Annotated in this window: 220 protein-coding genes and 4 tRNA genes (1 of these 224 cut by a window edge); 73 read left to right on the top strand and 151 right to left on the bottom strand. The window is 69.6% G+C overall.

Annotation, left to right across the window (positions count from 1 at the left end):
• Positions 1–206 precede the first annotated feature (206 nt).
• Together AB0N68_RS10130 and AB0N68_RS10125 are read left to right on the top strand one after the other, a co-directional pair.
• The gene (locus tag AB0N68_RS10130) at positions 207–1328 is read left to right on the top strand and encodes a COX15/CtaA family protein (RefSeq protein ID WP_280564338.1); all 1122 of its coding nucleotides are present in this window, start codon (positions 207–209) and stop codon (positions 1326–1328) included.
• Positions 1329–1396: 68 nt separating this feature from the next.
• Entirely contained in the window at positions 1397–1876 is a 480-nt protein-coding gene (locus AB0N68_RS10125; protein ID WP_280564337.1) for a hypothetical protein, read from the top strand.
• Here AB0N68_RS10125 and AB0N68_RS10120 read toward each other — a convergent pair.
• Complete coding sequence (locus AB0N68_RS10120) at positions 1822–2727, bottom strand: heme o synthase (protein ID WP_187661634.1); 906 nt, start codon at positions 2725–2727, stop codon at positions 1822–1824. The genes AB0N68_RS10125 and AB0N68_RS10120 overlap by 55 nt on opposite strands.
• A 248-nt stretch (positions 2728–2975) precedes the next feature.
• Between AB0N68_RS10120 and tkt the strand changes: the two genes are divergently transcribed.
• The 6 genes from tkt to pgl are packed head-to-tail and all read left to right on the top strand — an operon-like array spanning position 2976 to position 11073.
• The gene (tkt, locus tag AB0N68_RS10115; protein WP_280564431.1) at positions 2976–5072 is read left to right on the top strand and encodes a transketolase; all 2097 of its coding nucleotides are present in this window, start codon (positions 2976–2978) and stop codon (positions 5070–5072) included.
• Positions 5069–6181 (top strand): transaldolase, encoded by a 1113-nt coding sequence (gene tal / locus AB0N68_RS10110; RefSeq protein WP_187661636.1) that lies wholly within the window; start codon positions 5069–5071, stop codon positions 6179–6181. The genes tkt and tal overlap by 4 nt, the downstream gene beginning before the upstream one ends.
• A complete protein-coding gene (locus AB0N68_RS10105; RefSeq protein ID WP_280564335.1) occupies positions 6178–7785 on the top strand; it encodes a glucose-6-phosphate isomerase in 1608 nt (535 codons plus the stop codon). Before tal ends, AB0N68_RS10105 begins: the two co-directional genes overlap by 4 nt.
• A 20-nt stretch (positions 7786–7805) precedes the next feature.
• A complete protein-coding gene (gene zwf, locus AB0N68_RS10100) occupies positions 7806–9356 on the top strand; it encodes a glucose-6-phosphate dehydrogenase (RefSeq protein WP_187661638.1) in 1551 nt (516 codons plus the stop codon).
• Entirely contained in the window at positions 9353–10288 is a 936-nt protein-coding gene (locus AB0N68_RS10095) for a glucose-6-phosphate dehydrogenase assembly protein OpcA (protein ID WP_187661639.1), read from the top strand. The genes zwf and AB0N68_RS10095 overlap by 4 nt, the downstream gene beginning before the upstream one ends.
• 5 nt (positions 10289–10293) lie before the next feature.
• Positions 10294–11073 carry a 6-phosphogluconolactonase gene (gene pgl, locus AB0N68_RS10090; protein ID WP_187661640.1) on the top strand — a complete coding sequence of 260 codons (780 nt, stop codon included), beginning with the start codon at positions 10294–10296 and terminating at the stop codon, positions 11071–11073.
• Here pgl and AB0N68_RS10085 read toward each other — a convergent pair.
• Positions 11067–12107 (bottom strand): DMT family transporter, encoded by a 1041-nt coding sequence (locus AB0N68_RS10085; protein ID WP_280564430.1) that lies wholly within the window; start codon positions 12105–12107, stop codon positions 11067–11069. The genes pgl and AB0N68_RS10085 overlap by 7 nt on opposite strands.
• Before the next feature lie 61 nt (positions 12108–12168).
• Between AB0N68_RS10085 and def (AB0N68_RS10080) the strand changes: the two genes are divergently transcribed.
• Both def (AB0N68_RS10080) and AB0N68_RS10075 read left to right on the top strand, forming a co-directional pair.
• Complete coding sequence (gene def, locus AB0N68_RS10080) at positions 12169–12735, top strand: peptide deformylase (protein ID WP_187661641.1); 567 nt, start codon at positions 12169–12171, stop codon at positions 12733–12735.
• Between the two features lie 116 nt (positions 12736–12851).
• Entirely contained in the window at positions 12852–13367 is a 516-nt protein-coding gene (locus tag AB0N68_RS10075; protein ID WP_071329492.1) for a hypothetical protein, read from the top strand.
• A 64-nt stretch (positions 13368–13431) separates the two neighbouring features.
• Here AB0N68_RS10075 and AB0N68_RS10070 read toward each other — a convergent pair whose 3' ends face one another.
• Positions 13432–14844 (bottom strand): PucR family transcriptional regulator, encoded by a 1413-nt coding sequence (locus AB0N68_RS10070; RefSeq protein ID WP_280564330.1) that lies wholly within the window; start codon positions 14842–14844, stop codon positions 13432–13434.
• Between the two features lie 114 nt (positions 14845–14958).
• Here AB0N68_RS10070 and AB0N68_RS10065 point away from each other — a divergent pair, with 114 nt between their 5' ends.
• Together AB0N68_RS10065 and AB0N68_RS10060 are read left to right on the top strand one after the other, a co-directional pair.
• The gene (locus AB0N68_RS10065; protein ID WP_187661643.1) at positions 14959–16056 is read left to right on the top strand and encodes an alcohol dehydrogenase catalytic domain-containing protein; all 1098 of its coding nucleotides are present in this window, start codon (positions 14959–14961) and stop codon (positions 16054–16056) included.
• A gap of 44 nt (positions 16057–16100) precedes the next feature.
• The gene (locus AB0N68_RS10060) at positions 16101–17537 is read left to right on the top strand and encodes an APC family permease (protein WP_259952238.1); all 1437 of its coding nucleotides are present in this window, start codon (positions 16101–16103) and stop codon (positions 17535–17537) included.
• 117 nt (positions 17538–17654) lie between these two features.
• On the opposite strand, the gene AB0N68_RS10055 is transcribed toward AB0N68_RS10060, so the two are convergent.
• The 5 genes from AB0N68_RS10055 to dusB form a co-directional block, all read right to left on the bottom strand.
• Positions 17655–17730: transfer RNA gene (locus AB0N68_RS10055), tRNA-Asn, on the bottom strand.
• Between the two features lie 97 nt (positions 17731–17827).
• The gene (locus tag AB0N68_RS10050) at positions 17828–18601 is read right to left on the bottom strand and encodes an ATP-binding cassette domain-containing protein (RefSeq protein WP_187661645.1); all 774 of its coding nucleotides are present in this window, start codon (positions 18599–18601) and stop codon (positions 17828–17830) included.
• Positions 18602–18637: 36 nt separating this feature from the next.
• Positions 18638–20506 carry a DNA primase gene (dnaG, locus tag AB0N68_RS10045; RefSeq protein ID WP_187661646.1) on the bottom strand — a complete coding sequence of 623 codons (1869 nt, stop codon included), beginning with the start codon at positions 20504–20506 and terminating at the stop codon, positions 18638–18640.
• On the bottom strand, positions 20506–21891 hold the full coding sequence (locus AB0N68_RS10040) for a deoxyguanosinetriphosphate triphosphohydrolase (protein WP_187661647.1): 1386 nt from the start codon (positions 21889–21891) through the stop codon (positions 20506–20508). Before AB0N68_RS10040 ends, dnaG begins: the two co-directional genes overlap by 1 nt.
• Positions 21881–23035 carry a tRNA dihydrouridine synthase DusB gene (gene dusB / locus AB0N68_RS10035; protein ID WP_280564322.1) on the bottom strand — a complete coding sequence of 385 codons (1155 nt, stop codon included), beginning with the start codon at positions 23033–23035 and terminating at the stop codon, positions 21881–21883. Before dusB ends, AB0N68_RS10040 begins: the two co-directional genes overlap by 11 nt.
• 59 nt (positions 23036–23094) lie before the next feature.
• On the opposite strand from dusB, the gene AB0N68_RS10030 reads away from it, so the two are divergent.
• Both AB0N68_RS10030 and AB0N68_RS10025 read left to right on the top strand, forming a co-directional pair.
• Entirely contained in the window at positions 23095–23589 is a 495-nt protein-coding gene (locus AB0N68_RS10030) for a glutathione peroxidase (protein ID WP_187661649.1), read from the top strand.
• Between the two features lie 147 nt (positions 23590–23736).
• Positions 23737–24933, top strand: coding sequence for a metallophosphoesterase family protein (locus AB0N68_RS10025; RefSeq protein ID WP_187661650.1), 1197 nt, complete (start codon positions 23737–23739; stop codon positions 24931–24933).
• 64 nt (positions 24934–24997) lie between these two features.
• Here the strand turns inward: AB0N68_RS10025 and AB0N68_RS10020 are convergent, their stop codons facing one another.
• Positions 24998–25672 (bottom strand): DsbA family oxidoreductase, encoded by a 675-nt coding sequence (locus tag AB0N68_RS10020; protein WP_259952229.1) that lies wholly within the window; start codon positions 25670–25672, stop codon positions 24998–25000.
• A gap of 52 nt (positions 25673–25724) precedes the next feature.
• Here AB0N68_RS10020 and AB0N68_RS10015 point away from each other — a divergent pair, with 52 nt between their 5' ends.
• Entirely contained in the window at positions 25725–26333 is a 609-nt protein-coding gene (locus tag AB0N68_RS10015; protein WP_280564315.1) for an adenylate kinase family protein, read from the top strand.
• Here the strand turns inward: AB0N68_RS10015 and AB0N68_RS10010 are convergent.
• Together AB0N68_RS10010 and recO are read right to left on the bottom strand one after the other, a co-directional pair.
• The gene (locus AB0N68_RS10010) at positions 26276–27076 is read right to left on the bottom strand and encodes an isoprenyl transferase (protein ID WP_259952224.1); all 801 of its coding nucleotides are present in this window, start codon (positions 27074–27076) and stop codon (positions 26276–26278) included. The two genes, AB0N68_RS10015 and AB0N68_RS10010, sit on opposite strands and share 58 nt — an antisense overlap.
• Positions 27073–27816 (bottom strand): DNA repair protein RecO, encoded by a 744-nt coding sequence (gene recO / locus AB0N68_RS10005; protein WP_280564313.1) that lies wholly within the window; start codon positions 27814–27816, stop codon positions 27073–27075. The genes AB0N68_RS10010 and recO overlap by 4 nt, the downstream gene beginning before the upstream one ends.
• A 34-nt stretch (positions 27817–27850) precedes the next feature.
• Between recO and AB0N68_RS10000 the strand changes: the two genes are divergently transcribed.
• Complete coding sequence (locus AB0N68_RS10000) at positions 27851–28543, top strand: trimeric intracellular cation channel family protein (protein WP_101845374.1); 693 nt, start codon at positions 27851–27853, stop codon at positions 28541–28543.
• A 66-nt stretch (positions 28544–28609) separates the two neighbouring features.
• Here AB0N68_RS10000 and AB0N68_RS09995 read toward each other — a convergent pair whose 3' ends face one another.
• The gene (locus tag AB0N68_RS09995) at positions 28610–29323 is read right to left on the bottom strand and encodes a TetR/AcrR family transcriptional regulator (RefSeq protein ID WP_280564308.1); all 714 of its coding nucleotides are present in this window, start codon (positions 29321–29323) and stop codon (positions 28610–28612) included.
• 66 nt (positions 29324–29389) lie between these two features.
• Between AB0N68_RS09995 and AB0N68_RS09990 the strand changes: the two genes are divergently transcribed.
• Positions 29390–29770 (top strand): VOC family protein, encoded by a 381-nt coding sequence (locus AB0N68_RS09990; protein ID WP_280564306.1) that lies wholly within the window; start codon positions 29390–29392, stop codon positions 29768–29770.
• A gap of 73 nt (positions 29771–29843) precedes the next feature.
• Here AB0N68_RS09990 and leuA read toward each other — a convergent pair whose 3' ends face one another.
• Positions 29844–31598 carry a 2-isopropylmalate synthase gene (gene leuA / locus AB0N68_RS09985; RefSeq protein ID WP_363332632.1) on the bottom strand — a complete coding sequence of 585 codons (1755 nt, stop codon included), beginning with the start codon at positions 31596–31598 and terminating at the stop codon, positions 29844–29846.
• 192 nt (positions 31599–31790) lie between these two features.
• Here leuA and AB0N68_RS09980 point away from each other — a divergent pair, with 192 nt between their 5' ends.
• Complete coding sequence (locus AB0N68_RS09980) at positions 31791–32438, top strand: hypothetical protein (RefSeq protein WP_280564302.1); 648 nt, start codon at positions 31791–31793, stop codon at positions 32436–32438.
• On the opposite strand, the gene AB0N68_RS09975 is transcribed toward AB0N68_RS09980, so the two are convergent.
• From AB0N68_RS09975 to AB0N68_RS09905, 15 genes are all read right to left on the bottom strand, one after another.
• A complete protein-coding gene (locus AB0N68_RS09975) occupies positions 32435–33376 on the bottom strand; it encodes a quinone oxidoreductase family protein (RefSeq protein ID WP_259952217.1) in 942 nt (313 codons plus the stop codon). The two genes, AB0N68_RS09980 and AB0N68_RS09975, sit on opposite strands and share 4 nt — an antisense overlap.
• Before the next feature lie 26 nt (positions 33377–33402).
• Positions 33403–33891, bottom strand: coding sequence for a hypothetical protein (locus AB0N68_RS09970; RefSeq protein ID WP_363332631.1), 489 nt, complete (start codon positions 33889–33891; stop codon positions 33403–33405).
• Positions 33892–34056: 165 nt separating this feature from the next.
• The gene (locus tag AB0N68_RS09965) at positions 34057–34533 is read right to left on the bottom strand and encodes a hypothetical protein (protein WP_280564297.1); all 477 of its coding nucleotides are present in this window, start codon (positions 34531–34533) and stop codon (positions 34057–34059) included.
• Entirely contained in the window at positions 34530–35510 is a 981-nt protein-coding gene (locus tag AB0N68_RS09960; protein WP_280564295.1) for a hypothetical protein, read from the bottom strand. Before AB0N68_RS09960 ends, AB0N68_RS09965 begins: the two co-directional genes overlap by 4 nt.
• On the bottom strand, positions 35510–36031 hold the full coding sequence (locus AB0N68_RS09955; protein ID WP_280564293.1) for an RNA polymerase sigma factor: 522 nt from the start codon (positions 36029–36031) through the stop codon (positions 35510–35512). The genes AB0N68_RS09960 and AB0N68_RS09955 overlap by 1 nt, the downstream gene beginning before the upstream one ends.
• Positions 36032–36085: 54 nt before the next feature.
• A complete protein-coding gene (gene era, locus AB0N68_RS09950) occupies positions 36086–36982 on the bottom strand; it encodes a GTPase Era (protein ID WP_187661663.1) in 897 nt (298 codons plus the stop codon).
• Positions 36975–38267 (bottom strand): hemolysin family protein, encoded by a 1293-nt coding sequence (locus AB0N68_RS09945; protein WP_259952213.1) that lies wholly within the window; start codon positions 38265–38267, stop codon positions 36975–36977. The genes era and AB0N68_RS09945 overlap by 8 nt, the downstream gene beginning before the upstream one ends.
• Entirely contained in the window at positions 38264–38725 is a 462-nt protein-coding gene (ybeY, locus tag AB0N68_RS09940; RefSeq protein WP_025103688.1) for an rRNA maturation RNase YbeY, read from the bottom strand. The genes AB0N68_RS09945 and ybeY overlap by 4 nt, the downstream gene beginning before the upstream one ends.
• A complete protein-coding gene (locus tag AB0N68_RS09935) occupies positions 38722–39747 on the bottom strand; it encodes a PhoH family protein (protein ID WP_232089241.1) in 1026 nt (341 codons plus the stop codon). Before AB0N68_RS09935 ends, ybeY begins: the two co-directional genes overlap by 4 nt.
• Positions 39748–39793: 46 nt before the next feature.
• A complete protein-coding gene (locus AB0N68_RS09930; protein ID WP_101845350.1) occupies positions 39794–40141 on the bottom strand; it encodes an HIT domain-containing protein in 348 nt (115 codons plus the stop codon).
• A gap of 37 nt (positions 40142–40178) precedes the next feature.
• Positions 40179–40907, bottom strand: a complete 729-nt coding sequence (locus AB0N68_RS09925) for a 16S rRNA (uracil(1498)-N(3))-methyltransferase (RefSeq protein ID WP_280564286.1) — start codon at positions 40905–40907, stop codon at positions 40179–40181.
• 2 nt (positions 40908–40909) lie between these two features.
• Positions 40910–42025 (bottom strand): molecular chaperone DnaJ, encoded by a 1116-nt coding sequence (gene dnaJ, locus AB0N68_RS09920; protein ID WP_280564284.1) that lies wholly within the window; start codon positions 42023–42025, stop codon positions 40910–40912.
• A 36-nt stretch (positions 42026–42061) separates the two neighbouring features.
• Positions 42062–43093 (bottom strand): heat-inducible transcriptional repressor HrcA, encoded by a 1032-nt coding sequence (hrcA, locus tag AB0N68_RS09915; RefSeq protein WP_280564282.1) that lies wholly within the window; start codon positions 43091–43093, stop codon positions 42062–42064.
• 109 nt (positions 43094–43202) lie between these two features.
• Positions 43203–44420, bottom strand: a complete 1218-nt coding sequence (hemW, locus tag AB0N68_RS09910; protein WP_187661668.1) for a radical SAM family heme chaperone HemW — start codon at positions 44418–44420, stop codon at positions 43203–43205.
• Positions 44420–45073 carry a DUF1990 domain-containing protein gene (locus tag AB0N68_RS09905; RefSeq protein ID WP_187661669.1) on the bottom strand — a complete coding sequence of 218 codons (654 nt, stop codon included), beginning with the start codon at positions 45071–45073 and terminating at the stop codon, positions 44420–44422. Before AB0N68_RS09905 ends, hemW begins: the two co-directional genes overlap by 1 nt.
• A gap of 257 nt (positions 45074–45330) precedes the next feature.
• Between AB0N68_RS09905 and AB0N68_RS09900 the strand changes: the two genes are divergently transcribed.
• Complete coding sequence (locus AB0N68_RS09900) at positions 45331–45711, top strand: GIY-YIG nuclease family protein (RefSeq protein WP_280564281.1); 381 nt, start codon at positions 45331–45333, stop codon at positions 45709–45711.
• A gap of 43 nt (positions 45712–45754) precedes the next feature.
• On the opposite strand, the gene lepA is transcribed toward AB0N68_RS09900, so the two are convergent.
• Positions 45755–47623 (bottom strand): translation elongation factor 4, encoded by a 1869-nt coding sequence (gene lepA, locus AB0N68_RS09895; RefSeq protein ID WP_259952209.1) that lies wholly within the window; start codon positions 47621–47623, stop codon positions 45755–45757.
• A gap of 242 nt (positions 47624–47865) precedes the next feature.
• Between lepA and AB0N68_RS09890 the strand changes: the two genes are divergently transcribed.
• The 5 genes from AB0N68_RS09890 (at position 47866) to AB0N68_RS09870 (ending at position 54364) form a co-directional block, all read left to right on the top strand.
• A complete protein-coding gene (locus tag AB0N68_RS09890; protein WP_101845332.1) occupies positions 47866–48849 on the top strand; it encodes an ABC transporter permease in 984 nt (327 codons plus the stop codon).
• 1 nt (position 48850) lies between these two features.
• Entirely contained in the window at positions 48851–49789 is a 939-nt protein-coding gene (locus AB0N68_RS09885; RefSeq protein WP_062766635.1) for an ABC transporter permease, read from the top strand.
• The gene (locus AB0N68_RS09880; protein WP_187661672.1) at positions 49786–51714 is read left to right on the top strand and encodes an ABC transporter ATP-binding protein; all 1929 of its coding nucleotides are present in this window, start codon (positions 49786–49788) and stop codon (positions 51712–51714) included. The genes AB0N68_RS09885 and AB0N68_RS09880 overlap by 4 nt, the downstream gene beginning before the upstream one ends.
• Positions 51715–51845: 131 nt before the next feature.
• Positions 51846–53558, top strand: a complete 1713-nt coding sequence (locus tag AB0N68_RS09875) for an ABC transporter family substrate-binding protein (protein ID WP_187661673.1) — start codon at positions 51846–51848, stop codon at positions 53556–53558.
• 74 nt (positions 53559–53632) lie between these two features.
• Positions 53633–54364, top strand: coding sequence for an alpha/beta fold hydrolase (locus AB0N68_RS09870; protein WP_259952206.1), 732 nt, complete (start codon positions 53633–53635; stop codon positions 54362–54364).
• Here the strand turns inward: AB0N68_RS09870 and AB0N68_RS09865 are convergent.
• Together AB0N68_RS09865 and AB0N68_RS09860 are read right to left on the bottom strand one after the other, a co-directional pair.
• The gene (locus tag AB0N68_RS09865; RefSeq protein ID WP_259952204.1) at positions 54356–55594 is read right to left on the bottom strand and encodes an MFS transporter; all 1239 of its coding nucleotides are present in this window, start codon (positions 55592–55594) and stop codon (positions 54356–54358) included. The two genes, AB0N68_RS09870 and AB0N68_RS09865, sit on opposite strands and share 9 nt — an antisense overlap.
• A complete protein-coding gene (locus AB0N68_RS09860; protein WP_280564273.1) occupies positions 55591–56964 on the bottom strand; it encodes a glycoside hydrolase family 1 protein in 1374 nt (457 codons plus the stop codon). Before AB0N68_RS09860 ends, AB0N68_RS09865 begins: the two co-directional genes overlap by 4 nt.
• 220 nt (positions 56965–57184) lie before the next feature.
• Between AB0N68_RS09860 and rpsT the strand changes: the two genes are divergently transcribed.
• On the top strand, positions 57185–57445 hold the full coding sequence (gene rpsT, locus AB0N68_RS09855; protein WP_187661676.1) for a 30S ribosomal protein S20: 261 nt from the start codon (positions 57185–57187) through the stop codon (positions 57443–57445).
• 62 nt (positions 57446–57507) lie between these two features.
• On the opposite strand, the gene holA is transcribed toward rpsT, so the two are convergent.
• On the bottom strand, positions 57508–58545 hold the full coding sequence (holA, locus tag AB0N68_RS09850; protein ID WP_025103705.1) for a DNA polymerase III subunit delta: 1038 nt from the start codon (positions 58543–58545) through the stop codon (positions 57508–57510).
• Positions 58546–58891: 346 nt separating this feature from the next.
• On the opposite strand from holA, the gene AB0N68_RS09845 reads away from it, so the two are divergent.
• On the top strand, positions 58892–59431 hold the full coding sequence (locus AB0N68_RS09845; protein ID WP_259952196.1) for a DUF5067 domain-containing protein: 540 nt from the start codon (positions 58892–58894) through the stop codon (positions 59429–59431).
• 87 nt (positions 59432–59518) lie between these two features.
• Here AB0N68_RS09845 and AB0N68_RS09840 read toward each other — a convergent pair whose 3' ends face one another.
• Entirely contained in the window at positions 59519–61882 is a 2364-nt protein-coding gene (locus AB0N68_RS09840; protein ID WP_363332621.1) for a ComEC/Rec2 family competence protein, read from the bottom strand.
• A gap of 256 nt (positions 61883–62138) precedes the next feature.
• Here AB0N68_RS09840 and AB0N68_RS09835 point away from each other — a divergent pair, with 256 nt between their 5' ends.
• Together AB0N68_RS09835 and AB0N68_RS09830 are read left to right on the top strand one after the other, a co-directional pair.
• A complete protein-coding gene (locus AB0N68_RS09835; protein WP_259955050.1) occupies positions 62139–62408 on the top strand; it encodes a hypothetical protein in 270 nt (89 codons plus the stop codon).
• A complete protein-coding gene (locus tag AB0N68_RS09830) occupies positions 62409–62681 on the top strand; it encodes a hypothetical protein (protein WP_268777390.1) in 273 nt (90 codons plus the stop codon).
• Between the two features lie 68 nt (positions 62682–62749).
• Here AB0N68_RS09830 and AB0N68_RS09825 read toward each other — a convergent pair whose 3' ends face one another.
• From AB0N68_RS09825 to AB0N68_RS09810, 4 genes are all read right to left on the bottom strand, one after another.
• A complete protein-coding gene (locus tag AB0N68_RS09825) occupies positions 62750–63349 on the bottom strand; it encodes a ComEA family DNA-binding protein (RefSeq protein ID WP_187661680.1) in 600 nt (199 codons plus the stop codon).
• A gap of 95 nt (positions 63350–63444) precedes the next feature.
• Positions 63445–63864 carry a hypothetical protein gene (locus tag AB0N68_RS09820; RefSeq protein ID WP_259955052.1) on the bottom strand — a complete coding sequence of 140 codons (420 nt, stop codon included), beginning with the start codon at positions 63862–63864 and terminating at the stop codon, positions 63445–63447.
• Positions 63865–63873: 9 nt separating this feature from the next.
• Positions 63874–66438 (bottom strand): leucine--tRNA ligase, encoded by a 2565-nt coding sequence (gene leuS / locus AB0N68_RS09815; protein ID WP_259955053.1) that lies wholly within the window; start codon positions 66436–66438, stop codon positions 63874–63876.
• Between the two features lie 46 nt (positions 66439–66484).
• Entirely contained in the window at positions 66485–67807 is a 1323-nt protein-coding gene (locus tag AB0N68_RS09810; RefSeq protein ID WP_259955054.1) for an anthranilate synthase component I family protein, read from the bottom strand.
• Positions 67808–67848: 41 nt separating this feature from the next.
• On the opposite strand from AB0N68_RS09810, the gene AB0N68_RS09805 reads away from it, so the two are divergent.
• Genes AB0N68_RS09805 through AB0N68_RS09795 form a run of 3 tightly spaced genes read left to right on the top strand, consistent with a single transcriptional unit; the run spans position 67849 to position 70415 of the window.
• On the top strand, positions 67849–68520 hold the full coding sequence (locus AB0N68_RS09805; RefSeq protein ID WP_259955055.1) for a DedA family protein: 672 nt from the start codon (positions 67849–67851) through the stop codon (positions 68518–68520).
• Between the two features lie 4 nt (positions 68521–68524).
• On the top strand, positions 68525–69550 hold the full coding sequence (locus tag AB0N68_RS09800; protein ID WP_187661683.1) for an App1 family protein phosphatidate phosphatase: 1026 nt from the start codon (positions 68525–68527) through the stop codon (positions 69548–69550).
• 1 nt (position 69551) lies between these two features.
• Positions 69552–70415 (top strand): 3-methyladenine DNA glycosylase, encoded by an 864-nt coding sequence (locus AB0N68_RS09795; RefSeq protein ID WP_259955058.1) that lies wholly within the window; start codon positions 69552–69554, stop codon positions 70413–70415.
• Between the two features lie 3 nt (positions 70416–70418).
• Here AB0N68_RS09795 and AB0N68_RS09790 read toward each other — a convergent pair whose 3' ends face one another.
• The 5 genes from AB0N68_RS09790 to AB0N68_RS09770 are packed head-to-tail and all read right to left on the bottom strand — an operon-like array spanning position 70419 to position 74758.
• Complete coding sequence (locus AB0N68_RS09790) at positions 70419–71642, bottom strand: glycoside hydrolase family 3 N-terminal domain-containing protein (RefSeq protein WP_292798145.1); 1224 nt, start codon at positions 71640–71642, stop codon at positions 70419–70421.
• A 5-nt stretch (positions 71643–71647) separates the two neighbouring features.
• Entirely contained in the window at positions 71648–72304 is a 657-nt protein-coding gene (locus tag AB0N68_RS09785) for an SDR family oxidoreductase (RefSeq protein WP_187661685.1), read from the bottom strand.
• Between the two features lie 28 nt (positions 72305–72332).
• Positions 72333–72860: a DUF3592 domain-containing protein gene (locus tag AB0N68_RS09780; RefSeq protein ID WP_280565552.1), complete on the bottom strand. Its 528-nt coding sequence runs from the start codon at positions 72858–72860 to the stop codon at positions 72333–72335.
• Entirely contained in the window at positions 72857–73648 is a 792-nt protein-coding gene (locus tag AB0N68_RS09775) for a hypothetical protein (RefSeq protein ID WP_280565553.1), read from the bottom strand. The genes AB0N68_RS09780 and AB0N68_RS09775 overlap by 4 nt, the downstream gene beginning before the upstream one ends.
• Positions 73649–73690: 42 nt before the next feature.
• Positions 73691–74758, bottom strand: coding sequence for a flavin-containing monooxygenase (locus tag AB0N68_RS09770; protein WP_280565554.1), 1068 nt, complete (start codon positions 74756–74758; stop codon positions 73691–73693).
• Between the two features lie 135 nt (positions 74759–74893).
• Here AB0N68_RS09770 and AB0N68_RS09765 point away from each other — a divergent pair.
• The 3 genes from AB0N68_RS09765 (at position 74894) to AB0N68_RS09755 (ending at position 78454) form a co-directional block, all read left to right on the top strand.
• Positions 74894–74966, top strand: a tRNA-Ala gene (locus AB0N68_RS09765).
• Between the two features lie 172 nt (positions 74967–75138).
• The gene (locus AB0N68_RS09760; protein WP_280565556.1) at positions 75139–77193 is read left to right on the top strand and encodes an acyltransferase family protein; all 2055 of its coding nucleotides are present in this window, start codon (positions 75139–75141) and stop codon (positions 77191–77193) included.
• Between the two features lie 124 nt (positions 77194–77317).
• Positions 77318–78454 (top strand): hypothetical protein, encoded by a 1137-nt coding sequence (locus tag AB0N68_RS09755; protein WP_280565557.1) that lies wholly within the window; start codon positions 77318–77320, stop codon positions 78452–78454.
• An 85-nt stretch (positions 78455–78539) separates the two neighbouring features.
• On the opposite strand, the gene AB0N68_RS09750 is transcribed toward AB0N68_RS09755, so the two are convergent.
• Positions 78540–78962 (bottom strand): hypothetical protein, encoded by a 423-nt coding sequence (locus AB0N68_RS09750; protein ID WP_280565559.1) that lies wholly within the window; start codon positions 78960–78962, stop codon positions 78540–78542.
• 172 nt (positions 78963–79134) lie between these two features.
• Between AB0N68_RS09750 and AB0N68_RS09745 the strand changes: the two genes are divergently transcribed.
• On the top strand, positions 79135–80340 hold the full coding sequence (locus tag AB0N68_RS09745; RefSeq protein ID WP_280565561.1) for a DUF3500 domain-containing protein: 1206 nt from the start codon (positions 79135–79137) through the stop codon (positions 80338–80340).
• A 99-nt stretch (positions 80341–80439) separates the two neighbouring features.
• Complete coding sequence (locus AB0N68_RS09740; RefSeq protein WP_187661693.1) at positions 80440–80619, top strand: hypothetical protein; 180 nt, start codon at positions 80440–80442, stop codon at positions 80617–80619.
• A 57-nt stretch (positions 80620–80676) separates the two neighbouring features.
• Here AB0N68_RS09740 and AB0N68_RS09735 read toward each other — a convergent pair whose 3' ends face one another.
• From AB0N68_RS09735 to rplU, 11 genes are all read right to left on the bottom strand, one after another.
• Positions 80677–80934: a hypothetical protein gene (locus tag AB0N68_RS09735; RefSeq protein ID WP_363332612.1), complete on the bottom strand. Its 258-nt coding sequence runs from the start codon at positions 80932–80934 to the stop codon at positions 80677–80679.
• 136 nt (positions 80935–81070) lie between these two features.
• Positions 81071–81760 (bottom strand): SDR family oxidoreductase, encoded by a 690-nt coding sequence (locus AB0N68_RS09730; protein ID WP_280565565.1) that lies wholly within the window; start codon positions 81758–81760, stop codon positions 81071–81073.
• A gap of 1 nt (position 81761) precedes the next feature.
• A complete protein-coding gene (gene rsfS / locus AB0N68_RS09725) occupies positions 81762–82142 on the bottom strand; it encodes a ribosome silencing factor (protein ID WP_187661695.1) in 381 nt (126 codons plus the stop codon).
• The gene (locus AB0N68_RS09720; protein ID WP_187661696.1) at positions 82142–83221 is read right to left on the bottom strand and encodes a hypothetical protein; all 1080 of its coding nucleotides are present in this window, start codon (positions 83219–83221) and stop codon (positions 82142–82144) included. Before AB0N68_RS09720 ends, rsfS begins: the two co-directional genes overlap by 1 nt.
• Positions 83218–83820 carry a nicotinate-nucleotide adenylyltransferase gene (nadD, locus tag AB0N68_RS09715; protein ID WP_082749995.1) on the bottom strand — a complete coding sequence of 201 codons (603 nt, stop codon included), beginning with the start codon at positions 83818–83820 and terminating at the stop codon, positions 83218–83220. Before nadD ends, AB0N68_RS09720 begins: the two co-directional genes overlap by 4 nt.
• Before the next feature lie 6 nt (positions 83821–83826).
• Positions 83827–84048, bottom strand: coding sequence for a hypothetical protein (locus AB0N68_RS09710; RefSeq protein WP_187661697.1), 222 nt, complete (start codon positions 84046–84048; stop codon positions 83827–83829).
• 67 nt (positions 84049–84115) lie between these two features.
• Positions 84116–85369 (bottom strand): glutamate-5-semialdehyde dehydrogenase, encoded by a 1254-nt coding sequence (locus tag AB0N68_RS09705; RefSeq protein ID WP_280565570.1) that lies wholly within the window; start codon positions 85367–85369, stop codon positions 84116–84118.
• 9 nt (positions 85370–85378) lie between these two features.
• Positions 85379–86164: a glutamate 5-kinase gene (gene proB, locus AB0N68_RS09700; protein ID WP_280565572.1), complete on the bottom strand. Its 786-nt coding sequence runs from the start codon at positions 86162–86164 to the stop codon at positions 85379–85381.
• The gene (obgE, locus tag AB0N68_RS09695; protein WP_280565574.1) at positions 86161–87660 is read right to left on the bottom strand and encodes a GTPase ObgE; all 1500 of its coding nucleotides are present in this window, start codon (positions 87658–87660) and stop codon (positions 86161–86163) included. The genes proB and obgE overlap by 4 nt, the downstream gene beginning before the upstream one ends.
• Positions 87661–87759: 99 nt before the next feature.
• On the bottom strand, positions 87760–88017 hold the full coding sequence (gene rpmA / locus AB0N68_RS09690; protein ID WP_025104972.1) for a 50S ribosomal protein L27: 258 nt from the start codon (positions 88015–88017) through the stop codon (positions 87760–87762).
• Between the two features lie 18 nt (positions 88018–88035).
• Entirely contained in the window at positions 88036–88344 is a 309-nt protein-coding gene (gene rplU, locus AB0N68_RS09685; protein WP_187661701.1) for a 50S ribosomal protein L21, read from the bottom strand.
• 213 nt (positions 88345–88557) lie between these two features.
• On the opposite strand from rplU, the gene AB0N68_RS09680 reads away from it, so the two are divergent.
• Entirely contained in the window at positions 88558–88827 is a 270-nt protein-coding gene (locus AB0N68_RS09680) for a DUF4031 domain-containing protein (protein WP_187661702.1), read from the top strand.
• Here the strand turns inward: AB0N68_RS09680 and AB0N68_RS09675 are convergent.
• Entirely contained in the window at positions 88789–91356 is a 2568-nt protein-coding gene (locus AB0N68_RS09675) for an Rne/Rng family ribonuclease (protein ID WP_292798160.1), read from the bottom strand. The genes AB0N68_RS09680 and AB0N68_RS09675 overlap by 39 nt on opposite strands.
• 281 nt (positions 91357–91637) lie before the next feature.
• Between AB0N68_RS09675 and AB0N68_RS09670 the strand changes: the two genes are divergently transcribed.
• Positions 91638–92249, top strand: a complete 612-nt coding sequence (locus AB0N68_RS09670; protein WP_280565578.1) for a vitamin K epoxide reductase family protein — start codon at positions 91638–91640, stop codon at positions 92247–92249.
• A gap of 67 nt (positions 92250–92316) precedes the next feature.
• Here AB0N68_RS09670 and ndk read toward each other — a convergent pair whose 3' ends face one another.
• The 5 genes from ndk to AB0N68_RS09645 form a co-directional block, all read right to left on the bottom strand.
• Complete coding sequence (ndk, locus tag AB0N68_RS09665; RefSeq protein ID WP_071329548.1) at positions 92317–92733, bottom strand: nucleoside-diphosphate kinase; 417 nt, start codon at positions 92731–92733, stop codon at positions 92317–92319.
• A gap of 1 nt (position 92734) precedes the next feature.
• The gene (locus AB0N68_RS09660; RefSeq protein WP_280565582.1) at positions 92735–93151 is read right to left on the bottom strand and encodes a DUF4233 domain-containing protein; all 417 of its coding nucleotides are present in this window, start codon (positions 93149–93151) and stop codon (positions 92735–92737) included.
• Positions 93148–94500, bottom strand: coding sequence for a bifunctional folylpolyglutamate synthase/dihydrofolate synthase (locus tag AB0N68_RS09655; protein WP_280565584.1), 1353 nt, complete (start codon positions 94498–94500; stop codon positions 93148–93150). The genes AB0N68_RS09660 and AB0N68_RS09655 overlap by 4 nt, the downstream gene beginning before the upstream one ends.
• Positions 94497–97991 carry an isoleucine--tRNA ligase gene (gene ileS / locus AB0N68_RS09650; RefSeq protein WP_292798165.1) on the bottom strand — a complete coding sequence of 1165 codons (3495 nt, stop codon included), beginning with the start codon at positions 97989–97991 and terminating at the stop codon, positions 94497–94499. Before ileS ends, AB0N68_RS09655 begins: the two co-directional genes overlap by 4 nt.
• A gap of 312 nt (positions 97992–98303) precedes the next feature.
• Positions 98304–98945 carry an endonuclease domain-containing protein gene (locus tag AB0N68_RS09645; RefSeq protein WP_363332604.1) on the bottom strand — a complete coding sequence of 214 codons (642 nt, stop codon included), beginning with the start codon at positions 98943–98945 and terminating at the stop codon, positions 98304–98306.
• Between the two features lie 626 nt (positions 98946–99571).
• Here AB0N68_RS09645 and AB0N68_RS09640 point away from each other — a divergent pair.
• Positions 99572–100213 carry a pentapeptide repeat-containing protein gene (locus AB0N68_RS09640; protein WP_259954584.1) on the top strand — a complete coding sequence of 214 codons (642 nt, stop codon included), beginning with the start codon at positions 99572–99574 and terminating at the stop codon, positions 100211–100213.
• Here AB0N68_RS09640 and AB0N68_RS09635 read toward each other — a convergent pair.
• The 11 genes from AB0N68_RS09635 to AB0N68_RS09585 form a co-directional block, all read right to left on the bottom strand.
• Positions 100203–101711 (bottom strand): dipeptide ABC transporter ATP-binding protein, encoded by a 1509-nt coding sequence (locus tag AB0N68_RS09635; protein ID WP_259954583.1) that lies wholly within the window; start codon positions 101709–101711, stop codon positions 100203–100205. The genes AB0N68_RS09640 and AB0N68_RS09635 overlap by 11 nt on opposite strands.
• Positions 101708–102520: an ABC transporter permease gene (locus tag AB0N68_RS09630; RefSeq protein WP_292794778.1), complete on the bottom strand. Its 813-nt coding sequence runs from the start codon at positions 102518–102520 to the stop codon at positions 101708–101710. The genes AB0N68_RS09635 and AB0N68_RS09630 overlap by 4 nt, the downstream gene beginning before the upstream one ends.
• A complete protein-coding gene (locus AB0N68_RS09625; protein WP_280565591.1) occupies positions 102517–103461 on the bottom strand; it encodes an ABC transporter permease in 945 nt (314 codons plus the stop codon). The genes AB0N68_RS09630 and AB0N68_RS09625 overlap by 4 nt, the downstream gene beginning before the upstream one ends.
• A gap of 46 nt (positions 103462–103507) precedes the next feature.
• A complete protein-coding gene (locus AB0N68_RS09620) occupies positions 103508–105121 on the bottom strand; it encodes an ABC transporter substrate-binding protein (protein WP_292794776.1) in 1614 nt (537 codons plus the stop codon).
• A gap of 84 nt (positions 105122–105205) precedes the next feature.
• A complete protein-coding gene (locus AB0N68_RS09615; RefSeq protein WP_280565593.1) occupies positions 105206–106732 on the bottom strand; it encodes a serine hydrolase domain-containing protein in 1527 nt (508 codons plus the stop codon).
• On the bottom strand, positions 106729–107442 hold the full coding sequence (locus AB0N68_RS09610; protein ID WP_268777379.1) for a type 1 glutamine amidotransferase: 714 nt from the start codon (positions 107440–107442) through the stop codon (positions 106729–106731). Before AB0N68_RS09610 ends, AB0N68_RS09615 begins: the two co-directional genes overlap by 4 nt.
• On the bottom strand, positions 107439–108569 hold the full coding sequence (locus AB0N68_RS09605) for a dipeptidase (RefSeq protein WP_232089038.1): 1131 nt from the start codon (positions 108567–108569) through the stop codon (positions 107439–107441). The genes AB0N68_RS09610 and AB0N68_RS09605 overlap by 4 nt, the downstream gene beginning before the upstream one ends.
• Positions 108553–109440, bottom strand: coding sequence for an aminotransferase class IV (locus AB0N68_RS09600; RefSeq protein WP_259954573.1), 888 nt, complete (start codon positions 109438–109440; stop codon positions 108553–108555). The genes AB0N68_RS09605 and AB0N68_RS09600 overlap by 17 nt, the downstream gene beginning before the upstream one ends.
• Positions 109441–109471: 31 nt before the next feature.
• Positions 109472–110620 (bottom strand): o-succinylbenzoate synthase, encoded by a 1149-nt coding sequence (menC, locus tag AB0N68_RS09595; RefSeq protein ID WP_259954572.1) that lies wholly within the window; start codon positions 110618–110620, stop codon positions 109472–109474.
• Complete coding sequence (locus AB0N68_RS09590) at positions 110617–111306, bottom strand: MurR/RpiR family transcriptional regulator (protein WP_259954571.1); 690 nt, start codon at positions 111304–111306, stop codon at positions 110617–110619. The genes menC and AB0N68_RS09590 overlap by 4 nt, the downstream gene beginning before the upstream one ends.
• Positions 111303–112079 carry a hypothetical protein gene (locus AB0N68_RS09585; protein ID WP_292794771.1) on the bottom strand — a complete coding sequence of 259 codons (777 nt, stop codon included), beginning with the start codon at positions 112077–112079 and terminating at the stop codon, positions 111303–111305. Before AB0N68_RS09585 ends, AB0N68_RS09590 begins: the two co-directional genes overlap by 4 nt.
• Positions 112080–112172: 93 nt before the next feature.
• On the opposite strand from AB0N68_RS09585, the gene AB0N68_RS09580 reads away from it, so the two are divergent.
• The 8 genes from AB0N68_RS09580 to AB0N68_RS09545 all read left to right on the top strand — a co-directional run bounded on the left by AB0N68_RS09580 (position 112173) and on the right by AB0N68_RS09545 (position 121717).
• Entirely contained in the window at positions 112173–113321 is a 1149-nt protein-coding gene (locus AB0N68_RS09580; RefSeq protein WP_259954568.1) for a M20 family metallopeptidase, read from the top strand.
• 287 nt (positions 113322–113608) lie between these two features.
• Complete coding sequence (locus AB0N68_RS09575; RefSeq protein WP_363332598.1) at positions 113609–115441, top strand: ABC transporter substrate-binding protein; 1833 nt, start codon at positions 113609–113611, stop codon at positions 115439–115441.
• 72 nt (positions 115442–115513) lie between these two features.
• Complete coding sequence (locus AB0N68_RS09570; RefSeq protein ID WP_101845193.1) at positions 115514–116557, top strand: ABC transporter permease; 1044 nt, start codon at positions 115514–115516, stop codon at positions 116555–116557.
• A complete protein-coding gene (locus AB0N68_RS09565; protein WP_082758500.1) occupies positions 116554–117468 on the top strand; it encodes an ABC transporter permease in 915 nt (304 codons plus the stop codon). Before AB0N68_RS09570 ends, AB0N68_RS09565 begins: the two co-directional genes overlap by 4 nt.
• Position 117469: 1 nt before the next feature.
• On the top strand, positions 117470–119119 hold the full coding sequence (locus tag AB0N68_RS09560) for an ATP-binding cassette domain-containing protein (RefSeq protein WP_259954564.1): 1650 nt from the start codon (positions 117470–117472) through the stop codon (positions 119117–119119).
• Positions 119116–120078, top strand: a complete 963-nt coding sequence (locus AB0N68_RS09555) for a S66 peptidase family protein (protein WP_259954562.1) — start codon at positions 119116–119118, stop codon at positions 120076–120078. The genes AB0N68_RS09560 and AB0N68_RS09555 overlap by 4 nt, the downstream gene beginning before the upstream one ends.
• Positions 120075–120908, top strand: coding sequence for a serine hydrolase (locus tag AB0N68_RS09550; RefSeq protein WP_259954560.1), 834 nt, complete (start codon positions 120075–120077; stop codon positions 120906–120908). The genes AB0N68_RS09555 and AB0N68_RS09550 overlap by 4 nt, the downstream gene beginning before the upstream one ends.
• Positions 120905–121717 carry a serine hydrolase gene (locus tag AB0N68_RS09545; protein WP_259954558.1) on the top strand — a complete coding sequence of 271 codons (813 nt, stop codon included), beginning with the start codon at positions 120905–120907 and terminating at the stop codon, positions 121715–121717. Before AB0N68_RS09550 ends, AB0N68_RS09545 begins: the two co-directional genes overlap by 4 nt.
• A gap of 96 nt (positions 121718–121813) precedes the next feature.
• On the opposite strand, the gene AB0N68_RS09540 is transcribed toward AB0N68_RS09545, so the two are convergent.
• Positions 121814–122863 (bottom strand): P1 family peptidase, encoded by a 1050-nt coding sequence (locus AB0N68_RS09540; protein WP_292796364.1) that lies wholly within the window; start codon positions 122861–122863, stop codon positions 121814–121816.
• A gap of 157 nt (positions 122864–123020) precedes the next feature.
• Between AB0N68_RS09540 and valS the strand changes: the two genes are divergently transcribed.
• Both valS and AB0N68_RS09530 read left to right on the top strand, forming a co-directional pair.
• On the top strand, positions 123021–125615 hold the full coding sequence (gene valS, locus AB0N68_RS09535; RefSeq protein ID WP_292796366.1) for a valine--tRNA ligase: 2595 nt from the start codon (positions 123021–123023) through the stop codon (positions 125613–125615).
• Entirely contained in the window at positions 125615–125824 is a 210-nt protein-coding gene (locus AB0N68_RS09530) for a hypothetical protein (RefSeq protein WP_292796368.1), read from the top strand. The genes valS and AB0N68_RS09530 overlap by 1 nt, the downstream gene beginning before the upstream one ends.
• An 85-nt stretch (positions 125825–125909) precedes the next feature.
• Here the strand turns inward: AB0N68_RS09530 and AB0N68_RS09525 are convergent, their stop codons facing one another.
• From AB0N68_RS09525 to tdh, 4 genes are read right to left on the bottom strand one after another with little or no spacing between them, the layout of a single operon-like run.
• Positions 125910–126128 carry a hypothetical protein gene (locus AB0N68_RS09525; RefSeq protein WP_187661727.1) on the bottom strand — a complete coding sequence of 73 codons (219 nt, stop codon included), beginning with the start codon at positions 126126–126128 and terminating at the stop codon, positions 125910–125912.
• The gene (locus AB0N68_RS09520) at positions 126125–126739 is read right to left on the bottom strand and encodes an ArsR/SmtB family transcription factor (RefSeq protein WP_187661728.1); all 615 of its coding nucleotides are present in this window, start codon (positions 126737–126739) and stop codon (positions 126125–126127) included. Before AB0N68_RS09520 ends, AB0N68_RS09525 begins: the two co-directional genes overlap by 4 nt.
• Positions 126740–126794: 55 nt before the next feature.
• Complete coding sequence (locus AB0N68_RS09515) at positions 126795–127973, bottom strand: glycine C-acetyltransferase (RefSeq protein ID WP_292796601.1); 1179 nt, start codon at positions 127971–127973, stop codon at positions 126795–126797.
• The gene (tdh, locus tag AB0N68_RS09510; protein WP_292796375.1) at positions 127973–129016 is read right to left on the bottom strand and encodes an L-threonine 3-dehydrogenase; all 1044 of its coding nucleotides are present in this window, start codon (positions 129014–129016) and stop codon (positions 127973–127975) included. Before tdh ends, AB0N68_RS09515 begins: the two co-directional genes overlap by 1 nt.
• A gap of 81 nt (positions 129017–129097) precedes the next feature.
• Here tdh and AB0N68_RS09505 point away from each other — a divergent pair, with 81 nt between their 5' ends.
• The 3 genes from AB0N68_RS09505 to AB0N68_RS09495 are packed head-to-tail and all read left to right on the top strand — an operon-like array spanning position 129098 to position 132608.
• On the top strand, positions 129098–130030 hold the full coding sequence (locus AB0N68_RS09505; RefSeq protein WP_292796378.1) for a LysR family transcriptional regulator: 933 nt from the start codon (positions 129098–129100) through the stop codon (positions 130028–130030).
• 9 nt (positions 130031–130039) lie between these two features.
• On the top strand, positions 130040–132091 hold the full coding sequence (locus AB0N68_RS09500; protein WP_292796381.1) for a M3 family metallopeptidase: 2052 nt from the start codon (positions 130040–130042) through the stop codon (positions 132089–132091).
• 19 nt (positions 132092–132110) lie between these two features.
• Positions 132111–132608, top strand: coding sequence for a GyrI-like domain-containing protein (locus tag AB0N68_RS09495; protein ID WP_280564058.1), 498 nt, complete (start codon positions 132111–132113; stop codon positions 132606–132608).
• A 65-nt stretch (positions 132609–132673) separates the two neighbouring features.
• Here AB0N68_RS09495 and clpX read toward each other — a convergent pair whose 3' ends face one another.
• The 11 genes from clpX to AB0N68_RS09440 form a co-directional block, all read right to left on the bottom strand.
• Complete coding sequence (clpX, locus tag AB0N68_RS09490; protein ID WP_292796388.1) at positions 132674–133942, bottom strand: ATP-dependent Clp protease ATP-binding subunit ClpX; 1269 nt, start codon at positions 133940–133942, stop codon at positions 132674–132676.
• A 117-nt stretch (positions 133943–134059) separates the two neighbouring features.
• Positions 134060–134584: a hypothetical protein gene (locus tag AB0N68_RS09485; protein WP_292796391.1), complete on the bottom strand. Its 525-nt coding sequence runs from the start codon at positions 134582–134584 to the stop codon at positions 134060–134062.
• 103 nt (positions 134585–134687) lie between these two features.
• Positions 134688–135539: an aldehyde dehydrogenase family protein gene (locus tag AB0N68_RS09480; RefSeq protein WP_259954546.1), complete on the bottom strand. Its 852-nt coding sequence runs from the start codon at positions 135537–135539 to the stop codon at positions 134688–134690.
• Entirely contained in the window at positions 135536–136978 is a 1443-nt protein-coding gene (locus AB0N68_RS09475) for an aldehyde dehydrogenase family protein (protein ID WP_292796394.1), read from the bottom strand. Before AB0N68_RS09475 ends, AB0N68_RS09480 begins: the two co-directional genes overlap by 4 nt.
• Before the next feature lie 53 nt (positions 136979–137031).
• Positions 137032–138033, bottom strand: a complete 1002-nt coding sequence (gene deoC, locus AB0N68_RS09470; protein WP_280564069.1) for a deoxyribose-phosphate aldolase — start codon at positions 138031–138033, stop codon at positions 137032–137034.
• A complete protein-coding gene (locus AB0N68_RS09465; RefSeq protein ID WP_187661738.1) occupies positions 138030–138965 on the bottom strand; it encodes a sugar-binding transcriptional regulator in 936 nt (311 codons plus the stop codon). Before AB0N68_RS09465 ends, deoC begins: the two co-directional genes overlap by 4 nt.
• 153 nt (positions 138966–139118) lie before the next feature.
• On the bottom strand, positions 139119–139760 hold the full coding sequence (locus tag AB0N68_RS09460; protein ID WP_025105017.1) for an ATP-dependent Clp protease proteolytic subunit: 642 nt from the start codon (positions 139758–139760) through the stop codon (positions 139119–139121).
• Between the two features lie 17 nt (positions 139761–139777).
• Complete coding sequence (locus AB0N68_RS09455; RefSeq protein ID WP_025105018.1) at positions 139778–140365, bottom strand: ATP-dependent Clp protease proteolytic subunit; 588 nt, start codon at positions 140363–140365, stop codon at positions 139778–139780.
• Between the two features lie 81 nt (positions 140366–140446).
• Positions 140447–140941 (bottom strand): tetratricopeptide repeat protein, encoded by a 495-nt coding sequence (locus tag AB0N68_RS09450; protein ID WP_292796398.1) that lies wholly within the window; start codon positions 140939–140941, stop codon positions 140447–140449.
• 72 nt (positions 140942–141013) lie between these two features.
• Positions 141014–142492 (bottom strand): trigger factor, encoded by a 1479-nt coding sequence (gene tig, locus AB0N68_RS09445; RefSeq protein ID WP_292796401.1) that lies wholly within the window; start codon positions 142490–142492, stop codon positions 141014–141016.
• A 60-nt stretch (positions 142493–142552) separates the two neighbouring features.
• Positions 142553–142626: transfer RNA gene (locus tag AB0N68_RS09440), tRNA-Pro, on the bottom strand.
• Between the two features lie 94 nt (positions 142627–142720).
• Between AB0N68_RS09440 and AB0N68_RS09435 the strand changes: the two genes are divergently transcribed.
• Both AB0N68_RS09435 and AB0N68_RS09430 read left to right on the top strand, forming a co-directional pair.
• A tRNA-Gly gene (locus AB0N68_RS09435) sits at positions 142721–142794 on the top strand.
• Between the two features lie 71 nt (positions 142795–142865).
• Positions 142866–144095: a hypothetical protein gene (locus tag AB0N68_RS09430; RefSeq protein WP_292796404.1), complete on the top strand. Its 1230-nt coding sequence runs from the start codon at positions 142866–142868 to the stop codon at positions 144093–144095.
• Between the two features lie 56 nt (positions 144096–144151).
• Here AB0N68_RS09430 and AB0N68_RS09425 read toward each other — a convergent pair whose 3' ends face one another.
• The 16 genes from AB0N68_RS09425 to AB0N68_RS09350 form a co-directional block, all read right to left on the bottom strand.
• A complete protein-coding gene (locus tag AB0N68_RS09425; RefSeq protein ID WP_025105022.1) occupies positions 144152–144505 on the bottom strand; it encodes an RNA polymerase-binding protein RbpA in 354 nt (117 codons plus the stop codon).
• Positions 144505–144753, bottom strand: a complete 249-nt coding sequence (gene secG, locus AB0N68_RS09420) for a preprotein translocase subunit SecG (protein WP_025105023.1) — start codon at positions 144751–144753, stop codon at positions 144505–144507. The genes AB0N68_RS09425 and secG overlap by 1 nt, the downstream gene beginning before the upstream one ends.
• Positions 144754–144833: 80 nt before the next feature.
• A complete protein-coding gene (gene tpiA, locus AB0N68_RS09415) occupies positions 144834–145625 on the bottom strand; it encodes a triose-phosphate isomerase (RefSeq protein WP_025105024.1) in 792 nt (263 codons plus the stop codon).
• Positions 145616–146830, bottom strand: coding sequence for a phosphoglycerate kinase (locus AB0N68_RS09410; protein WP_292796407.1), 1215 nt, complete (start codon positions 146828–146830; stop codon positions 145616–145618). Before AB0N68_RS09410 ends, tpiA begins: the two co-directional genes overlap by 10 nt.
• Positions 146831–146840: 10 nt before the next feature.
• Positions 146841–147851: a type I glyceraldehyde-3-phosphate dehydrogenase gene (gene gap / locus AB0N68_RS09405; RefSeq protein WP_025105026.1), complete on the bottom strand. Its 1011-nt coding sequence runs from the start codon at positions 147849–147851 to the stop codon at positions 146841–146843.
• A 115-nt stretch (positions 147852–147966) separates the two neighbouring features.
• Positions 147967–148593, bottom strand: coding sequence for a superoxide dismutase (locus AB0N68_RS09400; protein WP_025105027.1), 627 nt, complete (start codon positions 148591–148593; stop codon positions 147967–147969).
• Between the two features lie 163 nt (positions 148594–148756).
• Positions 148757–149734: a DNA-binding protein WhiA gene (whiA, locus tag AB0N68_RS09395; protein ID WP_187661744.1), complete on the bottom strand. Its 978-nt coding sequence runs from the start codon at positions 149732–149734 to the stop codon at positions 148757–148759.
• Positions 149735–149797: 63 nt separating this feature from the next.
• A complete protein-coding gene (gene rapZ / locus AB0N68_RS09390) occupies positions 149798–150670 on the bottom strand; it encodes an RNase adapter RapZ (protein ID WP_187661745.1) in 873 nt (290 codons plus the stop codon).
• A gap of 38 nt (positions 150671–150708) precedes the next feature.
• Positions 150709–152613, bottom strand: a complete 1905-nt coding sequence (gene uvrC / locus AB0N68_RS09385; protein WP_187661746.1) for an excinuclease ABC subunit UvrC — start codon at positions 152611–152613, stop codon at positions 150709–150711.
• Positions 152613–155501, bottom strand: coding sequence for an excinuclease ABC subunit UvrA (gene uvrA, locus AB0N68_RS09380; RefSeq protein WP_187661747.1), 2889 nt, complete (start codon positions 155499–155501; stop codon positions 152613–152615). Before uvrA ends, uvrC begins: the two co-directional genes overlap by 1 nt.
• Before the next feature lie 9 nt (positions 155502–155510).
• On the bottom strand, positions 155511–156086 hold the full coding sequence (locus tag AB0N68_RS09375; RefSeq protein WP_187661748.1) for a hypothetical protein: 576 nt from the start codon (positions 156084–156086) through the stop codon (positions 155511–155513).
• Entirely contained in the window at positions 156083–157390 is a 1308-nt protein-coding gene (locus AB0N68_RS09370; RefSeq protein WP_280564091.1) for a DUF58 domain-containing protein, read from the bottom strand. Before AB0N68_RS09370 ends, AB0N68_RS09375 begins: the two co-directional genes overlap by 4 nt.
• Complete coding sequence (locus tag AB0N68_RS09365) at positions 157387–158358, bottom strand: AAA family ATPase (protein ID WP_259954692.1); 972 nt, start codon at positions 158356–158358, stop codon at positions 157387–157389. Before AB0N68_RS09365 ends, AB0N68_RS09370 begins: the two co-directional genes overlap by 4 nt.
• Positions 158355–158828 (bottom strand): hypothetical protein, encoded by a 474-nt coding sequence (locus AB0N68_RS09360; RefSeq protein WP_259954694.1) that lies wholly within the window; start codon positions 158826–158828, stop codon positions 158355–158357. The genes AB0N68_RS09365 and AB0N68_RS09360 overlap by 4 nt, the downstream gene beginning before the upstream one ends.
• Positions 158825–159577: a DUF4129 domain-containing protein gene (locus tag AB0N68_RS09355; RefSeq protein ID WP_259954696.1), complete on the bottom strand. Its 753-nt coding sequence runs from the start codon at positions 159575–159577 to the stop codon at positions 158825–158827. Before AB0N68_RS09355 ends, AB0N68_RS09360 begins: the two co-directional genes overlap by 4 nt.
• A gap of 63 nt (positions 159578–159640) precedes the next feature.
• Positions 159641–160084: a MarR family winged helix-turn-helix transcriptional regulator gene (locus AB0N68_RS09350; protein ID WP_187661752.1), complete on the bottom strand. Its 444-nt coding sequence runs from the start codon at positions 160082–160084 to the stop codon at positions 159641–159643.
• 45 nt (positions 160085–160129) lie between these two features.
• Here AB0N68_RS09350 and AB0N68_RS09345 point away from each other — a divergent pair, with 45 nt between their 5' ends.
• Entirely contained in the window at positions 160130–160372 is a 243-nt protein-coding gene (locus AB0N68_RS09345; RefSeq protein ID WP_187661753.1) for a hypothetical protein, read from the top strand.
• A gap of 9 nt (positions 160373–160381) precedes the next feature.
• Here the strand turns inward: AB0N68_RS09345 and AB0N68_RS09340 are convergent, their stop codons facing one another.
• The 3 genes from AB0N68_RS09340 to coaE all read right to left on the bottom strand — a co-directional run bounded on the left by AB0N68_RS09340 (position 160382) and on the right by coaE (position 163481).
• On the bottom strand, positions 160382–160726 hold the full coding sequence (locus AB0N68_RS09340; RefSeq protein ID WP_187661754.1) for a TfoX/Sxy family protein: 345 nt from the start codon (positions 160724–160726) through the stop codon (positions 160382–160384).
• 11 nt (positions 160727–160737) lie between these two features.
• Complete coding sequence (gene uvrB, locus AB0N68_RS09335) at positions 160738–162810, bottom strand: excinuclease ABC subunit UvrB (RefSeq protein ID WP_187661755.1); 2073 nt, start codon at positions 162808–162810, stop codon at positions 160738–160740.
• A gap of 71 nt (positions 162811–162881) precedes the next feature.
• Complete coding sequence (coaE, locus tag AB0N68_RS09330) at positions 162882–163481, bottom strand: dephospho-CoA kinase (RefSeq protein ID WP_259954699.1); 600 nt, start codon at positions 163479–163481, stop codon at positions 162882–162884.
• A 126-nt stretch (positions 163482–163607) separates the two neighbouring features.
• Here coaE and AB0N68_RS09325 point away from each other — a divergent pair, with 126 nt between their 5' ends.
• The 3 genes from AB0N68_RS09325 to AB0N68_RS09315 are packed head-to-tail and all read left to right on the top strand — an operon-like array spanning position 163608 to position 165246.
• Positions 163608–164165: a hypothetical protein gene (locus AB0N68_RS09325; RefSeq protein ID WP_187661757.1), complete on the top strand. Its 558-nt coding sequence runs from the start codon at positions 163608–163610 to the stop codon at positions 164163–164165.
• A gap of 35 nt (positions 164166–164200) precedes the next feature.
• Positions 164201–164716 carry a signal peptidase I gene (locus AB0N68_RS09320; protein ID WP_280564105.1) on the top strand — a complete coding sequence of 172 codons (516 nt, stop codon included), beginning with the start codon at positions 164201–164203 and terminating at the stop codon, positions 164714–164716.
• On the top strand, positions 164713–165246 hold the full coding sequence (locus tag AB0N68_RS09315) for a hypothetical protein (RefSeq protein ID WP_280564107.1): 534 nt from the start codon (positions 164713–164715) through the stop codon (positions 165244–165246). The genes AB0N68_RS09320 and AB0N68_RS09315 overlap by 4 nt, the downstream gene beginning before the upstream one ends.
• Before the next feature lie 25 nt (positions 165247–165271).
• Here the strand turns inward: AB0N68_RS09315 and AB0N68_RS09310 are convergent, their stop codons facing one another.
• From AB0N68_RS09310 to rpsA, 7 genes are all read right to left on the bottom strand, one after another.
• On the bottom strand, positions 165272–165844 hold the full coding sequence (locus AB0N68_RS09310) for a CoA-binding protein (protein ID WP_259954702.1): 573 nt from the start codon (positions 165842–165844) through the stop codon (positions 165272–165274).
• Entirely contained in the window at positions 165841–167145 is a 1305-nt protein-coding gene (locus AB0N68_RS09305; RefSeq protein ID WP_280564115.1) for an O-acetylhomoserine aminocarboxypropyltransferase/cysteine synthase family protein, read from the bottom strand. The genes AB0N68_RS09310 and AB0N68_RS09305 overlap by 4 nt, the downstream gene beginning before the upstream one ends.
• Complete coding sequence (gene acs / locus AB0N68_RS09300; RefSeq protein ID WP_396654770.1) at positions 167142–169148, bottom strand: acetate--CoA ligase; 2007 nt, start codon at positions 169146–169148, stop codon at positions 167142–167144. Before acs ends, AB0N68_RS09305 begins: the two co-directional genes overlap by 4 nt.
• Complete coding sequence (locus AB0N68_RS09295) at positions 169139–169996, bottom strand: ABC transporter permease (protein ID WP_259954705.1); 858 nt, start codon at positions 169994–169996, stop codon at positions 169139–169141. The genes acs and AB0N68_RS09295 overlap by 10 nt, the downstream gene beginning before the upstream one ends.
• Entirely contained in the window at positions 169993–171033 is a 1041-nt protein-coding gene (locus tag AB0N68_RS09290; protein WP_259954706.1) for an aliphatic sulfonate ABC transporter substrate-binding protein, read from the bottom strand. The genes AB0N68_RS09295 and AB0N68_RS09290 overlap by 4 nt, the downstream gene beginning before the upstream one ends.
• Positions 171030–171878 carry an ABC transporter ATP-binding protein gene (locus AB0N68_RS09285; protein WP_259954708.1) on the bottom strand — a complete coding sequence of 283 codons (849 nt, stop codon included), beginning with the start codon at positions 171876–171878 and terminating at the stop codon, positions 171030–171032. Before AB0N68_RS09285 ends, AB0N68_RS09290 begins: the two co-directional genes overlap by 4 nt.
• A gap of 143 nt (positions 171879–172021) precedes the next feature.
• Positions 172022–173476, bottom strand: coding sequence for a 30S ribosomal protein S1 (gene rpsA / locus AB0N68_RS09280; RefSeq protein WP_259954710.1), 1455 nt, complete (start codon positions 173474–173476; stop codon positions 172022–172024).
• Between the two features lie 235 nt (positions 173477–173711).
• On the opposite strand from rpsA, the gene AB0N68_RS09275 reads away from it, so the two are divergent.
• The 3 genes from AB0N68_RS09275 (at position 173712) to AB0N68_RS09265 (ending at position 175962) form a co-directional block, all read left to right on the top strand.
• On the top strand, positions 173712–174251 hold the full coding sequence (locus AB0N68_RS09275) for a hypothetical protein (protein WP_259954712.1): 540 nt from the start codon (positions 173712–173714) through the stop codon (positions 174249–174251).
• Between the two features lie 227 nt (positions 174252–174478).
• Positions 174479–174979: a hypothetical protein gene (locus AB0N68_RS09270; RefSeq protein WP_259954714.1), complete on the top strand. Its 501-nt coding sequence runs from the start codon at positions 174479–174481 to the stop codon at positions 174977–174979.
• A gap of 32 nt (positions 174980–175011) precedes the next feature.
• Entirely contained in the window at positions 175012–175962 is a 951-nt protein-coding gene (locus AB0N68_RS09265; protein WP_259954715.1) for a 5'-3' exonuclease, read from the top strand.
• 12 nt (positions 175963–175974) lie between these two features.
• Here the strand turns inward: AB0N68_RS09265 and AB0N68_RS09260 are convergent, their stop codons facing one another.
• Both AB0N68_RS09260 and trpD read right to left on the bottom strand, forming a co-directional pair.
• The gene (locus AB0N68_RS09260) at positions 175975–176961 is read right to left on the bottom strand and encodes a PHP domain-containing protein (protein ID WP_187661769.1); all 987 of its coding nucleotides are present in this window, start codon (positions 176959–176961) and stop codon (positions 175975–175977) included.
• 2 nt (positions 176962–176963) lie between these two features.
• The gene (gene trpD, locus AB0N68_RS09255) at positions 176964–178034 is read right to left on the bottom strand and encodes an anthranilate phosphoribosyltransferase (protein WP_187661770.1); all 1071 of its coding nucleotides are present in this window, start codon (positions 178032–178034) and stop codon (positions 176964–176966) included.
• A 192-nt stretch (positions 178035–178226) separates the two neighbouring features.
• Here trpD and ctaE point away from each other — a divergent pair, with 192 nt between their 5' ends.
• The 7 genes from ctaE (at position 178227) to AB0N68_RS09220 (ending at position 184011) form a co-directional block, all read left to right on the top strand.
• Positions 178227–178880 (top strand): aa3-type cytochrome oxidase subunit III, encoded by a 654-nt coding sequence (gene ctaE, locus AB0N68_RS09250; RefSeq protein ID WP_101845082.1) that lies wholly within the window; start codon positions 178227–178229, stop codon positions 178878–178880.
• Positions 178881–178900: 20 nt separating this feature from the next.
• On the top strand, positions 178901–179701 hold the full coding sequence (gene qcrC, locus AB0N68_RS09245) for a cytochrome bc1 complex diheme cytochrome c subunit (RefSeq protein ID WP_187661771.1): 801 nt from the start codon (positions 178901–178903) through the stop codon (positions 179699–179701).
• Between the two features lie 36 nt (positions 179702–179737).
• On the top strand, positions 179738–180814 hold the full coding sequence (qcrA, locus tag AB0N68_RS09240; protein ID WP_187661772.1) for a cytochrome bc1 complex Rieske iron-sulfur subunit: 1077 nt from the start codon (positions 179738–179740) through the stop codon (positions 180812–180814).
• Positions 180811–182625: a cytochrome bc1 complex cytochrome b subunit gene (gene qcrB, locus AB0N68_RS09235; RefSeq protein WP_259954717.1), complete on the top strand. Its 1815-nt coding sequence runs from the start codon at positions 180811–180813 to the stop codon at positions 182623–182625. Before qcrA ends, qcrB begins: the two co-directional genes overlap by 4 nt.
• Before the next feature lie 77 nt (positions 182626–182702).
• Positions 182703–182990, top strand: a complete 288-nt coding sequence (locus AB0N68_RS09230; protein ID WP_259954718.1) for a Rid family hydrolase — start codon at positions 182703–182705, stop codon at positions 182988–182990.
• Positions 182987–183514 carry a GNAT family N-acetyltransferase gene (locus AB0N68_RS09225; RefSeq protein ID WP_259954720.1) on the top strand — a complete coding sequence of 176 codons (528 nt, stop codon included), beginning with the start codon at positions 182987–182989 and terminating at the stop codon, positions 183512–183514. Before AB0N68_RS09230 ends, AB0N68_RS09225 begins: the two co-directional genes overlap by 4 nt.
• Positions 183515–183591: 77 nt before the next feature.
• Positions 183592–184011, top strand: coding sequence for a rhodanese-like domain-containing protein (locus AB0N68_RS09220; RefSeq protein ID WP_187661776.1), 420 nt, complete (start codon positions 183592–183594; stop codon positions 184009–184011).
• Between the two features lie 63 nt (positions 184012–184074).
• Here AB0N68_RS09220 and AB0N68_RS09215 read toward each other — a convergent pair whose 3' ends face one another.
• From AB0N68_RS09215 to AB0N68_RS09195, 5 genes are all read right to left on the bottom strand, one after another.
• The gene (locus AB0N68_RS09215) at positions 184075–184509 is read right to left on the bottom strand and encodes a cytochrome c oxidase subunit 4 (RefSeq protein WP_025105064.1); all 435 of its coding nucleotides are present in this window, start codon (positions 184507–184509) and stop codon (positions 184075–184077) included.
• A 3-nt stretch (positions 184510–184512) separates the two neighbouring features.
• A complete protein-coding gene (ctaD, locus tag AB0N68_RS09210; RefSeq protein ID WP_187661777.1) occupies positions 184513–186246 on the bottom strand; it encodes an aa3-type cytochrome oxidase subunit I in 1734 nt (577 codons plus the stop codon).
• Between the two features lie 3 nt (positions 186247–186249).
• On the bottom strand, positions 186250–187146 hold the full coding sequence (gene ctaC / locus AB0N68_RS09205; protein WP_187661778.1) for an aa3-type cytochrome oxidase subunit II: 897 nt from the start codon (positions 187144–187146) through the stop codon (positions 186250–186252).
• A gap of 139 nt (positions 187147–187285) precedes the next feature.
• The gene (gene erpA / locus AB0N68_RS09200) at positions 187286–187648 is read right to left on the bottom strand and encodes an iron-sulfur cluster insertion protein ErpA (RefSeq protein WP_187661779.1); all 363 of its coding nucleotides are present in this window, start codon (positions 187646–187648) and stop codon (positions 187286–187288) included.
• 66 nt (positions 187649–187714) lie between these two features.
• A complete protein-coding gene (locus tag AB0N68_RS09195; RefSeq protein ID WP_187661780.1) occupies positions 187715–189118 on the bottom strand; it encodes a dipeptidase in 1404 nt (467 codons plus the stop codon).
• 45 nt (positions 189119–189163) lie between these two features.
• On the opposite strand from AB0N68_RS09195, the gene AB0N68_RS09190 reads away from it, so the two are divergent.
• On the top strand, positions 189164–189736 hold the full coding sequence (locus AB0N68_RS09190) for a DUF3043 domain-containing protein (protein ID WP_259954721.1): 573 nt from the start codon (positions 189164–189166) through the stop codon (positions 189734–189736).
• Here AB0N68_RS09190 and AB0N68_RS09185 read toward each other — a convergent pair.
• From AB0N68_RS09185 to AB0N68_RS09065, 25 genes are all read right to left on the bottom strand, one after another.
• Positions 189711–190748, bottom strand: a complete 1038-nt coding sequence (locus AB0N68_RS09185; RefSeq protein ID WP_259954722.1) for a quinone-dependent dihydroorotate dehydrogenase — start codon at positions 190746–190748, stop codon at positions 189711–189713. The genes AB0N68_RS09190 and AB0N68_RS09185 overlap by 26 nt on opposite strands.
• A 10-nt stretch (positions 190749–190758) precedes the next feature.
• Positions 190759–191229, bottom strand: coding sequence for a transcriptional regulator NrdR (gene nrdR / locus AB0N68_RS09180; RefSeq protein WP_187661782.1), 471 nt, complete (start codon positions 191227–191229; stop codon positions 190759–190761).
• Between the two features lie 10 nt (positions 191230–191239).
• Positions 191240–192544, bottom strand: coding sequence for a histidinol dehydrogenase (gene hisD / locus AB0N68_RS09175; RefSeq protein WP_259954723.1), 1305 nt, complete (start codon positions 192542–192544; stop codon positions 191240–191242).
• A 1-nt stretch (position 192545) separates the two neighbouring features.
• Positions 192546–193793: a hypothetical protein gene (locus AB0N68_RS09170; RefSeq protein ID WP_280564144.1), complete on the bottom strand. Its 1248-nt coding sequence runs from the start codon at positions 193791–193793 to the stop codon at positions 192546–192548.
• A gap of 67 nt (positions 193794–193860) precedes the next feature.
• A complete protein-coding gene (dnaE, locus tag AB0N68_RS09165; RefSeq protein ID WP_187661785.1) occupies positions 193861–197379 on the bottom strand; it encodes a DNA polymerase III subunit alpha in 3519 nt (1172 codons plus the stop codon).
• A gap of 74 nt (positions 197380–197453) precedes the next feature.
• Complete coding sequence (locus tag AB0N68_RS09160; protein WP_363332572.1) at positions 197454–198035, bottom strand: GNAT family N-acetyltransferase; 582 nt, start codon at positions 198033–198035, stop codon at positions 197454–197456.
• Between the two features lie 53 nt (positions 198036–198088).
• The gene (locus AB0N68_RS09155; protein WP_187661787.1) at positions 198089–199009 is read right to left on the bottom strand and encodes an RluA family pseudouridine synthase; all 921 of its coding nucleotides are present in this window, start codon (positions 199007–199009) and stop codon (positions 198089–198091) included.
• A 2-nt stretch (positions 199010–199011) separates the two neighbouring features.
• Positions 199012–199584: a signal peptidase II gene (gene lspA, locus AB0N68_RS09150; protein WP_283398736.1), complete on the bottom strand. Its 573-nt coding sequence runs from the start codon at positions 199582–199584 to the stop codon at positions 199012–199014.
• Between the two features lie 9 nt (positions 199585–199593).
• The gene (locus AB0N68_RS09145; protein WP_187661788.1) at positions 199594–200193 is read right to left on the bottom strand and encodes a DivIVA domain-containing protein; all 600 of its coding nucleotides are present in this window, start codon (positions 200191–200193) and stop codon (positions 199594–199596) included.
• Positions 200194–200374: 181 nt separating this feature from the next.
• Positions 200375–200674 (bottom strand): YggT family protein, encoded by a 300-nt coding sequence (locus tag AB0N68_RS09140; RefSeq protein WP_187661789.1) that lies wholly within the window; start codon positions 200672–200674, stop codon positions 200375–200377.
• A gap of 3 nt (positions 200675–200677) precedes the next feature.
• Positions 200678–201151 carry a cell division protein SepF gene (locus AB0N68_RS09135; RefSeq protein WP_187661790.1) on the bottom strand — a complete coding sequence of 158 codons (474 nt, stop codon included), beginning with the start codon at positions 201149–201151 and terminating at the stop codon, positions 200678–200680.
• A gap of 43 nt (positions 201152–201194) precedes the next feature.
• A complete protein-coding gene (locus tag AB0N68_RS09130; protein ID WP_268777398.1) occupies positions 201195–201896 on the bottom strand; it encodes a YggS family pyridoxal phosphate-dependent enzyme in 702 nt (233 codons plus the stop codon).
• Positions 201897–201898: 2 nt separating this feature from the next.
• Positions 201899–203053: a cell division protein FtsZ gene (gene ftsZ / locus AB0N68_RS09125; RefSeq protein ID WP_187661791.1), complete on the bottom strand. Its 1155-nt coding sequence runs from the start codon at positions 203051–203053 to the stop codon at positions 201899–201901.
• 163 nt (positions 203054–203216) lie between these two features.
• On the bottom strand, positions 203217–204140 hold the full coding sequence (locus AB0N68_RS09120; RefSeq protein WP_280564150.1) for a cell division protein FtsQ/DivIB: 924 nt from the start codon (positions 204138–204140) through the stop codon (positions 203217–203219).
• Between the two features lie 3 nt (positions 204141–204143).
• Positions 204144–205544, bottom strand: coding sequence for a UDP-N-acetylmuramate--L-alanine ligase (gene murC / locus AB0N68_RS09115; protein ID WP_280564152.1), 1401 nt, complete (start codon positions 205542–205544; stop codon positions 204144–204146).
• A 42-nt stretch (positions 205545–205586) separates the two neighbouring features.
• On the bottom strand, positions 205587–206663 hold the full coding sequence (locus tag AB0N68_RS09110; protein ID WP_280564154.1) for a UDP-N-acetylglucosamine--N-acetylmuramyl-(pentapeptide) pyrophosphoryl-undecaprenol N-acetylglucosamine transferase: 1077 nt from the start codon (positions 206661–206663) through the stop codon (positions 205587–205589).
• The gene (ftsW, locus tag AB0N68_RS09105) at positions 206660–207865 is read right to left on the bottom strand and encodes a putative lipid II flippase FtsW (protein ID WP_187661795.1); all 1206 of its coding nucleotides are present in this window, start codon (positions 207863–207865) and stop codon (positions 206660–206662) included. The genes AB0N68_RS09110 and ftsW overlap by 4 nt, the downstream gene beginning before the upstream one ends.
• Complete coding sequence (gene murD / locus AB0N68_RS09100; protein WP_187661796.1) at positions 207834–209369, bottom strand: UDP-N-acetylmuramoyl-L-alanine--D-glutamate ligase; 1536 nt, start codon at positions 209367–209369, stop codon at positions 207834–207836. The genes ftsW and murD overlap by 32 nt, the downstream gene beginning before the upstream one ends.
• Positions 209359–210465 carry a phospho-N-acetylmuramoyl-pentapeptide-transferase gene (gene mraY / locus AB0N68_RS09095; protein WP_025105090.1) on the bottom strand — a complete coding sequence of 369 codons (1107 nt, stop codon included), beginning with the start codon at positions 210463–210465 and terminating at the stop codon, positions 209359–209361. Before mraY ends, murD begins: the two co-directional genes overlap by 11 nt.
• A complete protein-coding gene (locus AB0N68_RS09090) occupies positions 210462–211874 on the bottom strand; it encodes a UDP-N-acetylmuramoyl-tripeptide--D-alanyl-D-alanine ligase (protein WP_187661797.1) in 1413 nt (470 codons plus the stop codon). The genes mraY and AB0N68_RS09090 overlap by 4 nt, the downstream gene beginning before the upstream one ends.
• 27 nt (positions 211875–211901) lie before the next feature.
• Positions 211902–213671, bottom strand: a complete 1770-nt coding sequence (locus AB0N68_RS09085) for a peptidoglycan D,D-transpeptidase FtsI family protein (protein WP_259955145.1) — start codon at positions 213669–213671, stop codon at positions 211902–211904.
• 26 nt (positions 213672–213697) lie between these two features.
• Positions 213698–214270 carry a cell division protein FtsL gene (ftsL, locus tag AB0N68_RS09080; protein ID WP_187661799.1) on the bottom strand — a complete coding sequence of 191 codons (573 nt, stop codon included), beginning with the start codon at positions 214268–214270 and terminating at the stop codon, positions 213698–213700.
• Entirely contained in the window at positions 214267–215205 is a 939-nt protein-coding gene (gene rsmH / locus AB0N68_RS09075) for a 16S rRNA (cytosine(1402)-N(4))-methyltransferase RsmH (RefSeq protein WP_071329847.1), read from the bottom strand. Before rsmH ends, ftsL begins: the two co-directional genes overlap by 4 nt.
• A 103-nt stretch (positions 215206–215308) precedes the next feature.
• Positions 215309–215740: a division/cell wall cluster transcriptional repressor MraZ gene (gene mraZ / locus AB0N68_RS09070; RefSeq protein ID WP_025105095.1), complete on the bottom strand. Its 432-nt coding sequence runs from the start codon at positions 215738–215740 to the stop codon at positions 215309–215311.
• Positions 215741–216002: 262 nt separating this feature from the next.
• Positions 216003–216377 carry an SCO2097 family morphological protein gene (locus tag AB0N68_RS09065; protein ID WP_187661800.1) on the bottom strand — a complete coding sequence of 125 codons (375 nt, stop codon included), beginning with the start codon at positions 216375–216377 and terminating at the stop codon, positions 216003–216005.
• A 162-nt stretch (positions 216378–216539) separates the two neighbouring features.
• Between AB0N68_RS09065 and AB0N68_RS09060 the strand changes: the two genes are divergently transcribed.
• On the top strand, positions 216540–217565 hold the full coding sequence (locus AB0N68_RS09060; RefSeq protein WP_259955158.1) for a polyprenyl synthetase family protein: 1026 nt from the start codon (positions 216540–216542) through the stop codon (positions 217563–217565).
• Between the two features lie 9 nt (positions 217566–217574).
• On the opposite strand, the gene AB0N68_RS09055 is transcribed toward AB0N68_RS09060, so the two are convergent.
• On the bottom strand, positions 217575–217931 hold the full coding sequence (locus AB0N68_RS09055; protein WP_327036728.1) for an Rv2175c family DNA-binding protein: 357 nt from the start codon (positions 217929–217931) through the stop codon (positions 217575–217577).
• 129 nt (positions 217932–218060) lie between these two features.
• Between AB0N68_RS09055 and AB0N68_RS09050 the strand changes: the two genes are divergently transcribed.
• Together AB0N68_RS09050 and pknB are read left to right on the top strand one after the other, a co-directional pair.
• A complete protein-coding gene (locus AB0N68_RS09050; protein ID WP_292796458.1) occupies positions 218061–219203 on the top strand; it encodes a LysM peptidoglycan-binding domain-containing protein in 1143 nt (380 codons plus the stop codon).
• Positions 219204–219279: 76 nt separating this feature from the next.
• Entirely contained in the window at positions 219280–221235 is a 1956-nt protein-coding gene (pknB, locus tag AB0N68_RS09045; RefSeq protein WP_187661803.1) for a Stk1 family PASTA domain-containing Ser/Thr kinase, read from the top strand.
• A gap of 60 nt (positions 221236–221295) precedes the next feature.
• On the opposite strand, the gene AB0N68_RS09040 is transcribed toward pknB, so the two are convergent.
• Both AB0N68_RS09040 and AB0N68_RS09035 read right to left on the bottom strand, forming a co-directional pair.
• Positions 221296–222636: a class II 3-deoxy-7-phosphoheptulonate synthase gene (locus AB0N68_RS09040; protein ID WP_187661804.1), complete on the bottom strand. Its 1341-nt coding sequence runs from the start codon at positions 222634–222636 to the stop codon at positions 221296–221298.
• Between the two features lie 46 nt (positions 222637–222682).
• The gene (locus AB0N68_RS09035) at positions 222683–223372 is read right to left on the bottom strand and encodes a lysophospholipid acyltransferase family protein (protein ID WP_187664181.1); all 690 of its coding nucleotides are present in this window, start codon (positions 223370–223372) and stop codon (positions 222683–222685) included.
• A gap of 151 nt (positions 223373–223523) precedes the next feature.
• Here AB0N68_RS09035 and AB0N68_RS09030 point away from each other — a divergent pair, with 151 nt between their 5' ends.
• Complete coding sequence (locus AB0N68_RS09030) at positions 223524–225356, top strand: AMP-dependent synthetase/ligase (protein WP_187661805.1); 1833 nt, start codon at positions 223524–223526, stop codon at positions 225354–225356.
• Between the two features lie 91 nt (positions 225357–225447).
• On the opposite strand, the gene def (AB0N68_RS09025) is transcribed toward AB0N68_RS09030, so the two are convergent.
• From def (AB0N68_RS09025) to AB0N68_RS09015, 3 genes are all read right to left on the bottom strand, one after another.
• Entirely contained in the window at positions 225448–225939 is a 492-nt protein-coding gene (def, locus tag AB0N68_RS09025; protein ID WP_292796464.1) for a peptide deformylase, read from the bottom strand.
• Entirely contained in the window at positions 225939–227483 is a 1545-nt protein-coding gene (locus tag AB0N68_RS09020; protein WP_292796467.1) for a MinD/ParA family ATP-binding protein, read from the bottom strand. The genes def (AB0N68_RS09025) and AB0N68_RS09020 overlap by 1 nt, the downstream gene beginning before the upstream one ends.
• A 65-nt stretch (positions 227484–227548) precedes the next feature.
• Positions 227549–228135, bottom strand: the final stretch of a protein-coding gene (locus tag AB0N68_RS09015; RefSeq protein ID WP_292796470.1) for a pyruvate carboxylase. Its footprint extends 2821 nt past the window's final position; 587 of the gene's 3408 nt are visible here — the last part of the coding sequence; the start codon falls outside the window, past its right edge; the stop codon is at positions 227549–227551.

Genomic DNA, 228135 nt, shown 5'->3' with positions numbered 1-228135 from the left:
ACGGTGTCATCCGCCCCGACACACCTGATCCCCGTCGAGTCTGCGGGAGCGGGTGCCGTTGGTGGGCCCTCATCACGGGCGCTTCCATCGCGCCTAAACTGTTGACGATGCTTCAGCGCTGTCAGCGCTCATCGCAACAATCCGATTCTACAGGTTCCGCCTGACGGACGGGCCGTGCGCCACGTCTTCGACGGGCCGGAGGACTTATGCCCGAGACGACCATCCCCACCGCTTCGACGACGCGGGCGACCCCCTCCCCCCGCTCCGCCGTATGGGGTCGCGCGCTCACCGTCTTCGCCTGGCTGTCGTTCCTCAGCGAGACGATCATCATCGGCACCGGCGGTGCGGTGCGTCTGACGGGCTCCGGCCTCGGCTGCACCGAGTGGCCGCTGTGCACACCCGAGTCGCTCGTCCCGATCGTCGAGGTGCAGGGCATCCACGGGATGATCGAGTTCGGCAACCGGCTGATGACCGGCGTCGTCGGGATCATCGCGATCGCCGTCGTCCTGCTCGTCCTGCACACCATCAGCGGCCGCCGGGCGCTCATCAACGCCCTGTGGTTCGCTGTCGGCGGTCTCGCCGGGGCGGCGGTCGCCTTCGCCCTGGTCTCGCTCACCGACTTCCCGGCGTTCCCCGTCGCCTCCGCCGTGCTCCTGATCGCGGTGATCGCGGCCGCGGTCCACTCGGTCCGCACGACGCCCGCCCGGCGGGACCTCGTCCTCCTCGCCTGGCTCGTGCTGATCGGCGTCGTCGCGCAGGCCTTGGTCGGCGGCATCACCGTGCTCACGGGCCTGAACCCCTTCATCGTCGGGTTCCACTACACGTCGTCGCTCCTGCTCGTCTGCATCACCGCCGCGTTCCTCGTGCGGCTGGCGACTCCGGAAGGACCGCGCGAACGGGCCGTCCCCACCTGGTTCGCGATCGTGACGCACATCACCGGCCTCGCCCTGGCCGTGACCATCCTGTTCGGCGTGCTGACGACCGGATCGGGCCCGCACTCCGGCGACGCCGACGTGCTGCGCCGCGGCTTCGACGCCACGGTCCTCGCCCATGTCCACTCCTGGCCGGGTTACATCCTCGCCGCGCTCGTGCTCTTCCTGACGGTGTCCGCTTGGGTCCTGCGCCTGGAGCCCCGCCGGTGGCTGCTCGTGCTCGTCATCGCGATCCTCGTGCAGGTCGCCGTCGGGGTCTGGCAGGCGCGAGAAGGGCTTCCGCCCGTGCTCGTGGGCATCCACATGGTCCTGGCATCGCTCTCCGCCGCGACTTACACCGTCGTCGTGCTGCACCTCAAGCGCACCGCGTCCGTCGTACCCGCCCCTGCCGACTGACCTGCCGCACAGACGATCCATAGCGCGCGCACCGGGCGCTCATCACCGCATCGACCATCGTGGTCGACATGAACAAGACACTCACCCGCAGCGCCGGGTTCTGGCTCCTCATCGTCGTCTCCCTCGCCGCGGTCGGAGTCGGCGGCTGGATGATCGCCGGACAGGTCGGCACGATGACCACGACCCTGATGGACGGCACCGCCACCGGTGTCGAGGTGTACGTCGGTCAGTCGCTCGTCGTCGTCGGCGCCGTCGTCCTCGGCGCGGGCCTGGTGGGCCTGCTCCTGTCGCTCGGCCTCGTCGCCGCGCGCACGTTGGTCGCCACCCCCGTCACCGCCGCGCCGGCCGTCGAGCAGGAGGCGTCGATCATCCAGGACGAGACGGCCGAGACGGTCTCAGACCCGCGCGAGGAGCCCGCTCTCCCGACCGCCGCCGCAGAGTTCGCAGAGCCGCAGGTCGAGCCGGCGTCCGCGGAGCCCCAGGCCGACGAGGGTCAGAAGGGCAGCAGCGGGTCGATCGCCACGGCGACGAACAGCAGCGTCAGGTAAGTGATCGAGGCGTGGAAGACCCGCATCGGCCGCGCCTCGGTCCCCCGCACCGCCTGGTTGTACAGGCGGTGCGATTCGTAGATGAACCAGCCGCCGAACACCAGGGCGGAGACGGTGTAGACGAGGCCCATGCCGGCGATCGGCACGAGCAGCAGCGAGCAGGCGACCGTGGCCCACGCGTACAGGATGACCTGCAGGCCGACCTGCGACGCGTTACGGGTGACGCCGAGCATGGGCACGTCGACGTCGTCGTAGTCGTCCTTGTACTTCATCGACAGCGGCCAGTAGTGCGGCGGCGTCCAGAGGAAGACGAGCAGGAACAGGATGAAGGCGGGCCAGTCGAGCGATCCGGTGACGGCGGACCAGCCGATGAGGACCGGGAAGCAGCCCGCGATGCCGCCCCAGATGATGTTCTGCTCGGTACGGCGCTTGAGGATCATCGTGTAGATCACGACGTAGAAGAAGATCGCGGAGGCCGACAGGACCGCCGTGAGCCAGTTCGTGGTGAACCAGAGCCACACGGTCGACACGATCGCGAGCGTCCACGAGAAGATCAGGGCACCGCGCGGGCTGACCTCGCCGGTCACGAGCGGGCGGTTCTCCGTACGGTGCATGTGCGCGTCGATGTCGCGATCGAGGTACATGTTGAACGCGCCGGCGGAACCGGCGCTCATGGACCCGCCGATGACGGTCGCGAGGACCAGCCAGAGATCGGGCAGCCCACCCTGCGCGAGGAACATGACCGGAACGGTCGAGACGAGGAGGAGTTCGAGGACTCGGGGCTTCGTCAGAGTGACGTAGGCGCTCACCGTGCGACCGATGGACGACTTCCGTACGGTCTGATCAGACATCGTCGAGATCTCGATCGCCTCCTCCGCGCGCGTTACCGGACAACCTCTCCAGTGTATGACACGCCGTGACGCCTTCCGCGCCTTCCGGCCCCCGGCCGCCGGGACCGTCACCGCTATGCTGAGAGCACTCGCGCGCCCGGTGCTGCGCACAAACCCGCCCGTCCCCGGACGATGCGGGATGCGCCAGGGAAGTTGCGGATGCGCCAGGGAATACCGGCGCCCTCGAAACTGTCGGAAAGGGCATGAACGTGTCGGAATTGCAGTGGGACGAGATCGATCGACGCGCGGTGGACACCGCCCGGATCCTGGCGGCCGATGCGGTCGAAAAGGTCGGCAACGGTCATCCCGGCACGGCGATGAGTCTGGCCCCCGCCGCCTATCTGCTGTACCAGCGTGTGCTGCGGCATGACCCGACCGACACCGACTGGCTCGGCCGCGACCGCTTCATCCTCTCGGTCGGCCACTCGTCGCTGACGCAGTACGTGCAGCTCTACCTCGGTGGGTTCGGCCTCGAGCTCGACGACCTCAAGGCGCTCCGCACGTGGGGTTCGAAGACGCCCGGCCATCCCGAGTACGGCCACACCAAGGGCGTCGAGATCACGACGGGTCCGCTGGGCCAGGGCCTCGCCTCCGCGGTGGGCTTCGCCTACGCCGCCCGCTACGAGCGCGGCCTCTTCGACCCCGAGGCCGCAGCGGGCACGAGCCCGTTCGACCACTTCGTCTACGTGATCGCGGGCGACGGCGACCTGCAGGAGGGCGTCACCAGCGAGGCCTCCTCGCTCGCCGGCCACCAGCAGCTCGGCAACCTCATCGCGATCTACGACTCCAACCAGATCTCCATCGAGGACGACACGAACGTCGCCTTCACCGAGGACGTCGCCGCTCGCTACGAGGCCTACGGCTGGCACGTGCAGACCGTGGACTGGAAGAAGACCGGCGAATACGTCGAGGACGTCGCCGAGCTCCACGCCGCGATCGAGGCCGCCAAGGGCGAGACCGACAAGCCGTCGCTCATCATCCTCAAGACCATCATCGGCTGGCCGGCACCCGGCAAGCAGAACAGCGGCAAGATCCACGGCTCGGCGCTCGGCGCCGACGAGCTCGCCGCCACCAAGAAGGTCCTCGGGTTCGACCCGGAGCAGACCTTCGTCGTCGCGGACGACGTGCTGGAGCGCACCCGCGGCCTCGCGGAGCGCGCCGCCGAGGCCCGCGCCGCCTGGCAGGAGTCGTTCGACGCCTGGGCCGCCGCCAACCCCGAGCGCAAGGCCCTGCTGGACCGCGTCGAGGCGCACGAGCTCCCCGCCGACATCGCGGAGGCCCTCCCGGTCTTCGAGGCCGGCAAGGACGTCTCCACCCGCGCCGCGTCCGGCCAGGTCATCAACGCGCTGGCCGCGCAGCTCCCCGAGCTCTGGGGCGGCTCCGCCGACCTCGCCGAGTCGAACCTCACCACGATCAAGGACGCGCCGTCGTTCATCCCCGCCGAGTGGTCGACGCACGAGTGGTCGGGCACCCCCTACGGCCGGGTGCTGCACTTCGGCATCCGTGAGCACGCGATGGGGGCGATCGTCAACGGCATCGTGCTGCACGGCCCGACGCGCGCCTTCGGCGGCACCTTCCTCATCTTCAGCGACTACATGCGCCCGTCCGTGCGCCTGGCCGCGCTGATGAACGTGCCGAGCATCTTCGTCTGGACGCACGACTCGGTCGCCCTCGGCGAGGACGGTCCGACGCACCAGCCGATCGAGCAGCTCGCGACGCTGCGCGCGATCCCGAACCTGGCCGTCGTCCGTCCGGCGGACGCCAACGAGACCGCCGCCGTGTGGCTCGAGATCCTCCGGCGCCACGAGGGACCGGCCGGCATCGCGCTGACCCGCCAGAACATCCCGGTGTTCCCGCGCGGCGAGGGCGAGGCCTCTGGCGACACGTTCGCCTCCGCCGCCCAGGCCGTCAAGGGCGCCTATGTGCTCGCCGAGGCGCCCGGCGGCACGCCGGACGTCATCATCGTCGCGACCGGCTCCGAGGTGCAGCTCGCGGTGAACGCCCGCGAGGTGCTGGCCGGCGAAGGCGTGAACGTCCGCGTCGTCTCCGCCCCGTCGCTGGAGTGGTTCGCGGAGCAGGATGACGCCTACCGCGAGAGCGTGCTGCCGTCGTCCGTCACCGCACGCGTGTCGGTCGAGGCCGGTTCCGTGCTCACCTGGCGCGGCATCGTCGGCGACCGCGGTCGCTCGGTCGGCATCGACCACTTCGGCGCCTCCGCCGACTACAAGACCCTCTTCGAGAAGTTCGGCATCACCACCGAGGCCGTCGTCGCGGCCGCCCGCGAGACCATCAAGGAGAACGCATGAGCACCCCCACCGCCCAGCTCGCCGCCGCCGGCGTCAGCATCTGGCTCGACGACCTCTCGCGCACCCGCATCTCCTCCGGCAACCTCGCCGAGCTGATCGCGTCGCGCAACGTCGTGGGCGTCACCACGAACCCGACCATCTTCGCGAACGCGATCACGGACAAGAACGACACGTCCTACGACGCGCAGGTCACCGAGCTCGCCGCGTCCGGAGCTTCCGCCGAGGACGCCGTGTTCGCCGCGACGACCCAGGACGTCCGTGCCGCGCTCGACGTCTTCCGCCCGGTGTGGGAGGAGTCCGGCCACGTCGACGGTCGCGTCTCGATCGAGGTCTCCCCCGACCTCGCCCACGACACCGACGGCACCGTGGCGCAGGCCAAGGAGCTGTGGAAGACCGTCGACCGCCCCAACCTCCTGGTCAAGATCCCGGCCACGAAGGCAGGGCTCCCCGCGATCACCGAGGCGATCGCGAACGGCATCAGCGTCAATGTCACGCTCATCTTCAGCCTGGAGCGCTACGCCGAGGTCATCGACGCCTACCTGACGGGACTGGAGCGCGCGCACAGCGGTGACTTCGACCTGTCCAGCATCCATTCGGTCGCCTCGTTCTTCGTCTCGCGCGTCGACACCGAGACGGACAAGCGTCTGTCGGCGATCGGCTCCCCCGAGGCGGAGGCGCTCAAGAGCAAGGCCGGTCTCGCGAACGCGCGCCTCGCCTACGAGCTGTTCGAGCAGAAGTTCGCCGAGAAGCGCGCACAGGACCTCCTCGCGCTCGGTGCGAACCTCCAGCGTCCGCTGTGGGCCTCGACCGGCGTCAAGGACCCGAACCTCCCCGACACGCTGTACGTGACCGAACTGGTCGCAGACGGCGTCGTGAACACGATGCCGGAGAAGACCCTCGAGGCGACGTTCGACCACGCCGTCGTCACGGGAGACACCATCACCGGCGGCTACGAGGAGGCCCGCGAGGTCTTCGCCGGGCTCGCCGAGGTGGGCGTCGACTTCGACGCCGTCACCGAGGTGCTCGAGGAGGAGGGGGTCGCGAAGTTCATCGACTCCTGGCACGATCTGCTCGCGCAGGTCACCGAGGCTCTGGAGGCGCAGCGATGACCTTCGCCATCCACGCATCGGGCGCGGCGCGCGTCGCGATCGAGGAGACCGTGCCCGCCTTGGTCCACGACCTCGTCGCCTCCCGCATCACCGGTGGCGACGCCACGCTCTGGGGTCCGGCCGCCGAGGCCGAGGCTTCGGTCCGCCTCGGCTGGGTCGAGGCCGTCTCGGTCTCCCGCCCGCTGGTCGCGGAGATCGTCGCGCTGCGCGAGGAACTCGCGGCGAAGGGCGTCACCCGCGTGGTGCTGGCCGGAATGGGCGGCTCGTCGCTCGCTCCCGAGGTCATCGCGCAGACGTCCGGCGTCCCGCTCACGATCCTCGACTCCACCGCCCCGGGTCAGGTGCTCGCCGCCCTCGACGAGGGTCTCGCCGAGACGGTCCTCGTCGTGTCGTCGAAGTCGGGCTCCACGGTCGAGACCGACTCGCAGCGCCGGACCTTCGAGGCCGCCTTCCGCGACCTCGGTATCGATCCCACCGAGCGGATCGTCGTGGTCACGGACCCCGGCTCCCCGCTCGACACCTCGGCACGCGAGGCCGGCTACCGGGTCTTCAACGCCGACCCGAACGTGGGCGGCCGCTACTCGGCGCTGACCGCCTTCGGTCTCGTCCCCTCGGGACTCGCCGGCGTCGACATCGACGAGCTCCTGGACGAGGCCGAGGCCTCGCTGCTCGAGGTGGCCGTGGACTCCGCCGACAACCCCGCACTCCGTCTCGGAGCCGCGATCGCCGCCACGAGCCCCCGCCGCGACAAGCTGGGTCTGATCACCGACGGCACGCACATCAAGGGGCTGCCGGACTGGATCGAGCAGCTGATCGCCGAGTCCACGGGCAAGGAGGGCACGGGCATCCTCCCGGTCGTCCTGCTCCCGGTCTCGCCGGAGCTGGACCCGGTCCCCGCCGACCTCCAGATCGTGCGTCTCGTCGACGACGCCAACGAGTTCCACCTGCACGAACGGCACGAGGGCGAGATCCTCGTCAGCGGCACGCTCGGCGCGCAGTTCATCGTCTGGGAGTACGCCACGGCGATCGCCGGGCACCTCCTCGGGATCAATCCGTTCGACCAGCCCGACGTCGAGTCGGCCAAGGTCGCCGCCCGGGGCCTGCTCGACGCGCGCCCGGAGCCCATGGCGCCCGCATTCGTCGAGAACGGCGTCGAGGTCCGGGTCTCCGACCCCGCCCTCGCCGCGTCGGGAACGGTCGAAGGCGTGCTGGACGCTCTCTGGGCCCAGCTCCCCGCCGACGGCTACGTGTCCATCCAGGCGTACGTCAACCGCCTCGAGGTGCCGCAACTCCAGGGCCTGCGCGAGCTCGTCGCCGCCGATTCCGGGCGCCCGACCACGTTCGGCTGGGGACCGCGCTTCCTGCACTCCACGGGCCAGTACCACAAGGGCGGCCCCGCCCAGGGCGTGTTCCTGCAGATTCTGGAGCGCACGGACGTGGACCTCGAGATCCCCGACCGCCCGTTCACGTTCGGGCAGCTCATCCAGGCGCAGGCGGCCGGCGACGCGGGCGTGCTCGCGGAGCACGGACGGCCCGTCGTCTCGCTGACGATCACCGAGTCCTCGGACGACGTGCTCGCCCTCTTCGAAGCCGCACAGAAGTAATCGCAGGAGAGCCCCCACCGATGTCTGTACCCATCTCGCGCGGGCACAACCCGCTGCGCGACCCCGACGATCGTCGTCTCAACAGGATCGCGGGGCCCAGCGCCCTCGTGATCTTCGGCGTGACCGGTGATCTGTCCCGCAAGAAGCTCATGCCGGCGGTCTACGATCTCGCGAACCGAGGGCTGCTGCCGCCCGGCTTCGCGCTCGTGGGCTTCGCCCGCCGCGACTGGGAGGACCAGGACTTCGCCCAGGTCGTCTACGACGCGGTGAAGCAGCATGCCCGCACGCCGTTCCGCGAGGAGACCTGGACGCAGCTGCTCCAGGGCATCCGGTTCGTCTCCGGCGAGTTCGACAACCCTGACTCCTTCCGCAAGCTGCGGGAGACCGTCGAGAAGCTCGACGTGGAGCGCGGGACCATGGGCAACCACGCCTACTACCTCTCGATCCCGCCGAAGGACTTCCCGCTCGTCGCGAAGCAGCTCAAGGACTCGGGCCTCGTGGGCGAGGACGCGGACGACGACGAGCGTTGGCGGCGCGTCGTCATCGAGAAGCCGTTCGGGCACGACCTCGAGTCGGCCCGCGCTCTCAACGCCGCCCTCGAGGTCGCGTTCCCTGCGGACTCGATCTTCCGCATCGACCACTACCTCGGCAAGGAGACGGTGCAGAACATCCTCGCGCTGCGCTTCGCCAACGAGCTGTACGAGCCGATCTGGAACCGCAACTACGTCGACCACGTGCAGATCACGATGGCCGAGGACATCGGCGTCGGCGGTCGCGCGGGGTACTACGACGGGATCGGCGCCGCCCGCGACGTCATCCAGAACCACCTGCTCCAGCTCCTCGCGCTCACGGCGATGGAGGAGCCCATCAGCCTCTCCGCCGAGCATCTGCGAGCAGAGAAGGAGAAGGTCCTCGCCGCGGTGCACGTGCCGGAGGATCTCTCCCTCGCCACCGCGCGCGGACAGTACGCCGGAGGCTGGCAGGGCGGCGAGAAGGTCACCGGCTTCCTCGACGAGGACGGGATGGACCCCGAGTCGACGACCGAGACCTACGCGGCGATCAAGCTGGAGATCGACACCCGGCGCTGGGCCGGCGTGCCGTTCTACCTGCGGACGGGCAAGCGCCTGGGCCGACGCGTGACCGAGATCGCGGTGGTGTTCAACCGCGCGCCGCAGCACCTGTTCGGCCGCGGCAACGCCTCGGAGCTCGGTCAGAACGCGCTCGTGATCCGCGTGCAGCCCGACGAAGGCGTCACGATCCGCTTCGGCTCGAAGGTGCCGGGCAACGGGACGAACGTCCGCGACGTGACGATGGACTTCGGCTACGGCCACGCCTTCACGGAGGCGAGCCCGGAGGCGTACGAGCGTCTGATCCTCGACGTCCTCCTGGGCGACCCGCCGCTGTTCCCGCGGCACGAGGAGGTCGAGCTCTCCTGGAAGATCCTCGACCCGGTGGAGAAGTACTGGGCCGCCCAGGGCGGCCCGGTGGAGCAGTACGCGCCCGGCTCGTGGGGACCGGCCTCGGCCGACGACCTGCTGGCCCGCGACGGACGAGTCTGGAGACGCCCGTGATCATCGACCTTCCCGACACGACCGTCAGCCAGGTCGCGAAGCAGCTCGTCAAGGTGCGCGAGGAGGGCGGCGCCGTCGCCCTCGGCCGCGTCCTCACCCTCGTCATCTCGGCCCGCAAGGGGGTCGCTGAGGCCGCCATCGACGCCGCGAACGATGCGTCGCGCGAGCATCCGATGCGCGTGATCGTGCTGACCACCGGCGACGGCGAGTCCCGACTGGACGCGCAGATCCGCGTGGGCGGCGACGCCGGTGCGAGCGAGGTCGTCGTGCTGCACGCGCACGGCGACGCCGCGAGCAACGAGGAGAGCCTCCTCACCGGTCTGCTCCTCCCCGACGCGCCGGTGGTGGCGTGGTGGCCGGATGAGGCTCCCACCGCTCCGGCGACGTCGCCTCTCGGCCGGATCGCCCAGCGCCGGATCACCGACGCCGCGACGTCCCCCGACGTCCGCGACCGGCTCGCGCTCCTCGGGCGCACGCACGCCCCGGGCGACACCGACCTGGCCTGGACGCGCCTGACCCACTGGCGCGAGCAGCTGGCCGCGGTGCTGGACCAGCCGCCGTACGAGACCATCACCGCCGTCGAGGTCCGCGGGGCGAGCGCCTCGCCGTCCACGGCGCTGCTCGCCGCCTGGCTGCAGATGGCACTCGACGTCCCGGTCCGGTGGTCGTACGAGGACCCGGAGCACTGGCAGGAGGGCATCAAGTCGGTGCGCCTCACGCGCGAGTCCGGCGACATCCTGCTCGAGCGGCCGTCGCCGGGCGTGGCCGTGCTCACCCAGCCCGACCAGCCCGATCACGACCTCCACCTGCCGCGGCGCACGCTGCGCGAGTGCCTTGCCGAGGAGCTGCGCCGGCTCGACCCCGACGTCCTGTACGGTCGAGTGATCACGGAGGGCTGGGAGAAACTCGGTCCGCCCGAGACAGGAGAGTGACCTCGATGCCGGGATCGTCCGCAGAGAAGCGGGTCGTGGTCGAATCCACCCCGACCACCCTCGCCCTCCGGGTCGCCGATCGCTTCCTCACCCGCGTCCGCGCGCGCACGCGCAACGGCCGGCTGGCTCACATCGCCCTGACGGGCGGGTCGATGGGCGGCGCCGTGCTGCGCGCTGTCCGGGAGAATCCGCGAGCCGCCGAGATCGACTGGTCCCTCGTCCACTTCTGGTGGGGCGACGAGCGGTACGTCCCTCGGGACGACGCGGACCGGAACGCTCTCCAGTCCCGGGAGGCGCTGCTCGATCACATCGACGTCCCGGCGGAGAACGTGCACGAGGTCGCCGGTTCCGACAGCGGACTCGACCTCGATCAAGCCGCCGCCGCGTATGCCGCCGAGCTCGCCCGTTTCGGCACCGAGGAGCACCCGTGGCCGTCGTTCGCGGTGTGCTTCCTCGGCGTCGGTCCCGACGGTCACATCGCCTCGCTCTTCCCGGACCGCGAGGAGGTCACCGTGACCGACGCCGCGGCCCTCCCGGTGCGGGACTCCCCCAAGCCTCCGCCCGAGCGGGTGACCCTCACCCGCCCTGTGCTGAACGCCTCCAAGCGCGTGTGGCTGGTCCTGACCGGAGCCGACAAGGCCTCCGCGTTGGGCCTCGCTCTCGCCGGCGCCAGTTACACGAGCGTTCCGGCAGCCGGGGCGAAGGGGCGCAAGCGGACGGTGTTCTTCGTCGACGAGGCGGCGGCATCCGAGGTCTCCCCCGACCTCATCGACCAGGCCTACTGAGCGTCGGGGTCGCGCGTCTCGCGCGGGTCCGACTGCTCCGGCGCGCCCGATGACGGCGCCGCAGGCGGGGCCACGGGATCACTCCCCCGGGTGATGCCGAGGTCCTGGCTCTCGCTGAGGACCTGCGGATGGAACCGGGCGAGCCCGACGACACCCCAGACGGCGATGCCGCCGGCGACTCCGAAGATGATGAAGACCCACCACGGCGCCGCCGCGGCCTCGCCGAGCACGAGCATGCCGATGAGCACGGCCACCATGGGGTCGACGACCGTCAGGCCCGCGATGACGAGGTCCGGGGGACCGGAGCTGTAGGCGGTCTGCACGAAGTACGCACCCACCGCGCCCGCCGAGAGCAGCGCGAGCAGGCAGACCGCGGTGATCCACTCGAACTGGCCCGCCTCGATCCGCTTGATGATGACCTTCGCGAGGGTGGCGACGAAACCATAGAGGATGCCGGCGCCGATGATGTAGAACAGCGCCCGCATCCGGTGCCGGAGGATCAGCCAGCATGCCCCGAGCACGATGATCACGACGAGCAGGATCGCGAGGATGACGAACAGCTCGCGGTCCGTGACCTCCTTCTCCGTGGCGTAGATCGCGGCGAAGAACACGAAGAGGAAGATGCCGCCGACACAGGCGATGATCGCCGTGAGGGATTGCCGCGTGGGAGCGTGACCGGTGATGCGGGCGTTCAGCAGCGTCGTGATGACCAGCGCGATGGCGCCGAGCGGCTGCACCACGATGAGGGGCGCCTTGACGAGGGCGGCGAGCTGGCAGACGATCGCGAGGCCCAGCATGAGCGTCCCGACCACCCAGGACGGGCGGGTGAACAGGCGCTTGAGCTGATCGAAGCTGAGGCCGGCGGCACCGTCGGAGCCGCTGAGCCGCTCGACCTTCTCCACGCCCCGGTGCTGGTACTGCGCGCCGAGCGACATGAACACCGCGCCGGCGAGGGCCAGCGGGATGCCCAGGAGCAGGCCGGGGTTCTGGAACGCTCCGACCAGCTGGTCGCCGACGTCCTCGACCGTCCCCATCCACACCCCTGCGCTCACAGTACGACCCTACCCGGAGAGTGCCGCCGACTAGGGTTGTGACGTGGCTGTCCTTCCGATTCGCATCATGGGCGATCCCGTCCTGCACTCCCCCGCCTCCCCCGTCGAGGCCATCACCGACGAGATCCGCACCCTCGTCGCGGACATGTTCGAGACCATGGACGCCGCGCCCGGCGTCGGCCTCGCCGCTCCGCAGGTCGGGGTGCCTCTGCGGATCTACACGTACTCGTACGTCGACGACGACGACCAGCCCTGGCGCGGTGTCCTCATCAACCCGGAGCTGTGGATGACGCCGACGGAACCGGGCGCTCCCGACCCCGAGCTCGAGTCCGAGGGCTGCCTGTCGTTCCCCGGCGAGCGGTTCCCGTTGCGCCGGTCCGACCGCGTGCGCGTGACGGCGACGGACCTGGACGGTGGCCCCGTCACGCTCGAGGTGGACGGCTGGCGCGCCCGCATCATGCAGCACGAGTTCGACCACCTCGACGGCGTGCTCTACATCGATCGCCTCTCGGACTCCGACTGGAAGACCACGCAGAAGATCGCCCGCAAGCGCGGCTGGGGGCGACCGGGTGCCAGCTGGCTGCCCGGCGTCGACGACCTCGAGGGCTGATCGCATTCAGCCCACGCACAGCATCCTTCAAGTTGCGTCATAGACTCCGGGCACTATAGCGTGTTCGCGGCGGGGATATTCAGCATGCCCCGCGTCACGCTCTGAAGGGGAAATCCATGATGAAGTCGCGCACCCGTCGCGCACTCGTGCTCACCGGTTCGGCCGTCGCCGTCTCGCTCGCCCTCACCGGTTGCAGCGCGATCAACAGCATCCTCGGCGGCGGTCGCGCCGACGCCGACCGCGACGAGGAGACCGGCCAGGTCACCGAGAGCGCGAACATCGACGTCTTCTCGGTGAAGCTCGGCGACTGCATGCTCGAGACCGGCTCCGGAATGCTCACCGACGCGAACGTCGTGCCGTGCTCCGAGCCCCACGACGAAGAGGTCTTCTACGAGATCAAGATGGACGACGGCGACTACTCGGAGGACGCCATCAGCGCCGCCTCCGAGGGCTGCATCGGCGACGCGTACACCTCCTTCGTCGGCGTCTCCTACCAGGAGTCCGCCCTGGACGTGACCACGCTCACCCCCAGCAAGGACTCGTGGGAGCAGGCCAACGACCGCGTGATCCAGTGCATCATCATCGACCCGGCCGGCCAGGTCGAGGGATCGCTCAAGGGCGCCGCACGCTGATCCGACGGCATCTCCACGAAGGGCTCCGCCATCAGGCGGGGCCCTTCGTCGTCCGGGTCGTGGGTCAGTCGTCGGAGGCGCGCAGCGCGAGCCACGCCGCGACGCGGTCATCCGGATCGCTCAGGGAGAGTCCGATCAGATCCTCGATCCGTCTGATGCGGGTCGTCAGCGTCTGCCGGTGGATGCGGAGTCGCGCCGCACTCTCGCTCCAGGCTCCGTTCGTCGCGAGGAACACTCGGAGGGTGTCCAGCAGCTCCGCCGACCTCTCGGCGGCGCGCAGCGGATCGAGCAGTCGGGCGAGGCGGCCGGTCTGATCGCTGTCCAGCGCCCCGAGCACGAACGACACCGTCGTTATCGCCTCGTAGCGGACCACGCGTTCGCCCCCGGTGCGCGCGGCTTCGCAGGCGTGCCGCGCCTCGTCGATGCTGCGCGCGAGAGCATCGGTGCCCGCCGGTCGGCCGAGGCCGAGATAGAGGGTCGAGGCGAACGCCCTGGCGCGATGCGCGATCTGGTCGGCATGGTCCTCGCGCACGACGCCCTGGACGATTCCCCGCTGCGACGTGAAGACGTGCTCCGCGCCCAGCTCGTCGAGCCAGAGGCCGAGCAGATGCTCGACGTCGACACCGCTGGTACGGGAGGCGAGGGCGAACCCCACCAGCACGCGCTCGTGCACGCCCCAGCGGCGGAGCAGACGAGTGGCCTCCTCCCCTCCCTCGCGCACGGTCTCGAACATCATCGAGCGGCCGAGGCGCTCCAGCTGACTGCTGTCCCTCGTGCGCATGAGCAGATCGAGCAGCGCCGCGGCCTGCGAGCTCAGTTCCCGACCGCGGCCGGAGCTGTCGTTACGCGGAGCGGTCACGAGCTGCGCGCTGATGTCCTGACCGGGACCGACCGGGTGCACCTGGAGGGCGCGATGCCGCACCCGCACCGGCCTGCCGACGGCGACCGCGATCGCGTCGTCGATGTGCAGGCTTCCGGCACCCGCCGTCGTGATGACCTCACCATGCCGGTCCAGCAGCACCGCCCACCCGTCGATGCGGTGCGCGAGCTCGGCGATGACGCCGGTGATGCCGCTGCGTCGCGCCGCCAGTGTGAGCACCCGCATCGCCGAGGTGATGGCGCGAGCCTCCGCCGCCTGATCGACCGCGAGGAGCGAGGTCAGCGTCGGGACCAGCAGCGACGGCGGCATCGGCACCCCGACGATGGCCGTGATCCCCGCGTCCCGCACCGCTTCGCGAAGACGGGGGCTGTCGTCGCTCGTGACCGCCACGGCCTCCCCCAGCGCGGCGCGCCGGTCGCCGGCGACGCCGAAGAGCGCGGTCTCTTCGGCCACGACGAGCGTCGCATGGAGCGGATCCACCGGTGGACCGAAGTCGTCGAGGGGTACGACCGCGTTGACGGGCCGCGCACCGGGAACGGCGCCGGGCAGCAGCTCCGCGCGGAGATATCGGGCCACCGAGGCGACGTCACGAGCCACCCTCCGATCATACAGATTGTCGAAGAGCAGCCGTTCTCTTCACGCTTCTGTCGGATGCCGAGGCCTTCCGCTCTCTCCTAGCATCGTGCGCATCCCCACTTCCCGAAGGATGTCATGAAAGCTGTTGTCTTCCGCGACCCCCAGTCGCCCATCGAGTTCGTCGACGTCGACCTCGCCCCGCCCCGCGCCGGTGAGGTGCGCGTGCGCATCGCCGCTGCCGGCGTCTGCCACTCCGACCTGCACGTCAAGCGCGGCGAGTGGGATGCGGCCGCTCCCCTGGTCATGGGCCATGAGGGCTCCGGGGTCGTCACCGAGCTCGGCGAAGGCGTCACCACCCTCGCTGTCGGCGACCACGTGGTGCTGAGCTGGGTGCCGCCGTGCGGCGAGTGCCGGTACTGCCGCGCCGGCCACGAGGCGCGGTGCCAGAAGGTCGCGACCGTGGTCGCGCCGCTGGGCGTCCTCTTCGACGGCACCTCCCGGCTGAGCCTCGACGGCGAGCAGCTGCACCACTACCTCGGTGTCTCGTCGTTCGCGGAAGAGGTCGTCGTCCCCGCGTCCGGAGCCGTGAAGGTCCGCGACGACGCGCCCCTCGACGTCATCGCCGTCGTCGGCTGCGCCGTCGCGACCGGTGTCGGCGCCGTTCTCAACACCGCCGCCGTCGAGCCGGGGTCGACCGTCGCCGTCATCGGCTGCGGCGGCGTCGGCCTCAACGTCGTCCAGGGAGCCCGTCTCGCCGGCGCCGAGCGTATCGTCGCGATCGACGTGCGCCCGGAGAAGACGCAGATGGCGCTGCAGTTCGGCGCCACGGACCGCATCGACGCCTCTCAGGGCGACGCCGTGGCACAGCTGCGCGAGCTCATCCCGGACGGCGTCGACTACGCCTTCGACGCGATCGGACGCACATCCACGACCGAGCAGTCCATCCAGATGCTCGGACTCGGCGGCGCCGCCGTGATCGTCGGCCTGCCGCCCACAGGGGCGCGTGCCTCGTTCGAGCCGCTCGTCCTCGCCGAGGCCGACCAGCGCATCCTCGGCTCGAACTACGGCTCGGTGCGACCGTCGATCGACGTCCCCGCACTCGTGGACCGCTACATGGACGGGCAGCTGAAGATCGACCCCCTGATCTCGGGCCGCCGACCGCTGTCCGAGGCCGCCGCCGCGCTGGACGACCTCGACGGCGGCTCGGCCCTCCGCACCCTCCTCATCCCCTGACCGCCGCGCGCGGCCCATCCCTGAAACCCGAATCCAGGAGAACCATGTCTGACACCGTCGTCGCCCCGCCCGGCGCCCCGCAGGATGCCGGCCTCCGCACCGGCGTCATGAGCGGACCCGAGCTCGCCGCCCAGGCCATCGCCAACATCGCCCCCAGCGCCGTCATCGCCTTCACGGCCGCCGCCATCTTCCTCGGCGCCGGGAACGGCACCATCTACGCCTTCGCCCTGGCCACGATCGTGATCCTGTGCGTCGGGTACTGCGTGGTGGTGTTCGCCCGCAAGCACGCCTCCGCCGGCTCGCTCTACACCTACGTCTCCAAGGGTCTCGGGCCGTTCGGCGCCTTCCTCGCCGGCGTGACGCTGCTGATCGGCTGCTTCGGCATCGCGGCCGCCTCCCTCAGCGGCTCGGTCAGCTACATGGGCCAGTTCCTGAGCATGCTGGGCCTGCCCGCGCAGGGCCTGGGGTGGGATGTCGGCCTGGCGATCCTGCTCGGTGGCCTGGCGACCCTCTTCACGATCCGCGGCATCCGGCTCTCCGCCCGGGTCTCGCTCGTCCTCGAGCTGCTCTCCGTCGGCATCATCCTCGTGCTGCTCATCGCAGCGCTCGCGTGGGCGGGGCCCTCCGCCTGGGACCCCGCGCAGGTGCTCGCGACCGGCTCCTCGTTCCAGGGCATCGCGTCCGGCATGGTGCTCGGCATCCTGGGCTTCGTGGGCTTCTCCTCCGCGGACGCCCTGGGGCGCGAGGCCAAGGAGCCGTACAAGGCGATCCCCCGCGCGATCATGTGGAGCGCCCTCGGTGTCGGCGTGCTCTACGTCTTCGCCGCCTACACGCAGATCGCGGTGCTCGGCGACGACCTCGCCACCGCCGCGAGCCCGCTGGAGAGCATGTCCGCCCTCATCGGCATGCCGGGCTGGTTCGCGGCCGTGCTCACCTTCGGCGTGTCCGCGTCGTTCTTCGCCGTGGTCGTCGCCCCGCTCAACGTGATCGGCCGCATCGTCTACGTGATGGGCAAGGAAGGCGTCGTCGCCGAGCGCTTCGGCCGCACGCACGAGCAGCACCTCACGCCGCACCGGGTACTCATCCTCGCCGGTGCTGCGGCGATCACGGTCGACATCGTGCTGCTGGTCGCGGGAGCCGCGACGGGCGACATCCTCGTCTGGGTCAACACCTGGGGCACCTACGGCTACATGGTCGCCTACGCCCTCGTCGCCATCGCGTGCGTGGTCTACACCCAGCGGGCGAAGATGCGGAACGGTCTCGTGAAGGTCTGCGCGACGGTCGCCGTCGTGACGATGGCGTACGTGTTCTTCGCGAACGTGTGGCCCGTCCCGGCCTTCCCGTACAACGTGATCCCGTACGTATTCCTCGTGACGGTCGCCCTTGCGCTGACCCGGTACGCCTACCTCGCCCGTCGCCGGCCTGATGTGATCGCCCGGATCGGCAACACCGAGACGAGCGCCATGGAGGGCGTCGGCTGAACGACGCTCCCCGCAGAGAAGAGCCCCTCCGCGTGGAGGGGCTCTTCCTCTGCGTCCGGCGCGATCGTGCGGTCCGGATACGAGAGAAGCCCCCTCCGTGGAGGGGGCTTCTCTCGTTGGCTCCCCGGCTTGGACTCGAACCAAGAACCTGCCGGTTAACAGCCGGCTGCTCTGCCAATTGAGCTACCGAGGAATGTGCGCCGCTGTGCGGGCAACTCGTCAAGCTTAGCAAACTCCGGACGCGGTTCGTGACACCGGGGCACCTTCCGCGGCCGTCGGGCGTGTCGCGCTCAGCGGCGTGAATCCGACTCCGCATTGGGCACCCACAGCAGGTCCTTCCCGACGCCGCGCGCGACGACATGGCCCCCACGCAGCATGAGCGTCTCGGCGTTGAGTTCCCGGATGAAGTCCGCGTCGTTGGTGACCAGGAGCGCGGCCATCCCCTCCTCCTTGCGACGCCGGGTGATGGCGTCGAAGACCACCGGCCGCACCTCCAGATCGAGGTTCGCGAGGATCTCGTCGGCGATGAGCACGCGCGGCTCCAGCACGAACGAGCGGGCGATCGCGACGCGCTGCCGCATCCCCGCGCTCAGCTCGTACGGGAACTTCGCCGCGGTCCCGAGCGGCAGGTGGAGCTCATCGAGGAGCGTCGCCACGCGGATCGAGAGCGCGCGGGTGTTGACGCGCTTCTCCCGGATGAGGATCGGCTCGGCGATGACCTCGTTGACCGTCAGCTGCGGCGGCAGGTCCGCCCCGGCGCCCTGGGGCACGAAGCCCGTGCGGTAGGTGAGGATGCGGTGCTTGCGGCCTGGGCGGCGGATGTCGATGCCGCAGACCTGTGCCCGGCCGCCGACGACGCGCACCGAGGGATCGGTCGAGCCCGCGAGCGCGGCGACGAGGGTCGACTTGCCCGAGCCGGTCGGTCCCGCGACGCAGATCAGCCCCCCGGGAGCGAGCGAGAACGTCACGCCGTCGACCGCGCGATTGGGCGCGCCGTGACCGATCCGGTCGATGACCAGATCGGAGCACTCGATCGCGTTCGAGGATTCGGGCGTGCGGGGCATATGTCCATCCTGCCGTCTCGTCCGGGACCGTTCCGGTTACGACTCGGCGAAGAAGCGTTGGCGCTCCACGTCGATGTCCCGCAGCCGCACCCGCAGCGCGCGCCCGCCGTCGGAGTCCGCAGGGACGCGCTGGACCGCGCCCAGCAGCTCCTGCTTCTCGTGCTCGAGCTGCCGCAGCACCAGGCGTCGCGCGAGATCGGTCGCGGAGGCCACCGCTCCGGCCTCATCCCGTGCCGGGAACGGTGTCATCAACAGCTCGCCGGCGAGGGAGCGGTAGGGCTCGCGCACACTGTTCACCGCGTCCGTCACCCATCCGGGGCGGCTGCGGTCGGGCGCGGCCGCGACCGCCTCGCGCACCGCGTCGAGGCCGGGTGTGCGGAACGGCTCGGCGAGAGCCCGGGTCAGCAGCGCCGCATCGACCTGGTGTCCGTACTGCAGAGCCCCCATGAGCGCGTCGCGCTCCACGGCGACGTCGGGTGAGCGGGGCAGGCTGGCCAGTGTGACCGCAGCGACCACGGGAGCTCCCGTGGACGGGTCGACCCGCGGCGTGCTCTCTCGACGCGTCTGGGGCGCGGCGGACTGCGCCCCACGGGCGGCACGCTCCACCTCCCCGTGCACCTCGGTCGGATCCATGCCGAGCCGGCGCGCCAGCACCCGCTCGTACCCGGGGCGCAGCAGCCGGTCGCGGATCTCCGCGACGATGGGGGCCGCGGCACGGAGAGCACCGACCCTGCCCTCGACGGTGGCGAGATCGAAGCCGGCGAGCTTGCGGTCGATCGCGAACTCGAACATGGGCTGCTTCGCGTCCATGAGGCCGCGCACCGCCGCGTCGCCGCGCTGCAGCCGGAGGTCGCACGGATCGAGGCCGTCGGGCGCGACCGCGACGAAGGTCTGGGCGTTGAACTTGTCGTCTTCCGTGAACGCCCGCAGTGCGGCCTTCTGTCCCGCCTCGTCGCCGTCGAACGTGAACACGACCTCACCGGACGCGTTGTCATCGCCCATCACCCGCCGGAGCACCTTGATGTGCTCGGCGCCGAACGCCGTCCCACAGGTCGCGACCGCGGTCGTCAGGCCCGCGAGGTGACAGGCCATCACGTCGGTGTACCCCTCGACGACGACGACCCGACGGGGGTCGCCGCGCGCGATGTCGCGCTTGGCGAGGTCGAGCCCGTAGAGGACCTGGGCCTTCTTGTAGATCGGTGTCTCGGGGGTGTTGAGGTACTTGGGGCCCTGATCGTCGTCGAAGAGCTTGCGGGCGCCGAAGCCGATCGTCTGCCCCGACACATCCCGGATCGGCCACACCAGGCGCCCCCGGAACCGGTCGTAGACGCCGCGCTGTCCCGTCGAGACGAGGCCCGCGGTGCTCAGCTCCTCCCGCGTGAATCCCTGGGAGGTCAGCGCCTTGAGCATGCCGTCCCAGCCCCGCGGGGCGAAGCCGACGCCGAAGTGCGCCGCCGCGCCCGCGTCGAAACCGCGCTCCCCGAGGAATCGGCGGGCGGCCTCGGCATCGGGCGACAGCAGCTGGGAGCGGAAGAACTCCGCGGCGGCCGTGTTCGCCGCGTAGAGCCGGCTGCGGCCGCTCGTCTCCGGCGCCGCACCCCCGTCCTCATAGTGCAGTGTGTAGCCGATGCGGCCCGCGAGCCGCTCGACCGCCTCCGTGAAGCTGACGTGATCCATCGCTCGAAGGAAGGAGTAGACGTCGCCCGACTCCCCGCACCCGAAGCAGTGGTAGTAGCCGACCTGCTGCCGGACGTGGAAGCTGGGGCTCTTCTCGTCGTGGAACGGGCACAGGCCCTTGAGGGAGCCGACGCCCGCGGACTTGAGCGCGACCCGCTCCCCCACGATGTCGGCGATGTTGGTGCGGGCCTTGACCTCGTCGACGTCGGCCTGGCGGATGCGGGGCATCAGCGCGCGCCTTCTGCGACGGGCCGCCTCTCGACGGGCGTGCGCGCGCCGGGGCGTGCATGACGCGGCGTCCAGATGCCGACCTCCGCCGGGTCGATCTCCCCGACCAGCCGGTTGTGCCAGTCGATCGCGCTCTGATCGGTCAGGCTCGCGATCTGATCGACGACCACCCGCGCCCGCTCCGCATCGCTCTCCGCCGCGACGAAGTCGGCAGCGAACGCCGGCTCCAGCACGTCGGCGCCGGCAGACCACAGGGTGTCGGTGGACCACAGGGCGTCGGCCAGCCGCTTGAGGACCCGCCGCTGCTCCTTGTAGACACCCTTCCTGGCGTCGATCGTGACGATCGCCTGACCCATGATCCCCTTGAGCACCGCGATCTCGACCTCGACCACGCGCGGCACGATGACATGCGCGTTGTAGCGGACCAGCCGCGTGCCTCCGAACGCCTCGCGCGTGGCGGAGACCGCCGCCCGTGCGAACCGGCCGATGAGGTCGCTGGTGAGGTTCTTGAGCCGCGCGAGATCCTGTCGGGAGCGGTCGAAGGACGCCAGCCACATCGGCTGCGAGGCGAGCCGGTAGAGCGCATCGGCGAGCTCATCACGCGTGAAGTCGTAACCGACCCACTGCTGGATCCGGCTGAGCAGGGCCTCGTGGGCAGCGGGATCGGCGAGCTGCGCGACGTCGACGTAGCCGTTGACGATCGCGTCCTCGAAGTCGTGCACCGAATAGGCGATGTCGTCGGAGAGGTCCATGATCTCGGCCTCGATGCAGCGCAGCCGCCCCGGCGCTCCGTCCCGCATCCAGCGGAACACGGCCTCGTCCTCCGGGTACACGCCGAACTTGAGCCGGCCCCCCGGGTCGGGGACGGGACTGTCGACCGTCCACGGGTACTTGCAGGTCGCGTCGAGCGTCGCCCGCGTGAGGTTCAGACCGACGGAGGAGCCGCCCCCGTCGAGCACCTTCGCCTCCAGACGCGTGAGGATGCGCAGCGATTGGGCGTTGCCCTCGAAGCCGCCGATGGCCTCAGCCCATTCGTTCAGCGCCCGCTCGCCGTTGTGACCGAACGGCGGGTGACCGAGGTCGTGGCTCAGGCACGCGGTGTCGACCACATCCGCCGAGACCCCGAGGGCGGCGGCGAGCTCCCGGCCGACCTGGGCGACCTCGAGCGAGTGCGTCAGGCGGTTGCGGGCGAAGTCGGCCGTGCTGGCGGGGCTGAGCACCTGGGTCTTCGCGGCGAGCCGTCGCAGCGCGGCCGAGTGCAGCACCCTGGCACGGTCGCGGGCGAAATCGTCCCGCTCCGAGCGATGGGTCTCCGCGAAGAAGCGCTCCGCGTCGCGCGCGTCATAGCCGTCGGCGCGTGCGCCGACCCGGGGGTCATCCGCCACTGTTCTCGATCTCCGCTCCACGCATCATCTCCGAGGCCGACGAGGCGAGCTCGCGCGACTCCAGCCACTTCTCCGGAAGAGCGGTCCTCTTCGGGTGCCCCGCGCGTCCGCGCTGCCCTTCGGCGTCCGCACCAGGGTACGGTGCCGCACGGTCGAGCCGTCCGAGGAGGTCGTCGATCTCCTGCAGGCTCGACGCAGTCGCCAGCCCCGTCCGGATGTCGCCGCCGACCGGGTAGCCCTTGAAGTACCAGGAGACGTGCTTGCGGATGTCGCGGCAGCCGCGGTCCTCGTCCTCGAAGAACTCGACGAGCAGCTCCGCGTGCCGGCGGAAGGCGTCGGCGACGAAGCCGAGGGTCGCATCGACCGTCTTGCCGTCTCCGCCGAAGGCGAGGGCGAGCTGCCCGAACAGCCACGGCCGTCCGAGGCATCCGCGGCCGACGACCACGCCGTCGCAGTCGGTCTCCGCCATCATCCGCACGGCGTCCTCGGCCGACCAGATGTCGCCGTTGCCGAGCACGGGGATGCTGGTCACCGCCTGCTTGAGCTCGCCGATCGCACTCCAGTCGGCGTGTCCGGAGTAGAACTCGCTCGCGGTGCGCGCGTGCAGGGCGACGGCTGCGGCCCCGGCATCCTCTGCGGCACGGCCGGCGTCGAGGAAGGTGAGGTGGTCGCGGTCGATGCCCTTGCGCATCTTCACCGTGAGCGGGATGTCGCCGGCGGCCTTCACCGCCTGATCGACGATGTCCGCGAAGAGCTTCGACTTCCACGGCAGGGCCGCCCCGCCGCCCTTCCTGGTCACCTTGGGGACCGGGCAGCCGAAGTTGAGGTCGATGTGGTCGGCGTGGTCTTCCGCGACGATGATGCGGACGGCCTCGGCGATGGTCTTCGGGTCGACGCCGTAGAGCTGGATCGAGCGCGGCGTCTCCGACTCGTGGTGCCGGATCAGCCGCATGGTGGTCTCGTTGCGCTCGACGAGGGCGCGCGACGTGATCATCTCGCTGACGTACAGGCCGGCCCCGTACTCCCGGCACAGGCGCCGGAACGCCGTGTTCGTGATCCCGGCCATCGGCGCGAGGACGACCGGCACGTCGAGGTCGATCGGGCCGATGCGGAGCGGGCGGGCGGGGGCGGTGGCGACAGTCATGGCGTGTCCATTCTCCCAGACCCGGAGCCGGTGGGGATGCGGCGACCTAAGCTGTGCATATGACCGATTCCGCGCTCCGTTCCATCCCCTTCACCGACGCCCAGGGGCAGGAGAAGACTCTGGACGATCTGGGTGCCGATGTGGTGCTCGTGGTGAACGTGGCCTCCAAGTGCGGCCTCACCCCGCAGTACGAGCAGCTGGAGGAGCTGCAGCGCCGATTCGGCGACCGCGGCTTCACGGTGGTGGGGTTCCCCTGCAACCAGTTCTTCGGTCAGGAGCCCGGTTCGGTCGACGAGATCCTCGAGTTCTGCTCCACGACCTACGGCGTCTCCTTCCCGGTGAACGACAAGGTCAAGGTCAACGGCAAGAACGCCGCGGAGCTCTACAAGGCACTCAAGGAGACGCCGGACGCGGGTGGCAAGGCCGGCCGCGTCGAGTGGAACTTCGAGAAGTTCCTCGTGCTGCCGGACGGCGACGTGCTGCGCTTCCGTCCCAAGCAGAAGCCCGATGCGCCGGAGATCGTCGAGGCGATCGAGGCCGCTCTCCCCCGCTGAGTCCGGTCGTTCACCTCCACGTCACGTGGGCACCGCTCCCGCGGCGCCACGGAGACGGGCCGCGTTCACCTTCCGGCCTCCCCGTCGACATCTGATGTCCCTAGTCTCGCCGCGGCGATATCCGCCCGAAGACGAAGGAGACCACGCATGCCCGACCGACTGCCGATCAGCCGGCGAACCGTCCTCACCGCGGGAGCACTCGGTGCACTCGGCACCACCCTCCCCCTCGGCACCGCGCCCGCCGCAGCGGCGACGGTTCCCGCCTCGCCCGGCACCGGACAGCGGCGGAACCTGCGGTTCCGCGCCGACGGCACCTTCAAGGTCGTGCAGTTCAACGACACGCAGGACGACGAGCTCACCGACCGCCGCACCGTCGAGCTGATGGAGAAGGTGCTCGACCAGGAGAAGCCGGACTTCGTGGTCATCAACGGCGACGTGATCACCGGCGGGTGCGAGACGCGGCTGGCCGTGAAGCAGGCGATCAACAACGTCGTCATGCCGATGGAGTCCCGCCGCATCCCATGGGCGGTGACCTATGGCAACCACGACGAGGACTCGCTGCCGCAGTCCGGTGTCGATGAAGCGGGGATGCTGAAGATCTACCGCTCGTACGAGTACAACGTGAACGCCGAGAACACCCGCGGCGTGACGGGCACGAGCAACACGATCGTCACGATCGGCTCCGCTGCGAAGAAGAACCGGGAGGCGTTCGCGCTCTGGCTGATGGACTCGGGCCGATACGCGCCGGATGCCATCGACGGCCAGGACTTCGCCGGCTACCCCGCGTGGGATTGGCTGCGCATGGACCAGGTGGCGTGGTACCGCGAGCAGTCACAGCGTCTGGAGCAGCGCCGCGGCCGCAAGGTCCCCGGGCTCATGTTCCTGCACATCGCGCTGTGGGAGCACCGCTTCATGTGGTGGGGTGGCGTCGACACCCGCACGGCGGCCGACGCCGCGCGCGGCAAGGCCCGTCACGGCATCGTCGGGGAGCGCAACGAGGACGAATGCCCCGGTCCGTTCAACTCGGGGATGTTCAACGCGATCCTCGAGCGCGGCGACGTGAAGGGCGTGTTCGTCGGACACGATCACATCAACGACTACGTCGGCGACTACTACGGCGTGATGCTCGGATACGCCCCGGGAACCGGCTTCGGCGCGTACGGCCTCTCCGGCGCCGAGCGCAACCGCATGCGTGGGGGCCGGGTCTTCGAGCTGAAGGAGACCGGCGAGGACGTCGCGATCACCACAAGGGTCGTCTACGCCAGGGACCTGGGCATCGACCTGACCGCGAACGATCAGCCGATGAAGCCGCTGCCCCTCGGCCCCCGCCAGCAGCGCATCTGAGGCCAGGCGGCGAAACGGCGGGGACCCCCGACCCGGGGTCCCCGCCGTCGCCTGCCGGAGCGGGTCAGGCCTCGACGGCAGCGCTCCGCTGCGCCCAGAGGTCGCGGATGACGTTCTCGAACGCCGCAGGCGGCTGCGCGCCGCTGATGCCGTACTGACCGTCGACCACGAAGAACGGCACGCCCTGGATCCCGTACGCGCGAGCCTGCGCCTGGTCCTGGCGGACATCGGCGAGGTACTGCTCGCTCTCGAGCGCGGCGCGGGCGCGATCGGCATCGAGGCCGACCTCGGCCGCGAGTGCCACGAGGTCGTCGATGCGCCCCACATGCTTGCCCTCGGTGAAGTACGCGGACATGAGCCGCTCCTCCATCTCGTGCTGGCGCCCCTCGGCCTTCGCGAAGTGCAGCAGCTCGTGCGCCTTCACGGTGTTCGTGTGCTGCAGCAGGTCGAACCGGTACTGCAGGCCCGCGTTCGCGGCGACGTTCGTGACGTTGGCCAACATCTGCTCGACCTGCGTGCGCGGCATGCCCTTGTGACCGGAGAGGAAGTCGATCTCGTCGCCGTCGAAGTCGACGGGGGTGTCGGGCGAGAGCTCGAACGAGTGGAAGGTGACGGTGACCTGCGGAGCATCGTCATCGGCCGCGACGGCTTCGAGACCCTTCTCGAGGTTGCGCTTGCCGATGTAGCACCAGGGGCAGGCGATGTCGGACCAGATGTCGATGGAGATGGGTTCAGTCACACGATCATCAACCGCCCGCGCGTCCGACGTATTCCGTCAGTAGAATCCTCGGATGCTCTCCGCCGATGATCCGCTTCCCTTCCGGCCCGAGCGCGTGCTCGTCGCCGGTGTCACCGGCTCGGGGAAGACGACACTCTCCCGGCGACTCGCCGCGCTCTGGGAGCTGCGGCACGTGGAGATCGACGGCCTGTTCCACGGTCCGGAGTGGACCCCGCGGGCGGAGTTCCTCGACGACGTGCGCGCCTTCGCGGCGGACGAGCGCTGGGTGACCGAGTGGCAGTACACGAGCAAGGGCACCGACGAGATCCTGACTCCGAGGGCGCAGCTCGCGGTCTGGCTCGACTACCCGTACCGCGTGGTGCGGTCGCGTCTGCTCCGACGCACCCTCAGCCGCAGCATCCTCCGCACCCGGATGTGGAACGGGAACGTCGAAAAGCCGATCTGGCGGATGGTGGGGAGCACGCCGGAGGAGAGCATCCTGGCGTGGCAGACCGCGACGCTCCACAAATGGACCGAGCGCTTCCCCCAGGTGGAGGAGCGCTTCCCGCATCTCACGATCGTGCGGCTGACGCATCCGCGCGAGACGGAGCGCTGGCTGCGGGCTCAGGCCGACGTCGGGGTGTCCACCGCGCCGCCGAAGCGGCGGTCGCGGGAGAGGTAGACCCCGATCGCACGCCAGAGCTCCTCGCGGGAGAAGTCCGGCCACAGCGTGTCGAGGAACACCATCTCGGCGTAGGCCGACTGCCACAGCAGGAAGTTCGAGGTGCGCTGCTCCCCCGAGCTGCGCAGGAACAGGTCCACGTCCGGCATGTCCGGCACGTACAGGTGCCGGCGGATCATCTTCTCGCTGATCGCGTTCGGCTTCACCCGCCCGGCCGCGACATCGGCCGCGATCGCCCGCATCGCGTCGACGAGCTCGATCCGTCCGCCGTAGTTGACGCACATGGTGAGGGTGAGCACGTCGTTGTCGCGGGTGAGCTGCTCGGCATACTGCAGCTCCTTGATGACGCTGCCCCACAGGCGCGGCTTGCGCCCGGCCCACCGGACCCGCACGCCCCACTCGTTGAGCTGATCGCGACGGCGGTGCAGCACATCGCGGTTGTAGCCCATGAGGAAGCGGACCTCCTCCGGCGAACGAGCCCAGTTCTCGGTGGAGAACGCATAGACGGAGAGGTGCTTCACGCCGGCCTGGATCGCGCCGGCGACGACGTCCAGCAGCACCTCCTCCCCTGCCTTGTGCCCCTCGATGCGGTTGAGCCCCCGGCGGTTCGCCCAGCGGCCGTTGCCGTCCATGACGATGGCGACGTGCTCCGGGACGGCGGGGAACGCGGGCGGATACACGCCCGTCCAGTCGATCGGCCGGTAGGGCACCGCGTCCTTGTGCGTGTAGGGCTTCGGGCTCACCGTGCTCCTTCTCCGGGGGTGGACGAGACGTGCGCGAGCGAGCGGATGCCGCGCTCCAGGTGCCACTGGGCATACGCCGCGACGAGGCCGGATGCAGCCGCCGTGTCGGCGTGCGGGGCGGCGTCGATGAGGTCCCAGTCCCCGCGGATCAGCGCGCGCAGCAGCGTCAGGGTCTTCTCGGCGATCCGGGGGCTCCCGACGGGCGCGTCGGCACGGCAGACCAGGCCGCCGAGCTGCGCGACGAAGACGGAGTGCGGCCCCGGGGCTCCACAGCGCGCGCAGTCCTCGAGGGACGGCGCCCACCCGGAGAGGGACATGACCCGCAGCAGGTACGAGTCGAGGATGCTGCGCGGGGCGTGCTCGCCGCGGGACAGCGCCCGCAGCCCGCCGACGAGCAGGAGGTACTGCTCCGGGGTGGCCTCGGCGTCGCTGAGCCGATCCGCCGTCTCGACCATGGCGTTCGCGGCGGTGAACCGATCGTAATGGGCGGCGATGTCCGTGCCATAAGCCCCGAGCGACTCGGCCTGCTGCACGATGTCGAGCGAGCGGCCTTCGTAGAGCTGCACATCCGCGACCATGAACGGCTCGAGGCGGGAGCCGAACTTCGACGAGGTGCGACGCACACCCTTCGCGACCGCGCGCACCTTCCCGTGCCGCCGGGACAGCATCGTGACGATGCGATCCGCCTCCCCCAGTTTGTGGGTGCGCAGGATCACCGCTTCGTCTCGGTAGGTGGGCACCCTTCGATTATCCTCCGTGCGCGACAATGGACGCGTGACCGAACCGCTCTTCACCATTCCGCTGTGGGCGGACCTCCTCGGCGTCGGCCTCGGCGGAGTGCAGGGCGCGATGTTCGCCGCCGGGTTCCAAGGGCAGCGTCGGCTCGACTGGCTGGGCGTCGCGATCATCGGGATCATGATCGGCATGGGTGGCGGTCTCATCCGCGACATCCTGCTCGGGCAGACTCCCGCGACGCTGCAGAACCAGTGGTACCTGGTCACGGCCGCGGGTGCCGCGCTGCTCGGCATGCTGCTGGCCGGACTCTTCACGCGACTCAACACCGCGATCGTCGTGCTCGACGCCGTGGTGATCGGCATGTTCGGCGCCTTCGGAACGAGCAAGGCCCTCGCCTTCGGCATCCCCGAAGTACCCGCGGTCTTCATCGGCGTGTGCGCCGCGGTCGGCGGGAGCGTCCTCCGCGACATGCTCATGGGGCTGCCGACCGCCATCATGCACGTCGGCTCCCTGTACGCGGTGGCCGCCGCGGCCGGCTGCACGTTCATCGTCGTCGCGAACGCGGTCGGCATGCCGATCCCGCTCGCGGCGGTCATCGGCATCGTCGTGACGGCTGTGATCCGCATCCTCGCCGTGACGTTCGACGTCTCGCTTCCGGAGCAGCGCCGTCTGTACCGCCGCAAGGTCGCCGCGGAGACCGGCGCCATCGCGATCGTGAAGCCCCAGGACTGACTTCGAGTCGCGCGATTGGCTCCTTTCCGCAGCCGGATACGACCAATCGCGCGATTCGAAGGAGGGTCAGGTGCCGGCGAGCCCGTCGATGACGCGCGCGAGACCGAAGTCCCAGGCTGCTCGAGCGTCGTAGGGGGCGCCCATCGACTCCCCGGCAGCCTGACCCACTGACCGGGCGAGCGGCATCCCGTCACCGAGATAGGCCGCCAGACGCGGTGCGGCCTCTGCCCACGAGGCCGCGAACGAATCCGCGCTCTCCTCCTCCCGCATGCGTGCTGCCGCGGAGAGAGTGAAGTCGAGCACGAAGCTCAGCGCCGCATCACGATCCACGGCGGTGAGGCCGAGGCCGTCGAAGGCGTGGAGTTCCCGGTCGTACTTGGCGATGGTGCCAGGGCCGAGCGCGACCCGCGGGTCGTGGATGTCGATGAGCCAGGGGTGAGCCCGGAGGAGGCGCAGGTTGTCCTCGGCGACCGCCCGGACCTCCGCGCGCCACCCGGACGCCTGCGCAGGCTCGGTGGGCATCCTGGCGTGCATCGCATCCGCCATCAGGACGAGCAGGTCGGCGCGGCTGTTGACGTGCGTGTAGATCGACATCGGAGTCAGCTCGAGACACTGCGCGAGAGACCGGATCGTCACCGCGCCGAGGCCCTCGGCGTCAGCCAGCGCCACGGCACGATCCACGACGTCATCCGTCGAGTGGCGCGCCTTCGGACCGCGCTGCCGAGCCACGGGAGCCGCGGGGCTGTGCCGCCAGAGCAGATCGACGAGATTCCTGGTCATCGGGAATAGCCTAGACCGCTCCGGACTTAACCCTGTACGCTGTACAGACTTTTGGAATGGAGCATCGTGAACATCACTCAGACCGCCCTCTCGCTCAACGTCCCCGACGTGGCGGCCTCCGCCGCCTTCGCCATGACGCATTTCGGCTTCGAGGAGGCGATGTCCGCGGAGGGCTTCGTCTCGTTGCAGCACCCGGGACCCGTCCCGAACGTCATCTTCCTCGAGACCGGGCTCACGACGTTCCGTCCGGAGGAGATCGCCGGATCCGCCGGTCAAGGCACCCTGATCGTCTTCGTCGTCGACGAGATCGACCGGGAGTTCGCCCGCATCGCCGCCGCGGGTGCGCGGGTGGTCACCGCTCCCGAGACCGAGCCATGGGGCGAACGCTACTGCCAGTTCGCCGATCCCAACGGCCTCATCTGGCAGCTGGTGCAGTGGGTGGACTGACCCCCTCCTTCGAATCGCGCGATTGGTCCCATCCGGCGGCCGGATACGACCAATCGCGCGATTCGAAGGAAGATCAGACGGCAGCCAGCTCCTGCTGACGGCTGCGGATCGAGCGGTTCACGCCGGACACGATCGCCTTGAGCGACGCGGTCGAGATGTCGCCGTCGATGCCGACTCCCCACAGGCGCTGGTCGCCGACCTGCAGCTCGACGTAGGCCGCGGCCTGCGCGTCGCCGCCGGCGCTGAGAGCGTGCTCGACGTAGTCGTAGACCGTGATGTCGAAGCCCTGGCCCCGGAGCACCTCGACGAACGCCGCGACCGGACCGTTGCCGTTGCCAGACACCGAGACCTCCTGGTCGTCGTCCCGCAGCACGACGTCGAGCACCACGTCACCGGACATGTCGCTCCTGGTCTGCGTGGCGAGCAGCTCGAACCGCCCCCACTTGGCCTCGGTGTCGGCGGCGGGCAGGTATTCGTCCGTGAAGATCGACCAGATCTGCTCGCTGGTGACCTCTCCGCCCTCGGCATCCGTCTTGGCCTGCACGACCCCGGAGAACTCGATCTGGAGCTTGCGCGGCAGGTCGATCGCGTGATCGGACTTGAGCAGGTACGCGACCCCGCCCTTGCCCGACTGGGAGTTCACGCGGATGACGGCCTCGTACGAGCGGCCGAGGTCCTTCGGGTCGACGGGCAGGTACGGCACGGCCCACTCGATCTCGTCGACCGTCACGCCCTGCGCCTCGGCCTTGGCGGCCATGGCCTCGAAGCCCTTCTTGATGGCGTCCTGGTGCGAACCGCTGAACGCGGTGAAGACGAGGTCGCCGGCCCACGGGCTGCGCTCCGGCACCGGCAGCTGGTTGCAGTACTCGACCGTCCGCTTGACCTGATCGATATCGCTGAAGTCGATCTGCGGGTCGATGCCCTGCGTGAACATGTTGATGCCCAGCGCGACGAGGTCGACGTTGCCGGTGCGCTCGCCGTTGCCGAACAGGCAGCCCTCGATACGGTCGGCGCCGGCCATGTAGCCCAGCTCCGCCGCGGCGATCGCGGTGCCGCGGTCGTTGTGCGGGTGCAGCGACAGGATGACGTTCTCGCGGTGGGCGAGGTGACGGCTCATCCACTCGATCGAGTCGGCGTAGATGTTCGGCGTCGCCATCTCCACCGTCGCGGGGAGGTTGATGATCACCTTGCGGTCCGGCGTGGGCTCGAAGATCTCGATGACCTGGTTGCAGACGTCGACCGCGAACTCCAGCTCGGTGCCGGTGTAGCTCTCCGGGGAATACTCGTAGTACACCTGCGTGTCGGGGATGGTCTTCTCGAACCGGCGGCACAGCCGAGCGCCCTCGAGCGCGATGTCGATGATGCCCTGCTTGTCGGTGCGGAAGACCACCTCGCGCTGCAACACGCTCGTGGAGTTGTAGAGGTGCACGATGGCCTGCTTGGCTCCCGCGATCGCCTCGTAGGTGCGAGCGATCAGGTGCTCGCGCGCCTGCGTCAGGACCTGGATCGTGACGTCATCCGGGATGACGTTCTCCTCGATGAGCTGGCGCACGAAGTCGAAGTCGGTCTGGCTCGCCGACGGGAAGCCGACCTCGATCTCCTTGTAGCTCATGCTGACGAGCAGCTCGAACATGACGCGCTTGCGCTCGGGCGACATCGGGTCGATGAGGGCCTGGTTGCCGTCGCGGAGGTCCACCGCGCACCAGCGCGGGGCCTCGGTGATGCGGGCATCAGGCCATGTGCGGTCAGGCAGGTGGACGGTGATCTGCTCGTGGAACGGCCGGTACTTGTGGATCGGCATCGCGGACGGGCGCTGAGTGTTCTGCATGATGGGGCTTCTTCTCTTCGTCAAGATGAACGGGCCAACACAAGCGCCGCGACGAGGAAGGCCCTAGCTTTAGGACTCGTCGCGGCAGCTAAGAAGAAGCAGACCGCCGAAAGGCATGTGGTCATGCTAGCAGGGAAGCCGCGGGTGTTTGGACGCCCCGAGACGATGCGAGTGCGCGCGACACTGGTCGGTATGAGCACCTTCCGCGACCGTCCCCTCCTCGCCGTCGGCGTCGTGTCGGCGCTGTTGCTGCTGGCCGGCTGCGCCGCGAGCCCAGGAGCATCGTCGCCGCCGACCAGCACGATGGTCCCGTCGGACTCCCGCCTGGAAGAGGCGGAGCCCGCGCCGCCGGAGGGAACCGTGGTCGCCACGGGAACGGTCCTCGACGAATCCGGGGAGGTCCGGCTGTGTCTCGGTGCGATCCGCGAGTCGTATCCGCCGCAGTGCGACGGAGTCGCGCTCGACGAGTGGAGCTGGGACGGTGTGGACGGCAGCGAGGCGTCCGGGGAGACGCACTGGGGGGCGTACGCGGTCACCGGCACCTGGGACGGCGAGCGATTCACGGTGACCGCACCGCCCGCCCTCCTCGCGCTCTACGATCCGATGGCTCCGGAGGATCCGACCGACGGCGCGGACGGCGCGAGCACGGCGGATGAGCTCGACCGCGTGCAGAACGACATCGCCGGACGCCTCGGCGCGGATGCGCTCGCCGTGTCGACGGACCGCGGCTACGTGTGGCTCCAGGTCGTCTGGGATGACGGGACGCTGCAGGACGCGGTCGACGCCGAGTACGGCGAGGACGTGGTCATCGTCACGTCCGCGCTCCGCGAGATCGACTAGGCGTCGGTGACCAGCGCGAGCTTGCCGCCCGGGTGCCCTGTGGCGAGGAGCCGGTGCGCGGCCGGCGCCTCGGCGAGCGGGAACGTGCGCGCGAGCGGAACCACCAGGTCGCCGTTCTGCGCCAGGGCGACGAGTTCGCTGCGCACCTCGTCGCGGAATCGTGCACTGTCCGGCATCGACCCCGCGATCGCGAGGAACCCGTCGGCCGATGCCCGCGCGAAGTTCGCGATCGTGACGATGCGGCGGCGATCGGACACCAGGGCGAGGGACACGTCGATCGCCTCGTCGGTGCCCACCGCATCCAGAGCCGCGGCGATCGGTCCGTCGGCCAGCGCTCGTACCCGATCAGCGAGGCCCCGCCCGTAGGCCACCGGGACCCCGCCGAAACGCCGCACCTCGTCGAAGCGTTCGGGGCTGGCGGTGCCGATGACCCGGACGTCCCGGAGCCGCGCTTGCTGCAGCACGCTGACACCGACCGCGCCCGACGCCCCGTGCAGCAAAACCGTCTCCCCCGGCGACGCCCCGGTGACGGCGAGCATCTCCGCGGCCGTCGTGCCGACGAGCAGGAGGTTGGCCGCTTCCGGGTGGGTGAGCGTGGACGGCTTCGCGAACACCTTCGCCGCGGGCACCGTAACCTCGGTCGCGTAACCGCCCCGCACGCGGAACGCCACGACCTCATCGCCGACCTCGGCCTCACCGGAACCGATGCGGGTCGCGGGGCCGATCGCCGCGAGCTCACCCGAGACCTCGTAGCCGATCGGCACCGGGAACTCGAGCCCTGGTCGAGCGGCAGCGACATGTTTCGCGTCGGCCGGATTCACCCCCGCGGCCCGGACGCGGATCGTGACCTCACCCTTGCCCGGCGCCGCGGCCTCGTACTCCTCGAACTCCCACGACTCGGGAGATCCCGCCGCCGTCGCCACCCAGTGCGTCGCCATGATTCCACCCTTCATCCTCGCTTCCATCATGCGCCCGCGGGAGCATGACGGCGCGTTGCGTTCGGCACAGAACCTGCTCCGCCGCAGGGCTCAGTGGTCACCTCCCCGGAGTGGTCGACGTACGAACCTTCAACGAGGGCCTCGACAGCAACGTCCTTGAACGACATCTCCGCGCGGTGGTCGACCCCGGAGAGTATGACGTACACGGTGACGGGCCCTTCCAGACTCGACACGGGATACGCGTGGCTGCTGGTCACGGAGAAGTCGGGAAAGGTGTCGGGGAGAATCGGTTCAGCGGGCAGGACTTCCACCGCTCCTCCCTCATCGGCAGTCGCCGAGAAGAGCACGATCTCCTCTTCAACTCCCCATTCTTCACGGAGCGCTGTGGAGATGTAGTCGATCTCCCAGGGCTCGTCGAGGCAATGCACCCACGCGAACTGGTCGTCGACGACCGTCAGTGCCACCGGCTCCAGGAAGACGGGGCGTGTGGGCACGCACCCCGCCGACGCCGCCACACCCAGCACTGTCAGTCCGGTGGCCGCAGCGCGGAGAAAGCCCCGCTTCACTCGAACGGTCCTCCGTCGGCATCGGCTACATGCAGCACGCGACAGCAACGCGGCCACGACTCATCGACCTATCCCTCGATCCGACCTTCTCGCCCGCATCGCCGCTACGCACGCTCAGAGGAAGCAGCGGATGTTGGTCGCGGAACCGGAGACGTTGCTCCACGCGTTGGCGGAGACCGTCGCCAGGACCGAGCTGCCGTTCCGGACCTGCATGTAACCGGAGGTGCGGGCGTTCGCCGCCGACTTCGTCGCGAAGGACGACGGGATCGCGATGGTCGTGCAGCTTCCCCAGCTCAGCATGGCGCCGACGCGATTGAGCTCCCGGTACGCGCAGATGCGACCGGTCGCACAGTTCCCGACCGCACGCGCCATCGTGCGGACGGTCCCGGTGTTCGAGGTGTACTCCATGTCGAGCTTCGGCCAGACGGCGCTGCCGGCGTCGACCACCACGCCACCGGGCACCTCGTCGAGGATGCGCACCATCAACGGGTCGAGCGTCGGCTCCTCAGCGGTGGCCGCGGCGACGGGACCGCCTGCTCCGGTCAGCACCAGCGCCAGTCCGACCACGACGGCGATGCGCAGCCGTGTCATCGCAGCATCTCCTCGTCGATGTCCCACATCCGGTAGTCGACGATCGCCCCTGCGGGGAACACCCCGTCGTCCTTGAGCACCGTCCGTTCGAGGCCCACGATGCGGCCGGTGTCGAGCGATACGAGCACGTCGTCACGGACGACGCCGTCCGCGGAGATGACACGGATCCCGGCGACCGGGCGGCCGAGGCGATCGTTCGTCGTCCCCAGAGCCTCCGCGCCCCCGGACTCCTCGATCAGAGTCAGCAACTCGGCGTGCTGCGCGTTCGTCAGCGTCCACTGCCCGAAGACGGAGGTGATCGCCGTGACCGCCTCGAACGCGGTCGGCTGCTCGGGCATGTCGAAGGCGACCAGCAGCGACCGCACGTCCGCGGCGGAATCGCCCGGGACGTCGACGACAGGAGTGACGAACTCGCCCGGAGCGAGGACGACGCGGGATGCCACCTCGCCCGTGCTCTTCACCTCGGCCTGTCCGTTCGCCACCGCATCCGTTGGCGCATACGGCTCACCGTTGATGGCGACGGCCTCTCCCGAGAGGTCTTCCTCCCAGGTGAAGGTCGCGAACTGCGGAACGACCTCGGCCCGTTCGGTGTCGACCTCGACGTTGTACGACCAGAACGCCGTGCGCGTCGAGCGCTCGGGTTCCGCCGGTGGACTGAAGACCTCGAGGTCCGCCTCCGCCGCGGCCACCGTATCGCTCAGCGAGCCGGCCGCCTCGAACACGAGCGGAGACGGCGCTCCCGCGACGGCGGCTCCTTGCGGGAGGAGGACGCCGAAAGCCACCGCGGCGGACGCCGCGACGGCCGTGAGGCCCGCTGCCCAGCCGATCGTCCTGGCACGCCGTCGTCGCGGCGCACGAGCAGATCGGATGATGCGATCACGCGCGGCGATGGCGCGCGCGTCCGGGGGGGCGTCCCGCGGGGTGCGCGCGGGATCGGCCTCGACGAGCACGCGCTCGAGCAGAGCATTGTCACTCATCACGCATTCCCCGTCCCCTCCAGTCCCAGCGTCTCTCGCAACCGATCCTCGGCACGAGCCAACGTCTTCCGTACCCGGGACTCAGAAGTGCGCAGCAGCTCCGCGATCTCCCCCACCGCGAGTCCATCCCAGTACGTGAGCATGATGATACGCCGTTGCAGCGGACTGAGGACACCCAAAGCCCTGAGCACTTCGCGGCGTCCGAATCCGCCGAGGGTCTCGGGGTCGCCGGAGAGCCCTGAGTGCACGGCGTCGATCGCCCCGTGGGCGGTGGATGAGCGCCGGGACCGCGCGCGCAACCGACGGTCGGTCTCCCGGAGCAGCCAGACCCTCCCCGGGGGCCGCGTCGGTCGGAGTCGCGACCACGCCGCGAGGAAGACCTCCGACACGATCTCGCTCACCTCGTCGTCGTCGGGGACGACGCCCTCGATATGGTGGCGCACCGTCGCCCAGTGCTCGTCGAACACTCGTGTGAAGATCTGGTCCCGCAGCGAGCTCGGGTCTTCGCCGCGGCCGATCATGTCGGTGGGGTCGGCGGTCTGCCCGCCGCCTCCGACGTCCTGCGGGCCTGCATGTCAGAACCCGAGCCGGCCGAGCTGCTTGGGATCGCGCTGCCACTCCTTCGCGACCTTGACGTGGAGCCCGAGGAACACGCGGGTCCCGAGCAGCTCCTCGATCCCCGCGCGGGAGCGGGCACCCACGTCGCGGAGGCGCTTGCCCTTGTGGCCGATGATGATGGCCTTCTGGCTGTCCCGCTCGACCACGATGGAGGCGTGCACGTCGGTGAGGTCGCTGTCCTCGCGCGGGGCGATGTCGTCGACCACGACGGCGATCGAATGCGGGAGCTCATCGCGCACGCCGTCGAGGGCGGCCTCGCGGATGATCTCGGCGATGCGATCCTCCGTCGACTCGTCCGTGGTGACCCCCTCGGGGTAGAGCGCGGGCCCCTCGGGCATGAGCTGCAGGATCTCGTCCGCCAGCACCTCGAGCTGATCGCGCGTCAGCGCCGACAGCGGGATCACGGCGGCCCAGTCCTCGCGGAGGGAGTCCACCTCCATCAGCCGCTCGGTGATCTCATCGCGCCCGGCCGCGTCGGTCTTCGTGACGATGGCGATCTTCTGCGCGCGCGGGTAGCCGTCCAGCGAAGCGGCGATGCGGCGATCGCCGGGACCGACCTTCTCGGTCGCGGGCACGCAGAAGCCGATCACATCGACGTCGCCCAGCACCTGCTCGACGAGGTCGTTCAGCCGCTCGCCCAGGAGCGTGCGCGGCTTGTGGATGCCGGGGGTGTCGACGATGACGAGCTGTCCGTCCGGGCGGTTGAGGATGCCGCGGATCGCTCGACGCGTGGTCTGCGGCTTCTCGCTCGTGATGGCGATCTTCTCGCCGACGAGGGCGTTGGTGAGCGTCGACTTGCCCACGTTCGGCCGTCCGACGAAGGTCACGAACCCGCTCCGGGTGTCTTCAGTCATCGCGCCGTTCTCCTTCATCCTGCACATCTTCGGGCTCTGCTGCCCGCTCCACGAACACCGTCGCGATCCCTCGGCCCCGCCCGCGGGAAGCCCCGCCGGTGAGTACGAGGCCGTGGACGGTGGCCGTCGCACCGGGCTGCGGCACCTGGCCGAGCGTCTTGCCGAGCAGACCGCCGATGGAGTCGACGTCCTCGTCCTCGAGCTCCAGGCCGAACAGATCGCCCACGTCCTCCAGCGAGAGCCGGGAGCTCACGCGATAGCGGCCGTCGCCCAGGTCGACGAACTCGGCGGATACCTGATCGTACTCGTCCGAGATCTCCCCCACGAGCTCCTCGATGAGGTCCTCCAGCGTCACCAGGCCGGAGATGCCGCCGTGCTCGTCGATTACGAGACACACGTGCACCGCGTCGCGCTTCATCTGCTGCAGCAGCGTCTCCGCACGCATCGACTCGGGAACGAACGTGGCAGGCCGAGCGATCGGACGGATCGAGGCGGCGCGCCAGGCGCTGTCGTCGCGGTAGGCGAACTGCACGAGGTCCTTGAGGTAGAGCACCCCGACGACATCGTCCGCCTCATCGTCGACGACCGGCATCCGGGACACGCCGCGGTGCAGGAAGAGCGACATGGCCTCGTCGGTCGTCGCCTCCGCGCCCACGGTGACCATCTCGGTCCGCGGCACCATCACCGCGCGGACGAACTGGTCGGTGAAGTCGAACACCGAGTGGATGAGGTCGCGGTCGTCCTCCTCGATGAGGTCGTTCGAGGCGGCCTCGTCGACCATGCTCAGCAGCTGGTCCTCGCTCGAGAACGAGCTGCGTCCGGTCCCCGGGGTGACGCGGTTGCCCAAGACGACGAGGCCCTGGGCGATCGGCCCGAGGATGATGCGCAATCCCCGGACGACGTTCGCACTCCCCCGGATCATGCTCTCGGCGTGCTGATGCCCGAAGGTCCGCGGACTCGCCCCGACGAGGACGAAGGTGATGCCGGTCATCAGGATGGCGGCGGCGAGCATCGCCCACCAGATGTTCTCGAAGACGATCGTGAACGCCACGGTGACGAGCACGGCAGCCGTCACCTCCGCGAGGACGCGGATGAAGGCGACCGCGTTGACGTGCGCGTCGAGGTCGCCGGCGATCCGCTCCAGCGCCTTCGCACGGCGGCCCTCGGTCGCCATGTCGGCCAGGCCGGCACGGGAGGTCACGCCGTATGCCGCGTCGATCGCGGCCATGAGGCCGCCGAACGCCACCAGCAGCACGGCGGCGACGAGCAGCAGCAGCTCCGTCATCGCCGGCGACGCTCGGACGCGGCGAAGCCCTGGATGAGCTGCTTCTGCAGACCGAACATCTCCCGCTCCTCATCCGGCTCCGCGTGATCGAAGCCGAGAAGGTGCAGCAGTCCGTGCGTGGTGAGCAGGATGAGCTCGTCCATCAGCGTGTGGCCGGCGGCCTGCGCCTGCGTCTCCGCGACCTGCGGGCAGAGGACGATGTCGCCGAGCAGCCCGGGGGGCGTCGGCCGGTCCTCGGTACCGGGACGGAGCTCGTCCATCGGGAAGCTGAGGACGTCGGTCGGGCCCGGTTCGTCCATCCACTGCACGTGCAGCGCTTCCATCGCCCCCTCGTCGACGAGCACGATGGCGACCTCGGCGTCCGCGCTGACGTGGAGCTGCGCGAGGTTGAAGTCGGTCAGCCGCTGCAGCACGGTCTCGTCGACATCGATCGCCGACTCGTTGTTGATCTCGATCATGAGAGCCCTCGTTTCGGCATGCGATCGCGTGGTCCTGGTCGCTGGGCACCGCGTCGCTCGGCACGGTTGGCGAACTCGTGCGCCTGTTCGCGCTCGGTGCGCTGCGCCACGCGGCGCTCGTCGTACTCGCTGTACGCGTCGACGATGCGACCGACCAGCGAGTGCCGCACCACGTCGTCGCTGGTCAGGCGGGAGAAGTGGATGTCGTCGATGCCGTCGAGCACGCGGGTGACCAGGCGGAGACCGGAGGCTCCCTGCGGGAGGTCGACCTGGGTGATGTCGCCGGTGACGACCATCTTCGTCCCGAACCCGAGACGGGTGAGGAACATCTTCATCTGCTCGGGCGTGGTGTTCTGCGCCTCGTCCAGCACGACGAAGGAGTCGTTGAGCGTGCGCCCCCGCATGTACGCCAGCGGCGCGACCTCGATGGTCCCGGTCGCCATCAGGCGCGGCACGATCTCCGGGTCCATCATCTCGTTGAGCGCGTCGTAGAGCGGCCGCAGGTACGGATCGATCTTGTCGGTGAGCGTGCCGGGGAGGAACCCGAGGCGCTCCCCCGCCTCGACCGCCGGACGCGTGAGGATGATGCGCGTGACCTCCTTGCGCTGCAGCGCCTGGACGGCCTTCGCCATCGCCAGGTAGGTCTTGCCCGTTCCCGCCGGACCGATGCCGAACACGATCGTGTTCTCCTCGATCGCGTCGACGTACTCCTTCTGGCCGAGCGTCTTCGGCCGGATGACCTTGCCGCGCGTGGACAGGATCGCCTCGCCCAGCACCTCGCTGGGACGCGGGCCACCCTCCTGGCGGAGCATGCGCGCAGAGCTGGACACGTCGCTCGGGGCGAGGTCGTGGCCGGCCTTGGTCATCGCGAGCAGCTCGTCGACGAGGTTCTTGGCCTTGGCGACGGCCTCGCGCTCACCCGTGAGCGTGATCTCGTTGCCGCGGACGAGCACCTGCACGTCGCGGTGCTCCCGCTCCAGCATCCGCAGCAGCCGGTCCTGGGGACCGAGCAGCTGCACCATCGCGACACCGTCGGCGTAGAGCCTTTCGGTGACGGTTTCCTGATCGTCAGAAGCCAACGAGCTTGTTCTCCTCGAGGTTGCCGAGCACATGGGCGTGCACGTGGAAGACGGACTGCGCGACACTCGCGCCGTTGTTGAAGATGAGGCGGTACTCGCCGTTGGCGTGCTCCTCGGCGATGCGCTTGGCGGCGGCGACCATCTCCGCCAGCAGCTCGGGATCCCCGGCTGCGAGTGCGGTCACGTCGCGGTACTCCTCGGTCTTCGGGATGACGAGTACATGGAGCGGCGCCTGTGGATCGATGTCGCGGATCGCGAAGACGCGACCGGTGTCGAGCAGGATCTCCCCCGGGATGTCCCCGGTGAGGATGCGCGTGAAGATCGAGGGTTCGCTCATGCTCTCAGCTTACTGGGGGGACGCGGGCCGCGGCCGGTCACCAGCGGCCGAGGGCCACCGAGAGCACGGCGATGGCGGCAGGTCCCGCAGTGGAGGTGCGCAACACGGTGTCGCCGAGCAGGACGCGCTCAGCGCCGGCCGCCGCGAGCTTCTCGAGCTCCTCCGGAGCCATCCCGCCCTCCGGACCCACCACGAGCACGAGGTCACGGTCGTCGGGAACGAGCGTGGAGAGCCGGGCGGGAGCGGTCGGGTCGAGCAGCAGCACCCGCTGCGTCGCCGCGCGCGCCGCAAGCTGTGCGGTCGACTCGGGGGCGGCCACCTCGGGCACCCAGGTCCGGTGCGCCTGCTTGGCCGCCTCGCGGACGATCGTCGCCCAGCGCTCGCGTCCCTTCACCGCCTTCGGCCCCTCCCAGCGCGACACACTCCGGCTCGCCTGCCACGGCACGATCTCGTCGACGCCCAGTTCACATGCCGCCTGCACCGCGAGCTCGTCGCGGTCGCCCTTCGCGAGCGCCTGCACGAGCACGAGACGCGGAGTCGCCGGCTCGTGCTCGACGCGCTCGGCGATCCGGACATCGACGCGCGACGGTGACACCTCCTCGGCGACGCCGGTCAGCCAGACGCCTCGACCGTCGCCGACGGTGACCGTCTCGCCGACGCGCAGCCGCCGGACGACGGCCGCATGCTTGGCCTCGGCGCCCGTCAGTGACACGAGACCGCCCACCGCGGCGTCACCCGCGGACTCGACGAGGAAGTGCAGCGCCACGATCAGTGGGTACGGAACCGGTCGCGCAGCTTGGAGAACAGGCCCTGCTGGAACTGCGCGAGCTGCGGGCCCGGCGCCTTGTTCTTCTTCGCGAAGTCCTCGATGAGCTTGCGCTGCGCGGAGTCGAGCTTGGTGGGGGTGACCACCTGCACACCGACGCGGAGATCGCCACGCTGGGTGCCGCGCAGCGGCGTGATGCCCCGTCCCTTGATGGTCAGCACGTCGCCGGACTGCACGCCCGCGCGGATCTCCAGGTCGACCTCACCGTCGAGCCCCTCGATCGAGGTCTCGGTGCCCAGGATGGCGTCGGTCATGGACACCTCGAGCGTGGCGAGCAGGTCGTCGCCGTCCCGACTGAACGCGGGGTGCGGGTTGACCGTCACCTCGACGTACAGGTCGCCGTTCGGGCCACCGGCGCGACCGACCTCGCCGGAACCCGGGAGCTGCAGCCGCAGGCCGGTCTCGACGCCCGCCGGGATGTCGAGGGACACCGTGCGGCGCGACCGGACGCGTCCCTGACCGCCGCAGGTGCCACAGGGGTACGGGATGGTCGTGCCGTAGCCCTCGCAGGTGCCGCAGGGCTGAGAGGTGACGACGTTGCCGAGCAGGCTGCGCACCTGACGCTGCACGTGGCCGGTGCCACCGCAGATGTCGCAGGTGACGGGCGACGTGCCCTCCTGGCAGCACGAGCCCTGACAGGTCTCGCAGAGCACAGCCGTGTCCACCTCGATGTCGCGGTGCGCACCGAAGACCACGTCCCCCAGGTCGAGGGTGACCCGGACGAGGGCATCCTGCCCGCGCTCCCGTCGTGACCGCGGACGAGCGCCGCGGCCGCCGCCCTGGGACGCGCCGAAGAACGTCTCGAAGATGTCGCCGAAGCCGCCGAAGCCGCCGCCGAAGTTGTTCGCGCCGTCACCGCCGCCCATGTCGTAGCGGCGGCGCGACTCCTCGTCGCTGAGCACGTCGTAGGCGTGCGTGACCAGCTTGAACTTCTCTGCGGCCTCCTCGCCCGGGTTCACGTCCGGGTGGAGCTGCCGTGCCAGGCGCCGATACGCCTTCTTGATCTCGTCGGTGGAAGCGTCCCGGGACACCCCGAGAACCTCGTAGTGGTCCGCCACAATCGCCTTTCTGCGCGTGTTTTCCGTGGGGCCGCCTCAGCGGCCGGCCTCGTCGTCGTCGAGCATCCGCGACAGGTAGCGGGCGACCGCCCGTGCCGCTGCGAGGTTGCTCGGATAGTCCATCCGGGTCGGTCCCATGACACCGACCCGCGCGGTCCCCGAGGGTGCCGCGTAGTTGCTGGCCACGATCGACGCCTCGCCGAGCCCGAAGGAGGCGTTCTCGGTGCCGATGCTCGCCGCGAGGCCGTGCTCGTCCGGCACCATCTCGCTCATCAGCCGCAGCAGCGTGACCTGCTCCTCGATGGCCTCGAGGAGGGGATGGATGCTGCCGCGGAAGTCCTGTTCCCGTCGCGCCAGGGTCGCCGCGCCCGCCATCACGAGCCGCTCCTGCCGGAAGCCGCCGAGCTCGTCGATCACGACTCCGGCGACGGCGCGGAGAACGCGGTCCTGGGGGGTCTCCTCCGTGGCGAGGAGTGCCTGCAGGCGGTCGGAAGCCGCCGCGATCGCCTGCCCGGTGATGAGGGCGGACAGTCGAGCGCGCAGCACCGCGAGGTCCGCTTCGTCGATCGTGTCCGGCAGCGCGGTGATCCGCTGTGATACCCCGCCGGCGTCCGTGACCAGGACCGTGAGGAGCCGGTTGGGAGCGAGCGTCACGAGTTCGACGTGCGTCACGTGGGCCCGCGCGAACGACGGGTACTGGGCCAGCGCGACCTGTCCGGTGAGTTGCGTGAGCACGCGGACAGTACGGACCATCAGATCATCGAGGTCGGCCGGATCGGCGAGGAACGACTCGATGGCCGAGCGCTGCGCGGTGGAGAGCGGTCGGAGCTGGGCGAGGTGATTCACGAACACCCGGTAGCCCTTGTCCGTGGGGACGCGCCCGGACGACGTGTGCGGAGCCGTGATCAGCTCTTCGTCCTCCAGCTGCGCCATGTCGTTGCGGATCGTCGCGGCCGAGACACCGAAGGAATGGCGGTCGACGATGGAACGGCTGCCCACGGGCTCGTGCGTCTCGACGTAGTCCTGCACGATCGCGCGGAGAACCTGCAGCCCTCGCTCTGTGACCATGGGTTCCCCTTCCCGCCGACCGGGTGCTGGCACTCTGCCGCCCTGAGTGCCAATCCTACCTCCTGCGATCGGGAGTTCTCCGAAGGCGGGACGGCCCGGGCGGCGTCGCTCAGTCCGTCAGCTCACGCACCACCGCGTCGGCGAGGAGGCGACCGCGCAGCGTGAGCTGCACGCGACCGCGGATCGCCGCCGGCGCATCGATCAGGCCGTCGGCGATGAGCCCGGCGACGCGGTCCCTGTTCCGCTCCGGGACGTCCGTCACCGCGATCCCTTCGCGGATGCGGCTGAGGAGGAGGATGCGCTCGAGCGTCTGCGCCTCCTGGTCGGGACGTTCGCGACCTGCCGCCGGCGAGGACGAGGCGGCCAGCCGCTGTGCGTAGGCCGCCGGGTGCTTGACGTTCCACCACCGGAGCCCGGCCACGTGGCTGTGCGCCCCGGGGCCGAAGCCCCACCAGTCGCTCCCCCGCCAGTATGCGAGGTTGTGCCGCGACCGCTGCCCTTCGCTGCGGGCCCAGTTGCTGACCTCGTACCACTCGAACCCGGCGGCGGCGAGGCGCTCGTCCGCCATCTCGTACATGTCCGCCTGCAGGTCGTCGTCCGGTGTCGGCACCTCGCCACGACGGATCTGCCGCGCGAGCTTCGTGCCGTCTTCGATGATGAGCGCGTACGCGGAGATGTGGTCGGACTCCAGGGCGAGCGCGGCGTCCAGGGATGCTTCCCAATCCGCGAGCGATTCCCCCGGCGCGCCGTAGATGAGGTCGACGCTGACGGCGAGGCCCGCGTCCTTCGCGGCGGCGACCGCGGTGCGCACGTTCTCGGGCCGATGCGTCCGATCGAGCGCGGCGAGCACGTGCGGGACGGCCGACTGCATGCCGACGGAGAGTCTCGTGACCCCCGCCTCTGCGAGGATGCGCGCGACCTCCGGCGTCACCGTGTCGGGATTGGCCTCGACCGTCACCTCGGCACCCGGAGCGAGCCCGAACGCCGCGGTGGCCGCTCCCAGCATCCGCGCCAGATCGCCTGCCGGCAGCAGCGTGGGTGTGCCGCCACCGAAGAACACCGTGTCCATCGGCCGCAGCGCTCCGGCGTCCTCCAGCACGGTGCGGGCGAGGGCGATCTCGCCGATGAGGGTGGACGCGTAGTCCTCCTGCTTCGCCCCGCGGAGCTCGCTGGACGTGTACGTGTTGAAGTCGCAGTAGCCGCAGCGCACCCGGCAGAACGGGATGTGGAGGTAGGCGGAGAACGGCGTCTCCGCGGAGATCGGGAGGTCGGCAGGGAGTCGCCCGTCCGGCGGCGCGGGATCCCCGAGCGGAAGCGGTCCCGCCATCACACCGGGGTCGCGTAGAGCGGGGAGATCGCGCGGAGGTAGCGCGCGAAGAGCTCGCGACGGCGGCGCTTCATGAGGGCGGGGACGAGGCGATAGAGCAGCGTGTTCGGGGCGTCGAAGGCGCGGACGGTGAACCACACCTCGTCGTTGTCCTCACGCCAGTCCACATCGAACGACTCCTCGCCGCGGACCACGGATCCGCCCACCGTGCCCAGCACGAAGCCGATCCGGCGGGTCTCCTCGGTGACGGAGATCACGCGCAGCTCCGAATCGGCGCGCATGCCACCGACACGGCCGCGCAGGTGGAGCGTCATTCCCGCGCCCACGAAGGGCATCCCCTCCGCGTCGTACCGCGGCTCCACGTCGCGCTTGCTCGGCGCGATCGGGTTCCCTTCGGCGTCGAAGCTCACGCCCGCGTACGCCGGACCCGGAGCAGGACGGACGTCTTCCACGGAGAGCCCGGCGGCGCGCTGCGCCGTCCACGAGAGCAGGGCTTCGCCGGCCGTCTGGAAACGCTCCTCACCGCTGCCGATGCGCCAGGATTCCTCCGCCGGGATGCTGCGCTCCGGCGGGTACTGCATCAGATCCGGGGCGTGGGTCGCACCCACGGCCGCATAGTCCACCGTGTCGTCTCGGAAAGTCCCGCGCCGCATGAGTTCCAGCCTACTTCGGGTTCCCTGAGCGAACACCCCCCGCGCCGCACGCCGTCACATCCCCCGGATGATGCTGGGTCCCTGAGCCTGTCGAAGGGCTGGATCCCTGAGCGTGTCGAAGGGCTGGGTCCCTGAGCGTGTCGAAGGGCGCACAACACTCAGTCCAAGGCTCCTCCACACCGCTGGGTCCCTGAGCTTGTCGAAGGGATCTCCGCACGCCCCGGCCAAGCCGCACGCACCTCCGCCATGATGGCCCGATGCCATGGACCTACATCCTCGAATGCGCAGACGGCAGTTTCTACACGGGCAGCACGAACGGTGACCTCGAAGCCCGCGTCTGGGAGCACAACCACGACGACGCCTTCTCCGCCAACTTCACTCGCAACCGGAGACCCGCGGCGCTGGTGTACGCGGAGCACTTCGACACCGTCGACGCCGCCTTCTTCCGGGAGAAGCAGATCCAGGGGTGGAGCCGTCGGAAGAAGATGGCGCTGATCGAGGGCCGGTGGGAGGACCTTCCGTCGTTGTCGACCTCGTACAGTGCGCTTCGACAAGCTCAGCGACCCACCGAGGCTCAGCGACCCACCGAGACTCAGCGACCCACCGAGGCTCAGCGACCCAGCGCGGGCAGCCCCTGAGGATGGCGCGCTTCGACAGGCTCAGCGACCCATCGGGCGTGGGCTACTTCTTGTCCTTGGTCTCGACGTCGCCGGAGAGAGCGGCGATGAACGCCTCCTGGGGGACCTCGACGCGGCCCACCATCTTCATGCGCTTCTTGCCCTCCTTCTGCTTCTCGAGGAGCTTGCGCTTACGGGTGATGTCACCGCCGTAGCACTTCGCGAGCACGTCCTTGCGGATCGCGCGGATCGTCTCGCGAGCGATGATGCGGGCACCGATCGCGGCCTGGATCGGCACCTCGAACTGCTGGCGAGGGATGAGCTTGCGCAGCCGCTCCGCCATCATCGTGCCGTAGGCGTACGCCTTGTCACGGTGCACGATCGAGCTGAACGCGTCGACCTTCTCGCCCTGGAGCAGGATGTCGACCTTGACGAGGTCGGCCTCCTGCTGCCCCGAGGGCTCGTAATCCAGGGAGGCGTAGCCCTGCGTCTTGGACTTGAGCTGGTCGAAGAAGTCGAACACGATCTCGCCGAGCGGCATGTTGTAGCGCAGCTCGACGCGCTCCTCGGAGAAGTACTCCATGCCGAGCAACGTGCCACGACGCGACTGGCACAGCTCCATGACGGTGCCGACGTAGTCCTTGGGCAACAGGATGGCTGCCTTGACCATGGGCTCCGACACCGAGCCGATGCGCCCATCGGGGTACTCGCTCGGGTTCGTGACGGTGACGGTCTCGCCGGTGTCGCTCGTGAGCACCTCGTAGATCACGCTCGGCGCGGTGGTGATGAGGTCGAGGCCGAACTCCCGCGCGAGGCGCTCGGTCACGATCTCCAGGTGCAGCAGGCCGAGGAAGCCGCAGCGGAATCCGAACCCGAGAGCCACAGAGGTCTCCGGCTCGTACTGCAGCGAGGCATCGGAGAGCTTCAGCTTGTCGAGCGCCTCGCGCAGTTCCGCGTAGTCGCTGCCGTCGATCGGGTAGATACCCGAGAAGACCATCGGCTTGGGGTCCGTGTAGCCGGGAAGAGCTTCCGCCGCGGGCTTGCGGGCGTTCGTGATCGTGTCGCCGACCTTCGACTGACGCACGTCCTTCACGCCGGTGATGAGGTAGCCCACCTCGCCGACGCCGAGACCCTTGGTGGGAGTGGGCTCCGGGCTCGACACGCCGACCTCGAGGGCCTCGTGGTTCGCGCCCGTGGACATCATCTGGATCCGCTCGCGGGGCGAGAGGCTGCCGTCGACCATCCGCACGTAGGTGACGACGCCGCGGTAGGCGTCGTACACGGAATCGAAGATCATGGCGCGCGCCGGTGCGTCCGCGTCCCCGACCGGAGCCGGGATCTCCTCAACGATCCGGTCGAGCAGATCCTCGACCCCCATGCCGGTCTTCCCGGAGACCCGCAGCACATCCTCGGGCTTGCCGCCGATGAGCGACGCGAGCTCCTTCGCGTACTTCTCGGGATCGGCGGCCGGGAGGTCGATCTTGTTGAGGACGGGGATGATGTGGAGGTCGTTCTCCAGCGCGAGGTAGAGGTTGGCCAGCGTCTGGGCCTCGATGCCCTGCGCGGCGTCGACGAGGAGGATGGCGCCCTCGCACGCGGCCAGCGACCGGGACACCTCATACGTGAAGTCCACGTGACCCGGTGTGTCGATCATGTTGAGCGCGAAGACCTCGTCGGCCCCCTGCGCCTGGGCGAGCGCCCAGGGCATCCGCACCGCCTGGCTCTTGATCGTGATGCCGCGCTCACGCTCGATGTCCATGCGGTCGAGGTACTGGGCACGCATGTCCCGCTCCGCGACCACGCCGGTGATCTGGAGCATGCGGTCGGCCAGGGTCGACTTGCCGTGGTCGATGTGGGCGATGATGCAGAAATTGCGGATCTGCGCAGCCGGCGTCGCGGCAGGCTGAAGAGGGGTGAGAGCGCGTGGGGACATGTCCCGTCGATTGTACGGTGAGGGCTCTCATAATCCCCATTCGGGCGTATCGGTGATAGTCTCCCGAAGTTGCCCGGGATCAATCCGTGACACCGGATCCCGTAAGCGATACGACTCCGTCACAGACTCCGTGAGGGCTGTCGCGTCGCGCGGAACGGCGGATGACACCCGATCATCCGCCCGGCTCAGCGTTGCGTCGGCAGACCCCGAGCGCGTCTGGAGAAGAGAAAGACAAATCCCCCTTGATCAAGTACCTCGCGCGCCGTGCCCTCGGCTGGCTGCTCATGATCGTGGTCGCGACGAACCTCACCTACTTCCTCGCGTGGGGCTTCCTCGATCCGCGCAGCAACTATGTGGGTCGTCGCCCTCCGCTCACCGAAGAGCAGATCGTGAACACCCTCGCTCCCCGCAACCTGAGCGACACCGTCCCGCTCATCGAGCGGTGGTGGACCTGGTTCACCGGCATCCTCCTCCGCTGGGACTGGGGCGTGAGCCCGACCGGCGGTTCCGTCAACGAGCAGGTCGCCTACCGCATGTGGGTCAGCGCAGAGCTCGTCCTCGGGGCGACGATCCTCACGACGGTCCTCGGCATCGCGCTCGGCGTCTACACCGCGTCTCGGCAGTACAAGCTCGCCGACCGCATCGGCCAGGCCACGAGCATCATCACGCTCAACATCCCGATCGTCGTCGCGGCCTTCGCGATCGTCCTCCTCGCGATCGGCCTGAACAACGCCACCGGTACCCGCATCTTCTACGTGACCGGCAACGCGAGCCAAGGCGTCGAGGGTTTCTTCCCCACGCTCATAGACGTGTTGCAACACCTGACGCTGCCGACGATCGCGCTGGTGCTCACCGGCTACGCCAGCATCCACTTCCTGCAGCGATCGCTCCTCCTGGACAACATCAACGCCGACTACGTCCGGACGGCCCGCGCGAAGGGCCTGACCAAGCAGCAGGCCATCCGGAAGCACGCACTTCGGACGTCTCTCATCCCCGTCGCCACGCAGGTCGCCTTCACGATCCCCGCGATCTTCACCGGAGCGGTGCTGACCGAGACGATCTTCGCGTGGAACGGCATGGGCCGGTACTTCATCGAGACCATCACCAAGAACGACATCCACGGAACCGTCGCGATCGCCGCCTTCGGTGCGGTCCTCACGGCGATCGGCGCCATCCTCGCCGACATCGCCGTCGTCGTCCTCGACCCGCGCGTGAGAGTGAGCTGACATGAGCACCGACATGCTCGACCCGACCATCCACCCGGAGCCGGAGACCGCCGGCCCCGAGACCACCCGCGTCGCCACCAAGCGGCTGTCGAAGTGGACGCTGTACTGGCGACGCTTCTCCCGGAACCGCGGAGCCCTCATCGGCCTCGTGATCTTCGTCGTCCTCGTGCTGTTCGCCATCCTCGGGCCCTTCATCGCCCGGTACGACCACATCGAACTCGACTTCCTGAACCTCAGCACTCCCCCGTCCGCGGAACACTGGTTCGGCACGAACAACGCCGGAAACGACCTCTTCGCCCAGGTCGCCGTCGGCCTGCAGCGGTCGCTCATGATCGCCATCACCGTCTCCGTCGGCGTCACGATCGTGTCCGCGCTCGTCGGCACGGCCGCGGCCTACTTCGGCGGCTGGACGGAGCGCATCTCGCTCCTGGTCATCCACTTCATGATGGTGATCCCGAGCTTCCTCATCCTCGCGATGATCTCGAACAAGGCTGGCGGCGACTGGCGCGTCATCGCCCTCATCATGATCTTCGTGATCGGGTGGTACTTCCCCGCCCGCGTCATCTGGACGATGGCCCTGTCGCTCCGCGAGCGCGAGTACGTCAGTGCCTCCCGGTACATGGGCGTCGGCGGCATGCGCATCGTGCTCCGCCACCTCCTGCCCAACATCGGCTCTCTCCTCGTCATCAACTTCACCCTCGGCGTCGTCAACGCCGTGGTGACGGAGACGGGCCTGTCCTTCCTGGGCTTCGGCGTCAAGATCCCCGACGTGTCGCTCGGTGCCCTCATCGGCGCCGGCTCGAGCTCGTTGACCACGGCGCCCTGGCTGTTCTACTTCCCGGCGGCGGCGCTGACCCTGCTCACCGTGTCGATGGCGCTCATCGCCGACGGCCTGCGCGACGCCCTCGATCCCACCTCGGCTGCTGGAGGCCGCGCATGACCAACGTCCTCTCCGTCCGCGACCTCAAGGTCAGCTTCGCGTCCGAGGCCGGCCGCGTCGACGCCGTCCGCGGCGTCTCCTTCGACCTCGAAGCCGGCAAGACCCTCGGCATCGTCGGCGAATCCGGCTCCGGCAAGTCCGTGACCTCGCTCGCGATCATGGGTCTCCTCGACGAGAACGCCAAGGTCACCGGCTCGATCATGTATGACGGGAAGGAACTCGTCGGCATGAGCGACAAGCAGCTGTCGGTCATCCGCGGCAACGGCATGTCGATGGTCTTCCAGGACCCGCTGACCTCGCTCACGCCGGTCTACACGGTCGGCGATCAGCTCATCGAGGCCCTCACGGTCCACCGCGGCCTGTCCAAGAAGGACGCCTGGGACCGCTCCGTCGAGCTGCTCAAGCTCGTCGGCATCACCGAGCCCGAGCGGCGGATGAAGTCCTTCCCGCACGAGTTCTCCGGAGGCATGCGGCAGCGTGTCGTCATCGCCATCGCGATGGCCAACGATCCGAAGCTCATCATCTGCGACGAGCCCACCACGGCCCTCGACGTCACCATCCAGGCGCAGATCCTCGACCTCATCGAGAAGGCGCAGGACGAGACCGGCGCGGCGGTGATCATGATCACGCACGACATGGGCGTGGTCGCCCGCACCGCCGACGACGTGCTCGTGATGTACGCCGGCAAGCCCGTGGAGCACGCGCCCGTGCGCGAGCTGTTCCACAAGACCCGCATGCCGTACTCGATCGGTCTGCTCGGCGCCATCCCGCGCGTGGACAAGGCCGAGAAGGAGCCGCTGACCCCCATCAAGGGGAACCCGCCGCTGCTCATCAACCTCCCGGACGCCTGCCCGTTCGCCGACCGCTGCCCGATCGTCATGGACGCCTGCCGCGCCAAGGAGCCCGAGCTGCTCCCCGTGCCGACGGGCTCTGGCGACCTGCATCAGGCGGCCTGCATCCGCGCGCACGAGATCGAGGACGGCGGCCTCCTCGGTGGCCTGCCCGTCTACCCCGTCCGCCCCGTCCCGGAGAGCGACCTCACACGGACGCCGCGTGAGGAGCGGCCGATCACGCTCGAGGTGAAGAACCTCCGCAAGACGTTCCCGTTGGTCAAGGGCGCGTTCTTGAAGCGCAAGGTCGGCGAGGTCCAGGCGATCAAGGGCATCAGCTTCGACGTGCGCGAGGGCGAGACGATGGCCATCGTCGGCGAGTCGGGCTCGGGCAAGACGACGACGCTGCTGCAGATCATGGACATGGTCAAGCAGACCGAGGGCGACATCGTCATCGCCGGCACCAGTGTCAACGACATCCACAGCCGCAAGGTCGAGCGCGCCCTGCGCCGCGACATCCAGATCGTCTTCCAGGACCCGATGGGAGCCCTCGACCCGCGCATGACGGTGGCCGACATCATCTCGGAGCCGCTCTTCGCGATCGGCACTCCCAAGGAGGAGGCGCACCGGCGGGTGGACGAGCTCATGGACCTCGTCGGGCTCAACCCCGCGCACAGCGACCGCTTCCCGCAGGCGTTCTCGGGCGGTCAGCGGCAGCGCATCGGCATCGCCCGGGCCCTGTCGACGAACCCCAAGATCGTCGTGCTCGACGAGCCGGTGTCCGCGCTCGACGTCTCGATCCAAGCCGGCGTCATCAACCTGCTCGACGAACTCAAGACCAAGCTCGGGCTCTCGTACCTCTTCGTCGCGCACGACCTCTCGGTGGTGCGTCACATCGCCGACCGCGTGGCCGTGATGTACCTCGGCGAGTTCGTGGAGCACGGCGACGTCGACCAGGTCTTCGACGACCCGCAGCACCCGTACACGAAGGCGCTGCTGTCGGCGATCCCCGTGCCGGATCCCGACATCGAGCGCACCCGTGAGCGGGTGGTCTTCGACGCCGAGACGATGTCGACGAAGCCCGCGACGGTCTGACCCGAAACCATGCGCCCGTTCCTGGTCACCGTCCGATAACGGTTAGGCGGCATTCACCGCAGTGCGGTGTACCGGGATAAAGCTCGAACTAGTCTTCCCTTTATGAAACGCCGAAAGGCGAAAGGAGCACCATGAAGAACAAGAAGTTGCTGGGGGCGGTCGCGATCGGCGGCGCCCTCGCACTCGCCCTCGCGGGCTGCGCGAGCGGTTCCGGGAACACCGGTGGCGGGGACAACGGCGAGAAGGTCGAGACCAAGACCGCCGACTACAACCCGCAGGACCGCAGCAACCTCCAGGAAGGTGGCGAGGTCAACTTCCCCATCAACGAGATCCCGGAGCAGCTGAACGGCTTCAACAGCGATGCCAGTGCTGACACCGCTCGCCTGTGGTCGTGGTACATGCCGCAGATCCTCCTGGTCTCGCCGGAGGGCGAGGTCACGAAGAACGACGCCTACCTCGATGCGTACGAGATCGGCGAGGAGGATGGCAACACGACCATCACCTTCACGTTCAAGGACGAGGCGCACTTCAACGACGGCACCGACATGGACTGGACGTCCATCGACGCCACGTGGAAGGCCAACCGCTCCTACGACGAGGGCTTCAACCCGAACGCGACCGACGGCTACAAGCAGATCAAGACCGTCGAGCAGGGTGACACCGCGAAGACCGCCGTCGTGACGTTCGACGGCATCTACGCCTGGCCGTCCATGGCGTTCCTCACGGGTGGCGTCCTGCACCCGGACATCGCCGACCCGGCCGTGTTCAACGAGGCCTTCATCGGCAACATGCACCCCGAGTGGGGCGCCGGCCCGTACACCGTCGACACGTTCGACGCGAACGGCGGCTTCGTCTCGTTCAAGCCGAACCCCGAGTGGTGGGGCAACGCGCCGCTGCTCGACACGGTCACCTTCACGGCCATGGAGCCCGACGCCTCGATCAACGCCTTCAAGAACGGCGAGATCGACATGGTGGGCGCCAACACCAACGACCGCCTGAAGCAGGTCCAGGAAGTGGACGACACCGTCGTCCGCCGTGCGCAGCAGACCGCCAAGACGGTCCTGCTCGTCGACGCCGACAAGCCGCAGTTCGAGGACATCGACGTGCGCAAGGCGTTCTTCCTCGGCGTGAACGTCGACCAGCAGAAGCAGATCGCGTGGAACGGCCTCGGCTACGAGGAGCCGGTCGCCGGTTCGCTCAACCTGTACTCGTTCCAGGACGGCTACAAGGACTCGTTCGCCGAAGCCGGTCTGAAGCACGACGTCGAGGGCGCCAAGAAGCTCCTCGACGACGCCGGCTGGACCGAGGGCGAGGACGGCATCCGCGAGAAGGATGGCGAGAAGCTCTCCGTCACGTTCCCGATCTTCGGTGAGGACCCGACCATCGAGGCCCTCGCGAAGTCGCTGCAGGCGCAGCAGAAGGAGATCGGCATCGACCTCAAGATCGATGTCCGCGCCTCCGCCGACTTCTCCAGCGACTTCACCACGAAGAACTGGGACGTCGTCTCGCTCCGCTTCACCGACTCCGACCCGTTCGGCCCGGCCTGGTTCTGCCAGCTCTACTGCTCGGACAGCGGTCTGAACCTGTCGGCGACCGGCACGGAGGAGATCGACAAGCAGATCGCCGACGAGGTCGAGAGCCAGAAGGACGCGGAGTCCTGGACCACCGCGGCGATGGACCTCGAGCCGAAGATCATCGAGCAGACGTGGGGCCTCATCCCGCTGTACAGCGGCCCCTCGATCTACGTGGTCAAGAACGGCCTGGCGAACCTCACGCCGGAGCCCTACGTCGGTCTCGACCTGTTCGGTGTCACGCCGGTCGAGAACGTCGGCTGGGAGAAGTAACACTCTCTGACACATCTCGTGTCGAAGCGGGGTCGGTGGTCCATCCACCGGCCCCGCTTCCTTATGCTGAAGGCGTGACCGTCCAGACCGTCCTCGTGCACGGCATCCGCACGTCCGCCACGATGTGGCGGTCGCAGGTCGAGTACCTGGAGGCGCACGGGCTCCCCGTCACCGCCGTCGACCTCCCCGGCCACGGCAGCCGGATGGACGAGGACTTCACCCTTCACGAGGCGCTGCACACGATCGACGCGGCCGTCCGCGCCGCCGCGGAGAAGGGCCCCGTCCTGCTGGTCGGCCACTCGATGGGCGGGCTGCTCTCCCTCGCGTACACGGGCGGGGCCGAGCCTCCCCCTGTCGACGGACTCGTCGCCGCCGCGTGCACGTCGCTCCCCCGCGGCCCCGGGCTGCGTGCCTATCGGCTGTTCGCCCGGGCCGTCGACTCCCTGCCGGACCGCGGCATGTGGCTGACGCAGCGGATGCTCGCCGCGACGATCCCCGAGGACAACCGCGGCGACTTCTCCGCCGGAGGATATGCGCTGGACATCCAGGACCAGACGCTCCGCAGCCTCGCCGCCCTGGACGTCGCCGCCGCGGTCCCCCGGATCCGGGTACCCCTGTGGTTCGTGAACGGCCAGTACGATCAGCTCCGGCTGAACGAGCCCCTGTTCCGGCGCCTGGCCCCGCAGGCGGAGCTCATCGTCGTGCCGCGGACCACGCACCTGCTCACCGCCATGCGTCCGCGGGTGTTCAACGCCGTCCTCGCCCTCGCGATCGCGACGATCGAGGAGCGCGCGGCGTCACGCTGAGGACACCCGCGGCCGCGCGGCAGCGGTGAGCGCTCCCCCGACGAGCGACAGGATGGCCGCCGCCAGGAAGACGAGCCAGAACCCGCCGGCCAGGGCGACGAGTCCTGCGCCGAGCACGGGCCCGATGAGCTGTCCGAGGGCGGCGGTCACGTTCACGATTCCGAGATCGCGCGCGTGATCCTGCTCATCCGGGAGCAGATCGGCGGCGAACGCGAGGCCCACCGTCGAGAAGGCGCCGTAGCCGACGCCCATGAACGCGGCGGCCACCATCGTCATCTCGAAGGTCGGTGCGGCCACGATCACCATACCCGACGCCGCCTGCACGACCGTGGCCCCCACGGCGAGCCGGCGCCGCTCCCCGGTGCGGTCGGAGACGATTCCGGTGATCACGGAGGCGAGCACCACGAAGACCGTGTATACGACGATCAGCAGGAGGAGGTTGTCCTGTGCGGTCGTGCTCTCCTGTCCGAGGCCGTGGAGGAGGAAGAAGAGGAACAGCGCCGTGCCGAGGGCGTTGCCGATGTTGGTGACGAGTCGTCCGGAGAGCATCCAGGCGAAGTCGCGGTCGCGGAGCGACGCCAGGCGGGGCCGCCCGATGCGCTGAGGACGCAGCGCCTCCGTGCTCGGCGGGTCCGGCAGCAGCAGCGCCGCCGCGACCCCGACCACCGCGATGATGCCGGCGAGGAGCAGATACCCGGCGACGATGTCGAGGCCCAGCAGCACGACGAGCCCGACCCCCAGCACGATCCCGACCGCCTGGCTCGACCCGACCGCGGCGGACGCGGCACCGCGCTGCGTCGTCGGGAGCTGGTCGGCGATGAGCGCGGTGAACGCGGCGGAGGAGACGGCGACGCCGATCGAGACGCCGACCCAGCCGGCGCCGACTGCCCATGGGCCCTCGGCGAACCCGGTGAGGACGAGACAGACGGCCGTGAGCGCGACCCCTCCCAGAGCCCATGGCCGCCGCCGGTGCGCGCCGGCGCGGGCTCGATCCGAGAGCGCCCCGGCGAGCGGCCCGGCGACGACGCCGGCGAGACCACCCACTCCGAGCACGATCCCGGAGGAGACGACGCCGCGGATCCAGTCGTCCTCCGGAGTGTCGAGCTGCAGCGGGAGAAGGAGCTGGACCGGGGTGAGCTGGACGGTCCAGATGGCGAGCCAGGCGAGCGTGAACAGCGACATCCAGCGAAGACCGGCGCGGCGGGCGACGAGGCCCGGGGTACCGGTCATGCCCGTGCCGCCGCGGCGTCCCTGGCCTCACGAGCGCCGGCGACGAGGTCGCGGTACCACCCGTAGGAAGCCTTCGGAGTGCGCTCCCCCGACGAGAAGTCCACGTGCACGAGACCGAACCGCTGAGTGTAGCCGTCCGTCCATTCCCAGTTGTCGAGCAGGGACCAGACCGTGTACTCCTCGACCGGGACGCCGGCATCGAGGGCCTCGCCCACCGCGTCGATGTGCGTGGAGAGGTAGGCGATCCGGTCGGCATCCTCGACGGCACCGGCGACGTCGGGTTCGGGGAAGGACGCTCCGTTCTCCCCGATGATGATCGGTGGCATGTCCGGGTGTCGTCGGTGCAGATCGATGAGGAGGTCGCGCAGGGCGGACGGCATGATCGGCCACTCCGGTCCGAACCCGGTGACGGGGACTCCGGGCGTGGGCACGATCTCGAACGGGATGTCGGCATCCGGAGCACCGGCGGTGACGGTCGTCGGGTTGTAGAAGTTCACCCCGTAGAAGTCGATCGATCCCGCGATGCGGGCGAGGTCGTCGCCGAGGATGGGCAGCGGCGGGAGTCCGAGTGCCTCCAGGTGCGGTGACGTCCCGGACAGCAGAGGCTCGCTGAACAACCGGTTGTGCAGGAGGTCGTACACCGCGGCAGCGGTGCGATCCTCCTCGGTGTCCCGCAGCGGCAGGACCCAGGTGTGGTTGTTGACGAGACCGACGCTCGCCGCACCTCGGGCATGCAGCGCCTCTGCGGCTCGGGAATGGGCGAGCAGCTGGTGGTGCACGGTCGGAAGCGCACCGAAGAGGAGCTGTCTCCCCGGCGCGAGTGCCCCGACCGCGTAGCCCTGCAGTGTCGTCATGGCGGGCTCGTTCAGCGTGTACCAGGAGGACACCCGGTCACCGAGACGGGCGGCGACGAGGGCGGCGTACTCGCCAAAGCGCTCGGCGGTGTCGCGGGCGAGCCAGCCACCGTCGGCCTCGACCGCGCTCGGCAGCTCCCAGTGATAGAGGGTCGGGAACGGGGTGACACCGGCCGCGAGCAGACCATCGACGACGCGGGCGTAGTGGTCCAGCGCTGCGATGTTCCCGGGTCCGTGACCGTCCGACTGCACGCGCGCCCACGGGATCGAGAACCGGTAGCGATCGAGCCCGAGTCCGGCTGCCAGGGCGACGTCATCCTCCACACGGCGATAGCTGTCGCACGCTGGTTCCGCGGTCGAGCCGTCCCGGATTCGTCCCGGCTTCGCGATCTCGTCGTCCCAGATCGACCGTCCCGCACCGTCAGCACGACGGGAACCCTCGATCTGGACGGATGAGGTGGCGGCGGACCAGCGTAGCCGCGCACGCGCGGTCGGGTCGGTGCTGAGGGGGGTCATCGGGCTCCTGACGTCGTCGTCGTTGTGGATGATTCTGCACCCGGTCCCGCCTTCCGCGCGACGGCGTCTCGCCTGGGCGATGTCGTTTCGCACGATCCCACCCGGTACTGGTAGACTCGACTCTTGGCTTGCGTGTGGGTTCTTCCCTCACGACCGCCGTGCAGCAGCCCTCTTCTGCTGCCGGCACTCCGAATAACTCCTGTACAGAAAGCGTCCACACGTGGCAAACATCAAGTCGCAGATCAAGCGCAACAAGACCAACGAGAAGGCTCACGAGCGCAACAAGGCCGTGAAGAGCGAGCTGAAGACTCTCGTCCGCCAGACCCGCGCGGCCGTCGCCGCCGGCGACAAGGCCGCCGCCGAGAAGAACCTGAAGAAGGCCTCGGTCAAGCTCGACAAGGCCGTCAGCAAGGGTGTCCTGCACAAGAACCAGGCGTCGAACCGCAAGTCGGCGATCGCCAAGCAGGTCTCCGCTCTCTGAGCTTCTGACTTCCGGAAAGCCCGTCTCCTCGTGAGGCGGGCTTTCTGCTTTCGCGCAGGGGCTTATCCCCCGAACGGCTCGCGGGTGGCGATGACCGTCACCATCCGCTCGAGCGCGAAGATGGGGTCACGCGCCGCACCCTTGACCTCGGCGTCGGCACGCGCGGTGGCCTGGATCGCCATCCCGAGGGAGCGCTCGTTCCAGCCCGCCAGGTCGCGACGCGCGCGGTCGACCTGCCAGTCCTTCATCCCGAGGCGCTGGGCGAGCTGCCTGCTGGGTTCACGGTTGCCGGCGACGCGTGCCATCGTGCGCAGCTTCATCGCGAACGCGGCGACCATCGGCACGGGGTCGGCACCGGAGGACAGCGCATGGCGGAGCGCCACGAGAGCCTCGCCGTAGCGACCGGCGATGGCGGTGTCGGCGACGACGAACGCCGACACCTCGACCCGGCCGCCGTAGTACTTGGTGACGACCTCTTCCGTGATGTCGCCCTCGACGTCGCCGATCAGCTGCTGGCAGGCGGCCGCGAGCTCGGTGAGGTCGTCGGCGAAGGCCGAGACGAGCGCCCGGAGCGCAGGTGGAGCGATGCGCTTCTTCGCCGCCTTGAACTCCCCCGCCGCGAAGTCGACCCGGTCGCCGTCGCGCTTGATGGCGGGGCAGGCGATCTCAATCCCGCCACCGGTCCCCGCACGCAGGGCGTCGAGGAGCTTCTTCCCACGGACACTGGCGCCCGTGTGCCGGAGCACGACCGTCGCACCCTCCTGCGGGTTCTCCAGGTACCCGATGGCCTCCTGAAGGAAGGCGTCGGAGCACTTCTCCACGCCGGATACGCGGACCAGTCGCGGCTCACCGAACAGGGACGGTGAGGTGAGGGAGAGCAGTGTGCCGGGAGCATAGTCGTCGGCACGGACGTCACTGACCTCGAGTGCCGGGTCCTCGGCACGGAGGTAGTCGCGCACCCCGGCGATCGCGCGCTCGGCGCAGACCTCCTCCGGGCCCGAGACGAGCACCAGCGGCGCGGGATGCGGCTCCCGCCAGGACACCTGCGGGATCTTCGTGGCCTTCGCGCCGCCACGGGAGGGAGGACGGGAAGCTGCCATGGGACCAGCCTACCGGCGGTGTCGGACACCCGACTCAGGGCGGCGCGACGTCGGTCCAGACGCGAGAACTTGCGCCTTCCTATTATCAAGCCGTCCGCAACGCAGTTGCGGAGCCGATGGGCGAGCGATCGTCGAGCGTCGATACCCCGAATCGTGTTTCACCGAGGTTGGGCCGGAGACGATTCACCTCAAATGATGACGTGCTGATAACAATCGCGCCAGCCCGCTCATCTGGCGATCTCCAGCCCGTCCGTCCACCACTAGCGTGAGATTGCTGACGTCACGTCAGCAATCTCACTTACGCTTGGGGGACGCGCTGATGCGCCTGTCAAAAAACAATTCCGTCGTGCTCGCTCTGGTGACCACGGCACTCCTGCTCAGCAGCTGCTCAGCACCTGCGGCTGAGCCGAAGCCGCAGACGACCACTGCAGTGTCGAGCGATGGCACCTCGGACGAGTCGGAGACGACCACCGACGCATCGTTTGCCAACAACGTCCTCACTCTACCCGCGTACACGATCACGATCACCGACACGAAGAAGATCGCCGTCGGCCAACCAGGCAACGAGTATGGCGAGAAGCCTGTCATCGCGTTCTGGTACGAAGTCACGAACAACTCCGATGACACGATCGATCCGTCCATCGCGTGGATCGGCACCTTCACCGCGATCCAAGACAACGACCCGAACGCCGTCAACGAGCTCGGCATCGGCATGCTCCCGGACGAGCAGTTCCTCGACTCCCAGCTACAGGACATCAAGAAGGGCGGCACGGTCGCCAACGCTGTTGCCTACGAGCTGGACGACGAGACCACCCCGGTGGAGCTTGTCGCCTCTAACGACCTCGGCGTGACCGAGATTGGACGCGCAACGTTTACGCTGCAGTGACCCACTGAGCGCGGCACCGAACGGCTCCCGGCGCATGCTGGGGCCGTTCGAAGTCAAGAGCCAGGTGCGTTGCCTCGTGAATGGCACTCAGGGCGGCGCGACGTCGGTCCAGACGCGGAGGACATCGTCCTCGATGCCGAGCAGGGTGCGGCCGTCGCGGTCGGTGCGGTAGACCTGCGTCCCGAGAGCCGACAGGAGATCCAGGGTCTCCCGACGCGGGTGCCCGTAGTCGTTGTCGGCGCCGACCGTGATGAGCGCGACCCTCGGCTGCACAGCGTCGTAGAGGGCGGGTTCCTGGTCGGCGCTGCCGTGGTGGGCGACCTTCACCACGTCGTATCCCGTCAGCGGCGTGCTCCGGAGCAACGCGCGCTGCGGGGCAGCGGAGAGGTCACCCAGGAAGAGCGCTCGGGGCACTCCTCCCCCGACGAATTCGGTGACGACGCTCGCGTCGTTCCCTGGCGGGAAGGCGGCACTGTGCGGCAACGGCCAGAGCACCCGCCATGCCGCTCCGCCCAGCGCGCCCCGGTCCCCGGCGTCGACCGGCCGGAGGGCTCCGCCCGCTCGGGCCAGGCCGTCGAGCGCACGCGCATCGGCGGCATCGGCAGGTGGTCCATGCAGCACCGTGCCCACTTTGCCTTCGAGTGCCGTCGCGCCTCCGATGTGGTCCGCGTCGAAATGTGTGAGCACGAGGAGGTCGATGTGGTCGATGCTCAGCGAGCGCAGACAGGCGTCGAGCGCCGTCGGGTCCGGTCCCGTGTCGATGAGGGCCACGGCGTCCTGCGAACGCACCAGGACCGCATCGCCCTGGCCCACGTCGCACGCAGCGATCGCCCACCCGTGCGGCGTCACGAGCGAGGCGAGCGGACCGTCGATCAACGCACGGGAGGCGCCGACGGACGCGACGACGATGAGAACGCCGGCCGCCACGCGTCGAGCGGCGGGGAGCACAGCGCCGGGCGTCCAGGCCCGTCCCGCGCGAACCGACGCCGTCACGACGTCGGTTCGCGCGACTTCCCGGACGCGCGGCCCTCCGCGGCAGCACACGACGGCGATCGCGACGCTCACCAGCGTGACCACCGCAGCGCTGCCGAGGCCGGCAGGGAGGAGCACCTGAGCACCCGGGAGTCCGGCGGTGACCCGCGCGACCGTCGCGATCCACGCCGACGGCAACCAGGCAGACGCGGCGAGCAGATCCGCGACGACGGGGACAGGGGCAGCGAGACAGGCGAGGAGCCCGATCACCGTCGCGAGCGGCGCGGCCGGCTCGGCGAGGAGGTTCGCGACGACCGAGACGAGCGACTGCTGCTCCGCGAACAGCGCGATCACGGGCGCGCACGCGAGCTGCGCCGCCAGAGGCACCGCGATCGCGAGGGCGAGCGGGCGGGGCAGCCAGCGCGCGATCCCGTCCGCCAGCGCCGGGGCGAGGAGGATGAGTGCCCCGGAGGCCACGGCGGACAGCGCGAATCCCGGCGTCGATGCGAGCCAGGGATCAACGATGAGGAGGGCGGTCACGCACACGGCCAGGATTCCGGCACCTGCGCTCGGCCGCCCGACGAGGATCGACAGCATGCCCGCCGCGGCCATCGTGGCGGCCCGGATGACGCTCGGCTCCGGCGTCACGAGCACCACGAAGGCGGCCAGCGCCACGACGGCGAAAACGACCCGCAACGCCCGCGCCCCTCCGCACAACGCGACGATCCCGAAGACCGCAGCGACGACGATCGCGCAGTTCGCCCCGGATACGGCGGTGAGGTGGCTGAGGCCGCTGGTACGCATATCGGCGTCGACCGCGGCGGGCACGGCGGTGGTGTCGCCCACGGCCAGCCCGGGAAGGAGTCCCGCACCGGGTTCCGGGAGTCGGGTGGCGCGCTCGACGAACGACCGTCGCAGGTCGGCAGCGATTCCGAAGACACCCGGCGCCGCTCGCTCCACGGTTCCCACGGTGACGAAGACGACGAGCCCCGCCCGCTCCCCCGGATCCGTTCCCACACTCTCGCCGGTCACCCGCACGACCGCACCGAGGACGAACCCCTCAGCCTCCGCGATCCCGATACGCACCGGTCCGCTCGCCAGCCCCGCGGCACCCGGCGCACCGATGCCGCTCAGCTGCACGTCCATCCACAGGCGCCCGTCCCGCCCCACGGACGCCGATGACGACACCTGCCCCACCGCTTCGACGACCCTGCCGTCCCACTCCCTCACGGCGTCGCGGTCCGCAGACTGTACGAGCACGGTGAATGCCACGGCGGCCCCCGCCGCGAGGACCACGATCATCAGGCCGCTCCACGTCGCGGCTGCCGGACGCCGGAGCGCGAGCACGGCGCCGATGATCACCGCGGATGCCAGGCATCCACCCGCAAGCCACCCCGCCGTTCCCGGCACGAAAACGCAGATCAAGGCCACACCCCACGCACCGACCGCTACCGGCAGCAGGCGCAGATCACGGGTCACCCGGTTCCCCGCTCGGGCCCCGGGGACGATCGCTGCGGCTCATGCATCCGATCACCCTAGAGTCGCGCCGGTGCCCACTCCCCCCACCGCGACCGCCGCTGCACGAGCGGAGGACAACACCTCTCGAGGTCAGGACGTGGAGGAGCACTCTCCGAGGGCGGAGAGACAGTCGGCGTCGGGCGCGACCGTTCCATCAGCCTGACTGCGGCAGACAGGCGTAGCGTGGGGTTCACGACGACACCGCTATGCTTCGCGCATGACTGAATCTCTGGGGGATCCTCCGGACGAACTCCCTGTGGCCGAGCGCAAGCTCAGCCGTCGGGGATGGCTGATCACGCTCCTCGCAGTGGGGTGGCTCGCAATGACAATCGGCGCAGCATTTCTTGTCGCCGACCTCACCGGACGATGGATCCCTACCGTCTTCCTAGGACTCACGTTCGGCCTCGGTGTGTTCATCCCCGTGATGCGAGATCAAAAGCGGCGGAGACGGGAACTCTCCGATGCGGGCAGCGGTCCGGGGAAATAGATGGCTGCGCCTGACCCCGCACCGTCCCTGATCCAGCAGCGCCTCGCTCTCGGACGCTTGCGTCTGACCGCTCTCTTCATGATGATCGGCTGGGGCGCAGTCGCGGCACTCCGGGGCGTAGGCATCCATGACGTCGCCGATTTTGTCAACTGGATCGCCTTCCTCCTACCGTTGGCGCTGGCGTCGTACGGAGTGAAGCTCTGGTTCGACTACCGCCGCAAGGTGCGTGCCTTCGAGGCTGCCCACGGACCGGACGCTGGCAAGCAGCCGTAGCGCGACGCTCCTCTCTCGCCCCTGCGCACTCCGGGACAATGGCAGCGGCGCCCGAGGCGTGACGCTCGTCACACGCGTACCCCGTCGCGCAGCCCCTCCAAGACCTTCTCCCCGATCCCCGGTACCGCCAGGAGGTCGTCCACCGTGCGGAACCGACCATTCTCCTCGCGCCACGCGACGATGCGCTCGGCAAGCGCCGGCCCGATTCCCGGAAGCTCTTCCAGAGCTGCCTCATCCGCGGTGTTCAGGTCGACGGCGCCGTCACCGGGAGGCCCGGCCGAAGGGTCGGCGACGGCACCCACGACCGGCACGAGGATCTGCTCCCCGTCCTCGACCCGTCGGGCGAGGTTGACCCCCGCGAGGTCGGCGGCATCCGTCGACCCGCCGGCGGCCGCGAGAGCATCGACGACCCGGGAGTCGGTTCGCAACACGTACAGACCCGGGCGCTCGACCGCCCCGAGCACATGCACGTAGATCTCCGCGGGCGCGGACTCGACCGAAGCCGAGCTCTCCGCGAGCGGAACGGCCTCGACAGACGACGGTCGGCCCTGCAACAGCCCGAGGCCGACGGCCGTGGAAAGCGCGATGATCGCCAGCACGACCGCCGCGCCGAGCCCGAGGCGGAGCCTCCGACGGGGCGGAGGAGGTGGAGGCGGCGACGAGGTCATCCGGTCACCCTATGCGTCGCGCCCACCGCATCCCGACCCCGGATCCGGGGAACGTGGACAGGTGCTCAGACGGGACCCGCCGTGGAGGACAGCCGTCAGCCCTTCGCGCAGGACAGATTCGCGTGCACCTCGACGACCCTCTGGTCATCGGGATAGCCCGCCTCCTCCAGAGCCGTCCGCACGTCTTCCCGCACGGCCTCCAGGTAGGCGGAACCGCGGAGCCGGATCGCGGGAACCGTGTCGAGATCGGGGTCGTCATCGAGGAGGCGGTACCAGTCGTCCCACTGCCGGTCACTGACGGTCGCCTCCTGCAGAGCGTCGGCAGCGATGCGCTCGGCTTCGGCGGGCGGGTTCTCCACCGCCGGAGCCAGCCACCACCCGATCTCGCACGTCCCGCCCAGCGACGGCACCGACTCAGAGCGATCCGGCCCGCCGATCGGGGGCACGATCCCGCATCCGCTCAGAGCCAGCGCCCCGATGAGCAGGCACGCGCCCCAGGACACCCGTCCCCGCACGCCGAGGACTCAGCCCTTGACGACGATGCTGACGATCTTCGGGGCCCGCACGACGACCTTGACGATCTCGCGATCACCGATCGACCGGATGACGCGCTCATCGGCTCGTGCCAGCGCCTCGAGCTCGGCCTCGCCGATGCGTGCCGGCACCTCGAGCTGCGCGCGCACCTTGCCGCCGATCTGCACGACCGCGGTGACGGTGTCCTCGACGAGGAGCGCCGGATCGGCGGAGCGCCACGACACGAGTCCGACGGACGGCTCGTGCCCGAGGATCTCCCACATCTCCTCCGCGGTGTGCGGGGCGATGAGGTCGAGCATGACGGCGATGGTCTCCGCCGCCTCACGGACGGCGGGGTCGGCAGCACCGGCAGCGCCGTCGATCGTCTTCCGGGTCACGTTGACCAGCTCCATCAGGCGGGCGACGAGCACGTTGAACTTCGTCTGCTCGACCAGCGCGGGCGCTTCGGCGAGCAGCTTGTGCGTCGCGCGGCGCAGCGCCGCGTCGCCCCCGTCGAAGACGACGTCGACCGGGCTGGCGACCTCGTGGGCGACACGCAGGGCGCGCGACAGGAACTTCTGCGCACCGGTCATCGAGACGTCGGCCCAGTCCTTGTCGTCCTCCACCGGACCGGCGAAGGCCAGCCCGACGCGCAGGGCGTCGGCGCCGTGGGCGTCGAGCTCCTCCTGGAACAGCACCAGGTTGCCCTTGCTCTTCGACATCTTCTGCCCGTCGAGCAGGACCATGCCCTGGTTGATCAGGTTGGAGAAGGGCTCGGTGAAGTCGATCAGCCCCATGTCGAAGAGGACCTTCGTGATGAAGCGGGCGTACAGCAGATGCAGGATCGCGTGCTCGACGCCGCCGATGTACGAGTCCACCGGTGCCCAACGTGCCGCCTGGGCCGGGTCGAACGCCTGCGTGTCGCTGTTCGGGGACAGGAACCGCAGGAAGTACCAGGAGCTGTCGACGAAGGTGTCCATCGTGTCGGGGTCGCGCAGCACCGGGTCACCGGTCTCGGGATCGGTCGTGCGCACCCAGCTCTCCGCGCCGCCCAGCGGCGAGGTGCCCTTCGGCTTGAGGTCGAGGCCCTCCACGCTCGGCAGTTTCACGGGCAGTCGGTCCTCCGGCACGGGGATGATCCGGCCGTCTTCGGCGTGCAGCATGGGGATCGGGGTTCCCCAGAAACGCTGACGCGAGATCAGCCAGTCGCGCAGGCGGTAGTTCTTCGCCGCGCGACCGGTGCCGGATGCCTCCAGCTGCTCGATGGCGCGGGCGATCGCGTTGCGCTTGGACAGTCCGTTCAGCGGACCGGAGTTGATCATGCGCCCCTCGCCGGTGAGCGCGACACCGGTCTTCGCCGGGTTCTGCTCGTCGAGCGCGGCATCCGCATCGATCGGGACGCCGTCCTCGTCCACCTCGATGACCGGCATGGCACCGGTCACCGGAGCGGTGGTGTCGACGACGACCTTCACCGGCAGGTCGAACGCGCGTGCGAAGTCGAGGTCACGCTGGTCGTGCGCCGGGACCGCCATGACGGCGCCGTGCCCGTAGTCGGCCAGCACGTAGTCGGCGGCCCAGATCGGGAGCTTCTCGCCGTTGACCGGGTTGATGGCGTAGCGGCCCAGGAACACGCCCGTCTTGGGGCGGTCGGTGGACTGACGGTCGATATCGGTGGTCTTCTGCACCTCGGCCAGGTACGCCTGGAAGCGCTCGCGCACCTCCGGCTCGGCGTCGGCGGCGAGCTCCGCGGCCAGGTCGCCATCCGGGGCCACGACGAAGAACGTCGCACCGTGCAAGGTGTCGGGGCGCGTCGAGAACACCGTCACCGGCTCCTCGCGCCCCTCGATGCGGAAGTCGACGTCGGCGCCGACCGAGCGGCCGATCCAGTTGCGCTGCATCTGCAGCACCTTGTGCGGCCAGAATCCCTCGAGCTGGTTCAGGTCGTCCAGCAGACGGTCCGCGTAGTCGGTGATGCGGAAGTACCACTGCGTGAGCTTCTTCTTGACGACCTCGTAGCCGCAGCGCTCGCAGCGCCCATCGACGACCTGCTCGTTCGCCAGCACGGTCTGGTCGTTGGGGCACCAGTTCACCGGGCTCTTCTTGCGGTAGGCCAGGCCGCGCTCATACATCTTCAGGAACAGCCACTGGTTCCAGCGGTAGTACTCCGGGTCGGAGGTGTGCAGCACCCGGCTCCAGTCGAACGAGACACCGTACTGCTGGAAGCCGACCTTCTGCTGCGCGATGTTCTGGTACGTCCATTCGCGCGGATCGGCACCCTGACGGATCGCGGCGTTCTCCGCCGGCAGACCGAAGGAGTCCCATCCGATCGGGTTCAGGACGTTGTGACCGCGGTGACGCCAGAAGCGGGCGACGATGTCGGAGTAGAGGTAGTTCTCCGCGTGCCCCATGTGCAGGTCACCGGAGGGGTACGGGAACATGGCCAGCACGTAGCGCCGCGGCCGGGTGTCCTCGTCGCCGCCCGTGAGGAACGTCTCGTGCTCCGCCCAGTACTTCTGCCACTTGGCCTGGATGGCGTGCGGCGAGGAGAACTCCTCGTCGACGGGAGCGGTGGACATGTTCTCGGACAACGAACGCACGACCAATCTGAAGGAAAAAACGGGATCAGTTCAGGATATCGGAACGCCAGGTCGCGGGCATTTCCGCGCCCAGCGCCGCGAGGGGGGCCCTGGCCTTGGTGGCGACCTCACGCACCTCGGCCGCCGGCACCGAACCCCAGGTGATCCCCCCGCCCGCGCCGACGAACGCCGCATCCGCGTCAACCACGATGCTGCGGATGACCATCGCGAGATCGAGAGCCCCGTCCACGCCGATGTAGCCGAAGCAGCCGGCGTAGATGTCGCGAGGAGCGCCCTCGAGATCGTGCAGCTGCGTCATGGCCGACAGCTTCGGGGCCCCGGTCATGCTCCCGGCGGGGAACGCCGCCTCCAGCAGCACTCCGACGGTGATCCCCTCCGCGGCCGTGCCGCTGACCGTGCTCACGAGTTGATGCACGGCCGGATAGCTCTCGACTTCCCAGAGGCCTTCGACGCGGATCGACCCCGGAACGCAGACCCGGGAGAGGTCGTTGCGCATGAGATCGACGATCATGACGTTCTCGGCCCGCTCCTTCGGGTCCGCGGCGAGCTCTGCGGCGAGCGCGGCATCAGTCACGGCGTCGGTGCCCCGAGGACGAGTCCCCTTGATGGGACGGGTGCGGATGACCCCACCGCTGGCGTGAAGGAACTGTTCGGGGCTGGCGCTCAGGAGCGCACGTCCTCCGATGCGCAGGAAACCGCCATGGTGCGCCGGTGTGGCGGCCCGGAGCTGCTCGTACACGGCGACGGGGTCGTGGGTGCCTGGCACGGTGAACCGCGTCGTGAGGCAGAGCTGGTAGGCGATGCCCGCATGGATGAGGTCACGGCAGCGGCCGATGAGCTTCTCGTACGCGTCGGGGGTGTGTCGGGCCTCCGCGACCGGACGGGCCTCCGCCGCACGGACGCGACTCTCCGCACGGGGCGCGGTCAGAAGGGACTGCAGCCAGCGCTCCCCCTCGTCGTCGGTCTCGCCCTCGGGGGACAGCAGCCACAGTCGGCGCGCGCCGTGATCGAACGCGAGAGCCCTGGTCACGCGCAGCCAGGTCCGAGCGTCCGGTTCCATCTCCCCGGCGACCGGCGCCCCCGCGAGAGCCGCACCGCTCTCGTAGTCGCGCCAGCCCACCCATCCCCCGCGTAACGGCGGCATCCCCGCTTCCACGGGATCGGTGTCGAGACGTACGTCCCCGGGCAGCGGTTCCGCGACGCCAGTGCCGAGGAAGCTCCATCCCTCGACGGCGTCAGCGCCCGCATCGAGCCAGAACACGTCCGCCTCCCGCTGCGCGAGCGCCGGGAACAGACGCTCCGACGCCACCCAGGACGGCAGCGGTCGGGGGCTCAGGCGGTCGGGCACCTTTCCAGCCTAGGACCGGGCCGCTCCCGTATCCTCATGGGGTGGACGACCTCCTGCTCTGGCTCCTCGACACCGTGCAGTCGATCGATCCGGTCACGCGCACACTGGTCGCCGGTCTCGCCGTCATGCTGGAGACGAGCATCCTCATCGGCCTCATCGTCCCGGGCGACACCATCGTCATCATCGCCTCGATGGGCGTCGCCACTCCCCTGGAGGGCATCGCGATGGGGGTGGCCGTCGTCGTCGGCGCCCTGATCGGGGAGAGCATCGGGTTCTGGCTCGGCCGCTGGCTGGGCCCCTACATCCGCGCCTCCTGGCTGGGTCGACGGATCGGCGAGCACAACTGGGTCCGCGCGGAGAACTACCTCGCCCGGCGCGGCGGCATCGCCATCTTCCTCTCCCGCTTCCTCCCGGTCCTGCACTCCCTCGTCCCTCTCACAGTGGGGATGAGCGAGTACCCCTACCGGCGCTTCCTGGCCTGGACGACCCCGGCCTGCATCATCTGGGCCTCGGCGTACGTGAGCGTCACCTCCCTGGCGGCCGGGAGCTTCCGCGAGCTCGTCGACCGCGTGCACTTCGCGGGGTACCTGTTCGTCGGAGTCATCGCCCTGTTCCTCGTCCTCGCCTATCTGGGCAAGAGGCTGCTGCACCGTCTCGAAGCCCGTCATCTGGAGGCCCCGGCGACGGAGTCCGACGCCGACGTGAAAGACTGAGGCAATGGCCCCCGCACCCCCGGCGCCCAGGATCCACTGGTTCGCCCGACTCGAGCACCGTCTGCACGTGTGGCGCGAGGGACGAGCGCGCCGCCGCGGTCGCAACGCCACTGTCCTGCCCTTCCCCGGCTACGGAGGCCCCGGATGGGTGCGCGTGCTCGGCCGGGTGCTGATCGTCCCCCCGCAGCGAAACAACCGTGACGGCGAGCCGGCGAGCATCCGCGGCTGGCGCAGCTTCGTCGGCATCCCCGTGGGTTTCGCCTCGGTCAGCGTGCACCTCGGAGACGGCACTCATCAGGTCGTCGCCGACCGCGGCGGCGTGATCGACTCGGTCATCCGCGCCGAGCTGGAACCCGGCTGGCAGACCTTCACCATCACCGTCGAAGGGCAGGAGCCCATCGAGGCCCGCGCCTTCATCGTCGCGGAGAGCACGCGGTTCGGCGTCGTCTCCGACGTCGACGACACCGTCATGGTCACGGCGCTCCCTCGACCATTCATCGCCTTCTGGAACTCGTTCGTCGTCGACGAGCACGCGCGCATCCCGGTACCGGGCATGGCCGTGCTGCTCGACCAGCTCCTCCGGCAGCACCCCGGAGCGCCCATGATCTACCTCTCCACGGGTGCCTGGAACGTCGCACCCACACTCTCCCGGTTCCTCGGCCGGCATCTCTTCCCCGCCGGCTCGCTGCTGCTGACCGACTGGGGTCCCACGCACGATCGCTGGTTCCGGAGCGGGCGCGAGCACAAGCTCACCAACCTGCGCCGACTGGCCACCGAGTTCCCCGACGTGAAGTGGCTGCTCATCGGCGACGACGGACAGCATGACGAGGCCATCTACACGCAGTTCCAGGAGGAGCACCCGGATTCCGTCGCGGGTGTCGCGATCCGTCGACTGCTGCCCGCGGAGGCGGTGCTCGCCGGCGGTCGTGCCGAGATGGAGTCCCATGATGCGGACGAGGCGCCGTGGGTGAGCGCAGAGGACGGCGCGGGCCTTCGCGACCAGCTCGGCGACGCCGGCATCCTGCAGTGACATGATCCTCACGCGTGATGACTGGCTGCGGCGGGAGGACGCGCATCGGCAACGGGCCGACGCGCTGACGGCGGCGCACCGGGAGCGCGTCGCGCGCGGCGAGAAGCACCCCGTGTGGGACTTCCTCTTCACCTACTACGGCTACAAGCCCGCGCAGCTCCGCCGCTGGCACCCCGGAGCGGGCGTGGAGCTGCAGGATGCGTCCGAACGGGCGGCGTGGCGCTGGTACGTCCCCGGGAACACACCCGACGGCGTCGTGCCCGATGCGGAGCGCTTCGCGGCCGAGAAGCCCGAGCTCGCTCGACTGGTGGCCCTCATGCTGCGCCGCACCGGCTCCCGTCCCGGGCAGTTCGGCTGCTTCGGGCTGCACGAGTGGGCGATGGTCTACAACGCCGCGGAGCATCGGCACGCCGTCCCCCTTCGGCTTGGTCAGGCGGGCACGGATGCGGTGGTCGAGGCGCACGACCTCCGCTGCACGCACTTCGACGCCTTCCGGTTCTTCACCCCGGATGCGGCGCCCCGCAACCGCACGGCTTTGACGAGAGACGACCAGCCCCTGTTCGAACAGCCCGGCTGCTTGCACGCCGGCATGGATCTGTACAAGTGGGCGATGAAGCTCGGGCCGCTGATTCCCGGCGAACTGCTGCTGGACACGTTCGAGCTCGCGCGCGACATCCGGCTGCTCGACATGCAGGCGGCCCCCTACGATCTCTCGGCCTGGGACGTCGAACCGGTACGCATCGAGACCCCGGAGGGCAAGGCGGAGTACGTCCGACGCCAGCGCGGCTTCGCGGAACGCGGTGCCGCTCTCCGCTCTTCCCTCCTCGCCGCCTGGCTCGCACCCGAGGGTCGCGCCGCGGCCTGAGGGTCACCCCGCAGGGGCGCAGTCGCCGCAGACACTCCACGACGACGTCGTATCGGAAAGCTGCAGGCGCAACGCGAGCACGCGCGTCGCAGCATCCGCGAGGCGATCGGCGGGCAGAGTGCCGGCATCGACCGCCGCGGCGATTCCCGCAGCCATCTCTCCCGCCGTCCGGGCATCGGAGCCCGCGATCATCAGCACCAGATCATTGCCGGCCGCCACCGCCGCGACGCCGTTCGCGACCGGATCGGCATACGCCGGGTCCCCGGAGGAGAGCAGCATGCCGAGGTCATCCGTGACGGACACCCCGTCGAAGCCGAGCTCGCCCCGAGCGATGCGATGCCACTCGGCGGACAGCGAGGCCGGCCGCGCGTCCACCGCCGTGTAGGCGAGATGGCCGTACATCAGCAACGAAGCACCGGCTTCGATGCCGGCGGCGAACGGGAGCCCGTCCGCTTCTCGCCACGCGGCCTTCGTCATCCCCGTGCTCGGGATCGCGTGATGCGAGTCGCCCGGCGCCGCTCCGTGCCCGGGGAAGTGCTTGAGCGTCGAAGCCACGACATGCTCCTGCCCCTTCGTCGCGGCGGCGGTGCGGTCGGCGGCACTCTGCGGATCGGTGCCGAGGGCCCGCCCGAAGATGAAGGAGCCGGGGTCGGCGGGGACGTCGGCCACCGTGCCGAAGTCGACCGTGATCCCCGCCCGAGCCACGAGCGCGCCACGGGCTGCGAAGGCCGCCGCGGTCTCGGCGACCGGGCGACTCTTCAGAGTCGGCGACGCCGGGTAGGTGTCCCAGGGCAGCCGCGAGACGATGCCCCCTTCCTGGTCCACCGCGATCAGCGGGGGCAGAGCGGGATCGATCGTCAGCGCTGCCGTCAGCGCGCGGAGTTCCGACTCGGACTCCGGGATGTTGCCACCCATGAGGATGAAGCCGCCGAGCCCCGACTGCATGTAGGCGCGAAGCGCCGCGGGGTCGGTCCCGCCGATGTGACCCATCACGATGGACGAGGCCTGCTCCGCGGTGCTCATCTCCGCGACGAGGGCGGCGGCATGATCCCGCAGGCCGTCGCCGTCGGCCGCCTGCACGGTCACCACGTCTGCCGGCGGGCTGGACGGTGCCGCCGACGACGAGGCGGCGGCCCCGGCGCCCACGGCCGTGATCAGCGCGGTCAGGGCCGTCGCGGCACCGAGACCCCGCCGCATGCGGCGCCCGAACGGACGAGCCGGGTTCATCGCTCTCAGCGCGCGAGCGCCTCGACGATCGGTACCGAGGTCTCCTCGTCGCCATTGCCGAAGCGGATCGTGCGCCCGATCGTTCCGGGGTCCTCCAGGGCCGCGACGATGACAGCCGCGACGTCGGCACGGGAGACCTCGCCGCGCCCCTCGGGGTCGATGCGGATCCGCCCGGTCGGGTCGTCGAAGGTCAGCGCGCCGGGGCCGAGGATCGTCCCGTCGAGGCCCGAGGCGCGGAGGTGCTCGTCGGCAGCCCACTTCGCGTCCGCGTACGGGAAGAAGGAGTCGTCCTCCGGGACGCCGTGGTCGGCCGTGGAGCCGATCCACGACACCATGACGTACCGCCGCACGCCGGCGCGCTCCGCCGCGTCCATCGTCCGCACCGCCGCGTCCCGGTCGACCGCGTAGGTGCGCTCGGGGCTGCCGCCGCCGGCGCCCGCGGACCACACCACGGCGTCGTGCCCGCGGATGATCTCGGCGAGGGCGTCGACGTCCATGGTCTCGATGTCGGCGACGAGCGCGATGGCGCCCCCGTCTTCCACCTCGGACACATGATCGGGATTCCGGATCACGCCCGTGACCTCATGTCCTCGAGCGACGAGGAGCGGGGCGAGCAGCAGAGCGATGCGGCCGTGGCCGCCGAAGACGAGGATGCGCGACATGTCTTCACCCTACGCGCCCCCGCGGACGTCAGCCCGGCGTCTGCGAGCTGTCGATGACGAAAGCCTGCGGATGCGACGGCAGATACCGCACGACGACAGGCGCGCCGGTCGGGATCCACGCGTCGCGATCGGGGTACACGGCAGGAGTGAAGAAATCGCTCTCCAGGGTGTACTCGGTGCCGTCCGCCGCCGTGAACGTCACCCAGTCCCCGTCGACGGTGCCCGTCGTCGGGCGGCCGTTCTCGAAGATGTACGCGCGGGTCACCGGGACACCGGTCAGACTCAGGATCCCGACGATGAGAGAGCCGAGCATCACGAAGGCCAGTACGCGGAAGACCACGCGGACCACGGTGCTGCCGACGTTCCCGCGGGATCGGCTCTCCGCGGGGAGGAGCCCCTCGCGTTCGCGGACGGCGCGCAGGGACCCGCCGCGCGTCGTTCCCCGCGCGGAGATCGCGAACAGCCCGAGGATCGAGAACGCCGCGATGAAGACCATCGCATAGCCGTGCGCGGCCGGGAAGTTCACCAGCCACATCAGCGTGTCCAGGGGGTTCATCGTGCCGCCTCCTTCTCGATGGTGACGGCGACCGTGTGCGGATCCTCCCGGCGGTAGAACGCCCAGACGGGAGCCCCCACCTGCAGCCGCGAGACGGCCTGCGGGTAGACGAACACGGTGGTGTCAGCCTCCCATGGCTCCGCGCCCTCCGGGGCCACCAGCACCTTCAGCGCGAGCTCGCTCTGCCCCTCGCGACGCCGCCCGGTCGGACGGACCTCGACGACGGAGGCGGGAACCTGGGTTCCCGTCGTGCGCGCGCGGACCTGGGACGGGTCGATGAGGCCGCGGTCGATGCGCCACTGCAGCATCGCCTCACGGACGGCCGGGTCGCTGAGATCGGCGAGCTCGACCGTGTCGGGGTCCTCGAGGCTGTAGCGGACCGGGACGGGCTGTCCGACCTGCAGCGCTCCGACGTCACCGGCATCGAGCAGCATGCGCAGCTGTCCGATGAAGTCATCGCCGACGCTCGGGCTGACCCGGATGAAGAGGTCGTACTGAGGCACATCGTTCACGGTCACCCCAGTGCGGGACATCTCGACGATGGTGCCGACGCCGATCTGCACCGGCCCGCGGACCTTCTTGCGCCGCGCCAGACCCGACATCGACCCGCCGAAGGTGAGCAGCAGGCCCCAGGCGACGCCGATCACGATCGGTCCGCCCAGGCCGTCCTCACCCGCGAAGGGGAGGATCGACTCGCGCTGGTTCACCCCGAACAGGCCTTCACCCACCCACACCACGAGCCACGCGGACAGCAGCAGCCAGACGACGGTCAGGACGATGCGCAGCATGCCTCCCAGCGTATCCATAGGAGCCGCCCCTGGACGAACCGGTCAGGACGAGACCGGGGTCCCCACTCCCTCGAGGGCGCGGACGACGCCGGCCGCAGCGGCTCGCCCCGCCCGGTTCGCGCCGATGGTGCTCGCGGAGGGACCGTAGCCGACGAGCTGCACCCGGGGATCCGCCACCGCCGTCGTGCCTCGACCCCCGCGGTCGAGCTGGATCCCGCCGGCGGCACTGCGCAGGTGGAGCGGGGCGAGGTGACCGATCGCGGGTCGGAACCCCGTCGCCCACAGGATCACGTCCACGCGTTCGAACGATCCGTCGGCCCACCGCACACCGGCGGGCTCGATGCGCTGGAAGAGCGGGCGACGGTCGGCATACGCTCCGAGACGCTCCGCCTCCCGTTCCTGGGGGCGCAGCATGAGACCCGTCACACTGACCACGCTCTCCGGGGGCAGGCCGGCCGCCACACGCCTCTCGACGAGCGCGACGGCAGCAGCGCCGGCCTCCGGCGTGAAGTCGTCGTCGCGCCAGACGGGAGGGCGACGGGTGACCCACAACGTCTCCGTGAGGGGGGCGAGGGCGCCGAGGAACTGCACCGCGGACGCACCGCCGCCGACGACCAGGACCCGCTTGCCCCGGAAGTGCTCCGGCCCCGGGTAGTCCACGGTGTGGAACTGCTCCCCGAGGAACGTCTCCATCCCCGGGTAGTGAGGGACGAAGGGTTGCGTCCAGGTCCCGGTCGCGTTGACGAGGGTGCGGGTGCGCCACTCCCCCTCGTCGGCCTCCACGACGAGGACCCCGTCGTCATCGTGGACTCGACGGACGTGCACCGGCCGCAGCACCGGCAGATCATGGGCCTTCTCGTAGGCGGCGAAGTACTCCGGCACCGCGATGTTCGCCTGGCGCTCGTCCCGCGGCGGCGCGGTGTCTCCCGGGAGCTCGGCGACCCCGTGCACATCGCGCATCGTGAGGGCGTCCCACCGGTGCTGCCAGGCTCCCCCGGCCCGAGCATCGGCATCCATCACGACGTGCTCGATCCCGCGGCGACGCAGATGGAAGGACGCGGACAGCCCGGCCTGGCCGGCGCCGATCACGAGGCTGTCGAGGATGCTCACGATGGAACGAACGCCGTTGCACCGCCGGATGTTCCGCGTGTCCCGACGCGCCCGGGCGGCCCGCGCCGATTGGTGCGGATGCGGATTCGTGTAGTAGTGTTTTCACGTTGCCCGGAGCACTCCGGAGCAGCGTCTGGGCCTGTGGCGCAGCTGGTAGCGCACCTGCATGGCATGCAGGGGGTCAGGGGTTCGAGTCCCCTCAGGTCCACGAAAAACCCTCGGTTCGCCGGGGGTTTTCGTGTGTCTGGAGCCCGTGACATCCCGCGAGGTCAGGCCCTCGCGCCGCATCAGGCAGTTGCGCCACCTCCGGCCTGATCTCGCGCGATCGCCTGCCCGGGAGCATACGAAAACGACACGCTCTCGTTTGTAGCGTGTTACACATGAGCACTCGACCCGCCCCTCCTCAGGGACATCTCCCGCATATCCAGGGGCTTCGGGCTCTCGCGGTTCTCGCCGTCGTCCTCTACCACTTCTGGCCTGCGCGCTTCAGCGGCGGGTATGTCGGAGTGGATGTCTTCTTCGTCATCTCCGGCTTCCTCATCACGGGGCATCTGGTTCGCGAGCTCACGTCGACGGGGACGGTGCACATCGGTCGATTCTGGGCCCGTCGGGCCCGACGCCTCCTTCCCGCGTCCCTGCTCGTCCTTCTGTTCTGCGTGACGGTCGTCGCCCTCCGCCAGTTGACTCCGATCTCCGCTCTCCCGGAGGAGCTCCGCCAGATCGTCACGTCGGCCTTCTCCGTGCAGAACTGGTATCTAGCGAGTGCGGCCACGGACTATCTCGGCCAGACGGGAGATCCGACCACTGTTCAGCACTACTGGTCACTGTCGCTGGAGGAGCAGTTCTACGTCCTCTGGCCTGTGCTCCTCGTCCTCACCGGATGGCTCGCGGTGAAGCGCATCCACGGCGAACACCGAAAGGTCATCGCCGTCGTCGTCGGAGTCCTGTCGACAGCCTCGTTCGTCTCCTGTGTGGCGCTGACCGCAGCGTATCCCGCGCCCGCCTACTTCGTGACTCCCGTCCGATTGTGGGAGTTCGGGGTCGGCGCCCTGCTCTCCCTGCTCCCCGCGCTGCGCGCGCGGCGCCCCCTCACGAGCGCTCTGCTCGGAGGGGCCGGGCTGGTCGCCATCCTGTTCAGCATCTCCTTCTTCGACGGACAGACCGCGTTCCCCGGATACGCGGCCGCCGTGCCGACGATCGGCGCAGCAGCCGTGATCGCGGCGACGAATGCAGCACGCTGGTGGCTCCCCGCACGCCTGCTGGCCATCCGCCCCCTGCGATTCACCGGGGACATCTCTTTCAGCCTCTACCTCTGGCATTGGCCGCTCATCGTGATCGCTCCTTCTGTGCCCTTCTGGGGCCTCTCCCTCGCTCACCGCCTGGCCCTCCTCGCGCTCTCCTTCGTCGTGGCCTGGCTGACGAAACGATTCATCGAGGATCCCGCCCGAACCTGGCGCGCGCCCTCGCTCAGGCGCCCGCGGGTCGTGCTCGCCCTCGCTCTCGCGGGGATGACGGTGGTCGGCGCCGGCGCGGGAGCCGCGTGGGCGGTGAATGCTCCGACCTACGAACGCGACGCGACTGCTCTCGCGGCTGTCCGCGCACACCCCCCTGCGTGTTTCGGAGCCCAGGCGGTGCTCGACATCCGCTGCGCGGACAGCCGGAGCGCGTCCGTCATACCGACCCCTGGATTCGCCGGCGCGGATCGCCCCACCGAGCAGAAGTGCTTCGTCCAACTGAACGATTCTCGTGCCGTGGCCTGCCGTTTCGGGTCACGGACGACGGACGCCCCGTCGATCGCGCTCGTCGGAGACAGCCACGCTTTCCAATACGTGAGCACCTTCAGGGCGATGGCGGAGAAGGAAGGCTGGTCGCTGACGACGTACGTCAAGGGGGCGTGCCCGTGGAACACGACCCCACTGGCGACGGGCGGCGCATTCGGAGCAGCCTGCTCGGAGTGGCGGGACGAGGTCACGGCCGCACTGGAAGGCGGCGACTTCGACGTCGTCTTCACGACGGCCCTGGCCGCGACCCCCTTCGCGCAGGCAGGACACGAGTCCACCCTGCATGCCGCCGCCTCCGGATACCGGGCGGCCTGGTCACGTGTCATCTCCGAGGGCACACGGGTGATCGCCCTGGTGGACAACCCGGCCTGGGCGACGGACCCGAACAAGTGCCTGCAGACGCGAAGCCCGGAGGCCTGCTCCGTATCGCGCGACGATGCCCTCGCCGCGTCGGACCCGATCAGGGCTGCCGGCGAGGACTTCCCGGGGGTCACAGTGCTGGACTTCACCCCGGTGTTCTGCTCGTCGAGCGAGTGCCTCCCCGTGATCGGCGGGGCCAACGCCTACCGCGATCACGACCACTTGACCACCACGTTCACCGACACCTTGGCGCCACAGCTGAGGGCGGCACTGCGGGACGCGATCACGAGGTGACAGCCTCGCGGGTTCAGGCACTCACTGCGCATCAGGCGGTTGCAGCATGTCTGGCCTGACGTGGCGCGCTCGCCTGCGCAGGAGCATATGAAAACGACACAGCCTCCGACGTAGCGTGTTACACATGCACGCTTCCGTCACCCGGTCTCGCGGTCGCCGCGCCGTCACCGTGATCCTCAGCATCCTCGCCGTCATCGCTCTCGGTATCGGCGGGGTGATCGCATGGCGCCTGCTCGCCCCGGCGCCATCGAACTGGGAAAGCCTTGATGCCACCGACAAGGAGATGCTCACGCAGCTGTCGGAGCAATACGACATCACGGCGACACACGCGGCGGAGATCTGGACGGATGCGTACCGGTACGAGGACCAGCCGCTGGTGCTGCTGCGCACGGACGGGGAGAAGAGCTCCTTCTGGTCGCACGCGATCCTCGTCAACATGAGCGGCGTCACGGACACGTCGGGCATGGCGAAGATCGACGTCCCCGGGGCCTCCCACCTCGATGACGTCCGCATCAGCCGGACGTTCGCCGTCGGGGAATGGCTGCTGTATGCCCCGTCGAACTTCGCTGTCATCGATGTGAGCGACCGGGACGTCCTCGCGTTCAAGTACAACCAGGCGATGCTCGACACCGAGACGACGACCTCTCAGGGCTTCCAGCGCTTCTCCCTGCACGAGAACTTCCACGTCACGAAGCAGGGGCTCGACCCGGAGGCTCCCGGCGCCTGGCCATGGGGAGCCGGTGGGCTCATCCCCGACTACCCGCACACCGAGGCGCAGTACGAGCTGCTGCGTGTCGAGGCGCGGATCTTCGACCGGGTGGAGACGGAGACGGACCCGCAGGCCCTGGCCGTCCTCGCGTCCGACCTCGCCACCGTTCGGATGGCGCGCTACACGACGTGGCCGACCCTGAAGGCGGAGATCGACCTGGAGGCGATCGAGGGGACCGCCACCTACGTCGAGCGGGCCTTCGACAGGGCGCGAGGACTCACCCCGGTGCAGCGGACCTTCACCGATGGCCTCGAAGATCTGATCTCCGATCCCGAGCAGCAGATCGTCCTGGAACGCGACTACTCGTATTTCACCGGTGCCCAGCTCGGACTGCTTCTCGACCGAATCGCCCCGGATTGGAAGACGCAGATCGAGCCCGCTCCCACCGGTTCGGCGTCGACTCCTTTCGCGACGCTGCAGCGCGTGACCGGGGTGACCACTGCGCCCGACGACGCAGAGCTCCGCGCGATCGTGGACCGCTACCTCCCTTAGCTCATGCCATCGCGCGACAACAGGCCCCCCTGGGAGGGGACGCCTGTTGTCGCGCGAATGCCTGAGGCGATGCGGACCGACCGACTCAGTCGAGGACGGCGCGGCAGGTGACGGAGCCCGCCGTCGCGATCTCCTCGTCCGTGCGAAGGACCTCGAGGTTCGCGTCACCCGCGTCCTGCACGATCGCGCACGTCACGGTGGCTCCGGGGTTCTCGATGATGACAGCCGCCTCCTCCCCCTCGGTGACGATGGCCTCGATGGTCATAGCGCCGGCGCGGGCATCGACGACCGTCTCCTCCGTCTCCTTGGTCCCGAACACGAAGCCCTCGGCGAAGGCCGTGTCCTGGTAGCGGATCGTCTCGTCGCCACTCAGACCGTGGAGCTCGTACGTGATGCGGTAGTCGGTCGGCTGGTTGAACAGGTAGTAACCGGCGGCGCCCAGTCCTCCGATGACCGCCAGACCGGCGGCGATGGAGACTCCCAGGACGATTGCTCTCTTCGTGCTCATACCTCCACGGTGTCACCGGCGCTCTCGTCGCGAATCGGTCGGTCGATGTACGCGCCCCCTCCGCGCGGATGAAGTCCTGGTCATCCGAAAAAACACGGTATGCCCGCACCTCATAGGATGCGCATCGACGGCGCAAAGGAACCCCATCGATCACCTTCCTAGCGTGGAGGGCATGAACACGACTCCCTCTCCCGTCACGAAACGCCTCGCCTGGCTCTCCGGCCTCGTCCTCGCGGGCGGCCTCGTCTTGAGCGGCTGCGCGGCAGCCACGACCGCCGAACCGACGATCTCCGCGTCATCCTCCGCCGCGACCTCAACGGCGGCGTCGACGGACGCCGGGTCGACCGCGGAGACGATCGCCGACACGTCCGCCGCCGCTGCGGCCTTCCTCGCCACGCTGAGCGACGAGCAGAAGAAGGCCGTGTCGTACGACTTCGACGACGAGACGAAGACGACGTCGTGGTCGAACTTCCCGGTGACCTTCGTGCAGAGAGCGGGTCTGAACCTCGCCGACCTGACGGAGGAGCAGCGGACCGCTGCCCTCGCCGTGATGGAGTCTCTCCTCAGCGACGAGGCCTACGCGACCGTCACCGGGATCATGGGCGGCGACGAGTACCTCGCCGAGAACAGCAGCAGTACCGAGGATTCCCTCGGCCAGTACTACATCGCCTTCTTCGGTGATCCCACGGCGACCGACAGCGCCTTCGAGGTGCAGTTCGGCGGACACCACCTCGGCATCAACGCCACGCTGGACGGCGACGCCGACGCGATCACCTTCGCTCCCACGCACCTCGGGGTCCAACCCGCGGTCTACACCGACGAGGACGGCGAGGAGGTGCAGCCGTTCGAGGGGATCTACACGGACGCGTTCGCGTTCTTCGACAGCCTCACCGCCGACCAGCAGGCCACGTTGACCTCCGGCGATGTGAGCATGTGCGCACCGGGCGACACCTGCGACTTCGCCACCGGAGCCGGGCTGTCGGGGGCCGACCTCTCCGACGAGCAGCGGGATCTCCTTCTCCAGCTCATCGCCAACTGGGCCGGGATGAGCGACGAGGAGACCACCGCCGCAGCGCTGGCGGAGATCGACGAGACCCTGGACGACACCGTCATCGCCTGGTCCGGGGCGACGGTGTACGACATGACCACCGGGAACGGCATCGACTTCTCCATCTCCGGGCCGAACGTCTACATCGCCTTCCAGGCACAGCAGGGCTCGGCCGGCGCCGACGTCGACGGTGTGACGACATCGGGCTGGGGACATGTGCACACCATCTACCGCGATCCGACGAACGACTACGCCAACAGTGTCACCCAGCAAGCCTCTGCCGGGATGAGCGGCGGTCCCGGGGGCGGGAGCACTCCCCCCGCATCCTGACGCCCGACGCCCGTACCCGTCGAAGCCGCCACCCGTCAACGGCCTCCTCCACCATCGCGTACACGCGTAGACAGAGGGCATCCGACGAAAGGAGACGACATGTCCAACACGACTCCCCCGATCCCGCCCCTCCCCCCGATCGCGGACGGGGATGGGGACGCCGAAGAGCTCCCCACGCGTGAAGTCGACGGCGAAGAGGTGCTCGACGAGGATGCGGACGACGCCCAGATCGACAGCGCAGAGGCCGACCGCGCCGCTGTCATCGGCGACGACGACTGACCGGGACAGGAGAAAGGGCACCCCTCCTCGCGGAGGGGTGCCCTTTCTCGTGCGGGTTCAGGTGGCCAGCTGGGGCGGGCGAGACGGGATCGCGATGGGGCGCGTGGCTCGGCTCGCGCCCTGCATCCGCTCGACCTCCTCCAGTACCTCGAACGCGGTGCCATACCGGATGGCGAGCGGAAGATCACGCAGCCACGTCACCTCGACCTCGGTGTCCGCGAGCTCGTACACGCAGGCGACGACATGGCGCGGATCGTTCTGGGGATAGCGCAGGTCGTTGATCACCCACTCCGACGGCGTGATGCGGTGAAGCACGAAACGGGGATCAGGAACTTCTGACATCAGTCGGCCCTCCAGGACTCTCTGATGACGAGCCTCCGATACCCCGCCGGGGAAGGGAAGGGCCTTGACACCCTCGTGATGAGGTGCAGGAGAATGGTCAGATCGGCGTTCAGCCCTGGGGCCGCACCGTGAGATCCGTGAGGTGCGCATCCCGCGGGAGATCGAGAGCGGCGAGGATCGTCGTCGCCACGGCGTCCGGCGTGATGAACCGCGCGGCGTCGTACTCCTGCCCTTCCTGCCGGTGCACGCGCTCCTGCATCGGCGTCGCGGTGCGTCCCGGATAGACCGAGGTCACGCGCACACCGTGCTCGGCCTCCTCCTGCCGAAGCGCATCCGCGAGGGCCCGCAGACCGTGCTTCGAGGCCGCGTAGGCCGACCACCCCGGGCTCGCCCGCAGCCCGGCTCCGGAGTTCACGAACACGACGTGCCCGCGCGAGACGCGCAGGACGGGGAGCAGGAGCCGGGTGAGCTCCGCCGGGGCGACGAGGTTGACCGCGAGCTGCTGTTCCCAGAGCGCCGGGGTGAGGTCCCCCACCGATCCGAGGTCCACGACCCCTGCCGCGTGCACCAGGGAATCGATGCGATCGGGAAGGCTCTGCTTCGACAGGGCCCACGAGAGGCGGCCGGGCTGCGCGAGGTCACCGACCAGCGTCGAGACCCCGGGGAGCTCGTCGGCGATCTGCCTGGCCCGTCCCGCGTCGCGCGCGAGCACCACGACGTCGTCGCCGCGCTCCACGAGTCGCCGCGCGAGGACGGCGCCGATGCCGGAGCCCGCACCGGTCAGCAGGTGCGTGGCCATGTCAGCGGTTGTCGGCCGGGGTCTCGGCGACCTCGAGGGGGATCACCGGGCAGTCCTTCCACAGGCGCTCCAGGCCGTAGTAGACCCGCTCCTCCTGGTGGAAGACGTGGACGATGAGGTCGCCGAAGTCCAGCAGCACCCAGCGCGCCTCGGCGCGCCCCTCCCGGCGCACGCGCTTGTGCCCGGACTCGACGAGACGGTCCTCGATCTCATCGGCGATGGCGGCGACGTTCCGCTCGCTGTTACCGGTCACGAGCAGGAAGATGTCCACGAGCGGCAGCGGCTCGGAGACGTTCAGCGCGACGAGGTCCTCACCACCCTTGGCCACGGCGGCTTCGGCGGCGATGCGCAGCATCTCTTCGGCGGTTTCGGGTGATTGCATCAGAAGACGTTTCCTGTGAAGGCGATGACCAGGGCAGTGCCCAGGCCCAGCGCGAGGGCGCCCGCGACGATGGCGGCGATCAGCATGAGCCGGTTGCCCTTCTCAGGGGCCGGCGGACGGATCACCTCGCCGGCGGGCTTGATGGTGCTGACCGCGGAGCTCGCGGCGATGGGGGTGGGCGAGGACGCCGGAGGGAGCTCACCGTCGATGAGCACCGCGTCGACCTCCTTGCCGTCCGTGGTGCCGTGGGCGTGACCCTGCGAGCCGAGGCCCTTCGGCAGCTCGTACGACCCCGTGACGAGGATCTCTCCGGTGGAGGCGACCGGCCCGGAGAGGGAGCCCTCGCCGGGAGACGGCGTGAAGATCAGCGCATTGGGCGCCGAGTGCTGGGTGCCGCCGGAGTCGTTCGACGTGAGCAGCTCATCGAAGGAGGGGCGGAAAGGCGCCGGCTCGGCAGGAGTCTCCTCCTGCAGCACGCCCTGCCCGAACGTCGGGCTCACGGTCGGGCGCTCAGCCTCGTCGACATCGCGCTCGTCGACGTCGCCGTCGTCGTCGCTGTCGCTGTCGAGGAGGTCCTCGCCACCGGGGCCGTCCTGCTCGGAGACGCCGAGCACGGCGGAGATGTCCTCGGGCTCGGACTCCGGCGCCTCGACGGGCTCTTCGACGAGCGGCACGTCTCCGACCGTGTCGGCGACGTCGGCCGCGCGGACGGGCTCCGCAGCGACCTCGTCGTCGACGACGTCGTCGTCGGACCCATCGTGCTGTGCCACCACAGCCTCATCGGTCGTGTCGTCCGCCTCCGCGTCGACGGCCGGGACCGCGGCGGTCTTGATCTTCTCCTGCTCGCGTGCCTGACGCCGCGTCAGCGGCGCGGCGTCAGGATCGACGGACGTGTCAGCGACAGGCGCCGAGGGAAGGACGACGGGCTCGGCGGCACGAGGCAGCGGCGGTGCGGGCGTCGCGGCCTCCGCCGCGGCGGCGCTCGCCTGCTCCTCGCTGATGATCGGGGTGGATCCCGTCAACCGGATCTCCCGCAGCTGCTTCCGCGTCAGCGGACCTCGCTGATCCGATGTGCTCATGCCTTGCTCCGATACAGATGATGCTTCGCGATGTACTGGACGACCCCGTCGGGGACGAGGTACCAGACCGGTTGATCGTCACGGACGCGGTCACGACAGTCCGTCGACGAGATCGACAGCGCCGGCACCTCGAGCTGGCTGACGTCGTCGCTCGGGAGGCCGTCGATGCTCAGAACGTGTCCTGGGCGGGAGACCGCGACGAAGTGGGCCAGCTCCCACAGTTCATCATGGTCTCTCCAACTGAGAATTTGCGCCACGGCGTCCGCGCCGCTGATGAAGAACAGCTCGGCGTCCGGCCGCTGCTCCTTGAGGTCGCGGAGGGTGTCGATCGTGTACGTCGGTCCCGCGCGGTCGATGTCCACCCGACTCACCGTGAACTGCGGATTGGACGCCGTCGCGATCACGGTCATCAGATAGCGGTGCTCGCTGGGCGTGACGTCGGCCTTCTGCCACGGACGACCCGTCGGGACGAACACCACCTCGTCGAGATCGAACGAGTGCGCGACCTCGCTGGCGGCGACCAGGTGGCCGTGGTGGATCGGATCGAAGGTTCCGCCCATCACGCCGATGCGCGGTGCGCGCGTGGTCGCGGTGCTCATGAGGGCCTAGTGGCCGTGTCCCGCCTCGTGGTCCTTGCCGTGCTTCGCCGCCCAGGCTTCTGCCTTGGCGGAGTGGCGGTTCGCGACGTTCTTGTACGACAGCGTCACGAAGCCGAGAGCGGCGAACACGATCGCGGCGATGACTCCGAAGATCAGGGTCTCGAGAGCCACGTTGCCGTGGTGCTCGGTCTCTGCGGCGGCCATCGCGATCTGTGCGACGAGGTTCATCCTGACTCCGTTCGTGGCGTGCTGTCTCGGGGGTCCTGTAGGGATACAGCGTCCCCCAGTCTAGCCCTCAGCCGCGCGTCTGACCCGCCCCACGCGCGAGCCACTTCGTACTGGTCAGCTCGGAGAGCCCCATCGGACCGCGCGTGTGCAGCTTCTGCGTCGAGATCCCGACCTCGGCACCGAAGCCGAACTCGGCCCCGTCGGTGAACCGAGTGGACGCGTTCGCCATCACCACCGCCGAATCCACCTCGGCCAGGAACCGCTCCGCGCTGCGGGAATCGGTGGTGACGATGGATTCCGTGTGCCCCGTGCTGTAGCGACGGATGTGGTCGAGCGCGTCGTCGAGGCTGTCGACGACCTTCATAGCGACGTCCAGGCTCAGGTACTCCGTCGCCCAGTCCTCCTCCGTGGCCGGGATGATGTTCGCCACGAGCCCGGCGACCACGTCGTCGCCGTGGATCGCCACCCCCTCGCTCATGAGGGCGCTCGCGACGAGCGGGATCAGGCGCGGCGCCGCCTGCCGGTGGACGAGAATCGTCTCGACCGCATTGCACACGCTGGGGCGCTGCACCTTGGCGTTCACGACGATGTCGCAGGCCCAGTCGTCGGGGGCGCTCTCGTCGAGCAGGATATGCACGTTCCCGGCGCCCGTCTCGATGACGGGCACGGTCGACTCGGTCACCACCGTCGCGATGAGCCCGGCGCTGCCGCGCGGGACGAGCACGTCGATGAAGCCGCGGCCGTGCATGAGCGCCTTCGCCCCGTCGCGCCCGAAGTCGTCCACGGTCTGGATCGCCTCGGGCGTCACCCCGGCGTCGCCGAGGGCGGAACGCATGACGTCGACGAGCACGGTGTTGGAATGGAGCGCCGCGCTGCCTCCCCGCAGGACGACCGCATTCCCCGAACGCAGCGCGAGGGCGGCGATGTCTACCGTGACGTTGGGACGCGCCTCGTAGATCGCCCCGACCACCCCGAAGGGGACGCGCACCTGCTCCAGAGCCACGCCGTTCGGCATGCGGTGTCCGCCGACCACGCGACCCACCGGATCGGGCAGGGCCGCCACGTCGCGGACGGCCGCGGCGAGGGCGGAGACCCGCTTCTCATCGAGGCGGAGGCGGTCGATGAGCGACTCGCCGATGCCGTCGTCCCGACCGCGCGCGACGTCACGGTGATTGGCCTCGATGATGCGGGCGGCGTTCTCCTCGAGGGCGACGGCGACGGCGTCGAGCGCCCGTGCCTTGTCGTCGCTCGTGAGGGCGGCGGTCGTCCGCGAGGCCTCCTTGGCCCGCTCCAGGCGCGTCTGAGGGGTGAGGTCGGTCATCCGCCCAGTCTAGGAGGTGGCGGGCTCGAACCAGGTCCCGATGTCGGCGCCTGCAAGGGCCTGCGCCACGAGGTCGGCGCTGGTGACCAGCACCCCGATGCCCGAGGCCGCCGCGAGTCGGGCAGCGGAGACCTTCGTGGCCGCTCCCCCGGTGCCGACGCTGTTGACCACGGTCGCACCGAACTCCAGCCCGGAGAGGTCCGCATCGGGGGCGACGACGTCGATGGGTTCGGCGCCGGGGTCGCTCGGAGGCCGCGTGTAGAGGGACTCGATGTCGCTGAGCAGGACGAGGGCGTCCGCCTCGATGAGCTGTGCCACGAGGGCGCCGAGCCGGTCGTTGTCGCCGAAGCGGATCTCCTGTGTCGCGACCGTGTCGTTCTCGTTCACGATCGGCAGCGTGCGCAGCCCCAGGAGGCGCTCCATGGCCCGCCGCGCGTTCGAGCGCGACGTCGGGTTCTCGAGGTCTCCGGTCGTGAGCAGCACCTGGCCGGCGACGATGCCGAAGGGGCGCAGAGCCTCCTGATACCGGTAGACGAGGATGTTCTGGCCGACCGCGGCCGCGGCCTGCTGCGTGGCGAGATCGGTGGGCCGCGCATCCAGACGGAGGAACGGGATGCCGGAGGCGATCGCTCCCGATGACACGAGCACGACCTCGGCCCCGCGGGCGTGCGCCGCCGCCAGCGCCTCGACGATCACCGGGATGCGCCAGGACGACTCGCCGCTGATGGACGACGAGCCCACCTTCACGACGATCCGCGTCGCCGTCGCGAGATCGGCGCGCGTGCGTGCGGTCACGCCTCGTCCTCGCGGTACGTCGCGAGGCGCTCCGCCTCCAACTCCGCGCGCGCCTGCGCCTTGGCGTCCATGCGCTCGTAGTACTTCTCGCGACGCTCGGACGTGGTCCGGCGGGCGTTCGGAGCCAGACGCGGGTCGGTGCCGCGGGGCGCCGACATGAGCTCGGCGGCGGAGCTCATCGTGGGCTCCCAGTCGAAGACGATGCTGTCGCCCTCGCCGATGACGACGGTCGAACCCTGGACGGCGCCGAGGCGGAAGAGCTCGTCCTCGACGCCCAGCTTCTCCAGACGGTCGGCGAGGTAGCCCACGGCCTCCTCGTTCTGGAAGTCGGTCTGCTGCACCCAGCGCACCGGCTTCTCACCGAGGATGCGGTAGACGTTGCCGTACGTGCCGCCCTCGACGCGGATCGTGAACGGCTTCACGGAGCCCTTCGGGCGGATGACGACGCGCTCGCGCGGGGCCTCGACCGCGGTCTCCTTGCGGTGCTTCTCGACGAGCTCCCCGAGGGCGAGGGTGAGCGGGCGCAGCCCCTCGTGCGAGACCGTGGAGATCTCGAAGACCCGGAATCCGCGGGCCTCCAGATCAGGACGCACGAGATCGGCGAGGTCACGGGCCTCCGGCACGTCGACCTTGTTCAGCGCCACGAACTGCGGGCGCTCCAGCAGGGGCGTCTGCCCCTCCGGCACCTCGTACGCGGCGAGCTCGGCGAGGATGACCTCGAGGTCGGAGATCGGGTCGCGGTTCGGCTCCAGCGTCGCGCAGTCGAGCACGTGCAGCAGCGCGGAGCAGCGCTCCACGTGCCGCAGGAACTCGAGTCCGAGGCCGCGGCCCTCGCTCGCGCCCTCGATGAGGCCCGGCACGTCGGCGACGGTGTAGCGGAAGTCCTCCACCTGGACGACGCCGAGGTTCGGGTGCAGCGTCGTGAACGGGTAGTCGGCGATCTTCGGCCGCGCGGCCGAGATCGCGCCGATGAGGCTCGACTTCCCGGCGGACGGGTAGCCGACGAGCGCCACGTCGGCGACCGTCTTGAGCTCGAGGACGACATCGCCCTCGAAGCCGGGGGTGCCGAGCAGGGCGAAGCCGGGAGCCTTGCGCTTCGGAGTCGCCAGGGCCGCATTGCCCAGGCCGCCCTGGCCGCCCGCCGCCACGACGAAGCGCTCACCGGGCTCGATCATGTCGATCAGGACGTCGCCGCTCGGGCTCTTGACCACGGTGCCGACCGGGACGGGCAGCTCTAGTGTCTCGCCGTCGAAACCGGAGCGGTGGTCCCCCATGCCCGGTCCGCCGTTGCCAGAGGACCGGTGCGGCGAGTGGTGGTACGACAGCAGCGTGCCGGTCTGCGTGTCGGCGACGAGCACGATGTCGCCGCCGTCGCCGCCGTTGCCGCCGTCGGGGCCACCGAGGGGCTTGAACTTCTCGCGGTGCACCGAGACGCAGCCGTTGCCGCCCTTGCCTGCACGCAGGTGCAGTGTGACGGTGTCGACGAACGTGACCATGTGCGAGTCCTTCGGTGTGCTCGGGGTGCCTGACGGCAGATACGCGGACGGGGCGAGCCGAAGCCCGCCCCGAACCGGATGTTTAGCGTGGTGCTGTGATCACTCAGCAGCGGCGACGATGTTGACGACCTTGCGGCCGCCCTTCGCGCCGAACTCGACCGCACCGGCGGCCAGAGCGAACAGCGTGTCGTCGCCCCCACGGCCGACGTTGGCGCCGGGGTGGAAGTGCGTGCCGCGCTGGCGGACGATGATCTCGCCGGCGAGGACCTGCTGACCGCCGAAGCGCTTCACGCCGAGGCGCTGTGCGTTGGAGTCACGACCGTTACGGGTGGAGCTTGCGCCCTTTTTGTGTGCCATGTCCTGGTCTCCTCGGTCTTACTTGATGCCGGTGATCTTGACGCGCGTGAGCTCCTGGCGGTGGCCCTGACGCTTCTTGTAGCCGGTCTTGTTCTTGTACTTCTGGATGACGATCTTCGGGCCGCGGAGGTTGCCGACGACCTCAGCCGTGACGGTGACCTTCGCCAGCGCGTCGGCGTCGGTGGTCACCGTGGAGCCATCGACGAGCAGCACGGCGGGCAGCTGGATCTCGTCGCCCTGGGCAGCCTGAACACGGTCGAGCTGAACGATGGTGCCGACCTCGACCTTCTCCTGCCGGCCACCGGCGCGCACTACTGCGTAAACCACTTCATACCTGTTTCGTTGGGGAGCACGCGGCTCCGAGAATCTCACGGGAAGACTGTTGCTTGCATGCGTCGCTGGTACGACGGGCGCGAATGCAAGACTCTCCGCTTCGGCCGTCGAGGACGACGCGGCATGCGCACCAAGGGACTACTTTACCGGATGCCGGCTGACCTCGCAAAGTGAGCCGGGTGACGGGGCCGGTCGTAGGCTGACGGAGTGACCGTACTCGTCGACGACCCCCGCTGGCCCGCCCATGGACGCCTGTGGGCGCACCTGGTCAGCGACGACAACCTCGACGAGCTGCACGCCTTCGCGCGCGCACACGGGATCCCCGCCCGGGCCTTCGACCTCGACCACTACGACGTCCCCGAGGACGCCGTCCCCCGGCTCATCGCCGGTGGTGCGCAGCACGTCCCCGGCAAGGAGCTGGTCCGGCGCCTGATCTCCTCAGGCCTCCGGGTCCGCGGACGCGACCGGCGGCACTGACGCCTCCGAGTTCACCGACACCGGCGTACCGGAGAGGGCGGCGGTGGTGACCCGGCGCCGTCCACGACCCTGGCCGGGCGCCTTGGGCTCCGGAAGCGCATCCAGCACCGAGTCGAGCAGCTCCTCGGTGGGCGTCTTCGGCCCCTTCCGGTCACCGCGCTTCTTCCGGGCCTTCTTCGGGCGCTCGGAGGCGGGGACGGGCGCGGACTCGGCCGCCGGCGCCTCGGCGGCCGGTTCACCGGACGGCACGATCGTGGAGGCGGCGATCTGCGCGAGGGCCGACTTCGCCCCCTCGGTGATGCTGTGGGTCACCGGCGGCGCGGCAGGTGCGGAGTTGTTGTTGCCACCGCCGTTGCCGTTGTTGCTGCCGCCGTTCCCGCGCTGACGGCGTCCGCCGTTGCCGTTACCGCCGTTGTTGCCGTTGTTGCTGCCGTTCGCACGGTGCTTCACGACCGGGTCGTGGTGCACGATCACGCCGCGACCGGCACACACCTCGCACGCCTCGCTGAAGGTCTCCAGCAGCCCGAGACCGAGCTTCTTGCGTGTCATCTGCACGAGACCGAGCGAGGTGACCTCGGCCACCTGGTGCTTCGTGCGGTCGCGGCTCAGGCACTCGATGAGTCGGCGCAGCACGAGGTCGCGGTTGGACTCCAGCACCATGTCGATGAAGTCGACCACGATGATGCCGCCGATGTCGCGCAGACGCAGCTGGCGGACGATCTCCTCGGCGGCCTCGAGGTTGTTCTTCGTGACCGTCTCCTCGAGGTTGCCGCCGGAGCCGACGAACTTGCCGGTGTTGACGTCGACGACCGTCATGGCCTCGGTGCGGTCGATCACGAGCGAACCGCCGGAGGGCAGCCAGACCTTGCGGTCCAGTGCCTTCTCGATCTGCTCCGTGATGCGGAACGCGTCGAACGGATCGACGTCGTCCTCGTACGCCTCGACACGCTCGAGCAGGTCGGGGGCGACGCTCTCCAGGTACGCCCGGATGGTGCGCTGCGACTCCTCGCCCTGGATGAGCATCTTCGTGAAGTCCTCGTTGAAGACGTCACGGACGATCTTCACGAGCAGATCGGGCTCGGCGTGCAGGAGCGCCGGAGCCTGCTGGCTCTCGACCTGCTTCTGGATGTGCTCCCACTGGGAGGTGAGGCGCTGTACGTCGCGGGTCAGCTGATCCTCGGTCGCGCCCTCCGCGGCCGTGCGCACGATCACGCCGGACGACTCGGGCAGCACCTCCTTGAGGATGCGCTTGAGGCGGGCACGCTCGTTGTCGGGCAGCTTGCGGCTGATGCCGTTCATGGAACCGCCGGGCACGTACACCAGGTAGCGGCCGGGCAGCGAGATCTGGCTCGTGAGGCGGGCACCCTTGTGACCCACCGGGTCCTTCGTGACCTGGACGAGCACGCGATCGCCCGGCTTCAGAGCGAGCTCGATGCGGCGGGGCTGGTTGCCGGTCTCGACGCCGTCCCAGTCCACCTCGCCCGAGTAGAGCACGGCGTTCCGGCCGCGACCGATGTCGACGAACGCGGCCTCCATGCTGGGAAGCACGTTCTGCACGCGACCGAGGTAGACGTTGCCGATCAGCGAGGCGTCCTGGTTGCGGGCGACGTAGTGCTCCACGAGCACGCCGTCCTCCAGGACTCCGATCTGCGTGCGGCCGTTCTTGGAGCGCACGACCATCTTGCGGTCGACCGACTCGCGGCGCGCGAGGAACTCGGCCTCGGTCACGACCGGACGACGACGACCGGCGTCACGGCCGTCACGACGCCGCTGCTTCTTGGCTTCGAGCCTGGTCGAACCCTTGATGGCCTTCGGCTCGGTGATGTACTCGACGACCCGCTGACGCTGCCGCGGCTCTTCCCGCTGCTCGTCGCCCTCGGATCCGCCGCGGCGGCGACGACCGCGGCGACCGGCACCGGGCTCGTCCTGGTCGCGCTCCGGCGCACGGTCGTCACGACCGGGGCGCGCGGGCAGCGGAACGACCTCCGGCGCGTAGAAGTGCAGCTGCGTCGACACCTGCGACACGAACACCTCGGGCAGCAGACCGAGCGACACGGCGGTGACGGCCGCGGGCTTCTCGGGCTCGGCGGGGGTCTTGTCCGCAGGCGCCGCCTCAGCGGAAGCCACGTCCGCGGGGCCTTCGTCCGCGGGAGTTTCCTCGGCGGGAGCCTCCTCCGCGGCAGCCTCCTCGGCAGGGGCCGGCTCAACGGGTCCCTGCTCCGCAGGGGCCTCCTCGACCTGAGCCGCCGCGTCGATCGCGTCTGCGGCGGCCTCGTCTGCGGCAGCAGCGTCCTCGACAGCGGCCGCAGCCGCATCGTCCGCCGCCGCAGCGGCGTCATCGGCCGCCGCGTTCTCGGCAGCGCGGTCGTCCGCCGCGGCCTCCGCCGCCGCGTCGTCCGCGTCCTCCTGATCCCGCGAGGTGTCCTCCGACTCCTCCGCGGCGAGAGCGGTGGGCGCCGTCAGCGGCTCCGCGGCGTCAGCCGGGGCGTCGAGGGCGGGGGCGTTGTTGTCATTGTTCTCATCGGCCATCTCTGGCGTGCTCCCTGGCACGGTCCACTGCGTGTCCCGTGAAATCTCATGCGGCACCCGCGGGTGCCGCGAACTCAATCGGCCTGCGACCGGCTCATGGCTCTGGTCGCGTGGGGCATGGGCCCCGAAGTCTGCTCGACGCGTGTCGCGGCAACGCCGTTCATCGCATCACAGGTCATTATCGCACCACATCGGTCCGATCGCGGCATCTCTCGGTCCCCGACCGTTTTCTCCGGGCGGTTCTCGCCCTTTCCATAGCCGTCGCTGGGATAATCCTGAGCATGAGCGAGCAGCGCACCCGCCCCGTCGTCTATGCCGTGTGGTTGATCATCGCGAGCGTCATCGGCTGGTACGCCGCCTTCCAGCTCACCGTGGAGAAGTTCGCACTGCTGGAGCACCCGAAGGAAGCGCTCGGCTGCGATCTCAGTCCCTTCATCCAGTGCAGCACCAACCTGCAGTCGTGGCAGGGATCGGTGTTCGGATTCCCGAACCCGATCATCGGCCTCACCGGCTGGATGGCGCCGCTCGTCGTCGGCGTCGCGATCCTCGCCGGGGCGCGATTCCCCCGGTGGTTCTGGGCAGCGTTCGGAGTGGGCATCACCTTCGCGTTCGGCCTCGTGTGCTGGCTGATCGCCCAGAGCCTCTACGACCTCTTCGTGCTGTGCCCCTGGTGCATGGTGACCTGGGCGGTGACGATCCCCACCTTCTTCGCGACCATGGTCCACCTCGCCCGCAACGGCACCTTCACGGGCAACGCGAAGGTCCGCGCCACGGCGGACAAGCTCATTCCGTGGGTGCCGCTGGCGACCGTGATCGCGTACGCGCTGATCATCTTCCTGGCGCAGCTGCAGGGCCTCGACTTCCTCGGCGAGATGGCGAAGATCCTCTTCTGAGCGCCTCTCCTCGAACGACGAAGCCCGTCCGCCATTCCGGCGGACGGGCTTCGTCGTGAAGATGGGGTCAGTCGAACCAGATGCCCAGCTCTCGGGCCGCCGACTCGGGGCTGTCCGAGCCGTGCACGAGGTTCTGCTGCACCTTGAGGCCCCAGTCGCGACCGAAGTCGCCGCGGATGGTGCCGGGGGCGGCGGTCGTGGGGTCGGTCGTGCCGGCGAGGGAGCGGAACCCTTCGATGACACGGTTGCCCGCGAGGCGGATCGCCACGGAGGGACCGGACATCATGAACTCGAGAAGGGGCTCGTAGAACGGCTTGCCCTCGTGCTCCGCATAGTGAGCGGCGAGGAGGTCGCGGTCGGGCTCGACAAGGCGGATGTCGACGAGCGCGTAGCCCTTCGCCTCGATGCGGGCGAGGATCGTGCCGGTGAGGCCGCGGGCGACACCGTCCGGCTTGACGAGGACGAGGGTTTCTTCGGTGGCCATGTCATTCACTCTCTGTGTCTGCGTTCTGCGCGGTCGGAGCCCCGCTCGGGCGTCGTGCGTCCAGGCGGGCCCCCATGATGGTCGCATACGCCCACATCCCGCCGAAAATCAGGACGACGAGGAGCACGGCGGGGACCGCGATGGCCGAGAGGGCCACGACGATCTGCACGATCCAGCCTGCGGCGATCGCCCACGGCTTCGTGATCATGCCGGCGATGACGACGCAGGCCACCGCGACGACGGCACCGCCCACGATCCCCCACCACTGCTCGATGCCCGCCGGAAGAGCCTTCAAGCCGAAGATGGTGAGCCCGACGAGGAAGACGACGATCGCCTCGAAGCCGAGCACCACCGAGGCGAGCTTCTGCACGAGGGTGCGCGGCGCGCGCGGTCGACGCGGGGCAGCGGAGGCGCTCACGCGCGCCACCCCGACTTCCAGTCCTCCTCCTCGGAGAGCGCGATCGCCTCGCCCGCGAGCACGACGGAGCCGGCGATGACCACGGCCCGACGATCCGACGAGGCCGCCCACTCCCGCGCCGCGTCCGCGGCATCCGCGAGCGACGGGTGCACGGTGGCGCGCTGTCCGGCCTGTTCGACGAGGTCGGCGATGAGGTCGGCATCGCTGGCGCGGTCGGACTCCGGCGCGGTCGCGAACACGTGCGCGGCGGCGGGCGCGAGACGCGCGACGATGCCCGCGGCGTCCTTGTCCGCGAGGACGCCGAGCACGAGTCCCCACTCGTCGAAGTCGAAGCTGTCGTCCAGCGCCTGGGCGAGCGCTGCGGCGCCGTGCGGATTGTGCGCGGCGTCGACGATGACGGTGGGGGCGATGCCGAGGAGCTGCAGACGGCCGGGAGACGTGCTGCCCTGCAGGCCGTCCGAGATCACTCCGCCTGCGATGGCCTGGCCGGCCCCGCCGATCAGCGACTCGACGGCGGCGACGGCGAGGGCCGCGTTGTGACCCTGGTGCGCGCCGTAGAGCGGCAGGTACTCCTCCTCGTACTGCCCGGCGAGGCCGCGGATGGTGAGGAGCTGACCGCCGACGGCGAGCTTCTGCTCGGAGAGCCCGAAGTCCTCGCCCTCGAAGGCGATGGTGGCATGACGCTCCGCGGCCACGCGACGCAGGACCTCGGCGGCTTCAGCGGGCTGCTGTGCGGAGACGACGGCAGCGCCTTCCTTGATGATGCCGGCCTTGACCTGGGCGATCTCCGCGATGGTGCTTCCCAGGCGGTCCGCGTGGTCGATGTCGATCGGAGCGAACACCGCCACGTCACCGTCCGCGGTGTTCGTGGAGTCCCACTCCCCTCCCATGCCGACCTCGAGCACGAGCACGTCGACGGGGGCATCGGCGACGGCGACGAAGGCGAGGACCGTGAGCAGCTCGAAGAACGTCAGCGGGGCCTCCCCCGCCGCCTCGAGCTCGGCGTCGACGATCCCCACGAACGGCTCGATCTCGTCCCAGGCGTCGGCCACGGCCTCGTCGGCGATCGGCTCACCATCGATCATGATGCGCTCGGTGAAGCGCTCCAGGTGCGGGCTCGTGAACAGGCCAGTGCGCAGGTCATGGGCACGCAGCAGGCTCTCGATCATGCGCGCGGTCGACGTCTTGCCGTTGGTGCCGGTGATGTGGATGACGCGGTAGGTGCGCTGCGGGTCGTCGAGGTACTCGAGGATGCGGGCCGTGCGCTCCTTGCGCGGCTGCACCCAGCGTTCCCCGGCACGGCTCAGCAGCGTCTCATAGACGGCGTCGGCCCGGTCTCTCGCACTCATGCGCCCACCTTCTCCAGGTTCGTGTCGATCGTGACGAGGAGCGGTGCCTTCCCGGCCCCGAGGGCCTTCGCCCCGCTCCGATGCACGCCGTCTCCGGGGCTTGTGACCTCGTCGACGAGCCGGTCGAGGTCATCGGTCGGTTGCACGGCGAAGGCCACGGCGAGCGTCTCGGCGGCGATGAGGTCGGCGTGGGTCTCCAGCGCCGCCGCCTCCGCGGGGGCGGCGTTGAGCGCCAGCACGATCCGGTCGCTGACGTCGAGGCCCGCGTTCTTGCGCGCCTCCTGCACGACGCGGATGGCGTCGCGGGCGATGCCCTCGGCCTCCAGCTCCGGCGTCGTGTCGGTGTCGAGCAGGACGAACCCGCCGGACGGGACGATGGCCAGGGCCTCCCCCTCGGGGCGACCCGTGGTCTCCAGCACGAGATCGTACTCCGCGGGCTCCAGCGCGATGCCGCCGGCGGTGACGACGCCGTCGGTCTCGGACCAGTCACCCGAGCGCGCGGCCTGGATGGCCTTCTGCACGTCCTTGCCGAGGCGCGGACCCGCCGCGCGGGCGTTCACGCTCAGCCGGTGGCTGATGCCGTACTCCCCTGCCGCCTCGTCGGTCAGCGGGACGAGCTCGACGGTCTTCACGTTGAGCTCCTCGCGGAGGATGTCCTCGAACTGGCCGAGGTCGGCCGCGAGCGGAGAGACCACCGTGAGCCGTGCGAGCGGCAGGCGCACGCGCAGCTTCTCCTTCTTGCGCAGCGCGTTGCCGACGCTCGACAGCTCACGGACGGCATCCATGGCGTCGCGGATCTCGTCGGCCGCCGGGAACTGCTCCGGATCCGGCCAGTCCTGCAGATGCACGCTGCGCCCGCCGGTGAGGCCCTGCCACACGCGCTCGCTGATGAGCGGGACGAGCGGCGCGGCCACCCGGCACAGCGTCTCCAGCACGGTGTAGAGCGTGTCGAAGGCCTCGCGACTCTTCGGGTCGTCCGTCACACCCACCCAGAACCGGTCGCGCGAACGACGGATGTACCAGTTCGTCAGCACCTCGGCGAAGTCCCGGAGTCGCGCGGACGCGGTGGTCGAGTCCAGACCCTCCAGGTCGGCGCGGACCTCGCGGACGAGATCGCCCAGTCGCGCGAGGATGTACCGGTCGAGGACGTCGGTCGAGTCGGTGCGCCACGACGCCTCGTACCCGCCTCCCTGGGTTGCCGAGCCTGCTCCTCCCTGGGGTGCTGAGCCTGCGCCTCCCTGGGTTGCTGAGCCTGCTCCTCCCTGGGTTGCTGAGCCTGTCGAAGCATTCGCATACGTCGCGAAGAAGTACCACGAGTTCCACAGCGGCAGCAGGAACTCCCGCACTCCGGAACGGATGCCCTCCTCGGTGACGATGAGATTGCCGCCGCGGAGCACCGCGCTGGACATGAGGAACCAGCGCATGGCGTCGGACCCGTCGCGGTCCAGCACCTCGGACACATCCGGGTAGTTCCGCAGCGACTTCGACATCTTGTAGCCGTCGCTGCCGAGCACGATGCCGTGGCAGCTGACGCCCGTGAACGCCGGGCGGTTGAACAGCGCCGTCGAGAGCACGTGCATGACGTAGAACCAGCCGCGGGTCTGACCGATGTACTCGACGATGAAGTCCGCCGGCGAGTGCGAGTCGAACCACTCCTGGTTCTCGAACGGATAGTGCACCTGGGCGTACGGCATCGATCCGGAGTCGAACCACACGTCGAAGACGTCGCCGATGCGCCGCATGGTGCTCTTGCCCGTGGGGTCGTCGGGGTTCCGCCTCGTCAGGTCGTCGATGTACGGGCGGTGCAGGTCCACCTCGCCCTCGGGGTTGCGCGGCAGCGTGCCGAAGTCGCGCTCCAGCTCCTCCAGCGAGCCGTAGGCGTCGACGCGCGGGTACTCCGGATCATCGCTCTTCCAGATCGGGATGGGCGAGCCCCAGTACCGGTTGCGGCTGATCGACCAGTCGCGGGCACCCTCGAGCCACTTGCCGAACTGCCCCTCCTTCACGTTCTCCGGCACCCAGGTGATCTGCTCGTTGTTCGCGAGGAGGTCGTCCTTGATGTCGGTGACCCGGATGAACCAGCTCGACACCGCCTTGTAGATCAGGGGGTTCCGGCAGCGCCAGCAGTGCGGGTAGGAGTGCTCGTAGCTCTGCAGCCGGACCAGGCGGCCGTTGTCGCGGATGATGCGCACGAGCGGCGTGTTCGCGTCCATCCACAGCTCGCCAGCGACATCGGTGACGTTCGGGAGGAAGCGGCCGCCGTCGTCGAGGGACAGGATCGTGGGGATCCCCGCCGCGCCGGCGACGCGCTGGTCGTCCTCACCATAGGCGGGTGCCTGGTGGACGATGCCGGTGCCGTCGGTCGTGGTGACGTAGTCGTCGACGAGGATGCGCCAGGCGTTCCCGGTGCCGTAGGTGTCCTCGTCCGCGTAGTAGTCGAACAGGCGGTCGTAGGTGACGTCGGCAAGATCTGCGCCGCGGAGCGTGGCGTCGACCGCGGCGAGCGCGTCCTCCGGGCTCTCGTAGCCGAGATCCTTGGCATAGCCGCCGAGCAGGTCCTTCGCGAGCAGGTAGCGGTGCGCGGAGGCCTCGACCGCGAGCTGGTCTGCCGACGGAGCGGCACGGCCCTGGTGCACGTCGGAGGCGCCGGCGGGACCGGCGGGCAGCACGACGTACTCGATGTCCGGGCCCACGGCGAGCGCGAGGTTGGTCGGCAGGGTCCACGGGGTCGTCGTCCAGGCGAGGGCACGCACCCCGGTGAGGCCCAGCGCCTCGGCCTTCGCGCCGGTGAGCGGGAAGGTGACCGTGACCGACGGGTCCTGTCGCATCTGGTAGACGTCGTCGTCCATGCGCAGCTCGTGGGCGGACAGCGGCGTCTCATCGCGCCAGCAGTACGGGAGGACGCGGTAGCCCTCGTAGGCGAGCCCCTTGTCGTACAGGGTCTTGAAGGCCCAGAGCACGCTCTCCATGTAGCCGAGGTCGAGCGTCTTGTATCCGCGCTCGAAGTCCACCCACCGGGCCTGGCGGGTGACGTAGTCCTCCCACTCCCGCGTGTACTTCAGGACCGAGGAGCGCGCCTTCTCGTTGAAGACGTCGATCCCCATCTCCTCGATCTCGCTCTTCTCGGTGATCCCGAGCTGCTTCATCGCCTCGAGCTCGGCCGGGAGCCCGTGGGTATCCCACCCGAAGACGCGGTCGACCTTGTGCCCGATCATCGTCTGGAAGCGCGGGAACACGTCTTTCGCGTAGCCCGTGAGCAGGTGGCCGTAGTGCGGCAGGCCGTTCGCGAAGGGAGGGCCGTCGTAGAACACCCACTCGGGGGCACCCTCGCGCTGCTCGATGGAGGCGCGGAAGGTGTCGTCGGTCTTCCAGAAGTCGAGCACCTCCTCCTCGATCTGCGGGAAGCGGGGGCTCGGCGCCACAGACCCCTGGGTACCTGAGCTGGTCGAAGGGTCGGCAGCGGGGCCGAAGGAGGAGCGCGGGTAGGTCATGGTCTCTCGCAGTGGTCGTCGTGGCGGATGCTGCTGCGAGGACGATCCTCGCGGACCGCGGTACCACCTCGCGTGCCCCTGCGTCCCCTCGACAAGCTCAGAGACCCACGGACCACTCTCACTGCGGCTGTGACGGGCCTGCCCCGCTCGGTTCTACTGAGTCCGTCGCCGGACCGTTCTTCCGAGAGCTCCCCGGTGATGGCCGGATCGATGCTCGTGTGCCCATTGTACGCGTGCTCCTCCCCCCGCGGATTCTCTTCGACGTCGCAGGGACCGGAGCCAACCCTGCGACCAGGGGCGGAATCTGCGACATCACGCCGTGCGGGCACGATGCAGTCCCTGGGCGACGGCGCGCATGATGAGGTCCTGCACCGCGGGCCACTCGTCCATCACCTGGTGATAGCCGAGACGGATGACGTGGAAGCCGCGCAGCTTCAGCTCCGCATCGTGAGCGTTGTCCTGGTCGCGCTGGGCTCCGACATGGGTGCCACCGTCGATCTGCAGCACGAGCCGCTCCCCGATCAGGGCGTCCACCCGATGCCCGGCGATCCACGTCTGGAAGCGCAGCGGCAGACGGAGCCAGCGCAGTCGCACGCGCAGGTAGGTCTCGAGTCCCGCATCCGCGAACGGCAACGCCTCGGCCAGGAGCCGCCGCCCGCGCGGTCCCCAGCGGAGGCGGAGCAGCCTCTCTCGATCGACGAGTCCCTTGTTCAATGCCGACTCCCAGGTCGCGAGCGCCTGTTCGTACGGCTCGCACGTGGACACCAGGCTCAGCACGTTCTCGATCGGGTCCTCCAGGGCATCAGGATGTCGTGGGACCAGGGGCCGAGCCCAGTGCACGCGCGCCTCCGGTGGCTTCCCGCCCCTGCTGCCCGGGCTGGCGGCCAGGTGAAGGCGCGGTCTCTCGTCGTGCACCCAGATCCCGAGGCGCCGCGCCTGCGTCACGCACGTCATCAGAACACCGTGCTGCGCCGCGGTCACCCGAAGCGGATCCGCATCGGGCAGCGCCACCCACCCGACCCGCACCCGGTGGATGATCCGCTCCGCCACCGCCGTCTCGAGGTCGTACCGGCTGACCCCGTTCCCGGAGCCGCTCGACCCTCGCGACTCCGTCGACCTCGCGCATCGCCTGCAGCAGCCGCGCCCGCCTCATCCCGTTCATGCCCCTGATACTGCTTCCGGCCCCCTCCCTCGTTCCCTGCCTCGGCCAGCTCCTCCCATGCCCTGTGCACAACTCCCCCACTCCCCCTCCTGTGCAGCCCGAGTCCCTCTCCTCCCCGCCGCCGCCCGACGTCGCAGATTCGCGCCCATGTCGGACGTTCCCGCGGAGAACCTGCGACACAGCGCAGATCAGCGAGCTCCTACAGGGCGAGTCCCAGAGCCCCGGAGCTGGGGTGGGCCGGGGTGAGCCGGGGTGGGCCGGGGTGGGCCGGGGTGGGCCGGGGTGAGGTCGCAGATCGGGACTCCCGTCGCAGGGGCTGCGAGGGAGAGTGCGAGGCAGCGAGGATCTGCGACCTCGCACCGGAGCGGGAGCACGGAGCAGGAGCGGGGGTGTCGGAGGGAGGACATAGCCTCGGAGGATGCCGAAGTCCCCGAGTGCACCCCGAGTGTCCGCGCCCGACCTGCCACCGGTGCTGGAGCCGCGCGTGGCCGCCCGCCGCGCCGATCTCCTCGCCGCCGCGCTCGAGCTGACCGGCACCGTCGATCTCTCCTACGCCACGCTCGAGCAGTGCGCGGTGCAGGCGGACGCCGACAGCGTCGACCTCACCGGGGCGACGCTCCTCGACGTCGACCTCCCCGACCCGCGTATCGCGTCGCTCCGGATGCGGAACGCGAGCATCCGTCGGCTCCGGATCACGGGCGGCCGCATCGGGACCCTCGATCTCAGCGACGCCCGCGTGGCGGAGCTCGAACTGCGGGACGTGCGCATCGACTATCTCAACCTGGGTGCCGCCCGCGCCGAGGACGTCGATGTCGTGGGATGCGCCGTCCGCACGATCGACATCCCGCAGTCGGAACTCACGCGCGTCCGGTTCCAGGCCACGCGCAGCGACGAGGTCGACCCCCGGGGCCTGCGCGCGAAAGACCTCGATCTCCGCGGCCTCGATGCGCTCTCCTACCTCGACGTCCAGAGCCTCCGCGGCGCGACCCTCTCGTCCCTGCAGGTGCAGCAGCTCGCGCCGGTGATGGCAGCGGGACTCGGGATCGTCGTCACGGACTGACGGGGCCGCTCGCGGCGAGCAGCTCCTTGGTGAACGGATGCTGCGGGGCGGCGAACACCTCAGCCGTGCGCCCCTGCTCCACGATCCGGCCGTCCTGCATGACCAGGACGTCGTCCGCGACCGCGCCGACGACATCGAGGTCGTGCGAGACGAAGACCATCGTCAGCCGCCGTTCCTCCTGCACCCGTGCGAGGAGCCGGAGCACCCGCTCCCGCACCGACGGGTCGAGGGCGGAGACGGGCTCGTCCAGCACCAGCACGTCCGGGTCGGCGGCCAGCGCTCGGGCCAGAGCCGCCCGCTGCCGCTGCCCGCCCGACAGCGCCGCCGGTCGTCGTCCCGCCAGACTCTCCTCGAGCCCGACCTCGGCGAGCAGCGCACGCACCCGTGATCGACGCGCGCCGCGCGGCACGCCTCCCGCCTCCAGCGCCTCCTCCAGCGACCGCCCGACCGTCCACCGCGGGTCGAACGCCCCGAGCGGGTTCTGATGCACGAGCTGCACCCGCGGCGCCCCGGCCCAGCGCAGCTCTCCGGAGGTCGGCGTCTCGACGCCCACCATCATCCGTGCGAGGGTCGTCTTGCCCGACCCGGACTCGCCGACGATGCCCAGCGTGCGGCCGGTGGGCACCGTGAACGACGCGCCGACGACGGCCGGCACCCCGCCGAACGCCTTGGACACTCCCTCCGCGACGAGCATGACCCCAGGGGACGCCGTGCGCTCCTCCCGCGGCTCGTGCATCGTCGCCGCGATGAGCTGCTGCGTGTAGGGGTGCTGCGGGGCAGCGAGCACCTCCGTGACCGGCCCGGATTCCACGATCCGGCCGTCCTTCATCACGAGCACCCGGTCCGCCACCCGCCGCACGGCGGCGAAATCGTGACTGATGAAGACCACGGCGGTGCCGTCGTCGACGATCTCCCGCAGGAGCACGAGGATGCGGGCCTGCACCGTCGCATCCAGGGCCGTGGTGGGCTCATCCGCGACGAGCACGGCGGGGTTCCCGGCCAGCGCCGAGGCGATGAGTGCGCGCTGCCGCAACCCTCCGGAGAGCTCCTGCGGACGCTGCCGTGCACGGCGGTCGGGGTCGGGCATCCAGACCCGCGCGAGGAGGTCCCGGACGCGCGCGGCGACGACCGCCCGGCCGCGCGCGAGGCGGTGCAGCCGCAGCGGCTCCGCGATCTCGTCCGCGATCCGCCGCAGCGGGTCCAGCGACACCAGCGCGTCCTGGGAGACGAGGCCGATCCCGGTCCCTCGTATCCGCCGCCAGCCGCGCTCGGTCAGGGCGGCGGCATCCACCCCGTCGATGCGGAGTCGGTCGACGGCGACATCGGCTGCCGGCGGAGTGAGGCCGAGCAGAGCGCGAGCCGAGAGCGACTTCCCGGCCCCCGACTCCCCCACGATCGCGACGCACTCGCCGGCCTCCACAGCGAACGACACGCCCTCCACGACGGGAGTCCCCGCGAAGGCGATCCGCAGCTCCTCGACCTCCAGCGCCGCACTCATGCGTCCCTCCCGTCCGCCCGAGCCCGGAGGATCCGTCCGATCACGGTCGCACACACCACCGTCAGTGTGATCGCGAGACCGGGGAAGACCGACACCCACCACGCCTGTCCGAGCACATTGCGACCGCCGGCGAGCATGAGGCCCCACTCCGGGGTCGGCTCGGACTGCCCGAGACCCAGGAAGCTCAGTCCGGCGGCGGCGAGGATGCTCGATCCGATGCCGATGGTCGCCAGCACGCTCAGCGATCCCAGCACTCCGGGCACGACGTGGCGTCGGAACGCCCGCAGCGGCGGCACGCCCAGGATGCGAGCGGCCTCGACGTGCTCGGCCACGCGCAGCGTCCTGGTCTGCACGCGGGCGAGCCGCACGTACACGGGCGCGGCCGCCAGGGTCACCGCGATCGCGATGTTCACCGGCCCCGGTCCCAGCACGGCCACCACGACGAGCGCCACCAGGAACTCGGGGAACGCCATGAGGACGTCGTTGATGCGCATGAGCGTGACGTCGACACCGCGCGGAGACATGCCGGCGAGCGCCCCCACGAGCAGGCCGGCGGCGAGGGCGATCGCGGTGGCGAGCAACCCGATCCCGACCGAGCGCCCCGCGCCGAACACCACGCGGGAGTACACGTCACGGCCGCTCTGGTCGGTACCGAAGAGATGCTCGGCACTCGGCGGCAGGAGCGCGGCCCGCACCTCGGTCTGCAACGGATCGTGCGTGGCGAGCAGTCCCGGCCACAGGGCGGCGACGGCGATCACGGCCAGCACGGCTGCGGCGGACCCGAGCAGGAGCCGCTGGCCCCGACTCATACGGCACCTCCGGACCGGGGCGCGGCGACGCGCGGGTCGATCAGCGGGTGCACGAGCTCCACCACCACGTTGATGACGACGAAGACGAGAGCGCTCAGCAGGATGATGCCGGTGAGGACCGGGAGATCCCGGTCGTTGATGGCGGCGAGGGTCACCCGCCCCAGGCCGGGGCGGGCGAACACGGTCTCGACGAGAACCGCGCCGCCGAGCACCGAGCCGGTGAGATAGGCCGCGAGGGTGACCGCCGACGCGGCGCCGTGCCGCGCCCCGTGCCGCAGCGTGAACCAAGTCGGCCCCGCGCCACGCGCGCGCACCGTCTCCGCGAACGGCATCCGCTCCGCCTGCATCAACCCGTCGCGCAGCACCTGGCTCAGCAGCGCCGCCACCGGGAGGGCGAGCGTGATCGCCGGCAGCACGATGGTCGCCGGGTTGCGGGTGCCCGAGACGGGGAACCACCCCAGTCCGAACGCGAAGACGCTGAGCAGCAGCAGCCCGATCCAGAACACCGGCGAGGAGAGCACCACGAGCTCGACGCCGGCGGCGATGGTGCGCCCGACACGACCCCGCACGAAGAGGGCGACCGCGAGAGCGAGCACGACGGCGATCACCAGGGCGAGGGCGGACAGCTGCACGGTCGCCCCGAGCTGCCGTCCGATGACCTCCGACACCGGAAGCCGCAGCTGGTACGACTCGCCGAGGTCGCCGCGGGCGAGCTGCCCGATGAAGCCGACATACTGCTCCAACGGCGGACGGTCGAGGCCGAGGTCGGCGCGGATGCCGTCCTTGACGGCCTCACTCACCTGCGCCTGCGGGCCCAGCATCACCGAGACCGGGTCGCCCGGGATCACCCGGAAGGCCAGGAATGCGACGGTCGCGGCCCCCCACAGCACGATGACCACCGAGGCCACGAGCCCGAGGGCGCGGCCGAGCACCGCCTTCACGGTTCGATCACTCCGCCCGCTCCCTCGAAACGACGGCCGCCGGATGTCAGCCGAGGCTCACATCGTAGAAGAGCGGCCGCCCGTAGAGGTCGTAGTCCAGACCCTGCACGCGCTCGCCGACCGCCGTGATCGCCGAGGGGCTGTAGAGCGGGACGATGGCCGTGTACTCCGCGTTCCACTGCTGCAGCGACGTGTAGAGCTCGTTGCGGGCGTCCTGATCACTCGACGCGACGGCCTCTTCCAGGAGCGCGTCGATCTCCGGATCGCTCACCTGCGAGGCGTTCTGGAAGCCGTCGGTGTGCAGGTGCGCACGGAGGAAGTCGGCGTCCACGCCGGAGAAGCCCCAGTCGGTGAGGTCGAACGTCTTCGGCTCGTACTGGGCGTTGTAGGCGCCGGGCTCCAGCTCCTCGCGCTGCACCTCGAAGCCGATGGCCTTGAGGTCCGACTGGATCGCATTGGCCAGCGCCGCGCGGTCATCCGGGACCGGGGTCCAGGCGATCCACCGCACGGACAGGCGCTCGCCGTCCTTCATGCGGATGCCGTCCGCGTCGCGCTCCGTCCAGCCGGCCTCGTCGAGCAGGGCGTTCGCGGCGTCCTGATCGAACGGCCAGGAGTCCTCCAGCGACGCGTCGTAGCCCGGGGTCGTGCTGCCGAGGACGCTCCACGCCCGCGGGAACTGCCCGAAGTAGATCTCCTCGACCGCCGCGTCGACGTCGATGCCGCGGGCGAACGCCTGCCGCACCTTCCCGTCGGCGAAGACGCCGTACTTCTCGTTCAGGTAGAGCGAGTAGGGCAGTCCCGGGTACTCCACCGAGTCGACCGTGACGCCGGCGTCGTCGAGACCGGCGACCTGGTTCGGCGGGATGTTGCTGGCGAGGTCGGCTTCGCCGCTCTCGATCACTCCGGTACGCACCGACGCCTCCGGCTGGATCTGCACGCGCAGCGTCTCGAACGCCGGCGCCTTCGCCTCGTGCGGGCCCCAGGCGTAGTCATCGTTGCGCGTGTAGACGATCTCCTGGTCGGCGGTGTACTCGGTGAGCACGAACGGCCCGGTGCCGACCGTGACGTCGGGGCCGCCCGCCTTGAGCTTATCGGCCGACTCGGCGAGCACGGCCGGCGAGTAGAAGCCGAGCTGCGGGGTGCTGGCCGCCTGGAGGAACGGCGCATACGGCTGCGTGAACGAGACCTTCACCGTGTGGTCGTCGACGACCTCGGTGCCGGCGTAGAAGTCTGCACCGAGCATGCTCGATGCCTGCGCCGACGCCGTCTCCGGGTCGACGATCCGGTCGAAGTTCGCCTTGACGGCCTCCGCATCGAACGGCTCGCCGTCCGTGAAGGTCACGTCGTCGCGCAGCGTGAAGGTGTACTCCGTGCTGTCCGGCGAGACGTCCCAGCTCGTCGCGAGCCACGGGCTGAACGTGCCGTCGTCCTCCTGGAACACCAGGGAGTCGAGCACCGCGCGCTGCACCATGCCGGAGACGTCGAGCTGGCTCACCTGCGGGTCCATGTGCCCCGCGGACAGGTTCGCACCCTCGATCGACCAGACGAGCTCACCGCCGTCGCTCTCCGTGGACGGGCCGGCGCACGCGGTCAGCACCAGGGCGGTGGCGGCGGCGAGCGCGGCGAGGGGAAGGAGGCGACGCACAGAGGTGGCGGGCATGAGGATTCCTCAGAACGGACGGGTCGGGATGCCTCCATCCTAGGGCGGTTTTTTGGACCCGGTCGATCTGTGCAGGTCGCGCTATCAGAGCGACGGCAGGACGACCAGGTGCCGCTCGGTCGCTCCGGCTCGCTCCCCCTCGACCCGTGTCTGCCCTGGCGCGACGACCGCCGCGCTGAGCCCCTGCACGCGAGGCTCCGGCAGCCCGACCAGCCGCACGTCGACGAGGAGGTCGCCGCGGTTCCCCGCGATCCGCCAGCGCAGTTCGGCCTCCGTCGCCGCGGCCACCACGCGATCGGGGAACGGGTCCTGCTCCGCGCGGAATCCGCCGATCTCCTGAACCTGTGCCGCCAGCCGGGCATCGCGGACGTCGGCCGGGATGTCGTCGAGCACATGGTCGGCGAGGAACGGGTACGTGGCGGCGGGCCGTCCCGAGCGGATCGCGACGTCGAGAGCCTGCGCGGCGGCGACCGTCTCCTCCCACGGGTGCAGGACGGCGGAGGGGGCGTCCGTCCGTTCGAGCAGCAGCTGGAGCGCGGCGCCTGCGATCCGCCGGGCGCCGAACTCGTCGGAGTTCCCGAAGGCGACGACGCCGATGCCGCTGGCCGCGTGCCAGCGCATGTGCGCCGAGAATCCGGGAAGACCGCCGGAGTGCTGCACGATCCGCCCGAACCGCCGGTCGCCCTCGACGAAGAGGCCGTAGCCGTAGCCGGCCCCCGCAAGGTCGCGCCCGTCGAACATCGCCGACGGCACTGGGATCGGGGTGCGGGCCTGCTGCAGCTCCCGTCGCGACGCCGGAGCCAGCACGTCGGGCGCCAGCGGGTCGTCGGTGAAGGCCGAGCCGAGGAACCACATCCATCTCGCGATGTCGTCGACGGTGCTGAACATGCTGCCGATGCAGCCGAGCGCGCCCGACCCTACGAACGGCTCGGGGCGGAACGTGGTGCCGTCGTCGAACGTCCGGAATCCGCCGGCCAGCGTCTCCGGCGCGAAGCCGTCCGACACGTGTGCCGTGTGGCGCAGCCCGAGCGGCTCGAGCATGCTCTCCCGGATCACGTCCTCCACCGTCCGCCCGGTCACCGCTTCCACGACGCGGCCGAGCAGCGACTGTCCGAGGTTGGAGTACTGGTAGACGGTTCCCGGCACGGCCGCGAGAGGCACCCCGCCCGCGAACAGGGCGGCGATCTCGGCCCGGGAGGCGCCGAGGTGCCGATCCACCCAGGCGTTGTCCTCCCCTAGACCCGAGCGGTTGGAGAGCAGCAGGTCGCCCGTGACCTCGACGTCGGCACCGCGGTGCCGCAGTCGGACATCGGGCAGGTAGGTGCGGATCGGCGCGTGGAGGTCGAGCAGACCGCGGTCGCGCAACGAGAGCACGGTGGCGGCGAGGAAGCTCTTGGACATCGACGCGATGCGGAAGACGGTGTCCCGCGTCGTCACGGCGTCGTCACCGCGAGGATGCCCGTGGGTCAGCACCGCACGGACGCTCCCCCGTTCAGCCACCGCGGCGATGGCGGCCGGGGCGGCACGACGCGCCCGCTCGTCCACGCCGTGGCGGAGGGCTTCCGCGGCGGTCTCCGTCGTGACGAGGAGACCCGCATCCGCGGGCGTCACGCCGGGACCTCGGCGCGCACCTCGTCGGCGAAGGCCTCGATGAGCGCGCGGCTGGCCGCGGTGTTGTGGTCGTGCACGCGCTCGGCGGCGGCGATGAGCGCGGGAAGCGAGCGTCCCTCTCCCCGCAGCGCCGCGTCGTCCCATCGCGCGAGGTCGGCGGCGGAGGCCTCGGGGTGGAACTGCACGCCGCGCACCCGCGCGCCCAGACGGAAGGCCTGGTTCTCGACGGCCGCGCTCGACGCCAGCAGCACCGCCGCGGGAGGGAGCCGCGTGATCATGTCCTGATGGTTCTCGATCATCGGAGCCTCGTCACCCAGCGCCGCGAACACGGCGTCCGTGCGTCCGGCCGCGGTCGGACGGATGGGGGTCGCGCCGCGCTCGATCGGTCCGGTCTTCTCGGCGACCTCGCCGCCGGCCACGTGGGCGAGCAGCTGACCGCCCAGACAGATGCCGAGCGTGGGGAGGTCGCGGGCGACGGCCTCCGCGGCGAGCGCCCGCTCTGCCGCGAGCCACGGTGCACGGTCATCGTCGTCCGGCATGAGCCCGCCGCCCAGCATCACGAGTCCTGCGTAGCCGTCCAGGGAGGTGGGCAGCGGCTGCTCGGCTCCCACGATCTCGTCGACGTCGATCGCCTTCTCCCGCAGCCAGGTGCCGAGGCGACGCGGGCCGGAGCTCGCGGAGTTCACGATCACGAGGACGCGCGGGGTCACAGCGCCCCCTCCCGCATCGTCGTGTCGACCGCCGGCGCGAGTGCGGCGTCGGTCGGCTCTCCTGCGCTGCCCGCGAGGAAGGCCTCGTGGTCGGGGTCGGAGGCCTCCAGCACGCGGAGGACGTTCTCGTGGGCCGCCGCCCGGAGGTCGTCCTCCGACCAGCCGCGACGCCGCAGCTCGGCGAACAGGGCCGGGTACCCCGAGACGTCGCCGAGACCGTCCGGCATCGCATCGGAGCCGTCGAAGTCGGCACCGATCCCGACCGCATGCGCGCCGGCCACGCGCCGCACATGATCGAGGTGATCGGCGACGTCCGCGACACCGACGCGCGGGGCCTCTCCCTCTCCCCCGGCCTCCCACCAGTCGCGGCGGGCCTGCGAGACGAACGTGGGCACGAACGGCACCATCACGACGCCGCCCTGCCCCCCGATCGCGGCGAGCACGTCGTCCGGCACGTTGCGGGGGTGGTCGCACAGGGCGAAGGCGCCGGAGTGGCTGACCATCACCGGGCGCGTCGTGACCTCGAGCGCGTGCCGCATCGTCGTCGGAGCCACGTGCGAGAGGTCGACGAGCACACCGATGCGGTTCATCTCGCGCACCACCTCGCGTCCGAAGTCCGTCAGACCGCCGTGGCGCGCCTCGTCGGTCGCGGAGTCCGCCCAGGCGATCGTCCGCGACCAGGTGAGGGTGAGATACCGCGCGCCGAGACGCGCGAACTGCCGCAGCACGGCCAGCGATCCGCCGAGCTGGTCGCCGCCCTCGATGCCGATGAGCGAGGCGATCCGCCCCTCGGCCATCGCCGCACGCACGTCGGCCGCCGTCCGAGCGATCGCGAAGCGCTGCGGGTGGGCGTCGACGAGCCGGTGCACGAAGTCGATCTGTTCGAGCGTGGCCACGACCTGCTCCGCCCCCTCCAGCACGGGATCGACCCAGACAGACCAGAACTGGCCGGCGACCCCGCCGGCGACCAGTCGCGGCAGGTCGGTCTGCGTGGCCGCCACCGACCCGGCGAGCTCCGCGACCCGGTAGCCGAGCAGCGTCCTGCTCGCCCAGGCGAGATCGTTGTGGCCGTCGATCACCCGATCGATCGGCAGGTCCTCGTCGACCATCTCAGTCCTCTCGTCCATCCAGCACCGCGTTCATCCGCGCGGTGAGAGCGGGGTCCACGCGGCGCGCGACGCCGTCCAGCTCCCGCACGGGAACGGCGCCGCGCGTGCTGGAGCAGAGCCACAGCGTCTCCGCCCGCTCCAGATCGTCCCGCACCAGCGGACCGATGCGGGAGGGCATGTCGGCGAGTCCTGCGAAGACGTCGGCCTGGGTCGTCCCGGGGAGCACCCCGTGCTCGGGCGGTGGCGTGACCAGCGTCCCGTCGAGCAGCGCGATCAGCGTCGACCGCGGCCCTTCGAGCACGAAACCGTCGGCGCTGACGAAGATGACATCGTCCGCGCCCCGGCTCCGCGCCTCCCGCAGGGCCGCCTGGTTCACCGCGTACGCGAGGGATTTCGCCCCCTGCAGCAGCCAGGGCGCCGTCGCCATGACGTCGTGCCTGTATCCGCGGTCGAGGACCACCGCGGAGACGCCCCGCGCGCGGACGGCCTCCGGGTCCTCGCCCGCGAAGCCCAGCACCCACCCCGTCGGCCCGGCCGGGTCGATCTCGTCCCCGCGGGTCATCGCGAACTTGATCGAGGCGATCTCCCCCTCGCGGAGCACTCCGGGACGGGACACCTCGACGGCTGCGTGGCGCACCGCCCGTGCCCACCGCTCGCGGCGTGGCACGGGCAGCCCCAGGAGCTGCGCCGAACGCTCCAGTCGTGCGAGGTGCGACTCCAGGGCCTGCGGCCTGGCCCGACGCACGACAGCGGTCTCGAACACGCCGTCGCCGCGGGTCACGCCGAGGTCGGTCGCCCGGATGATCGGCTCCCGCGGGTCGACCGGGTGGATCCCGTCCTCCGCGGCTTCGTCGGCGAGATCGAGCCGGTACAGCAGCAGTGCACGCATGGGATTCCGCTCTCGCAGGTTCGGGGGCCGGTCAGCCCGCGGTCAGGACGGCCTCGGGGGCCTCGGCCGCGGAGGAGTCGAAGACCCGGGACGCGTCACGGGCGATGCGCTCGGCGAGCACCTCGTGTCCGATCCCCGGTCCGGTGGGGACGGTGACCCGGCCCGCGACGGCCGTCACCGGAGGGGTGATGATGTCGGACTCGTAGTACTTGTCCGAACCCGACACGTCCGACGGGAGCAGGAAGCCCGGGAGCGAGGACAGCGCGACGTTCGCGGCCCGCCCGACGCCGAACTCGTGCATCCCCCCGCACCACACCGGGATGCCCGCATCGCGTGCCATGTCGTGCGCGGCGCGGGCGACGGTCAGCCCGCCCATCCGCGACACCTTGATGTTGAGGACCCGCCCTGCACCCAGCCGGATCATGGTCCGCAGGTCGCCGAGGTCGACGACCGACTCGTCCAGGCACACGTCCGTGTCGAGCCGCGCCTGCAGATCGGCGTGGGCCACGAGATCCCGCGGCGCGAAGGGCTGCTCGATCATGGTGAGCGCCTCACGGTCCAGGCGCCTGAACACCTCGGCCGCCCGGTCGTCATCCGCGTAGGCTCCGTTCGCATCCACGTGGAGGTCGAGGTCGGGGAAGGCACCGCGCACCGCGCGCACGGGCTCCACGTCCCACCCCGGAGCGATCTTGAGCTTGACGCGCGGGTAGCCGGCCGCGCGCTGCAGCTCGACCTGGGCGAGCAGCTCGTCGAGCGACGGCTCGATCCCCAGCGACACCCCGGCGACGACCTCGTCGCGCGTCCCGCCCAGGGCCGCGGCGAGCGCGATCCCGCGCATCCGGGAGGACAGGTCCCACACCGCTCCGGAGAACCCGGCCTTCGCGAACTCATGCCCGCGGACGCGTGCCCACGACGCCTCCAGAGCCGCCGGCTCGTCCCCGTCCGCACGGAGCAGCGCGGGCACGAGGTAGCGCGTGGCGATCTCCCACGCGGTGACCGTGGTCTCCGCGCCGTAGAACGGATCGCTCGGCGACGCGATCTCCCCCCAGCCGGTCTGCCCGTCGGCATCGGTGACCTCGACGAGCACGTGCTCGATGCCGGACTTGCGGTGCGAACTCGTCTCGAAGCTGTGACGCAGCGGCTGTCGAAGGGCGAACAGCCGGACGCGGACGACCCTCACGCGTCCTCCTCGGTGCGGGGGCGCGGCGTCTCGGGGCCGTAGAGACCCAGCCGTGCCACCAGCCGGTCCCGTTCGGCCAGCCGCCTCCGCGCGCCCTTCGCGCTCGCCGTGGTGAGCGCACTGAGCAGGTGGCACACCGCCGCGACCGGGGTCGGGGAGTCGGCATACGAGGCGGATCCGGTGCGCACCCGGATGAGCGAGGTCGCGATCGATGCGAGCGGGGCGTCCTCACTGTCCGTGATGACGACGAGCTGACCCCCGGCTTCATGGAAGAGCCGCCCGAGCCGCACGGTCTCCTCGCGGTAGCGCCGCAGGGAGAACGCGATGAGCACGTCGCTGGCCCGCACGTCCGTGAGCACGGTGAGCGGCTGCAGCGCGTGCCCGTCGACGAGGAACACGTTCGACAGCGTCGCCGAGAGATCCGCATTGAGCAGTTGCGCGTACGCCGCCGCCTTGCCCTCGCCTGCCACATACCGTCGTCGGGCACCGAGCAGCAGCGCGGCGGCCTGCGGGACCTGGGCCGATCGGCTGAGCTCCTCGAAGGTCTGGGCGAGCGTGCGCTGCTCGGTCTCGATGATCCGCGCCTGGATGCTCTCGGCGGAGAGGTTGGTACGGATGCGCTCGCCGTAGCGGTCCCGCGGAGAGACGAGGTCGCGATCCTCCTGGTCGTGGTCGTGGTCGTTCATGCCGTACCCTCCCCGGGTGTCGCGCGGTAGACCGCCGTGTCGTCGTCGAGGCGCACGGCCCCGACGAGGACGTCCCCGCGGCGGAACGCCGCAGTCATCGTCCGCTCCAGATCCCGCCGCAGCACCGCACGATCCTCGGCGTCGAGCTCGCCGGGGCGGGTCGGGATCGCGATCCAGGTGCCGCCGTCCGCCGCCACGGCCCGCCCCCAGTCGTCCGGCCCGAGTTCAGGCGGGACCGGGAGGGTGCGGCGGGTCGGGTGATCGGCGGCGTCCAGATCCCAGGAGACCACCAGGCGGTCGGTGTCGGGACGGGCGTAGTAGTCCCGTTCGTACGCGATGCCGACGGCGCCGAGCGAGCTCAGGTTGAAATGGGCGTTGCGCGAGAGCAGCGGATCGAACGTCCACCGCATCGTCCGCTGCCCCCAGCGCAGAGCCACCGCGCGCTGCGCGAACTTGAGTGCCTGGCCGACGCCCCGCCCCTGGTGCGCGGCGTCGACGGCCGCCGCCTGCGAATAGTGGAACGACGCACCGGCGGTGTCGCAGCCGGCGAAGCCGTAGGCGAATCCGATCAGCGTTCCGTCGTCGGCGAAGGCGCCGACCGCGGAACCGCCGTTGCGGGCGAGGGCGGTGAGCAGGTTGGCGTTGAGCGCGTACTCGTTCTCCGTGTAGGCGAAGACGCGGGCGTACAGCGCGGCGGCCTTACGGAACTCGGCGTACTGGGTGAGTTCGCGGCAGCCGTGGGCGACACCGGCGGCCACCGAAGAAAGAGGCACGATACGTTTCCTAAGATCGAGAAGTCCTGCTGCTCTGAGCGATGCTATCGGCGGGTTGCGGGGTGATCAAGGGGCAAGATACGGTTCGTAACCGTGACGACTCCTTCGGCAGTGCGCGACGCGGACCATCCTTCCGACGACATCATCGCACTCGTGCGCGAACTCGTGCTGCTCGAGACGCCGAGCCGCGACGTCGAGGCGAGCGGCCGTATCGCCGACCTGCTGTCCGCGTGGTTCGCCGGCGTCGGCGGCACCGTCCAGCGGGTCCCGCACGAGCTCGGGACGGATCTCGTCATCGACGTCCTCGGCACCGGAGACCCGGTGCTCCTCATCGGCCACACCGACACCGTGTGGCCGGTCGGCACGCTGGCGCACGACCTGCCATGGAGCGAGGAGGGCGATGTCGTGCGCGGCCCCGGCTCCTACGACATGAAAGCCGGCATCGTCGTGATGCTGGAGACGCTGCGCCGCCTGCAGCCCCTGCCGCTCGCACAGCGGCGAGCCGTGCGGATCGTGCTGGTCGCGGACGAGGAGATCGGCTCGCCGGTCTCGGGCCCTCTGCTCGCGGAGCGGGCTCGAGGTGCGGCCTGCGCCATCGGGTTCGAGTCCCCGCATCCCGACGGCGCCCTCAAGGTCGGCCGCCGCGGCAGTGCCCGGGTGCGCATCGCCGTCACCGGACGTGCGGCCCACGCCGCGCTCGACCCGGAGCACGGCGTCTCGGCGATCGACGAACTCGTCGACCAGCTCCTGCGGGTCCGCGCGATCGTCGCCGACCCGGATCTGCCGAGCCCGGTGCTCTGCAACGTCGGGGTCATCGACGGCGGGGCGCGCACCAACGTGGTGCCGGCGCAGGCCGCGGCCGAGATAGGACTCCGCTTCCTCGACCCGGACTCCGAGGAGCGCGTCCTCGCCGCTCTCCGCGGTCTGACCCCCGTGCGCCCTGGCGCCCACGTCGAGGTCGCCGTGCTCAGCGCCCGACCCGCCTGGCGTGCCTCCGCGGCGGACGCCACCTTCCTCGCGCGGATCGCCGAGGAAGGGGCCGCGCTCGGCCAGCACGTCGACGGCCGCCCCGCGGCCGGCGCGGGCGACACCAACCTCCTCGGCGGGGGCGGGATCCCGACGGTCGACGGCCTCGGCCCGCGGGGTGGCGGCGCGCACGCGGTGGACGAGCACTTCCTGCGTTCCTCCCTGCACGAACGCATCGCCCTCCTGCGCGCCGTGCTCACCATCCCGACGGAGTGACGATACGATTCCGGTTCCCGTGCCCGAGCAGAACCGGCCCGGGATACGTTCCGGATGTCTGGGGCGAGTGACCACCGTCCGCCTCGTCGATCTCTCCGGGCGCATCCTGGCATCCGCGTGTTTCCGCCGTGTTACACCCCCTCGACGGCCGGCGATCTTTCGGGATGGCGACACTTTTCTTCCGCGATACGCATCGAATGTCTTGACCGCGCGGCCGTCTTCCGCTTGCATGGTCAGCACCGACCCGGCTTCACTGTGGATCCGGGCGGCGCCCGAAGGGACCTTCCATGCGTCTTGCCCCCCGCTCCAGAACCGTGCGAAGTCTGACCGCCGCCGCGATCGCCTCCGCGCTCCTCATCGCCGCTCCGGCCGGCGCCGCCCAGGCGCAGTCCGTCAGCGCCGCCACCGAGTCCCCGGCGTCCGAGACGACGCTCCGGATCGCCACCTCCGGGTTCGTGGACACGTTCAACCCGTTCATCTCGATCTACCTGACGCCGACGAACATCATCCGGTACGTCTACGAGTCGCTCGTGCAGAACGACGCCGAGGACGGCTCCCCCACGAAGGGCCTCGCGGACTCCTGGGAGGCGACGGACGGCGGCCAGACCTGGACCTTCACCCTCCAGGACGACCTCGTCTGGTCGGACGGTGAGCCCATCACCTCCGCCGACGTGAAGTACACGTACGACCAGATGATGACGGTCCCCGCCCTCGGCACCGCCAACGGCAACCTCGTCTCGAACTTCGACACCGTCGAGACCCCCGACGACAAGACCGTCGTGATCACCCTGAAGACGCCGCAGGCCCCGAACCCCGGCTCGGAGATCCCGATCGTCCCGAAGCACATCTGGGAGGCGGTCGACGACCCCACCACCTTCACCAACGACGCCGACGTCGTCGGCTCCGGTCCGTTCGTCCTCGACAGCTACTCGGCCAACCAGTCCATCGTGCTGAAGGCGAATGAGAACTTCTGGCGCGGCGCCCCCAAGATCGACGCGATCCAGTACGTGTACTACACGAACTCCGACGCCCAGGTGCAGGCGCTCAAGGCGGGCGACGTCGACCTCGTCACCGGCCTCACCCCGACCCAGTTCTCGGCACTCGACGGCGTCGACGGCGTCACCACGCACTCCGGCGAGGGCCGCCGCTACCACTCGATCAGCATCAACGTCGGTCAGCAGACGCGCGACAACGTGCCCTACGGCACCGGCAACGCCGCGCTGAAGGAGCTCGAGGTCCGCCAGGCCATCCGCCTCGGCACCGACACGGCCACCCTGCTCGACAAGGTGCTGGACGGCGAGGGCACGCTCGCGACGAGCTTCATCCCGGCGTCCTTCCCGAAGTGGCACCTCTCCGACGACGACGACGTGATCGTCGGCTTCGACCCCGAGGCCGCACAGGCGAAGCTCGACGAGGCCGGCTGGGTTCCCGGCGCGGACGGCATCCGCGAGAAGGACGGTCAGCGCCTGAGCCTGCGCCTGCTGACGGATGCGGACGATGCCAACGAGCAGTCCATCTCCGACTTCTTCGTCCCGTGGATGAAGGACATCGGGATCGAGATCACGGTCGAGTCCACCGACTCCGACACGATCAGCGCGAAGGCCACGTCCGGCGACTACGACCTGTACTTCAGCGGCTGGTCGGTCAATCCCGACCCCGACTACCAGCTGGGCATCAACACCTGCATGAATCTGCCGACCGCGACCGACGGCACCGGCGGCACCACGCAGGACGGGTACTGCAACCCGGAGTTCGACGAGATGTACGCCGCGCAGCGCTCCGAGATCGACCCGGAGAAGCGCCAGGAGATCGTGCACGACATGCTCGCGCTGAACTACACCGACACCGCGCAGGTCGCGACCTGGTACGCCAACTCGCTGGAGGCCTACCGCTCCGACCGCTTCACAGGCTTCACCCTGCAGCCGAAGGACGGCGGCATCATCGCCAACCAGGCCGGCTACTGGGGCTACCTGACCGTCGAGCCCGTCGAGGGGGCGACCGCCGGCGGCACCGGCACGAACACCGGACTCATCATCGGAGGCGTCGTGGTGGGGGTGGTCCTGATCGGAGGACTCATCTTCTTCCTGATCCGTCGCCGCAACATCGCCGACGTCGAATGAGTCCGGCGAGACGCCGCGGGTGGCGGGCTTCCGCCCCCGCGGCGTCTCCCGGTCCGCTGTAAGGAGACCCCCATGTCCAACGCGGTTCCCCCGTCCACCTCCGCCATCGCGACGAGCGCCGCGGCCGAGGAGCAGCCGAAGGGCGTCGGCGCCCTCCGCTACTTCCTGGTCAAGCTCGGCGGCGCGGCCATCAGCCTGGCGATGGTGATCCTCCTCGGATTCTTCGCCTTCAAGATCCTGCCGGGCGATCCGGTCGCCTCGATCGCCCGTGAGCGCGGCATGAGCGCCGAGCAGGCCGACCAGCTACGCGAGCAGCTCGGCCTGAACAAGCCCCTGTGGCAGCAGTTCGTCGACTACCTCGGCAACGTGTTCACCCTGAACTTCGGCACGAGCTACGTCTACCGCACCTCCGTGTCCGAGCTCATCGGCCAGTACTTCTGGAACACGATCCTCCTCACCGGCACGGCGGCGATCATCGCGATCGCGCTCGGTCTCTGGCTCGGTCAGAAGGCGGCCTGGAAGCACGGCTCCACCTTCGACCGCATCGTCTCCGGCACCTCGCTCGTGTTCTGGTCGGTACCGACCTTCTGGCTGGCGCTGCTGCTCCTGATGATCTTCGGCGGCACGCTGCACTGGTTCCCGACCGGAGGCATGGTCTCCCCCAACCCGCCCACCGATCCGGTCGGCGCGGTCCTGGACGTGATCTCGCACATGGTGCTCCCGGTCATCACGATGGTCGCGGTCGTCTACGCGCAGTACCTGATGGTGATGCGCAGCTCGCTCCTCGAGGAGATGGGCGCCGACTACCTCACGACCGCGCGGGCCAAGGGCCTCAGGGAAGACCTCGTCCGCCGTCGGCACGCCGTCCCCAACGCCCTGTTGCCGACCGTGACGCTCGTCTTCATGCACATCGGCGGCCTCATCGCCGGGGCGGTCACGGTGGAGACGGTGTTCTCCTGGCCCGGGCTCGGGAAGCTGACCTTCGAGGCCATCTCCGGACCCGACCTCCCGCTCCTGCAGGGCACCTTCGTGGTGTTCTCCACGATCATCATCGCGATGAACCTCATCGCGGACCTCATCTACCGTCAGCTCGACCCGAGGGTGAGGCGCGCATGACCACGGCATCCCCGACCATCCGTTCCCCCCGTGCTCTGGCGTGGCACCGCCGCGGCACCGCGTTCGTCGACTTCTGCCGGCAGTTCGCCCAGCACCGGGCGGGCATGGTGGGCCTCGTCTTCCTCGTGATCGTCGCGCTCATCGCGATCTTCGCCCCCGTGATCGCCCCCGCCAGCATGCTCGACGTCACGAAGCTCGTCGACGTGCAGCGCTTCGCCCCGCCGTCCTGGGAGCATCCCCTCGGCACTGACCATCAGGGTCGCGAGATCTGGGTCCGCATGGTGTGGGGCGCCAGGGTGTCCCTGCTCGTCGGCCTCGCCGCCACGGCGATGTCGATGATCATCGGCACTCTCGTCGGCCTCTCGGCGGGCCACTTCACCGGCTTCTTCGGCGGGCTGATGATGCGCATCATCGACTTCTTCCTCGTGCTGCCGTCGCTGATCCTCGCGATCGTGCTGTCGTCGGTGCTGAGCCGCGGCGTCTGGACCATCATCATCGCGATCGGCCTGACCTCGTGGGCCGGTACCGCCCGCGTCGTCCGCGCGCAGACCCTCTCCGTGGAGTCGCGCGACTACATCGAACGCTCGCGGGCCCTCGGCGCCGGGCACTGGCACATCATCATGAAGCACCTCCTCCCCGGGGTGCTGCCGCTCGTGCTCGCCAACACGACGCTCACGGTCGGCTCGGCGATCATCTCCGAATCCACCCTGGCGTTCCTCGGCCTCGGCGACACCACGCTGCAGTCCTGGGGCTCGATCCTGAAGAACGCGATGGACGTCTCCGCGGCGACCAGCGGCTACTGGTGGTACGTGCTCGTGCCCGGCATCGCCATCGTCCTCGTCGTGCTGTCGTTCACCCTGATGGGCCGTGCCGTCGAGAACATCACCAACCCGACGCTGAGGAGCCGCTGAGATGCCCGACCTGATCTTCGACGACGTCTCCATCACGTACCGCACCTCCGGGCGGTCCGGTCGGGACGAGGTGGCGGCCGTGCGCAACGTCTCGCTCACCCTCCCGGCAGGGCAGACCCTCGGCATCGCCGGCGAGTCAGGCTCCGGCAAGTCCACGCTCGCCATGAGCGTGCTCCGGCTCCTGCCGCGCAACGCACGTCTCAGCGGCCGTGTGCTGCTGGGCGACGAGGATGTCGCCTCGTTGTCCTTCGGGCAGCTGCGCGCCGTGCGCTGGGCGCAGACGTCCATCGTGTTCCAGGGCGCGATGCACTCGCTCAACCCGGTGCGCACCGTCGGCTGGCAGCTCCTGGAGGCGCTCGAGCTGCACGCCTCGGAGCGTTGGAAGGGCGAGAAGGCACGCAGAGAACGCGTGCGCGAACTGCTCGACATCGTCGACCTGCCGCAGCAGAAGAGCGAGTCGTACCCGCATGAGCTCTCCGGCGGCCAGAAGCAGCGCGTGATGATCGCTATGGCCCTCGCCTGCGATCCCGAGGTCATCATCGCGGACGAGCCGACCACCGCGCTCGACGTGATCGTGCAGAAGCAGATCCTCGACATGATCTCCCGGCTCGTGGCCGAGCGCGGCATCTCGATGCTCATGATCAGCCACGACCTGTCGGTGCTCGCCACGGCCTGCGACCGGATCGCCATCATGCGCGACGGGGAGCTGGTCGAGGTCGGCGAGAGCTACGCCGTCTGCACCACCCCGCAGGAGGCGTACACGCGTCAGCTCGCCGACGCCTTCCCCACGATCGGCGACCCGGCCTCGCGGATGGCCCCGGTGACCCGGCACGGTCGTGGCGCGGACGAGGTGCCGGAGATCACGCACGGCGACGAGGTGCTGCTGGAGGCCCGCGGCGTCAACGTCACCTACCGCTCCGGCGGACGCCCGGTGCACGCGGTCCGCGATGTCGACCTCTCCGTGCGTAAAGGCGAGATCGTCGCGCTCGTCGGGCAGTCGGGCTCGGGCAAGTCGACCCTCGCCCGCGCGCTGATGGGCTTGCAGCCTGCCGACCCGGGGTCGCAGATCCGCTTCGACGGCGCACCCCTTCCGTCGAAAGGACGCGACCTCGCGCGATTCCGCTCGCAGGTGCAGCTCGTGCTGCAGGACCCGTGGGCCGCGCTGAACCCGAAGCACAGCGTGTACGAGTCCGTCGCCGAGGGGCTGCGTGTGCAGCGCTTCGCCGGCGACGAGCGCGAGCGGGTGGCGCAGAGCCTCGCCGACGCGGAACTCACCCCGCCGGAGCGCTACTTCGGCGCCATCCCGCAGGAGCTCAGCGGCGGGCAGAGGCAGCGCGTCGTCATCGCGGGGGCCCTCGCCGTGCAGCCGCAGATGCTCATCGCGGACGAGCCCGTCGCCTCGCTCGACGCGTCCGTGCGCGGGGAGATCCTCGGACTCCTGCTGGAGCTGCGCCGCCGCCTCGGGCTCTCCGCCCTCGTCATCACACACGACCTCGGTCTCGCCTGGAACATCGCCCACACCGTCGCGGTGATGTACCACGGGCAGATCGTCGAGCACGGCCCCACCGAAGAGGTGCTGCTGAACCCGCAGCACGAGTACACCAGGCACCTGCTGTCCGCGGCGCCGCGCATCGAGGAGAAGACGGCATGAGCGTCACGACGGAGGCGGCGGTGTCGCCCTATCTCGACACAGCGCCCCTGCAGCCCGGCGACACCGTGGCGATCGTCTCGCCCTCCGGTCCTGGTAACGAGGAGAACACCCAGCGCGCCGTCGGCTACTACGAGTCCTGGGGCCTGAAGGTCCGGGTGGGAGAGCATGTCCTCACGCCGCACCCGCGCGCGTCGTACCTTGCGGGGCCGGACGAGCTCCGCCGCGCCGACCTCGTCGACGCCTGGCTCGATCCCGAGGTGGACGCCGTCGTCACGGCCCGAGGCGGCTACGGGGCCCTGCGCCTCCTCGACGGCATCGACTGGGCCGACATGCGCCGAGGCGCGCTGCGCAAGGACGGACGACCGAAGCTCCTCACGGGCTCGTCCGATGTGACCGCCCTGCACGAGACGTGGCGCGCGCATCTCGACGTCGCGACGCTCTTCTGCCCGATGGCGGGCAACAACGTCTTCCGCGATTCCGAGCAGGTGCGCGACGACGTGCAGCGCTGGCTCTTCGAACCCTGGCGGGGGCGGGAGCTCATCGGCCCGAAGACCGAGATCATGACGCCGGGTCGCGCCGAGGGGCGCTTCACGGGCGGCAACCTCAGTCTGCTCGCCGCCGGACTCGGCGCCCCGGAGGCGGACGTCCCCGCCCCCGGCATCCTTTTCCTGGAGGACATCACCGAGGAGCCGTACCGCCTCGACGGCTTCGTGACGCAGCTGCGTCGGGCAGGCCGTCTGGCGCAGGCGACGGGCATCGTGCTCGGCTCCTGGCATGAGTGCGGCGACCTCGACCTGGTCCACGCGCTCATGCGGGACGAGTTCCAGGACGCCGGCGTCCCCGTGCTGTGGGAGCAGGGCTTCGGCCACGACCCGCACGCCCTCACCATCCCGCTCGGTGTGGATGGGGTGCTGGACGCGACCGGCGACGAGCCGCGCCTCACGGTGGGACGGCCATGATCGCGCTTCCTCCCCTCGACCCCCGTGTCATCTGGTCGATCCGGCTCGTCGACGCCGGCACCGCGGAGACCCTGGCCGAGCACGAGCCGCACACGCAGTGCGAGACCGCGAGCATCGGCAAGATCTTCCTGCTCCTCGAGGTCGCGCGCCGGCTGGAGGCGGGCACGCTCGCCGAGGACGACCGGATCGAGATCCCGGACGAGCACCGCGTCGAGGACTCCGGACTGCTGTACCGCATGCACGATCAGCGCATCACGGTGCACGACGCGGCGCTCCTCGTCGGTGCGGTGAGCGACAACCTCGCCACGAACGCGCTGATCCATCTCTGCGGCCTGGAGGAGGTGCGGGCCGTCGCTCCGACCCTCGGGTACCGCGACACCGCGCTGCACGACTACATCCGCAACGAGCGCACGCCCGACCTGCCCTGGACGCCGTCGTTCGGCACCGCGGCCGAGCTGTCCGACGTGATGCGCCGTCTCGGTGCCGGCGAGGCGTTCTCGCCCGCGGTGAGCGCCCGGGTGCTGGACTGGCTCGCCGCCGACACCGACACGTCGATGACCGCCGACGCCTTCCTCCTCGACCCCCTCGCCCACGTCGAGGCCGAGTATCAGGGCATGGTGCTGCGCCACAAGACCGGCAGCGTGGGCTTCGCCCGCGTCGACGTCGGGCTGCTGCGGGGCCCGAGGGCCGCCGTCGCGTATGCAGTGGCGGCGAACTGGAAGGACTCCCCGGCGGACCTCCGCGCCCCGGTGCTCGACGGGATGCGGGCCGTCGGCGAGCTCATCCGTGCGCACGTGACCGGGCGTGCACGGGACGAGGAGGACGCATGAGCGCTATCGACGTGGAGCTCCCCGACGAGAACGGCACCGTGTGGTCGGTGCTCGTCCAGGACATCGACTCGGGCGAGGTGCTGCTGCGCCATGACCCGGAGACGGTGCAGGACACCGCGAGCGTGGGCAAGATCTTCCTCCTGCACCGGCTCCTCACCGAGGTCGACGCGGGCACGCGCACCCTCGAGGACCGGGTCACCCGGCGGCCGGTCGAGGCCATCGAGGACTCCGGTCTCTGGTACCTGCTCCAGGCATCCGAGCTGTCGCTGTACGACGTGGCCGCTCTCATCGGAGCGGTGAGCGACAACGCCGCGACCAACACGCTGGGTCGCGTCATCGGCATCCCGACCGTGCAGGAGCACACCCGCGCGCTCGGCTACACCGCCTCCGCCCTCGACGACATCGTGCGGTGGCCGATCCCGCCCGGCGCACCCCGCACGCTGTCGCACGCGAACGCCGCGGAGCTCGTGCGCTTCATGTCGCGGCTCGCCGACGGCACCGACCTCTCCCCCGCCTCGGCCGACACGCTGCGCCGCTGGCTGGGCGCGGGCATGGACCTGTCGATGGTCGCCTCGGCGTTCGACCTCGACCCGCTCGCGCACTGGGGCTTCGACCGCGGCGTCTGGCTGCTGAACAAGACCGGCACGATCTCCCGCGTCCGCGCCGACACCGGGATCGCGATGTCCCCCACCCGCCGGATCGCCTACGCCGTGCTGGCCAACTGGGACAGAGGAGCCGACGGACGCGGTCCGGTGCTGGCCGCGATGCGTCGCATCGGCGAGGGCATCCAGGCCGCGCTCGCCGACTGACCTCGGTTCACAACTCAGGACCTCCGGCGGCGGTCGGTACGACGCGCCGCACCCGCGGCACCGCCGACCCGGTTTCTCCTGAGTTGTGAACGCGGGTCAGACGGCCCCGGCACGAGTCAGACGCTCCCGCACCCGGTCGATCGGCACCGCGTGCGCCGTCCGCCCCTCGGGGCCCACGGTGGTCTCCGCGGCGAGCACCGAGTTGATCAGCGCCTCCTCGACAGCGTCCATCGTCGCGGCGAAGATCGGCGAGAGGTCGTCATCCGCCGCAGGACCGCCCGACGCCGGGTCGTGCACGGAAAAGGCGATCGCGTAGTCGCCGCTTCCCTGTGCGTAGTCGGCGCCCACGCCCCGCATCGCGAACACGGCGCGGTGGGCCACCCGGCCGAGCTGACGGCCGTCGACGGGCGCATCCGTCGCGACGACGATCATGCACGAGTTGCCGACGGGCTGTGCCGGCTCCTCGGCGAGCAGCTCCTCCGCCGGCAGCGGCACCCCCGCGATCCGCAACGTGCCGCTGAAATTCGTCTGCACGAGAGCCCCGACCGTGGACGCGCTCCCCGCGACATCGACCAGACGGGACGCCGTGCCGATGCCGCCCTTGTACCCGAGGGCGACGGTTCCGGCACCGGCACCGACGCACCCCTCCGCGACCGGACCCGCTGCCGCCGCAGCCAGGGCCGCCGTCACCTGCTCCTCGCCCACGGCCCGCCGGCGGATGTCGGAGAGGAACCCGTCATTCGTCTCGCCCACCACCGGGTTCAACGTGGTCGTCCGTGCGTGCGCCGGCGTCGCCAGCAGATGCCCGAGCAGCGCATCCGCGACACGGAACACGGACAGCGTCGAGGTCAGCAGGATCGGCGTCTCCAGAGCCCCGAGCTCGCGGAGCTGCGTGGCACCCACGAGCTTGCCATAGCCGTTGCCGACCGAGAGGTTCGCGGGAAGGCTGCGGCGCTCGGCGGTGAGGGCATCGGGGACGATGGCCGTCACTCCCGTGTGCAGACCGTCGCCGTGCAGCGTGGCGTGCCCCACCCGCACGCCGGGGACATCGGTGATGGCGTTCGCCGGGCCGCGCGCGAAGGCGCCGGACGGGACCCCGAGGTCGGCGAGACGGGGACGGGAGGACGAGGACGACGGCGGTGTCATGCTCCGATCCTCCCAGCGTCGGAGGGGCCGGCCGCAGTGCCGCGCCGGACGCTCCCCCGGGTCGAGCGCCCGTCCCGTGCGCTCGGTAGACTGGGCGGCACCACCCACACTCAGGCACGCTCACACAGTGCCGCATACATCGCTCGAGGAGACCTCCATGTCCGCCATTCCCGACAAGCCCGCACTCGAAGGTCTCGAAGCGAAGTGGGACGTCGCCTGGGCGGAGCAGGGTACGTACCTGTTCGACCGTCCGCGCGCCGCCGAGCTCGGCCGTGAGGGCGTCTACTCGATCGACACCCCGCCGCCCACCGCCTCCGGCAGCCTCCACATCGGTCACGTGTTCTCCTACACGCACACCGACGTCAAGGCGCGGTACGAGCGCATGCGCGGCAAGACCGTGTTCTACCCGATGGGCTGGGACGACAACGGCCTTCCCACCGAGCGCCGTGTGCAGAACTACTACGGTGTGCGCTGCGACCCGTCGCTCCCCTACGACGCCGACTTCACCCCGCCGTTCGAGGGCGGCGACAACAAGTCGAGCCGCGCCGCGGACCAGCAGCCGATCAGCCGTCGCAACTTCATCGAGCTGTGCGAGCGCCTCACGATCGAGGACGAGAAGCAGTTCGAGGCGCTGTTCCGTCAGCTCGGGCTGAGCGTGGACTGGACGCAGACCTACCGCACCATCTCCGACGACACGATCCGGCAGAGCCAGCTCGCCTTCCTCCGCAACATCGAGCGCGGCGAGGCCTATCAGGCCCTGGCGCCGACGCTGTGGGACATCGACTTCCGCTCCGCGATCGCGCAGGCCGAACTCGAGGACCGCGACCAGCAGGCGGCGTACCACACGATCGAGTTCCCCTTCGCGGACGGTTCCGGCTCCATCGCGATCGACACCACGCGCCCGGAGCTCCTCCCCGCGTGCATCGCGATCGTGACCCACCCCGAGGGGCCGCACAAGCACCTCATCGGCACGAAGGTCCGTACGCCCTACTTCGGCGCCGAGATCGAGATCCACGGCCACCACCTCGCCCAGCCCGACAAGGGCACCGGCGCCGCCATGGTCTGCACCTTCGGCGACGTGACCGACATCATCTGGTGGCGCGAGCTGCGCACCGCTGCCGGCGAGTCCCTGCCGAACATGACGACGATCGGTCTCGACGGCCGTTTCCTCCCCGAGGCCCCGTCGATCGTGGCCGACGCCGACGCCCGCGCCTGGTACGCGGAGAACGTGGCCGGCAAGACCGTCTTCAGCGCCCGCAAGGCGATCGTCGAGAAGCTGCAGGAGACCGGCGACATGACCGCCGTCGGCAAGCCCTTCCAGCACGCCGTGAAGTTCTTCGAGAAGGGTGACCGCCCGCTCGAGATCGTCTCGACCCGGCAGTGGTACATCCGCAACGGCGCCCGCGACGGCGAGCTGCGCGAGCAGCTCCTCGCGCACGGCACCGAGCTGGCGTGGCACCCCGACTTCATGCGGGTCCGCTACGAGAACTGGGTCGGCGGCCTCACCGGCGACTGGCTCGTGTCCCGGCAGCGGTTCTTCGGTGTGCCGATCCCGCTCTGGTACGCGCTGGACGAGAACGGCGAGCGCGACTACGACCGCGTGCTCACCCCGGACGCGGCCGCGCTGCCCATCGACCCGACCACGGATGTGCCGGCCGGCTACACCGAGGCCCAGCGCGGCGTGCCGGGCGGGTTCGACGCCGAAGCCGACATCCTCGACACCTGGGCGACATCCTCCCTGACCCCGCAGCTCGCGGGCGGCTGGCAGCGCGACGAGGAGCTGTGGCAGCTCACCGCGCCGTTCGACCTGCGCCCGCAGGGACAGGACATCATCCGCACCTGGCTCTTCTCGACCATGCTGCGCTCCACGCTCGAAGACGGCCGCGCCCCGTGGAAGAACGCCGCCATCTCCGGCTTCATCGTCGACCCCGACCGCAAGAAGATGTCGAAGTCGAAGGGCAACGTGGTCACCCCTGCCGACGTGCTCGACGCCCACGGCTCGGACGCGGTGCGGTACTGGGCGGCTTCCAGCCGCCTCGGCATGGACGCGGCCTTCGACCCGCAGAACCCGACCCAGGTGAAGATCGGTCGGCGTCTGGCGATCAAGGTGCTCAACGCCGCGAAGTTCGTGCTGTCGTTCCCGGTGCCCGCGGGCGCTCAGGTGACACACGCGCTCGACGCCTCGATGCTCACGGCGCTCGACGCGGTGGTGGCCGAGGCGACCGCGGCCTTCGACCGGTATGACGCGGCCAGGGCGCTCGAGCTGACCGAGGCGTTCTTCTGGACGTTCTGCGACGACTACCTGGAGCTCGTGAAGGAGCGCGCCTACAACCAGAACGACGTGGGCCAGGCCTCGGCCGCCCTTGCGCTGCGTCTGGCGCTGTCCACGCTGCTCCGCCTGCTCGCACCGGTGCTCTCCTTCGCCACGGAGGAGGCCTGGTCGTGGTTCGAGGAGGGCTCCGTGCACACCGCAGCGTGGCCCGAGAAGCTCGGCATCGAGGGCGACCCGGCCGTGCTGGCCGCCGCCAGCGAGGCGCTCATCGGCATCCGGCGCGCGAAGACCGAGGCGAAGGCGTCGCAGAAGACCCCGGTCTCCCGTGCCGCCATCGCCGCACCCGCCGCGAAGGTCGAGGCCTTGCGCGCCGCGGCGGACGACCTCCGCGCTGTCGGCCGCATCGCCGAGCTCGAGATCTCCGAGGCGGAGGAGTTCGCGGTCACCGCGATCGAGCTCGCCCCGGTCGAGGCTTCCTGATGCAGCTCGGCACGCGCTGGGCCACGGGGGCGCAGCCGCCCGCGTCCGTCCCCGAGGCGCTGCGCCCCGCGATCGCCGAGGTCGAGTCCCAGGGCCTCACCGGTCACTGGACCCTCACCTGGCTCGAGGGCCGCGCGATCGCGGAGCTCGACGCCGGCTGGGAGGTCCTCCAGACCTCCTCCGGCGAGGTCATCGCCCGCCCCTTCTGATCGCCGAGACCCCGCTTCATCGTCGAGACCCCCTCCTCTCCGCGCGGATAGGAGGGGGTCTCGACGCGTATCCGGGGTCTCGGCGTCAGCGGCGCGGGGCTCCGAGCTGCGCGAGGAGATGGTCGACGGCGTGCGGGTCATGCCGGCGGGCCTGCTGTTCGCGGAGGAGGTCGAGGGCGAGGACCCGCCGCTGTGCGCGACGCTCGATCCGGTGCTCGATCATGGCGGTGACCCGGTCGGCGAGGTGCAGCAGGCCGCGCTCCGTCCGCGTGGGACTGACGAGGTGCAGGGTGGCGGCGGTCATGATGCGTCCGTCGTCTCGGCCGTGGCGGCGCCTCCAGGCGTGGGGAGGTCGAAGATCTCGGCACGGAGGGAGACACGGCGCACGTCCGGGCCCTCCTGACCGCGGTACTGCGCGATCGCCTTCTCCACGACGGCCTCCAGTTCCGCCCGCAGGGACATCGCCTGCTCCGCGGTCATGTCGAGGTGCGTGGTGATGGTCAGACCCACGTCACGCCACCCCTCGGGGATGTCGGCATCCGAGCGGTTGAGGTACTGCATCAGCGTCTCGTGCCGGAGCCGGAAGAACTCCGATGTCACGATCTGGGCCGCGGCACGGTTGGCCGGCGACATCTGCTCGTCCGGTCCCGGCACGTCGATGCGGCCCTTCGGGCGCTCCCACCACCGCTCCCGCGCCGTGCCACGACCTTCCACTTCGCGGATGAGATCGTGGGCGGCGAGGGCGCGGAGGTGGTAGCTGGTGGATCCCGAGGTCTCCCCGACGAGGGCCGCGAGAGAGCTGGCCGTCTGAGGACCACGAGAGGCGAGCAGATCGAAGATCTTGACCCGCAGCGGATGCGCCAGCGCCTTGAGCGCTCCCGCATCCAGCGTCCGTACCTGCGTCTCGTTCGTCATGCATGCAAAGGTACGCTTGCAAACAACTCTTTGCAAGCTTTTCTTTGCAACGTGGTCAGCTCACCGCATCCCGCGCCGCGACGAAGGCCGTCACACAGCGCTCGACCTGCTCGGCGGAGTGCGCGGCGGAGAGCTGCACCCGGATGCGCGCCTTCCCCCGCGGCACCACCGGGAAGCTGAACGCCGTCACGTAGACGCCCTGGTCCTGCATCGCCGCGGCGATCCGGGCTGTGAGCGCGGCATCACCGAACATGACCGGCACGATCGGGTGCTCTCCGGGAAGCAGATCGAAGCCTTCCTCCGCCATCCGGGTGCGGAACAGGGCTGCGTTGTCCCGCAGCCGCGCCCGCAGGTCCGCCGATCCCTCGACGAGGTCGAGTGCGGTCAGGGTACCGGCCACGATGGCCGGAGCGAGGGTGTTCGAGAACAGGTACGGACGGGAACGCTGACGCAGCAGCGCGACGATCTCCGCGTGGGAGGCGACGTACCCCCCGGAGGCGCCGCCCAACGCCTTGCCGAAGGTGCCGGTGTAGATGTCGACACGATCTGCGACGCCGCACAGCTCCGGCGTCCCCCGCCCGTTCTCCCCGACGAAGCCGACCGCGTGCGAGTCGTCCACGAAGACGAGGGCGTCGTACCGCTCGGCGAGGTCGCAGATCTCAGCGAGCGGGGCGATGTAGCCGTCCATCGAGAAGACGCCGTCGGTCACGATCACGCGGAACCGGGCATCGGCGGCCGCCCGCAACTGCTCCTCCAGATCCGCCATGTCGCGGTTGCGGTACCGGAGTCGGCGCGCCTTCGAGAGGCGGATGCCGTCGATGATGGACGCGTGGTTCAACTCGTCCGAGATGATCGCGTCCTCCGCGGAGAACAGCGTCTCGAAGACACCGCCGTTGGCGTCGAAGCAGGACGAGTAGAGGATCGCGTCGTCGGTGCCGAGGAAGTCCGCCAGCCGACGCTCGAGTTCGAGGTGCTGCTCCTGCGTGCCGCAGATGAAGCGCACGCTCGCGAGCCCGTACCCCCACTCGTCCAGGGCCGTCCGGGCCGCAGCGAGGATGCGGGGGTCGTCGGCGAGCCCGAGGTAGTTGTTCGCGCAGAAGTTGAGCACCTCGGCGCCGTCGGCCGTGATCTCCGCCCGCTGCGGACCGCGGATGCCGCGCTCATGCTTGGTGAGCCCGGCCTCCTCGATCCCCGCCAGCTCCCGCGCCACATGGTCCTTGAAGGTCGCGTACATCACAGCTCCGTCCAGTCGAGGATGATCTTGCCCGTGCCGGCGGACTCCGCCGCCGCGAATCCGCGCTCCCAGTCGCGCGCCGGCACGACCTCGGCGATCACGCGGCCGATGGCCGCCCGCAGTGTCGCACTCGTCTGCAGCATCGCCCCCATGGCGTTCCAGGTCTCGAACATCTCGCGACCATAGATGCCGGTGATGGTGAGCATATGCGTGACGAGCTTGCCCCAGTCGATGTCGAACCCCGTCGACGGCAGCCCGAGCATCGCGATCCGTCCGCCGTGGTTCATGTTGTCGATCATCGCCGGGAGCGCCGATGCCGCACCGCTCATCTCGAAGCCGATGTCGAAACCCTCGCGCATGCCGAGCGCCCGCTGCGCGTCGCGGATCTCCTGGCGGGAGACGTCGACGACGTCGTCTGCTCCCATCCCTCGCGCCATCTCCAGGCGCGGGCCGCTCACGTCGGTCCCCACGATGAAGCGGGCACCGGCATGCCGGGCGACGGCGATCGCCATCAGGCCGATCGGGCCGCAGCCGGTGACGAGGACGTCTTCGCCGACCAGAGGGAAGCGGAGGGCGGTGTGCACGGCGTTGCCGAGCGGGTCGAAGATCGCGCCGAGCTCCGGAGCGACCTCGGCGTGGTGGACCCACACGTTGGTCGCCGGCAGCGAGAGGTACTCGGCGAAGGCACCGTCGCATTGCAGACCGAGCCCGATGGTGCGGATGCACATCTGCCGCCGTCCGGCACGACAGTTCCGGCAGGTGCCGCAGACGATGTGTCCTTCGCCGGAGACCCGGTCGCCGACGGCGATGTCATGGACGAGCGATCCGACCTCGACGACCTCGCCGTAGAACTCATGTCCCGGGATGAGGGGCGCGGAGATCGCGGAGGCCGCCCAGTCGTCCCATCGCCGGATGTGCAGATCGGTCCCGCAGATGCCGGTGCGGAGGACGCGGATGACGACCTCGCCGGGGCCGGCGGTGGGATCGGGGCGCTCCACGAGCGCGAGGCCGGCGCCGGGTTCCTCCTTGAACAGAGCCTTCATGCTCCGATCTCATCGCATACGTCGCTGTAGAACAATCGGCAGCTTCTGCATCGTCTCTATAGCCAGGTCTAAACTATCGACGTGGAACTCCATCAGCTCCAGATCCTCCGCGAACTCGGAGCCTTGGGCAGCGTGACGGCTGTCGCCGACACGCTCCGTGTCACCCCGTCCGCCGTCTCGCAGCAGCTCGCCGCGCTGCAGCGCTCCTTCCCCGCCCCGCTCACCCGTCGCCAGGGCCGCACGCTCGTGCTGACCTCTGCCGGCGAGGTCCTCGCGGCGGCCGGCGCCGAGGCCATCGATGCCATGGCCGCAGCGCGGCACGCGCTGGACGACTTCGAGGGCGCGGCAACCGGAGAGGTGAGCATCAGCGGGTTCCACAGCGTCGGTCAGGCGCTCTTCGGCCCGCTCGTGCGGGAGCTCTCCGGGAAGGAGCACGCGCCGACGGTACGCCTGACGGACGAAGATGTCGCGCAGAGCGAGTTCCCTGGGCTCACCGCGCGGTACGACCTCGTCCTCGCGCATCGGATGGAGCACTCCGCGCCGTGGCCGACCGCAGGCATCCGCGCTGTCGGTCTCGTCCGCGAGCCCCTGGACGTCGCGGTCGCCGCCGCACATCCTCTCGCCGGTCGCCGCACCCTCTCGCCGGACGAGGTCGCCGACGAGCACTGGGTGACGAGCCGCGTGGGGTACTCCCCCGACGACGTGCTCCGTGCCGTCGCCGCCGTCGCCCGCCGCCCGGTCGAGGTCCGCCACCGCATCAACGACTACGGCGCGGTGTCGGCGGTTGTCGCGGCCGGCGGCGTCCTGGGAATGCTCCCCCGGTTCACCTCGCGCAGCGTCGACGATCGCGACATCGTACGCATCCCCCTGCGCGGCGTGAGCACGCACCGCATGATCGACGTCCTCGCGCGCCCGGAGAACCTGCGCCGCCGCTCAGTCCGTGTCGTCGTCGACGCCCTGCGAGAGGTGATGACCCGTCTGAGCACGGAATGTTCCGGGGATGGCGGTGGCTAGGCTCGGAGGATGAGCGACGCCACGAATCCGCTGCTGCAGCCGTCGATCCTTCCCTTCGGGCTCCCGGACTATCAGGCCATCCGCCCGGAGCACTACCTTCCCGCCTTCCGAGCCGGTTTCGCGGAGCAGCTCGCGGAGGTCGCGAACATCACCCGCGTGCGGTCGATGCCGACGTTCGAGAACACGCTCGAGGCGCTGGAGCGGTCGGGCGAGCTCCTCGACCGGGTGGCGCACGCGTTCTACACGGTGAGCTCCGCCGATGCCACGCCGGAGATCCAGGCGATCGATGAGGAGCTCGCTCCGCTCATGGCCGCGCATGAGGATGCGATCACGCTGGATGCGGCCCTCTACGCCCGCGTGGCCCACGTGTACGAGCAGCGTGAGGCGCTCGACCTCGATCCTGAGCAGCGGTATCTCGTGGAGCGCTACCACCGCGAGATGACGCATGCCGGCGCCGGGCTCGACGACGACGCTAAGGCGCAGCTCACGGGTCTGAACCAGAAGCTGTCCGTGCTCACGAACACGTTCGAGCGGAACCTGCTGAGCGATACGAACGACCTCGCCGTGGTCTTCGACTCCGCCGCCGAGCTGGAGGGCCTGAGTGCGGGCGAGCTCTCGTCCGCGGCGCGCGCCGCGGCCGACCGTGGGCTCGACGGCCGCTACCTCCTCACCCTGCCGCTGTTCACCGGCCATCCGGCCCTCGCCCGGCTCGCGGTGCGGGAATCCCGTCGCCGGATCATGGCGGCGTCGCGCGCGCGGGGCTCGCGCGACAACGGCAACGACAACCGCCCGGTGCTGCGCGAGATCGTGCGCCTCCGCGCCGAGCGCGCGCGCCTCCTCGGATATCCGTCGCACGCCGCGTACATCACCGCCGACGAGACGGCGGGCTCCCCCGAGGCCGTCGAGCGGATGCTGCGCCGGCTGGCTGCGCCGTCCGCCCGGAACGCCCGCGCCGAACGGGACGCGCTCCAGGCGATCGTCGACGAGACCGAGCCGGAGCCCTTCCCCGTGGAGGCCCACGACTGGGCGTTCTACACCGAGCGCGTGCGCACTGCCCGCTACGACATCGACACCGCCGCCCTGCGTCCCTGGTTCGAGGCGGAGCGCGTGCTGCAGGACGGCGTGTTCTTCGCGGCGACCCGCCTGTACGGGGTGACGTTCCACGAGCGGCACGACCTCGCGGCCTATCACCCGCAGGCCCGCGTGTTCGAGGTGCGCAACGCCGACGATTCTCCCCTGGGCCTCTACGTGCTCGATCTCTACACCCGCGACTCCAAGCGCGGCGGGGCATGGATGAACGCGATCGTCAGCCAGTCCCGGCTGCGCGGCAGCGCCCCGGTCGTGGTGAACAACCTCAACGTCCCGCAGCCCGGGGACCGCGAGCCCACGCTGCTGACGCTCGACGAGGTGACGACGCTGTTCCACGAGTTCGGGCACGCCCTGCACGGCCTGTTCGCCACGGTCACCTACCCGCACTTCGCCGGGACCAACGTGTTCCGCGACTTCGTCGAGTTCCCCAGTCAGGTGAACGAGATGTGGATCCTCTGGCCGGAGGTTCTGGACCACTACGCCCGGCACCACGAGACCGGCGAGCCGCTGGATCCCGCCGTCGTGCAGCGGCTGCGGGCGACGGCGACGTTCGATCAGGGGCACGCGACCAGCGAGTACCTCGCCGCAGCGTGGCTGGATCAGGCGTGGCACCGGCTCTCCACCGAGGACGCGGTGGAGGATGTCGCCGCGTTCGAGGCCGCAGCGCTGGCCGACATCGGGCTGGATGACCCCGCCGTGCCGACCCGGTATTCCTCCACGTACTTCGCGCACGTCTTCTCCGGCGGTTACAGCGCGGGGTATTACTCGTACATCTGGAGCGAGGTGCTCGACGCCGACACCGTCGAGTGGTTCCGGGAGAACGGCGGGCTCACCAGGGCCAATGGGGACCGTTTCCGCGACCGGTTGCTCGGGGTCGGCGGTTCGACGGACCCGCTGGCCGCGTATCGAGACTTCCGCGGACGGGATGCGGAGATCGAACCGCTCCTGAAGCGCCGTGGACTGGACTCCTGAGTCGTGAGACCCTGAGCGCATGGACGCATTCCCCGACGCTCCCTTCGGCCCGGCGGACAGCCTGGAGCTGGACGCCGTTCCCCTCGCCGTCATCCAGCACGAGGGTATCCGCCTCGCCGACCTCCGCGACGCTTTCGATTCCGGATATGCGGCGATCGGCGCCGCCTTCGCTGCGGGCACCCTGATTCCCGCCGGCCCGGCGCTCGCGATCTATCACGGCGATCCGATGGGCGTGTTCGATCTGGAGCTCGGCTTCCCGGTGCAGGCCCCGCCGTCCGACCCGATCGCCACCGGCGACGGAACCGCCATCGTGGCGTCGGCCCTGCCGACCGGGCAGGCCGTCGCGACCACCGTCTTCGGCTCCTACGACGGTCTCGGCACCGGATGGGCCGGGCTGGTCGCACGCGCGGCGGAGGCCGGGCTGCACCCACGCGGCCTCTGGATCGAGGTGTACGTCTCGGACCCCGGCATCGATCCGGACGAGCTCCGCACGGACCTGCTCATGCCGGTGGCGTGAGCAGGCACGCCTGCGATCTGCTCACCGCATCCGCGGGGGGTGTCTGACCCGCCGGGGCCCGGCGCTCAGGCGCTCTTGCGCTTGCGCTCCATCACGATGGTGGGCGGGGCACCCTCGTCGACGGCGGCGCGGGTGATGATCACCTTCGCGACGTCCTCCGCAGACGGGATCTCGAACATCACCGGACCGAGCACGTCCTCCAGGATGGCACGGAGACCACGGGCACCCGTCTTGCGCTCGACCGCCAGATCCGCGATCGACCGCAGCGCGTCCTCCTCGAACTCCAGCTGGACGCCGTCGAGCTCGAACATGCGCTGATACTGCTTCACGAGCGCGTTGCGCGGCCCCGTGAGGATGTCGATGAGGGCGGCCTGGTCGAGCGGCGACACGTTGGTGACGACGGGCAGGCGACCGATGAACTCCGGGATGAGCCCGAATTTGTGGAGGTCTTCCGGGAGCACCTCGCTGAAGAGGTCGAGGTCCTTGCCCTTGTCGTGCAGCGGAGCGCCGAAGCCGACGCCGTGCTTGCCGACGCGCGCGGAGACGATGTCCTCCAGCCCGGCGAAGGCACCGGCCACGATGAAGAGCACGTTCGAGGTGTCGATCTGCAGGAACTCCTGGTGCGGGTGCTTGCGACCGCCCTGCGGCGGCACCGAGGCGACCGTGCCCTCGATGATCTTCAGCAGCGCCTGCTGCACACCCTCGCCCGACACATCGCGGGTGATCGACGGGTTCTCGGCCTTGCGGGCGATCTTGTCGACCTCGTCGATGTAGATGATGCCCTGCTCGGCGCGCTTCACGTCATAGTCCGCGGCCTGGATGAGCTTGAGGAGGATGTTCTCGACGTCTTCGCCGACGTAGCCGGCCTCCGTCAGCGCGGTCGCGTCGGCGACGGCGAACGGCACGTTGAGGCGCTTGGCGAGCGTCTGCGCCAGATAGGTCTTACCGCAGCCCGTCGGGCCGATGAGCAGGATGTTGCTCTTCGCGATCTCGATCTCTTCGGCCTTCTGCTCGGCCGGCTGCAGCGTGCCGTGGGCGCGGACGCGCTTGTAGTGGTTGTAGACGGCGACGGACAGCGCGCGCTTCGCGGGCTCCTGTCCGACGACGTACTCCTCGAGGAACGTGAAGATCTCGCGAGGCTTCGGAAGCTCGAACTCGGTCACGCCCTCAGCGGACGACTCCGCCATGCGCTCTTCGATGATCTCGTTGCAGAGCTCGACGCACTCGTCGCAGATGTACACGCCGGGTCCGGCGATGAGCTGCTGCACCTGCTTCTGGCTCTTTCCGCAGAACGAGCACTTGAACAGGTCAGCGCTTTCACCGATGCGGGCCATGCGCGTCCTCCTCGGGGGGATCAGGATCGTTCTTCGAGCCTAACCGCTGCATCCGACACCGGGCCGCATTGGCGACGAGTCGTTCGGCGGGTCCGGCGGATGACGGTGTCTCCGCCGTCATTCCGCGGGGAGGCAGCCGCCGTCCATGATGTATCCCCCGACATCGATCCGCACCTCGTCCGGACGCACCTCCCCGAAGACGCAGCCGCCCTCGGGACCGTCGGCACCGAACGCCACCGCGCGCGCATCTCCCCGGGCGACGTGATGGACGAGGCCGACCTCGCGCAAGGCGTCCTCGACGGAGGTCACAGAGATCGTGCTCTCCGTGCGCAGTGCTTCGAGACGCACGCGGAGGTCCGCCACCGGCTGCTCGGCGGCCGCCCGCGCCTCGGCCGACGTCTCCATCCGCTCACGATGCCGGTCGTTCTGTTCCATCGCGTGTTCCGGGTCGTACGGCGCACACTCCGGCGGAAGCTCGGCGCCGTCCACCTGCGGACAGGCGACGGTCGGGGTCACCGTCGGCGTCGGCTCTCCGGCGGTGACGTCGGCCGGCGCCGCTGCGCAGCCGTCGAGAAGCAGGATCGCCGCCAGCACGAGCGTCACTCGCCCGGGGCGGGCGCGGACGCCGGAGGTCGCCATCATGCCGCCATGAAACCACAGCACCGGCGTCACGCGCACGCTGCTCGAACGACGAGGGCCCCGCCGCGCGGTACGCGACAGGGCCCTCAGCCATCCTGACGTGTCGTCAGACCATGCTCTTCGTGTGCCAGACCGTCTTGACCTCGGTGAAGGCGGCGATCCGCTCCGGCGACGCGACCACGTCACCGGGGGCGAGCACGCGCTTCAGCGTGTCCGCTGCGGCGATCTGCATGTCGACCCACTCCAGCGCACCGGCGCCGGCGAGGTCGAGGGCGTTCACATCCTGGTGCGAGGCGAGCCAGGGGGCGATCTCGGCCGGCGAACCGGTGAGCACGTTCACCACGCCGCCGGGGACGTCGCTGGTCGCGAGCACCTCGGCGAGACTGATCGCGGAGAGCGGGTACTGCTCGCTCGCGACCACGACGACGGTGTTCCCGGCGACGAGGGCCGGGGCGACGACAGAGACCAGGCCGAGCAGCGCTGAGTCCTGCGGCGCCACGATCGCGACCACACCGGTGGGCTCTGGCACCGAGATGTTGAAGTACGGGCCGGAGACGGGGTTCGCGTTGCCCGCCACCTGGGCGTACTTGTCGCACCACCCGGCGTACCAGACCCAGAGATCGATCGCCTCGTCGACCTGCGCCGTGGCCGCCGAGGACGAGATGCCCTCCTGCGCCACGATCTCGTCGACGAACTGTGCGCGACGTCCCTCGAGCACCTCGGCAACGCGGTAGAGCACCTGGCCGCGGTTGTAGGCCGTCGCCCCCGACCAGCCCTTGACGGCGGCGCGCGCGGCGACGACCGCATCACGGGCGTCCTTGCGGGAGGCCTTGGCGGCGTTGGCGAGGAAGGCGCCCTTGCGGGAGACGACCTCGTACGTGCGTCCGGACTCGCTGCGGGGGAAGGCCCCGCCGATGGCGAGCTTGTAGGTCTTCGGAACGGTCAGTCGCTTGCTCATGCTGCGGCTCCCTTGAGGTAGGCGGTGAGCCCCTGGCGACCGCCCTCGCGGCCGAATCCGGACTCCTTGTAGCCGCCGAACGGGCTCGACGGGTCGAAACGGTTGAACGTGTTGGCCCACACGACGCCCGCACGCAGCCGATCCGCGACTGCGAGGATGCGCGAGCCCTTGTCCGACCAGATGCCCGCCGAGAGGCCGTACGGCGTGTTGTTGGCCTTCGCGATCGCCTCGGCGGGCGTCCGGAAGGTGAGGACCGACAGCACCGGGCCGAACACCTCGTCTCGGGCGATGCGGTGCGAGGCCTCGACGCCGGTGAAGATCGTCGGAGCGAACCAGAAGCCCTGCTCCGGGATCGCGCAGTCGGCGGTCCAGCGCTCCGCGCCCTCGGCCTCGCCGATGTCGCTCAGCTCGCGGATGCGGGCGAGCTGCGCCGCGGAGTTGATCGCGCCGATGTCCGTGTTCTTGTCGAGCGGGTCGCCGAGACGCAGCGTCGACAGCCGGTTCTTCAGCCGGTCGACGACCTCGTCGTGGATCGACTCCTGCACGAGCAGACGACTCCCGGCGCAGCACACGTGGCCCTGGTTGAAGAAGATGCCGTTGACGATGCCCTCGACAGCCTGATCGATCGGCGCGTCGTCGAACACGATGTTCGCGGCCTTGCCGCCCAGCTCCAGCGTCAGCTTCTTGTTCGTCCCCGCGACAGCCCGGGCGATGTCGCGACCGACACCCGTCGAGCCGGTGAACGCGACCTTGTCGACGTCCGGGTGACGGACCAGGGCGGCCCCGGTCGAGCCGGCCCCCGTGACGATGTTCACGACACCGGCGGGGAGATCGGCCTGCTGCAGGATCTCGGCGAAGATCAGTGCCGTCAGCGGCGTGGTCTCTGCCGGCTTGAGCACGACCGTGTTCCCTGCCGCCAGCGCGGGCGCCAGCTTCCACGCGAGCATCAGCAGCGGGAAGTTCCAGGGGATGACCTGCCCGGCGACGCCCAGGGCGCGCGGGTTCGCGCCGAGACCGGCGTAGTCGAGCTTGTCGGCCCACCCCGCGTAGTAGAAGAACCAGGACGCCACGAGGGGCACGTCCACGTCGCGGCTCTCCTTGATGGGCTTGCCGTTGTCGAGGCTCTCGGCGACGGCCAGCTCACGGGCACGCTCCTGCACGAGGCGGGCGATGCGGAACAGGTACTTGCCCCTGTCGCGGCCACTCATCCGCGACCAGACCTTGTCGTAGGCGCGACGTGCCGCGGCGACGGCGCGGTCGATGTCCGCGTCGTCGGCGGAGGCGACCTCGGCGATCTCCTTCTCCGTCGCCGGGGAGATGGTGCGGAAGGGGGTGCCGGAGCCGTCGACGAACTCGCCGTCGATGAACAGCCCGTAGCTGTCCTTGAGGTTCAGCACCGCCGTGGACTCCGGAGCCGGAGCGTATTCCAGGAAGTTCATTTCAATCCCTTGGGTTGCTGCCCTTCGACCGGCTCAGGGACCGGCCGAAGAAGTCAGTCGATCGTGACGTAGTCGGGGCCGGAGTAGTGGCCGGTGGCGAGCTTCTGACGCTGCAGGAGCACGTCGTTGAGCAGGCTCGAGGCGCCGAAGCGGAACAGGTGCGGCTGGAGCCACTCCTCCCCCACGGTCTCGGCGACCGTCACCAGGTACTTGACCGCGTCCTTGGACGAGCGGATGCCGCCGGCGGGCTTCACGCCGATGCGCTCCCCCGTGCCGCGGTACCAGTCGCGCACCGTCTCCAGCATCAGCAGCGTGGTCGGCAGCGTCGCCGCCGGCTGCACCTTGCCCGTCGAGGTCTTGATGAAGTCGCCGCCGGCGAGGATGCCGAGCCAGGAGGCGCGCTTGATGTTGTCGTACGTGTTCAGCTCGCCGGTCTCGAGGATCACCTTGAGCGAGGCGTACGAGCCGTCCTCGCGGCGGCACGCCTCCTTGACCTGGGCGATCTGGTCGAACACCAGCCCGTAGCGGCCGGACAGGAACGCGCCCCGGTCGATGACCATGTCGATCTCGTCCGCACCGGCCGCGACCGCCTCCGCGGTGTCGGCGAGCTTGATCGCGAGGGAGGACCGGCCGCTCGGGAAGGCGGTGGCCACGGCGGCGACCGAGATGAGGCCGTCGTCGGGGTCGCCGTGCAGGCTGCCGAGGGCCTCGACCGCGCCGGCGACCATGTCGCCGTAGACGCAGACGGCGGCGACGCGGGGCGTCGAGGGGTCGGCGGCGTCGGGGGTCTTCGCCTTGGCGACGAGGGACCGTACCTTGCCGGGAGTGTCCGCGCCCTCCAGGGTGGTCAGGTCGATCAGCTTGATGATCGTGTCCAGCGCCCACGCCTTCGACGTCGTCTTGATGGAGCGGGTGCCGAGGCCGGCAGCGCGCTGCTCCAGCCCGACGGCGTCCACGCCGGGGAGGCCGTGCAGGAAGCGACGGAGGGTCGCGTCGTCGGGCTCACCGCCGAGGACGTCCACCGCCGTCCTGCGGCTGAGTTCTGTCGTCGTCACTGTTCCTCCAACAATGCTCGTGCTGTGGTCTCATCGGTCACCAGGACCCCGCACAGGCCGCTGGTCACGACCGTGCGCGCGATGTCGTGCTTGGCGGGGCCCGCCGTCACGAAGATGGCCCGCGCGGCGCCGCGCAGGCGGTCGAGCGAGACGCCGACCGTGCGGGCGTCCAACTGCGGGTCGACGATGTTGCCCTCGGCGTCGACGTAGCGCCCGAGGACGTCGCCGACGGCGCCGCGGCGCGCGAGCTCCTCCACATCGTCGGCGGTGAGATAGCCGTTCTCGACGTGGGCGGAGGTCGCATCGCAGGGGCCGGCGGTGAACAGGAACGCCTGGGCGTCCGCGGCCTCCTCCAGCACGGCCGCGACGGTGCGGTCCCCTTCGATCGCCTGCTTCGTCTCGACGTGCTCCAGGATCGCGGGGCTCGGCAGCAGGGAGACCTGGCCGGAGGCGCGCTGGGCGATGGTCACCGCGAGTCCCGCGGCCCCGCCCGAGCGCCGGTTCAGGCTGACGCCGCCGTTGAGCTGCACGACCGTGACACCGTTCGCCCAGCCATCCGGCAGGGCCTCGGCCACGGCGCGGAGCGTCTTGCCCCAGCTCACCCCGAGGGTGCGCGGAACAGGGCGGAGGGCGGTGAGGAAGTCCGCTGCCGCCTGGGCGACGCGTTCCAGAGTGCCCTCGTCGCCTTCGGGTGAGGGGACGACCACGGCGTCGGTGAGACCGAAGCGCTCCACGAGCTCGCGCTCGAGGCCGAGCCGACGGGCGCGCGGGTGGACGATCTCGATGCGGACGATGCCGCGCTGCCGCGCCTGCGTGAGGAGGCGCCCGACCTTCCACCGGGAGATCTTCAGGAGACCACCGATCTCGTCCTGCGTCTTGTCCTCGTCGTAGTACAGCTCGGCGACCCGGACCATGAGCAGATCTTCTTCCACGGTGTCCTCCTTCCTCCTCCAGGGTAGGCCGGATTCAGCGTTCGCGCACCCATCTGCTCATATGCGCATCTGCGCCATCCTCGCGCGCGCATCCGCCGGAGACGCGAAGAGGACGCCCGTCGATCGACGGGCGTCCTCTTCTGCGGGTGCGGACTACGCGCGCTTGCGCGAGGTGAGCACCTGGTCGACGATGCCGTACTCCAGTGCCTCGTTGGCCGAGAGGATCTTGTCGCGATCGATGTCGCGGTTGACCTGCTCGACCGGCTTGCCGGTGTGACGGGCCATGGTCTCCTCCAGCCAGGTGCGCATGCGGAGGATCTCCGCCGCCTGGATCTCGATGTCCGAGGCCTGACCGTGCCCGGCCTCTCCCATCGCCGGCTGGTGCATCAGCACGCGGGCGTTCGGCAGCGCGAGACGCTTGCCGGGGGCACCCGCCGCGAGCAGCACGGAGGCGGCCGAGGCCGCCTGGCCGAGCACGACGGTCTGGATCTGCGGCGCGACGTACTGCATCGTGTCGTAGATCGCCGTCATCGCGGTGAAGGAGCCACCGGGCGAGTTGATGTACATGGTGATGTCGCGCTCGGAGTCCTGGCTCTCCAGGACGAGGAGCTGCGCCATGACATCGTCGGCCGACGCGTCGTCGACCTGCACGCCGAGGAAGATCACGCGGTCTTCGAACAGCTTGTTGTACGGGTCCTGGCGCTTGAAGCCGTAGGCGGTGCGCTCTTCGAACTGCGGCAGCACATAACGGCTGGAGGGCAGGTTTCCGGCGGACTGGAACGTGGGTGTGTACATGGTGTCCTCTCGAATCCTTACTCGACGCCCGTGCCGCCGCCGCCGGTGACGTCGCTGGCGTGCTCGCGGATGTGGTCGACGAAGCCGTACTCGAGGGCCTCCTCCGCCGTGAACCAGCGGTCGCGGTCGCCGTCGGCGTTGATCTGCTCGACGGGCTTGCCGGTCTGCGACGCGGTGATCTCGGCGAGGCGCTTCTTCATCGACAGGATGAGCTGCGCCTGGGTCTGGATGTCGCTCGCGGTGCCGCCGAAGCCGCCGTGCGGCTGGTGCAGCAGCACGCGGGCGTTCGGGGTGATGTAGCGCTTGCCCTTGGTGCCGCTGGTCAGCAGCAGCTGACCCATGGACGCGGCCATGCCGATGCCGACGGTGACGATGTCATTCGGCACGAACTGCATCGTGTCGTAGATCGCCATGCCCGCGGTGATCGAGCCGCCGGGCGAGTTGATGTAGAGGTAGATGTCCTTCTCGGAGTCTTCGGCGGCGAGAAGGAGGATCTTCGCGCAGATCTCGTTGGCGTTGTCGTCTCGCACCTCCGAGCCGAGCCAGATGATGCGGTCCTTCAGCAACCTGTCGAAGACGCTTGTCGCGACGAGGGGTTCAGCCATGTCAGCTCCTGCTTCCGTGTTTCAGTGATTCGAATCTACCGGCGCGCGCACAGCCCCTAGGTCGTGTTCGCCGTCGGCATATCAGGTGTCGCTGCCGGCGATCTCCTGCGCATACGCCGTCATGGATCGGTGGTAGCGCGGCAGGTGCGGGACGAGCGCGAGGATGGCCACCGACAGGCCCTGCGCGGGCCGGCCGGCACTGGCGAGGATGAGGGCGTGCACCACCGCGACCGCGTCGCGATACGGTCCGTCCGCCGCGATCTCCTCCTCGGCGCGGATGACGCGCAGCGCCTCGTCGTAGTCGCCGAGGTTGCGCAGCGAGCTCGCGAGCTGGATCACGCACTGCGGGCGATGCTCCTCATCGAGGCCGAGCGCCAGGGCGTGACGGTAGAGCTCCACCGCCTCCGCCGGGCGTCCGGCGGAATCGCGGGCACCGGCGCGCTCGAACTCGGCCCGGGCGTCGTCCGCACCCCGTTCCGCGGCGAGGGCGTCGATGCGCGCGATCGTCTCGTCGCCGACCTCTTCTCCCGAAGCGTCCGCCCACACCTGATCGATGCGGTCATCCCAGCTCGCCATCCCGTCGTCCTTCCCTCGATGAGAAAGAGGGCGGATGCCGCAGCACCCGCCCTCTTCACTCGACCGCGCCGATCACTCGGCGGTGTCGGCGTCCTTCTTGGCCGGAGCCTTCTTCGCAGCCGGCTTCTTGGCGGCGGGCTTCTTCGCCGCGGCGGGCTTCTCGTCCGCGTCGGCGTCCTTCTTGGCGGCCGCCTTCTTGGCCGGAGCCTTCTTCTTCGCGGCGGGCTTCTCCTCGGCCTCGGCGGCCTTCTCGCCCTCGGCCTCGGCCTCGTCGTCGGTCACGACGAAGTCGGAGAGGTCGACGGCCTTGCCGTTGGTGTCCACGACCTTGACCTTGCCCAGGGCGATCGCGAGTGCCTTGTTACGGGCGACCTCGCCGACCAGGGCCGGGAGCTGGTTCGAGGACTGCAGCGCCTCTACGAACTCCTGCGGCGCCATGCCGTACTGCGCGGCGGACTGGATGAGGTACTGCGAGAGCTCCTCCTGCGAGACCTGCACGTCGGCCTGCTCGGCGATCGTGTCGAGCAGCACCTGCGTGCGGAACTGCTTCTCGCTGGCCTCGGTCACCTCGGCGCGGTGCACGTCGTCCTCGAGACGACCCTCGCCCTCGAGGTGGTTGTGCACCTCGTCCTCGATGAGCTGCGGCGGGACCGGGATCTCGATCTGCGCGAGCAGCGTCTCGACGAGCTTGTCGCGGGCGGCGGAGCCCTGCGTGAAGACGCCCTGCTGCTCGACGCGCTCGCGCAGGCTGTCGCGCAGCTCCGCGATGGTGTCGAACTCGCTCGCGATCTGCGCGAACTCGTCGTCGGCCTCGGGAAGCTCGCGCTCCTTGACGGCCTTGACGGTGACGGAGACCTCCGCCTCCTTGCCGGCGTGGTCGCCACCGACGAGGGCGGAGCGGAAGGTGGTGTCCTCACCGGCGGTGAGCGACTCGATCGCGTCGTCGATGCCCTCGAGGAGCTCGCCGGAGCCGATCTCGTAGGAGACGCCCTCGGCGCGATCGATCTCGGCGCCGTCGATGGTGGCGACGAGGTCCAGCTCGACGAAGTCGCCCTTGGCTGCGGGGCGGTCGACGGGGATGAGCGTGCCGAAGCGGGCGCGCATGTTCTCCAGCTCGGCGTCGAGGGCGGCCTCGTCGGCCTCCACGGCGTCGACCTCGAGGGTGATGCCCGCGTAGTCGGGGAGCTCGATCTCCGGGCGCACGTCGACCTCGACGTCGACGAGCAGGTCGCCCGAGAAGTCCTTCTCGTTGGGCCACTGCGTGATCTCGGCCGACGGACGACCGACGATGCGGAGCTTGTGCTCGGCGGTCGCCTCGCGGAAGAACTTGTCCAGGCCCTCGTTGACGGCGTGCTCGATGACGGCGCCGCGGCCGATGCGCTGGTCGATGATCGGAGCCGGCACCTTGCCCTTGCGGAAGCCGGGGATCTGGACGTCCTGCGCGATGTGCTCGTAGGCGTGCGCGATGCTCGGCTTGAGGTCGTCCGGGGTGACCGTGATGGTGAGCTTGACCCGGGTCGGGGTCAGCTTCTCGACGGTGCTGTTCGCCATGCTGGTGTGTTCTCCTTGTGGTTTCCGCGCAGAACGCGGCTGGAAGGTCGTGGGGTCGAGTCGGGGCGACAGGAGTTGAACCTGCGACCTCCCGCTCCCAAAGCGGGCGCTCTACCAAGCTGAGCTACGCCCCGGGGAATCCGCACGCAGATTCAGCCCCATCGAGTCTAACGGACAGGAGCACGCCCGACCGTCCGCTATGATCGATGGAGTCCGGACTCCGGTTCCGGGGGTGTAGCTCAATGGTAGAGTCTCAGTCTTCCAAACTGATTGCGCGGGTTCGATTCCCGTCACCCCCTCCACGTCGTCACCTCGGTCGAATACGCTGACAGGATCAGCTCCCGACCGGAAGGCCTGCCGAGATGAGCGCCTCGTGACCGCCCCTCCGCCGTCGGTTGCCGCGACCGCCACGGGGCCGGCTCCGGGTGGGCATCGTCTCCCGCCCGTCCTCTCCTCCGCGTCCGGCGTCTCCCGGCCGCCGCGCGACCGGCGAAGGCTGAAGGGCATCCTCGCCGGCGCCATCGGCACGGTCGTGGTGTTGACCGGTCTCGGCATCACGCAACTCGTGGCGAACCAGGGATACGACGAGGCCGCCAGCGGGGTCGAGGACGCCACCCGATCGGTGACCGCCCAGCAGACGGAACTCCGACATCGGACCGCCGATCTGATCGCGGCGACGGACGCCGGGCATGTCATCATCGACACCGGCGCGCCCGCCCTCGCCGTTCCCGAGGACCTCTGGGCGGCCCTGGACTCCGCCGTGGCGGAGGGCGAGACCACGGGCGGCGAGGCCGAGGACGTCCTCGCGACGCGGCTCCCGGCCGACGAGACGAAACCCGGCTGGTTCTGGGACCTCTTCGCCGCGACGAGCCGTCTCGCCGAGGACCAGAGCACCCTGCGCGACGTCGCCGAGTCGATGGACAGCGCCTCCACGTCCGCCGCCGCGAGCGTGGACGCGGTCCGGACGAACGGCGTGGCCGTGCTCACCACCGCGGCCGAGGCCGCCGGCGCCTTCGAGAGCGCGCATCCGTCGACCCGCAACGCCGCCGTGATCGCTCTGCGCGGAGCCGCCGCGGATGCTCTCGCCGTCACCGAGGTCGACGACGCGGCTGCGGCCGCCTACGTCGCCCTGCAGAAGGCGGCCACCGATGTCGTCGCGGCCGAGGACGCGGAGCTCGCCGAGAAGGCGGGCCCACTGCGGAACGCCCGGCTCGAGATCGAGGCCTTCGCCCGCTCGCTCGCGCCCGGCGTCCTGTTGGAGTTCGACTGGGCACCCGTCGTCAACGGCGCCGGGTACAACGGCAGCATGGGCGGCTACACCACCTGGTGGTGGGACGAGCCGGGACGCGCGGTCATCGAGCTGTCGAACTCGGTCGCGGAGCAGTGGCCCGCAGAGCGCAGCAGGGCACTCGTCGCCCACGAGGTGGGTCATGCGATCAGCGTGAAGTGTCAGGACATGTACGACTCGTCCACGCAGGACAGCATCGAGAAGTGGGCGACGGCCTGGGCCATCAGCATGGGCTTCACGGACGACGCCAACGGCGTATGGGCCTACGGGTATCCCCCGCAGAACTACATCGACGCCGCGGCCGGCTGCCGCTGAGACGGAAGAAGCCGCCGTGATCATCACGGCGGCTTCTCCTCTCGCTCAGTCGGCGGTCACTGACCCCGACGCTCGCGCAGCTGAGTGAGGGCGTCCTCCAGGAGCTGGACGGCCTCTTCGTCCGTCCGGCGCTCCTTCACGTAAGCGAGGTGCGTCTTGTACGGCTCGGCCTTCGCGACGGCGGGAGGGTTCTCCTTGTCGCGCCCGGCCGGGAGACCCGACTGCGGGTGGTCGATGATCTCTGGGATCTCCTCCTCGGGGAGGCCGGCGGCGAAGTAGCGCACCGTCTCGTTGCCGAGGCCGTCCCAGTACGACACCGCGATGCGGTCGGCGTGATAGCCGTGGTCCTGCTCCCCCATGGGACCGGAACCGACACGGGTACCGCGGATCGCGTTTCCACCGGTAGCCATCAGATCACCTCGAACTTCGTGATGAGGCCGAGCGCCACGATGGCGATGAACCACGTGAGCGCCAGGACGACGGTGAAGCGGTTCAGGTTCCGCTCCGCGAGACCGGAGGAGCCGACCGCAGTGGTCATGCCGCCGCCGAACATGTCGGACAGGCCGCCACCGCGACCCTTGTGCAAGAGGATGAGGAGAGTCAGCAGGACGCTGGTGATGCCCAGCACGACTTGCAGGACGAACTCGAGAATTGCCACGGAAAGAGCCTTTCGCTGGGGCCGGAGCGCCCCCGTAACGGTCAAGTATACGGTGCAGCGGGGCCGGAGCCCCGCCGCACTCACACGCCGACGTGCTTCTCGAAACGGATGATCGCCGCGAACTCGTCGACGACGAGGCTCGCGCCGCCGACCAGAGCGCCGTCCACGTCGGGCTCGCGCATGAAGCTGGCGATGTTCGCCGCCTTGACGGAGCCGCCGTACAGGATGCGGGTGCGCGCAGCCGCCTCGTCGCCGAGGACCTTCGCGATCACGCCGCGGAGTGCCGCGCACACGTCCTGCGCCTGCTGCGGCGTGGCCGCCTGACCCGACCCGATGGCCCAGACCGGCTCATACGCGACGACGATGTCGGCCGAGGGCGAGACGCCCTGCAGCGCGGCCTCGAGCTGTCCGGCCGGAACCGCGCTGGCGCCGAACTTCTCCAGGTCCTCCGCCGTCTCACCGACGCAGATCACCGGGGAGAGGCCGTGCTTGAGAGCAGCCTTCACCTTGCCGGCCACGATCTCGTCGGACTCGGCGTGGTACTCGCGACGCTCGGAGTGCCCGATGATGACGTACTTCGCGTCGAGCTTCGCCAGGAACGCGCCGGAGATCTCGCCGGTGTACGCCCCGGAGTCGTGCGCCGAGACGTCCTGCGCACCGAACGCGAACGGGATCTTGTCCGCGTCGATCAGCGTCTGCACGCTGCGGATGTCGGTGAAGGGCGGGAAGACCGCCACCTCCACGGATCCGTCCTCGTGCTTGGCGTCCTTCAGCGTCCAGTGCAGCTTCTGCACGAACGCCACCGCCTGCAGGTGATCCAGGTTCATCTTCCAGTTGCCCGCGATCAGCGGGGTACGGGAGCTCACGCCCATCCGAGGACCTCCAGCCCAGGTAGTTTCTTGCCCTCGAGGAATTCGAGGCTCGCGCCGCCGCCGGTCGAGATGTGCCCGAACTGGTCGTCGGTGAATCCGAGCTGACGGACGGCTGCGGCGGAGTCGCCGCCACCGACCACGCTGAGGCCGTCGACCTCGGTCAGCGCCTGCGCGACCGCCTTCGTCCCTGCGGCGAAGGCCGGGAACTCGAACACGCCCATCGGGCCGTTCCAGAACACGGTCTTCGATCCGCGGATGACCTCGGCGAAGCGCGCCGCGGTGTCCGGCCCGATGTCGAGGCCGATGCCCGACGAACCGAACGCCGTCTCCTCGATCGCGTCCGCGGCGGCGACCTCGTGGTCCGCGTCGGCGCCGAAGGACGCGGCGACGACCACGTCGGTGGGGAGCACGAGCTCCACGCCGCGCTCGGCCGCCTCGGCGATGTATCCGCGCACGGTCTCGAGCTGGTCCTCCTCGAGGAGGCTCGACGCGACGGCATGCCCCTGCGCCTTCAGGAAGGTGAAGAGCATGCCGCCGCCGACCAGGATGCGGTCGACCCGCGGGAGCAGGTGCGAGATGACTCCGAGCTTGTCGCTCACCTTGGACCCGCCGAGCACCACCGCGTACGGCCGCTCCGGATTCTCCGTCAAGCGGTCGAGCACGTCGAGCTCGGTCGCGATCAGGAGGCCGGCCGCCGAGGGCAGTAGCTTCGCGAGGTCGTAGACGCTCGCCTGCTTGCGGTGCACGACTCCGAAGCCGTCGGACACGAGCACGTCGCCCAGCTCCGCGAGCTGGGCCGCGAAGGCACCACGCTCTGCCTCGTCCTTCGAGGTCTCCCCCGGGTTGAACCGGAGGTTCTCGATCACGACGACCTGGCCGTTCTCGAGGGACGCCACGGCGTCCTTCGCGGCTTCGCCGACCGTGTCGCCCGCGAAGGCGACCGGTGCGCCGAGCAGCTCGGACAGTCGCTGCGCGACCGGCTCCAGGCTGAACTGCGGATCGGGTGCGCCGTCGGGGCGTCCCAGGTGCGAGCAGACGACGACGCGGGCGCCCGCGTCGATGAGGGTCTTCAGGGTCGGCAGCGAGGCGCGGACACGGCCATCGTCCGTGATGATCCCGTCCCGAAGGGGGACGTTCAGATCACAACGGACGATGACGCGCTTGCCCTCGAGCGAACCCAGTGAGTCCAGGGTGCGCAGAGTCATGTGTCGGAGCTCAGATGCGCTCGGCGACGTACTCGGTCAGGTCGACGAGACGGTTGGAGTAGCCCCACTCGTTGTCGTACCAGCTCGACACCTTGATCAGGTTGCCGCTGACGTTGGTGAGCGTGGAGTCGAAGATCGACGAGTGCGGGTTGTGCACGATGTCGCTCGACACGATCGGGTCCTCGTTGTACTGCAGGTACCCGGCCAGACGACCCTCGGCCGCAGCCTTCTTGTAGGCCTCGTTGACCTCGTCCACCGTCAGGTTCTCGCGGTCCGTGATGAGCGTCAGGTCGACGATCGAGCCCGTGGGAACCGGCACGCGGTAGGACGAGCCGCTGAGCTTGCCGTTCAGCTCGGGCAGCACGAGGCCGATGGCCTTCGCAGCCCCCGTCGAGGCCGGCGTGATGTTGATCGCGGCGGCGCGGGCACGACGGAGGTCCTTGTGCGGGCCGTCCTGCAGGTTCTGGTCCGCGGTGTACGCGTGCGCCGTCATCATGAAGCCGCGGTCGATGCCGAAGGCGTCGTTGAACACCTTGGCCAGCGGCGCGAGGCAGTTCGTGGTGCAGGAGGCGTTGGAGATGATGTGGTCCGTCTCCGGGTTGTACGTCTCCTCGTTCACGCCCATGACGATGGTGCGGTCGTCACCGGTGGCCGGAGCCGAGATGAGGACCTTCTTCGCACCGGCGTCGATGTGCTTGCGCGCGGCGTCGGCGTTGGTGAAGAAGCCGGTGGACTCGATGACGATGTCCACGCCCAGCTCGCCCCACGGGAGGTTGGCGGGGTCGCGCTCTGCGAAAGCCTTGATCTCCTTGCCGTCGACGGTGATGCTGTCGTCGTCGTACGTGATCTCGGCGTCGAGGACGCCGCTGACCGAGTCGTACTTCAGCAGGTGCGCCAGGGTCTTGTTGTCGGTGAGGTCGTTGACCGCGACGATCTCAAGGTCTGCTCCCTGCGCGAGAGCTGCGCGGAAGTAGTTGCGTCCGATGCGGCCGAAGCCGTTGATACCGATCTTGACAGACACTCAGGTCTCCCTGTTTCTCATGCGCCGAGCGCCGCCGTCGAGCGTGCGCCATGCGCGGGTTTTTTGGCTGAGATGGCGCCCCGACGAGCCGTGGGCCCGCCGGGACGCGACCCGATTACGACAGTACCAGCAGGCCGTTCGTCTGCTGACGGGCGACCTCGAGGCGCTGGGCGACGTTCTCCCAGTTGGCGATGTTCCACGCGGCCTTGACGTAGTCGGCCTTCACGTTGAGGTAGTCGAGGTAGAAGGCGTGCTCCCACATGTCCAGCTGGAACAGCGGGATGGTGCCCTGCGCGGTGTTCGACTGCTGGTCGAACAGCTGCTGGATGATCAGGCGCGAGCCGATCGAGTCCCAGCTCAGCACTGCCCAGCCGGAACCCTGGATGCCGGTGGCGGCGGCGGTGAAGTGCGCCTGGAACTTCTCGAAGGAGCCGAAGTACTCGTCGATGGCGGCCTTGAGCTCGCCCTCGGGCTGGCCGCCGCCGTTCGGCGAGAGGTTGGTCCAGAAGATCGAGTGGTTGACGTGCCCGCCGAGGTTGAAGGCGAGGTCCTTCTCGAGCTTGTTCACGTTCGCGAGGTTGCCGCTCTCACGGGCCTCGGCGAGCTGCTCCAGGGCCGTGTTGGCGCCCGCGACGTAGGTCGCGTGGTGCTTGTCGTGATGCAGCTCCATGATCTTGCCGCTGATGTGCGGCTCGAGAGCGGCGAAGTCGTAGGGAAGGTCGGGGAGCGTGTAGGTTGCCATATCGCATTCATCCAATCCGCGCCGCGCCGCGGCGCTTGCCGATGCTCCGCGTCGCCGATGTGCGACGGAGAGCGGACGACTTTCATCCTACTGACGACAACGCACCGGGTGTCCGGATCCTTCCGGGGGTTGACACGCCGTCCGGGAGACGGTGGCAGCCGGGTCAGACGTCGAGCCCCGCGGGGACGGCGGCCTCGGTCCCCGGGATGCCCTCCTGCTGCGCGCGCTTGTCGGCCATCGCCAGCAGGCGGCGGATGCGGCCGGCCACGGCGTCCTTCGTGAGCGGAGGGTCGGCGTGGTGGCCGAGCTCGTCGAGGCTGGCGTCGCGGTGCGCGAGGCGGAGCTCGCCGGCCACGCGGAGGTGATCGGGCACCTCATCCGCCAGGATCTCGAGGGCGCGCTCGACCCGGGCGCATGCCGCCACGGCGGCCTGCGCGGAACGGCGGAGGTTCGCGTCATCGAAGTTGACGAGACGGTTCACACCGGCGCGCACCTCACGGCGCTGCCGCAGCTCCTCCCACGCGAGAGCGGTGCGCTGGGCACCCATCTCGCTGAGGATGGTGCGGATGGCCTCCCCCTCGCGCACGACGACGCGAGGAAGCCCGCGGACCTCACGCGCCTTCGCGGCGACACCGAGGCGGTGGGCCGCGCCCACGAGTGCCATGGCCGCCTCGGACGACGGGCAGGCGACCTCGAGCATGGCGGAGCGGCCCGGCTCGCTGAGCGAGCCGGCGGCGAGGAAGGCACCGCGCCAGAGTCCGGCGACCTCGGCGCGGGAACCCGTGGTGAGGCGGTTCGGGAGCCCGCGGACCGGGCGGCGTCGCTGGTCGAGAAGCCCCGTCTGGCGGGCCAGCGTCTCCCCCTGCGCGATGACGCGGACGGCCCACCGGGCGCCGTCGTTGGCGGTGCTCGACTGCACCTGGGCGATCTCCGGACGGACGCCGTAGATCTCGGCGAGGTCTCGGGCCACACGACGGGCGAGGGTCTCGGCATCCACCTCCGCCTCCACCGCCACCCGGCCGGCGATGGAGTGCAGGCCACCGGCGAACCGGAGGATGGCCGTCACCTCAGCGACGCGCACCGTGGGGGGTGCATTGCGGATGCTGACGAGCTCAGCCTTGACGTCGGTGGTTAGTGCCACGAGACTCCTTCACGTTCACGCGCCGGGTCGCGACGCAAACCTCCAGCTTACTCGGTCGGGGGCCTATTCCCTGCCGAGGTCACGGTGGCGGACGTTGACCGCGACGCCCGGGATTCCCGCCAGTCGACGGGCGAGCTCCTCGGACATGGCGACCGAACGGTGCTTGCCGCCCGTGCACCCGATGGCGATCGTGGAGTGGCTCTTGTTCTCGCGCTGATACCCCTCGAGGACCGGCACGAGAGCCTTCGCGTAGGCGTCGAGGAACTCCTCCGCGCCGTCGCGGGAGAGCACGTACTCCCGCACCGTCTCATCCTGTCCGGTGAGACCGCGCAGGTCTTCATTCCAGTACGGATTCGGCAGGAAGCGCATGTCCGCCACGACGTCCACATCGGTGGGAAGCCCGTATTTGAACCCGAAGCTGAGAAGCGTGACGCGGTGCCGGGCCTCGCCCTCCTCGGAGAAGATGTCGGACACCTTCGTCGCCAGCTGATGGATGTTCAACGCCGTCGTGTCGATCACGAGGTCTGCGGCCTCGCGGATCGGCGCCAGCCGGGTGCGCTCGATGCGGATGCCGTCGAGAAGCGTCCCGTCGCCCTGCAGAGGGTGCGGACGACGCACCGCCTCGAAGCGTCGGACGAGCACGTCGTCGGAGGCGTCGAGGAAGAGCACGCGGATCGATCCACGGGTGCGCAGCACTCGCGCCACGCCGGGGAAGTCGTCGAAGAGGTTGCGACCGCGGACATCGACGACCGCGGCGACCTTCGGCAGCGAATCCCCGCCCATGCCGGTGAGGTCGAGCAGCGGTCGGAGGATCTGCGGCGGCAGGTTGTCCACGACGTACCAGCCGAGATCCTCCAGCGCGTTCGCCACCGTGGTGCGACCGGCGCCGGACATCCCGGTGACGATGAGGAACTCGCCCTTCTCCCCGTCAGACATCGCTACTCACTGCTCCTTCTCCCCCTCGGCCTCCCAGCCTAGCGAGTGGACAGGTGCGTATGGATGTTCTGAGCCAGCACCGGGCCGATCCCCTGGACCTCTTGGATCTGATGGGGTTCGGCGGCGCGCAGCGCGGTGACCGAGCCGAAGTGCTTGAGGAGGACCTTGATCCGTGAGGCCCCGAGACCGGGGACCTCGGCGAGCACCGTCGTGATGTCCTTCTTGCGCTTCTTCCGCTGATGGACGATGGCGAAGCGGTGGGCCTCGTCACGAAGCCGCTGAAGCAGGTAGAGCGATTCGCTGGTCCGCGGAAGGATGACGGGGAAGTCGTCGCCGGGGAGCCAGATCTCCTCGAGGCGCTTGGCGATGCCGCACACGGCGATCTCGGTGTGCCCGGCGTCGCGGAGGGCCCGAGCGGCGGCCTCGACCTGGGGCTGCCCGCCGTCCACGAGCAGCAGCTGCGGCGGATAGGCGAAGCGAGGCTTGCGGCGCACCCCCGCCTCGCCGACGTCTTCCGCGACCACCTCGTCGGTGGTGGGATCGACGGTCTCCTGCTCTTCCGGGCGGTCGAGGTAGGCGAGCCGACGACGCAGCACCTGGTACATGGAGTCGGTGTCGTCGGTCGTCTCCGCGATGTTGAAGGTGCGGTACTGGTCCTTCCGCGGAAGACCATCTTCGAACACGACCATGGACGCCACGACATTCGTGCCGCCGAGGTGCGAGATGTCGAAGCACTCGATCCGGAGCGGCGCCTCCTCCATACCCAGCGCCTCCTGCAGATCGGTGAGCGCCTGGGTACGGGCGACGTAGTCGCTGGTACGCCGGGTCTTGTGCCGGATCAGCGCCTGCTGGGCGTTCAGCGTGGCCGTGCGCATGAGATCAGCACGCTGACCACGATGCGCCACCGCGATCTCGACCTTCCGGCCTCGGCGTTCCCGCAGCCACACCTCGAGCTCGGACGCATCGTCGGGGAGCACGGGCACCAGGATGCGACGCGGCACGTCCTGAGCTTCCCCGTACGCCTGCTGGAGAACCTGCTCCACGAGCTCTCCGCCCGTGATGTCGATCTCCTTCTCGATCGTCAGAGCACGCACGCCGCGGACACGACCTCCGCGGATGACGAAATGCTGCACGGCGGCCGCGAGTTCGTCCTCGGCGATACCGAACAGGTCCGCGTCCTCGTCCGCGGGCAGCACGAGAGCGCTCTTGCCGAGCACGGCCTCGATCGCCGAGAGCTTGTCGCGGTACTTCGCCGCCGCCTCGTAGTCCATGGCGGCCGACGCGGCGAGCATGCGCTGGGTGAGTTCCCGGGTGAACCGCTCGTCGCCACCCGCCATGAAGGCGACGAAGTCGTCGACCATGGCCCGGTGCTCCTCGATCGACACCGTCATCGAACACGGCCCGCCGCACTTGCCGATCTGCCCCGGGAAGCACGGGCGTCCCGTCTGCATCGCCCGCTTGTAGCTCGCGTCGCTGCACGTGCGGATCGGGAACGCCTTGATCATCAGGTCGATGGTCTCGTGCACCGCCCAGACCTTCGGGTACGGGCCGAAGTAGCGGGCGCCGGGGATCTTCCGGTTCCGGGTCACGAGCACGCGCGGCGCCTCGTCCCCCATCGTCACGGCCATGAACGGGTACGACTTGTCGTCCCGGTACTTGACGTTGAACGGCGGATCGAACTCCTTGATCCACATGTACTCGAGCTGCAGCGAGTCGACGTCCGTGGGTACGACCGTCCACTCCACCGACGCCGCCGTCGTCACCATCCGGCGCGTGCGCTCGTGCAGCGTCCGCAGCGGAGCGAAGTAGTTCGACAGCCGCTGACGGAGGTTCTTCGCCTTGCCGACGTACAGCACTCGGCCGTTGGCGTCACGGAACCGGTACACCCCCGGGTCGGTCGGTATCTCGCCGGCCCGGGGTTTGTACGGCAGGACGTCGGCCATCAGCTGGCCTTCCGCGCAGAGCGCCCCTCACCCAGGATCTCGGCGAGGAACTGGCCGGTGTGGCTCTCCTCGACCCGCGCGATCTGCTCCGGCGTGCCGGTGGCGAGGATCGTGCCGCCGCCGGAGCCGCCCTCGGGACCGAGGTCGATCACCCAGTCGGCCGACTTGATCACGTCGAGGTTGTGCTCGATGACGATGACCGTGTTGCCCTTGTCGACCAGACCGTTCAGCACCTCGAGGAGCTTGCGCACGTCTTCGAAGTGCAGACCCGTCGTCGGCTCGTCGAGCACGTAGATGCTCCGACCGTTGCTGCGGCGCTGGAGCTCGGTCGCGAGCTTCACGCGCTGCGCCTCACCGCCGGAGAGCGTGGTCGCCGACTGCCCGAGGCGGACATATCCCAGCCCCACATCGACCAGGGTCTTCATGTAGCGGTGGATGGCCTGGATCGGCTCGAAGAACTCGGCCGCCTCCTCGATCGGCATCTCCAGCACCTCGGCGATGTTCTTGCCCTTGTAGTGCACAGCAAGGGTGTCGCGGTTGTACCTCTTGCCGTGACACACCTCGCAGTCCACGTACACGTCCGGGAGGAAGTTCATCTCGATCTTGATCGTGCCGTCACCGGAGCAGGCCTCACAGCGTCCGCCCTTGACGTTGAAGCTGAAGCGCCCGGGCTGGTAGCCGCGGACCTTCGCCTCGGGCGTCTCGCTGAAGAGCGTGCGGATGCGATCGAAGACGCCGGTGTAGGTCGCCGGGTTAGATCGCGGGGTGCGGCCGATCGGCGCCTGGTCGACGTGCACGACCTTGTCGAGGTTGTCGAGCCCGGTCACGCGCGTGTGCTTGCCCGGCACCGTCCGCGCCCCGTTGAGTCGCGAGGCGAGCACCTGGTACAGGATGTCGTTCACGAGGGACGACTTCCCGGATCCGCTGACGCCCGTGACCGCCGTGAGCACGCCGAGCGGGAAGTCGGCCGTGACGTTGCGGAGGTTGTTGGCGCGTGCGCCCACGACGCTCAGCATGCGCTTCTTGTCGATCTTCCGGCGCTTCGCCGGCATCGGGATCTCCCGACGGCCGGAGAGGTAGTCGCCGGTCATGGAGTCGGTGTCGGCGAGCAGCGCGGAGTAGGGCCCGGAGTGGACCACGGCGCCGCCGTTCACGCCGGCGCCCGGACCGATGTCGACCACCCAGTCCGCCGCCTCGATCGTCTCCTCGTCGTGCTCGACGACGATCAGGGTGTTCCCCAGGTCGCGCAGAGTGAGCAGTGTCTCGATGAGTCGACGGTTGTCGCGCTGATGAAGGCCGATGGAGGGCTCGTCCAGCACGTAGAGCACCCCGGTCAGGCCGGAGCCGATCTGCGTCGCGAGCCGGATGCGCTGCGCCTCACCACCCGACAGGGAGCCTGCGGAGCGGCTCAGGTTGAGGTACGACAGCCCCACCTGGAGGAGGAAGTCGAGACGCAGGCGGATCTCACGGAGCACCTGGGCGGCGATCTTGGCCTCGCGCTCGGTGAGCTGCAGCTTCTCCATGAACGCCCGGGCGTCGGCGAGACTGAGGTGCGAGACCTCGGCGATGGAGTGACCGTGCACCTGCACGGCCAGCACCTCGGGCTTCAGCCGGTCGCCGTTGCACACCGGACACGGAACCTCGCGGAGGTACTCGCCCCACCGGCTGCGCTGCGTGTCGGACTCGGCCTGCAGGTACTGCCGCTCGATGTAGGGCACCACGCCCTCGAAGCCGGACGCGTACCGCATCTCACGGCCGTAGCGGTTCTTCCACTTGACGGTGACCTTGTAGTTCTCTCCGCGCAGCACCGCTTCCTTGACGTCGGAGTGCAGGTCCCGCCACGGGGTGTCGAGGGAGAAGTCGAGGTCTCGCGAGAGTCCTTCGAGCAGCCGCTCGTAGTACTGGAAGAGCCCCTTGCCCTGGGTGGTCCAGGGGATGATGACGCCTTCGCGGATCGAGAGGTCCTCGTCACCGAGCATCAGGTCCACGTCGACGGACATGCGCGTGCCGAGGCCCGAGCATGCGGGGCAGGCGCCGAACGGCGCGTTGAAGGAGAACGTGCGCGGCTCGATCTCGGTGAGGGTGAGCGCGTGTCCGTTGGGGCACGCCAGCTTCTCCGAGAAGGTCTGCCACGCGTCGTCGCCCTCGCCGTCCACGTAATTGATCTGCACGACGCCGCCGGCGAGCCCGAGGGCGGTCTCCACGGAGTCGGTGACGCGCCCGAGGATGTCCGGCGAGGCGACGAGACGGTCGACGACCACGGCGATGTCGTGCTTGTAGCTCTTCTTGAGCGTCGGCGGCTCGGCCAGCTGGATGAGCTCGCCGTCGACGATCGCGCGCGAGTAGCCCTTCGCCCCCAGCTCGCGGAAGAGGTCGACGAACTCGCCCTTCTTCTGCGAGACGATCGGCGCCACGACCTGGTACCGGGTGCGCTCCGGAAGCTCCATGAGCTGGTCGGCGATCTGCTGCACCGTCTGGCGCTGGATCTTCTCGCCGCAGACCGGGCAGTGCGGCACGCCGATACGCGCCCAGAGCAGGCGCATGTAGTCGTAGATCTCGGTGATGGTGCCGACCGTCGACCGCGGGTTGCGGTTCGTCGACTTCTGATCGATCGACACCGCCGGGCTCAGCCCCTCGATGAAGTCGACGTCCGGCCGGTCGACCTGGCCGAGGAACTGCCGGGCGTAGGCGCTCAACGACTCGACGTACCGGCGCTGCCCCTCGGCGAAGATCGTGTCGAAGGCGAGGCTGGACTTCCCCGATCCGGAGAGGCCGGTGAAGACCACCAGCGAGTCGCGGGGGATGTCGATGTCGACGTTCTTGAGATTGTGTACGCGGGCGCCGCGGACACTGAGTTTTCCTGGGGAAGCAACGGGGACGATGGGCACCGAACAAGTCTACGAGGGGCCACGGACATCGGCTCCGAGAACGCCGTACGCGCCTGGTGCGGACGCCGCCGCGCCCGCCCGTCTCGCCGCACGGAGGGCGACCAGGATCCCGCCGAGCAGCGCCGCCGCGGCGAACGGAGCCAGGATCACGACCTCGGGGGTGTCCGGCCGCTCGGCGAGCAGCCAGACGCCGAACGCCAGCGGCTGCGCGATCAGCTGAACAGCGAGGAAGCGGCCGGCACTCGGAAGCAGGACGGACAGGGCCACGCGCGAGGAGAGCGGCACCACGAGGCTCAGCGACGCGCAGACATGCAGGGCGTGCACGAACAGCAGAGCCAGCGCGGTCCGGGAGGGATCCGGTTCCGAGAGGATCACGCCGAACGGGAGGCAGGCCAGCGCCACCCAGGCGGCGAGACTGCGGGGGATCGCGACGGCGACGGCAGCGGCGAGCACCGCGATGCCCTGCCACAGCGGGAAGGGGATCAGGAGCAGTGCTCCCCCGGCGGCCAGGGCGACCACTGCCAGCCGGAGGACGGCCCCCGGGACCGCGACACCGGCGCGGAAAGAGCGGACGGCGCGAGTCATCGGCGCCCCTTCCCGCGACGCGCAAGACGGCGGGCGGCACGGCGCATCGCGGCATCGAGACCACCGGACCACGGCACCACCTCGATGCCGGCATGTCTCAGCTCGGCCAGGACGTCGGTGCGCTCGGCGAGCAGAGTGCGCAGGGCGATCCGCTGCTCGCGACTGAGGCGGCTCTCCTCGGGAGTCGGAAGCACATCGACGGCGATGACGGCGTGGCCGGCGGCGCGCCAGCTGGTCGCCAGCCGTGCCGCCACCCCGTCGACGAACGTCGAGAGCACGAAGACGATCGACCCTGGCGGCACGGCCGGGGACCGCCGATAGGACGGATCGGTGCCGATGCCGGTCGCGGCGATCGCGCGGCGCACACGGGCGAGGTGCCGGGCGCCACCGCCGGAGGGCAGCGAGAGGCCGTCCGGAGAGAGCGCGTGATAGGCCACGCGGTCGCCCACGCCGATCGCCGCGGTGGCGATGGCGAGGGCCGTTTCCCGCGCGAGATCGAGTGAGGTCACTCCGGAGCGATCGGGGTCGCCGCTCCCCCACGCGGCCACGGCGGCACCGAGATCTTCGGCGGTGTCGATCGCGAGCACGACCGACGAGTCGCTCAGCGCGTCGTCCCTGCGCACCAGGAGATCTCCTGGTCGACGTGCGGCGCGGGCGGTCGCGCGCCAGTCGACCCGACGGAGCTCGTCTCCGGGGACGAAGGGCTGGATATCCCGGAAGTCGCCACCCTGCCCCGGGCGGGAACCCGGATGCGACCCGTGCAGTCCGGTGAGCCGCGGCGCCACCGGGAGGCTGCCGATCCGCACCGCGCGCGGCGGCGCGTTCCAGGGGAGCGCCGTCCGAGGGACGATATCGGAGACCCACGCGCCGTCGAGACTCGACCCCCGCAGGGTCACGGCGAGCGGCTCACTCGGACCCGAATGCTGCAGCACGCCGCGCGCCGTGAGACAGGCCGTTCCCGGTCGGACATCCACGAGACCGGTTCGCTGCCCATCCTGATCCACGGCGATCTGCACCGCATCCGCCGCCAGCACCACATCCGCGGCGGTCTGCACTTCCGGGCGATCGACGCTGCCGGCCGCGTGCGCGCGCAGAGCGATTCGCGCTTCTCCGGGGCTCGGGCGGCGGAGGAGCGCCCACGCGGCGGCCAGCGCCAGCGGCAGGCCCATGGCGACGATATCCGGACGGGAGAAGGCGAGCCCCACCGCGGCGATGATCGCCGCGCCGCCGATGCCGAGAGCGATGACCGGCGTCCGCCGCCAGGCGACCGCGGTCGCCGTCTGCACCGCCGCCTCGTCCGTCACGGGGCAGCCGCGACGGTCGGAGGCACGGCCGTCCGCGCCAAGGCCGCGTCGACGACCGTCCGCGGGTCCACTCCCTGTGCCCAGGCCTGCGGCGTCAGGGTCAATCGATGCGCGAGGACCGGCACCGCGACGCGCTTGAGGTCGTCCGGCCGTACATATGCCCGCCCGTCCAGCGCGGCGAGCGCGCGTCCGAGGAGGATGAGCGCCTGCGAACCACGCGGGGAGGCGCCGACGGCCACCGTCGCCGCCTCGCGTGTCGCCCGCGTGAGCTCGACACCGTATCGCACGACATCGCGGTCGACGTGGATGCCCTCGACCGCTGCTTGGATCCGCCGCAGGCCGTCGGCGTCCACTACGGGCTCGACCTCGACATCCGGGCTCTGCCGCTCCACACGGTCGAGGATGATCCGCGCTTCCTCCTCCGGCTGCGGGTACCCCACCGCGAGCCGCACCATGAAGCGATCGAGCTGCGCCTCCGGCAACGCGTACGTCCCCTCGTACTCGATCGGGTTCGATGTGGCGATCACGTGGAACGGACGCGGGAGCGGAAACCTGTTGCCCTCCACCGTCACCTGGTGCTCGGCCATCGCCTCGAGCATCGCCGACTGTGTCTTCGGCGTCGTCCGGTTGATCTCGTCCGCAAGCAGCAGTCCCGTGAAGATCGGACCGGGGCGGAAGGCGAAGTCCCCGGTGAAAGGCGCGTAGACGTAGGAACCGGTGACATCGCCCGGCAACATGTCGGGTGTGCACTGCAGCCGACGGAAGTCCAGCCCGAGCGCACCCGCGAGGCTGCGCGCGGCGAGCGTCTTGCCGAGGCCGGGAACGTCCTCGAAGAGCACGTGGCCGCCCGCCAGGATCGCGGCCAGCGCGATCGTCAGGGGCTCGTCCATCCCGACGACGGCCGTCTTGACGCCCGCGAGCACGCGGCGTCCGACATCGGCGATCTGCGTGGTTTCGTCGGTGGTCATGTTGTCTCCTCCGTGTCGATGGGGATGCGGTCGAGGGCGTCGAGGACGCGCTCGATGTCCACGCGTTGCACTTCTCGCGCATGCAGGGAGGCGCGGACACCGTCTCCCAGCACCGCGTCGATACGCGGGTGGTCCTGAGGGTCATCGAGGTCGAGGCCGAGATGCGCGAGGCGCCGACGGACCACGCCCTGCACGCGTCGGACGACGACATGGCCCGCGACGCCGGTGCGGGTGTTGATCGCCCACGCCAACCGCGACACGTCCGAGCCACGGCCCTCCGCTCGGGGCGCCTCCGGCGGCCACACGACCACCTCGTCGACGAAGGCCTGGCGGGTGGCCGCGACGATAGCGAGCAGGATGAGGGTCCATGCGACGGCGAAGGGGGCGGGCACTCCGAAGGTGAGCATCACGACGAGAAGACCAGCGGCGACGAGGGCGCTGAGGAGAGCCAGGACGATCCTCCCTCTCATCGCCACCCCGCCTTGATGCCGCGAAGCGCGTCGGCGGCGCTCCGCCGGTCGCCTTCGTCTGCGATCAGCCCGCCGAAGCGCACCCGCTCATAGAGGCGTTGCAGGACCGCGACGTCCGCGGCGATGCCGTGGCGCCCGCCGATCACCCGGGCGGTGAATTCTGCCGGCGTCTCCGTCGGAGCGCGCCCCTGACCGGCGTCGGCGGCGGATTCCTCCAAGCCGATCCACGCCGCGACGATCGCGTCACCGGGTACTGGTCGTTCGCTGACCGTGCGAAGCGCATCGGAGACCCCGCGGCGGATGGTCACCTCGTCAGGGAGGATATCCGGCGACGTGGGGCTGGCACCCGGCCCGGCAGCCGCGGCATCGCGGCGTGCGAGCGGACGGTCCCGCCACAGCCGCACGAGGAATCGGATGAGCTGGCGAACGACCACGACGACGAGCGCGAGGACGGCCAGCCCCAGCACGAGACCGAAGACCATGCCGAGCACCTGCGCGAGAACCGGATCCCCCCATGATTCCGGAGGCAGCGGTGTCTCCGTCGCCGTCGGGGCGGGGAGCACGACGTTCTCCTGGGGCGGCGATGTGCTCTCGGCCTCCGTCGACGCGAACTGCGGGGTGCCCTGCACGGCCGCGGCGAACATGAGGAGACCGAACAGTCCGGCCACGGCGGCGAGGCCGAGGAGCATCGGCGGCCCCGGTCGACGCACACGCTCCGGCGCGGGGACCGGAGGCTCGGGGCGCGACATGCCTCCCACCCTAGGGGTGCGCAGGCGAGCACCAGCGCTTCATATCGGGATGCCGCGGAACGGTCAGGGGTGGGCGGGGCGGGGCCCCGCGAAGGCGCCCAGTCCGTCCCGCAGTGCTGCCACCTCGTCGATGTCCATCCCCACGGCGGCCATCACCTGCCGCGGCACGTCCACCGCCCTGGCACGCAGGGCAGCACCGGCATCCGTGAGCGTGATCTCGAGTCGGCGTTCGTCCTCGCTGCTGCGCTGGCGGGCCACCAGGCCGTCGGCTTCGAGCCGCTTGACGAGGGGCGACGCCGTCGCGGGCTCCAGCGCGAGGTCGGCGGCGAGGTCGTTGAGGGTTCGCGGAGCCCGCTCCCAGAGGGCGAGCATCACCAGGTACTGCGGATGGGTCAGCCCGAGCGGCTCGAGGATCGGCCGGTAGATCGCCACCACGTTCCGCGCCGCCGTGACCACGGCGAAGCAGAGCTGGTTCTCGAGGCGGAGCAGATCATCGGTGTCGGTCACGATCCCGACTATACATCTGCACGAATCATTAGTACACTAATCAACATGTCACGCGACTCCAGCCGGCCCCCTCTTCGCACCCGCATCCGCGAAGCGGGGGGCCTCTATGCCTGGGTGAACACCAACCTCGTGCGTCTTGCGGGCCCGGCCTCCGTCGGGCCCTACGAGAAGACGCCGCCGCCGAGCGCCGCGGAACGCGCCGAACGCGCCTGCCCGCTCTGCGGAGCACCGATGACGGAACACGAGATCGACCGCTCCGGGCCGAAGACCCTGGTGCACTGCCCGTAACTGCTCGGGTCAGTCGCCGTCCGCGGTGGCGGCCCCCACGGACTCTCGGGCCATGTCGATCCACATCATCAGCGCCGCATCATCGGTGATCGCGGACGCGGCGACGTCGATCCAGCCCGACCCCATGGTGCGCGACCCCATCACGGCCCGAGAAGCTCCCGGCTGGGTCACGGCGACGGCCCCGTTCTCCTCATCCACGCGGACGAGGAGCGTGCCGTCCTTCCGTGCTCCGACGAGGATGCGGCCCTCGTCGAGGAATGCCCTGGTTCCGAACATCCGCCTCTCCTCGATCGAGGGGTCAGCGCCGAGCAGCGCCCGGACTCGGTCCGCGAGTTCCTCTCCTGCCGCGTCCATCTGGTCTCCGTCTACGCGTGCCCGGCCCGCTCCATCGAGCGGAGCTCCTTCTTCATATCCTGCACCTCGTCACGCAGGCGCCCGGCGAGCTCGAACTTCAGCTCCGCGGCAGCGGCGAGCATCTGATCGGTGAGGTCCTGGATCGTGGCTTCGAGCTGCTGCGCTCCCTCGGCAGCGATGCCGGTGCGCCGCAGGTTCGGCGTGGGCGACTTGCCCTTGCCCGACGCACGGCCTCGCCCGGACATCAGCTCCGCCGTGTCCTGCCCCTCGCGCGCCAGCACCTCGGTGATGTCGGCGATGCGCTTGCGCAGCGGCTGCGGATCGATCCCGTGCTCTTTGTTGTACGCGATCTGCTTCTCGCGCCGACGGTCGGTCTCCTCGATGGCTTTGGCCATGGAGTCGGTCATGTTGTCCGCATACATGTGCACTTCGCCCGAGACGTTACGCGCTGCCCGGCCGATGGTCTGGATGAGTGACGTCCCGGAGCGGAGGAACCCTTCCTTGTCGGCGTCGAGGATCGCGACGAGCGACACCTCCGGGAGGTCGAGTCCCTCTCGGAGCAGGTTGATACCCACCAGGACGTCGTACACACCGGCGCGCAGCTCGCTGAGCAGTTCGACGCGGCGCAGGGTGTCGACGTCGGAATGCAGGTAGCGCACCCGCACGCCGTGTTCCCCGAGGAAGTCGGTCAATTCCTCGGCCATCTTCTTCGTGAGGGTCGTGACGAGGACGCGCTCGTCCCGCTCCACGCGAAGCCTGATCTCCTCGAGCAGATCGTCGATCTGTCCCTTCGACGGCTTGACGATGATCTCCGGGTCGACCAGTCCCGTCGGGCGGATGATCTGCTCCACCACACCGTCGGCGATGCCCATCTCGTACTTGCCCGGGGTCGCCGACAGGTAGACGGTCTGCCCCACGCGGTTCTTGAACTCGTCCCAGCGCAGCGGTCGGTTGTCCATCGCGCTCGGCAGGCGGAAGCCGTGGTCGACGAGCGTGCGCTTGCGGGAGGCGTCACCCTCGTACATGGCACCGATCTGCGGCACCGTCACGTGCGACTCGTCGATGACGAGCAGGAAGTCGTCGGGGAAGAAGTCCAGGAGCGTGTGCGGGGGCTCCCCCGGCATGCGCCCGTCCATGTGGCGCGAGTAGTTCTCGATACCGGAGCAGAAGCCGAGCTGCTGCAGCATCTCCAGGTCGAAGGTCGTCCGCATCCGGAGGCGCTGCGCCTCGAGGAGCTTACCCTGCCGCTCGAACTCCTTGAGCCGCTCCTCCAGCTCGTGCTCGATCGTGCCGATCGAGCGCTGGATGACGTCGGTGCCCGCGACATAGTGCGAGGCGGGGAAGATCGGCACGGCGTCGAGCTTCTCGATGACCTCGCCCGTCAGCGGATGCAACGAGTACAGCGCCTCGATCTCGTCGCCGAAGAGCTCGATGCGGATGGCGTGCTCCTCATACACCGGGATGATCTCGATGGTGTCGCCGCGGACCCGGAAATTGCCGCGCGAGAAGTCGACGTCGTTGCGGTTGTACTGCATCGCGATGAACTGACGGATCAGGGCGTCGCGGTCGTACCGCTCCCCCACCTGGAGCGCGACCATGGCGCGCAGATACTCCTCCGGCGCGCCCAGGCCGTAGATGCAGGACACGGTCGACACCACGACCACATCGCGGCGGCTCAGCAGGGAGTTCGTCGTCGAGTGGCGAAGGCGCTCGACCTCCGCGTTGATCGAGGAGTCCTTCTCGATGAAGGTGTCCGTCTGCGGGACGTAGGCCTCGGGCTGGTAGTAGTCGTAGTAGGAGACGAAGTACTCGACGGCGTTGTTCGGCATGAGCTCACGGAACTCGTTGGCGAGCTGGGCGGCGAGGGTCTTGTTATGCGCCAGCACGAGTGTGGGGCGCTGCACCTGCTCGACGAGCCAGGCCGTGGTCGCGGACTTGCCTGTTCCGGTGGCGCCGAGCAGCACGATGTCGGTCTCGCCCGCATTGATGCGGGAAGCCAGATCGGCGATCGCCTGCGGCTGATCACCGGCGGGGGCGTACTCGCTGATGACCTCGAAAGGGCGGACACTGCGGGTGGGCTGCATACCTCAAGCGTATGCCGCCCCTCCGACATCGGGGCCGGCCGGGTCGGAAGCCTCCGGCGGGCGGCTGTCCTTCAGCGCGCGCGGAGCCGGTCCCAGAGCGCGTCGGTCTGATCCAGGGTGTGCTCGATCGACCCCGAGGTGTCGATCACGACGTCGGCGATCGCGAGCCGCCGTTCGTCGGAGACCTGGGCGGCGATCCGGTCGCGCGCGGCCTCGGGAGTCATTCCGCGCAGGCCGACGAGCCTCTCGAGACGGACGTCCTCCGGCGCATGCGCGACGACGATCTCATCCCAGGGGTCATCGACACGAGCCTCCACCAGGAGCGGAACGTCGTACACGACGACAGCCTCCGGGTCGGCGGCGAACGCCGCGTCGAAACGGCGCTGGGACTCTGCCCGCACCGCAGGGTGCACGATGGCGTTCAACTGAGCGAGCCGGTCCGGGTCGGCGAACACGGTCGACCCGAGGGCAGCCCGGTCGAGGGATCCGTCCTCGGCGATGACGGTGTCTCCGAACGTCCGCGCGATCGTGCGGAGCACCTCGGATCCCGGAGCTTGGACCTCGCGCACGATCTGATCCGCGTCGACGACGACCGCGCCGAGCTCGGTGAGCCGGTTCGCGATGGTGGACTTCCCCGACGCGATGCCTCCGGTGAGAGCGATGAGCGGCATCCGACCATCCTGCCACGCTCCGGGCCCGGGGCCGCACGACGCGGAAACGGAACAATCGGGAAAGCTTCGGCCCCTCTTGAGGAAGACTTGACAGTCCCCTGAGGTGTGCTGCGTAACGTCGAAACCATGACGAACACGGATGCCTCCACACGCCCTCACCGCACCGAGCGACGCTCCCGGCGACGCCCGATCATGGCGTTCGCGCTGGCCGTGCTCGCGACCGGCGGCATCGGCGCGGCGCTCACCAGCGCCGCGTGGACGGACAACACCTTCTTCAGCGCCCCCGCCGCGGGAGCCACCTTCAACCTCCAGGGTTCCGTCGACGGAACCACCTGGAAGGAGTCGGCGGCCAAGAACAGCATCGAGCTCGTCGTCCCCGCCGAGAAGCTGGCGAACCTGCTTCCCGGCGAGACCCGCACCATCAAGCTCTGGGTGAAGAACGTCAGTTCCGTCAACGCCGCGCTCACCTCCACCGTCGAGTACGCCCCCGGCACCACGGCGACCGACTTCACGGTCAAGCCGACCGCCACGATCACCGGACTCGCGGCGTCGCTGACCTCCTCGGGGTCCACCGCCGCCGATGAGTTCGAGCTCGTCGTCACCACTCCGGCGGACTGGGCGACCAGCAACCAGGGCAAGACCGGCACGATCCTCGTCACGGTCTCCGCGACCGCGACCAACTGACCACCCACCGCCGCAGCCGAGACGAAGGACGAATCGTGGTGCAGCTCCTCCGCCGGCTCGCCCTGCCCGTTCTCTGGACGCTGGCCGTCATGGGGGTGGGCTGCGGCGTCGTCTGGGGCGCCACGGCCATCGGAGTCCTCCAGCCGCTCGTCGTGATCTCGGGCTCGATGGAGCCCGAGATCATGACGGGCGATCTCCTCATCGCCACGAAGGTCCCCGCCGACTCTCTGGAGGTGGGTGACGTCGTCAGCCTGCCGAGCGCGCTGACCGACTCCCTGGTGACCCATCGCATCACCGCCATCGAAGCCGCCGATGGCGCGCGCACCATCACCATGAAGGGCGACGCCAACGAGTTCTCCGACGCTCTCGACTATCCGGTGACCGGCGACGTGTGGAAGCCAGCGGTGCAGCTTCCCGGGTGGGGAACCGCGATCATGCGGATGACGACGCCCGCTGTCGCCCTCCCGTTGCTCCTCGGGCTCCTGGGGCTGCTCGGTCTCAGCATGATGAGCCCCGTGGAGCACCCGGCGCGGAAGCCCCTGACGACGTGACCCCGGCGCGACGACTCGTGTTCCCGCTGGCCGGCTTCGTCTTCGCGGTGGTGGTCGTCTTCGTGTCGCTCGCACAGGCGAGCGTTCCCACCACCAGCGCGGCGTGGACGGACCGCGCGGTCGTCAAGGGAACGGTGACGGCGGCATCCGCCTGGTTGTCCCCATTCACGGGGAACACGTGCAAGGCGTACAGCAGCCCCACGGCCGCCCCCACCACCTGCGCGATCACGGCGATCCGCTACGAGGAGATCAGCGACGCCTCCGGCCACTTCTACATCAGCACGAACGCCCCGGGCGGGTCGCACCACGTCGACGTCGACGTGGATCTGAAGAAGGCGACGGGCCTTCCCCGGACGTGGACCTCGTGGAACGCTGCGGGGGTGCTCCCGGGCAGTCACGTCACGCCGGACCCCGCGTGGACGTGCTCCTCGTTGCCCCGGCTCACCGGACGCAGCCTCGACTGGCACCTCACCGACCTTCAGGTTCCCGTGACGCTGCACCGCACCACGGCGGACACGATCTGCACCTGAGCCTCCTGGGCGCGGCGCAGCCCCCTCAGCGCGCGAGCAGCTGCCGTCGGGAGCTGATCACGCCGGTGTCGAAGCCGGCGAGATGCAGTCCGCCGTGGAAGCGGGCGTGCTCGATCTTGATGCAGCGGTCCATGACGACCGAGAGGCCCGCCGCCTCGGCGAGCGCAGCGGCCTCCTCGTTCCAGGAGCCGAGCTGGAGCCACAGGGTCTTCGCCCCGCTGTCGATGGCCTCCTGCGCGACCCCCGGGAGGTCGTCGTGACGACGGAACACGTCCACGATGTCAGGCTGCACGGGCAGGGCGCTCAACGACGGGTAGACCGGCTGTCCGAGGATCTCGGTCTCCCTCGGGTTCACGAGATAGACGTCGTAGTCCGTGCTGGACAGCAGGTAGGTCGCGACGAAGTACGAGGCCCGTGACGGATTCCCGGAGGCACCGACGATCGCGATGGATCGTGCCCGGCGCAGCAGCCCGAACCGCTGCGGCTGCGAGGGTCCGGTCCACGTGCGGCCCGGTTCGACGGTGACGGGAAGCGCGCAGCTGGTCGCGTCCGTGGTCGCAGGAAGGGTGCAGGCGTCGCCGGCGGAGGTCGTGCTCATCGGTGGGCTCCCGTCGCGAGGGTGAGGGCCTGATCGAGGTCCCAGATGATGTCCTCCGCGTCCTCCAGGCCGACGGAGATGCGGATCAGGTCGGGGCGCACGCCGGCGGCGACGAGCTGTTCCTCGGTGAGCTGGCGATGCGTCGTGGAGGCCGGGTGGATGACCAGGGTGCGGGCATCGCCGATGTTGGCGAGATGGGACGCGAGCTGCAGGTTCTCGATGAACGCCTCCCCCGCAGCGCGGCCGTCCTCGGCGGCGACCCCGAACGCGAACACGGATCCCGGTCCCAGCGGCAGGTACCTGGCGGCGCGTTCATAGTGCGGGTGATCTTCCAGCCCTGCCCAGGTCACATAGGCCACTCGGGGGTCTGCCGCCAGCCACTCGGCGACGACCCGGGCGTTGGCGAGGTGAGCGTCGATGCGCTGCGGCAGGGTCTCCACGCCCTGCAGGAGCGTGAAGGCCGACTGCGGGCTCAACGCGGGTCCGATGTCGCGCAGCTGCTCGGAGCGCAGCTTGGTGAGGAACCCGTACTCCCCGAAGTTGCCCCACCAGGAGATGCCGCCGTAGGAGGCCACCGGTTCGGTCATCTGGGGGAACTTGCCGTTGCCCCAGTCGAAGGTGCCCTTCTCGATGACCACGCCGCCGAGGGTCGTCCCGTGACCGCCGAGGAACTTCGTGACCGAGTGGATGACGATGTCCGCCCCGTGCTCCAGCGGACGCGCGAGGTACGGGGTGGCCAGGGTGGCGTCCACGACGAGCGGCACGCCTGCCTCGTGGGCGACAGCGGCGAGACCCTCGATGTCGGCGATCTCGCCCGAGGGGTTTCCGATCATCTCGACGTAGACGACCTTGGTCTCGGGACGGACGGCCGCGGCGAAGTCAGCCGGGTCGGAGGAGCTGACGAAGGTCGTCTCCACGCCGAAGCGACGCAGTGTCACGTCGAGCTGCGTGACCGTGCCCCCGTAGAGCTGCGCCGCGGCGACGACGTGATCACCCGCGCCCACGAGGGCGGCGAACGTGATGAACTCCGCGCTCATGCCGGAGGCGGTCGCGACCGCACCGATTCCGCCCTCCAGCGAAGCCAGGCGCTCCTCCAGGGCGGCGACCGTGGGGTTGCCGATACGCGAGTAGATGTTGCCGTACTTCTGCAGCGCGAAGAGGTTTCCGGCGTCGGCCGCATCGTCGAAGACGAACGACGTCGTCTGATAGATCGGCACCGCCCTCGCCCCGGTGGCGGCGTCCGGGGTGCCCCCGGCGTGAAGGGCGCGGGTGCGGAACCCGAAACGATGGTCGTCGGTCATGATGTCCTCGATTCTGCGGCGAGAGCGCCGGCGATGTCGTCGACGGCCCAGGGGTTCTGCAGTGACGTCGTGTCGCCGAGCGCCTGCGGGGTCCGTCCCGCCCGCCGATCCTGTTCCGCGTCCCAGAGCTGCGCGAGGAGGCGGCGCATGATCTTCCCCGAGCGCGTCTTGGGCAGATCGGGCACGACGACGACGTGCTTCGGCTTCGCGACCGGACCGATCGAGCGGGCGACCTCAGCGCGCAGCGCGTGCGCGTCGATCTCCGCCCGGCCGGACGGGGTGACGAACGCCACGACCGCCTGCCCGGTGACCGGGTCCGCCACACCGGCGGACCCGGCTTCGCCGACCGTCTCGTGCGCCACGAGCGCCGACTCGATCTCGATCGTCGAGAGGCGATGACCGGAGACGTTCACGACGTCGTCGAGCCGCCCCAGGATCCAGATGAAGCCATCGGCGTCGCGGGTCGCCCCGTCTCCCGCAACGTAGTAGCCGCCGTGCGCCCCCACTCCGGCGTACGCGGACCAGTACGCGTCGCGGTAGCGCTCCGGGTTCCCCCAGACGGTCCGCGCCATCCCCGGCCACGGGCGCCGGACGACCAGGGTCCCGGATCGGCCCGGCGCCACCTCGTCACCGTTCTCGTCGACCACGGCGACGTCGATGCCCGGAAGCGGGACCGACGCGGAGCCGGGCTTCAGGGGCGTGATGCCGGGCAAGGGGGCGATCATCGCGGCACCGGTCTCCGACTGCCACCATGTGTCGATGACGGGGAGCTCATTCCGCCCGAAGTTCCGGCGGAACCACACCCAGGCCTCCGGATTGATCGCCTCACCCACCGTGCCGAGCAGCCGCAAGCTCGACAGGTCGTGTCCGCCCGGCAGTTCGTCGCCGAACCAGGTCATGAACGTCCGGATGAGTGTCGGCGCCGTGTAGTAGACCGTCACGCCGTAGCGCTCGATGATCTCCAGGTGCCGCTCGCGACGCGGAGTGTCCGGCGTGCCCTCGTAGATGACCTGGGTGAGCCCGTTCGACAGCGGTCCGTAGATCTCGTAGGTGTGCGCGGTGACCCAGGCGAGGTCGGCCGTGCACCAGTGAACGTCATCCGGTTTGGCGTCGAAGTGCGCCCAGTGCGCCCAACTCGCGTGCGTCAGGTAGCCGCCGGAGGTGTGCACGAGCCCCTTCGGCTTCCCTGTCGTGCCGGAGGTGTAGATGATGAACAGCGGGTGCTCGGCATCGAAGGCCTCAGCCTGGTGCTCGCTCGGTGCCGTGTCGACGACGTCGTGCCACCACACGTCACGGCCGTCGGTCCACGGGACGACCTGTCCGGTACGACGGAGCACGAGGACGTGTTCGAGGTCCGGCAGTCCCGCAGCGGCGGCGTCGGCGGCGGACTTGACCTCGGTCGCCGTCCCCCGCCGGAACTGGCCGTCGCTGGTCACGAGCAGCTTCGCCCCGGTGTCCTCGAGCCGGAACCGCACGGCCTCCGCGGAGAACCCTCCGAAGACGAGCGAGTGGACGGCTCCGATCCGCGCGCACGCGAGCGTGACGACCACGGTCTCCACGAGCACGGGGAGGTAGATCACCACGCGATCGCCCGGTCGGATCCCGAGGTCTTCCAGCGCGTGCGCCGCCTGGGCCACACGACGCTGCAGGTCGGCGTAGGTCACCGAGGTCCGGTCGCCCGGCTCCCCCTCGAAGTGGAGGGCGACCTTGTCTCCGCGTCCGGCATCGACATGCCGATCGACGCAGTTCACCGCGACGTTGAGCCGCCCGCCGAGAAACCATCGCGCCGCGGGGACCGCACCGTCGAGAGGCGGCTCCCAGTCGTGCACGAGGTGCCAGGGCTCGACCCAGTCCAGCCGGCGGGCCGCATCTTCCCAGAAGGCCAGAGGATCAGCGGCCGCGCGGGCATAGGCTTCTGCGGTCACGTTGGCATCGAGGAACGCGGGCGACGGAGGATAGACCCGTTCCTCCTGCAGCCGGGCCTCGGTCATCGTCACGTCCATCGCCGCAACAGGTACTTCTCCAGCAGTGCGAGCACGCCGTTGGTGATCGTGCCGAGCAGCGCCAGCAACACGATGGAGAGCAGGATACGGTCGACACGCCCGGTGCTCTGCGAGTCCGTCAACAGGAACCCGAGCCCCATGGACGAAGCGATGAGCTCGGCGGCCACGAGGAACAGCCATGCCTGCGCGAGCGCGAGACGCAGCCCCGCGACGACGGAGGGCACGACGGCCGGGAGCTGGACCGTGCGGAACAGCGACCAGCCGTGCAGGCTGAACGAGCGTCCCGCCTCGACGAGCTGCGGGTCCACGTGACGCAGTGCCGAGGCGACCGTCGTGTAGACCGGGAAGAACGCGCCGATCGCGATGAGGGTCACCTTGGACTCCTCGCCGATCTGCATCCACAGGATCAGCAGCGGCACCCAGGCGAGCGACGGGACGGCGCGAACGGCGGCGAGGGTGGGACTGAGCAGAACGTCACCCCACCGCGAGAGTCCGACGATGCCGGCCGCGGCGAGCCCGATGACCGAGCCGATCGCGAATCCGAGCAGCACCCGCTGGACCGAGATGGCGATGTGGGTCCAGAGCTGTCCGGTCTCGGCGAGTTCCACTCCGGCCTGGAAGACCGATCCGGGCGTCGGGAGTCGGTACGGCTCGATGAGCCCGGCCGTCGTGACCACCTGCCAGGCGATGAGGATCACGGCGGGGAGCAGGAAGCCCCCGAGGATCCGCACGACAGGCGGCAGGCCACGCCGTGCTCCCCCGGGCTTCCCGCGGGGAGCACCCTTCGCGAACTCGAGCGCGTCCCGCGATTCCGCCGGGACGACCACCCGCTCCTCGAAACCGGTCACTCGCTTGCGCCCGCCTTCGTCGCGAAGGTGTCGTTGATGATGCTGGAGAGCGCCTTGTCGACCGATGCCTGACCGCCCTGCACATCGCCGGACTCGACGAGCACCGGCGCGATCTTCTCGAGAACGGCGAGCTGGTCGTCACCGGGGACGCCGCTCACGTCGAGGTTCGACCGCTCCTGGATCACCGTGGTCGCGACCTCGAGGTCGATGCCCGCGACGTCGGCGAGCAGGGCGGCCGTCTCCTCCGGGTGCTCGAGCGCCCAGACGCGCGCCTCCTCGTAGGCGTCGACGACGGCCTGTGCGAGATCCGGGTGGTTGTCGATGAAGTCCTCGGTCGCGTTGAGGAAACCGTAGGTGTTGAAGTCGACGTTGCGGTAGATGAGCGTGTCGCCCGACTCCTGCTCCGCAGCGGCCATGATGGGGTCGAGACCCGCCCACGCGTCGACGGACCCGCCGTCGAGCGCGGCCCGCCCGTCCGCGTGCTGGAGGTTCTGCACCTCGACGTCCGCGAGCGACAGCCCACCCTCCTCCAGCGCCTGGAGGAGGAAGAAGTACGGGTCGGTGCCCTTGGTGGCCGCGACGGACGCGCCCTTGAGGTCCTCCACCGACGTGATGTCGCTGTCGGGACCGACGACGATGGCCGACCACTCGGGCTGGGAGTAGATGTCGATGACCTGGATGGGGGAACCGTTGGCGCGAGCGAGCAGCGCGGCCGAGCCCGCCGTCGAACCCACGTCGACCGAGCCGGAACGCAGCAGCTCGTTGGCCTTGTTGGACCCGGCGGACTGCACCCATTCGACGGTCACGTCGTCGCCGAGGATGTCCTCGAGGATGCCCTGGTCGCGGATCACGAGGCTGAGCGGGTTGTAGGTCGCGAAGTCGATGGACAGCGTGTCGGCGGACCACTCGCCGCTCCCGGCGGGCGTGGACTCGGCGTCGGCCGTCGCGTTCTCGCCGGCGACGCAGCCGGTGGCGACGAGCATCATCGTCCCGGCGACGGCGATCGCAGGGATGATGCGGCGGGTGATGGTGCTCATCGGTTCTCCTCGGGGGTGTGGTGGTGCGTGTCGACGCCGAGCCCTTCGAGGAGCTCGGCGCGCAGGTCGGCGAGGCCGCGGTCGGCGCGGTCTCGGGGGCGGACGCCGGGGACGTCGACCGTCCGCGCGACGGACGACTCGTCGTCTCCCGCGCCGACGGTGCGCAGCAGCAGCACGCGGTCGGCGAGGTAGAGGGCCTCCTCCACGTCGTGGGTCACGAGCAGCACCGTGGTGGGCTCGGCGGCGTGGATCTTGAGCAGCAGGTCGTGCATGCGCAGACGGGTGAGGGCGTCGAGCGCGCCGAACGGCTCGTCCAGCAGCAGCACCCCGGGGTTGCGGGCGAGAGCGCGGGCGAGCGAGGCGCGCTGGGCCATGCCGCCGGAGACTTCACGAGGGCGCTGGTCGGCGGCATGCTCCAGTCCGACGAGTTGCAGCAGCTCACGCACACGTGTCCGTCCGGCGACCCGGCCGGTCCCGCGCGGCAGTCCCAGTTCGACATTCTGGGCGAGCGTGCGCCATGGAAGCAGCCGCGGCTCCTGGAACGCGACAGCGGTGCGCTCGTCCACGTCGGCGACGCTCGAACCGTCGAGCCGGATCGTGCCCGTGGTGGGAGCGTCGAGGCCGCCGATGAGGCGCAGCAACGTGGACTTCCCACATCCCGACGGACCGACGACGGCGACGATCTCCCCGGCGGCGATGTCGAGGTTGATGCCGCGGAGCACCTCTCGCCGGCCCTGCGCGAGCGGGAACGAGCGCGCGATGCCGTCGAGGCGGACGGGCTGCGCGGAACCCGACCCCTTCGGGGCCTCGGCAGTGCTCGACGCAGCGGGCAGGAGGGCGGTCATGTCCCCATCGTGTCGGAGGCGCTGGATTGTTACGAATGCGGCCGTAACGTTGCGTCACGCAGCGGTTTCCGGGGGTCCGGGCATACGAAAAGGGCCGTCACACCCGCCGTGAAGCGGGGTGACGACCCTTTTCGGAGTGTTACTTAGGAGTTGCCGCCCGAGAGCTTCTCGCGCAGAGCCGCGAGAGCCTCGTCGTCGGCGAGCGTGCCGGCGCCGGCCGTCTCGCTCGAGAAGGACTGGCCGCCGAAGTCGTCGCCGGCCGCAGCCTCGGCCTCGGCCGCCTTCGCGACCTGAGCCTTGTGCGCCTCCCAGCGAGCCTGGGCCGCAGCGTACTCCTGCTCCCATGCCTCTCGCTGGGCGTCGAAGCCTTCCTTCCACTGACCGGTCTCGGCGTCGAAGCCCTCCGGGTACTTGTACTCGCCGTTCTCGTCGTACTCGGCGAGCATGCCGTACAGAGCCGGGTCGAACTCGGTGCCGTTGGGGTCGACCGACTCGTTGGCCTGCTTCAGCGACAGCGAGATGCGGCGACGCTCGAGGTCGATGTCGATGACCTTGACGAAGACCTCTTCGCCGACCGACACGACCTGCTCCGCCAGCTCGACGTGCTTGCTGGAGAGCTCGGAGATGTGGACGAGGCCCTCGATGCCGTCTGCGACGCGGACGAACGCACCGAACGGAACGAGCTTGGTGACCTTACCCGGCGTGACCTGACCGATCGCGTGGGTGCGGGCGAAGACCTGCCACGGGTCCTCCTGCGTCGCCTTCAGCGACAGGGAGACGCGCTCGCGGTCGAGGTCGACCTCGAGGATCTCGACGGTGACCTCCTGGCCCACCTCGACGACCTCGGAGGCGTGCTCGATGTGCTTCCAGGACAGCTCGGAGACGTGCACGAGGCCGTCCACGCCGCCCAGGTCGACGAACGCACCGAAGTTGACGATCGACGACACGACACCCTTGCGGACCTGACCCTTGTGCAGGTTGTTCAGGAACGTGGTGCGCGACTCCGACTGCGTCTGCTCGAGGAGCGCACGGCGGCTGAGGACGACGTTGTTGCGGTTCTTGTCGAGCTCGAGGATCTTCGCCTCGATCTCCTGGCCGAGGTACGGCGTGAGGTCGCGGACGCGGCGCAGCTCGATGAGCGAGGCCGGGAGGAAGCCACGGAGGCCGATGTCGACGATGAGTCCACCCTTGACGACCTCGATGACCGTACCGGTGACGACGCCGTCGTTCTCCTTGATCTTCTCGACGTCTCCCCAGGCGCGCTCGTACTGCGCACGCTTCTTGGAGAGGATCAGGCGGCCTTCCTTGTCCTCCTTCTGGAGGACGAGGGCCTCGACCTCGTCGCCGACCTTGACGACCTCGTTGGGGTCGACGTCGTGCTTGATCGAGAGCTCGCGCGAGGGGATGACACCCTCGGTCTTGTAGCCGACATCGAGCAGGACCTCATCGCGGTCGATCTTGACGATCGTGCCTTCGATGATGTCGCCGTCGTTGAAGAACTTCAGGGTCTTCTCGACCGCGGCCAGGAAGTCCTCAGCAGATCCGATGTCGTTGATGGCGACCTGCTTGGTGGCCGGGGCGGTCGTTGCGGTAGTCATGTAGTGGGTTGTCCTTGTGAATGGATACTCGGGCTGCGGAGCATGACCGCGCACGGTCGGGATGTGCTTCGCAGCAGGTGGATTGTGGTGTGTTCGTCACCTGGGCATGCGTGTACACGCCACGAGTGACAGTTCAGGCTACCAGAAGTTGCCGCCCTATGAAGGAGCCGATTCCTCGCAGCCGCTCTGTGGATAACGTCGGCAGCGAGCTCGGCATTCCGCATACGGTGGCCCGGTGATCTCGCCCACCGCTTTCCGCCTGCTCGCCACGCTGGCAGTCGGCGTCTCGATGCTCTCCGGGTGTACCCCCACTGCGGAGCCCACGCCGACTCCCTCCCCCGCGTTCTCGTCCGAAGAAGAGGCCTTCGCCGCCGCCGAGGCCACCTTCTCCGACTACATCGACGCCCTCAATCGCGTCGACACCCGAGACCCATCGACGTTCGAGCCGTTGTTTGAGCTGTCCAGTGGCGGGGTGGAGGCATCGGATCGAAAGAACTTCTCGCGGATGCACGCGGAAGGGCAAGTACTGGCGGGGAATACAAGCATCATCTTCTTTGAGGGGCAAGAAAGCGAGCCCCCGTTCGAACGCATCCGCGCATCTGCATGCCTAGATGTGTCGAAGGTCCGAATCACAAACCAAGACGGCACCTCTGGCGTTTCTCCTGACCGTCCCAGTGCCTACGCTCTGGAGCTCTTGTTGCTGGCGCATCCGCACGGAGTTCTGACTGTCGACACTGCAAACCGCATTGAGGATGCTTCGTGCCCAGGTTCGTAGTCGTGATCATGCTCTTAGTGCAGTTCGCTTCTGGGGCCGATTCGCCGGGATTCTCAGATTTCCTAGCTGGGACGGACGGTTCGACCGTGAGCGTCTCCGCCGCGACTCACCCTTCCGATCTATGGACGCATTCGAACCGTAGGCCCCCTGCGGTCCCCGAGACGGAAAGCAAGGCGTGCCGGACCGACACGGTGCTGAGCCGGTCGTGCGGGATGTACGCGGTGCGGGTGACGGAGGAGTCCGGGACGCCGCTCACGATCGAGGATGTCGCGCAGTTCGCACCCGCCCCCGTGACCACGACGGCCGAGCCGGGCAACGTGGGCGTCGTGGGGATGCCGACCAACTTCGTGGCGACCGTCGCCGCACACACGGCGACCGGCACACTCCTCGACCGGCCCGTGACGGTGCGTTTCACGCCCGTTCGCGTCGTCTTCGACCACGGCGACGGCACGACGGCGGTGACGCCCGACGGCGGTCGCACTTGGTCGATGCTCGGGCAGGCGCCGTTCACGCCGACCGAGACGAGCTATACCTATGCGCGACGGGGCACCTATTCGACGAGGACGACGGTCGCGTACACGGCGCAGGTCGACGTCGGCGGCGGCTGGTTCGCGGTTCCCGGTGAGCTGTCGATAGAGGGAGCGTCCCAGGACATCCGCATCTACGAGGCGACCACCGCGCTCGTGGCGCGGACGTGTGAGGAACGACCCGCGGCGGCCGGCTGCTGAGCGCCCGATGGGACACGCTCTACCCTGAATCCATGACCCGCGCCGAACGCCTCATGCTGCTCGACACCGCCAGCCTCTACTTCCGCGCGTTCTATGGGGTGCCCGACAAGGTCACAGCCCCGGACGGGTCCCCGATCAACGCCGCACGCGGCCTGCTGGACATGATCGCCAAGCTGGTGACGACCTACCAGCCGACCCACGTCGTGGCGTGCTGGGATGACGACTGGCGTCCGCAGTGGAGGGTCGACCTCATCCCCAGCTACAAGACGCACCGCGTGGTCGAGGTCGTCACCGGTGCGCCGGACGTCGAGGAGGTCCCCGACCCGCTGGAGGCGCAGATCCCCTTGATCCGGGAGACGCTCGCCGCCATCGGCATCCCCATCGTCGGCGTCGCCGAGCATGAGGCGGACGATGTGATCGGCACCCTCGCGACGAACGCGACGATGCCGGTCGACATCGTGACCGGCGATCGCGACCTCTTCCAGCTCGTCGACGACGCCCGGGACGTCCGGGTGATCTACACGGCCCGCGGCATGAGCAATCTCGAACTCGTCACGGACGCGACGGTCGTCACGAAGTACGGTGTCCTGCCGACGCAGTACGCGGACTTCGCGACGATGCGCGGGGACGCGTCGGATGGGCTCCCCGGTGTCGCCGGCATCGGCGAGAAGACGGCCGCCACGCTCCTGCAGAAGCACGGCGATCTGCTCGGTATCCGCGAGGCCGCGGACGCGGGTGAGGGCATGAGCGCGGGCATCCGCGCGAAGATCCTCGACGCGCAGGCCTACCTGGACGTCGCTCCGACCGTCGTCGCCGTCGCCACGTCGCTCCCGATCACCGCCCCGGGTGTCGCCCTGCATGCCCTCACGCCGGACGAGGCCGAGGCGGCCACGGCCCTCGCCGAGCGCTGGAACCTCGGCAGCTCCATGGCCCGCGCCGTCACCGCGGTCACCGAGGCGGCGAAGGCGGTCGCGGACGCCTGACGAGGGCGCCCGTCACTCCGCCCAGGCGAGCAGACGCGACAGGCCCCACGTGGTGACGATGCGTGATGCCGGCACCCCGGCACGCTCCGCCCGCTCGGCTCCGTGGTCCAGGAGCGACAACTGGCCGGGGGCGTGTGCGTCGGAATCGATGGAGAACAGGCAACCGGCGTCGAGCGCGATCGCGATGAGCTCGTCCGGCGGATCCTGACGCTCGGGACGGGAGTTGATCTCCACGGCGACCCCGTTCTCCGCACAGGCCGCGAAGACGGCCGCGGCGTCGAAGGCCGAAGGCGGGCGCGTGCCACGGTCCCCCTGCACGAGACGACCCGTGCAATGCCCGAGGACGTTCACCCGCGGATGCGACACCGCGGCGATCATCCGCTTCGTCATCGCCCGGCCGTCCATGCGCAGCTTCGAGTGCACGGAGGCGACGACCACATCCAGCTCAGCGAGCACGGCGTCGTCCTGATCGAGGGCGCCGTCTTCGAGGATGTCCACCTCGATGCCGGCGAGCAACGTGAATCCGTCCCCCGACTGCGCCCGCACCTGCGGGATCTGCTCACGCAGCCGTTCCACCGAGAGACCTCGGGCCACGCGGAGGCGCGGCGAATGATCCGTGATGGCCTGGTACTCGTGCCCCTGCGCGCGGGCTGCGGCGGCCATCACCTCGATGGAGGTCGTCCCGTCTGACCACTCGGTGTGAGCGTGCAGGTCCCCGCGCAGCTTTCCACGGAGCGCAGACACCCGCTCAGGCTCGACGTCCCCGCGCAGTTCGATCAGATACTCCGGCACGTCACCGGCCTGAGCCTGCCGGATGACGGCGAAGGTCGACTCGCCGATGCCCTTGGCCGCCCGAAGACGGGTCGGGTCGTCCTGCACATCGGCAGGGAGGTCCTGGAATGTCGCGGCCGCCTGACGGAAGGCCTTGGCCCGGTAGCGTGACGCCCGCTCCCGCTCCAGCAGCGAGGCGATCTCGAGCAGCGCGTCGACCGGATCCATGGTCACTCCTGAGGGGCCGCCAGCTCGCGGCTCACGCCGATCCACTGGTCGAGCTTGGCCAGTGCACTCCCGTCGTCCACGGCAGCGGATGCACGGGCGAGCCCGTCGCGGAGGCGCTCGAGGATCGGCCGCTGCACCTGGGTCGCGTCCTGGGAGAGCTCGAAGGCGACGATCCCGGCGGCGGCGTTCAGGAGCACGATGTCCCGGACGGGCCCCTGCTCCCCCGCGAGCGTCCGCCGGAGCACGTCCGCGTTGTGGGCGGGAGACCCGCCGATGAGGTCGGACAGGTCGGCGAGGGGGATGCCCAGGTCGCGCGGGTCGAGATCGTGTTCATGGATGTCCCCGCGGGTGACCTCCCAGATCCTGCTGTGCCCTGTGGTCGTCAGCTCGTCCAGGCCGTCGTCGCCGCGGAACACCAGCGCCGTGGCCCCCCGCGTGCGGAAGACGCCGGTGATCAGCGGCACCCGCTCCATCTGTGCCACGCCGACCGCGTTCGCCTCCGCGCGCGCCGGGTTGCACAGCGGACCGAGCATGTTGAACACGGTCGGCACGCCGAGCTGCGACCGGACGGCACCCGCGTGCTTGAACCCGGGATGGAAGGCCCCGGCCCAGGCGAAGGTGATGCCTGTCCGGTCGAGGATCGAGGCGACGGCCGCCGGGTCGAGCGAGAGCTCGAGGCCGAGCGCACCGAGGACGTCGGAGGAGCCGGACGCGGAACTCGCCGCCCGATTCCCGTGCTTGACCACCGGGATGCCTGTCGCGCCGATGATCACGGCCGCCGTCGTCGAGACGTTCACCGTACCCACGCGGTCCCCACCCGTGCCGACGATGTCCAGCACATTCGGGGAGACCGGAAGCGGCACGGCCGCTTCGAGGATGGCGTCACGGAAGCCGACGATCTCATCGATCGTCTCGCCCTTCGCGCGCAGCGCCACGAGGAACCCCGCGAGCTGCGCCTCGGAGACCCCACCCTGCATGATCTGCCGCATGGCCCAGGTGGACTCCCAGACGCTGAGGTCGCGACGCTCCAGGAGAGAGGTGAGCACGTCGGACCAGGTCAGGGAATCAGCCATGTGTGCGATCCTATCGGCGCGGAGAAAACGTGCAGTGCGATCCGAGCGGGCGCGCAGACACCGAATGTGCGGCGTTTCCCGCGTATTCACCGGGTATTCGCAGTGTTTTCTTAGGGTCCCCTAAGTCACCGACGGGCGAATCGAGGGCCGGGGGTGCAAGAATCACGCTCGCGGATCGGCCATAATGGAGGGGTGACGACCTCAGCGACGTATGCCCCGGCGGCGAGAACCATCAAGCGGCCCAACCCGGTAGCTGTCGGCACCATTGTGTGGCTCGGCAGCGAGGTGATGTTCTTCGCGGGACTCTTCGCGATCTACTTCACCCTCCGCAGCACCTCACCCGAGCTGTGGGCCGACCGTACCGAGCTCCTGAACGTCCCCTTCGCGGCAGTGAACACGGCGATCCTCGTGCTCTCCTCGTTCACCTGCCAGATGGGTGTGTTCGCGGCGGAGGACCTGCAGCCGTACAAGATCGGCAAGGGACAGAAGAACGGCGCCGGCCGCCGTCGCCTGTTCGGCTGGGGCATGGTCGAGTGGTTCTTCCTCACCTTCGCCCTGGGCGCGATCTTCGTCTCCGGCCAGGTCTGGGAGTACGCACAGCTGGTCGCGGAGGGCATGCCCATCCAGGCTGACGCCTACGCCTCGGCCTTCTACCTGACCACCGGCTTCCACGCCCTCCACGTCACCGGCGGACTCGTCGCGTTCCTCCTGGTGATCGGCCGCGCGTACGCCGTCAAGAACTTCCGGCACAAGGAGGCGACCTCCTCGATCGTGGTGTCCTACTACTGGCACTTCGTCGACGTCGTCTGGATCGTGCTGTTCTTCGTTATCTACTTCCTGAAATAAGAGCGGAGCTGATCCCCGAGATGGCACGAGAGAAGAAGCGCCGTTCGAGCGGTCGTCGCAGCCCACTGGCGGCGGCCGCGCTCATCGGAGCAGGCCTCATGATCACCGGCGCTGTGTACGCGGGTGCGACCGCGGCATTCGCCGCCAACGACGCGCCCACGGCATCGACGCAGCTGACGGTCGAGGACGGCGAGAAGCTGTTCACGGCCAACTGCGCTACCTGCCACGGCCTCGACCTGGAGGGCACCCCCAACGGCCCGAGCCTCTACGGCGTCGGCGAGCTCGCGGTGGAGTTCCAGGTGTCGACCGGCCGCATGCCGCTGCAGATGCAGGGACCGCAGGCCCCGCAGAAGGAGCCGCAGTTCACCGAGGAGCAGATCCTCGCGATGGCGGCCTACGTGCAGTCCGAGGCCCCCGGACCGGAGTTCCCCTCCGAGAAGATCCTCGACGGCGAGGGCGACGTGGCGCACGGCGCCGAGCTCTTCCGCGTCAACTGCGCGATGTGCCACAACGTGGCCGCCGCCGGTGGCGCACTGACCGAGGGCAAGTACGCTCCGGCGATCACCGAGACCAGCGCGCTGCACATCTACGCCGCCATGGTCACCGGCCCGCAGAACATGCCGGTCTTCGGCGACATGAACCTGTCCGACGAGGACAAGCGCGACATCATCTCGGCTCTGCTCTTCCAGCAGCAGTCCGTCCAGATCGGCGGCTTCTCCCTCGGCTCGCTCGGACCGGTCTCCGAGGGCCTGTTCGTGTGGATCTTCGGTATCGGCGCTCTGGTCGCCATCACCGTGTGGATCACGGCGAAGTCCAACTGACGCTTATTCATCGAAGAGGAACGTACGAGGAGCACCATGGCACACGACGACGACTCGCAGGCTCTTGACAGGGCCTACCAGCCCTCTCCGGGGCTGGGTGTCGCAGTCAGCGATCCCGTGCAGAACCCCGGTCTTCCGCCGCACCGCGAGCGGATGACCGACAAGGACCCGCGCGCCGAGAAGACCGCGGTCCGCACCGTCTACACGCTGTTCTACCTGTCCCTCGCCGGGAGCATCTGGGCGGTCGCCGCCTACATGCTGTTCCCGATCGAGAGCGGCGCGCTCATCGACATCCGTCAGAACAACCTCTTCATCGGTCTCGGCATCGCGCTCGCGCTGCTGGCCCTCGGAATCGGTGCCATCCACTGGTCCAAGGCGCTGATGTCCGACAAGGAGTTCATCGAGCACCGCCACCCCACCCGGGGCAAGGACTCCACGCGTGAGGCCGCCATCAAGGCGTTCTCCGACGCGAACGAGGAGTCCGGGTTCGGACGCCGCACGATGATCCGCAACTCGCTGTTCGCCGCGATCGTGGCGTCGATCATCCCCGGCGTGACGCTGTTCCGCGGCCTCGCTCCGCACTCGACGCCGGACGACCCCACCGCGGGCGACCCGGTCGCGCTGCTGAAGCACACGATGTGGGACGAGGGCATGCGCCTGGTGCGCGACCCGGACGGCACCCCCATCCGCGCAGCGGACGTGACGCTCGGCTCCGCCTTCCACGTCATCCCCGAGGACCTCGCGGAGCTCGGGCACGACGAGGGCTACCTCGAGGAGAAGGCCAAGGCCATCGTGCTGATGATGCGCCTCCGCCCCGAGCAGCTCACTGAGGCCGAGGACCGCAAGGACTGGTCCTACGACGGCATCGTCGCCTACTCCAAGGTCTGCACGCACGTCGGCTGCCCCGTCGCGCTGTACGAGCAGCAGACCCACCACCTGCTGTGCCCGTGCCACCAGTCGCAGTTCGACGTCACGGACCACGCGAAGGTCATCTTCGGCCCGGCCGCCCGGCCGCTGCCCCAGCTGCCCATCACCGTGGATGACGAGGGCTACCTCATCGCACGCAGCGACTTCACCGAACCCGTCGGCCCGAGCTTCTGGGAGCGCCATTGAGCACCGCAACGCTGTCCAAGGACGAGAAGGACACCAAGGCGCCTCTCGGCGGCCGTTTCGTCGGCGCCGCGTCGAACTACATCGATGAGCGCACCAGCCTCTCGGGCTTCGTCAAGGAGCTCGGTCGCAAGATCTTCCCCGACCACTGGTCGTTCATGCTCGGTGAGATCGCGCTCTGGAGCTTCGTCGTCGTGTTCCTCTCCGGAACCTTCCTGACGTTCTTCTTCCAGGCCTCCATGGTGGAGACCCACTACACCGGCGCATACGCCCCCATGCGCGGCATCGCGATGTCGTCGGCCCTCGAGTCGACGCTGCACATCTCGTTCGACCTCCGCGGCGGTCTGCTGGTCCGCCAGATCCACCACTGGGCCGCGCTGGTGTTCATCGCCGGAATCGGTGTGCACATGCTCCGCGTGTTCTTCACGGGTGCGTTCCGCAAGCCGCGCGAGCTCAACTGGGTGATCGGCTTCGTGCTGTTCATCCTCGCGATGGCGGAGGGCTTCACCGGCTACTCGCTCCCCGACGACCTGCTCTCGGGTAACGGCCTCCGGATCATCGACGGCATGATCAAGGGTCTCCCGCTGATCGGCACCTGGACCTCGTTCCTCCTCTTCGGCGGCGAGTTCCCCGGTACCGACATCGTCGGACGCCTGTACACCCTGCACATCCTGCTGCTGCCGATGCTGGTCATCGCCTTCATCGCCGTGCACCTGATGCTCATGATCATCAACAAGCACACGCAGTTCGCCGGCCCCGGCCGGACGAACGACAACGTCGTGGGCTACCCGATGATGCCGGTCTACATGTCCAAGATGGGCGGCTACCTGTTCATCGTCTTCGGCACCATCGTGCTGATCGCGACGTTCTTCCAGATCAACCCGATCTGGAACTACGGACCGTACGACCCCTCCCCCGTCTCGGCGGGTACGCAGCCCGACTGGTACATCGGCTTCGCGGACGGCGCGCTCCGTCTGGCGCCGTCGAACTGGGACATCGTGTTCCTCGACCACACCTGGTCGTTCGGCATCCTGGCCCCGGTCGCCGTGCTCGGCCTGTTCATCGTCATCGTCGCGATCTACCCCTTCATCGAGGCGTGGGTCACCGGTGACAAGCGTGAGCACCACATCGCCCAGCGCCCGCGCAACGCGGCCACCCGCACCGCGATCGGCGTCGCCGGCGTCATCTTCTACGCGGTCCTGTGGGCGGCGGCCTCGTCCGACCTCATCGCGACGCACTTCATGCTCACCATGGAGGGTGTGATCCACACGCTGCAGGCGCTGCTGTTCCTCGGCCCGATCATCGGCTACTTCGTCACGAAGCGCATCTGCATCGCGCTCCAGAAGAAGGACCGCGAGATCGTCCTGCACGGCTTCGAGTCGGGCCGCATCGTGCGTCTCCCCGGCGGCGAGTTCATCGAGGTGCACCAGCCGGTCGACAAGTACGACCGCTGGAAGCTCATCGACATCGACGGTTACGAGCCGCTCGTCGTCCGTCCGAACGCGAAGGGCCGCATCCCGTGGACGGAGAACCTCCGCTCGGCGATGTCGCGTTGGTTCTTCGAGGATCGCCTCGCCCCGCTCACGCAGGCCGAGATCGATGCCGCGGACGCTCACCAGCACCACGTCACCGAGGGCAACGAGGCGGCGGAGGTCGCAGAGATCCAGGGCGCTCATGAGCGTGCCGGCTTCCCCGACGCCCCGCTCACTGTCGACGAGACGCACGTCGATGAGACTCCGAACACGCCCAGCTCGGTGATCTCCACCGAGCCGGTCAAGAAGCCTCGGAAGAAGAAGTCGGAGGACGACGAGTAATCGTCACCCCCCTCGTGAAGGCCCCGTCCGCTCGGACGGGGCCTTCGTCGTCTTCGCCCCGATGAGAGGATCGAATCATGTCATCCGTCGTCCGTCTCCTCCACGCACCCCAGCTCGCCGATGCCCCCGACGCCTATGCAGCCACCGCACCCGCGGACGCCCGTCTCGTCTTCCTCGCCGGAGCCTGCCCCCTCGAGGATGACGGCACGGCCACGGCTCCGGGCGACGACGCAGCGCGGGCCGCGGGGTGCGTGGAGACCGTGGAGCAGGCTCTCCAGGCCGCCGGCGCCACCCTGATGGATGTCATCAGTACGCGGGTCCTGGTGGCCTCTTCCGCGCAGCGCGAGCTCGTCACCGCCCGATGAGGCCACTCATCCGGTTCGCGACCGCCGCCGACCACGTCGTTCTCGAAGAGCTCGAGCGCGCCGCCGACCTCATCCTGATCGAGCGTTTCGGGGCGCGGTCGTGGCCACCCCCCACCTCGAACGAGGAACGCCAGGATGCCCCGGGGTTCGTCCTGGTGGCGGCTCTCCCCTCCCCCGCCGACGAGCATGCCGGCGATCCCGCGACGCCCGTCGGCTTCGCGCACGTCCTCGAGGTGGACGGGGAGGCGCACCTGGAGCAGCTCTCCGTGCGCCCGGAGCACGCCCGCCGCGGCGTCGGACGCGCGCTGGTGGTGGCCGCGCAGGAGGAGGCGCGACGTCGAGGCCATCGGCGCCTCACCTTGCGCACCTACGCGGACGTGCCGTGGAACGCCCCCTTCTACGCCCGGTGCGGCTTCGAGGAGTCCGCGCCGGACACCGACTTCCTGCGCGCGCTCGTCGGCGTCGAAGAACGGCTGAACCTCTCCGTCCACGGCCGACGGATCCAGATGACCGCACCGCTCTGAGGAGGATCGGCAGGATTCGTGCGATGCGCGACGGGAACACTCATCCGTGCGGCGCCCACGTTCCGTAATCTGAACTCATGATCGACCGTGCCGACTACTTCGCTGCCCGCCTCGCCTATGAGACCGACCCGAGCGACGTCCATGCTGATCGCGCCGCTGGCCGCCCCCTCGTCGTGGTCGACGTGCGCTCGACCGAAGCATGGGCTCAAGGGCGCGTCGCCGGAGCCGTCCACATGCACCACAGCGAGATCGCGGACAGGGCGCCGCGAGAGATCCCCCGCGACGCCGACGTGGTCGTGTACTGCTGGAGCCCGGGGTGCAACGGTGGTGTGCGCGGTGCGCTCGAGTTCGCGCGCCTCGGCTATCGCGTGCGCGAGATGATCGGCGGCTTCGAGTACTGGGTCCGCGAGGGGTACCCCGTCGAAGACGCCGACGGCGTGCACCATCGCCCGATCGACCCGCTCACCGGCATCCCCCGGATCCGTACCCGGGCTTGACCACGGCGCCCAAACGAGGAAGGCCCCCGGAGTGATCCGGGGGCCTTCCTCGTGTGCGGGGACTCAGCGGGCGAAGTTACCGCGGTAGTACTCGTAGACCCAGCCGACGATGGCGACCACGAAGATGGCCAGACCGATCGGGAGGAGGAAGTGCCCGACCGCGAGGCCCACGACGAACACGCCGGCCGATGCCGCGAGGACCAGCGGCCACCAGGACCACGGGCTGAACTCGCCGAGCTCGGGGTCGCCGTCGTCGATGTCCGACGTGAGGATGTCCTCAGGCAGCTCGCCGTTCTGCGCCTTGTGCGTCCGGTCCAGGTAGAACGCGACCATGGCGCCCATGAAGGCCGAGAAGAACAGGGCGACCGTGCCGACCCACTCGATCTGGTTCACGAGCGGAAGGCCGGGGTGAGCCAGGATGTTCCAGCCGGTGTAGACGACGCCGACGAGGGCGAAGAACGCGGTCAGGACCCACCAGATGATGACGTTGTCGCGCATGACTCAGTGGCCCTCTCGCTCGCCGGGTGCGGTGGTCGCGAACTCCGCGGCCTCCGGGTGGTTCAGGTCGAAGGCCGGACGCTCGCTACGGATGCGCGGGATCGACGTGAAGTTGTGCCGCGGCGGCGGGCACGAGGTGGCCCACTCGAGCGAGGCGCCGTAACCCCACGGGTCGTTCACCGTGACCTTGGGCGCCTTGCGTGCCGTGATCCAGACGTTCAGGAAGAACGGCAGCATCGAGGCACCGAGGATGATCGCGCCGATCGTGGAGACCTGGTTCTGCCAGGTCCAACCGTCCGCCGCGGAGTAATCCGCGTAGCGCCGGACCATGCCGTCGACACCGAGCCAGTGCTGGATGAGGAAGGTCATGTGGAAGCCCACGAACAGCATCCAGAAGTGCACGTAGCCGAGGCGCTCGTTGAGCATGCGGCCCGTCCACTTCGGCCACCAGAAGTAGAAGCCGGCGAACATGGCGAACACCACCGTGCCGAACACCACGTAGTGGAAGTGCGCCACGACGAAGTACGAGTCGCTGAGGTGGAAGTCCAGCGGCGGGGCCGCGAGGATCACACCGGTGAGACCACCGAAGACGAACGAGACGAGGAAGCCCAGTGCGAACACCATCGGCGTCTCGAAAGTCACCGAACCTCGCCAGAGCGTGCCGATCCAGTTGAAGATCTTCACACCCGTCGGCACCGCGATGAGCATCGTCATCAGGGCGAAGAACGGCAGGAGCACCGAGCCGGTGACGTACATGTGGTGCGCCCACACGGCCACGGACAGCGCGGCGATGGCGATCGTCGCGTAGACGAGGGTCTTGTATCCGAAGATCGGCTTCCGGCTGAACACCGGGAAGATCTCCGAGACGATGCCGAAGAACGGCAGCGCGATGATGTAGACCTCGGGGTGGCCGAAGAACCAGAACAGGTGCTGCCAGAGCAGGACTCCGCCGTTCTGCGGATCGTAGATGTGGGCACCGAGCACACGGTCGGCGGCGGCGGCGAAGATCGCCGCGGCCAGGACCGGGAAGGCCATCAGGATCAGCAGGCTGGTGATGAGCGTGTTCCAGCTGAAGATCGGCATGCGCCACATCGTCATGCCGGGCGCGCGCATCGTGATGATCGTCGTGATGAAGTTCACTGCACCGAGGATCGTGCCGAAGCCCGAGATGCCGAGACCGAGCATCCACAGGTTTCCGCCCGCTCCTGGCGAGAACGACGCGTTGGCCAACGGCTGATAGGCGAACCACCCGAACGAGGCCGCACCCTGCGGGGTGAGGAAGCCGGCGACCGCGATGGTCGAGCCGAACAGGAACAGCCAGAACGCGAAGGCGTTCAGACGCGGGAAGGCGACGTCCGGAGCACCGATCTGCAGCGGCAGGATCGCGTTGGCGAAGCCGGCGAACAGCGGCGTCGCGAACATCAGCAGCATGATCGTGCCGTGCATCGTGAACAGCTGGTTGTACTGCTCCTTCGTCGGGACGATCTGCATCCCCGGAGCGAACAGCTCAGCACGGATGACAAGCGCCATCACGCCACCGAGGAGGAAGAACATCACCGAGGCGATGAGGTACATGTACCCGATCGTCTTGTGGTCAGTGGAGGTGATCCACTTGACGACGATGTTGCCCTTCTGCTCCACGCGCGAGGAGCTCATCAGAGCGGCCTGACGCGCGGGCAGGGTGGTGGGACGGGAGCGGGGTGCCTCGTCGGTGCGAGGAGCTTCAGTGGTCGACATGGCTTACTCCTCTCCTTCCTCGGTTTCGGTCTTCCCGGAGGTGCCGGGGAGGTTCGAGAGACGGTCGTACGCGTCGGTGATGTCCCCGGTGTTGCCCTCTTCCTCGAGGGACTCGAGGTAGGCGTCGTACTCGTCCTGCGAGACGACCTTCACGTTGAAGAGCATCATCGAGTGGTACTCGCCGCAGAGCTCGGCGCACTTGCCGGCGTACTCGCCCTCGCGGGTGGGGATGAAGGACCAGGAGTTGTCCTTCCCGATGAACATGTCCTTCTTGTAGAGGAAGTCGATGATCCAGAAGGAGTGGATGACATCGCGCGACTGGAGGTTGATCGTGACCTTCTGGTCGACCGGGAGCACCAGCGTCGGCAGCTCGGACTGGTCGATGTTGCCTGCGGCGTCCGGCTGGGCCTGGATGCCCATCGTCCAGACGGTGTCCTCTTCGGTCTCACCGTTGTACTGGAAGTCCCACGCCCACTGCTTGGCGATCGCGGTGATCTCGACGTCGGGGTCATCCCACTTCGTCTCGATCTCGGTCTGATCGCGAGCCGTGAAGAAGAACATGCCGAGCACGAGGATGAGCGGCACGATCGTGTAGAAGATCTCGATCGGCATGTTGTAGCGCATCTGCACCGGGAGGCCGGTCTGGCCCTTGCGCCGGCGGTACGCGATCGCAGCCCAGGCCATGAGGCTCCAGGTGACGACGCCGACCGCGAGGAGAACGATCCAGGAGTTCACCCAGAGGGACGAGACGCGCTCCGTCTGGTTGGTTGCTGCCGGACCACCGTCCACGAAGCCCGGAAGAAAGCCGTTCAGCTCGGTGGGAGTACATCCCGCCAGAGCCACAGCTGCCACAACTCCCACAGGGAGTGCGGCCCAACGAAGGCGGCGTTTCGAGGGCACGATGCACCTTTCAGATCGCGGACAAGGCATGTTCAAGTCTAGAGCAACCTCACACCTGATTCATGCCAACCATGCAGGTTGAGAAGCGGAACGGCCGCCGTCACGCGAGGTGACGACGGCCGTTCGCGGGAAGAACCTGTCAGTGGAAGCTGTCGCCGCAGGCGCAGCTGCCCGCCGCGTTCGGGTTGTCGATCGTGAAGCCCTGCTCCGAGATGGTGTCCTTGAAGTCGATCGAGGCGCCGTCGAGGTAGGGAACGCTCATGTTGTCGACGATGACCTCGACGCCGTCGAAGTCGACCGTCTCGTCCCCCTCGAGGAAACGCTCGTCGAAGTAGAGCTGGTAGATCAGGCCCGAGCAGCCGCCGGGCTGCACGGCGACGCGCAGACGCAGGTCGTCGCGGCCCTCCTGCTCCAGGAGGTTCTTCACCTTCGTAGCGGCGGCGTCCGTCAGCTTGACGCCGTGTGCGCTGGTGGTCTCTGCGGACAGGATGGTGTCGCTCATGTCGCTCCTCATGACGGGCCGGGTACGGGCTCTTCGACGATTCTACCGCCGGTGGGGACGGAAGGCTCAGATCTCACGCGCGTTCATACGGGCGAGCAGCAGCGCCTCGGTCGCCACGGCGTGCCGGAAGGTGTCCAGATGCAGCGACTCGTTGGGGCTGTGCGCGCGGGAGTGCGGATCCTCCACGCCGGTGACGAGGATCTGCGCCTCGGGGAACTCCCGCACGAGATCCGCGATGAACGGGATCGACCCGCCGACACCGAGATCCACCGGGGGCACACCGTACCCGTCCCGCATGGCATCCCTGGTGAGCGCGACGGCCCACCCGCTCGTGTCCACGAGGAAAGGGTTGCCGAGGTCCACGTCGGAGAAGGTCAGCTCGGCACCGAAGGGCGCGTGTGCGCGGAGGTGACGCTCGAGAGCCTCGTACGCGTCCTGGCCGGACTGTCCCGGGGCCACACGCGCGCTGATGACCACGGTCACCTCAGGGAGCAGGGTGTTCGAAGCCGCGGCGACGCTCGTCGCATCGATGCCGATGACCGTGACGGAGGGCTTGTTCCAGATGCGGCTGAGGATCGTGCCGTCACCGATGGGCGTGGTCCCCGGCAGGAGCCCGGCCTCGTCGCGCAGCGTCTCCTCGGTGTACTCGGGGGTCTCGGCGTCCCGCGCCGTCATCCCCTCGACGGCGACGGAGCCGTCCTCGTGCCACAGTGTGGCGAGGAGCCGCACGGTCGCCATCATGGCATCGGGCACCGCTCCGCCGAACATCCCGGAGTGCGAGGCGTGGTCGAGCGTGCGCACCTTCATGGTGAAGCGCGCGTTGCCACGGAGCGAGACGGTCAGGCCGGGCGTGACCGAGTCCCAGTTGCCGGAGTCCGCGACCACGATCGCGTCGGCGCGGAGGGCGTCCTTGTTGTCGGAGAGGAACTGGGCGAAGGACCGCGAACCGTACTCCTCCTCCCCCTCGACGAACATCGCGATGCCGAGGTCGAGGTCGTCGCCGAGCACCTCCGCGACCGCGCGGATCGCCCCGATGTGCGCCATGATCCCCGCCTTGTCGTCTGCGGCGCCGCGGCCGTACAGGCGGCCGTCCCGCACGGTGGGCTCGAACGGCGGCGTCTCCCACAGGGCGTCGTCCCCCGGAGGCTGCACGTCGTGGTGGGCGTAGAGGAGGATCGTCGGCTTGCCGTTCCGGGCCGCGCGCGTCGCGAGCACCGCGGGCTGACCCTGCTCGTCGGTGCCGGGGATGTCGGCACGGAGCACGGTCACCTCGTCGAAGACGCCGGTGCCACGCGCGAGGGTGGCGACGGCGTCGGCGCTGCGCTCCAGCTGCGTCTGATCGAAGGCAGGCCAGGCCATGCCGGGGATGCGCACGAGGTTCCCGAGGTCCGACAGCGCGGAGGGGATACCGGTGGCGACGGCTTCGAGGACGGCGGCGTCGGACTCGCTGGGAAGAGCAGGTGAGGTCATGCGAGTAATCTTAAGGCGACCCACCCCAGCGAACCGAGGAACCTCGTGGCCACTACCCCCGCCTCCCCTTCGACGAACGACGACGCCCCCCAGACGCCTGCCGTCGGCAAGGGACGCGCGACGCCGACCCGCGCCGAGCAGGAGGCCGCCCGTCGCCGCCCCCTCGTGGCGAACACCAAGGAGGCCAAGGCCGCGGCCCGCGCCGAGCTCAACGAGCGCCGCGCGAAGGCGCAGGCGGGCATGGCCGCAGGCGAGGAGAAGTACCTCCCCGCGCGCGACAAGGGCCCGCAGCGTCGGTGGGTGCGCGACTACGTGGACGCCGGCTGGCACCCCGCCGAGTTCGTCATGGGGGTCATGGTGCTCGTCATCCTGGCCTCGCTGCTGCCGACGAACATGATGATCTCGTTCTACGCGTACCTGTTCATGATGGCGTACCTCGTCATCGCGATCGGCGGCATGATCCTCCTCGGCATGCGGGTCAAGCGCAAGGCGGCCGCGAAGTTCGGCAACGACCGCGTCGAGAAGGGCCTCGGCTGGTACGCGGGTATGCGCGCCCTGCAGATGCGCTTCATGCGCCTGCCGAAGCCGCAGGTCAAGCGCGGGCAGTACCCGGACTGACCAGTCCCCGGTTGATCTCGCGGCCCCAGAACGGTCCGCGGTAGAGGAACGCCGTGTAGCCCTGGACCAGGGTGGCCCCGGCATCCAGACGCTCCTGCACATCCGCCGCCGTCTCGACACCGCCCACCGCGATCACGCAGAAGTCCTCGGGGACCGCGGTGCGGACGACCCGGAGGACCTCGAGCGACCGCTTCTTGAGCGGAGCACCGGAGAGACCGCCCGCGCCGGCCGCCTCGACAGCGGCCGCATCGGTGCGGAGCCCGTCCCGGCTGATCGTCGTGTTGTGCGCGATGATGCCCGCGAGCCCCTCCTCGACGGCGAGGCGCGCGATCGCGGCGATCTCGTCATCCGGCAGATCGGGGGCGATCTTCACGAGCAGCGGGGTCGCCCCGGCTGCCTCGCGGACGGCCCGCAGCAACGGCGCCAGCGTCTCGACGGCCTGCAGACCGCGAAGTCCAGGGGTGTTCGGCGACGAGACGTTGACGGCGAGGTAGTCGGCGAGCGGGGCCAGTCGGGTGGCCGACGCGACATAGTCCGCCACGGCGTCCTCGACGTCCACCACACGGCTCTTGCCGATGTTGACGCCGATCACCGTGTCGGGCGCGCCACGACGAAGCCGTGCGAGACGACGGGCTGCGGCATCCGCACCACGGTTGTTGAAGCCCATGCGGTTGATCACCGCGCGGTCCTCGACCAGTCGGAACAGCCGGGGCTTCGGATTGCCCTCCTGCGGGACGGCCGTGACCGTTCCGACCTCGACGTGCCCGAAGCCGAGGGCTGCCAGGCCACGGACGCCGACGGCGTTCTTGTCGAACCCGGCCGCAACGCCGAACGGCGAAGGGAACGTCAGCCCCAGCGCCTCGACCCGCAGGGAGGGGTCGGGCCGGGTCATCGCGCGCGTGGCCCACGAGAACGGCGGCACACCGAGCACGCGGATCACCGCCATACCGGCGTGGTGGGCGAACTCGGGATCGAAGCGCGAGAGGACGGCGCGGAAGAGCAGCGGATACATCCCTGCCAGATTACCGGTCCGCCGCCTCCGCCTTGGCGTGGTCGGCCCGGAGGTCGCCGATGGCGGACTCGAAGTCCTCGAGCGAGTCGAACGCCTGATAGACGCTCGCGAAGCGGAGGAACGCGACCTCGTCGAGCTCCCGGAGCGGTCCGAGGATCGCGAGGCCGATCTCGTTCGTGTCGAGCTGGGAGACACCGGTCTGCCGGACCGCCTCCTCCACGCGCTGCGCGAGGATCGCGAGGTCTGCCTCGGTCACGGGACGCCCCTGACAGGCCTTCCGCACTCCGGAGATGACCTTCTCCCTGCTGAACGGCTCCATGACGCCCGAGCGCTTGATGACGTTCAGGCTCGCGGTCTCCGTCGTCGAGAAACGTCCCCCGCATTCCGGACACTGGCGACGACGACGGATGGAGAGCCCGTCGTCGCTGGTGCGCGAGTCGATGACCCGGGAATCGGGGTGACGGCAGAAGGGGCAGTGCATCTGACAGATCCTACGCGGTGAAACGGGCCTCGATCGCCTCGCCGTGGGCGGGGAGCACCTCGGTGTCGGCCAGCGCGACGACGCCGTCCCGGACGGCGGCGAGGGCGTCGCGGTCGTACGACACGACCTGCTGCGGGCGGAGGAACGTGTACGCACCGAGGCCCGGGGCGTAGCGCGCCTGACCGCCCGTCGGCAGGACGTGGTTGCTGCCGGCCATGTAGTCGCCGAGACTGACCGGCGTCTGATCGCCGACGAACACGGCACCCGCGCTCGTGAAGACGGCGGCCGCCTCCTCCGCGTCGGCGAGGTGCAGTTCCAGGTGCTCCGGGGCGTAGGCATTGCTGAACGCGATCGCCGCCGCCCTGTCGTCCACGAGCACGATCGCCGACTGCGGCCCGGACAACGCCGCCGCGACGCGCTCGCTGTGCCGGGTGCGCGCAGCCTGCCGTTCGACCTCGGCCCTGACCTGCTCGGCGATCTCCACCGCGTCGGTCACGAGGACGGCCGAGGCCTGCTCGTCGTGCTCGGCCTGGCTGACGAGGTCGGCGGCGATGAGACGGGGGTCGGACGCGGCGTCCGCGACGACGAGGATCTCGGTCGCGCCGGCCTCGGAGTCCGTGCCGACGACCCCGGCCACGGCACGCTTCGCCGACGCGACGTAGTTGTTGCCCGGTCCGGATACCACGTCGACCGGATCGAGTCCCAGGCTCGCGACGCCGTGGGCGAGTGCTCCGATGGCTCCGGCCCCGCCCATCGCATAGACCTCGGAGACGCCGAGCAGCGCCGCCGCGGCGAGGATCGTCGGGTGGACACGGCCGTCCTGATCCGCCTGCGGCGGCGAGGCGAGGGCGATCTGCTGCACCCCGGCGACCTGCGCGGGGACGACGTTCATGACCACGCTGGACGGGTAGACGGCTTTGCCCCCGGGGATGTACACCCCGACGCGAGACACCGGCTGCCACCGCTGCGTGATGGTCGCTCCCTCGCCGATCCGCGTCACCTGCGGGGCGGGGACCTGCGCGGCCGAGGCGAGACGCACACGGCGGATGGCCTCCTCGAGCGCTGCGCGGACCGTGGGAGTGAGATCCGACAGGGCTTCCGCGAGGTGGGACTCCGGAACACGAACCGCGTGACCGACGACGCGGTCGAAGCGCTCCGCCTGCTCGCGCAGCGCGTCCTCGCCGCGTTCCCGCACGTCGTCCACGAGGCGCGCCGCGGTGTCGAGCGCCTCGGCCCGAGCCTGGGTCGCGCGCGGGACGGCGGCGAGCATGTCAGCGGGCGAGAGCTCGCGCCCCCGCAGATCGATCGTGCGCATGTCAGCCCTTCGTGATGCCGGCGATGTCGTGGAGGTAGCCGATACGGCCGTCGTCGTGACGCACGACGAAGGCGCCGCCCCGGTCCTCGATCACGAGTGCCCAGGCGGTCGGGCCGATGCGGAAGATCGGCTCTCCGCGTTCGTCGTGCACGTCGCGCTCCGTCGGGGCGAGGATCCAGAAGGGCTGCGCCTCAGCAGCACTCTGTCGCGGAGCGGCAGCCTGCGGATCGGCGTGGTCGCTGATCACCGGGTGCACAGCGGTCGCGTCGTCCGGTGTCGGCTCCTGGGCGGCGGCGAGCTCCTCCTCGGAGAGTGCCTTGGCGCCGAGCAGCGACTCGATGCTGCCGGTGTCGGACACGATCTCGGGCTGCTCCCCGCGGGAACGCCGCGAGTAGACCGGGGTGTACTCGGGTTCCGAGGTGACAGGGACGGTTCCGGTCCCCCCACCCGAGGCGTGTGCGGTGAGCGGAACGCGATCCGCGTCGTCCACGGAGGCGCCGCGGTCGGCGGTGGCCGTCTCACGGACGTCGACGGCGTCGTCCTGGTCCGCGGGGGTCGGCTCGAGGTGGGCATCGGCGATCACGGCCGTCTCATCCGCCGCAGGAGAGCTCGGGGGGACGGCGTCCGCAGACGCCTCGACAGCCGCCTCGGCCGCCGATCCACTCGGCGTCGCCTCGGGACGCGGGCGTGCGATCACCGGGCGCACGGGGTTCGCGTTGCGGTGGGCGAGCGTGACGAGCCGCCCCTGGAAATCCTCCTTGAGCCCCGGGATGAGAGGCGCGAAGACGGTGAGGACGACGAGGGCGGTGGAGGTGATGACCTGCACGACCGCGTTCCAGGGCAGCCCCCAGTTCCCCGTGGAGATGACCGCCGAGAGGGCGAGCCACAGGTTGCCGGCCCACACGCAGGCCGCGACCGAGAACGCCACGGAGGCGAACTGGTCGATGCCGAGCGAACCGACGCGACGGATGCCGTCCGGCGAGAAGCGCCGGAGGACGAGGAGGAAGACGGCCACCGTGGGCACGCCGATCGGCAGGATCCACTGGATGCCGATGCCCCACAGGGAGATGCCGCCGCTGAGCGGGAAGAAGGAGACGAGGAAGGAGACCAGCCAGACGCCCACGATCAGCAGCTCGCGCAGCGTGAAGCCGAGGATGCCGTACTCCGGCGTGACCTCGTCGTCGTAGAGGACGCCGTCCTCATCGCTGAACACCGCTTCGGCGTCCGGCTCGGGAAGATCCGTGCTCATAGTCGTCCTTTCCTCATCGGCGCACCACGACTTTCCGGTGCTCTCGACGGCTCCCGATCCTACCCGCTCACCCCAGACAGGTTGGTCCGAGCAGAGACTTGAGGTCACCGAAGAGGTCGGCAGAGACCTTCACCGGCATGGGCACCTCGAACACCTTCGCCGTGCCCGCGCGGTGCACGCGGAGCAGCACCTCGGTGTCCCCGCTGTGCCGCCGGAGGACCTCGGCCAGCTCCGTCATGACCCGCTCGGTGGCGCGCTGCTCGGCGAGGACGAGCGACAGCGGGCCTGCAGCGTCGAAGGAGCCGACGTCGGGTGCGAACGCGGACTGCGCATGCAGGTTCAGCCCGTCGTCACGGCGCGAGACCCGTCCACGCACCGCGAGGATGGCGTCCTGCTGCAGGGTGTGCTGGAACTCGAGGTAGGTCTTGCCCATGAACATCACGGTGACCTCACCGTTGAAGTCCTCCACGGTGATCATGCCGTACGGGTTCCCACTCGCCTTCGCCACACGATGCTGCACGCTGGTGACGAGGCCCGCCACGGTGACCTGATCGCCGTCCTGCAGATCCTCGGAGTTGTTGAGGTCGTGGATGGAGATCGAGGCGTGCTTCGCGAGCGGCACCTCGAGACCGGCGAGCGGATGATCCGAGACGTAGAGGCCGAGCATCTCGCGCTCGAACGCGAGCTTGTCCTTCTTGATCCATTCCGGACGTGGGGGCACCTTCGCGGGCGCCGCCTCCTCCATACCGTCGTAGAGACTGTCGAAATCGAAGCCGATGGCGCCCTGCGCCTCGTTCCGCTTCCTGTCGACCGCCGCCTCCACGGCGTCTTCATGGATCTCGAGGAGCGCCCGGCGGGTGTCCCCCATCGAGTCGAAGGCACCGGCCTTGATGAGCGATTCGACCGTGCGCTTGTTGGCGACGTGCAGGGGAACCTTGTCGAGGAAGTGATGGAAGGACGTGAACCGCTCGTCCTTGCGGGACTGCACGATGCCGTCGACGACGTTCGTGCCGACGTTGCGGACCGCGCCGAGACCGAAGCGGATGTCGTCGCCGACGGCCGCGAAGAAGTTGATCGACTCGGAGACGTCCGGCGGCAGCACCTTGATGCCCATCCGGCGGCACTCGTTCAGGTAGAGCGCCATCTTGTCCTTCGAGTCGCCGACGCTCGTCAGGAGCGCGGCCATGTACTCGGCCGGGTAGTGCGCCTTGAGGTACGCGGTCCAGTACGACACGAGACCGTACGCAGCGGAGTGCGCTTTGTTGAAGGCGTAGTCGGAGAACGGCAGGAGGATGTCCCAGAGCGCCTTGACCGCCCCCTCGCCGAAGCCGCGTTCGGTCATTCCGGCCGCGAACCCCGCGTACTGCTTGTCCAGCTCGGACTTCTTCTTCTTGCCCATCGCGCGGCGCAGGATGTCGGCTTGACCGAGGCTGAATCCGGCGACCTTCTGCGCGATCGCCATGACCTGCTCCTGGTAGATGATGAGTCCGTAGGACTCCTCCAGGATCTCCGCGAGCGGTTCCGCCAGTTCGGGATGGATCGGGGAGATCTCCTGCTGACCGTTCTTGCGCAGCGCGTAGTTGGTGTGGGAGTTCGCTCCCATCGGTCCAGGACGGTACAGCGCGATGAGGGCCGAGATGTCGCCGAAGTTGTCCGGCTTCATGAGTCGCATGAGCGAGCGCAGCGGCGGGCTGTCGAGCTGGAACACGCCGAGGGTGTCGCCACGGGCCAGCAGTTCGTAGACGGCGGGGTCATCGAGCCCGAGGTGCTCCAGATCGAGCTCCTCGCCGCGGTTCATCCGGATGTTGTCCAGCGCGTCCGAGATGATCGTCAGGTTCCGGAGGCCCAGGAAGTCCATCTTGATGAGGCCGAGGGACTCGCACGACGGGTAGTCGAACTGCGTGACGATCTGGCCGTCCTGCTCCCGGCGCATGATCGGGATGATGTCGAGCAGGGGCTCGGACGACATGATGACGCCGGCGGCATGCACGCCCCACTGCCGCTTCAGCCCCTCGAGCCCGAGAGCCCGGTCGAAGACGGTCTTCGCCTCCGGATCGGTCTCGATGAGGGCGCGGAACTCGCTGGCCTCCTTGTAGCGGGGGTGCGCGGAATCGAACATGCCGTCCAGCGGCATGTCCTTGCCCATCACCGCCGGGGGCATCGCCTTGGTGAGCCGCTCCCCCATGCTGAACGGGAACCCGAGCACGCGACCGGCGTCCTTGAGGGCCTGCTTCGACTTGATCGTGCCGTAGGTGACGATCTGCGCGACGCGCTCGGAGCCGTACTTCCGGGTCACGTACTCGATGACCTCGCCGCGGCGACGATCGTCGAAGTCGACGTCGAAGTCGGGCATCGAGACGCGGTCGGGGTTGAGGAAGCGCTCGAAGATCAGACCGTGCTCGAGGGGATCGAGATCCGTGATCTTCATCGCGTAGGCGACCATCGAGCCGGCACCGGAGCCACGACCCGGGCCGACGCGGATGCCGTTGTCCTTCGCCCAGTTGATGAAGTCGGCGACGACGAGGAAGTAGCCGGGGAAGCCCATCTGCAGGATGATCCCGGTCTCGTACTCGGCCTGCTTGCGCACCTTGTCCGGGATGCCGCTGGGGTACCGGTAGTGGAGGCCCTTCTCGACCTCCTTGATCAGCCAGCTGTCCTCGGTCTCGCCGTCCGGGACCGGGAACCGCGGCATGTAGTTCGCCGAGGTGTTGAACTCGACCTCGCAGCGCTCGGCGATCAGGAGCGTGTTGTCGCAGGCCTCCGGGTGGTCCCGGAAGAGCTGCCGCATCTCGGCGGCGGTCTTGATGTAGTAGCCGTCGCCGTCGAACTTGAAGCGGTTCGGGTCGTCGAGCGTGGAGCCGGACTGCACGCACAGCAGGGCGGCGTGGGCGTCGGCCTCGTGCTGGTGGGTGTAGTGCGAGTCGTTGGTGGCCACGAGCGGGATGCCGAGGTCTTTCGCGAGCCGCAGCAGGTCGGTCATGACACGGCGCTCGATGGAGAGACCGTGGTCCATGATCTCGGCGAAGTAGTTCTCCTTGCCGAAGATGTCCTGGAACTCCGCCGCCGCGGCCCTGGCGGCGTCGTACTGGCCGAGCCGGAGCCGGGTCTGCACCTCCCCCGACGGGCACCCCGTCGTGGCGATGAGACCCTTGCCGTACGTCTGGAGCAGCTCGCGGTCCATGCGGGGCTTGAAGTAGTAGCCCTCCATGCTCGACAGCGAGCTCAGCCGGAAGAGGTTGTGCATGCCCTCGGTGCTCTGGCTCCACATGGTCATGTGGGTGTAGGCGCCCGAACCCGAGACGTCGTCGCTGCGCTGGTCCGCCGAGCCCCACTGCACCCGGGTCTTGTCGCTGCGGTGCGTGCCCGGGGTGACGTAGGCCTCGAGACCGACGATGGGTTTGATGCCGGCGTTGCGCGCGGCGTTGTAGAACTCGAACGCCGCGAAGGTGTTCCCGTGGTCCGTCACCGCGATCGCCGGCATGCCGTAATCGGCGGCCGCCTGGGTCATCGCGTTGATCTTCGCGGCCCCGTCGAGCATCGAGTACTCGCTGTGCACGTGCAGGTGGACGAAGGAGTCGGATGCCATGCTTCGAGTCTACGTTCGGCCCCGGACACCGGCATGCGTCGCGCTCCCCCAGCGAGCGCGCCGCGGAACCCGGTTCACGCGTCCTCGCGGAGGTCCAGCCGCACGAGCACGCGGGGGAACCCGTCGAGCACCGAGCCCGTGTCCGCGACCTTGCGGAATCCCGCGCTCTCGAAGAGACGCCGCGTGCCCACGTACGCCATCGTCAGGTTCACCTTCGCCCCGGCGTTGTCGACCGGGTACCCCTCGACGGCGGGGGCGCCGCGCTCTCTGGCGTAGGCGACGGCTCCCTCGATGAGCGCATGCGACACGCCCTGCTTGCGGTGCCCCGGCCGGACTCGGAAGCACCACAGCGACCACACGTCGAGGTCGTCGAGGTGCGGGATGAGGCGGTTGCGCGCGAAACTCGTGTCGCGTCGAGGGTGCAGCGCCGCCCAGCCGACCGGCTCGTCGTCGAGGTAGGCGAGCACACCGGGAGGGGGATCCTGGTGGCAGAGCTCGCACACCCGGTCGGCACGCGCGGGACCGCGCAGGGAGACGTTCTCCTTGTTGCCGATCCGGTAGCTCAGACAGAAGCAGACGTTCGACGTCGGCTTCTTCGGTCCCACCACCGCCGCGACGTCGTCGAAGACCGTCGCCGGACGCACCACGATGCTCATGCGGTCAGTGTGGCGGAGACCACCGACACCGCGGAAGCGACGTTCCGCGGGACCTATTCTCCGCGGAGCACGTCCAGTGCGTGCTGGAAGTCGTCCGGATAGGGCGAGGTGAACTGCACCCAGTCCCCCGTCGTCGGATGCGCGAAGGCGAGCTGATGCGCGTGCAGCCACTGCCGGGTGAGACCGAGCCGGGCGGACAGCGTCGGGTCGGCACCGTACAGCGGATCGCCGACACACGGGTGGCGGTGCGCGGCCATGTGCACGCGGATCTGGTGGGTGCGGCCCGTCTCCAGGTGGATCTCGAGCAGGGAGGCACCGGGGAACGCCTCGAGGGTCTCGTAGTGCGTCACGGAGGGCTTGCCGTCCGGGACGACCGCGAACTTCCAGGAGTGGTTCGGGTGCCGACCGATCGGGGCGTCGATCGTACCCACGAGCGGGTCCGGATGCCCCTGCACCACCGCGTGATAGATCTTCTCGACCGTGCGCTCCTTGAACGCTCTCTTCAGCGCGGTGTAGGCGGCCTCGCTCTTGGCGACGACCATGAGCCCGCTCGTCCCCACGTCCAGCCGGTGCACGACGCCTTGACGCTCCGGCGCGCCGCTCGTGGCGACGCGGAACCCGGCGGCGGCGAGAGCACCGACGACCGTGGGGCCCTCCCACCCGAGCGAGGGATGGGCGGCGACGCCGGTCGGCTTGTCGACGACGACGATGTCGTCGTCGTCGTACACGATGCCGAGCTCGGGCACCGCGATCGGGACGATCTTCGGCCCCTCCTTCGGCTCCCACTCGACGTCGAGCCAGGCACCGCCACGCAGGCGGTCCGACTTGTCGAGGGTGACGCCGTCCAGGCGGACGCCGCCCGATCCGGCCACCTCGGCCGCGAAGGTCCGCGAGAACCCGAGGAGCTTGGCGAGGGCGGCGTCGACGCGCGTGCCATCGAGCCCGTCCGGGACGGGCAGCGACCGGGACTCCACGCTCAGCGCCCCTCGGACGCGGCGGCCGCCTCGGCGTCCTCGTCGGTCTCGACCGGGGCGTGGTCCTTCTCCCGCGTGCCGTCGAAGCGCAGTCCGAACACGACAAGCAAGGCGACCGAGATCATCCCGGTGACGATGAAGATGTCGGCGACGTTGAAGATGGCCGGCATCATCCACGGCATGGAGATCATGTCGACCACGTGGCCGACGGGAAAACCGGGCTCGCGGAACAGTCGGTCCGACAGATTGCCCAGCACGCCGCCGAGCAGGCAGCCGAGGACGACCGCCCAGAGGCGCGAACGCAGCCCGAACGCCTTCCAGACGATGACACCCGCCACCACGGCGAGAGCGATCGTGAAGATCCAGGTCACGCCGGAGCCGAGGGAGAACGCCGCGCCGGGATTGCGCACGTAGTAGAGCTGCAGGAACTCTCCGAGAACCGGGACCGCCTCGTGCAGCGGCAGGTTCTCGATCGTGAGGTACTTCACAAACTGATCGGCGGCCAGCACGACCGCTGCGAGAATCGCAACGATCGCACCGGCCGCCGACCGACGAAGGGGACGACGTCCTGACAAGAGGGCGCCTTACAGGCCGATCGCGGAGACCGGGGTGGAGTCCGTGGACGCCGACTTCTCGTCGAGCTCGCGGAGCTGGCCCTCGATGTAGCCGCGGAGCTGCGAGCGGTAGTCGCGCTCGAAGTTGCGCAGCTCGGTGATGCGGGCCTCCAGCGTGTTGCGCTCGCGCTCGAGACGTGCGGTCTCCTCGCGCTGCTTCGCCTCGGCCTCCGTGCGGATGCGGGCGACCTCGGCCTCGGCCTCGGAGATGAGCTGGTTGCGCTTCGCCTCACCCTCGGCGACGTGCTCGTCGTGCAGACGCTGCGCGAGCTCGATGATGCCGGCGGTGGCGGTCGCGGAGCCGGTCGGTGCGGCGTCGGCAGCGGGTGCCTCGACCGCGGGGGCCGGAGCGGGAGTGGCGGCAGCCGGCTCGGCAGCGGCGGGAGCAGGGGTGGAACCCGACTCGTACGCGGCGAGCTTCGCCTTCAGCTCGGCGTTCTCCTCGAGGGCCTTGCGCCACTCGATGACGATCTCGTCGAGGAAGTCGTCGACCTCGTCCGGGTCGAAGCCGTCCTTGAAGCGGACGTGCTGGAACTGCTTGGTGACGACGTCATCCGGGGTAAGTGCCATGGGTGGCTCCTCTTTCGATGAGTTCGATTGCCAGTACCGATGTATGGCGTGTTCGTGATGTGGCGCGAACCCGGGGCGCGCACCTGGGTGCCAGCATAGCCCCCGAGCCTTGGCGTCGCGATGCCACGACACCCAGGCTCGGACAACTCGCGGCGGTTCCCCGGTGCGACACGCGGGGTGGTCAGCGGATGAACAACCGGACGATGTTCATCAGGATCAGCACGACCAGCAGGGTCAGCGCGAAGCCGAAATCCAGCGACAGCTGGCCGATGCGCAGCGGAGGGATGATCCGCCGGAAGAACCGGATGGGCGGATCTGTGACGGTGTAGACCGCTTCAGCGGCCACGAGGCCGAAACCCTTCGGACGCCACTCCCGATTGAACATCGGGATGTAGTCGAGGATGAGCCGCGCGAAGAGCACGAGGATGTACACCAGCAGCATCAGATGGACGATGCTGGCGAGGACCGAGACCAGCTGCACGGTCTAGGAGTGGTCGAAGCCCGCAGACTCGGCGTCTGCGTGCGCGATGCCCCCGTGACCCGACACCGCGATGTTCTCCGGCGACAGCAGGAAGACCTTCGAGGTCACCCGCTCGATGCGACCGTAGAGGCCGAGGGAGAGACCGCTCGCGAAGTCGATGAGGCGGCGCGCATCGGCGTCGCTCATCTGGGAGAGGTTGATGATGACCGGGACGCCCTCGCGGAAGCTCTCCGCGATCAGCTGGGCGTCGCGGTACTGCTTCGGGTGGACGGTGAGGATCTCGTTCACGGCTCCTGCTGCGGGCTGGCGGACGGCGACGGGACGACGGAGCGGCGTGACGGGAGCCGGAGCCGGCTCTTCGCGGTCACGCTCACGCTCGCGCTGGGCACGGGCGGGCGCCGGCGTCTCCTCCTCGTAGACCTCTTCCTCATCGGCGAGGCCGAGATACACCATGGTCTTCTTCAGCGGGTTACCCATCGTGTCCTCCGGTTCGAACGTTTCGGGCTGGTCTTGTCACAGGTTAGCCCCGGGCGGGGCGCGGGCCCGTGATTGCGGAACCGATCCGCAGGTGTGTCGCGCCGGCGGCGATCGCCTCGGCGAAATCGCCGGTCATCCCGGCGGAGATCCAGGTCGCCTCGTGGGCGACCGATCGCACGTCGTCGGCGATCCGCCGCAGGCGGTCGAAGGCGGCCGTGGGCTCCTCATCGAGAGGAGCCACCGCCATGACGCCGCGGAGGCGCAGTGAAGGCAGGGTGAGCACGTGCTCGGCCAACGCCACCGCGGAGGCCGGGGCGACGCCTCCGCGCCCTTCGTCCTCCGTCAGATTCACCTGCACGAGCACGTCGAGCACGTCGTCGTCCACGGCGGCTCGGTGCAGGGCGTCGGCGAAGCGGTCACGGTCGACGGAGTGGACCACGTCGGCACTCCGCCTGATCGCGGAGGCCTTGTTCGTCTGGCCCTGCCCGATGAAGTGCCACTCGAGGTCGAGACCGGCGAGCTCGGTCTCCTTGGCGGTGAGCTCCTGCTGTCGGTTCTCCCCCACCGTCTGCACTCCGAGGGCGTGCAGATCGCGCACCAGGGAGGCGGGGTGGAACTTCGTGACGACGATCCGGGTGATCTCCGCCGGCGAACGGCCGGCGGCACGCGCGGCGTCGGCGATCCTCTCGTCGATCGCCGACAGCCGCGCGGCCAGGTCCGATGGCACCGAAGCGCCGACCGGCATCGTCACTTCAGGAATTCGGGGATGTCGATGTCGTCGTCGGCGAAGGCCGGCTCGATGCTCGTCGCGGGGGTGCGAGGCGCCGACGGCGCCGCGGTGGGCTCCGGCGCGCTCTTCTCCGTCGCGGGCTCGGTGGTCTCCGACAGCGCCACCTCGGGAAGCGACGCGGTCGAAGGACGCGATACGACCATCGGGTCCAGCCGCAGCGAGGGCTCGCCGCCATCGAAGCCGGCGGCGATGACCGTCACTCGGACCTCGTCGCCCAGCGTGTCGTCGATGACGGTACCGAAGATGATGTTGGCCTCCGGGTGCGCAGCCTCCTTGACGAGGTCAGCCGCATCGTGGATCTCGAAGATGCCGAGGTTCGAGCCACCCTGGATCGACAGCAGCACACCGTGCGCACCCTCGATCGAGGCCTCGAGCAGCGGCGACTCGACGGCGAGCTCGGCGGCCTTGATCGCGCGGTCGGCGCCGCGCGCCGACCCGATGCCCATCAGCGCGGACCCTGCTCCCTGCATGACCGACTTCACGTCGGCGAAGTCGAGGTTGATGAGACCAGGGGTCGTGATGAGGTCCGTGATGCCCTGCACACCGGCGAGGAGCACCTGGTCGGCGGTCGCGAACGCCTCGATCATCGAGATGCCGCGGTCGCTGATCTCGAGCAGACGGTCGTTCGGGACGACGATGAGGGTGTCGACCTCTTCCTTCAGCTTCGCGACGCCTGCCTCGGCCTGGCTCTGGCGGCGGCGACCTTCGAAGGAGAACGGCTTCGTGACGACACCGATGGTCAGGGCACCGATCGACTTCGCGATACGGGCGACCACCGGGGCACCGCCGGTTCCCGTGCCGCCGCCCTCACCCGCGGTGACGAAGACCATGTCGGCGCCGGTCAGCGCCTGCTCGATCTCCTCCGCGTGGTCCTCGGCCGCGCGGCGGCCCACCTCCGGGTCCGCTCCGGCGCCGAGCCCGCGGGTGAGCTCACGGCCCACGTCGAGCTTGACGTCGGCGTCGCTCATGAGCAGCGCCTGGGCGTCGGTGTTGACGGCGATGAACTCGACTCCGCGGAGACCGAGCTCGATCATGCGGTTGACGGCGTTGACGCCGCCACCGCCGACGCCGACGACCTTGATCACGGCGAGGTAGTTCTGGTTCTGGCTCATGGCCGGCCTCCGATTAGTAGAGCCTGGAAAGGGCGAACCTTAAACCTCAACTAGAGGTGTAAAGTATTTCCCGGTATTGCGTTCTCTCAGATCGAAGGTAAGCGCCGCCTGCCCCTGCGCGCGCAGCGACATGGGCGTGTCGCGCCATTCCCGTCGAAACAGATCAGCCGACCACCGCGACGTCGGGTGAGGTGACGTCGATCGACGAGGCGTCGGGGTTCTTCACGAGCGCGGCGGAGAGCGCGAGCGCCTTCAACCCGGAGTCCTCCTGGCTCCCCCACACGACCGTGAGGCCCGAGTCGAGGGTCAAGGTCACGTCGTCCGCCGTCGAGGCGCGGACGCCGGTCAGCGCACTGCGGATGTCGGCAGGGAGAGCGCGGACCACGAGTCCCGCGCTGCGGAACGCCGGCGAGTCCATTCCCCCCTCGACCTCCACCAGCGGCTGCCCTGCCGGGCGTTCCGCCGTCGTCGAGAGGGCGACACCTGCGGCATCCACGAGAGTGAAGCCGGCACCCGACTCGACGACCCCGATCGGCGTGCGCTCCACGATGCGCACGGTCAGATCGTGCGGCGGTCGAGCCTCCAGGGCATAGGTCTCGATGAGCGGGAACGTCAGCAGCGCCGCCTTGACCTCGCTCGTGTCGACCAGGGCGAGGGGCGTCCCGAGCTGATCCGCCAGGGCCCCCTCGATCACCGCGGGATCGATCGTCGTGGTGCCGGTGACCGTGATGCGCTGCACGGCGAAGAGCGGGCTGTAAGCGGCAGCGACACTCCCCCCGATCAGCAGCACGACGGCCCCCACAGCGCTCAGCCAGACGATGCGGCGCCGCCGCGATCGGTGGGTGAACCGACGGATCTCCGCCCTGAGCGCCTTGCGGCGGGCGCGGGCCGCGCGCCAGACGTCCATCGAGGAACGGGGGCCCGCTTCCTCCTCCGTCTCCGCGTCGTCGGGCTCGACGGGCGCGGCGACGGCACCCTCGTCCGGAGCCGCCTGAGGCGCGGGACGCCGGCGGTGGATCCGCTCGGAGGCGACGTCCGTCTCCCCCGGAGTGTCCGGAGCGCTCGGGAGCGGGGGCGGCCGGCGCATGGGCTACGCCCCGTCGGTCCGGCGCAGCGACTCCAGCACCTGCGGGATGATCTGGTAGACGTTGCCGCAGCCGAGAGTCACGACGAAGTCGCCGTCCTTCGCGACAGACGCCGTGTAGTCGGCCGCTTCCTGCCAGTCGGCGACGAAGTGCACTCGGGACGGGTCGTCGAACGCCCCGCTCACCAGCTCGCCGGTCACGCCGGGCACCGGGTCCTCCCTGGCACCGTAGACGTCCAGCATCACGGTGTGGTCGGCGAGCTCCTCCAGGACGTCTGCGAACTCCTGGTACATGTGCTGCGTCCGCGAATACGTGTGCGGCTGCTGGATGGCGATCAGCCGGCCGGACCCGGCGATGCTGCGCATGGCCTCGAGCGCCGCACGCACCTCGGTCGGGTGGTGCGAGTAGTCGTCGTAGACGGTGACCCCGCGCTCCTCGCCGTGGCGCTCGAGACGACGGATCGTCCCCGCGAAGCCCTCGACGGCGCGTACGGCGTCGCGGAGCGAATAGCCGAGCGCGAGGAGGACGGCGACGGCGCCGGTCGCGTTGATCGCGTTGTGCACGCCGGGGACCGCGAGCTGCATGCGCTCGGTCTCGCCGCCGTGCGAGACGGCGGCGGCGACGGGGCCCGAGGTGACGATCTCGCTGACGCGGACGTCGGCGTCCTCGGCCTGCCCGAACGTGAGGATGCGCGGGTGCGACAACCCGGCCAGCACGCGGAGCGCGCCGGGGTCGTCGCTGGAGATGACGACCGCCTCGGATGCCGCGTCCGCGAAACGCACGAAGGCGTCGTGGAAGGCCTCATCGGAGCCGTAGTGATCGAGATGATCGGGGTCGACGTTCGTGATGAGCGCGACCGCGGTGTCGTAGAGGAGGAAGGTCCCGTCCGACTCGTCGGCCTCGATGACGAAGAGGTCGCCGTTCCCGGTCGCGCTGGAGGTGCCGAGCTGCTCGATCACGCCGCCGTTGACGAAGTGCGGATCGGCGCCGAGCGCGCGCAGAGCCGTGACGATCATGCCCGTCGAGGTGGTCTTGCCGTGGGCGCCGGCCACCGAGACGAGGCGTCGGGTGCCGATCAGCCAGTGCAGGGCCTGAGAGCGGTGGATGACGTGGAGGCCGCGCTCCTTGGCGGTGACGAACTCGGGGTTCTCCGGCCAGATGGCACCGGTGTGCACGACCGTGTCGGCGTCGCCGAGGTGGGCGGCGTCATGACCGACGTGGACGGTCGCCCCCGCGGCGGCCAGCGCCCGTAGGTTGTCGCTGTCGGCGCGGTCGCTGCCGGAGACGCGGATGCCCGCGTCGAGGAACATCTTCGCGAGTCCGCTCATCCCGGATCCACCGATGCCGATGAAGTGCGCGGAGGTGATCGTGTCGGGGATGGGGAGGGAGAGGTCGGGTCTGATCATGTCCGCTTCAGTCTACTTTTCGTTCTCGTCCGGACGGCGGCGTCACGCCGCACCGAGGGCACGGTCGATCATCGCGACGACGTTCTCGGTGCCGGTGCGGGTGCCCGCGGTCTCCGCCGCCTCCGCCATCCGCCGGATGCGGTCACGGTCGCCGAGCAGCGGCACCACGATACGTCGGACCGCATCGCCGTCGAAGGTCGCGTCATCGAGGAGCTGAGCGGCACCGGCGGCCACGGCGGATCCTGCGTTCAACCGCTGCTCTCCGTTGCCCACCGAGTACGGCACGTACAGCGCGGGAATCCCGAGCGCGCTGATCTCGCTCACGGTGGCCGACCCCGAACGCGACACGATGAGATCGGCCAGCGCGAACGCGAGGTCCATGCGGTCGATGTACCGGCGGAGGGCGTACCCGGGCACTCCAGGATCCGGCAGGTCGCTGCGCTCCCCGGTGACATGCAGCAGCTGCCAACCGGCGGCGAGGATGTCGCGCCAGGAGTCCGCCAGGGCGTCGTTCAACCGCTGCGCTCCGAGCGAGCCGCCGAAGACGAGAAGGACAGGACGATCGGCGGCGAGCCCGAAGTACTCGGCGGCCTCGGCGCGTCGAGCCGCCCGGTCGAGCGTGATGACCTCGCGCCGCAGCGGCATGCCGACCACCTCGCTCCCGCGGAGCGGCGTCCCGGCGAACGCGACTCCCACACCCGCGGCCGCACGGGCACCGAGCACGTTCGCCAGCCCGGGCTTCGCATTGGCCTCGTGGACGACGAAGGGCACGCGCTCGCGACGCGCGGCGACGTAGGCGGGTGCGGAGGCGTAGCCGCCGAAGCCCACCACGATGTCGATCCCGTGCTGCCGGATGTGCGCACGCACCTGGGCGATCGCCCGGCGGAACCGCGCGGGGAACGCGGCGGCCTGCGCGTTCGGGCGCCGCGGGAACGGCACTTTGTCGACGATGAGCAGCTCGTAACCACGCTCGGGGACGAGACGGGACTCCAGGCCCTCCGCCGTGCCGAGCACGAGGATCGTCGCCGACGGGTCACGCTCACGCAGCGCATCGGCGACCGCGAGCAACGGATTGACATGGCCGGCGGTGCCACCACCGGCGAGGAGGTACGAAGTCACCTCGCGACCCTACCCCGCTCGGCTGACTGCTTCTCGGCGACCGGGATGGTCCGCGCGAAGGCCAGCAGGACGCCGCAGGCGACGAGCACGGCGAAGAGTGCCGTTCCCCCCTGGGACATGAACGGCAGGGGCACACCCATCACCGGGAACACGCCGATGACGACGCCGACGTTCAGGACGGCCTGACCGACGATCCAGACCGTGATCCCACCCGCGGCGACGCGGATGAAGGGGTCCGACGTCTTGCGGATCACATGGAACGCACCGACCGTGAAGAACGTGAACAGGGCGAGGACGACGATGCAGCCGATCAGCCCGAGCTCCTCGCCGACGATCGCGAAGATGAAGTCGTTGCCCGCGGCGGGGAGCCAGCCGTACTTCTCCTGGGAGTTGCCGAGGCCGAGTCCGAAGATCCCGCCGGAGGCCATGCCCCAGATGCCATGGATCGACTGGTAGCAGTCGGTGTAGTACAGCGCCATGTCATCGCACGTCGCGGTGATGCGACGCATGCGGTCCTCGCTGGAGAGCGCGTAGGCGAGCACCGCGACCACGCCCAGGATCATCGGGATGATGAAGAGGCGCAGCTTCACGCCCGAGAAGAAGAGACAGCCGAGCAGGATGAGGACCATCACCATCGCGGTCCCGAGGTCCTTGCCGGCGAGGACGGTGCCGATGGCCAGCGCCCCGACCGGGATCACGGGGATGAAGACGTGATGCCAGGTCCCGAGCATGGTCTGCTTGCGCAGCAGGACCGCGGCGATCCACAGGGCGAGGGCCAGCTTGAGGAACTCGGACGGCTGCATCTGGAAACCCGCCACCTGGATCCAGTTCCGGTTTCCGCCGTCGGCGATGCCGAGCGGTGTGAACACGAGGAGCTGGAGGGCGATGGCTCCGAACAGCGCCGGCCAGGCCATGCGCTTGAGGAACGCCACAGGGAAGCGGCTGATGAGGAACATCATCGGGATACCGAGCAGGGCGAACACACCTTGCCGGAGAGCGCCGTCCAACGGGTTCTGCGCCTTGGCCACCGCCGTCGCGCTCGTCGCGGACAGCACCATCACGAGACCGAAGATCGTCAGGAGCAGGGCGGTCGACGCGATCAGCAGGAACTCGGTCGACACCGGGGTGAACCGGCGTCCGAGCGAGACCCGCGCGGCGAGGCCACCCGACTCAGACCGCGGAGGGCGAGCCACCTGCGTCATCGGCGCTCCCCCGATCGATCCACTCCCGCACCGCTTCGGCGAAGCGGTGGCCGCGATCCGCATAGCTGGAGAACTGGTCGAAGGACGCGGCGGCGGGAGCGAGGAGCACAGTGCCCTCCCCGTCGACGATCCCCGCCGCGATCTCCACGACGCGGTTCATGACCTGTCCAGTGTCGCCAGCTTCGACCTCGAAGACCGGCACCGTCGGCGCGTGTCGCTCGAATGCCGCGACGACGGCTGTGCGGTCCGCTCCGATGACGACCGCCGCGCGCGCGGTGGAGCCCGCGTCCGCGACGAGATCGGCGATGTCGACACCCTTGAGATCACCGCCGACGACCCACACCGCACCAGGGTACGCGCGCAGTGACGACGCGGCCGCGTGCGGGTTCGTCGCCTTGGAGTCGTCGACCCAGGTGATGCCGGCGTGGCGCGCGACCACCTCGATGCGGTGCGCGTCCAGGCGGAAGGTCTGCAGCGCCCCGTGGATGGCCTCGGGCTCGACCCCGAGAGAACGGGCGAGGGCACTGGCGGCCAGGATGTTCTGAACGATGTGCGGTGCCGACAGCCCTGCGGCCTCCAGGTCGGCGACCGTGGTCAGTTCCAGGGCGCTGCGGGCTCGATCGTCGAGGAACGCCCGGTCGACGAGCAGCCCCTCCACGACGCCGAGATCGCTCGGGCCGGGGATGCCGAGATCGAAGCCGATGGCGCGGGCGCCCTCGACGACGTCGGCCTCCTCGACCATCCGGCGCGTCGCCTCGTCGGCCTTGTTGTAGACGCAGGCGACCCGCGTGTTGCGGTACACCAGCGCCTTCGCGTCCCGGTAAGCCTGAGCGCTGCCATGCCAGACGAGATGATCGTCGGCGAGGTTCAGGCAGACTGCGGCGTGCGGGAACAGCTCCCCCTCCGAACGCGACAGTCCGAGGTACCAGAGCTGGTGGCTGGAGAGCTCGACGACGAGCACGTCGAAGCCGGCGGGGTCGCGGACCGCGTCGAGCACGGGGACGCCGATGTTGCCGCACGGCGCGGCGCGCAGGCCACCGGCGACGAGCAGCGTCGCCGTGAGCTGGGTCGTCGTCGTCTTGCCGTTGGTCCCGGTGATGAGCACCCAGTCCGCCGGCGTGCCGTCCGCGCGGAGGACCTTGTCGCGCACCCGCCAGGCGAGCTCGACGTCACCCCAGAGCGCAATGCCCTCGTCCTGAACCCAACGGATGACCGGGTGCGCCGGGGCGAAGCCAGGGGACGCGATGACGACCTCGGGCCCGAACGCCCTCAGCGCCTCGGGCACGGCGTCCAGCGGACCGAGCTCCAACCGGGCACCGATGACGGGGAGCAGGCGGGCGTACTCCTCCTCCGCGGACTCGCTGAGCACGAGGACGTCGGCACCGAGCTCGGCGAGGGTGTCGGCCACGGAGAAGCCGGTCATGGAGAGGCCGAGGACGGCGACGCGCAGGCCGCTCCAGTCTGCGTGCCAGCTCGTCAGCCCGGCCAGACGCTCAGCCGACACGGGTCAGCCATTCGACGTAGAAGAGCCCGACGGCCGACACCGCGAGAAGACCCGCGATGATCCACATGCGCACCACGATGGTGACCTCCGACCAGCCCCGCATCTCGAGGTGGTGGTGGAACGGGCTCATCAGGAACAGCCGCTTGCCGCGGGTGATCTTAAAGTAGGCGCGCTGCAGGATCACGGATCCGGAGGCGAGCACGAAGACGCCGGCGATGATGAGGAGCAGCAGTTCGGTGCGGGTCATGACCGCCATCGCGGTGATGACGCCACCGATGGCCATCGAGCCCACGTCTCCCATGAACACCTTCGCCTTGGGCGCGTTCCACCACAGGAACCCGATGAGGCTGGCGGCGAAAGAGGCCGAGATGATGGCGAGGTTGAACGGGTCGCGCACCTCGTAACAGCCGCCGAGCGAGCCCGGATCACCGCCGATGCAGGGCTGCTTGAACTGCCAGAACGCGATGAGGCTGTAGGCGCCGACGACGATCACGCCCGCGCCGGCGGCGAGGCCGTCGAGGCCGTCGGTGAGGTTGACGCTGTTGGAGGTCGCGACCCCGATGATCGAGATCCAGGCGAGGTAGAGGATCCAGCCCAGGATGACGCCGAACGCGAAGAGGTTCAGCCAGGTGATGTCCCGGAAGAGGGAGATCGACGCACTGGCCGGCGTCTGCCCCCACTTGTTCGGGAAGTTCAGTGCCACGATGCCGAAGGGGATCACGACGATGAGCTGACCGATCACCTTCCGCCACCCCGACAGCCCGAGGCTGCGCTGGCTGCGCACCTTCATGTAGTCGTCGATGAATCCGACCACACCGAAGCCGACCATGAGCCAGATCACCAGGATGGCGGACAGCGCCGGCGTCTCGCCGCTGACGAGGACCCCGGTGAAGTAGCCCACGATCGAGCCGAGGATGAAGATGACACCACCCATGGTCGGGGTGCCGCGCTTCGCCTCGTGGCTCGGGTTGCCCGCAGCCTCCGGGGTACGGATGACCTGCCCCCAGCCCCACTTGCGGAAGAGCCGGAGGAAGACGGGAGTCAGGAAGAGAGTGAAGGCGAGCGAGATGGCCGCCGCCATGATGAGGGACCTCACGAGAACAATTCTCCCAGACGATCGCCGAGATGCCGGAGGCCCACGGAGTTGGACGACTTCACCAGGACCCGGTCTCCGTCACGCAGCTCGGTACGGAGGTACTCGAACGCAGCGTCCTGGTCCGGCAGATGCACGGCTTCGCTGTCCCATGACCCCTCGCCGACGGCGGCGAGGTAGAGCCGCCGTGCCTCCGGGCCGACGACGACGATGCGTCGGATGTTGAGACGCACGGCGAGGAGGCCGATGCGATCGTGCTCCTCCCCTGCGCTCTCGCCGAGCTCGCTCATCGCGCCGAGGACGGCGACCGTGCGCTCGTCGGGGCCGGTGATCTGGGCGAGGGTCCGCAGGGCGGCCGCCATCGAGTCGGGACTGGCGTTGTACGCGTCGTTGATGATGCGGACGCGGTCGTTGCCCAGCGGCTGCATGCGCCACCGCTCGGCGATCTCGACGGTCTCCAACCGGGAGACGGCATCGGCCGGGGCCACGCCGAGCTCGACGGCGGCGGTGATCGCGGCGAGGGCGTTGCTGACGTGGTGGGCGCCGAGGACGCGCAGGCGCAGTGGCAGCCGCTCCCCTGCGACCTCGATCACGCACTGCGTGCCGGAGGCCGAGACCTCGATCTCCCGCGCGTGCACGACAGCCGCAGCCGACTGGCCGAAGCCGACGACCCGGAGGCCGCGGCTCTCCGCGAGCTCGCGCATCGCCCACACCCGGGCGTCGTCCGCGTTGAGCACGGCGATGCCGGGCACGCGGGCCGCGGCGACGAGCTCGGACTTGGCCTTCGCCGTGGCCTCGATGCCGCCGAAGCCGCCCGCGTGCGCCATGCCGACCATCAGCACGACCACCAGGTCCGGCTCGACGAGACCGGCGAGCCGCGCGATGCTGCCCGGCGCGGCGGCCCCGAACTCGCTCACCAGGAATCGGGTGTCGTGCGTGACGCGGAGCATCGTCACCGGGGCGCCGACCTCGTTGTTGAAGGACTTCACCGGGGCGACGGTCTCGCCCTCGTCCTCGAGGATGCGGGCGAGGAAGTTCTTGGTGGTCGTCTTGCCGTTCGAGCCGGTGATGCCGACGATGCGCAGGTTCCCCCCGGCGCGCACGCGCGCCACGACCTCGCGCGCCAGCTCGCCGAGGGCGACCACGGCATCGGACACGACGATCTGCGAGACATCGACGTCGACGGGGTGCTCGACGATCGCCAGGACCGCACCGGCTTCGGCGGCGGCACCGACGAAGCGGTGCCCGTCGGTCTCGGCGCCGGGCTTGGCGACGAAGATCGACCCGGCCTCCATGGTGCGCGAATCGGTGTCGACGATCCCGTCGACCACCGTCTCCGGCGTGTGCTCTCCGGCCACGCGCAGTTCACCACCGATGGCGGCGGCGATCTCAGCGAGCGTCAGGGCGATCATGTCATCTCCATGCGCGGCTCTCGCCGGCTATCCGAACTTGGGGAGGAGCGCGTCCATCGGGACAGAGGACGGCATCACGCGATAGGTCTTCATCACCTGCGTCATCGCCTTCTGGAAGGCGGAAGCGGTGGCCGCGGACGATACAACCTTAGTCGGCTCGTCGAGGGTGACCACGACGACGTACTGCGGGTCGTCGACGGGCGCGAAGCCCACCATGCTCGTGTAGTACACGCCTGCCTTGTAGCCGCCCTTGCCGTCCGAGACCTGCGCGGTACCGGTCTTGCTGGTCACGCGGTATCCGGGAACCTGGATGCGATCGGCGTTCCCGCCCTGCACGGCGACGTTCTCGAGCATGCGGGTCAGATCGGCGGCGGTCTGCTCCTTGACGATCTGCTCGTGCTTCGGCTTCGGCGTCTCCGTGACCGTCCCGTCGGGCGCCGTGCAGGATTCCACCATCGACAGGTCGATCTTCTCCCCGCCGTTGGCGATGGCCTGGTACGCGCCGGCGAGCTGCGGGGCCGTCACCGTGAAGTACTGGCCGAACGTCGTCGTGTAGAGGGACTGGCTGTCCCAGTCGCTCACCGGGTGCAGGATGCCTCCCACTTCGGAGGGGAAGTCCAGGGTCTTCTGCCCGACCCCGAAACGCTGCAGGTAGTCGTAGCGGACCTCGGGGGCGACCATCGTGCCGAACTTCGACAGCGCGGTGTTGGAGGAGTCGATCAGTCCGCCCGCGAGCGTGTAGTTGTAGGCCGGGTGGCTGAACGCGTCGTTGACCACGGCGCCGTTCGGGAAGGTCTCGCGCGAGGAGGCCGTCACGGTGCTGAGCGGGGTGAGGCCCGCACCCTCCATCGCCGCCGCCGCGGTGATCGCCTTGAACGTCGAACCGGGCTCGAAGTCGCGGTGGAAGATCTGGCTGTATCGCGTCTCCGGAGTCGAGGAGTCCAGGTCGTTCGGGTCCATGGCCGGCCATTCGGCCGCGGCGCGGATCTTGCCGGTGCCCACCTCGACGACCGTGACGGTTCCGCCCTTGGCGCCCTGCTTCTGGGCCTCCTCGCCGATCATCTGCTGGAGGTACCACTGCAGGTCGCTGTTGATCGTGAGCTGCACGGTGCCGCCGTCGACGGCGTCGGTGACCGACTCGCTCCCCGGGATCACGACGCCGTCCTTGCCCTTGCGATACGTCTTCTCCCCATCGATCGGCGCGAGGCACGATTCCTCGAGCTGCTCGACGCCGGCCTTGGCCTCCCCGGTGTTGTCGAGGAAGCCCAGCACGTTCCCGGCGACCGCGCCGTTGGGATAGACCCGGGTCTCGCGCGGCGTCAGGGCGAGGTACGACCCCAGGCCGAGGTCGCGGAGCGCGATGAACTGCTCGGTGTTGAGCCCCGTCTTCAGGGGTGCGTACTGGCTGTTCGGGTTCTCGGCGAGGGCATCGGAGACGCGTTTGCGGATCTCGTCTCCCGGTACCCCCGTGATCGCGGCGATCTTCTCTGAGGCCTCGGCCCAGGGCAGCGCAGGATCCTTCTCCTCCGTGAGCCTGATGACCTGAGGACTGAGCTGCGCGTCGTAGACCATCACGCTCGACGCGAGGACTGTGCCCTCGGCGTCGACGATGGATCCCCGCTGTCCGGGGATCGTCGAGCCGTCGCCGATGTGCTCGAGGGATTGGTTGACGTGCTCGTCGGCGCTCACCACCTGGATGTCGATCAGGCGGACGACGAACGCCACCAGGATCGAAAGGATGACCGCCAGTGCGACGACGGTGCGTCGCCGCGGTCCGCGCGTGGCTCGTGTCGTCATGGGATCTCTCCGTCGATCGGGGATGGTCAGTGCGTCGTGGGGCTGGGCAGGCCGTCGGTGATGGCGGGCGGCAGGTCCTGCGCGGGCGGTGTACCGCCGGTCGCGTCGTCCCCGGCGTTCTCCGCCGGCGGGGTCTCCTCCGTGACGAGGACGTTGCCGACGGCCGCCTTCCCGTTGGGATCGATCGTGGAGACCCCTTCCGCCCCGGCGCCCGTCCCGAAGACGGCGCCGTCGCTGAGACGGAGGTAGGACGGGGCGCCCGCCACGACCATGCCGAGGTCGGCGGCGCTGCTCGCGAGCACCTGCGGGGAACTCAGCCCCGTCAGCTCCTCCTGCAGCGCGTCGGTCCGGAGGTCGAGTTCGCGCTGCTGGGACGTGAGCCCGGCGAGGGTGAACGAGTCCTGTGTGATGGCCAGCGAGAGCCCGACCTGCCCCGCACCGATGGCCAGGGCGCCGCCCAGCGCGACGAGCGCGTAGGCGAGCTTCGGCTTGCGGCGCCGTGCGGGCGCCGTCACCGGTCGCAGGCGCCGCTCGGGCGTCGTCTCCGGAGCGACCGGCTGCAGCGGCAGGGTCGGCTTGCGGACTGCGTTCATGCTCATGCGCTCTCCCGCACCTTCTCGGCGGCGCGCAGGCGCACCGGTATCGCACGCGGGTTGCGTGCGCGCTCTTCGTCATCGGCGAGTTCCGCGCCCTTGGTGAGGATGCGGAATCGGGGGGCGTGCTCCGGCAGCTCGACCGGCAGCCCGGCGGGCGCCGTCGAGGAGGAGGCGGCCGCGAAGGCCTGCTTGACCAGCCGGTCCTCGAGGGACTGGTACGACATCACGACGATGCGGCCTCCGACCGCGAGTGCGTCCATCGCGGCGGGGATCGCGTCCGCGAGGACGTTCAGCTCGGCGTTGACCTCGATCCGGAGGGCCTGGAACACGCGCTTCGCCGGGTGCCCGGATCGCTGCGCGGCCGCGGGGGTGGCGGCCACGAGGATGTCGACGAGTTCGCCCGATCGCGTGATCGGCTGCTTCTGACGGGCGTCGATGATGAAGCGCGCATACCGTCCGGCGAGCTTCTCCTCTCCGTACCGCTCGAAGATGCGCCGCAGGTTGCCCTCGCTGTAGGTGGCGATGACCTCGGCGGCGGTGATGCCCTTCGTCTGGTCCATCCGCATGTCGAGCGGAGCGTCCTTGGAGTATGCGAAGCCACGTTCGGCCTCATCGAGCTGCAGCGACGAGACGCCCAGGTCGAAGAGGATCCCGGCGGCGCCCTGGGCGTGCAGGCCGATCTCGTCGTAGACGGTGTGGACGAGGGTCACGCGATCGCGGAACCGAGCGAGCCGCTCCCCCGCGATCTTCAACGCGTCGGTGTCCCGGTCCAGCCCGATGAGGCGGATTCCGGGGAATCGCTCAAGTAGCGCTTCGGAATGGCCGCCCATGCCGAGGGTGGCATCGACGAGCACGGCGCCGTCCTCCTGGAGGGCAGGTGCGAGGAGCTCGACGCAGCGGTCGAGCAGGACGGGGGTGTGGATGTCGCGGAGGTTCATGATCTCTCTCGGGTCCGACCTTCGGCTCTGATCCCCCTCCGCATCTCGACCCGGCACCGGGGAAGTGTGTCGGGGCGGGAGCGGCGGGGCATCACAGCCGTGGTCAGAACAGTCCCGGAATCACCTCCTGCTCCAGCTCGGCGTAGGACTCCTCGCCGGCGGCGAGGTACGCGTTCCAGCTCTCCGCGTCCCAGATCTCGGCGTGGGCGCCGACTCCGGTCACGATGAGCTCCTTCTGAAGACCCGCGTACTGACGCAGGTGGGCGGGGATGGTGATGCGGTTCTGGCTGTCGGGCATCTCCGCACTGGCACCGGAGAGGAACATGCGCATGAAGTCACGCGCCTGCTTGTTGGCGAGCGGGGCCTGACGGATCCGCTCGTGCATCGCCTCGAACTCGGCCGTGCTGAAGACGTAGAGGCAGCGCTCCTGGCCCCGGGTGACGACGATGCCGCCGCCCAGGTCCTCGCGGAACTTCGCGGGAAGGATGACCCGTCCCTTGTCGTCCAGCTTCGGTGAGTGCGTGCCCAGCAGCATCGGCCATCACCCCCTCTCCGTCCGGCCAACTCGAGGTGCGCCCCACTTTACTCCACTTTCCTCCACATTCCTACGACGAATCCAGGGTATCGTCCCTGTGCTTCCGCGGACCTCGCCCTACTTCCGCGACATTCCGCGGGGGAGCGAGGTGGAGCGCCAGTGGAGGGCCGGTGGAGGGCCGGTGGGGACCGGATGCCCAACAGGCACGAAAAAGCCCGGATGCTCAGCATCCGGGCTTCGTGGTGGAGAGGAAGGGAGGAGGTCAGTGGCCGTCCTGGCGCCGATCCCATCGATCGTTCATGCGGTCCATGAAGGAGGAGGAGTCCTGCCGCTTCGGAGCGGTGCGGGTCCGGGGCTCTGCCGGTCCGGACCGTCGGACAGGGGTGACGGCCAGCATGACGCCGCCGAGCATGGCCGCGAAACCGATGACCCCGACGACGATGCCCCAGATGTCTCCGAGGATGACACCGACGACCAGTCCGCCGACGCCGGCCAGCAGGAGCAGAGCACCGTAGACGAGATTGCGATAGCTGAGCGTGCGATCGCCCGACGGCGCGCTCACGACGTCGGCGTCATTGTGCAGGAGATGGCGTTCCATCTCGTCGAGCAGACGTTGCTCCTGTTCGGAGAGTGGCATCTCGTCCCCCTCGGGTATGGTGCCCTCCAGTCTACGCGCGAGCGGCGCCCGGGGCTAGCGGTTCGGGCGTCTCATCCTTTACGTATGCTGGGAGTCGTGCCGTCCCCCTCCCCCTCCGTCGCCGACGCCGTGGCCGCGCGACTGGACCTGTTCCTCGACCGCATGCGAGCGGAGTCGGCGGGGTACGGCGACGACGCCGCCGCCTTCCTCGATGCGGCGTCCGACACCCTCTCCGGAGGGAAGAGGCTGCGCGCCCGCTTCTGCCACGCAGGGTGGCGCGCCGTCTCCCGGTTCCGTGACCGTCTCGCCGTCGAGGACGACGCCCTGTGGGACCTCTGCGCGGCGCTGGAGATCTTCCAGTCCGCCGCTCTCGTGCACGACGACCTGATCGACAACTCCGACACCCGCCGGGGCCGTCCCGCGGCGCACCGGGCGCTCGAGGCCTCCCACCGCTCCGCCGGATGGTGGGGCGACGCCGCTGCCTTCGGGCGCGCCGGTTCCGTGCTGCTCGGCGATCTCCTCGTGGCGTGGAGCGACGACCTCCTGGAGTCGGCGCTCGACGGTCACGGCGCGGCGCGGACCGTGCGCGCCGAGTACGCGCGCATGCGTCGCGATGTCACGACCGGACAGTTCCTCGACATCGCCGAGGAGTCGGCGTGGAGCGTCAGCGATGACCGCGAGCATGCGGAGCGCGCGCTGCGCGTGGCCTCGCTGAAGTCGGCGCGCTACAGCATCGAGCAGCCGCTCATCCTGGGAGCGAGCCTCGCCGGCGCCGACGTCGGGCAGACCGAGGCGCTGCGCCGCTTCGGTCACCCTCTCGGCCTCGCCTTCCAGTTGCGTGACGACGTGCTCGGTGTGTTCGGCGATGCCGCCGTCACCGGCAAGCCCGCGGGCGACGACCTCCGAGAGGGCAAGCGGACCGTCCTCATCGCGCTCACCAGGGAGAAGCTGGACACACCCGCCCGGCGGGTGCTCGACGAGATGCTCGGCGACCCCGACCTGACGGCGTCGCAGGTCTCGTTCCTGCAGGAGACGATCGCCGGGACCGGAGCCCTCGAACGGGTCGAGACGATGATCGCCGACTACGCCGGAGAGGCCGATCGCGCGCTCTCCGGAGCCCGGCTCGAGGACGCCGCGGTCGGCGAGCTCCGCGATCTCGGCCGAGCGGCGACCGTGCGCTCCTCCTGAACGGGTCGCTCAGGCGAGGGTGCGCGCGAGCCGACGGACCTCGCTCTTGTGCCCGGCGAGCAGAGAGGCGATCGGGGAACGCCCGAGGGTCTCGTCCTCGGCGAGCAGCCAGTCGATCAGTTCGTCATCGGAGAAGCCGGCATCCTGCAGGACGATGATCGTCCCGCGCAGGGAGCTCAGCGGCTCGCCGTCCACGATGAACACCGCAGGAACGGCGAAGACGCCGCTGCGCCGCGAGCCGACGAGGTAGTGCTCGTCGATCAGACGACGCACGCGGCCGAGGGGCTCGCCGAGCACCTCGACGAGGTCGGGCATGGTCAGCCACTCGAGGGCGGCGTCAGGGGTTGCAGCGACGTTCTCAGACACGTTGCCACTATCTCACCTCGGCCCCCGACGCGCATATCCATCACTTCCGTCACATTCGTCACACCTGTCACTTCTGTTGACATCTCTATACATCCGTGTCAGCGTGAAGTGCTCGAAAAGGGGGCTGACGTGATCTTCCAGACAGCCGTGGCCGGCGCCCTCGCCGCCACTCTGACGGCGACACCCGCCGCCGCGCCCGCACCGCCGGTCGCGCCGCACGAACGGCATCGGATCGCTCCGGTGCGCGTCGCACCGACGCAGAACATCCCGCCCTCGCACGTCGTGCAGCCGGGGGACACGGTCGCCGGCATCGCCGGTCGTCACGGACTGCGCACCGCTGACGTCCTCGGCTGGAACGGCCTCTCCTGGCGCTCGGTCATCTATCCGGGGCAGACCCTGCATCTGCGCGCCCCGGCCTCGGCACCCGCGCCGGCGCCCACGTCGGTGCCTGCGGCGACGAAGACCCACACGGTCGTGGCGGGCGACACCGTCTTCGGCATCGCCCGGAAGTACGCCACCTCGGTCGGCGCGATCCTCGCCGCCAACGGCCTTCCCGACGGCGCCATCATCTACCCGGGACAGAAGATCGTCGTATCCGGAGGCGCGGCTTCCGCTTCCCCTCCGGCACCCGCGGCCGCACCCGCGGCGGCACCCGCGACGCCCCCGCAGAGCGGCGGCACCGCCCACACCGTCGCCGCGGGCGAGACGCTGTTCTCGATCGCTCAGCGGTACGGGACCACCACGCAGTCCCTCTTCGCCTGGAACGGCCTCGGCCCGTCGTCGATCATCTACCCGGGTCAGCGCCTCGCCGTGCAGGCGCCTGCCCCGAAGCCCGCCGCTGCGCCGACCGGACAGCGCAGTGCGACCCTGACGGCCGAGCAGGCTGCCAACGCCGCGCTCATCATCCGCGTGGGCCGCGAACTCGGAGTCTCCGACCGCGGGATCGCCATCGCCCTCGCCACCGGCATGGTGGAGTCGGATCTCCGCAACCTGGACTGGGGGGATCGCGACTCGCTCGGTATCTTCCAGCAGCGCCCGAGCACCGGCTGGGGCACCCCGGCGCAGATCATGGACGCGGAGCGGAGCACGCGGGTCTTCTACGGCGGCACGGGCGACCCGAACGGGCACACCACCCGCGGACTGCTCGACATCGCGGGCTGGGAGTCGCTGCCCTTCACCGACGCGGCGCAGGCCGTGCAGATCTCCGCCTACCCCGATCGCTACGGGCAGTGGGAGGCCCAGGCGTACGCATGGCTCGCCCAGCACGGGTGAGGCCGCCGGAAATCCGGATGACCCGAGGGGTGAGGCGTTCCCGGGGCTTTCAGCCATTCGTCCATAGACTTCTGTCGTGACGACCAATCATCAGGCCGACCCCCTCATCGGGCGGCTTGTCGACGGTCGGTACCGCGTGCGTGCGCGGATCGCCCGCGGCGGCATGGCCACGGTCTACGTCGCCACCGACCTCCGCCTGGAGCGCCGCATCGCCTTGAAGGTCATGCACGCGCACCTCAGTGACGACTCCGCGTTCCAGAGCCGGTTCATCCAGGAGGCCCGCGCCGCGGCCCGCCTCGCCGACCCGCACGTCGTCAACGTCTTCGATCAGGGCCAGGACGGCGAACTCGCCTACCTCGTCATGGAGTATCTGCCAGGGATCACTCTGCGTGAGCTCCTCCGAGAGCAGAAGCGCCTCACGGTCGCTCAGACGATCACGATCATGGATGCCGTTCTCGCCGGGCTGTCCGCCGCGCATCGGGCGGGCATCGTCCACCGCGACGTCAAGCCGGAGAACGTCCTGCTCGCGGAGGACGGCCGTATCAAGATCGGCGACTTCGGACTCGCGAGAGCCACCACCGCGAACACCGCCACCGGGCAGCAGCTCCTCGGGACGATCGCGTACCTCGCGCCGGAGCTCGTCACCCGCGGTACCGCCGACGCCCGCAGCGACATCTACGCGCTCGGCATCATGCTCTACGAGATGCTCGTCGGCGAGCAGCCCTACAAGGGCGAGCAGCCGATGCAGATCGCGTTCCAGCACGCCACCGAGTCGGTCCCCCGACCCAGCGTCCGCAATCCGTCGGTGCCCGAGCAGCTCGACGAGCTCGTGCTGTGGGCCACCGAGAAGTCCCCGGACGAGCGTCCGGACGACGCTCAGCAGATGCTGGAGCGCCTGCGGGAGATCGAGCGCGAGATCGGTGTCGCCCCCGCCGTGACCCGGACCACCGGCGCCTCCCGGGATCAGGCCGACTCCGGCGACCTCACCAAGGTCATGCCGGGCACCATGCTCCTGCCGGAACCGGCGACGGCCACCTCCCCCGGGATCGACAACGCCACCATCCTCCGGCGGCGGGCCGCCAAGCGCCGCGCCCGTGGCACGTTCCTCCTCTCCCTCGTCCTCCTGCTCGCCGTCCTCGCCGGCGGCGTGGGCTGGTGGTTCGGCTCCGGTCCCGGCTCGCTGATCGCGGTGCCCGCCGTGGCGGGCCAGACGTACGACGAGGCGGCGGCAGACCTCACGGAAGCCGGCTTCGAACCCGCCCAACGCGACGAGTTCTCCGTCGACGTCGAGAAGGGCATCGTCATCGAGACGGACCCCGGCGAGGGCACCAGGATCGACAAGGGCACCACCGTCGCCGTCGTCGTGTCCGCCGGCCCCGCCTCCCACGACCTCGCCCCTGTGGCCGGACAGCCTGCCGAGGACGTCCGGGCCGCGTTGCAGGCGGCGAACCTCGAGATCACCGACGACGAGGAGTACTTCACCGACGCCGCGGCCGGATCGGTCATCAACGTCCGCATCACTCCCCGTGACGGCGGCGATGCCTTCGGCTGCGATGAGGGCTGCACCGTCCACGAGAAGGACACCGCCACGATCCAGGTGTCGCGCGGGCCGGTGCCCGACGTCACGGACATGACCGTCAAGCAGGCGACCGAGACGCTCACCGGCAAAGGCCTCAAGGTGGCGGAGGAGAACATCTACCGCCCGAGCGATTCCATCGGCAAGGACCGGGTCATCGGGTACGCGGACCGCACCGAGGAAGGATCCTGGCGTCCTGGCGAGACGATCCAGCTGATCGTCTCGCAGGGCCCGCCGCTGTTCGATGTGCCGGATGTCTCCGGGATGACGCGCGACGAGGCCACCGGCGCGTTGCGAGACGCCGGATTCACCTGGAGCTACACGAGCAGCACGGGTCTGCCGGACTCCGTGTGGGACCTCCTCGCGAACGAGAACACGCGCGTGGAGTCGTACAGCCCATCCGAACCGCAGCGGAAGGGCGCGAGCATCACGCTCACCATGAGCTTCGCCGGCTGACGCCGACACGACGAAGGGGCCGGAACATCGTTCCGGCCCCTTCGTGCGTCCGCCCGTGGCTCAGCGCTTCTCGAGCTCCTCGGCCACCAGGAACGCCAGCTCCAGGGACTGCATGTGGTTCAGGCGCGGGTCGCACAGGCTCTCGTAGCGGGTCCCCAGGGCCGCCTCGTCGATCTGCTCCGATCCGCCCAGGCACTCGGTGACGTCGTCGCCGGTCAGCTCGACGTGGATGCCGCCGGGGAACGTGCCGACCGCCCGGTGCGCCTCGAAGAAGCCGCGGACCTCGTCGACGACGTCGTCGAAGCGACGCGTCTTGTACCCGGTCGGCGTCGTGATGCCGTTGCCGTGCATGGGGTCGGTGACCCAGAGCGGCTGGGCACCCGACTCGCGGACCGCCTCCAGCAGCGGGGGCAGCGCATCGCGGATGCGGCCGGCGCCCATACGCGTGATGAAGGTCAGCCGGCCGGGCTCGCGCTCCGGGTCGAGCTTGTCGATGAGTGCCAGTGCCGTCTCCGGCGTGGTGGTGGGGCCCAGCTTCACGCCGATCGGGTTCCGGATCTTCGAGAAGTAGTCGACGTGCGCGCCGTCGAGCTCGCGGGTGCGCTCCCCGATCCACAGGAAGTGGGCAGAGGTGTTGTACGGGGTGTCCGTCCGCGAGTCGATCCGCGTCATCGGGCGCTCGTAGTCCATGAGCAGACCCTCGTGACCGGTGAAGAACTCGACGCGCTTGAGCTCGTCGAAGTCGGCGCCGGCGGCCTCCATGAACTTGATCGCACGATCGATCTCGGCGGCCATGCGCTCGTACCGCTGGTTCGCCGGGTTCTGCGCGAAGCCCTTGTTCCAGGAGTGCACCTCGCGGAGGTCCGCGAAGCCACCCTGCGTGAACGCCCGGATGAGGTTCAGCGTGGAAGCGGCGGTGTGGTAGCCCTGCAGCAGTCGACCGGGGTCGGCCTGACGGGAGCCCTCGGTGAAGTCGTAGCCGTTCACGATGTCGCCGCGGTACGCCGGCAGGGTGACCTCGCCGCGCGTCTCGGTGTCGCTGGAGCGCGGCTTGGCGAACTGCCCGGCCATGCGCCCCATCTTGACGACCGGCATGGACGCGCCGTAGGTGAGCACGACGGCCATCTGCAGCACCGTCTTGATGCGGTTGCGGATCTGCTCGGCCGTGGCCCCGGCGAAGGTCTCGGCGCAGTCGCCACCCTGCAGCAGGAAGGCCTCCCCGGAGGCCGCCCTGGCGAGACGGTCGCGGAGGTTGTCGACCTCACCGGCGAAGACCAGCGGCGGAAGGCTCGAGATCTGCCGGGAGACGTCGGCGACGCGGTCGGCGTCTGGCCACTGCGGCTGCTGCTTGATGGGAAGCGAGCGCCAGGCATCAAGGGCGTCGATGTGGTGCGGAAGCATGCGTCCAGCCTAGTGGGCGGCACCACCGCCGAGACGCGCCGGGGGCCTATGTGACGCGCGTCGGAAGACGGTCCTTGACCGTGGACGCGTAGACGTCCTCGTACTCCTGCTGACCGAGGCGCTGGAGGGCCACCATGATCTCGTCCGTGACGGACCGGAGGATGTAGCGGTCGTTCTCCATGCCCGCATAGCGGGAGAAGTCCAGCGGCTCGCCGATGACGATCCCGACCCGCATGACCCGCGGGATACGGCGGCCGATGGGCATGGCGGTGTCGGTGTCGACCATGATGACCGGGATGACCGGGACCTTGGCTTCGAGCGCCATCCGGGCGATGCCGGTGCGGCCGCGGTAGAGCTTGCCGTCGGGGCTGCGCGTGCCCTCGGGGTAGATGCCCAGCAGGTCGCCGCCCCCGAGCACCTGGAGGCCGGTGTTGAGGGAGGCCTCGGACGCCTTGCCCCCGGAGCGGTCGATGGGGATCTGACCCGTCGCCTTCATGAAGAAGCGGGTGGACCAGCCCTTGAGGCCTCGTCCGGTGAAGTAGTCGCTCTTCGCGAGGAACGACATCGACCGATCGATCACGAGCGGAAGGAAGATCGAGTCCGCGAAGGAGAGGTGGTTGCTGGCGAGGATCGCCGCCCCGGTCGCGGGCACGTTCTTCCGCCCCACGATCCAGGGACGGAACACGGCCTTGACCACAGGGCCGATCACGACGTACTTCATCAGCCAGTAGAACATCGAGGTGAAGTCTAGCGCCGCGACGCGGATCGCCCTCATGTTCCTCGTCGGGCGACCCGCAAAGCGACTGAGTTCCACCCTGACCGCGACCGGGTGCCATGCCCTAGACTCGGACCAACGCCCGTGCCCGACCGGTACCGAAGGAGCTGCCGTGGTCCAGTTTGAAGTCCCCGCGATCGTCCCCGCCGATCCCGACGCGAACGTCGCCGACCTGCTTGCGAAGCGTGTGGAGGCGACTCCCGACCGGGCGCTGTTCTCCGTCCCGCAGGGCGACGGATGGCGCGACATCACCGCCGCCGACTTCGAGACCGCGGTCATCGCGCTGGCGAAGGGGTTCGCCGCCGCCGGCATCCAGCCCGGCGAGAAGGTGGGCTTCCTCGCCCGCACCACGTACGAGTGGAGCCTCGTCGACTTCGCGCTCTTCTATGCCGGTGCCGTGATGGTGCCGATCTACGAGACGAGCTCGCCGTCGCAGATCCAGTGGATCCTCGAGGACTCGGGCGCGATCGCCCTCCTCGTCGAGTCACCGGAGCACTTCGCCCGCGTCGACGAGGTGCGCGGCGACCTTCCGCTCCTCCGAGAGGTCTGGCAGCTGCACCTGGGCGCGATCGACACGCTCACCGCGCAGGGGGCATCCGTCTCGGATGAGGAGATCCAGCGTCGCCGCGGCCTCGCCGTCGGCTCCGACATCGCGACCCTCATCTACACCTCGGGCTCCACCGGACGACCGAAGGGCTGCGTGCTCACCCACAGCAACTTCGTCGAGCTGTCCCGCAACTCCGCCAAGGCGCTCGACGAGGTCGTGCAGACGCCCGGCTCGTCCACGCTGCTGTTCATCACGACCGCGCACGTGTTCGCCCGCTTCATCTCCATCCTCAACGTGCACGCCGGGGTGCGCACCGGCCACCAGCCCGACACGCGTCAGCTGCTCCCTGCCCTCGGCTCCTTCAAGCCCACCTTCCTCCTCGCGGTCCCCCGCGTGTTCGAGAAGGTCTACAACTCCGCCGAGCAGAAGGCCGAGGCGGGCGGCAAGGGCAAGATCTTCCGCGCCGCCGCCGACGTGGCGATCGAGCACTCCCGGCTGCTCGAGGAGGGCAAGAAGATCCCGTTCGGGACGAAGCTCAAGTTCGCGCTCTTCAACAAGCTCGTCTACTCCAAGCTCCGCGAGGCCATGGGCGGCAACGTCGTCTACGCGGTGTCGGGCTCCGCTCCCCTCGGCGCGCGCCTCGGTCACTTCTTCCACAGCCTCGGCGTGGTGATCCTCGAGGGCTACGGCCTGACCGAGACCACGGCGCCCGCGACGGTGAACCTCGCCTCGAAGTCGAAGATCGGCACGGTCGGCCCCGCCCTTCCCGGGGTCGGGGTGCGTCTGGCCGACGACGGCGAGATCGAGGTGCGCGGCATCAACGTCTTCAAGGAGTACTGGAACAACCCGGAGGCCACCGCCGAGGCGTTCAGCGACGGCGGCTGGTTCCACACCGGCGACATCGGCAGCTTCGACGCCGACGGCTTCCTCACGATCACGGGGCGCAAGAAGGAGATCATCGTCACGGCGGGTGGCAAGAACGTCGCTCCGGCCGCACTCGAGGACCCGATCCGCGCGAACCCCATCGTCGGGCAGGTCGTCGTCGTCGGCGACCAGCGCCCGTTCATCTCGGCCCTCGTCACCCTCGACCCCGAGATGCTGCCGACCTGGCTCGCGAACAACGGCCTCGACGAGAAGATGACCCTCGCGGAGGCTTCGACGAACGCGCAGGTCCGTGCCGAGGTGCAGCGTGCGGTGGACGCGGCGAACGAGCGGGTGTCGCGCGCCGAGTCCATCCGCAAGTTCACGATCCTGGACTCGGAGTGGACGGAGGCCTCCGGCCACCTCACCCCGAAGCTGTCGATCAAGCGGAACATCATCATGAACGACTTCGCCGACGAGATCTCCGCGATCTACGACGAGCCGGTCGCCACGACCAACGTCGCCATCGGCGGCTGACCCGCGCGTCGACCCACCCCCTTCTGACCGAACCGGCCCCTTGCGCTCGTGCGCAAGGGGCCGGCTCGTACGTGAAGGGGTGGGTCGGCGGCTAGAACCAGGAGCTCTCGCGAACCTCGCGCATCGCGACCTTCCGGGTCTCGGGGTCGAGTCGGGAGAGGAAGAGCTTGCCGTCGAGGTGGTCGGTCTCGTGCTGGAGCGCCTGCGCGAGCAGCCCGTCCCCCTCGAGCACCACCGGCTGTCCGTCGAGGTCGATCCCCTCGACCCGGGCCCAGGGATGGCGCTGGGCGTCGTGCCAGAGTCCCGGCACCGACAGGCAGCCCTCTCCCGTCGGCTCGGGCTCGCCGCGGACCTCGGTCAGCACGGGGTTCAGCACGTAGCCGATCTCGCCGTCGACGTTGTAGCTGAAGGCGCGGAGCACGACGCCGATCTGCGGCGCGGCCACGCCGGCGCGGCCCGGGAGCTCGACGGTCTCCAGGAGATCCGTGACGAGCGCACGCACGCCGTCGTCGATCTCCTCGATGGGTGCGCACACCGTCCGCAGGACCGGGTCGCCGAAGATGCGGATCTCGCGAACCGTCATCAGGCGGCCTTCGCCCGGAGGCCCTCGACGAGGAGCGCCGCGAGTTCCCTCGCCGCCTTCCGCGTCTCGGGGAGGAGGTTCGCGAAGACGATCGTCCCGCCCGCGGCGATCTGCGGGTCGTACGGCACGCGCACGACGCTGCGGGCCCGCGACGCGAAGTGCGCCTGGAGCTCACCCAGCCGCACGAGCGGCGTCCCGGGCGTGGACTGGTTGAGCACCACGATGGCGTCGCGCGCCTGCTGCGCGTACCCGTTGGACTCCAGCCACGTGAGGGTCTCGGACGCCAGCCGCGCCTCGTCGACGCTGAGTCCGGAGACGATGACGATCTGGTCGGCGAGGTCGAGGGTCGCCGACATCACCGAGTGGACGATCCCCGTGCCGGTGTCGGTGAGGACGAGGGAGTAGTAGTGCGCGGCCACATCGGCCACGTCGCGATAGTCGTCGTCGCTGAAGGCCTCGGCGACACGCGGGTCGGCGTCCGAGGCGAGCACGTCGAGGCGCGTCGCATCCCGTGCCACGATCGCGGAGATGTCGTGGAACCCGCGCACGTCGTCCCGGATGCGGACGAGGTCGCGCACGGACTTGCCATGCTGCGCGCGCTGCACCCGGTCGGCGAGCGTTCCGCGGTCGGGGTTCGCGTCCACGGCGATGACGCGGTCCTCCCTCGCGTCAGCGAGGGCCATGCCGAGGAGCGCGGTGACCGTGGTCTTGCCCACGCCGCCCTTCCGCGAGAGCACCGGCACGAACCGGGCACCGCCGGCGAGCGGGGCGGCGATCCGCGCCGTGAGCTCCTTGCGCTCGCGCGCGCGACGGCCGTCGCCGATGTTCAACCGGCGTCCGGACAGCGTGTAGAGCAGGTGACTCCACCCGCCCTCGGGTTCCGGCTTGGCCACGCGGTGCGGGTCGAGGAGGCGATCGGAGGTGAGGAGATCTGCGGACTCGCGGGCGGACTCGCCCAGCTCCCCCAGACGCTTCGCGGTGAGGGTCACGTCGGTCCGGGGCGCCGGACGTGCGTGCGCGGATGCGACGGGCTTGTCGTCGGCTTCGGGCATCGTGGTCTCCTTCTGCACGGGCGCCTGAGGGGCACGCGCCGGTTTCGCGGCCGGGACCTCCGCACGGTCGGCTCCAGCCTTCGCGAGGAAGCGGGCGGCCGCCTCCTCCTCCGCGACCAGGTCAGCCACGGGCTCGGCAGCCGGCACGGGCTCCTCCGGCACGGAATCCGCCACCACGGGCTCCTCCACCACGGGCTCCTCCGCCGCGGGCGCCTCCACCACGACGGCGTCGATCACGTCGTCGAGTCGCGGAGCATCGAGGACGGGCTTCGGCACCGCGGGGAGGGTGAGGTCGTCGACGATGAGGTCGATGCCGACCTCCCCATCCACGACACCGTCGTCGGCGAGGTCGTCATCCTCCTCCGCCGGCAGGGTCACCCGCACCTGCGCGGTTCCGCCGAGGATGCCGATGCCGGCGGTGTCGACGGATGCGGCGTCGTCGAGCACCCCCAGCGGACTGTCCTCGGGGTCGGCGTTGTTCTTCGCGGTCACGTGTCACTCCCAACCTGTGCGGGCCTCGGGATGCGCCCAGGGTGCGCGGCCTCGCCCGCACAAGATTAGTGCGCCGGTCGGATCACGACCAAAAGATCGCCCGCGTCCACCTGCTGCGTCTCGGAGATGGCGTGCCGCTCCACGACCCCGTCCACGGGGGCGGTGATGGCGGCCTCCATCTTCATCGCCTCGATCGACGCGACCGGCTCGCCCGCGCGCACCGTCGCTCCCACCTCGGCCTTGAGGGTGACCACGCCGGAGAACGGCGCCGCCACCTGGCCGGGGACGGACGTGTCGGCTTTCTCGACCTCGTGCGCATCGACCGAGATGGAGCGGTCCCGCACGAACACCGGGCGGAGCTGACCGTTCAGCGTGGTCATCACCGTCCGCATGCCCTTGTCGTCGGCCTCGCCGATCGCCTCGAGCCCGACGTAGAGCTGGACGCCGCGATCGATCTCGATGAGGTGCTCCTGGCCGGGGACCAGCCCGTACAGGTAGTCGCCGGTGTCCAGCACGGACAGGTCGCCGTACTGCTCCCGTCGTTCGGCGAACTCGGCCGCCGGAGCCGGGAAGAGCAGAGTGTTCAGGCGGGAGCGTCGTTGCGCGCTCGTTCCCGCCAGCTCGGCCTCGTCCTGGTCGGTGAGAGCCGTGA

The sequence above is a fragment of the Microbacterium meiriae genome (assembly GCF_040685015.1).
GTDB classification, from domain to species: Bacteria; Actinomycetota; Actinomycetes; order Actinomycetales; family Microbacteriaceae; genus Microbacterium; species Microbacterium meiriae.
Note: the sequence above shows the minus strand (reverse complement) of the source record. Positions and strands in the feature narration are given on the sequence as shown.

What these genes read in the sequence shown, in the direction of transcription:
- AB0N68_RS09560 (WP_259954564.1), top strand. Translation starts at nt 117,470, where the DNA reads ATGCCCGACCTGATCTTCGACGACGTCTCCATCACGTACCGCACCTCC.
- AB0N68_RS09620 (WP_292794776.1), bottom strand. Translation starts at nt 105,121, where the DNA reads ATGCCCGCCACCTCTGTGCGTCGCCTCCTTCCCCTCGCCGCGCTCGCC.
- AB0N68_RS09785 (WP_187661685.1), bottom strand. Translation starts at nt 72,304, where the DNA reads ATGTCGCGCATCCTCGTCTTCGGCGGCCACGGCCGCATCGCTCTGCTG.
- AB0N68_RS09455 (WP_025105018.1), bottom strand. Translation starts at nt 140,365, where the DNA reads ATGGCTGAACCCCTCGTCGCGACAAGCGTCTTCGACAGGTTGCTGAAG.
- AB0N68_RS09475 (WP_292796394.1), bottom strand. Translation starts at nt 136,978, where the DNA reads ATGAACTTCCTGGAATACGCTCCGGCTCCGGAGTCCACGGCGGTGCTG.
- obgE (WP_280565574.1), bottom strand. Translation starts at nt 87,660, where the DNA reads ATGGTCACGTTCGTCGACACCGTCACACTGCACCTGCGTGCAGGCAAG.
- AB0N68_RS09480 (WP_259954546.1), bottom strand. Translation starts at nt 135,539, where the DNA reads ATGAGCAAGCGACTGACCGTTCCGAAGACCTACAAGCTCGCCATCGGC.
- AB0N68_RS09375 (WP_187661748.1), bottom strand. Translation starts at nt 156,086, where the DNA reads ATGACTCGCGCCGTCCGCTCTTTCCGCGCCGGTGTCGCGGTCCCGGGG.
- AB0N68_RS10125 (WP_280564337.1), top strand. Translation starts at nt 1,397, where the DNA reads ATGAACAAGACACTCACCCGCAGCGCCGGGTTCTGGCTCCTCATCGTC.
- mraZ (WP_025105095.1), bottom strand. Translation starts at nt 215,740, where the DNA reads ATGCTGCTGGGCACGCACTCACCGAAGCTGGACGACAAGGGACGGGTC.
- AB0N68_RS09945 (WP_259952213.1), bottom strand. Translation starts at nt 38,267, where the DNA reads ATGACGGAGCTGCTGCTGCTCGTCGCCGCCGTGCTGCTGGTGGCGTTC.
- tal (WP_187661636.1), top strand. Translation starts at nt 5,069, where the DNA reads ATGAGCACCCCCACCGCCCAGCTCGCCGCCGCCGGCGTCAGCATCTGG.
- nrdR (WP_187661782.1), bottom strand. Translation starts at nt 191,229, where the DNA reads ATGCACTGCCCCTTCTGCCGTCACCCCGATTCCCGGGTCATCGACTCG.
- AB0N68_RS09930 (WP_101845350.1), bottom strand. Translation starts at nt 40,141, where the DNA reads ATGAGCGAACCCTCGATCTTCACGCGCATCCTCACCGGGGACATCCCG.
- AB0N68_RS10015 (WP_280564315.1), top strand. Translation starts at nt 25,725, where the DNA reads ATGCTCTCCGCCGATGATCCGCTTCCCTTCCGGCCCGAGCGCGTGCTC.
- AB0N68_RS10060 (WP_259952238.1), top strand. Translation starts at nt 16,101, where the DNA reads ATGTCTGACACCGTCGTCGCCCCGCCCGGCGCCCCGCAGGATGCCGGC.
- AB0N68_RS09545 (WP_259954558.1), top strand. Translation starts at nt 120,905, where the DNA reads ATGAGCGCTATCGACGTGGAGCTCCCCGACGAGAACGGCACCGTGTGG.
- coaE (WP_259954699.1), bottom strand. Translation starts at nt 163,481, where the DNA reads ATGCCGCTCATCGCTCTCACCGGAGGCATCGCGTCGGGGAAGTCCACC.
- AB0N68_RS09755 (WP_280565557.1), top strand. Translation starts at nt 77,318, where the DNA reads ATGCACGCTTCCGTCACCCGGTCTCGCGGTCGCCGCGCCGTCACCGTG.
- AB0N68_RS09500 (WP_292796381.1), top strand. Translation starts at nt 130,040, where the DNA reads ATGAGCGACGCCACGAATCCGCTGCTGCAGCCGTCGATCCTTCCCTTC.
- AB0N68_RS09860 (WP_280564273.1), bottom strand. Translation starts at nt 56,964, where the DNA reads ATGACCCCCCTCAGCACCGACCCGACCGCGCGTGCGCGGCTACGCTGG.
- rapZ (WP_187661745.1), bottom strand. Translation starts at nt 150,670, where the DNA reads ATGTCTGACGGGGAGAAGGGCGAGTTCCTCATCGTCACCGGGATGTCC.
- AB0N68_RS09085 (WP_259955145.1), bottom strand. Translation starts at nt 213,671, where the DNA reads ATGACGACACGAGCCACGCGCGGACCGCGGCGACGCACCGTCGTCGCA.
- AB0N68_RS09830 (WP_268777390.1), top strand. Translation starts at nt 62,409, where the DNA reads ATGGCTGCGCCTGACCCCGCACCGTCCCTGATCCAGCAGCGCCTCGCT.
- AB0N68_RS09635 (WP_259954583.1), bottom strand. Translation starts at nt 101,711, where the DNA reads ATGAGTGCGGCGCTGGAGGTCGAGGAGCTGCGGATCGCCTTCGCGGGG.
- AB0N68_RS09550 (WP_259954560.1), top strand. Translation starts at nt 120,075, where the DNA reads ATGATCGCGCTTCCTCCCCTCGACCCCCGTGTCATCTGGTCGATCCGG.
- qcrA (WP_187661772.1), top strand. Translation starts at nt 179,738, where the DNA reads ATGGCACACGACGACGACTCGCAGGCTCTTGACAGGGCCTACCAGCCC.
- AB0N68_RS09800 (WP_187661683.1), top strand. Translation starts at nt 68,525, where the DNA reads ATGGCCCCCGCACCCCCGGCGCCCAGGATCCACTGGTTCGCCCGACTC.
- AB0N68_RS09355 (WP_259954696.1), bottom strand. Translation starts at nt 159,577, where the DNA reads ATGTCGCGCCCCGAGCCTCCGGTCCCCGCGCCGGAGCGTGTGCGTCGA.
- erpA (WP_187661779.1), bottom strand. Translation starts at nt 187,648, where the DNA reads ATGAGCGACACCATCCTGTCCGCAGAGACCACCAGCGCACACGGCGTC.
- AB0N68_RS09285 (WP_259954708.1), bottom strand. Translation starts at nt 171,878, where the DNA reads ATGACCGCCCTCCTGCCCGCTGCGTCGAGCACTGCCGAGGCCCCGAAG.
- holA (WP_025103705.1), bottom strand. Translation starts at nt 58,545, where the DNA reads ATGGCAGCTTCCCGTCCTCCCTCCCGTGGCGGCGCGAAGGCCACGAAG.
- AB0N68_RS09745 (WP_280565561.1), top strand. Translation starts at nt 79,135, where the DNA reads ATGAACACGACTCCCTCTCCCGTCACGAAACGCCTCGCCTGGCTCTCC.
- AB0N68_RS09170 (WP_280564144.1), bottom strand. Translation starts at nt 193,793, where the DNA reads ATGAGCACGGATCTTCCCGAGCCGGACGCCGAAGCGGTGTTCAGCGAT.
- ftsL (WP_187661799.1), bottom strand. Translation starts at nt 214,270, where the DNA reads ATGAGCATGAACGCAGTCCGCAAGCCGACCCTGCCGCTGCAGCCGGTC.
- dusB (WP_280564322.1), bottom strand. Translation starts at nt 23,035, where the DNA reads ATGACTGTCGCCACCGCCCCCGCCCGCCCGCTCCGCATCGGCCCGATC.
- AB0N68_RS09825 (WP_187661680.1), bottom strand. Translation starts at nt 63,349, where the DNA reads ATGACCTCGTCGCCGCCTCCACCTCCTCCGCCCCGTCGGAGGCTCCGC.
- AB0N68_RS09885 (WP_062766635.1), top strand. Translation starts at nt 48,851, where the DNA reads ATGAGCACCGACATGCTCGACCCGACCATCCACCCGGAGCCGGAGACC.
- AB0N68_RS09090 (WP_187661797.1), bottom strand. Translation starts at nt 211,874, where the DNA reads ATGATCGCCCTGACGCTCGCTGAGATCGCCGCCGCCATCGGTGGTGAA.
- AB0N68_RS09325 (WP_187661757.1), top strand. Translation starts at nt 163,608, where the DNA reads ATGACGAACACGGATGCCTCCACACGCCCTCACCGCACCGAGCGACGC.
- AB0N68_RS10105 (WP_280564335.1), top strand. Translation starts at nt 6,178, where the DNA reads ATGACCTTCGCCATCCACGCATCGGGCGCGGCGCGCGTCGCGATCGAG.
- ybeY (WP_025103688.1), bottom strand. Translation starts at nt 38,725, where the DNA reads ATGATCGAGATCAACAACGAGTCGGCGATCGATGTCGACGAGACCGTG.
- rpmA (WP_025104972.1), bottom strand. Translation starts at nt 88,017, where the DNA reads ATGGCACACAAAAAGGGCGCAAGCTCCACCCGTAACGGTCGTGACTCC.
- dnaE (WP_187661785.1), bottom strand. Translation starts at nt 197,379, where the DNA reads ATGGCATCCGACTCCTTCGTCCACCTGCACGTGCACAGCGAGTACTCG.
- def (WP_292796464.1), bottom strand. Translation starts at nt 225,939, where the DNA reads ATGACGGTTCGCGAGATCCGCATCTTCGGCGACCCGGTCCTGCGGACG.
- AB0N68_RS09880 (WP_187661672.1), top strand. Translation starts at nt 49,786, where the DNA reads ATGACCAACGTCCTCTCCGTCCGCGACCTCAAGGTCAGCTTCGCGTCC.
- AB0N68_RS09575 (WP_363332598.1), top strand. Translation starts at nt 113,609, where the DNA reads ATGCGTCTTGCCCCCCGCTCCAGAACCGTGCGAAGTCTGACCGCCGCC.
- AB0N68_RS09705 (WP_280565570.1), bottom strand. Translation starts at nt 85,369, where the DNA reads ATGACCGACCTCACCCCTCAGACGCGCCTGGAGCGGGCCAAGGAGGCC.
- AB0N68_RS10030 (WP_187661649.1), top strand. Translation starts at nt 23,095, where the DNA reads ATGACCGATTCCGCGCTCCGTTCCATCCCCTTCACCGACGCCCAGGGG.
- ndk (WP_071329548.1), bottom strand. Translation starts at nt 92,733, where the DNA reads ATGGCCACCGAAGAAACCCTCGTCCTCGTCAAGCCGGACGGTGTCGCC.
- AB0N68_RS09875 (WP_187661673.1), top strand. Translation starts at nt 51,846, where the DNA reads ATGAAGAACAAGAAGTTGCTGGGGGCGGTCGCGATCGGCGGCGCCCTC.
- AB0N68_RS09710 (WP_187661697.1), bottom strand. Translation starts at nt 84,048, where the DNA reads ATGAACCTCGTCGCACAGATCGCGATGGCCGCCGCAGAGACCGAGCAC.
- ctaD (WP_187661777.1), bottom strand. Translation starts at nt 186,246, where the DNA reads ATGTCGACCACTGAAGCTCCTCGCACCGACGAGGCACCCCGCTCCCGT.
- ftsW (WP_187661795.1), bottom strand. Translation starts at nt 207,865, where the DNA reads ATGACGCAGGTGGCTCGCCCTCCGCGGTCTGAGTCGGGTGGCCTCGCC.
- AB0N68_RS09835 (WP_259955050.1), top strand. Translation starts at nt 62,139, where the DNA reads ATGACTGAATCTCTGGGGGATCCTCCGGACGAACTCCCTGTGGCCGAG.
- AB0N68_RS09980 (WP_280564302.1), top strand. Translation starts at nt 31,791, where the DNA reads ATGAGCACCTTCCGCGACCGTCCCCTCCTCGCCGTCGGCGTCGTGTCG.
- AB0N68_RS09365 (WP_259954692.1), bottom strand. Translation starts at nt 158,358, where the DNA reads ATGACCACCGACGAAACCACGCAGATCGCCGATGTCGGACGCCGCGTG.
- AB0N68_RS09520 (WP_187661728.1), bottom strand. Translation starts at nt 126,739, where the DNA reads ATGACGAACGAGACGCAGGTACGGACGCTGGATGCGGGAGCGCTCAAG.
- AB0N68_RS09185 (WP_259954722.1), bottom strand. Translation starts at nt 190,748, where the DNA reads ATGTATCCGCTGCTCTTCCGCGCCGTCCTCTCGCGCTTCGATCCCGAG.
- AB0N68_RS09790 (WP_292798145.1), bottom strand. Translation starts at nt 71,642, where the DNA reads ATGAACCCGGCTCGTCCGTTCGGGCGCCGCATGCGGCGGGGTCTCGGT.
- AB0N68_RS10065 (WP_187661643.1), top strand. Translation starts at nt 14,959, where the DNA reads ATGAAAGCTGTTGTCTTCCGCGACCCCCAGTCGCCCATCGAGTTCGTC.
- AB0N68_RS09865 (WP_259952204.1), bottom strand. Translation starts at nt 55,594, where the DNA reads ATGACCGGTACCCCGGGCCTCGTCGCCCGCCGCGCCGGTCTTCGCTGG.
- AB0N68_RS09995 (WP_280564308.1), bottom strand. Translation starts at nt 29,323, where the DNA reads ATGACCAGGAATCTCGTCGATCTGCTCTGGCGGCACAGCCCCGCGGCT.
- AB0N68_RS09345 (WP_187661753.1), top strand. Translation starts at nt 160,130, where the DNA reads ATGTCACGCGACTCCAGCCGGCCCCCTCTTCGCACCCGCATCCGCGAA.
- AB0N68_RS09060 (WP_259955158.1), top strand. Translation starts at nt 216,540, where the DNA reads ATGCGAGCGGAGTCGGCGGGGTACGGCGACGACGCCGCCGCCTTCCTC.
- AB0N68_RS09675 (WP_292798160.1), bottom strand. Translation starts at nt 91,356, where the DNA reads ATGGCCGATGAGAACAATGACAACAACGCCCCCGCCCTCGACGCCCCG.
- AB0N68_RS09145 (WP_187661788.1), bottom strand. Translation starts at nt 200,193, where the DNA reads ATGGCACTTACCCCGGATGACGTCGTCACCAAGCAGTTCCAGCACGTC.
- AB0N68_RS09195 (WP_187661780.1), bottom strand. Translation starts at nt 189,118, where the DNA reads ATGACCTCACCTGCTCTTCCCAGCGAGTCCGACGCCGCCGTCCTCGAA.
- lepA (WP_259952209.1), bottom strand. Translation starts at nt 47,623, where the DNA reads ATGTCCCCACGCGCTCTCACCCCTCTTCAGCCTGCCGCGACGCCGGCT.
- AB0N68_RS10130 (WP_280564338.1), top strand. Translation starts at nt 207, where the DNA reads ATGCCCGAGACGACCATCCCCACCGCTTCGACGACGCGGGCGACCCCC.
- AB0N68_RS09495 (WP_280564058.1), top strand. Translation starts at nt 132,111, where the DNA reads ATGGACGCATTCCCCGACGCTCCCTTCGGCCCGGCGGACAGCCTGGAG.
- uvrC (WP_187661746.1), bottom strand. Translation starts at nt 152,613, where the DNA reads ATGGCCGACGTCCTGCCGTACAAACCCCGGGCCGGCGAGATACCGACC.
- AB0N68_RS09305 (WP_280564115.1), bottom strand. Translation starts at nt 167,145, where the DNA reads ATGACCGACGACCATCGTTTCGGGTTCCGCACCCGCGCCCTTCACGCC.
- rsfS (WP_187661695.1), bottom strand. Translation starts at nt 82,142, where the DNA reads ATGCAATCACCCGAAACCGCCGAAGAGATGCTGCGCATCGCCGCCGAA.
- AB0N68_RS09425 (WP_025105022.1), bottom strand. Translation starts at nt 144,505, where the DNA reads ATGGCTACCGGTGGAAACGCGATCCGCGGTACCCGTGTCGGTTCCGGT.
- AB0N68_RS10120 (WP_187661634.1), bottom strand. Translation starts at nt 2,727, where the DNA reads ATGTCTGATCAGACCGTACGGAAGTCGTCCATCGGTCGCACGGTGAGC.
- AB0N68_RS09655 (WP_280565584.1), bottom strand. Translation starts at nt 94,500, where the DNA reads ATGAGTGCGAGAGACCGGGCCGACGCCGTCTATGAGACGCTGCTGAGC.
- tdh (WP_292796375.1), bottom strand. Translation starts at nt 129,016, where the DNA reads ATGAAGGCTCTGTTCAAGGAGGAACCCGGCGCCGGCCTCGCGCTCGTG.
- AB0N68_RS10075 (WP_071329492.1), top strand. Translation starts at nt 12,852, where the DNA reads ATGATGAAGTCGCGCACCCGTCGCGCACTCGTGCTCACCGGTTCGGCC.
- AB0N68_RS09360 (WP_259954694.1), bottom strand. Translation starts at nt 158,828, where the DNA reads ATGAGAGGGAGGATCGTCCTGGCTCTCCTCAGCGCCCTCGTCGCCGCT.
- AB0N68_RS10025 (WP_187661650.1), top strand. Translation starts at nt 23,737, where the DNA reads ATGCCCGACCGACTGCCGATCAGCCGGCGAACCGTCCTCACCGCGGGA.
- AB0N68_RS09775 (WP_280565553.1), bottom strand. Translation starts at nt 73,648, where the DNA reads ATGCTGCGCATCGTCCTGACCGTCGTCTGGCTGCTGCTGTCCGCGTGG.
- AB0N68_RS09120 (WP_280564150.1), bottom strand. Translation starts at nt 204,140, where the DNA reads ATGCGCCGGCCGCCCCCGCTCCCGAGCGCTCCGGACACTCCGGGGGAG.
- hrcA (WP_280564282.1), bottom strand. Translation starts at nt 43,093, where the DNA reads ATGGTCACAGAGCGAGGGCTGCAGGTTCTCCGCGCGATCGTGCAGGAC.
- AB0N68_RS09960 (WP_280564295.1), bottom strand. Translation starts at nt 35,510, where the DNA reads ATGAGTGACAATGCTCTGCTCGAGCGCGTGCTCGTCGAGGCCGATCCC.
- AB0N68_RS09555 (WP_259954562.1), top strand. Translation starts at nt 119,116, where the DNA reads ATGAGCGTCACGACGGAGGCGGCGGTGTCGCCCTATCTCGACACAGCG.
- AB0N68_RS09460 (WP_025105017.1), bottom strand. Translation starts at nt 139,760, where the DNA reads ATGTACACACCCACGTTCCAGTCCGCCGGAAACCTGCCCTCCAGCCGT.
- pgl (WP_187661640.1), top strand. Translation starts at nt 10,294, where the DNA reads ATGCCGGGATCGTCCGCAGAGAAGCGGGTCGTGGTCGAATCCACCCCG.
- AB0N68_RS09645 (WP_363332604.1), bottom strand. Translation starts at nt 98,945, where the DNA reads ATGACGTGCGTGACGCAGGCGCGGCGCCTCGGGATCTGGGTGCACGAC.
- AB0N68_RS09760 (WP_280565556.1), top strand. Translation starts at nt 75,139, where the DNA reads ATGAGCACTCGACCCGCCCCTCCTCAGGGACATCTCCCGCATATCCAG.
- AB0N68_RS09450 (WP_292796398.1), bottom strand. Translation starts at nt 140,941, where the DNA reads ATGGCGAGCTGGGATGACCGCATCGATCAGGTGTGGGCGGACGCTTCG.
- AB0N68_RS09035 (WP_187664181.1), bottom strand. Translation starts at nt 223,372, where the DNA reads ATGTTCTACTGGCTGATGAAGTACGTCGTGATCGGCCCTGTGGTCAAG.
- AB0N68_RS09630 (WP_292794778.1), bottom strand. Translation starts at nt 102,520, where the DNA reads ATGAGTCGGGGCCAGCGGCTCCTGCTCGGGTCCGCCGCAGCCGTGCTG.
- tig (WP_292796401.1), bottom strand. Translation starts at nt 142,492, where the DNA reads ATGGCGAACAGCACCGTCGAGAAGCTGACCCCGACCCGGGTCAAGCTC.
- AB0N68_RS09600 (WP_259954573.1), bottom strand. Translation starts at nt 109,440, where the DNA reads ATGCGTGCACTGCTGCTGTACCGGCTCGATCTCGCCGACGAAGCCGCG.
- valS (WP_292796366.1), top strand. Translation starts at nt 123,021, where the DNA reads ATGTCCGCCATTCCCGACAAGCCCGCACTCGAAGGTCTCGAAGCGAAG.
- AB0N68_RS09730 (WP_280565565.1), bottom strand. Translation starts at nt 81,760, where the DNA reads ATGGCCACGCACCTGCTGACCGGTGCGGGCTCCGGCATCGGCGCCGTC.
- hemW (WP_187661668.1), bottom strand. Translation starts at nt 44,420, where the DNA reads ATGGCGGGACCGCTTCCGCTCGGGGATCCCGCGCCGCCGGACGGGCGA.
- nadD (WP_082749995.1), bottom strand. Translation starts at nt 83,820, where the DNA reads ATGAGCACCGCGACCACGCGCGCACCGCGCATCGGCGTGATGGGCGGA.
- dnaG (WP_187661646.1), bottom strand. Translation starts at nt 20,506, where the DNA reads ATGCCCCGCATCCGCCAGGCCGACGTCGACGAGGTCAAGGCCCGCACC.
- AB0N68_RS09795 (WP_259955058.1), top strand. Translation starts at nt 69,552, where the DNA reads ATGATCCTCACGCGTGATGACTGGCTGCGGCGGGAGGACGCGCATCGG.
- AB0N68_RS09565 (WP_082758500.1), top strand. Translation starts at nt 116,554, where the DNA reads ATGACCACGGCATCCCCGACCATCCGTTCCCCCCGTGCTCTGGCGTGG.
- clpX (WP_292796388.1), bottom strand. Translation starts at nt 133,942, where the DNA reads ATGGCCCGCATCGGTGAAAGCGCTGACCTGTTCAAGTGCTCGTTCTGC.
- AB0N68_RS09590 (WP_259954571.1), bottom strand. Translation starts at nt 111,306, where the DNA reads ATGAACGACCACGACCACGACCAGGAGGATCGCGACCTCGTCTCTCCG.
- AB0N68_RS09605 (WP_232089038.1), bottom strand. Translation starts at nt 108,569, where the DNA reads ATGGACGAGAGGACTGAGATGGTCGACGAGGACCTGCCGATCGATCGG.
- AB0N68_RS09670 (WP_280565578.1), top strand. Translation starts at nt 91,638, where the DNA reads ATGAGCGAGCAGCGCACCCGCCCCGTCGTCTATGCCGTGTGGTTGATC.
- AB0N68_RS09160 (WP_363332572.1), bottom strand. Translation starts at nt 198,035, where the DNA reads ATGAGCATCGTGGTGCGTCCGGCGACGGTCTTCGACGACGTCGCGGCG.
- AB0N68_RS09230 (WP_259954718.1), top strand. Translation starts at nt 182,703, where the DNA reads ATGTCATCCGTCGTCCGTCTCCTCCACGCACCCCAGCTCGCCGATGCC.
- AB0N68_RS09485 (WP_292796391.1), bottom strand. Translation starts at nt 134,584, where the DNA reads ATGATGGCGACCTCCGGCGTCCGCGCCCGCCCCGGGCGAGTGACGCTC.
- AB0N68_RS09965 (WP_280564297.1), bottom strand. Translation starts at nt 34,533, where the DNA reads ATGACACGGCTGCGCATCGCCGTCGTGGTCGGACTGGCGCTGGTGCTG.
- AB0N68_RS09340 (WP_187661754.1), bottom strand. Translation starts at nt 160,726, where the DNA reads ATGGACGCGGCAGGAGAGGAACTCGCGGACCGAGTCCGGGCGCTGCTC.
- zwf (WP_187661638.1), top strand. Translation starts at nt 7,806, where the DNA reads ATGTCTGTACCCATCTCGCGCGGGCACAACCCGCTGCGCGACCCCGAC.
- AB0N68_RS09570 (WP_101845193.1), top strand. Translation starts at nt 115,514, where the DNA reads ATGTCCAACGCGGTTCCCCCGTCCACCTCCGCCATCGCGACGAGCGCC.
- AB0N68_RS09400 (WP_025105027.1), bottom strand. Translation starts at nt 148,593, where the DNA reads ATGGCAACCTACACGCTCCCCGACCTTCCCTACGACTTCGCCGCTCTC.
- qcrC (WP_187661771.1), top strand. Translation starts at nt 178,901, where the DNA reads ATGGCACGAGAGAAGAAGCGCCGTTCGAGCGGTCGTCGCAGCCCACTG.
- murC (WP_280564152.1), bottom strand. Translation starts at nt 205,544, where the DNA reads ATGATCAGACCCGACCTCTCCCTCCCCATCCCCGACACGATCACCTCC.
- AB0N68_RS09515 (WP_292796601.1), bottom strand. Translation starts at nt 127,973, where the DNA reads ATGTACGCGACCTTCAAGGACCATGTGGCGCGGGAGCTGGCGGGGATC.
- AB0N68_RS09530 (WP_292796368.1), top strand. Translation starts at nt 125,615, where the DNA reads ATGCAGCTCGGCACGCGCTGGGCCACGGGGGCGCAGCCGCCCGCGTCC.
- AB0N68_RS09310 (WP_259954702.1), bottom strand. Translation starts at nt 165,844, where the DNA reads ATGAGCACGACCTCCGCCGGCGACGCCTGCACCCTTCCTGCGACCACG.
- AB0N68_RS09290 (WP_259954706.1), bottom strand. Translation starts at nt 171,033, where the DNA reads ATGAGCACCATCACCCGCCGCATCATCCCTGCGATCGCCGTCGCCGGG.
- AB0N68_RS09225 (WP_259954720.1), top strand. Translation starts at nt 182,987, where the DNA reads ATGAGGCCACTCATCCGGTTCGCGACCGCCGCCGACCACGTCGTTCTC.
- AB0N68_RS09215 (WP_025105064.1), bottom strand. Translation starts at nt 184,509, where the DNA reads ATGCGCGACAACGTCATCATCTGGTGGGTCCTGACCGCGTTCTTCGCC.
- AB0N68_RS09410 (WP_292796407.1), bottom strand. Translation starts at nt 146,830, where the DNA reads ATGACTCTGCGCACCCTGGACTCACTGGGTTCGCTCGAGGGCAAGCGC.
- AB0N68_RS10085 (WP_280564430.1), bottom strand. Translation starts at nt 12,107, where the DNA reads ATGGGGACGGTCGAGGACGTCGGCGACCAGCTGGTCGGAGCGTTCCAG.
- AB0N68_RS09740 (WP_187661693.1), top strand. Translation starts at nt 80,440, where the DNA reads ATGTCCAACACGACTCCCCCGATCCCGCCCCTCCCCCCGATCGCGGAC.
- AB0N68_RS09935 (WP_232089241.1), bottom strand. Translation starts at nt 39,747, where the DNA reads ATGGTGCAGCTGCTCGGTCCCCAGGACCGGCTGCTGCGGATGCTGGAG.
- AB0N68_RS09525 (WP_187661727.1), bottom strand. Translation starts at nt 126,128, where the DNA reads ATGACCGCCGCCACCCTGCACCTCGTCAGTCCCACGCGGACGGAGCGC.
- AB0N68_RS09135 (WP_187661790.1), bottom strand. Translation starts at nt 201,151, where the DNA reads ATGGGTAACCCGCTGAAGAAGACCATGGTGTATCTCGGCCTCGCCGAT.
- AB0N68_RS09750 (WP_280565559.1), bottom strand. Translation starts at nt 78,962, where the DNA reads ATGAGCACGAAGAGAGCAATCGTCCTGGGAGTCTCCATCGCCGCCGGT.
- hisD (WP_259954723.1), bottom strand. Translation starts at nt 192,544, where the DNA reads ATGCGCACGATCGATCTGCGGGGGCGCGAGCTCTCGCCCGCTGACATG.
- rpsA (WP_259954710.1), bottom strand. Translation starts at nt 173,476, where the DNA reads ATGACTACCGCAACGACCGCCCCGGCCACCAAGCAGGTCGCCATCAAC.
- AB0N68_RS09780 (WP_280565552.1), bottom strand. Translation starts at nt 72,860, where the DNA reads ATGAACCCCCTGGACACGCTGATGTGGCTGGTGAACTTCCCGGCCGCG.
- AB0N68_RS09130 (WP_268777398.1), bottom strand. Translation starts at nt 201,896, where the DNA reads ATGCCGGTCGGCGCTTCGGTGCCATCGGACCTGGCCGCGCGGCTGTCG.
- ileS (WP_292798165.1), bottom strand. Translation starts at nt 97,991, where the DNA reads ATGACCTACCCGCGCTCCTCCTTCGGCCCCGCTGCCGACCCTTCGACC.
- uvrB (WP_187661755.1), bottom strand. Translation starts at nt 162,810, where the DNA reads ATGCAGCCCACCCGCAGTGTCCGCCCTTTCGAGGTCATCAGCGAGTAC.
- AB0N68_RS09905 (WP_187661669.1), bottom strand. Translation starts at nt 45,073, where the DNA reads ATGCGGCGCGGGACTTTCCGAGACGACACGGTGGACTATGCGGCCGTG.
- AB0N68_RS09040 (WP_187661804.1), bottom strand. Translation starts at nt 222,636, where the DNA reads ATGCTTCCGCACCACATCGACGCCCTTGATGCCTGGCGCTCGCTTCCC.
- leuS (WP_259955053.1), bottom strand. Translation starts at nt 66,438, where the DNA reads ATGTCCACCGCTCCCGTCGACGAGGAGTTCTCCTCGCCGCACGCCATC.
- AB0N68_RS09900 (WP_280564281.1), top strand. Translation starts at nt 45,331, where the DNA reads ATGCCATGGACCTACATCCTCGAATGCGCAGACGGCAGTTTCTACACG.
- AB0N68_RS09640 (WP_259954584.1), top strand. Translation starts at nt 99,572, where the DNA reads ATGCCGAAGTCCCCGAGTGCACCCCGAGTGTCCGCGCCCGACCTGCCA.
- AB0N68_RS09260 (WP_187661769.1), bottom strand. Translation starts at nt 176,961, where the DNA reads ATGGATCCGGTCGACGCGCTGCTCGAGATCGCCTCGCTGCTGGAGCGG.
- ftsZ (WP_187661791.1), bottom strand. Translation starts at nt 203,053, where the DNA reads ATGAGCCAGAACCAGAACTACCTCGCCGTGATCAAGGTCGTCGGCGTC.
- AB0N68_RS09220 (WP_187661776.1), top strand. Translation starts at nt 183,592, where the DNA reads ATGATCGACCGTGCCGACTACTTCGCTGCCCGCCTCGCCTATGAGACC.
- AB0N68_RS09065 (WP_187661800.1), bottom strand. Translation starts at nt 216,377, where the DNA reads ATGCCACTCTCCGAACAGGAGCAACGTCTGCTCGACGAGATGGAACGC.
- AB0N68_RS09975 (WP_259952217.1), bottom strand. Translation starts at nt 33,376, where the DNA reads ATGGCGACGCACTGGGTGGCGACGGCGGCGGGATCTCCCGAGTCGTGG.
- tpiA (WP_025105024.1), bottom strand. Translation starts at nt 145,625, where the DNA reads ATGGGCGTGAGCTCCCGTACCCCGCTGATCGCGGGCAACTGGAAGATG.
- AB0N68_RS09265 (WP_259954715.1), top strand. Translation starts at nt 175,012, where the DNA reads ATGACCCGCGCCGAACGCCTCATGCTGCTCGACACCGCCAGCCTCTAC.
- leuA (WP_363332632.1), bottom strand. Translation starts at nt 31,598, where the DNA reads ATGCAGAACACTCAGCGCCCGTCCGCGATGCCGATCCACAAGTACCGG.
- trpD (WP_187661770.1), bottom strand. Translation starts at nt 178,034, where the DNA reads ATGGCTGATTCCCTGACCTGGTCCGACGTGCTCACCTCTCTCCTGGAG.
- AB0N68_RS09955 (WP_280564293.1), bottom strand. Translation starts at nt 36,031, where the DNA reads ATGATCGGCCGCGGCGAAGACCCGAGCTCGCTGCGGGACCAGATCTTC.
- AB0N68_RS09540 (WP_292796364.1), bottom strand. Translation starts at nt 122,863, where the DNA reads ATGACACCGCCGTCGTCCTCGTCCTCCCGTCCCCGTCTCGCCGACCTC.
- acs (WP_396654770.1), bottom strand. Translation starts at nt 169,148, where the DNA reads ATGGACGTGACGATGACCGAGGCCCGGCTGCAGGAGGAACGGGTCTAT.
- AB0N68_RS10050 (WP_187661645.1), bottom strand. Translation starts at nt 18,601, where the DNA reads ATGCCCCGCACGCCCGAATCCTCGAACGCGATCGAGTGCTCCGATCTG.
- era (WP_187661663.1), bottom strand. Translation starts at nt 36,982, where the DNA reads ATGACTGAAGACACCCGGAGCGGGTTCGTGACCTTCGTCGGACGGCCG.
- AB0N68_RS09720 (WP_187661696.1), bottom strand. Translation starts at nt 83,221, where the DNA reads ATGAGCACATCGGATCAGCGAGGTCCGCTGACGCGGAAGCAGCTGCGG.
- rsmH (WP_071329847.1), bottom strand. Translation starts at nt 215,205, where the DNA reads ATGAACCTCCGCGACATCCACACCCCCGTCCTGCTCGACCGCTGCGTC.